Source organism: Ruegeria sp. AP11, from assembly GCF_056535865.1.
On record NZ_JBQFJB010000002.1, the window covers coordinates 402,095 to 632,780 of the forward strand.

Annotated in this window: 194 protein-coding genes, 2 tRNA genes, 4 pseudogenes and 1 riboswitch (2 of these 201 cut by a window edge); of the genes and pseudogenes, 99 read left to right on the top strand and 101 right to left on the bottom strand. The window is 57.5% G+C overall.

The window, feature by feature from the left end; translation table 11 throughout:
• The 5 genes from ACR3E4_RS19780 to ACR3E4_RS19800 all read left to right on the top strand — a co-directional run.
• Nucleotides 1-741, top strand: the 3' portion of a protein-coding gene (locus tag ACR3E4_RS19780; protein WP_480530922.1) for a LysR family transcriptional regulator. It extends 177 nt beyond the left edge of the window; the window shows 741 of its 918 coding nt (coding positions 178-918); its start codon lies off the left edge, out of view; it ends in the stop codon at nt 739-741.
• Nucleotides 742-1,000: 259 nt separating this feature from the next.
• Nucleotides 1,001-1,939, top strand: a complete 939-nt coding sequence (locus tag ACR3E4_RS19785) for a substrate-binding domain-containing protein (protein ID WP_480530924.1) — start codon at nt 1,001-1,003, stop codon at nt 1,937-1,939.
• A 93-nt stretch (nt 1,940-2,032) separates the two neighbouring features.
• Nucleotides 2,033-3,115, top strand: coding sequence for an ABC transporter permease (locus ACR3E4_RS19790; RefSeq protein WP_480530926.1), 1,083 nt, complete (start codon nt 2,033-2,035; stop codon nt 3,113-3,115).
• Between the two features lie 10 nt (nt 3,116-3,125).
• A complete protein-coding gene (locus tag ACR3E4_RS19795; protein WP_480530928.1) occupies nt 3,126-3,899 on the top strand; it encodes an ATP-binding cassette domain-containing protein in 774 nt (257 codons plus the stop codon).
• Nucleotides 3,900-4,143: 244 nt separating this feature from the next.
• The gene (locus tag ACR3E4_RS19800; RefSeq protein WP_480530930.1) at nt 4,144-5,142 is read left to right on the top strand and encodes a LacI family DNA-binding transcriptional regulator; all 999 of its coding nucleotides are present in this window, start codon (nt 4,144-4,146) and stop codon (nt 5,140-5,142) included.
• A 6-nt stretch (nt 5,143-5,148) separates the two neighbouring features.
• Here the strand turns inward: ACR3E4_RS19800 and ACR3E4_RS19805 are convergent, their stop codons facing one another.
• From ACR3E4_RS19805 to ACR3E4_RS19815, 3 genes are read right to left on the bottom strand one after another with little or no spacing between them, the layout of a single operon-like run.
• Nucleotides 5,149-6,282, bottom strand: a complete 1,134-nt coding sequence (locus tag ACR3E4_RS19805; protein ID WP_480530932.1) for a Gfo/Idh/MocA family protein — start codon at nt 6,280-6,282, stop codon at nt 5,149-5,151.
• Between the two features lie 60 nt (nt 6,283-6,342).
• On the bottom strand, nt 6,343-7,230 hold the full coding sequence (locus ACR3E4_RS19810; protein ID WP_480530934.1) for a TIM barrel protein: 888 nt from the start codon (nt 7,228-7,230) through the stop codon (nt 6,343-6,345).
• A 12-nt stretch (nt 7,231-7,242) separates the two neighbouring features.
• Entirely contained in the window at nt 7,243-8,346 is a 1,104-nt protein-coding gene (locus tag ACR3E4_RS19815) for a Gfo/Idh/MocA family protein (RefSeq protein ID WP_480530936.1), read from the bottom strand.
• A 121-nt stretch (nt 8,347-8,467) separates the two neighbouring features.
• On the opposite strand from ACR3E4_RS19815, the gene iolD reads away from it, so the two are divergent.
• The 5 genes from iolD to iolG are packed head-to-tail and all read left to right on the top strand — an operon-like array spanning nt 8,468 to nt 13,999.
• Nucleotides 8,468-10,339 (top strand): 3D-(3,5/4)-trihydroxycyclohexane-1,2-dione acylhydrolase (decyclizing), encoded by a 1,872-nt coding sequence (gene iolD / locus ACR3E4_RS19820; RefSeq protein ID WP_480530938.1) that lies wholly within the window; start codon nt 8,468-8,470, stop codon nt 10,337-10,339.
• On the top strand, nt 10,339-11,319 hold the full coding sequence (iolC, locus tag ACR3E4_RS19825) for a 5-dehydro-2-deoxygluconokinase (protein ID WP_480530940.1): 981 nt from the start codon (nt 10,339-10,341) through the stop codon (nt 11,317-11,319). Before iolD ends, iolC begins: the two co-directional genes overlap by 1 nt.
• An 11-nt stretch (nt 11,320-11,330) precedes the next feature.
• Nucleotides 11,331-12,173 (top strand): 5-deoxy-glucuronate isomerase, encoded by an 843-nt coding sequence (locus tag ACR3E4_RS19830; RefSeq protein WP_480530942.1) that lies wholly within the window; start codon nt 11,331-11,333, stop codon nt 12,171-12,173.
• Complete coding sequence (locus tag ACR3E4_RS19835; RefSeq protein WP_480530944.1) at nt 12,170-12,997, top strand: class II fructose-bisphosphate aldolase; 828 nt, start codon at nt 12,170-12,172, stop codon at nt 12,995-12,997. Before ACR3E4_RS19830 ends, ACR3E4_RS19835 begins: the two co-directional genes overlap by 4 nt.
• A 3-nt stretch (nt 12,998-13,000) precedes the next feature.
• Nucleotides 13,001-13,999, top strand: a complete 999-nt coding sequence (iolG, locus tag ACR3E4_RS19840) for an inositol 2-dehydrogenase (RefSeq protein ID WP_480530946.1) — start codon at nt 13,001-13,003, stop codon at nt 13,997-13,999.
• A 24-nt stretch (nt 14,000-14,023) separates the two neighbouring features.
• On the opposite strand, the gene ACR3E4_RS19845 is transcribed toward iolG, so the two are convergent.
• Nucleotides 14,024-14,731, bottom strand: coding sequence for a GntR family transcriptional regulator (locus ACR3E4_RS19845; protein ID WP_480530948.1), 708 nt, complete (start codon nt 14,729-14,731; stop codon nt 14,024-14,026).
• 125 nt (nt 14,732-14,856) lie between these two features.
• On the opposite strand from ACR3E4_RS19845, the gene ACR3E4_RS19850 reads away from it, so the two are divergent.
• The 3 genes from ACR3E4_RS19850 to ACR3E4_RS19860 all read left to right on the top strand — a co-directional run bounded on the left by ACR3E4_RS19850 (nt 14,857) and on the right by ACR3E4_RS19860 (nt 17,478).
• Nucleotides 14,857-15,144 carry a UxaA family hydrolase gene (locus ACR3E4_RS19850; RefSeq protein WP_480530950.1) on the top strand — a complete coding sequence of 96 codons (288 nt, stop codon included), beginning with the start codon at nt 14,857-14,859 and terminating at the stop codon, nt 15,142-15,144.
• Between the two features lie 4 nt (nt 15,145-15,148).
• Complete coding sequence (locus tag ACR3E4_RS19855) at nt 15,149-16,330, top strand: UxaA family hydrolase (RefSeq protein WP_480530952.1); 1,182 nt, start codon at nt 15,149-15,151, stop codon at nt 16,328-16,330.
• 140 nt (nt 16,331-16,470) lie between these two features.
• Complete coding sequence (locus tag ACR3E4_RS19860) at nt 16,471-17,478, top strand: Ldh family oxidoreductase (RefSeq protein ID WP_480530954.1); 1,008 nt, start codon at nt 16,471-16,473, stop codon at nt 17,476-17,478.
• Between the two features lie 195 nt (nt 17,479-17,673).
• Here the strand turns inward: ACR3E4_RS19860 and ACR3E4_RS19865 are convergent, their stop codons facing one another.
• From ACR3E4_RS19865 to ACR3E4_RS19875, 3 genes are read right to left on the bottom strand one after another with little or no spacing between them, the layout of a single operon-like run.
• Entirely contained in the window at nt 17,674-18,522 is an 849-nt protein-coding gene (locus tag ACR3E4_RS19865; RefSeq protein WP_480530956.1) for a 3-methyl-2-oxobutanoate hydroxymethyltransferase, read from the bottom strand.
• 12 nt (nt 18,523-18,534) lie between these two features.
• Nucleotides 18,535-19,149, bottom strand: a complete 615-nt coding sequence (locus ACR3E4_RS19870; RefSeq protein WP_480530958.1) for an HD domain-containing protein — start codon at nt 19,147-19,149, stop codon at nt 18,535-18,537.
• A complete protein-coding gene (locus ACR3E4_RS19875; protein WP_480530960.1) occupies nt 19,146-20,000 on the bottom strand; it encodes a phytanoyl-CoA dioxygenase family protein in 855 nt (284 codons plus the stop codon). The genes ACR3E4_RS19870 and ACR3E4_RS19875 overlap by 4 nt, the downstream gene beginning before the upstream one ends.
• A 111-nt stretch (nt 20,001-20,111) precedes the next feature.
• On the opposite strand from ACR3E4_RS19875, the gene ACR3E4_RS19880 reads away from it, so the two are divergent.
• The 3 genes from ACR3E4_RS19880 (at nt 20,112) to ACR3E4_RS19890 (ending at nt 23,874) form a co-directional block, all read left to right on the top strand.
• Entirely contained in the window at nt 20,112-20,996 is an 885-nt protein-coding gene (locus ACR3E4_RS19880; protein ID WP_480530962.1) for a LysR family transcriptional regulator, read from the top strand.
• A 154-nt stretch (nt 20,997-21,150) separates the two neighbouring features.
• Nucleotides 21,151-22,209 (top strand): catalase family protein, encoded by a 1,059-nt coding sequence (locus ACR3E4_RS19885; protein ID WP_480530964.1) that lies wholly within the window; start codon nt 21,151-21,153, stop codon nt 22,207-22,209.
• Between the two features lie 18 nt (nt 22,210-22,227).
• Nucleotides 22,228-23,874 carry a peroxidase family protein gene (locus ACR3E4_RS19890; RefSeq protein WP_480530966.1) on the top strand — a complete coding sequence of 549 codons (1,647 nt, stop codon included), beginning with the start codon at nt 22,228-22,230 and terminating at the stop codon, nt 23,872-23,874.
• A gap of 8 nt (nt 23,875-23,882) precedes the next feature.
• On the opposite strand, the gene ACR3E4_RS19895 is transcribed toward ACR3E4_RS19890, so the two are convergent.
• The 7 genes from ACR3E4_RS19895 to ACR3E4_RS19925 all read right to left on the bottom strand — a co-directional run bounded on the left by ACR3E4_RS19895 (nt 23,883) and on the right by ACR3E4_RS19925 (nt 30,547).
• Nucleotides 23,883-26,885: an ATP-binding protein gene (locus tag ACR3E4_RS19895; RefSeq protein ID WP_480530968.1), complete on the bottom strand. Its 3,003-nt coding sequence runs from the start codon at nt 26,883-26,885 to the stop codon at nt 23,883-23,885.
• A 237-nt stretch (nt 26,886-27,122) separates the two neighbouring features.
• Nucleotides 27,123-27,587 carry a putative molybdenum carrier protein gene (locus tag ACR3E4_RS19900; protein WP_480530970.1) on the bottom strand — a complete coding sequence of 155 codons (465 nt, stop codon included), beginning with the start codon at nt 27,585-27,587 and terminating at the stop codon, nt 27,123-27,125.
• Between the two features lie 125 nt (nt 27,588-27,712).
• The gene (locus tag ACR3E4_RS19905; protein WP_480530972.1) at nt 27,713-28,723 is read right to left on the bottom strand and encodes an energy transducer TonB family protein; all 1,011 of its coding nucleotides are present in this window, start codon (nt 28,721-28,723) and stop codon (nt 27,713-27,715) included.
• Nucleotides 28,720-29,097: an ExbD/TolR family protein gene (locus tag ACR3E4_RS19910; RefSeq protein WP_480530974.1), complete on the bottom strand. Its 378-nt coding sequence runs from the start codon at nt 29,095-29,097 to the stop codon at nt 28,720-28,722. The genes ACR3E4_RS19905 and ACR3E4_RS19910 overlap by 4 nt, the downstream gene beginning before the upstream one ends.
• Before the next feature lie 4 nt (nt 29,098-29,101).
• A complete protein-coding gene (locus ACR3E4_RS19915; protein ID WP_480530976.1) occupies nt 29,102-29,428 on the bottom strand; it encodes an ExbD/TolR family protein in 327 nt (108 codons plus the stop codon).
• Between the two features lie 31 nt (nt 29,429-29,459).
• Nucleotides 29,460-30,116 (bottom strand): MotA/TolQ/ExbB proton channel family protein, encoded by a 657-nt coding sequence (locus ACR3E4_RS19920; RefSeq protein WP_480530978.1) that lies wholly within the window; start codon nt 30,114-30,116, stop codon nt 29,460-29,462.
• A complete protein-coding gene (locus ACR3E4_RS19925) occupies nt 30,113-30,547 on the bottom strand; it encodes a hypothetical protein (protein WP_480530980.1) in 435 nt (144 codons plus the stop codon). Before ACR3E4_RS19925 ends, ACR3E4_RS19920 begins: the two co-directional genes overlap by 4 nt.
• 336 nt (nt 30,548-30,883) lie before the next feature.
• Between ACR3E4_RS19925 and ACR3E4_RS19930 the strand changes: the two genes are divergently transcribed.
• The gene (locus ACR3E4_RS19930; protein WP_480530982.1) at nt 30,884-31,306 is read left to right on the top strand and encodes a VOC family protein; all 423 of its coding nucleotides are present in this window, start codon (nt 30,884-30,886) and stop codon (nt 31,304-31,306) included.
• A 54-nt stretch (nt 31,307-31,360) separates the two neighbouring features.
• Here ACR3E4_RS19930 and ACR3E4_RS19935 read toward each other — a convergent pair whose 3' ends face one another.
• The 6 genes from ACR3E4_RS19935 to ACR3E4_RS19960 form a co-directional block, all read right to left on the bottom strand.
• The gene (locus ACR3E4_RS19935; protein ID WP_480530984.1) at nt 31,361-32,797 is read right to left on the bottom strand and encodes a pyridoxal phosphate-dependent decarboxylase family protein; all 1,437 of its coding nucleotides are present in this window, start codon (nt 32,795-32,797) and stop codon (nt 31,361-31,363) included.
• 1 nt (nt 32,798) lies between these two features.
• The gene (gene cysK / locus ACR3E4_RS19940; protein ID WP_480530986.1) at nt 32,799-33,878 is read right to left on the bottom strand and encodes a cysteine synthase A; all 1,080 of its coding nucleotides are present in this window, start codon (nt 33,876-33,878) and stop codon (nt 32,799-32,801) included.
• A 138-nt stretch (nt 33,879-34,016) separates the two neighbouring features.
• Nucleotides 34,017-35,594, bottom strand: coding sequence for a winged helix-turn-helix domain-containing tetratricopeptide repeat protein (locus ACR3E4_RS19945; protein WP_480530988.1), 1,578 nt, complete (start codon nt 35,592-35,594; stop codon nt 34,017-34,019).
• 181 nt (nt 35,595-35,775) lie between these two features.
• On the bottom strand, nt 35,776-36,555 hold the full coding sequence (locus ACR3E4_RS19950) for a carnitinyl-CoA dehydratase (protein WP_480530990.1): 780 nt from the start codon (nt 36,553-36,555) through the stop codon (nt 35,776-35,778).
• A 3-nt stretch (nt 36,556-36,558) separates the two neighbouring features.
• Nucleotides 36,559-38,574: an acetate--CoA ligase family protein gene (locus ACR3E4_RS19955; RefSeq protein WP_480530992.1), complete on the bottom strand. Its 2,016-nt coding sequence runs from the start codon at nt 38,572-38,574 to the stop codon at nt 36,559-36,561.
• 2 nt (nt 38,575-38,576) lie between these two features.
• The gene (locus ACR3E4_RS19960; RefSeq protein ID WP_480530994.1) at nt 38,577-39,737 is read right to left on the bottom strand and encodes an acyl-CoA dehydrogenase family protein; all 1,161 of its coding nucleotides are present in this window, start codon (nt 39,735-39,737) and stop codon (nt 38,577-38,579) included.
• A gap of 97 nt (nt 39,738-39,834) precedes the next feature.
• Between ACR3E4_RS19960 and ACR3E4_RS19965 the strand changes: the two genes are divergently transcribed.
• The gene (locus tag ACR3E4_RS19965) at nt 39,835-40,788 is read left to right on the top strand and encodes a GlxA family transcriptional regulator (protein ID WP_480530996.1); all 954 of its coding nucleotides are present in this window, start codon (nt 39,835-39,837) and stop codon (nt 40,786-40,788) included.
• On the opposite strand, the gene ACR3E4_RS19970 is transcribed toward ACR3E4_RS19965, so the two are convergent.
• Nucleotides 40,755-43,190, bottom strand: coding sequence for a GcvT family protein (locus ACR3E4_RS19970; RefSeq protein WP_480530998.1), 2,436 nt, complete (start codon nt 43,188-43,190; stop codon nt 40,755-40,757). The two genes, ACR3E4_RS19965 and ACR3E4_RS19970, sit on opposite strands and share 34 nt — an antisense overlap.
• A gap of 186 nt (nt 43,191-43,376) precedes the next feature.
• Here ACR3E4_RS19970 and ACR3E4_RS19975 point away from each other — a divergent pair, with 186 nt between their 5' ends.
• Nucleotides 43,377-44,894: a trimethylamine methyltransferase family protein gene (locus ACR3E4_RS19975; protein WP_480531000.1), complete on the top strand. Its 1,518-nt coding sequence runs from the start codon at nt 43,377-43,379 to the stop codon at nt 44,892-44,894.
• Between the two features lie 11 nt (nt 44,895-44,905).
• Here ACR3E4_RS19975 and ACR3E4_RS19980 read toward each other — a convergent pair whose 3' ends face one another.
• The 12 genes from ACR3E4_RS19980 to ACR3E4_RS20035 all read right to left on the bottom strand — a co-directional run bounded on the left by ACR3E4_RS19980 (nt 44,906) and on the right by ACR3E4_RS20035 (nt 57,859).
• A complete protein-coding gene (locus tag ACR3E4_RS19980; protein ID WP_480531002.1) occupies nt 44,906-45,880 on the bottom strand; it encodes a LysR family transcriptional regulator in 975 nt (324 codons plus the stop codon).
• A 148-nt stretch (nt 45,881-46,028) separates the two neighbouring features.
• Entirely contained in the window at nt 46,029-46,922 is an 894-nt protein-coding gene (locus ACR3E4_RS19985; RefSeq protein WP_480531004.1) for a metal ABC transporter substrate-binding protein, read from the bottom strand.
• Nucleotides 46,919-47,821: a metal ABC transporter permease gene (locus ACR3E4_RS19990; RefSeq protein WP_480531006.1), complete on the bottom strand. Its 903-nt coding sequence runs from the start codon at nt 47,819-47,821 to the stop codon at nt 46,919-46,921. The genes ACR3E4_RS19985 and ACR3E4_RS19990 overlap by 4 nt, the downstream gene beginning before the upstream one ends.
• Entirely contained in the window at nt 47,814-48,566 is a 753-nt protein-coding gene (locus tag ACR3E4_RS19995) for a metal ABC transporter ATP-binding protein (protein ID WP_480531008.1), read from the bottom strand. The genes ACR3E4_RS19990 and ACR3E4_RS19995 overlap by 8 nt, the downstream gene beginning before the upstream one ends.
• A 337-nt stretch (nt 48,567-48,903) precedes the next feature.
• Nucleotides 48,904-49,127: riboswitch (cobalamin riboswitch) on the bottom strand.
• A 196-nt stretch (nt 49,128-49,323) separates the two neighbouring features.
• Complete coding sequence (locus ACR3E4_RS20000) at nt 49,324-49,728, bottom strand: universal stress protein (RefSeq protein WP_480531010.1); 405 nt, start codon at nt 49,726-49,728, stop codon at nt 49,324-49,326.
• 13 nt (nt 49,729-49,741) lie between these two features.
• Nucleotides 49,742-51,049: a TRAP transporter large permease gene (locus ACR3E4_RS20005; protein WP_480531012.1), complete on the bottom strand. Its 1,308-nt coding sequence runs from the start codon at nt 51,047-51,049 to the stop codon at nt 49,742-49,744.
• A gap of 164 nt (nt 51,050-51,213) precedes the next feature.
• On the bottom strand, nt 51,214-52,260 hold the full coding sequence (locus tag ACR3E4_RS20010) for a TRAP transporter substrate-binding protein (protein ID WP_480531014.1): 1,047 nt from the start codon (nt 52,258-52,260) through the stop codon (nt 51,214-51,216).
• Between the two features lie 74 nt (nt 52,261-52,334).
• Nucleotides 52,335-52,841 (bottom strand): TRAP transporter small permease subunit, encoded by a 507-nt coding sequence (locus tag ACR3E4_RS20015; RefSeq protein WP_480531016.1) that lies wholly within the window; start codon nt 52,839-52,841, stop codon nt 52,335-52,337.
• Between the two features lie 453 nt (nt 52,842-53,294).
• Nucleotides 53,295-54,920, bottom strand: coding sequence for an aminotransferase-like domain-containing protein (locus ACR3E4_RS20020; RefSeq protein WP_480531018.1), 1,626 nt, complete (start codon nt 54,918-54,920; stop codon nt 53,295-53,297).
• The gene (locus tag ACR3E4_RS20025; protein WP_480531020.1) at nt 54,904-55,899 is read right to left on the bottom strand and encodes an MBL fold metallo-hydrolase; all 996 of its coding nucleotides are present in this window, start codon (nt 55,897-55,899) and stop codon (nt 54,904-54,906) included. The genes ACR3E4_RS20020 and ACR3E4_RS20025 overlap by 17 nt, the downstream gene beginning before the upstream one ends.
• 114 nt (nt 55,900-56,013) lie before the next feature.
• Nucleotides 56,014-56,994: a LuxR C-terminal-related transcriptional regulator gene (locus ACR3E4_RS20030; protein ID WP_480531022.1), complete on the bottom strand. Its 981-nt coding sequence runs from the start codon at nt 56,992-56,994 to the stop codon at nt 56,014-56,016.
• A gap of 208 nt (nt 56,995-57,202) precedes the next feature.
• Nucleotides 57,203-57,859, bottom strand: a complete 657-nt coding sequence (locus ACR3E4_RS20035) for a GntR family transcriptional regulator (protein ID WP_480531024.1) — start codon at nt 57,857-57,859, stop codon at nt 57,203-57,205.
• A 137-nt stretch (nt 57,860-57,996) separates the two neighbouring features.
• On the opposite strand from ACR3E4_RS20035, the gene dctP reads away from it, so the two are divergent.
• The 6 genes from dctP to ACR3E4_RS20065 all read left to right on the top strand — a co-directional run bounded on the left by dctP (nt 57,997) and on the right by ACR3E4_RS20065 (nt 64,247).
• Nucleotides 57,997-58,983 (top strand): TRAP transporter substrate-binding protein DctP, encoded by a 987-nt coding sequence (gene dctP / locus ACR3E4_RS20040; RefSeq protein ID WP_480531026.1) that lies wholly within the window; start codon nt 57,997-57,999, stop codon nt 58,981-58,983.
• A gap of 101 nt (nt 58,984-59,084) precedes the next feature.
• Nucleotides 59,085-59,627 carry a TRAP transporter small permease gene (locus tag ACR3E4_RS20045; RefSeq protein WP_480531028.1) on the top strand — a complete coding sequence of 181 codons (543 nt, stop codon included), beginning with the start codon at nt 59,085-59,087 and terminating at the stop codon, nt 59,625-59,627.
• Between the two features lie 5 nt (nt 59,628-59,632).
• A complete protein-coding gene (locus ACR3E4_RS20050) occupies nt 59,633-60,949 on the top strand; it encodes a TRAP transporter large permease (RefSeq protein WP_480531030.1) in 1,317 nt (438 codons plus the stop codon).
• A complete protein-coding gene (locus ACR3E4_RS20055) occupies nt 60,946-62,202 on the top strand; it encodes a malonyl-CoA decarboxylase (protein WP_480531032.1) in 1,257 nt (418 codons plus the stop codon). Before ACR3E4_RS20050 ends, ACR3E4_RS20055 begins: the two co-directional genes overlap by 4 nt.
• 5 nt (nt 62,203-62,207) lie before the next feature.
• Nucleotides 62,208-63,722 (top strand): malonate--CoA ligase, encoded by a 1,515-nt coding sequence (locus tag ACR3E4_RS20060; protein ID WP_480531034.1) that lies wholly within the window; start codon nt 62,208-62,210, stop codon nt 63,720-63,722.
• Nucleotides 63,723-63,839: 117 nt separating this feature from the next.
• A complete protein-coding gene (locus tag ACR3E4_RS20065) occupies nt 63,840-64,247 on the top strand; it encodes a universal stress protein (protein ID WP_480531036.1) in 408 nt (135 codons plus the stop codon).
• Between the two features lie 501 nt (nt 64,248-64,748).
• Here the strand turns inward: ACR3E4_RS20065 and ACR3E4_RS20070 are convergent.
• From ACR3E4_RS20070 to ACR3E4_RS20080, 3 genes and pseudogenes are all read right to left on the bottom strand, one after another.
• Nucleotides 64,749-65,371: pseudogene (locus ACR3E4_RS20070) on the bottom strand (IS3 family transposase); the annotation flags it as partial.
• Nucleotides 65,372-65,568: 197 nt separating this feature from the next.
• The gene (locus ACR3E4_RS20075) at nt 65,569-68,514 is read right to left on the bottom strand and encodes an autotransporter outer membrane beta-barrel domain-containing protein (RefSeq protein ID WP_480531038.1); all 2,946 of its coding nucleotides are present in this window, start codon (nt 68,512-68,514) and stop codon (nt 65,569-65,571) included.
• Nucleotides 68,515-68,681: 167 nt separating this feature from the next.
• Complete coding sequence (locus ACR3E4_RS20080) at nt 68,682-69,797, bottom strand: TIGR03032 family protein (RefSeq protein WP_480567182.1); 1,116 nt, start codon at nt 69,795-69,797, stop codon at nt 68,682-68,684.
• An 818-nt stretch (nt 69,798-70,615) separates the two neighbouring features.
• Between ACR3E4_RS20080 and ACR3E4_RS20085 the strand changes: the two genes are divergently transcribed.
• The gene (locus tag ACR3E4_RS20085) at nt 70,616-71,845 is read left to right on the top strand and encodes an NAD(P)-binding domain-containing protein (RefSeq protein ID WP_480531042.1); all 1,230 of its coding nucleotides are present in this window, start codon (nt 70,616-70,618) and stop codon (nt 71,843-71,845) included.
• A 10-nt stretch (nt 71,846-71,855) separates the two neighbouring features.
• Here ACR3E4_RS20085 and ACR3E4_RS20090 read toward each other — a convergent pair whose 3' ends face one another.
• Complete coding sequence (locus ACR3E4_RS20090; RefSeq protein WP_480531044.1) at nt 71,856-73,790, bottom strand: BTAD domain-containing putative transcriptional regulator; 1,935 nt, start codon at nt 73,788-73,790, stop codon at nt 71,856-71,858.
• Nucleotides 73,791-73,984: 194 nt separating this feature from the next.
• Here ACR3E4_RS20090 and ACR3E4_RS20095 point away from each other — a divergent pair, with 194 nt between their 5' ends.
• The gene (locus ACR3E4_RS20095) at nt 73,985-74,566 is read left to right on the top strand and encodes a GNAT family N-acetyltransferase (RefSeq protein WP_480531046.1); all 582 of its coding nucleotides are present in this window, start codon (nt 73,985-73,987) and stop codon (nt 74,564-74,566) included.
• A gap of 248 nt (nt 74,567-74,814) precedes the next feature.
• Here the strand turns inward: ACR3E4_RS20095 and ACR3E4_RS20100 are convergent, their stop codons facing one another.
• Entirely contained in the window at nt 74,815-75,996 is a 1,182-nt protein-coding gene (locus tag ACR3E4_RS20100; RefSeq protein ID WP_480531048.1) for a phytanoyl-CoA dioxygenase family protein, read from the bottom strand.
• Between the two features lie 79 nt (nt 75,997-76,075).
• On the opposite strand from ACR3E4_RS20100, the gene ACR3E4_RS20105 reads away from it, so the two are divergent.
• Nucleotides 76,076-77,095 carry a LacI family DNA-binding transcriptional regulator gene (locus tag ACR3E4_RS20105; protein ID WP_480531050.1) on the top strand — a complete coding sequence of 340 codons (1,020 nt, stop codon included), beginning with the start codon at nt 76,076-76,078 and terminating at the stop codon, nt 77,093-77,095.
• 253 nt (nt 77,096-77,348) lie between these two features.
• On the opposite strand, the pseudogene ACR3E4_RS20110 reads toward ACR3E4_RS20105, so the two are convergent.
• Nucleotides 77,349-78,262: pseudogene (locus ACR3E4_RS20110) on the bottom strand (transposase); the annotation flags it as partial.
• Between the two features lie 268 nt (nt 78,263-78,530).
• On the opposite strand from ACR3E4_RS20110, the gene ACR3E4_RS20115 reads away from it, so the two are divergent.
• Complete coding sequence (locus tag ACR3E4_RS20115) at nt 78,531-78,932, top strand: XRE family transcriptional regulator (protein WP_480531052.1); 402 nt, start codon at nt 78,531-78,533, stop codon at nt 78,930-78,932.
• A 240-nt stretch (nt 78,933-79,172) separates the two neighbouring features.
• Here the strand turns inward: ACR3E4_RS20115 and ACR3E4_RS20120 are convergent, their stop codons facing one another.
• Nucleotides 79,173-84,290, bottom strand: coding sequence for a RecQ family ATP-dependent DNA helicase (locus tag ACR3E4_RS20120; RefSeq protein ID WP_480531413.1), 5,118 nt, complete (start codon nt 84,288-84,290; stop codon nt 79,173-79,175).
• Between the two features lie 828 nt (nt 84,291-85,118).
• On the opposite strand from ACR3E4_RS20120, the gene ACR3E4_RS20125 reads away from it, so the two are divergent.
• The 6 genes and pseudogenes from ACR3E4_RS20125 to ACR3E4_RS20150 all read left to right on the top strand — a co-directional run bounded on the left by ACR3E4_RS20125 (nt 85,119) and on the right by ACR3E4_RS20150 (nt 90,183).
• Nucleotides 85,119-86,006: a LysR family transcriptional regulator gene (locus ACR3E4_RS20125; RefSeq protein ID WP_480531054.1), complete on the top strand. Its 888-nt coding sequence runs from the start codon at nt 85,119-85,121 to the stop codon at nt 86,004-86,006.
• Nucleotides 86,007-86,112: 106 nt separating this feature from the next.
• Entirely contained in the window at nt 86,113-86,736 is a 624-nt protein-coding gene (wrbA, locus tag ACR3E4_RS20130) for an NAD(P)H:quinone oxidoreductase (protein ID WP_170596512.1), read from the top strand.
• A 58-nt stretch (nt 86,737-86,794) separates the two neighbouring features.
• A complete protein-coding gene (locus ACR3E4_RS20135) occupies nt 86,795-87,691 on the top strand; it encodes an EamA family transporter (RefSeq protein WP_480531056.1) in 897 nt (298 codons plus the stop codon).
• 227 nt (nt 87,692-87,918) lie between these two features.
• A complete protein-coding gene (locus ACR3E4_RS20140) occupies nt 87,919-88,698 on the top strand; it encodes a 3'-5' exonuclease (RefSeq protein WP_480531058.1) in 780 nt (259 codons plus the stop codon).
• 349 nt (nt 88,699-89,047) lie between these two features.
• A pseudogene (locus ACR3E4_RS20145) lies at nt 89,048-89,182 on the top strand (MerR family transcriptional regulator); the annotation flags it as partial.
• Between the two features lie 17 nt (nt 89,183-89,199).
• The gene (locus ACR3E4_RS20150; protein ID WP_480531060.1) at nt 89,200-90,183 is read left to right on the top strand and encodes a tyrosine-type recombinase/integrase; all 984 of its coding nucleotides are present in this window, start codon (nt 89,200-89,202) and stop codon (nt 90,181-90,183) included.
• 221 nt (nt 90,184-90,404) lie between these two features.
• Here ACR3E4_RS20150 and ACR3E4_RS20155 read toward each other — a convergent pair whose 3' ends face one another.
• The gene (locus ACR3E4_RS20155; protein WP_170670437.1) at nt 90,405-91,499 is read right to left on the bottom strand and encodes a site-specific integrase; all 1,095 of its coding nucleotides are present in this window, start codon (nt 91,497-91,499) and stop codon (nt 90,405-90,407) included.
• A 358-nt stretch (nt 91,500-91,857) separates the two neighbouring features.
• Here ACR3E4_RS20155 and ACR3E4_RS20160 point away from each other — a divergent pair, with 358 nt between their 5' ends.
• Together ACR3E4_RS20160 and ACR3E4_RS20165 are read left to right on the top strand one after the other, a co-directional pair.
• On the top strand, nt 91,858-92,292 hold the full coding sequence (locus ACR3E4_RS20160) for a helix-turn-helix domain-containing protein (RefSeq protein WP_480531062.1): 435 nt from the start codon (nt 91,858-91,860) through the stop codon (nt 92,290-92,292).
• Complete coding sequence (locus ACR3E4_RS20165; RefSeq protein ID WP_170670435.1) at nt 92,292-92,867, top strand: hypothetical protein; 576 nt, start codon at nt 92,292-92,294, stop codon at nt 92,865-92,867. Before ACR3E4_RS20160 ends, ACR3E4_RS20165 begins: the two co-directional genes overlap by 1 nt.
• A 752-nt stretch (nt 92,868-93,619) precedes the next feature.
• Here ACR3E4_RS20165 and ACR3E4_RS20170 read toward each other — a convergent pair.
• Nucleotides 93,620-93,853, bottom strand: coding sequence for a hypothetical protein (locus ACR3E4_RS20170; RefSeq protein ID WP_010442296.1), 234 nt, complete (start codon nt 93,851-93,853; stop codon nt 93,620-93,622).
• 135 nt (nt 93,854-93,988) lie between these two features.
• Here ACR3E4_RS20170 and ACR3E4_RS20175 point away from each other — a divergent pair, with 135 nt between their 5' ends.
• From ACR3E4_RS20175 to ACR3E4_RS20230, 12 genes are all read left to right on the top strand, one after another.
• Nucleotides 93,989-94,741, top strand: coding sequence for a Crp/Fnr family transcriptional regulator (locus ACR3E4_RS20175; protein WP_170596903.1), 753 nt, complete (start codon nt 93,989-93,991; stop codon nt 94,739-94,741).
• 445 nt (nt 94,742-95,186) lie between these two features.
• Nucleotides 95,187-95,495 (top strand): hypothetical protein, encoded by a 309-nt coding sequence (locus ACR3E4_RS20180; protein ID WP_170336653.1) that lies wholly within the window; start codon nt 95,187-95,189, stop codon nt 95,493-95,495.
• A gap of 3 nt (nt 95,496-95,498) precedes the next feature.
• On the top strand, nt 95,499-95,852 hold the full coding sequence (locus tag ACR3E4_RS20185; protein ID WP_170670434.1) for a hypothetical protein: 354 nt from the start codon (nt 95,499-95,501) through the stop codon (nt 95,850-95,852).
• Nucleotides 95,842-96,696 carry a hypothetical protein gene (locus ACR3E4_RS20190; RefSeq protein ID WP_170789862.1) on the top strand — a complete coding sequence of 285 codons (855 nt, stop codon included), beginning with the start codon at nt 95,842-95,844 and terminating at the stop codon, nt 96,694-96,696. Before ACR3E4_RS20185 ends, ACR3E4_RS20190 begins: the two co-directional genes overlap by 11 nt.
• 93 nt (nt 96,697-96,789) lie before the next feature.
• Nucleotides 96,790-97,989: a DUF1611 domain-containing protein gene (locus ACR3E4_RS20195; RefSeq protein ID WP_170670432.1), complete on the top strand. Its 1,200-nt coding sequence runs from the start codon at nt 96,790-96,792 to the stop codon at nt 97,987-97,989.
• Complete coding sequence (locus ACR3E4_RS20200) at nt 97,986-99,101, top strand: alanine/ornithine racemase family PLP-dependent enzyme (RefSeq protein WP_170670431.1); 1,116 nt, start codon at nt 97,986-97,988, stop codon at nt 99,099-99,101. The genes ACR3E4_RS20195 and ACR3E4_RS20200 overlap by 4 nt, the downstream gene beginning before the upstream one ends.
• Nucleotides 99,102-99,273: 172 nt before the next feature.
• Nucleotides 99,274-99,408 (top strand): hypothetical protein, encoded by a 135-nt coding sequence (locus ACR3E4_RS20205; RefSeq protein WP_269149748.1) that lies wholly within the window; start codon nt 99,274-99,276, stop codon nt 99,406-99,408.
• A gap of 79 nt (nt 99,409-99,487) precedes the next feature.
• Nucleotides 99,488-100,060, top strand: coding sequence for a hypothetical protein (locus ACR3E4_RS20210; RefSeq protein ID WP_170545357.1), 573 nt, complete (start codon nt 99,488-99,490; stop codon nt 100,058-100,060).
• Between the two features lie 557 nt (nt 100,061-100,617).
• On the top strand, nt 100,618-101,250 hold the full coding sequence (locus ACR3E4_RS20215; RefSeq protein WP_170670430.1) for a tyrosine-type recombinase/integrase: 633 nt from the start codon (nt 100,618-100,620) through the stop codon (nt 101,248-101,250).
• Nucleotides 101,251-102,752: 1,502 nt separating this feature from the next.
• On the top strand, nt 102,753-102,890 hold the full coding sequence (locus ACR3E4_RS20220) for a hypothetical protein (RefSeq protein WP_170670428.1): 138 nt from the start codon (nt 102,753-102,755) through the stop codon (nt 102,888-102,890).
• Nucleotides 102,890-103,579: a hypothetical protein gene (locus ACR3E4_RS20225; RefSeq protein ID WP_170670427.1), complete on the top strand. Its 690-nt coding sequence runs from the start codon at nt 102,890-102,892 to the stop codon at nt 103,577-103,579. Before ACR3E4_RS20220 ends, ACR3E4_RS20225 begins: the two co-directional genes overlap by 1 nt.
• Nucleotides 103,580-103,653: 74 nt before the next feature.
• Entirely contained in the window at nt 103,654-103,902 is a 249-nt protein-coding gene (locus tag ACR3E4_RS20230; protein WP_170452343.1) for a ParB N-terminal domain-containing protein, read from the top strand.
• On the opposite strand, the gene ACR3E4_RS20235 is transcribed toward ACR3E4_RS20230, so the two are convergent.
• From ACR3E4_RS20235 to ACR3E4_RS20245, 3 genes are all read right to left on the bottom strand, one after another.
• Nucleotides 103,894-104,907: a fatty acid desaturase gene (locus tag ACR3E4_RS20235; RefSeq protein WP_480531067.1), complete on the bottom strand. Its 1,014-nt coding sequence runs from the start codon at nt 104,905-104,907 to the stop codon at nt 103,894-103,896. The genes ACR3E4_RS20230 and ACR3E4_RS20235 overlap by 9 nt on opposite strands.
• Before the next feature lie 72 nt (nt 104,908-104,979).
• Nucleotides 104,980-105,186: a cold-shock protein gene (locus tag ACR3E4_RS20240; protein WP_170430361.1), complete on the bottom strand. Its 207-nt coding sequence runs from the start codon at nt 105,184-105,186 to the stop codon at nt 104,980-104,982.
• 503 nt (nt 105,187-105,689) lie between these two features.
• The gene (locus tag ACR3E4_RS20245; RefSeq protein WP_480531069.1) at nt 105,690-106,079 is read right to left on the bottom strand and encodes a MerR family transcriptional regulator; all 390 of its coding nucleotides are present in this window, start codon (nt 106,077-106,079) and stop codon (nt 105,690-105,692) included.
• Nucleotides 106,080-106,177: 98 nt separating this feature from the next.
• Here ACR3E4_RS20245 and ACR3E4_RS20250 point away from each other — a divergent pair, with 98 nt between their 5' ends.
• On the top strand, nt 106,178-106,501 hold the full coding sequence (locus ACR3E4_RS20250) for a hypothetical protein (protein WP_480531071.1): 324 nt from the start codon (nt 106,178-106,180) through the stop codon (nt 106,499-106,501).
• Between the two features lie 4 nt (nt 106,502-106,505).
• Nucleotides 106,506-106,724 carry a GDCCVxC domain-containing (seleno)protein gene (locus tag ACR3E4_RS20255; protein ID WP_253284533.1) on the top strand — a complete coding sequence of 73 codons (219 nt, stop codon included), beginning with the start codon at nt 106,506-106,508 and terminating at the stop codon, nt 106,722-106,724.
• Nucleotides 106,725-106,940: 216 nt separating this feature from the next.
• On the opposite strand, the gene ACR3E4_RS20260 is transcribed toward ACR3E4_RS20255, so the two are convergent.
• The 8 genes from ACR3E4_RS20260 to ACR3E4_RS20295 all read right to left on the bottom strand — a co-directional run bounded on the left by ACR3E4_RS20260 (nt 106,941) and on the right by ACR3E4_RS20295 (nt 112,836).
• Nucleotides 106,941-107,564, bottom strand: coding sequence for a mobile mystery protein B (locus tag ACR3E4_RS20260; protein ID WP_311201794.1), 624 nt, complete (start codon nt 107,562-107,564; stop codon nt 106,941-106,943).
• Nucleotides 107,561-108,022, bottom strand: a complete 462-nt coding sequence (locus tag ACR3E4_RS20265) for a helix-turn-helix domain-containing protein (RefSeq protein WP_170417143.1) — start codon at nt 108,020-108,022, stop codon at nt 107,561-107,563. Before ACR3E4_RS20265 ends, ACR3E4_RS20260 begins: the two co-directional genes overlap by 4 nt.
• Before the next feature lie 192 nt (nt 108,023-108,214).
• Nucleotides 108,215-108,541, bottom strand: coding sequence for a hypothetical protein (locus ACR3E4_RS20270; protein ID WP_237218009.1), 327 nt, complete (start codon nt 108,539-108,541; stop codon nt 108,215-108,217).
• Complete coding sequence (locus ACR3E4_RS20275; RefSeq protein WP_170670425.1) at nt 108,525-110,087, bottom strand: relaxase family protein; 1,563 nt, start codon at nt 110,085-110,087, stop codon at nt 108,525-108,527. The genes ACR3E4_RS20270 and ACR3E4_RS20275 overlap by 17 nt, the downstream gene beginning before the upstream one ends.
• The gene (locus ACR3E4_RS20280; RefSeq protein WP_260026622.1) at nt 110,081-110,509 is read right to left on the bottom strand and encodes a plasmid mobilization protein; all 429 of its coding nucleotides are present in this window, start codon (nt 110,507-110,509) and stop codon (nt 110,081-110,083) included. The genes ACR3E4_RS20275 and ACR3E4_RS20280 overlap by 7 nt, the downstream gene beginning before the upstream one ends.
• Before the next feature lie 19 nt (nt 110,510-110,528).
• Entirely contained in the window at nt 110,529-111,305 is a 777-nt protein-coding gene (locus ACR3E4_RS20285) for a helix-turn-helix domain-containing protein (protein ID WP_170670424.1), read from the bottom strand.
• A gap of 222 nt (nt 111,306-111,527) precedes the next feature.
• Nucleotides 111,528-111,604, bottom strand: a tRNA-Pro gene (locus ACR3E4_RS20290).
• 116 nt (nt 111,605-111,720) lie between these two features.
• Nucleotides 111,721-112,836 carry a THUMP domain-containing class I SAM-dependent RNA methyltransferase gene (locus ACR3E4_RS20295; RefSeq protein WP_480531075.1) on the bottom strand — a complete coding sequence of 372 codons (1,116 nt, stop codon included), beginning with the start codon at nt 112,834-112,836 and terminating at the stop codon, nt 111,721-111,723.
• Between the two features lie 298 nt (nt 112,837-113,134).
• Between ACR3E4_RS20295 and ACR3E4_RS20300 the strand changes: the two genes are divergently transcribed.
• The 6 genes from ACR3E4_RS20300 to nqrF are packed head-to-tail and all read left to right on the top strand — an operon-like array spanning nt 113,135 to nt 119,007.
• Complete coding sequence (locus ACR3E4_RS20300; protein ID WP_480531077.1) at nt 113,135-114,478, top strand: Na(+)-translocating NADH-quinone reductase subunit A; 1,344 nt, start codon at nt 113,135-113,137, stop codon at nt 114,476-114,478.
• A gap of 5 nt (nt 114,479-114,483) precedes the next feature.
• Entirely contained in the window at nt 114,484-115,692 is a 1,209-nt protein-coding gene (locus tag ACR3E4_RS20305) for an NADH:ubiquinone reductase (Na(+)-transporting) subunit B (protein WP_480531079.1), read from the top strand.
• Nucleotides 115,685-116,512: a Na(+)-translocating NADH-quinone reductase subunit C gene (locus tag ACR3E4_RS20310; RefSeq protein ID WP_480531081.1), complete on the top strand. Its 828-nt coding sequence runs from the start codon at nt 115,685-115,687 to the stop codon at nt 116,510-116,512. The genes ACR3E4_RS20305 and ACR3E4_RS20310 overlap by 8 nt, the downstream gene beginning before the upstream one ends.
• Entirely contained in the window at nt 116,512-117,165 is a 654-nt protein-coding gene (locus tag ACR3E4_RS20315; RefSeq protein ID WP_480531083.1) for an NADH:ubiquinone reductase (Na(+)-transporting) subunit D, read from the top strand. Before ACR3E4_RS20310 ends, ACR3E4_RS20315 begins: the two co-directional genes overlap by 1 nt.
• The gene (gene nqrE / locus ACR3E4_RS20320; RefSeq protein WP_480531085.1) at nt 117,165-117,773 is read left to right on the top strand and encodes an NADH:ubiquinone reductase (Na(+)-transporting) subunit E; all 609 of its coding nucleotides are present in this window, start codon (nt 117,165-117,167) and stop codon (nt 117,771-117,773) included. The genes ACR3E4_RS20315 and nqrE overlap by 1 nt, the downstream gene beginning before the upstream one ends.
• Before the next feature lie 10 nt (nt 117,774-117,783).
• Nucleotides 117,784-119,007: an NADH:ubiquinone reductase (Na(+)-transporting) subunit F gene (nqrF, locus tag ACR3E4_RS20325; protein ID WP_480531087.1), complete on the top strand. Its 1,224-nt coding sequence runs from the start codon at nt 117,784-117,786 to the stop codon at nt 119,005-119,007.
• Between the two features lie 57 nt (nt 119,008-119,064).
• Here nqrF and tviB read toward each other — a convergent pair whose 3' ends face one another.
• Nucleotides 119,065-120,348 (bottom strand): Vi polysaccharide biosynthesis UDP-N-acetylglucosamine C-6 dehydrogenase TviB, encoded by a 1,284-nt coding sequence (gene tviB / locus ACR3E4_RS20330; RefSeq protein ID WP_480531415.1) that lies wholly within the window; start codon nt 120,346-120,348, stop codon nt 119,065-119,067.
• 14 nt (nt 120,349-120,362) lie between these two features.
• Complete coding sequence (locus tag ACR3E4_RS20335) at nt 120,363-121,376, bottom strand: GDP-mannose 4,6-dehydratase (RefSeq protein ID WP_480531089.1); 1,014 nt, start codon at nt 121,374-121,376, stop codon at nt 120,363-120,365.
• Nucleotides 121,377-121,526: 150 nt separating this feature from the next.
• Between ACR3E4_RS20335 and ACR3E4_RS20340 the strand changes: the two genes are divergently transcribed.
• Entirely contained in the window at nt 121,527-122,306 is a 780-nt protein-coding gene (locus ACR3E4_RS20340; protein ID WP_480531091.1) for a metallophosphoesterase family protein, read from the top strand.
• Between the two features lie 4 nt (nt 122,307-122,310).
• Here ACR3E4_RS20340 and ACR3E4_RS20345 read toward each other — a convergent pair whose 3' ends face one another.
• On the bottom strand, nt 122,311-122,835 hold the full coding sequence (locus ACR3E4_RS20345) for a CBS domain-containing protein (RefSeq protein WP_480531093.1): 525 nt from the start codon (nt 122,833-122,835) through the stop codon (nt 122,311-122,313).
• 150 nt (nt 122,836-122,985) lie between these two features.
• On the opposite strand from ACR3E4_RS20345, the gene ACR3E4_RS20350 reads away from it, so the two are divergent.
• From ACR3E4_RS20350 to ACR3E4_RS20380, 7 genes are all read left to right on the top strand, one after another.
• The gene (locus tag ACR3E4_RS20350) at nt 122,986-123,144 is read left to right on the top strand and encodes a hypothetical protein (protein ID WP_480531095.1); all 159 of its coding nucleotides are present in this window, start codon (nt 122,986-122,988) and stop codon (nt 123,142-123,144) included.
• Nucleotides 123,145-123,209: 65 nt separating this feature from the next.
• Nucleotides 123,210-124,235: an FAD:protein FMN transferase gene (locus tag ACR3E4_RS20355; RefSeq protein ID WP_480531097.1), complete on the top strand. Its 1,026-nt coding sequence runs from the start codon at nt 123,210-123,212 to the stop codon at nt 124,233-124,235.
• A gap of 15 nt (nt 124,236-124,250) precedes the next feature.
• Entirely contained in the window at nt 124,251-124,481 is a 231-nt protein-coding gene (gene nqrM / locus ACR3E4_RS20360; protein ID WP_480531099.1) for a (Na+)-NQR maturation NqrM, read from the top strand.
• Between the two features lie 15 nt (nt 124,482-124,496).
• Entirely contained in the window at nt 124,497-126,167 is a 1,671-nt protein-coding gene (locus ACR3E4_RS20365; protein ID WP_480531101.1) for a sulfatase-like hydrolase/transferase, read from the top strand.
• An 87-nt stretch (nt 126,168-126,254) separates the two neighbouring features.
• A complete protein-coding gene (gpmI, locus tag ACR3E4_RS20370) occupies nt 126,255-127,772 on the top strand; it encodes a 2,3-bisphosphoglycerate-independent phosphoglycerate mutase (RefSeq protein WP_480531103.1) in 1,518 nt (505 codons plus the stop codon).
• Nucleotides 127,769-128,899 carry a murein hydrolase activator EnvC family protein gene (locus ACR3E4_RS20375; protein WP_480531105.1) on the top strand — a complete coding sequence of 377 codons (1,131 nt, stop codon included), beginning with the start codon at nt 127,769-127,771 and terminating at the stop codon, nt 128,897-128,899. Before gpmI ends, ACR3E4_RS20375 begins: the two co-directional genes overlap by 4 nt.
• A 6-nt stretch (nt 128,900-128,905) precedes the next feature.
• Entirely contained in the window at nt 128,906-130,249 is a 1,344-nt protein-coding gene (locus tag ACR3E4_RS20380) for a S41 family peptidase (RefSeq protein WP_480531107.1), read from the top strand.
• A 31-nt stretch (nt 130,250-130,280) separates the two neighbouring features.
• On the opposite strand, the gene ACR3E4_RS20385 is transcribed toward ACR3E4_RS20380, so the two are convergent.
• The 3 genes from ACR3E4_RS20385 to ACR3E4_RS20395 form a co-directional block, all read right to left on the bottom strand.
• On the bottom strand, nt 130,281-131,807 hold the full coding sequence (locus ACR3E4_RS20385) for an MFS transporter (protein ID WP_480531109.1): 1,527 nt from the start codon (nt 131,805-131,807) through the stop codon (nt 130,281-130,283).
• Nucleotides 131,808-131,889: 82 nt separating this feature from the next.
• On the bottom strand, nt 131,890-132,246 hold the full coding sequence (locus tag ACR3E4_RS20390; RefSeq protein WP_480531111.1) for a hypothetical protein: 357 nt from the start codon (nt 132,244-132,246) through the stop codon (nt 131,890-131,892).
• A 10-nt stretch (nt 132,247-132,256) separates the two neighbouring features.
• The gene (locus tag ACR3E4_RS20395) at nt 132,257-133,018 is read right to left on the bottom strand and encodes a DUF6478 family protein (RefSeq protein ID WP_480531113.1); all 762 of its coding nucleotides are present in this window, start codon (nt 133,016-133,018) and stop codon (nt 132,257-132,259) included.
• A gap of 236 nt (nt 133,019-133,254) precedes the next feature.
• Between ACR3E4_RS20395 and ACR3E4_RS20400 the strand changes: the two genes are divergently transcribed.
• From ACR3E4_RS20400 to ACR3E4_RS20415, 4 genes are read left to right on the top strand one after another with little or no spacing between them, the layout of a single operon-like run.
• Nucleotides 133,255-136,350, top strand: coding sequence for an ABC transporter transmembrane domain-containing protein (locus ACR3E4_RS20400; RefSeq protein WP_480531115.1), 3,096 nt, complete (start codon nt 133,255-133,257; stop codon nt 136,348-136,350).
• The gene (locus tag ACR3E4_RS20405) at nt 136,340-137,239 is read left to right on the top strand and encodes a CPBP family intramembrane glutamic endopeptidase (protein WP_480531117.1); all 900 of its coding nucleotides are present in this window, start codon (nt 136,340-136,342) and stop codon (nt 137,237-137,239) included. Before ACR3E4_RS20400 ends, ACR3E4_RS20405 begins: the two co-directional genes overlap by 11 nt.
• A gap of 59 nt (nt 137,240-137,298) precedes the next feature.
• Nucleotides 137,299-138,216 (top strand): acetyl-CoA carboxylase, carboxyltransferase subunit beta, encoded by a 918-nt coding sequence (gene accD / locus ACR3E4_RS20410; RefSeq protein ID WP_480531119.1) that lies wholly within the window; start codon nt 137,299-137,301, stop codon nt 138,214-138,216.
• Nucleotides 138,213-139,487: a bifunctional folylpolyglutamate synthase/dihydrofolate synthase gene (locus ACR3E4_RS20415; protein WP_480531121.1), complete on the top strand. Its 1,275-nt coding sequence runs from the start codon at nt 138,213-138,215 to the stop codon at nt 139,485-139,487. Before accD ends, ACR3E4_RS20415 begins: the two co-directional genes overlap by 4 nt.
• Before the next feature lie 58 nt (nt 139,488-139,545).
• On the opposite strand, the gene zapE is transcribed toward ACR3E4_RS20415, so the two are convergent.
• Complete coding sequence (gene zapE, locus ACR3E4_RS20420; RefSeq protein ID WP_480531123.1) at nt 139,546-140,604, bottom strand: cell division protein ZapE; 1,059 nt, start codon at nt 140,602-140,604, stop codon at nt 139,546-139,548.
• Nucleotides 140,605-140,751: 147 nt separating this feature from the next.
• Between zapE and ACR3E4_RS20425 the strand changes: the two genes are divergently transcribed.
• Nucleotides 140,752-141,993, top strand: a complete 1,242-nt coding sequence (locus ACR3E4_RS20425; protein ID WP_480531125.1) for an MFS transporter — start codon at nt 140,752-140,754, stop codon at nt 141,991-141,993.
• Here the strand turns inward: ACR3E4_RS20425 and ACR3E4_RS20430 are convergent, their stop codons facing one another.
• The 6 genes from ACR3E4_RS20430 to ACR3E4_RS20455 form a co-directional block, all read right to left on the bottom strand.
• On the bottom strand, nt 141,994-142,902 hold the full coding sequence (locus tag ACR3E4_RS20430; RefSeq protein ID WP_480531127.1) for an ornithine cyclodeaminase family protein: 909 nt from the start codon (nt 142,900-142,902) through the stop codon (nt 141,994-141,996).
• On the bottom strand, nt 142,899-143,519 hold the full coding sequence (locus tag ACR3E4_RS20435) for an HAD family hydrolase (RefSeq protein ID WP_480531129.1): 621 nt from the start codon (nt 143,517-143,519) through the stop codon (nt 142,899-142,901). Before ACR3E4_RS20435 ends, ACR3E4_RS20430 begins: the two co-directional genes overlap by 4 nt.
• Nucleotides 143,520-143,665: 146 nt before the next feature.
• A complete protein-coding gene (locus ACR3E4_RS20440; protein ID WP_480531131.1) occupies nt 143,666-144,121 on the bottom strand; it encodes a YaiI/YqxD family protein in 456 nt (151 codons plus the stop codon).
• Nucleotides 144,118-145,578 (bottom strand): Si-specific NAD(P)(+) transhydrogenase, encoded by a 1,461-nt coding sequence (gene sthA / locus ACR3E4_RS20445; protein ID WP_480531133.1) that lies wholly within the window; start codon nt 145,576-145,578, stop codon nt 144,118-144,120. Before sthA ends, ACR3E4_RS20440 begins: the two co-directional genes overlap by 4 nt.
• A gap of 3 nt (nt 145,579-145,581) precedes the next feature.
• Nucleotides 145,582-146,415 (bottom strand): S-formylglutathione hydrolase, encoded by an 834-nt coding sequence (gene fghA, locus ACR3E4_RS20450; protein WP_480531135.1) that lies wholly within the window; start codon nt 146,413-146,415, stop codon nt 145,582-145,584.
• Nucleotides 146,416-146,518: 103 nt separating this feature from the next.
• Nucleotides 146,519-147,448: an AEC family transporter gene (locus ACR3E4_RS20455; RefSeq protein ID WP_480531137.1), complete on the bottom strand. Its 930-nt coding sequence runs from the start codon at nt 147,446-147,448 to the stop codon at nt 146,519-146,521.
• 149 nt (nt 147,449-147,597) lie between these two features.
• Here ACR3E4_RS20455 and ACR3E4_RS20460 point away from each other — a divergent pair, with 149 nt between their 5' ends.
• Nucleotides 147,598-148,215, top strand: a complete 618-nt coding sequence (locus ACR3E4_RS20460) for a TetR/AcrR family transcriptional regulator (RefSeq protein WP_480531139.1) — start codon at nt 147,598-147,600, stop codon at nt 148,213-148,215.
• Nucleotides 148,216-148,227: 12 nt separating this feature from the next.
• Here the strand turns inward: ACR3E4_RS20460 and ACR3E4_RS20465 are convergent.
• A tRNA-Leu gene (locus tag ACR3E4_RS20465) sits at nt 148,228-148,312 on the bottom strand.
• Nucleotides 148,313-149,058: 746 nt separating this feature from the next.
• On the opposite strand from ACR3E4_RS20465, the gene ACR3E4_RS20470 reads away from it, so the two are divergent.
• From ACR3E4_RS20470 to ACR3E4_RS20525, 12 genes are all read left to right on the top strand, one after another.
• Nucleotides 149,059-149,472, top strand: coding sequence for a hypothetical protein (locus tag ACR3E4_RS20470; protein WP_480531142.1), 414 nt, complete (start codon nt 149,059-149,061; stop codon nt 149,470-149,472).
• A gap of 3 nt (nt 149,473-149,475) precedes the next feature.
• Entirely contained in the window at nt 149,476-151,476 is a 2,001-nt protein-coding gene (locus ACR3E4_RS20475) for a dynamin family protein (RefSeq protein WP_480531144.1), read from the top strand.
• Between the two features lie 8 nt (nt 151,477-151,484).
• Nucleotides 151,485-153,143: a dynamin family protein gene (locus tag ACR3E4_RS20480; RefSeq protein WP_480531146.1), complete on the top strand. Its 1,659-nt coding sequence runs from the start codon at nt 151,485-151,487 to the stop codon at nt 153,141-153,143.
• Between the two features lie 38 nt (nt 153,144-153,181).
• Nucleotides 153,182-153,583: a hypothetical protein gene (locus ACR3E4_RS20485; RefSeq protein ID WP_480531148.1), complete on the top strand. Its 402-nt coding sequence runs from the start codon at nt 153,182-153,184 to the stop codon at nt 153,581-153,583.
• A 23-nt stretch (nt 153,584-153,606) separates the two neighbouring features.
• Nucleotides 153,607-154,458 carry a hypothetical protein gene (locus tag ACR3E4_RS20490; RefSeq protein ID WP_480531150.1) on the top strand — a complete coding sequence of 284 codons (852 nt, stop codon included), beginning with the start codon at nt 153,607-153,609 and terminating at the stop codon, nt 154,456-154,458.
• A gap of 69 nt (nt 154,459-154,527) precedes the next feature.
• Nucleotides 154,528-156,567, top strand: a complete 2,040-nt coding sequence (locus tag ACR3E4_RS20495; RefSeq protein WP_480531152.1) for a dynamin family protein — start codon at nt 154,528-154,530, stop codon at nt 156,565-156,567.
• The gene (locus tag ACR3E4_RS20500) at nt 156,564-157,850 is read left to right on the top strand and encodes a dynamin family protein (protein ID WP_480531154.1); all 1,287 of its coding nucleotides are present in this window, start codon (nt 156,564-156,566) and stop codon (nt 157,848-157,850) included. The genes ACR3E4_RS20495 and ACR3E4_RS20500 overlap by 4 nt, the downstream gene beginning before the upstream one ends.
• Before the next feature lie 338 nt (nt 157,851-158,188).
• Complete coding sequence (locus ACR3E4_RS20505) at nt 158,189-160,354, top strand: serine/threonine protein kinase (RefSeq protein WP_480531156.1); 2,166 nt, start codon at nt 158,189-158,191, stop codon at nt 160,352-160,354.
• Between the two features lie 202 nt (nt 160,355-160,556).
• Nucleotides 160,557-161,582, top strand: coding sequence for an FHA domain-containing protein (locus ACR3E4_RS20510; RefSeq protein WP_480531158.1), 1,026 nt, complete (start codon nt 160,557-160,559; stop codon nt 161,580-161,582).
• On the top strand, nt 161,582-162,361 hold the full coding sequence (locus ACR3E4_RS20515; RefSeq protein ID WP_480531160.1) for a PP2C family protein-serine/threonine phosphatase: 780 nt from the start codon (nt 161,582-161,584) through the stop codon (nt 162,359-162,361). The genes ACR3E4_RS20510 and ACR3E4_RS20515 overlap by 1 nt, the downstream gene beginning before the upstream one ends.
• Before the next feature lie 23 nt (nt 162,362-162,384).
• On the top strand, nt 162,385-163,647 hold the full coding sequence (locus tag ACR3E4_RS20520; RefSeq protein WP_480531162.1) for a substrate-binding periplasmic protein: 1,263 nt from the start codon (nt 162,385-162,387) through the stop codon (nt 163,645-163,647).
• Between the two features lie 44 nt (nt 163,648-163,691).
• Nucleotides 163,692-164,798, top strand: a complete 1,107-nt coding sequence (locus ACR3E4_RS20525; protein ID WP_480531164.1) for a peptidoglycan-binding protein LysM — start codon at nt 163,692-163,694, stop codon at nt 164,796-164,798.
• Between the two features lie 386 nt (nt 164,799-165,184).
• On the opposite strand, the gene ACR3E4_RS20530 is transcribed toward ACR3E4_RS20525, so the two are convergent.
• From ACR3E4_RS20530 to ACR3E4_RS20545, 4 genes are all read right to left on the bottom strand, one after another.
• Nucleotides 165,185-167,398 carry an NADP-dependent isocitrate dehydrogenase gene (locus ACR3E4_RS20530; protein WP_480531166.1) on the bottom strand — a complete coding sequence of 738 codons (2,214 nt, stop codon included), beginning with the start codon at nt 167,396-167,398 and terminating at the stop codon, nt 165,185-165,187.
• A gap of 213 nt (nt 167,399-167,611) precedes the next feature.
• Nucleotides 167,612-168,577, bottom strand: a complete 966-nt coding sequence (locus ACR3E4_RS20535; RefSeq protein WP_480531168.1) for a sensor histidine kinase — start codon at nt 168,575-168,577, stop codon at nt 167,612-167,614.
• Nucleotides 168,565-169,242 (bottom strand): response regulator transcription factor, encoded by a 678-nt coding sequence (locus ACR3E4_RS20540; RefSeq protein WP_480531170.1) that lies wholly within the window; start codon nt 169,240-169,242, stop codon nt 168,565-168,567. Before ACR3E4_RS20540 ends, ACR3E4_RS20535 begins: the two co-directional genes overlap by 13 nt.
• Nucleotides 169,220-170,689 (bottom strand): DUF4153 domain-containing protein, encoded by a 1,470-nt coding sequence (locus tag ACR3E4_RS20545; protein ID WP_480531172.1) that lies wholly within the window; start codon nt 170,687-170,689, stop codon nt 169,220-169,222. The genes ACR3E4_RS20540 and ACR3E4_RS20545 overlap by 23 nt, the downstream gene beginning before the upstream one ends.
• A gap of 173 nt (nt 170,690-170,862) precedes the next feature.
• Between ACR3E4_RS20545 and ACR3E4_RS20550 the strand changes: the two are divergent.
• A pseudogene (locus tag ACR3E4_RS20550) lies at nt 170,863-173,162 on the top strand (Tex family protein).
• Between the two features lie 31 nt (nt 173,163-173,193).
• Here ACR3E4_RS20550 and ACR3E4_RS20555 read toward each other — a convergent pair.
• The 10 genes from ACR3E4_RS20555 to ACR3E4_RS20600 form a co-directional block, all read right to left on the bottom strand.
• Entirely contained in the window at nt 173,194-174,945 is a 1,752-nt protein-coding gene (locus ACR3E4_RS20555) for a SulP family inorganic anion transporter (protein WP_480531174.1), read from the bottom strand.
• A 22-nt stretch (nt 174,946-174,967) separates the two neighbouring features.
• The gene (locus ACR3E4_RS20560; RefSeq protein WP_480531176.1) at nt 174,968-176,647 is read right to left on the bottom strand and encodes a bifunctional protein tyrosine phosphatase family protein/NAD(P)/FAD-dependent oxidoreductase; all 1,680 of its coding nucleotides are present in this window, start codon (nt 176,645-176,647) and stop codon (nt 174,968-174,970) included.
• 21 nt (nt 176,648-176,668) lie between these two features.
• A complete protein-coding gene (locus ACR3E4_RS20565; protein ID WP_480531178.1) occupies nt 176,669-177,553 on the bottom strand; it encodes an MBL fold metallo-hydrolase in 885 nt (294 codons plus the stop codon).
• A gap of 23 nt (nt 177,554-177,576) precedes the next feature.
• Complete coding sequence (locus ACR3E4_RS20570; protein WP_480531180.1) at nt 177,577-178,014, bottom strand: DUF6691 family protein; 438 nt, start codon at nt 178,012-178,014, stop codon at nt 177,577-177,579.
• Nucleotides 178,015-178,017: 3 nt separating this feature from the next.
• Nucleotides 178,018-178,452 carry a YeeE/YedE family protein gene (locus ACR3E4_RS20575; RefSeq protein ID WP_480531182.1) on the bottom strand — a complete coding sequence of 145 codons (435 nt, stop codon included), beginning with the start codon at nt 178,450-178,452 and terminating at the stop codon, nt 178,018-178,020.
• Nucleotides 178,452-178,661 (bottom strand): YgaP family membrane protein, encoded by a 210-nt coding sequence (locus ACR3E4_RS20580; protein ID WP_480531184.1) that lies wholly within the window; start codon nt 178,659-178,661, stop codon nt 178,452-178,454. The genes ACR3E4_RS20575 and ACR3E4_RS20580 overlap by 1 nt, the downstream gene beginning before the upstream one ends.
• A gap of 103 nt (nt 178,662-178,764) precedes the next feature.
• Nucleotides 178,765-179,439 carry a Crp/Fnr family transcriptional regulator gene (locus ACR3E4_RS20585; protein ID WP_480531186.1) on the bottom strand — a complete coding sequence of 225 codons (675 nt, stop codon included), beginning with the start codon at nt 179,437-179,439 and terminating at the stop codon, nt 178,765-178,767.
• Between the two features lie 100 nt (nt 179,440-179,539).
• Entirely contained in the window at nt 179,540-180,982 is a 1,443-nt protein-coding gene (phnY, locus tag ACR3E4_RS20590) for a phosphonoacetaldehyde dehydrogenase (protein ID WP_480531188.1), read from the bottom strand.
• Between the two features lie 289 nt (nt 180,983-181,271).
• Nucleotides 181,272-182,039 (bottom strand): helix-turn-helix transcriptional regulator, encoded by a 768-nt coding sequence (locus tag ACR3E4_RS20595; protein WP_480531190.1) that lies wholly within the window; start codon nt 182,037-182,039, stop codon nt 181,272-181,274.
• Between the two features lie 146 nt (nt 182,040-182,185).
• Nucleotides 182,186-182,767, bottom strand: coding sequence for a carboxymuconolactone decarboxylase family protein (locus tag ACR3E4_RS20600; RefSeq protein WP_480531192.1), 582 nt, complete (start codon nt 182,765-182,767; stop codon nt 182,186-182,188).
• A gap of 154 nt (nt 182,768-182,921) precedes the next feature.
• Here ACR3E4_RS20600 and ACR3E4_RS20605 point away from each other — a divergent pair, with 154 nt between their 5' ends.
• Complete coding sequence (locus tag ACR3E4_RS20605; RefSeq protein ID WP_480531194.1) at nt 182,922-184,028, top strand: hypothetical protein; 1,107 nt, start codon at nt 182,922-182,924, stop codon at nt 184,026-184,028.
• Here the strand turns inward: ACR3E4_RS20605 and ACR3E4_RS20610 are convergent, their stop codons facing one another.
• The 4 genes from ACR3E4_RS20610 to ACR3E4_RS20625 are packed head-to-tail and all read right to left on the bottom strand — an operon-like array spanning nt 184,029 to nt 186,939.
• Nucleotides 184,029-185,078, bottom strand: coding sequence for an aromatic ring-hydroxylating dioxygenase subunit alpha (locus ACR3E4_RS20610; RefSeq protein WP_480531196.1), 1,050 nt, complete (start codon nt 185,076-185,078; stop codon nt 184,029-184,031).
• Between the two features lie 5 nt (nt 185,079-185,083).
• Complete coding sequence (locus tag ACR3E4_RS20615; RefSeq protein WP_480531198.1) at nt 185,084-185,419, bottom strand: carboxymuconolactone decarboxylase family protein; 336 nt, start codon at nt 185,417-185,419, stop codon at nt 185,084-185,086.
• Between the two features lie 11 nt (nt 185,420-185,430).
• Nucleotides 185,431-186,189, bottom strand: coding sequence for an amino acid ABC transporter permease (locus ACR3E4_RS20620; RefSeq protein WP_480531200.1), 759 nt, complete (start codon nt 186,187-186,189; stop codon nt 185,431-185,433).
• A gap of 9 nt (nt 186,190-186,198) precedes the next feature.
• Nucleotides 186,199-186,939, bottom strand: coding sequence for an amino acid ABC transporter ATP-binding protein (locus tag ACR3E4_RS20625; RefSeq protein ID WP_480531202.1), 741 nt, complete (start codon nt 186,937-186,939; stop codon nt 186,199-186,201).
• Nucleotides 186,940-187,060: 121 nt separating this feature from the next.
• On the opposite strand from ACR3E4_RS20625, the gene ACR3E4_RS20630 reads away from it, so the two are divergent.
• Both ACR3E4_RS20630 and ACR3E4_RS20635 read left to right on the top strand, forming a co-directional pair.
• Nucleotides 187,061-187,831 (top strand): transporter substrate-binding domain-containing protein, encoded by a 771-nt coding sequence (locus ACR3E4_RS20630; RefSeq protein ID WP_480531204.1) that lies wholly within the window; start codon nt 187,061-187,063, stop codon nt 187,829-187,831.
• Nucleotides 187,832-187,885: 54 nt separating this feature from the next.
• Nucleotides 187,886-188,632 carry a creatininase family protein gene (locus ACR3E4_RS20635; RefSeq protein WP_480531206.1) on the top strand — a complete coding sequence of 249 codons (747 nt, stop codon included), beginning with the start codon at nt 187,886-187,888 and terminating at the stop codon, nt 188,630-188,632.
• A 21-nt stretch (nt 188,633-188,653) separates the two neighbouring features.
• Here ACR3E4_RS20635 and ACR3E4_RS20640 read toward each other — a convergent pair whose 3' ends face one another.
• Together ACR3E4_RS20640 and ACR3E4_RS20645 are read right to left on the bottom strand one after the other, a co-directional pair.
• The gene (locus ACR3E4_RS20640; protein ID WP_480531208.1) at nt 188,654-190,795 is read right to left on the bottom strand and encodes an alginate lyase family protein; all 2,142 of its coding nucleotides are present in this window, start codon (nt 190,793-190,795) and stop codon (nt 188,654-188,656) included.
• Nucleotides 190,796-191,172: 377 nt separating this feature from the next.
• Entirely contained in the window at nt 191,173-192,159 is a 987-nt protein-coding gene (locus ACR3E4_RS20645) for an AbrB family transcriptional regulator (protein ID WP_480531210.1), read from the bottom strand.
• A 294-nt stretch (nt 192,160-192,453) separates the two neighbouring features.
• Here ACR3E4_RS20645 and ACR3E4_RS20650 point away from each other — a divergent pair, with 294 nt between their 5' ends.
• On the top strand, nt 192,454-194,787 hold the full coding sequence (locus tag ACR3E4_RS20650; RefSeq protein WP_480531212.1) for a fatty acid cis/trans isomerase: 2,334 nt from the start codon (nt 192,454-192,456) through the stop codon (nt 194,785-194,787).
• Nucleotides 194,788-194,799: 12 nt separating this feature from the next.
• Here ACR3E4_RS20650 and ACR3E4_RS20655 read toward each other — a convergent pair whose 3' ends face one another.
• Genes ACR3E4_RS20655 through ACR3E4_RS20665 form a run of 3 tightly spaced genes read right to left on the bottom strand, consistent with a single transcriptional unit; the run spans nt 194,800 to nt 197,610 of the window.
• On the bottom strand, nt 194,800-196,437 hold the full coding sequence (locus ACR3E4_RS20655; protein WP_480531214.1) for an FAD-binding oxidoreductase: 1,638 nt from the start codon (nt 196,435-196,437) through the stop codon (nt 194,800-194,802).
• Between the two features lie 54 nt (nt 196,438-196,491).
• Nucleotides 196,492-197,115 carry a glutathione S-transferase family protein gene (locus tag ACR3E4_RS20660; RefSeq protein ID WP_480531216.1) on the bottom strand — a complete coding sequence of 208 codons (624 nt, stop codon included), beginning with the start codon at nt 197,113-197,115 and terminating at the stop codon, nt 196,492-196,494.
• An 18-nt stretch (nt 197,116-197,133) separates the two neighbouring features.
• Nucleotides 197,134-197,610: a nuclear transport factor 2 family protein gene (locus ACR3E4_RS20665; protein WP_480531218.1), complete on the bottom strand. Its 477-nt coding sequence runs from the start codon at nt 197,608-197,610 to the stop codon at nt 197,134-197,136.
• A 105-nt stretch (nt 197,611-197,715) separates the two neighbouring features.
• Here ACR3E4_RS20665 and ACR3E4_RS20670 point away from each other — a divergent pair, with 105 nt between their 5' ends.
• Complete coding sequence (locus ACR3E4_RS20670) at nt 197,716-198,612, top strand: LysR family transcriptional regulator (protein ID WP_480531220.1); 897 nt, start codon at nt 197,716-197,718, stop codon at nt 198,610-198,612.
• A gap of 11 nt (nt 198,613-198,623) precedes the next feature.
• Here the strand turns inward: ACR3E4_RS20670 and ACR3E4_RS20675 are convergent, their stop codons facing one another.
• From ACR3E4_RS20675 to ACR3E4_RS20690, 4 genes are all read right to left on the bottom strand, one after another.
• On the bottom strand, nt 198,624-200,678 hold the full coding sequence (locus ACR3E4_RS20675; protein WP_480531222.1) for an adenylate/guanylate cyclase domain-containing protein: 2,055 nt from the start codon (nt 200,676-200,678) through the stop codon (nt 198,624-198,626).
• Between the two features lie 154 nt (nt 200,679-200,832).
• Entirely contained in the window at nt 200,833-203,013 is a 2,181-nt protein-coding gene (locus tag ACR3E4_RS20680; RefSeq protein ID WP_480531224.1) for a xanthine dehydrogenase family protein molybdopterin-binding subunit, read from the bottom strand.
• A gap of 4 nt (nt 203,014-203,017) precedes the next feature.
• Nucleotides 203,018-203,482 (bottom strand): (2Fe-2S)-binding protein, encoded by a 465-nt coding sequence (locus ACR3E4_RS20685; protein ID WP_480531226.1) that lies wholly within the window; start codon nt 203,480-203,482, stop codon nt 203,018-203,020.
• A 4-nt stretch (nt 203,483-203,486) separates the two neighbouring features.
• Nucleotides 203,487-203,759 carry a hypothetical protein gene (locus ACR3E4_RS20690; RefSeq protein ID WP_480531228.1) on the bottom strand — a complete coding sequence of 91 codons (273 nt, stop codon included), beginning with the start codon at nt 203,757-203,759 and terminating at the stop codon, nt 203,487-203,489.
• Nucleotides 203,760-203,919: 160 nt separating this feature from the next.
• Between ACR3E4_RS20690 and ACR3E4_RS20695 the strand changes: the two genes are divergently transcribed.
• Together ACR3E4_RS20695 and ACR3E4_RS20700 are read left to right on the top strand one after the other, a co-directional pair.
• Nucleotides 203,920-204,807, top strand: coding sequence for an AraC family transcriptional regulator (locus tag ACR3E4_RS20695; protein ID WP_480531230.1), 888 nt, complete (start codon nt 203,920-203,922; stop codon nt 204,805-204,807).
• 256 nt (nt 204,808-205,063) lie between these two features.
• Nucleotides 205,064-206,374: a UDP-glucose dehydrogenase family protein gene (locus tag ACR3E4_RS20700; protein WP_480531232.1), complete on the top strand. Its 1,311-nt coding sequence runs from the start codon at nt 205,064-205,066 to the stop codon at nt 206,372-206,374.
• A 215-nt stretch (nt 206,375-206,589) separates the two neighbouring features.
• Here the strand turns inward: ACR3E4_RS20700 and ACR3E4_RS20705 are convergent, their stop codons facing one another.
• From ACR3E4_RS20705 to ACR3E4_RS20725, 5 genes are all read right to left on the bottom strand, one after another.
• Nucleotides 206,590-207,471, bottom strand: coding sequence for an FkbM family methyltransferase (locus ACR3E4_RS20705; RefSeq protein ID WP_480567205.1), 882 nt, complete (start codon nt 207,469-207,471; stop codon nt 206,590-206,592).
• 290 nt (nt 207,472-207,761) lie between these two features.
• Nucleotides 207,762-208,775: an Ldh family oxidoreductase gene (locus tag ACR3E4_RS20710; protein ID WP_480531236.1), complete on the bottom strand. Its 1,014-nt coding sequence runs from the start codon at nt 208,773-208,775 to the stop codon at nt 207,762-207,764.
• A gap of 59 nt (nt 208,776-208,834) precedes the next feature.
• A complete protein-coding gene (locus ACR3E4_RS20715) occupies nt 208,835-210,355 on the bottom strand; it encodes a trimethylamine methyltransferase family protein (RefSeq protein WP_480531238.1) in 1,521 nt (506 codons plus the stop codon).
• 15 nt (nt 210,356-210,370) lie between these two features.
• Nucleotides 210,371-212,824, bottom strand: a complete 2,454-nt coding sequence (locus ACR3E4_RS20720; RefSeq protein WP_480531240.1) for a GcvT family protein — start codon at nt 212,822-212,824, stop codon at nt 210,371-210,373.
• Nucleotides 212,825-212,931: 107 nt separating this feature from the next.
• Nucleotides 212,932-213,930, bottom strand: a complete 999-nt coding sequence (locus tag ACR3E4_RS20725) for an isopenicillin N synthase family dioxygenase (protein ID WP_480531242.1) — start codon at nt 213,928-213,930, stop codon at nt 212,932-212,934.
• Nucleotides 213,931-214,125: 195 nt separating this feature from the next.
• On the opposite strand from ACR3E4_RS20725, the gene ACR3E4_RS20730 reads away from it, so the two are divergent.
• From ACR3E4_RS20730 to ACR3E4_RS20740, 3 genes are all read left to right on the top strand, one after another.
• Nucleotides 214,126-214,992, top strand: a complete 867-nt coding sequence (locus ACR3E4_RS20730) for a LysR substrate-binding domain-containing protein (RefSeq protein WP_480531244.1) — start codon at nt 214,126-214,128, stop codon at nt 214,990-214,992.
• A gap of 292 nt (nt 214,993-215,284) precedes the next feature.
• Nucleotides 215,285-216,970: a type I secretion system permease/ATPase gene (locus ACR3E4_RS20735; protein ID WP_480531417.1), complete on the top strand. Its 1,686-nt coding sequence runs from the start codon at nt 215,285-215,287 to the stop codon at nt 216,968-216,970.
• Nucleotides 216,970-218,277, top strand: coding sequence for an HlyD family type I secretion periplasmic adaptor subunit (locus ACR3E4_RS20740; RefSeq protein WP_480531246.1), 1,308 nt, complete (start codon nt 216,970-216,972; stop codon nt 218,275-218,277). The genes ACR3E4_RS20735 and ACR3E4_RS20740 overlap by 1 nt, the downstream gene beginning before the upstream one ends.
• 4 nt (nt 218,278-218,281) lie before the next feature.
• Here the strand turns inward: ACR3E4_RS20740 and ACR3E4_RS20745 are convergent, their stop codons facing one another.
• Nucleotides 218,282-220,327, bottom strand: coding sequence for a dockerin type I domain-containing protein (locus ACR3E4_RS20745; protein WP_480531248.1), 2,046 nt, complete (start codon nt 220,325-220,327; stop codon nt 218,282-218,284).
• 221 nt (nt 220,328-220,548) lie between these two features.
• On the opposite strand from ACR3E4_RS20745, the gene ACR3E4_RS20750 reads away from it, so the two are divergent.
• From ACR3E4_RS20750 to ACR3E4_RS20770, 5 genes are read left to right on the top strand one after another with little or no spacing between them, the layout of a single operon-like run.
• Complete coding sequence (locus tag ACR3E4_RS20750; RefSeq protein WP_480531250.1) at nt 220,549-224,406, top strand: Ig-like domain-containing protein; 3,858 nt, start codon at nt 220,549-220,551, stop codon at nt 224,404-224,406.
• A complete protein-coding gene (locus ACR3E4_RS20755) occupies nt 224,403-225,230 on the top strand; it encodes a SapC family protein (protein ID WP_480531252.1) in 828 nt (275 codons plus the stop codon). The genes ACR3E4_RS20750 and ACR3E4_RS20755 overlap by 4 nt, the downstream gene beginning before the upstream one ends.
• The gene (locus tag ACR3E4_RS20760; RefSeq protein ID WP_480531254.1) at nt 225,223-226,566 is read left to right on the top strand and encodes a TolC family protein; all 1,344 of its coding nucleotides are present in this window, start codon (nt 225,223-225,225) and stop codon (nt 226,564-226,566) included. The genes ACR3E4_RS20755 and ACR3E4_RS20760 overlap by 8 nt, the downstream gene beginning before the upstream one ends.
• Nucleotides 226,563-228,695 (top strand): type I secretion system permease/ATPase, encoded by a 2,133-nt coding sequence (locus tag ACR3E4_RS20765; RefSeq protein WP_480531256.1) that lies wholly within the window; start codon nt 226,563-226,565, stop codon nt 228,693-228,695. The genes ACR3E4_RS20760 and ACR3E4_RS20765 overlap by 4 nt, the downstream gene beginning before the upstream one ends.
• A complete protein-coding gene (locus ACR3E4_RS20770; protein ID WP_480531258.1) occupies nt 228,679-229,989 on the top strand; it encodes an HlyD family type I secretion periplasmic adaptor subunit in 1,311 nt (436 codons plus the stop codon). Before ACR3E4_RS20765 ends, ACR3E4_RS20770 begins: the two co-directional genes overlap by 17 nt.
• Nucleotides 229,990-230,034: 45 nt before the next feature.
• Here ACR3E4_RS20770 and ACR3E4_RS20775 read toward each other — a convergent pair whose 3' ends face one another.
• On the bottom strand, nt 230,035-230,686 hold the 3' portion of the coding sequence (locus ACR3E4_RS20775) for a response regulator transcription factor (RefSeq protein ID WP_480531260.1). The gene runs 50 nt beyond the window's last position; 652 of the gene's 702 nt are visible here — the last part of the coding sequence; its start codon lies off the right edge, out of view — the gene reads right to left on this strand; its stop codon occupies nt 230,035-230,037.

Consider the following 230,686-nt stretch of genomic DNA (forward strand, 5'->3'; position numbering starts at 1 on the left):
ACCAGCGAGGCCCGGTATCTGCTATCAGAGGTCGGTCGTGTGTTTGACAGTCTGAGCCATCTGGAAGAGCTGAATCGCGATCTGACCGAGCGCAGGGCAGGGCATCTGCGTATTGCGTGTCTGCCGGGATTTGCCACATCGCTCCTGCCGAACCTTCTGGCCCAGTTTCTGGAACATCGTCCTAATGTGCGTGTGACACTTGAGCCGGACCGCCCGGAACATATTCTGGAATGGATCATCGGTGAGCAATATGATTGTGGTATCTCCGATGAGTTCGCGACCCATCCAGCCGTCGAAAGCACCGAGATTCCTATCCGTACCGTCTGTGTCCTGCCCAAGAATGACCGGCTGGCAAAAAGAGCGTTCGTGACCCCCGAGGATCTGAGAGAGCACAAACTTGTCCATACGCGACGCGACAGTCCATTCTTTCGCAGGCTCCAGAAGGTATTTCTGGAATGCGGCGTGGAAATGAACAGTTGGATTGAGGTCCGACAGTTCGCCACGGCATGTCTGATTGTCAGTCAGGGGCAGGGCGCATCCATTGTCAGCGTCCTGGACGCCGAACAATTCCAATCGCCTGAAATGGTCACTGTTCCGTTCGAACCGGAGATACATCATCGCTTATCCATTCTGCGTCCGGTGGCGGGCAGCAGGTCTCTGTTGGCGCTGGATTTTCTCGATGCCTTTGTCGAAAGTCTGAAACCTTTTCAGGCGGACCCGCACAAGAAGCCGGGGTTTTAGGTCAGCCGGGATTAACACATCCGCAAGGCGGTCCAAGCTGCGTAAGGCAAGATTAAACGAAAGTCTCAGATGTAAATTTAATATTGCAACCGGTTGCAAAATGTACAAGACTGGCGCCCGTCAAGGCATGGCTTGGATTTTGAGGAATCTCCTCGATCAGACCTTATCGGTTGTTCGATGCTGCTGGGGTCGGGTTTTCGGTGTGCTCTTGGCTGAACGAGAGACAAAAGTGCTCGTGCACAAAAACCGGGAGAGAACCATGAAGAAGATCCTTTTGGCTGCTGGCCTTTCCACGCTGATGATGGGCACCTCTGCGATGGCGCAGAACATTGGTGCATCCATTGCGCGTTTTGACGATAACGGCCTGACCATCATGCGGAATGGCATGACCGCGCATATCGAAACGCTGGATGGCGTGAACCTTCAGATGGAGGATGCGCAGGACGACGTTGCCCGTCAGCTGGACCAGATCAACAACTTCATTGCATCCGGCGTTGATGCGATCATCGTGAATGCCGTCGACACCAACGCAACCGAAGCGATGTCGAACGCGGCGGCCGCCGCTGGTGTGCCTCTGGTCTATGTAAACCGCCAGCCGGTCAACATGGATACATTACCCGAAGGTCAGGCCTTTGTCGCGTCGAACGAGATCGAATCCGGTACGCTTGAAGCCTTCCAAATCTGCCGCAACCTGCGGGCGGCAGGCAAGTCAGGCGGTGCGCGTGGCTATCTGATGAACGGTCAGCTGTCGAACCAGGCTGCGGTTCAGCGGTCCAAGGACGTGCATGACGTGATCGGCATGGACATGTGCAATTTCATGGAGCTGATTGACGAGCAAACCGCAAACTGGTCGCGCGACGAAGCGCAGGATCTGATGACCAACTGGATGTCTTCTGGTGAGCCTTTCGACTTTGTCATCGCAAATAATGATGAAATGGCAATCGGCGCGATCCAGGCGATGAAGGCGGGTGGCATCGATATGGCAGACATGCAAGTCGGCGGCGTTGACGCGACGCCGGACGCATTGGTTGCCATGGCCGGGGGTGATCTGGACGTCACAGTGTTCCAGGATCTGGCAGGTCAGGGCGCCGGGTCGATCGACACCGCGCTGTCACTGGCTGCGGGTGAAGATGTCAACAAGACGGTCTTTATCCCATTCATCCTGGTGACTCCCGAAAACGCCGCTGAGTTCCAGTAACAGGACTTGCGCAACAAATTTGGGCAGCGCTGCGGTGCTGCCCTGTCTCCCGATCAGAGCGAGACAAGAGTACCCGTAAGGAGGGACTGACCGATGGCCGATACGTCGCACGGAATTGGCGGGCTTACATATGACAAGAAGAAGAGATCACTGCCGGGCGAGTTGAACATCTTCTTCGCGATGATCATCATCGTGATCATTTTCGAAATATTAGGTCAGGTACTGCCCTATATGAACGGGCAAAGCTTCCTGTTCGATACACAGGATCGCTTTGACACCATTTTCAACGAGGCGCGACTGCGCATCATCATCCTTCAGGTTTCCATTATCGGGATCATCGCGCTTGGGGTGACGCAGGTCATCATTTCAGGCGGGATCGACCTGTCCTCGGGGCCTTTGGTTGGTGCGACGGCGATGATCGTTATGTCATTTGCCCAGACCGAGCTGGTCAACGGCAGCCCCAACCCCAAAGCGGTTTTTGGGCCTTGGGCTTTTGATTTGCCAGTGATCATTCCCGTACTGGTCGGGCTGACCTTTGGTGCAATTATCGGGTCCATCAACGGAGCACTTATTGCCTACACGCGGATCCCGCCGTTTATCGCGACACTGGGTATGTTCCTGATCTGCCGCGGCATCGCACAGGCCTGGACGCGCGGTCAGCCTGTATCCTTCCCGACCGAGGGCTTTGCCGCACTCGGCAAGGGCATGATGCCGGTCTTCTGGTTCGTCGGCTTGGCGATTCTGATGCATATCATCATGCGATACACGCTGCACGGTAAGCATACCTACGCGATCGGCTCGAACGAAGATGCGGCGCGGATGTCGGGGATCAACGTGAAACGGCACAAGGTGCGCGTCTATATGATCGCATCGATGCTGGCGGCCTTTGCTGCAATCGTCCTGAGCTCGAAGAACCTGACGGCGCAATCGGGCATGGGAATATTCTACGAACTCTATGCCATCGCAATGGCCGTGATTGGTGGCGTCAGCCTGACCGGCGGACGCGGGTCGATCCCGGGGACGGTTCTGGGGGCCATGGTGTTTGGGGTCATCCAGTCCGGATTTACCTACGTGAAACTCGACGCTTTCTATCAGTTGATGGCCATGGGCGGCATTATCATCGCAGCCGTGGTTCTGGATAAAATGCGCCAGGAACGAGCGGCGGCGCGGAGCTAAGGAGGCTGACATGAGTGATATCATTCTTGAAACCAAGGGCCTCACAAAGCACTACGGTGGTGTGCACGCCCTAAACGACGCGGATTTTGTCCTCCATAAGGGTGAACATGTTGCCATCATGGGCGACAACGGGGCCGGTAAGTCGACCTTCGTGCGCCAGATCACCGGGGTGGAACAGCGCACCAGTGGAACCGTTATCTTCGACGGTGAGGAAGTGCATTTCGCAGGCCCGCTGGACGCCCGTGAAGCCGGGATCGAGACGGTGTTCCAAACCCTGGCTCTGGCCGATGCGTTGGACGTTCCCGACAATTTGTTTTTGGGGCGTGAGAAGACCAAGTGGGATTGGCTGGGTCCGTTCCGGTTTCTGGACTACAAGGCGATGCGTGCTGACACGCTGGCGGCGCTTGAGAAAACGGGGGTTAAAATCCCCAATATCCGAAACACGATCCAGAACATGTCGGGTGGTCAGCGCCAATGTGTCGCCATCGCGCGCACTGCATCTTTCCATTCGAAACTGACCATCATGGACGAACCGACGGCAGCCTTGGGCGTGCAAGAGACCGCTCAGGTCGAAAACATCATCCGGACGCTGAAGGAACAGGGCGAACCGCTGATCCTGATCAGTCACAACATGCGTCAGGTGATGGATCTGGTGGATCGGATCATTGTCTTCCGCAGGGGCCGCATCGTCGCGAACCTCAAGAAAGAAGAGACTGACGGTCAGGACATCGTTGCCTATATCACGGGCGCCAAGACGGGGGCCGAGTACGAAGGTGCCGCCTAAGAAGGAAGCAAGGTTACTCGATTTCGATATACCTTTCTTTCTGCCTGTCTGGCGGCGGATTCTGGTTGTGGTCGTACCAATTCTCTGGGCGATATTCGAGTTTTCAACTGGCGCGCTCGCTTGGGGCTTGATCTTCTTGGGGCTCGGTGGCATCGCCGGTTGGAAGCTGTATATAGCGGATTGGGATGCAGTTCGGGCCGCAGCGGAGGCTGAGGACAACACATAAACTGAAAGGGCGTCATTCGTGCCGGTGACATTGAAAGAGGTGGCAGAACGTGCGGGGGTGTCCCGATCTGCCGTCTCGCGCACCTACACCGAAGGCGCTTCTGTCAGCCCCAAGACCCGTGCAAAGGTCGAAAAGGCCGCTGCTGATCTTGGATACAGCCCGAATGCTCTGGCGTCATCCCTGACAACCGGGCGCACCAAACTGATCGGGCTTGTCTCCAACAACTTTCACAACCCGATCTTTCTGAACGTCTTCGATCAGTTCACCCGGGGACTTCAGCAGCGTGGGTTGCGCCCTCTGCTGGTCAATTTAACGGACGAGACAGAGCCGACCGCATCCTTGCGAATGTTGCAGGCCTATTCCGTCGATGGGGTCATTGTGGCGTCGTCAACGCTGCCTGCGACATTTGCCGAGGCGTTCAGGGACGTCGGCATTCCGGTGGTGCATTCCTTTGGCCGACACTCCCCCAGCCCCAAGGTAAATGTTCTGGGGATCGACAATATCGAGGCTGGACGATTGGCCGCCGAGACTCTGGTTGCACGAGGATACAAGCGCGTGGCCTTTCTGGGTGGCCCCGAAAGCGCGACATCGACGCAAGACCGTCTGAAGGGATTTGCCGAGGTTTTGGAAGCCGACCCGTCTGTCCAATGGTCGGTCAGCTTTGCCAGCAACTATTCCTTCGACGCCGGTCGGGAAGAAATGTTGAACCTGCTCAAATCAAAACCCGCCGAGGCGTATTTCTGTGGTGATGACGTGCTGTCGATCGGTGCCCTTTCCGCCATTCAGACGGCGGGCCTGACGGTTCCCGAAGATATCGGGATCATCGGCTTGAACGACATGGAAATGGCGGGGTGGCAGAACATTAACCTCACCACTATTCGCAATCCCATCGCGCAGATCATCAACTCTTCCATTGAGTTGATCGAAGCAACGCTGAAAGATGAAAGCCGCCTGCCAGAGGCGCGGCTTTTTGCCTGTACCATTGTGGAAAGGGGCACTCTGCGCCCCCTGCCATAGATAGCTTTAGCGGAACATTGGTGGGCGGGCGTCCACCCAGGCACCATTCGCCTTTGCCGATGCCACCGCCTGATGCACCGCCGCAATCGAGCGCAGGCCATCCTGCGCCGAGGGGAAGGTGCCATGAGGCTCACCTCGGATTGCTGCCGCGAGATCGAGGTAGATGTTCGCCACGGCCATCGGGAACCCTTCGGGGTGCGCAATGGCGACGCGGCTCAGGCGACTGGCCTCATCCGACAAGCCGCCTTCACCTTTCTCGATGATCTGGGTGCGCCCCCCCACAGGTGAGTACATCACCTGATTTGGTTGCTCGGAGAACCACTTCATGCCGCCGGTTTCGCCAAACACCTGAATCTCGAACCCGTGCTGGCGACCAATGGCGACGGAAGAGGTCCAGAGCCGCCCGACCGTACCGTTTTCCATCCGAAAATTAACCATCGCATCGTCTTCCAACTCGCGACTGCCGATGGTTGACGCGAAATCTGCGGATAGCGTGCGCACTTCGTCACCCGCGATAAAACCGGCCATGTGCATCGCGTGAATGCCGCAATCCGCGAACTGTCCCGAAACCCCTGCCATGGCGGGGTCATAGCGCCAGCGCACGCGCGGATTATCCGCATCCGCCGCATCGCCATGGTGGCCATGGCTGAAGTTGGTGACGATCAGGCGCACTTTGCCGATTTCCCCATCCGCGACCATCTTGCGCATCTCACGCACCATAGGATAGGCCGAATAGCAATAATTCACCGCGCAAATCTGGCCTGTCTTCTGGGCAACTCTCACGATCTCTTCGGCTTCTTCGACGGTCATGGTCATCGGCTTTTCGCAAAGCACGTTGAAACCCGCCTCAAGGAAAGCTTTGGTGATCTCGAAGTGGGTTGAGTTCGGGGTCGCTACCGTCACCAGATCGACGCGATCCGCGCGCCTTGTTTCTCCGTGCAGCATCTCTTGCCAGTTGCCATAGGCACGGTCCGCAGCCACGCCCAGACGCTGGGCGTAATCCTTGCCGCGCTCGGCGTCATGATCCAGTGCGCCCGCTGCCAGAACAAAGTTTCCATCCGCCTGCGCGCCCATCCGGTGTGCGGGCCCGATCTGGCTGCCTTCACCACCACCGATCATGCCCCATTGCAGTTTTCTCATGAGGAGTTCTCTCTCAGTTCGGACCCGGCACACTACCGGGCATTCATAAGATTTCCGGCCTTAAAAGCCGATGGATTCCAAATATTTGCGGTTGCTTACCGCGTCTTCCAGCGGTATACCCGGCAATGACGGATCACAGTCCTGTTCGACAGTGCACCAGCCCTCAAAACCTGCGTCCAGAAGAACCTGCCGCACGGCCGGAAAGTCTACATCGCCCTGACCGAGATTGCAGAATATCCCCTGACCGCAGGCCTTGTAGAAATCGGTGCGGTTGGCGACGACATCGGTTTTGACGCCGGGGTCGATATCCTTGAAATGCATATAGCTGATGCGGTCGATATACTTTTTCATGAAAGCGACCGGATCAAAGCCCGCATAGGAGTGGTGGCCGGTGTCAAAGCAGATCTTCAGGATGCTTTCATCGACCTCGTTCAGCAAGCGCTCCAGCTCGGGTTCAAAATCCATGAAACCAGCGGCATGGGCATGGATGCCGACGGTCAGCCCGTAGTCCTCGGCACCCATTTTCGCGATGGTTTCGATCCTGTCGCGGAAAGCGGTCCATTCGGCCTTGTCCATCTGCTCGGCCTCATCTGCGCGCCCGGCAGTGGGTGCGCGTCGGGGTGAGATGCTGTCGATCAAGACCAAATGCTGTGCGCCGTGGGCCATCAGTGCTTTGCAGGTCCGAACCGAAGCGTCCATGACCTCGTCCCATTTCGTTGGGTCATGGAAAGCGCGAAAGACGACGCCGCCGATGATGGACAGGTCATTCTTGTCCAACTCGTCGCGCAGAATCTCAGGGTCTTCGGGCATATATCCGATGGGGCCAAGCTCGATCCCCTTGTACCCCGCCTGGGCGCATTGGCTCAGCACTGATTGCCATGCCGGGTAGGCCGGGTCGGATGCGAATTCGATGCCCCACGAGCAGGGCGCGTTGCCGATCTTGATCATGTCATTTTCTTTCTAGTAATCGGACACGTCGACCCAAGCATTTTTGCGACTTGAATCAAGCGCGGCCGTGACGACGCGATTTACTTCCAGGCCTTCCGCGAAAGTTGGCCAGATGTTCTTGCCTGTGGCGATGGCGGTGAGAAAATCCTTGGCCTCGATAATGATCTGGTCCTGATAACCGGTGCCATGTCCCGGTCCTTGGCAGAACGGCAGATAATCCGGATGGGATGGACCTGTCAGAATCTTGCGAAAGCCGCGCTCGGCCTCGGGGCCTTCCATCGTATAGAGGTGCAGGGCGTTCTGATCTTCCTGGTCAAAGCGGATCTGGCCTTTGGTGCCGTGGATTTCATAGGCGTACCCCATCTTGCGACCGGTCGCGGCTCGGCTGAAAAAAAGATGGCCTTGGGCGCCGTTCTCGAACCGGCACATGAACTGTGCCTGGTCGTCATTGGTCACGGCAACACCACCGCGTGAGGCATGGACGGTTTCAACCTGCGCACAAAGTGATGTGATGGGTCCGATCAACGCCCGTGCACCGTTGATCATATGCGGCGACAGATCACCCATGCAGCCATTGGCGATCCCCTGGGTCCGCCAATTGCCCGGCAGCTCCGCATCGGCCAGAAAATCCTCGGTATGTTCGCCGCGGAAATAGGTGACCTCCCCGATCCGGCCGTCGGTAATCAGCTGGCGGGCAAATTGGGATGCTGGCGTGCGGATATAGTTGAAACCGACCATATTGATCTGCCCGCTGGCTAAGGCCGCATCGTTCATCGCAATTGAGTCTGTCAGGCTCTCACCTAACGGCTTTTCGCAAAACACCGGCTTGCCTTTTGCAAATGAGGCAAGCGCAATCTCTCGGTGTGTGTTTTGCGGAGAAGCGATGATAACGGCTTCGACCTTCGGATCATCGACCAGATCGCGCCAATCGTCTGTGCCGCGTGCAAAGCCATAAGCCTTCCGGTAGCGTTCGGCTGAGGCGACGGATGTTGCACAAACAACTTCAAGTCTGGGGCGCAATTCGGTTTCAAAAAGTGTGGCGACCGAGCTATAGGCCGCTGCGTGCGCCTTGCCCATATAGCCGCCACCGATGATGCCAATTCCGATATCTGACATCTGAGCGCCCTCCCTAAAAACCGCTTGCAACCGGTTGCAAATCGGATATCCTTAATCTACCACAAAGGTCAATATCCAATCGTGACCGGCGGACATTTCGCACAAGTGTAAAGGGGATTTCATGGGGCAGGCAGCGCAAACCGTGACGCTGACGACAGCGCAGGCAATTGTCCGGTATCTGGCTAATCAGTGGATCGAAATTGACGGCGTGGAAACACGTATCTGCGGTGGCGGTTTCGGCATTTTCGGACATGGCAACGTGACCTGCCTGGGCGAAGCACTCTATGACCATCAGCAAGAGCTGCCGCTGTATCGCGGCCAGAACGAACAGGGCATGGGTTTTGCCGCCGCAGCTTATGCCAAGGCCTATCTGCGCCGCCGTTTCATGTTCTGTACCGCATCTGCGGGTCCGGGCACTGCGAATCTTCTGACCTCGGCGGCACTTGCACATGCCAACCGCCTGCCGCTGCTTTTGCTGTGTGGCGATGCGTTTCTGACCCGCCTTCCGGACCCGGTGCTGCAGCAGCTTGAACATTTCTGGAACCCAAGTCTCGGCACCAATGATGCGTTCAAGGCGGTCAGCCGATTCTGGGATCGTATTACCCATCCGGCACAGGTGATACAGTCCCTGCCTGCGGCTTTGGCAACGATGCTTGATCCTGCCGATTGTGGCCCGGCCTTTATCGGCCTGCCACAGGATGTTCAGGGGTGGACCTATGACTATCCGGTCAGCTTCTTTGAAAAGCGCGTGCATCGGATTCGTCGTCAGGCGCCGGATGCGCTTGAGATCGCGGATGCGGCGGCGCTGTTGAAATCGGCCAAGCGTCCGATGATCATCGCGGGCGGCGGCGTGCAGTATTCCGGCGCGGTTGCTGAACTGACCGAATTCGCAGAGGCAACAGGTATCCCGGTTGTCGAAACTATCGCGGGCCGCGCCAATCTTGTGCATGATCACGGGCTGAACATTGGTCCAATCGGAGTGACGGGTTCGGATTCTGCCAACACCATCGCGGAAGAGGCAGATGTCATCCTTGCGGTTGGTACGCGCCTTCAGGATTTCACCACCGGGTCCTGGACTGCCTTCGCGCATGATGCAAAATTCATCGGCCTCAATGTCGGTCGGCATGATGCGGCAAAGCACATGTCGACCACGGTCGTGGGTGACGCAAAGCTGGCGCTTCCCGCGCTCGCCGATGCGGTTGCCGATTACGCGGCTCCAGCGAACTGGACTAAGAAAGCCAAAGAGGAACGGGCGAAATGGGATGACTATGTCGCCAATAACACGCGGGTCGGGAACGGACCGGCCTCTTATGCGCAAGCGATTGGAGAGGTAAACCGCCTGTGCGACAAGCGCGACCGTGTGGTGGCGGCGGCAGGCGGTTTGCCCGCCGAGGTCACAGCGAACTGGAAGACGCTCGATATCGGAACCGTCGATGTCGAGTTCGGGTTTTCCTGCATGGGGTATGAGATCGCAGGCGGATGGGGGGCGCGGATCGCGCAATCGCAGTTGGAGCCTGATCAGGACACGATCGTATTCACAGGCGACGGGTCCTATCTGCTGATGAATTCGGATATCTACTCGTCCGTTCTGACGGACAAGAAGCTGATCATCCTGGTTCTGGACAATGGCGGTTTTGCGGTCATCAACAAGCTGCAGAACAATACGGGCAACGAAAGTTTCAACAACCTGATCTCGGACACGCCAACGGCAACAACGCAGGTGGGCGTCGATTTTGAGGCTCATGCACGTGCAATGGGGGCCCAGGCTGAAACTGTCAGCTCACCGTCCGAGTTGGAGGAGGCGTTCAAGCGCGCCAAGGCGTCCGACCGCACTTATGTGATCAGCATGAAAGTTGACCCCTATGACGGCTGGACCACCGAAGGCCACGCCTGGTGGGAAGTTGGCACGCCGCATGTCACGACTTCTGACAAGGTGCGCGCCGCCCATGTCGACTGGGAAGCCTCGCGCTCCAAGCAAAGAAGGGGTGTTTGATGGCTGCGCTGCTGGACGGCATTAAAAAGAACACCTTCGTCGTCGTTGGCCGCGCGGGTATCGATTTTTACACCGATCCCGGCGTTGCCGTCGAAGATGCCGAGACGATCAGTGTGGGGCTTGGCGGATCCGCGGCCAATATCGCGGCAGGCATTTGCAAGCTGGGCGGTCAGGCCTCGCTGGTGACGCGTGTTTCGGATGATAGTGTCGGCAGCTATTGCCTTGGTCAGCTCAAGCGCTACGGCGTCGGCGCCGAGTATGTCAAACCGGTGGGTGGTGAATATCGCAACTCTCTGGCCTTTTACGAAAGCCGGGTCGAGGGGCATCGCAATGTGATCTATCGCAATGGCGCGGCGGATTTTCAGATGGATGCCGAGGATGTGGCCGCCGTCGATTATGCCAGATTTGGGGCATTGATCACGGCAGGGACCGTTTTTGCGGCCGAGCCCTCCAGAAGCGCAACATTTGACGCCATTGACCGGGCAAAGGCCGCGGGGCTGCCGATCATTTTCGATGTGGACTATCGCCCGTATTCCTGGCCATCGCCACAGGTTGCCGAGGATGTTCTGAGCCGCGCCGCCGCTGCCTCGGACATGATTGTCGGCAATGACGAAGAGTTTGGCTTTATGGCTGGCGGGATCGAAAAAGGGCTGGCAAAGGCCAGATCTCTGGCCGAAAGCACCGCAGCCGTCGTTGTTTACAAGATGGGTGAGAAAGGCGCGGTCACCTTTGCCGAGGGGGAAGAGATCCACACCGGGATATGGCCAGTTGAAGCCCTCAAGCCCACCGGTGCCGGGGATAGTTTCATGGCTGGTCTGGTGACCGGACTGGCCGAAGGTCAGGAGCTGCGTACGGCGATTCTGCGCGGCTCTGCCTGCGCCTCGATAACCGTGTCCCGCCCCGGCTGTGCGCCAGCGATGGCTGACACATCGACACTTACGACATTCATGGCCGGTCATCCCGGCCCGACCGACGCCTGAGAGGATCAGAGATGCACATTCCCCCTTATGACAACCAGAACAAACCCATCGTCGATGTGGATGATCCCTGCGTACCGCTGAACTATTTCAACATCGTCAAGCTGAAGAAGGGTGAGGCCTTCGAATACGCTGTCCCCGGTTACGAAACCTGCATTGTGCCCGCCACAGGCACCATCGATGTCAATGTCGAGGGTTTCAAATCCGAAGGTTTGGGCGAGCGTGTCGAAGATGTCTGGGACGGCGAGCCTGAAGGCGTCTATGTGCCGACAGCCGCAAAGGCCGAAATGGTCTGCATGTCGGACGAGGCCGAAGTCTTTGTCTGTGGCGCGCGCTATGACAAGGTTCTGGAGGCGTTTGACGTGCGCAAGGATGAGCTGGATCTGGTACAATACGGCTCGGACGACACGAAAACTCATCGAAAAATCAAGCATATCCTGGGCACCAAGTACCACGGTAAGGTCGGGCGTTTGCTGGTGTCCGAGCTGTTTACGGTGGGCGAGGGCGGCTGGTCCGGCTTCCCGTCGCACAAGCACGATACCGACCGTCTGCCGGATGAAACCCGCCATGACGAGACCTATAACTTCCGCTTCAAGCCGAGCCACGGCTCGGGCGTGCAGATGCTGCAGCGCGAAGATGGTAAGTCAGGTGATGCTTATCACATCGTGGATGGGTCAACGATCTGCCTCGACAAAGGCTATCACCCTTGCGCGGTGCTGCCGGGTTATCAGATGTATTACTTCACCATCCTCGGCGGTCTGTCCCAGCGCAGCCTGATCCAGTATTTCCAACCATCGCACGCCTATCAGGTCGAGACCATTCCGGGCATCAAGGACATGATCGCGAAGTTCAAATGACCCTTGTGACGCTGAAAGATGTCCTGCAGCCTGCATTGCAGCAGGGTTATGCAGTCGGTGGCCTTGTGTGTCTCGGGTGGGAGGATATGCGCGCCTATGTGGCCGCTGCCGAGGCCGAGGAATGCCCCGTGATCCTGCAAGCAGGTCCAAGCTGCCGGGAACACACGCCCCTGCCTGTTCTGGGCAAGATGTTCCGGCATTTGGCCGAGACTGCCAGCGTGCCGGTCGTGGCCCATCTTGATCACGGCTATACCTATGATGAATGCTCCGAGGCGCTGGATTCCGGTTTTACTTCGCTGATGTTTGATGGCTCGCGCAAACCGCTGGCCGAGAATATCGCCGAGACCCGCAGGATTGCCGAACTGGCGCATCAGGCCGGGATTTCGTGTGAGGGTGAGATTGGGTTTGTTGGCTATTCCGGCGGAGAGGCCTCGGCCGGAACGGACCCAAAGGAAGCCGCGATATTCGCGACTGAAACAGGCGTCGACGCGATGGCTATTTCGGTTGGCAATGTTCACCTGCAACAGGACAAAGAAGGCGGGCTGGACGAGCCCCGGATCGCTGCGATTCAGGCCGAGACGACGGTGCCGTTGGTCATTCATGGCGGATCAGGTGTGCCGGTTTCGCAGCGTAAAGCGCTGGCGAAGAACACAAATATCTGCAAGTTTAATATCGGGACCGAGCTGCGAATGGCCTTTGGTCAGGCGCTGCGCGCTGCGGTGAACGCTGATCCGGACAGGTTTGATCGCGTGACGATCCTGAAAGAAACACATGATCCGGTCGTCGCGGCGGCCCGGACTGTACTGCAAACATTCAAAGGGTAACAGATGATCAATATCGGCATTCTGGGCTGTGGTCGTATCGGTCAGGTGCATGGGCGCACGCTGCGCGCGATGACGAACGCGCGCGCCGCGGCGGTGGCGGACGCGGTCCCCGAAGCGGCGCAGGCGCTTGCGGACTCTACCGGGGCCAAGGTGATGGACGCTGATGCGTTGATCAACGATTCCGGCATTGATGCGGTGATTATCGGCACGCCCACGACAACGCATTTTGACCTGATCCATGCGGCTGCAGCGGCTGGAAAGGCCATATTCTGCGAGAAGCCCATTGATCTGTCCGTAGATCGGATCCGCGACTGCTTGTCCGCTGTCGAGGCCGCAGGTGTGCCGTTCATGACGGCATTCAATCGGCGATTTGATCCGAACTTCGCGGATCTGCAGCGGCAGGTCGCGGACCAGGTGATCGGAGATGTCGAGATCGTTACGATCCTGTCGCGCGACCCGGCACCGCCGCCAATCGGATATGTGAAGACATCCGGCGGGATTTTTCGCGACATGATGATCCACGATCTGGATATGGCGCGGTTTCTGCTGGGTGAAGAGCCGGTCGAACTGACAGCATCCGGGTCCTGTCTCGTGGACCCCGAGATCGGCTCTGTCGGTGATTTCGATACGGCGGTTGCGACATTGAAAACGGCCAGTGGGCGGCTGTGTCAGATCTCAAATTCGCGCCGCGCGACTTATGGGTATGACCAGCGGATCGAAGTACATGGCAGCCAGGGCATGCTGCGCGCGGACAATATCCTGAGAACCTCGGTAGAGCTGGCGAATGCTTCAGGCATGGCTAAGACAACAGTTCAGCCGTTCTTTTTGGAACGCTATGCCGATGCCTATCGGGCCGAAATGCAGCATTTCGTGGAGGCGCTTGAGACGGGCGCGACTGTCTCGCCGTCGGGGGAAGACGGTCTGCGGGCGCAGATGCTGGCCGATGCGGCAACGCGCAGCGCCAATGAGGGTGTCATCGTGACCATCCCGGACAAGGCGTAGGTGCAATCGTGCAGGGCGTGATGGTCAAAGCGCATCAAGACTGACGGAATAGGTCACGTCATCGGTGACATAAAGGCTCGACCGCAACTCGACGACACGCCCCAGCAGGTCCTTGCCCTCGCGTTTGCCCTTCAGAACAGGCTTGCCAACCGGCAGGCCTGACGTTTTGGCAGTTTCGTCATCCACCACGCCCGCGCTCAGGTCGTCTTTGGCCGAAATCACGATGCAGGAATAGGCCTGTTGGAACAGCACGTACAGCATGTTCGGCAAGGGCGCGCGGTCCAGCAGACCGGGGAACAGATCAGTCGATACCACAACCGTTTCCACACAAAGCGGCGCATCGTTGAAATTGCGTACACGATCAATCTGAAACACGTCTTTGGGCGCTCCGAACAAGGTTTGGCGTTCTTTCGTAGTGGCAGGACGGCGTTGCACCTTTTCTGAACCAAGCGTCGGCGCCACTTGTTCGCCCCGGGCGTCGCGGATGCGAAAGAAATGGAACAGAGAGTTCTCGGGCGTGCGCAGCGTTACGAAAGTTCCGCGTCCCTGACGGCGCTCGACGATTCCCTTCGCTTCCAGCTCAGTCAGTGCTTTGCGGGCTGTGCCTTGGCTCACGCTCAGTTCTGCGGCGATGTCGAACTCGCTGGGCAGCATCGTTCCGGGCGGATAGCGGCCATCCGCAATCCTCGCAATTATCTCATTGTAAACAGATTGATAGAGCGGTGTTGCCATGCGGGTGCCTCCATCTGGCGTACTATCACAAGCACGCGTATCCGCTCAATAAGCTATATTGACTCTTATATAAGAGTAAATATATATAGCCGACAGAAACTGACTCTTGCAAAGGAAAAATGGACATGGCGATACCGCAGTTGCTTGTCCACGACCACGAGGACAACGTTGGCGTGGTGGTGGTGGAAGGCTTGACCGCAGGAACGGAAATGCTCTGCGTGGTGACGCATGACAATTCCGACTTCAAACTCACCGCCAACAGCGACATTCCGATCGGCCACAAGGTGGCGCTCAAGCCGCTGAACGAAGGCGATACCGTGATCAAATACGGTGAAGACATCGGGCGTATGGTTGGTTCGGCAGGGGTCGGCGACCACGTGCATACTCACAACTGCAAAACCAAACGGTGGTAAGACGATGGCTCTTGATTTCTCGAACATTACAGTGAACGCATGGCGCCGCGAAAACGGGCGCGTTGGCGTTCGGAACCACGTTCTGATCCTGCCCGTCGACGATATCTCGAATGCGGCCTGCGAAGCGGTTGCGAATAATGTCAAAGGTACGATGGCCGTCCCGCACGCTTATGGACGCCTGCAGTTCGGTGAAGACCTCGACCTGCACTTCCGTACCATCATCGGTATTGGCGCAAATCCGAACGTTGCCGCCGTTGTGGTCATCGGGATCGAGCCCGAATGGACCAAGGTGATCGTCGATGGCATCGCAAAATCCGGCAAGCCGGTCGAAGGATTCTCGATCGAGCAGAAAGGGGATTTCGAAACCATCCGTCAGGCCAGTTGGAAGGCCAAGGAATACGTCCATTGGGCGACTGAACTGCAAAAAGAGCCTTGCCCGATCCACGAGCTTTGGGTCTCGACCAAATGCGGTGAAAGTGACACCACCACCGGCCTGTCCTCGTGCCCGACGGTTGGCAATATGTATGACAAGCTGCTGCCGCTTGGCATGACAGGGTTCTTCGGTGAAACCTCGGAAATCACCGGTGCCGAGCATATCTGCGAAAAGCGCGCTGCGACCCCTGAAGCGGCGGCCAAGTTCAAGCAGATCTGGCAGGCCTATACCGACGACGTGATTTTTGCCCACCAGACTGACGACCTGTCGGACAGCCAACCGACCAAAGGCAACATTCTGGGTGGTCTGACGACCATCGAAGAAAAGGCTCTGGGCAATCTGGAAAAGATCGGTCGGACTTCGCAATACATCGATGCGATCGGCCCGGCAGAAGCGCCTGAAAAAGGTCCGGGCCTGTACTTCATGGATAGCTCATCGGCGGCGGCGGAATGTGTGACCCTGATGGCTGCAGGTGGTGCCGTGATCCATACTTTCCCGACCGGTCAGGGTAACGTTGTGGGCAACCCGATTGTTCCGGTAATCAAAATCTCGGGCAATCCACGCACGCTACGCACCATGGCGGAACATATCGATGTCGATGTGACGGGTGTTCTGACACGCGAAATGACCATCGATCAGGCAGGCGATGCGTTGATCGAGATGATCCGCCGCACCGCCAATGGCCGCCACACCGCAGCCGAGGCTCTTGGTCACCGCGAGTTCTCGATGACGAAGCTGTACCGCTCGGCTTAGGGCAAGGGGAGTGTCATTTCCGGGGAGGTGGATGCGAAATCCGGAATGGAAATCGACGCTGACTTCGACATATCTTACGCCCAGTCCGGTGGATGCCGGGCTGGGCTTTTTGCTGACGTAAATCGAGATCTAATCGGAGTTTGACGCTGGAACACAGACTGACAATCGAAGAAGCCGAGGCGCTTGTTGCAAAGGCTCTAATGGCGAATTTTGTCTCAGAGCGGAACGCACGATCTGTGGCCAAGGCCTTGGTGGCCGCCGAAGTGGATGGGCAATTGGGTCACGGGTTTTCCCGCGTTGCGGCCTATGCAGCTCAGGCACGGTCCGGCAAGGTGGTCGGGGCGGCGTGCCCTGTCATCGAAGCGGGCGGCACGGCCTTTGTGCGCATCGATGCGCGGTCGGGCTTTGCGTTTCCGGCGATTGACCTTGCTATCGAGGAACTGACCAAACTGAGCAAGACCACGGGAATTTCAGCGGCGGCCATTACGAATTCTCATCATTGCGGGCAGTTGGGGGCACATGTCGAAAGGCTGGCGGATCAGGGCCTTGTCGCGCTGATGGTGGCAAACACTCCTAAAGCGATGGCACCTTGGGGCGGCACCAAGGCGCTGTTCGGCACCAACCCGATCGCCTTTGCCGCACCCCGAGAGGGCGCGGACCCGATTGTCATCGACCTGTCGCTGTCGAAGATCGCGCGTGGGAAAGTCATGGCGGCCAAGAAAAAGGGTGAGCCGATTCCCGAGGGCTGGGCGCTTGATGCGGACGGGAACCCGACGACCGACCCGGATGCAGCGCTTGCCGGAATGATGTTGCCCATGGGTGACGCGAAAGGCTCGGCGCTTGCCCTGATTGTCGAGATTCTGGCCGCGACATTGACCGGCGCTAATTACAGCTATCAGGCGTCGTCATTCTTCCAGGCCGAAGGCAAGCCGCCAGGTGTCGGCCAGTTCATGATTGCAATCGATCCGCGTTGTTCGGTGGGGTCTCAGTTTGGTGCACAGTTGGAGGAGCTTGCAACCCAGATCGAAGCTCAGGAAGGTGCAAGACTTCCAGGCACCCGTCGCTTGCAAGCACGACGTGTAGCGCAAGACCAAGGTGTGCTGATCCCAGATCATTTGATGAACGAAATCAATCTGGCCGGAAGCTGAGAAATCATGCGTCCACCTCCGCCATCTTTGTTTTTTGGTGACTTGCAGGTGGGTTATAATACGAGGCTAAAAAAGCCTGATGTTTCCGGTGATCAGGCAGGCCCGACGTCGGTTTATTCAACGGCTTATACCGGGTCTGCCTCTTTTAGGTGATTTGGCAAAAAAATCAGAGAACGGCGGTTGTAGCCGCCGGTTCTACTCATGTGTCGGCCGCCATTTGTCCAATTCTTCAAGGAACTTACTGTGTTCTCCCTCCAGCATACCGATATTGGTTGCGGGATAGGGAAAGTGCCCTGCAGTGACTTCGTTATGAAACTCGGATAGCGCCGCAACACGTTCCTGATGGATTTGTTTGTGCAACCGTCCGACTTTGCCAAAGGCGTGCGCATGTTTAGGGGGCGTGTCCTCTTCGCTGGCCTCGCCGCAGATATCTGCAACAAATGAAAACACCGCATCGCCCGCGTTGCCCGAGCCAAGCGAGAACGTCACAACCGTCGTTTTGGTGTTCACTGCGGCCAGAACCTCTTCGGCGATGCACTCGGCCTCGACGGCGAATACGCCAACATCCTCCATTCGTTTCAACGTCTGGAAGATTTTCATCGCCTCTTCGGCATTGCGGCCCCAGCCACGCAACCCGCCACAGTGATGACTGAATGTCGGGATCAGGCCGATATGGCTCTGCACCGGGATGCCATCGCGGGCCATGCGCTCCATCACGTCGAAAGACCGCAGGGTATAATACATATCCGCGCCATTGCGCATGGTCTCATAAGCATGCGCAATGATCTCATCATCCGAGCCAAACTGCGCCCAGGACGAGCCTGCGCCGGTGAAATGAATTGGCGCAATTCGGCGCACATCCTCCATCTGATCCGCGCCGACGACGAACAGGTCAATGCCCGCGTCAACACAGGCCTGCAATTCGTCGTTGTTGGCTGGATTGGCCATGGACAATGTGCGCCCCGACCCTTTCAGCGCCTTTAGATCGGCAACGGTAAAGTTGCGTTTGGCCGGATTGCGGCTGAAATCGTAGATGCGTTTCATGTGGTGTTACTTCTATTTTCCAGCTAGCTGTTCGGGCAGATTGGTGATCTCGCCTTCCCGGATCACAGCCGGATCATAGGCTTTGCGCCCAAACACTTCGCGGACCATGGGTTCGAAGGTTTCCATCGGTTCCATGGCATAGCCAGGGTCAAAGCTGGATTGGTCCCAATGTTCGCAGAAGGCAGCACAGGTGTCGAACAGCGGATGATCGCGATGACGGTCACGTGCATTACGATCCCATCCATAATGGTGCCCGTAATAGAGCGACTGGAAGATGCCGTGATGTTCTATGGTCCACGAGACTTCCCACCGAACGAACGGGCGGATCACCTCGGCGGACATGCGGTCATGGTTCTGTGGGGCCAGGCCATCGCCAATATCATGCAGCAGTGCACCAACCACCCAATCGACATCGACGCCGTCCCGCATGGCGCGGGTACCCGATTGCAGCCCGTGTTGCAGGCGTGTGATCGGATAGCCTTCCAGGGTAACCTCGCCTGCGCGGCGCAGTTCCTCCAGCACCCGGTCTGCGGTCAGCGCGAGAAAGGGCTTTTCAAGACGTTCAAGCAGCTCGTAATCCTCTTTGGTGCCGTCTTTCATGGCTGTGAAGCTGACCGTTTCGCTCATTTGCTGTCTCCTGTAGCGTAAAGTCCGACTGCCTGATCCGCACCAGCGGCGAGGGTCGATGCCTGACCCTCCAGTATTTTTTGATAAAGTGCCAGATCGGTAGGATGAAACAGGCCGCGCGGCCCTGCAATGCAACTCCAGCCGCCCGCCGGGGTTTCGCCACGCACCGGCATGGCCCAATCCCGACCCGGTGCGTGATCGCGCACCGCAGGTGTCACATAGCGGATGGCCAGACCGATGCGGCGGTCATCGCTGCCATTGGCACCCGAGGCATGAAAGCATCGCCCGTGGTGCAAAGACATCTCACCGGGTTTCAGCGGGCCGTGCTGTGCCATGTTTTCGTCGATCCCCGCGATGGATTGCCCGCGCGACAGCAGGTTGTCCGCGTCGAAGGTGTCGTCATGTTCCGCGATCCCGCCCTTGTGGCTTCCGGGAATGAAGCGCATGCAGCCTGCTTCGACCGAAACGTCTGACAGCGCGATCCAGGCCGTCACTTCGTCATCGGTTTCGCCCATCCCCCAATAGGTGATGTCCTGATGCCAGGATACGATATGGGGAGTGCGGGGTTCCTTGATGAACAGCTCGACCGACCAGACCAGCAGATCGGGGCCCAGAACGCCTTCGACCGCATCCAGAATGGCGGGTGTTCTGGCAAGCTCGGCCAAAAGGGGAATCACGACGTGGCCGTTGACACGGAAATATTGGGTCAGGTCATAGCCGCTGGCACCGGCAGCATAATCGGCCTCAAGCGTTTCGATCTGCTGGCGCAGTTCTGCGACTTTGTTTTCCGTGAACACCGGCAAGCCCGAGACAAACCCGTTTTCGCGATAGCTTTCGATATAGTCTGGCATCGAATCCCGCATCCTATCCTCCCTTGATGCTGGATTGAGCCTAATCGGCGTGAGGCTTGAGAGAAGACGTTTCTCTTGCCCCATAGGTTAAGCTGAGCTTAGCCTGCGATCATGAGCAAACGCATCCCCTCTCTCAACTGGCTTCGGGTTTTCGAGGCCGCCGCGCGGACCGGCAGTTTTGCCCGTGCCGCTGAACGTCTGGCCATGTCGCCCCCTGCGGTCAGCCAGCAGATCCGGGCGCTGGAGCAGCATCTGGGGCGGCCGCTGTTCGAACGCAAAGCCGCCGGTGTGTCACTGACCGAAGCCGGGCGCAGCTTGCTGGTTGTGGTGGGAGAGTCACTGGGCCGGATGGAAGCTGCGGCCGCTGTTTTGGCCTCGCCCCGCCCGAAACCTCTGGTCGTTGGGGTGTCGCTGCTGTTGTCCGTCGGCTGGCTTGCCCCGCGACTGCCAAGGTTTCTTGAGGCGCGTCCGGGCGTTTCGCTCGAGTTGTACTCTCTTTCCGGTCGTCCCGAAATGCCGCCCCGGGCCGTAGACTTGTGGATTGCGTTTGGCCAACCCCCTCCCGGGACTGAAGCGCATCGGCTGTTTGGCGAAATGCTGTTGCCGGTGGCGCATCCTGATTTGGCGGCACGTATCCACCGCGTGGATGATATTTATGATCACATGCTGATCGAGGTGGCGGATCATCGCAAGAACTGGGTGCATGTTCTGGGGGCGGATGTGTTGCCGGAACGGGTCAGGGTAACCCACGTCGACACCACGCTAACCGCATTGGCGCTGGCTGGGGCAGGCGGAGGGGTGGCTTTGGCGCGGCCCCCGGCCAATGATGATTTGATCCGAAAGTTCGGATTGACGCGATGTTTGCCGGATTGCGAAGTTGCAGGGGTGGAGGACTATCACCTGCTGTCGAATGCAGGTGTTCAACTTAGCCCGGACGCCGAAGCTTTCCGGGATTGGGTGATACGCGAAGCGCAGGATTGTGCGTTCGTGCCGTAAGGACGCTGCGGGTTAATCTACGCGCCGGAAACACCTGATATTTGGTAGATGGAGGAATTTGGTATATTCTAATTGAATTTAGAATTGCCATTTGTTCGGCTTACTTAGCTACAGTGACGCCGGGTTTGGTTTGTAAAGCAGGTTGATTGTTGAAATGTCCGTAAACTCTGTGCCCCCCGATCTTGTTCAGAATGTCATCGATCAGAACAAAGAAGCGGTTCCGCTCTGGAAAGGGCGCCGGTTGCGGGCGCAGCATGGACGCAGCCATGGCTGCGTGGCGGCGACTTTTACGGTGCGGGATAATCTGCCGGAACACCTGCGCCATGGACTGTTTGCGCAGCCGGATTGCTATCAGGCGGCAATTCGATTCTCGAACGGGGCACATCTTGATGACCGAGAGCCTGACGCGCATGGCATGGCGGTCAAACTGTTTGATGTGCCCGAACCCAAGCTGATCGATGAAGAGGCGCTTAAGCACTTGGGGATTGCACAGGACAGCAATGAGTTCGACTTTGTACTGGTCGACAATGATACATTTCCAAGCTACGAGCCAATAGATTATGAACGTTTGAACCGGCTGGTTGCGGCGGGTCAGGCGATAAAACACGCCAGAAACAAACGACGCGGGTGGAGCTTGCGTTTGGTTTGGGAAGGCCTGCGCGCCGCCTTCCGGGTGTTGCTGACCAAAGAAGGCAAGCGGCACGGCCAAATCGCAGCTGATTTTGCTTCGAACTACATGCATTCTCCGTTTGCTGTGCATTTCTGGTCGACCACGCCTTATCAACTGGGCTCGGATCAGATTGTCCGGTATCTGGCCCGCAGTGTTCGCCCCGAAATCCCTGCTTCCCCGGTTGATGATCCCGACGGAATCGGCCGGCACTTGCGCCAGGATGTAGCGAATGGCGAAAACCGGTTTGAGTTTTGCGTCATCGAACCGCCACGGGATGGGTCGGGGTTCGATCCGCTCGACAACCGCATCCGCTGGGCCTGCGACCCGCAGCTGGATGCGCGACTGGACCCCTATCATGCAACTGTGACGCCGGTTGCGGAAATAACAATCTCCCAGGATGCGGCATTTGACCCTTATGACGGCGATACCCTGAGTTTCTCACCATGGCGCGTCACCGCAGAACACAGGCCGCTTGGGCCAATCAATGAAATTCGGCTCAGAACCTATCTGAGCCTGGCTCGTGCCCGGTTCCCCAACCGATAACCGTCCGGAGGATTGTCGATGTTTGATCTTGATACGCTGACCGATCTTCTGTTTCAGGTGAACCGAGGGCTGGCCAGTCGCGTCGTTGCGCTGCGGCTTGCGCGGGCCGCCCGGGTACACAGGCCGCGCTCTCTGACACTGGGGGCGGATTACACCACATGGTCCGGGGTCTATTCCCACAAATGGATTGGCCGCCATCTGCCACCCGAAGACCCCTCACCGCTATTGCCACCCGAAGACGAGGTGGCCGATCTGTTCCGGCGGCGCAAGCAGATGGATGGCAGCCCGCTGACGCTTTTGTGCCCGCAAGGCTCGACGCTGCTGTTCATCTCAGCGGCGCAGTGGTTCACTGATAGTTTTCTGAGAACCTTCGGCCCTGACGGTCCTGTCGGACAGACGGACTCGAACCACGAGGTCGATCTCTGCCAGATATACGGCCTCAACGATTACCAGACCGACATGCTGCGCGAGCGGGATCCTGAGACGGGGATGCTTACGCACCGTATGGCTGTCAGAACGGATGAGAAAGGCGAGACCTGGTCGCCCAAACTGTTCCACCGGGCCGAGTTCGGAGGGGTAAAGCTTGCGCCGCCCTTTGACGGCAGCCTTGCCACCGGGGACAACGCGGGACGGCCCCTGCATGATCCCACCAAGCTGCGAAATGCCCTGAAACGCGCGCATCCCGGTCTGGACGGAGAGGGGATCAACGAACGCCTGCTCGATTTCCATGCCACCGGCCTCGACAATGGCAATGGCACCATCGGCTATATGGTCATCAACACGCTGATGCTGCGGGCCCATAACCAATTGGCTGATACGCTGTGGAACCTGAAGCGCGGGACAGCCGGGTGGGATAAGGAGAGGGTGTTCCAGACCACCCGCTGCACACTGATCGCAGTGCTGATCAAGGTGGTGATGGAAGATTACATCGGCCACATCGCCAACATGCCTTTCAAGCTTCCGGTTGGCGTCAATCGACGAGAGCGCTGGCAGCACTCGAACCAGATCGCGATTGAATTCAACCTGCTCTATCGGTGGCATTCGATGATCCCCGACAGATATTTGATCGACGGCGTTCAGGTTGGCACCGAGGGTTTTCGCTTTAACCCCCGGCTGGTTGAAGAAACGGGTCTTGAAAAGATGATCGAGTCGCTATCGCGCCAGACCGCCGCGCGGATATCCTTGCGCAATACGCCCGATTTCATGTTCGAGAAACCCACGCCGGACGCCCCGGCACCGGTCGAGGCGACCATTGCGCTGACCCGTAAGGCGCGGCTGCCATCGCTGAATGCTTATCGCCACCATTTCCAGCGCAATCCGCATATCAGCATTGCGGAACTGGTCGGCGATCAACCCTTTGCGGACGAGTTGGTGGCCGATCTCAGCCGTCTCTATGGTAATGTCGACAGGGTCGAGCTGTTTCCCGGGCTATTTGCCGAACAGCACAAGGGCACCGTCATCATGGGGGATCTGATGACTTCGATGGTGGGCTATGATGCGATCACGCAACTGATGAACAATCCGATGGTGTCCAAAAACCTTTATTCGGAAGAGACCTTCTCGGATCGTGGCTTCGAAACACTGCAGCGCACATCGACTTTCGCCGATGTAGCGGCGTTCGTAGGTTTGAAGCCCGATGATTGTGTACTGGGCCGCAGAAGCTAGGCAATATTTCAGTCGGTCAGACCGCTGATTTCCAGCTCCGCGATACGGTCGCTGATGTCGGTGTCGGTCGGATGGATGCACGCCAGATCGGTCAGCGCCCGCAGCTCATACAGCCTTGCACCTTGCTCATGCGCAATGGATATGGCCTTGCGCAACGTTGCATCGGCCGCGTCGACCGGCCCGCCTTTTTCGAGCAGAAGCGCGGCTTGAATTCTGCGCAATTCGGGCTCGTAATTTCGCTCATCGGTCGATTTGGCGCAGGCGAGCCCGGTCTCAGTGGCGGCCAGTCCTTTGTCAATCTGCCCTAACGCAAGATGACCTCGCGCCAGTTCAGTGTTCACCAGAACGCCCGCCGCTTCGGCCCCGGTTTCGCGCATCTTTTGCCAGGCTGCTTCCAGTAAGTGAACACCGTGTTCGGCATTGTCAGCGCGAATTGCCGAACCGGCGAGATGCGCAATGGCAACCGCCCGGTAGTAGGGGCCGCCATTGTCGCGTACAGCTTCATCAAGCATTTTGGCCACGCGCGGATAGTCCGGATGATCAAGTTGCATGTGTATCTCTGTCATCCAATGCAGGGCATTCGCCACCATCAGCGGTTGGCCAAGCGATCCGGCGGCGTCGACGGCGGATTTGGCCCCGGCAAGTGCCGCCTCGGTCTGACCCTGAAAACTCTGGACCAGAGCGGTCATGGCCTCGATCTGCACCATCGCCGCCACATCCAGTTCATTTCCAGCCTCAGCCGCATGGGCCTTTGCGTGGGTGGCGGCTTGGTCCAACGCCTCGGCGGCCTCGCAAAACTGACCGCGCGGACAAAGGGTTGCGCCGCGAATATAGTTGCCGACCATTCTGGTGTGGTGGTCTTCGTATGTATCTATCATCTCGGCGCCCAGGCGTTCTGCGCTGTGATAATCGCCTTTGACCATTGCCGCCGTGAACAGCCCGCGACCGGCCCGAACTAAGGTGCGCCGATCATCGAGCTTCTTTGCCAACTCGAAGCTTCGGGTGAACGCAGCAATGGCGGCGTCCGAGCCATAGCCGACCCGCACCCGCTCGGCTGCGGCCAAGAGAAATCGCAGACTCAGTTCCGCCTCGTCGCGACGTTCGGGCGGCAGCGATTCCAATAGCCGCAATCCGGCTTCTGCCTGCTGCGCCCCTTCGCTGTTGGCATGGCGTCGCAAATTGTGACGCGCCGCCTCGATCCATGCTGCCACCGCGCGGGTGGCAGAGCCTGCAAGTTCCCAATGACGCGCAATCATTTCAGGTTGCCGCGCACCTTCGGGCTGAGCGGCCAGCGCCTCGGCTGCGCGTTGGTGCAGATAAGATCGGCGGTCCCGGACAAGGCTCTGATAGGCGGCCTCGCGCACCAGTTCGTGCCGGAAGCGCCAGTTCTGACCGCGCCGTGCCCCGGGTCTGAGAACGGGCTGCAACATGCCGTCGGCAGCGAGGCGCGAGATGGCCTCTTCAGCGTCCGCTTGGCTGAGGCCGCTGATATGGGACAGCATGGAGGCGTCAAACGCGCCCCCGATCACAGCGGCCTCGACCGCTGCGCGGCGTAGATCTCCGGCGGCGTCGACTTGTTGGGCCAGAAGATCGTGCAATGTGGTCGGAATATCGCTCGCAGAACGATCCGGTGACGCAGCGATTGCAACGGCGCATTCTTCGATGAAAAGCGGCACACCGTTGCTGCGCGCCACGATCTGCGCTGTGGTGTCCTGATCCAGCTTCGCGCCGGATGCAGCGTTGGCCAAAGCAGCAGCATCGTCGGCGCCCAGCGGTTCAAGGCGCATATGCCCGTGCGTCGGGAGCTGTGTCGCCAGGGTCGGGGGTACTTCTTCGCGCGATGCGATCAAAATCAGTATCGGCAGTTCGATCAGCTTTTCGGCCAGATTTCGCAGAATCGAAATGGTCGAGGGATCGGCCCATTGCAGATCCTCGATCACAACCATGAAAGGGCCGTCATTGCTGAACTGTTGGAAGACGCGCAGTACGATTTCACTAATCTTTTTGCGCAGTTCATCCTCGCTGGTCGCGCCACAATCTCCGGGGCCGGGGGCCAGAACGAAGAACAGTGTTTCCAACTGTGAGCTGTCCAGAATTTCGGACAGATGCTGCGTCAACCGGTTGCGCCGCGTATCGGTATCATCACCATTCTGAATACCGCACCATCGTTCAACCTGAGTGGCAAACGGGTAAAACGGCGTGTTCATGTGGAACGGGCTGCAATGATAGGTTACCCAGGCTCGCGGTTCTGCGGACTTGCGCATATCGCGGATCAGACGGGATTTACCGATCCCTGCTTCACCCATCAGATGGATGATCCTGCCGCGCCCTTCCTTTGCGTCGAACCAGGCACACATTAGTTGGCTGCGTTCGTCATCACGCCCGAACAGAGGTGATCTGTCCTTCAGACGAAGTGAAGCTTCGGCCTCACCCGCCAGACGATAGACCGGCACCGGATTATCAAACCCGGCTAGGGCGTGCGTTCCCAAGGGCTCGAATTCCAGCTGGCCTGCGCCAAGCGTCCGCGCTGCGCCGGAAACCATCGTCTCACCCGGCGCGGCGAGGGATTGCAGCCGCGCCGCCAGATTGAGCGTCGATCCGAATATGGCATCCGGCTGAACGTTCGAGCCTAGCGCAATATCACCCACCAGAACGACGCCTGAGGCCACTCCGATACGGCAGCTCAGGTCGACCGGGCCGTTCAATGCGGCAAGATCGGAGTGTATTCGCAATGCAGCGCGCAGCGCGCGTTCCGCATTGTTTTCCGAGGCGGCGGGCCAGCCAAAGACGACAAGCATCCCGTCACCGACAATCTGCAACACTTTGCCGTTGAACTCGGCTGTGGCGTGTTCGACCAGCTTTTGATAGCGCAATGTTGTCGACAGAAGGTCTTCGGGTTCGAGCGTTTGGGCAAGCACGGTAGAGCCGACAAGATCGGCCAGCATCACCGTCAGATGGCGATGCTCCATTCCGTCCAGATCGGTTTCTGAGCCGGGCGTGTTCACAGCCATCAGCCGCCCCTGACGTCGCCGCAGGCCACCATATACCAAATGACGTGGCTGCTGAGCCCAAGCAGACCTGGAACTGTCGTCATGCCCCCCATTTAAGCCTCACAACTGGTAACCCCCCTTCGCGTCATTGGCCAGAGTCGCGAAGTTACGGGCAAGCCTATAGGATAGCGCGCGAATTGGCTATGTCTGGCTGTAGGGCGTCGCGAAACATTTCGGGTGTCCGATTAAGGGACCAAGTCAGCTGCTGAGCAATAATAAGTTTCGCCGCAGCACCTCTGCCACCTTCGCACCTATTCCGGGTGCCTCAGATGCGCGTGGACCTGCAATGTTCAAGACACCGACAGGATTCGCAAGCAACCACTCTTCGACCTCATGTGCGCATAGCTCTGCACCTTTCCGAAGATCGACTACCAGAAGAGGTTTGTCAGCGTTGGAGGCAAATGCAACCGTTTGCTGCGTGCCCGGGCTGGATGAGCCATCGATAAAGACAAGTGTGGCATCACCCAAGCCGACATTCAGCCGGGTTCTCTCGATCACATCTTCGGACCGCGTTTCGGTCAGGTTCTCGAAAACACAGGGTATCCGGCCAAGCTCATTCACGCGGCCCCTTGGCACCCAACCGCCGTAAGAGATTCCGTTTGCCCGGGCAAATTCCAGCGCGGCCATGTCTACACCGGTCTGTCCGCCTGATATGATCTTCACGGCCTTGTTCCTGTTCATGACGTCCAGCAAGGGTATGTCGAGATAGGTGGTTCGTAAACTGTCGGGAATCGCCTGAGAAAGAGTACGGGCAGCTATGCTCTGCGCGCGGGCCTCAAACAGGATCCTTAGCCATTTTGGTAATAGAAGGACAGTTTTCGGCTGACGCCGCCCGGCGGCAGCGGGAAGGGAGCGGCGCGACGGATTTGTTCTTTTGCGGCCCGATCGATCTGGGGTGAGCCCGAGCTGTCGGTGATCTCGACCCAGGCCAGCGATCCATCGGGGTCGATCTGAAAGAATACCCGCGCGAAGCCGCGTACGGAAACATATACCGCCGGGGTTCGGTTCAAATGCACCAGTACCTGCCCGGCATAGTTGGTGGTGTTTGAATTGCCCGGCCCGCGCCCGCCCGACTGACGCTGACGATCTCCACGGGTAAAGGCATCTGTTCCCTGACGCCGGAATGTTGTCAGCGGAGACTCGATCAGTTGCTGTGGAAACCGAAGTTCTGCGAACTGGTCAGAACTGTCGGCGGCACCCTCGGGCGTATCGTTGGGCGTTCGATCGGGCAGGCGCGGGCGAATGGACTCCGTCACCGCTTGTTCCGAGATGGGGGTCTCAGCTTCCTCCTCGGGCTCGACCGCAGCTATGACCGGAGGGGTAGGGGCCTCGGCCTCCACCGTTTCAACCTCCGTCGCCGGTTCGCCCGGCGGAATTTCTGCTACGGTATCGACCGAAGATGGCTCGGCGGTTTCTATATCAGCGCGGGAGGGCTCGTCGCTGTCGGACGGGTCGGCGGGTTCGGCGTCCTGAGGCTCAATGACATCCGGCTGCACGATCTCGGCTTCGCCGAAATCGGGTGCGAATACACGTTGCGGATCCTCAGAGGCGACAAGCGCCTCGCTGGTGGGGATCTCGGCCTCGACGGGTTCGGGGGATTCGGCTGGTTCTGGCGCAAACGGCTCGTTCGGCGTTTCGGCGAGCTCTTCAAAACTGTTGCTGAGGTCCACCACATCGGCATTGCCTTGTGCGGCAGGTGGCCCCGGTTCAACGGGTCCGGTCATGCCCAGCCCCAGCAAGTGCACCAGCAGGGATACCAGAACGGCCACGACGGCAACGATGACCGAGCCCCGGATCATTCCAAAGACCGCTCGGTCACAAGAAAGACCGCAGGGGCACCATTGCGGCGCAACTGACCTGTGACCTCAATCAGTCGCGAGCCGGGTGCATCGCGATCCGGCACGATCCGTACCGGCTGCTCTCCGTGGTTGGCCATAAAGGCCTCGGGGTTGGTTTCTGCGCCGCGAAAGCTGAGGGTTCCGTCCTTGTGCAAAACCAGCGCATCGGGCGGTTCGCGCCCCTCCAGTTCGGATGTATCGACGAGGTTCAGATCGGGGTCCAGCGGCGGGGCGATGGTGCCGGTGATCAGGAAAAAGATCAGCATCAGGAAAACGACGTTGATCAGGGCTATGGTTGAATCGCGTTTGCGGCGAGGGGCGGTATGGCGGATCATCGGCCTACTCCAGCACCAGAATGCTCAGACCGTCGCGCCCGCGCAACCGGACCAGAACGTCCGTCAGCCGCTGGGCCGTGACATCCTGAGCGAGGCTGACCAGAACCTGCCCGGTTTCGATCTCACGTTCCAGATCATCCAACGTGATCTGAGTGCCGTTCAGCACCAGACGCTCGGCCTCGAGTTGCAGGAAGACACGTTCAGAGGGTTCGCTGGTCTGTGCATTTCCGCCGGTTGTACTGCTAAGCTCGATCTCGCCGAACTTCGAGAAGGTCGAAGACAGCATGAAAAACAGCAAAAGCAGAAAGATCACGTCGATGAGCGGTGTCATCGACAGGGATCGCCGGACAAATGGCGCACGGTTACGCATGTTCCGGCACGGCTGAGGAAGCTTCGGCTTCCGGGGTCAATTGCCCCGGAACCAGCACGGTCCGCAATGCTTTGTCGGCAAAGACCCGCTCGCGCGCGGTGCGGCTTTCGAACCAGGACAGCACCATTGAAGTTGGCATTGCGACCGCAAGCCCGACCGCCGTGGTGATCAGCGCCACCCAGATGCCCCCGGCCAGCAGGGATGGGTCAACCGAACTGCCCGCCTGCTGCAGGCTTTGGAAAGCTTTGATCATGCCCAGAACCGTTCCGAACAAACCCAGCAACGGTGCCAGTTGGGCCACGGTGTCAAGCAGGCGGAAGCCACGCTCGAGCCCGGCCAGCGCCAGTCCGGCCTCGGCATCCAGACGGTCATCCAGACCGGGCAGGTCGGGCGCATCCATGGCCGCGCTTACCAATGGGGCCAGATAGCTGTGGCTTTTGGCCAGCCGGGCCCGCGCCGTTTGGCGATCACCTTTGTCCCATGCTGCCAGCGCCTGGGACAACACCCTATGACGCCCGACCCCGGTCACTGCGAACTGCCAAAGCTTGTACAGCGTAACCGCCAGCGCCAGCACCGACATCACGATCAAAACCGCCACCACAGGCCCACCCAGGGCCACGATCTGGCGCAGTGCCTCAAGTGCATTCATCCCAGTAGCTCCACGTCAAGACGGCTGTTAAGCTTAAGCTCATTCATACAGATTTCGCTGTCGGATCCGCCGGCAATGCAGCTGTTTGCACCATTGATCAGCATGCGCCCGATGGATGTGCAATTCAGATTGGGCAAACTGAACTGGCGCACTCTTGGTCGATCCGACGGTAAATCGCGAAAATCAAACAGCGCCAGCCTGTCCACGCCACCTGAAGTGTTGAATATGACGGCTTCAAATTTTGCTTTTTCGATCTCTTGTCCGGTTTGGTTCTGAACAAAAAAGATCAGATTGCAGGCGCCGTTCCCGTCCTGCAGCGTGTTGAGCTCTATCAGCAGCCCGGTTGGGGTATTTTCGGTGCTCTGTGCATGGGCCGGTAATGAAGAGGAAAGGGCCAACACGACAGCCAGACCGAAGCGATGAAACAACATAAGCGGGCTCCTGATTGCTCAGTGCTGAGATATGGGTCCTGCTTCTTGTGGCAAGGGTTAGATTTTCATATCCAATCCCTTCTGCGGGCGAAAGGGCAGGTGGCGGGAATGTGCCCGGCTATCTGTCTACGGTTCATAACTTTTTTGTTGACGATTTTGAAGATGTCGGGCGCTTGTATTCTGGAAGGGATCGCGTGTGCATTGCATTAAACCTTTTCCCTTGTTCACCAGCCCGGTTATCGGAGTACGTTCTGGCCACTGCTGATCGCGCAATACTTGCCAGCGCCCGGCTCATGCGGTTTCTTGCCCTAGATCACGAACCAAAGAAATGCGCGCATGAAACTTGAATTCCACCACATCAACTATGTCTCCGACGATATCGAGCGGTTGCATCAATTCTATACCAAGGTGCTTGGTCTGGATGACATCCCGATCGAAAACTTCCCGCGGCCGGAGTCGACGGATGAAACGGGCTATGATGGCAAGATCCGGTTTGCGACGGATGGTGTGATGCAGATGCATCTGGCCGAACGCAATCTGGATCTGGCTTTCAAGCATGGCGAGGCGATCAACCCGGTCGAACGCGGTCACATAGCGTTCAGGACCGATGATATCGAGGCGTTCAAAGCGGTGCTTGAGGCCAATGACGTGAAGTATTCTGACTACGGAACCGCCTTTGCGAAAGAATGGCATCAGATATTCTTTCACGACCCTGAAGGGAACATTGTCGAGGTACATCAGGCCGTTAACGCAGAATAGGCGCTATCCCGAATGCGGCTTGTACCCCGGGGCCGGGGCACAAGCATGCGTTGGCTAGAGGGCTGGACTTTCCGATTTGATCAGCGTCATCCGAACCTCTTCCCAGACTTCCAGAATATGGTCTGCAATCCGGTCGGCAGCTTCAAATTCGGTATCGTTGGAGATGACCGAGATGCGCATCACCCAAGCGCCGCGCCATTGGCTGCCCCCCACGAATATTTTGCCTTTTTCCACGATCCTCGCGATGACGGCCTCTGTTGCGGTCTGATGTAACTGCGGATCTGCGCCATCTGTGCCGAAGCTTACGATGATCTGGTTCAAGGCGACCTCGTTCAGGACGTGTACACCATCGGCGGGCCGCAAACGCGCTGCAATTCGTGCGGCAGTTCTGCAATGGCGCCCGACCATCTCCTGCACGCCTTTTCGGCCAAGCGATTTGAGCATCGCCCAGGTCGGCAGACCTCGGGCGCGGCGTGACAGTTCGGGGGTCAGGAAACACGGGATGCGTTCATGTTCGGCTTGTGGCGGCAGATAGCTTGCGCTGATCCTCATCGCCTTTTGCAGGGCGTCTTTGTCCCGAACGATTGCATAGCCGCTGTCAAAGGGCGTTTGCAGCCATTTGTGGCCGTCAACGCTCCAGGAATCCGCGCGGTCGAGGCCATTGGTCAAGGCGTGATAATCCGGATGCGCACGCGCCCAGAGGCCGAATGCTCCGTCCACATGTATCCATGCACCTGTCTGTTCGGCGATGTCCGCGATCTGATCGAACGGATCGAATGCGCCCGTGTTGATCTGCCCGGCCTGCGTCACGATGATGGCTGGCGAAGTCTGCTTGTCCATCTGTTGGGCCAGATCAGAGGCAACCATCCGGCCTTCGGCGTCGGTCTGAACACGTTTGACCCGATTTCGGCCAAGCCCGAGATATCCCAGCGCAGACATCACCGATGTGTGCGCATCGTCCCCCAGATACACCGTGATCGGAGGGGCGCCGAACAGCCCATCCTCATCAGGGTCCCAGCCATGCGCGCGCAGAACGGCCCCGCGCGCAGCTGCCAGTGCGGTGAAGTTGCCGACCGTGCCACCGGTGACAAATCCTACGGCGGCGTTGCGGGGCAGGTCGAGGATGTCCAGAAGCCACCCGGCGGCGATTTGTTCCACCGCCGCGGTGGTGGGGGTCGAATGATGGAACGCCGAATTCTGCCCCCATGCGCTGACGAGCCAGTCTGCGGCGACACCCACCGGGGCCGAACCACCAAGAACCCAGCCAAAGAACCTTGGATGGACCATATGGGTCAGACCCTGTTCGCCACGGTCCGCCAGTTCGTTGATCACGGCGTCGGCGTCCTTGCCAAGCTCGGGCAAAGGCTCGTCAAAGATGGCCAGCATCTCGTCAAAGCCTTTCCGGGGTGCGCAAGGACGGTCCGGCACGGAACGTCGGTAGGTGAGGGCGCGGTCATACGCCACGCCCAGTGCTGAGAACGGATCAGCCATCTCAGGACATCCGGTAGCCGGGCGTGGAATTCGAGATTGCGATCTCTTCTTCCGTCATCTCTTCGGCTATTCCCTCGAACAGCGGTGTGCTCAGATAGCGTTCGCCGGTATCTGGCAGCATACACAGGACATTCGCACCCGGTTCGGCCGTTTCGGCAATGCCGACCGCAATCGCGAAGGTCGCCCCGCCCGAAATACCCGTCAAGATACCCTCTTGGCTGGCCAGTTTCCGGGCCCATTCCACCCCTGTCGGTCCTGGGACGGGGATCAGTTCGTCGAAGTATTTGTTGTCGATCGATTCCTGCAAAACCGCCGGGATGAAATCGGGGGTCCATCCTTGAATCGGATGCGGTTCAAAGGCCGGGTGACTGGCCAATGGGTCACCATCCTGACCGCGATCTGTCCCAATACCGCTGCCGATCAATTGGGCGTTGGCGGGCTCAGACAGGATAATTTTGGTTTCAGGCCGTTCCTTGCGCAAAACCCGGGCAACCCCGGTGACTGTGCCGCCCGTACCGTAACCGGTCACGAGATAATCAAGCCGCTGTCCATTGAAATCGCTCATAATTTCCTGTGCGGTGGTGGCCGCGTGGATCTCGGCATTGGCTTCCGTTTCGAATTGGCGCGCCAGCAGCCAGCCATGCGCCTCGGCCAGTTCGGCGGCCTTGCGGTACATGCCGAAACCCTTTTCGGCGCGTGGGGTAAGAACCACTTTGGCCCCCAGCATCCGCATCAGGCGACGACGCTCGACCGAGAAACTGTCGGCCATGGTCACCACCAAGGGATAACCCTTTTGCGCGCAGACCATGGCGAGCCCGATGCCGGTATTGCCGCTGGTCGCCTCGACCACGGTCTGGCCCGGTTTCAGCGCGCCGCTGCGTTCGGCGGCCTCGATGATGTTGACGGCCAGACGATCCTTGACCGACCCGGCGGGATTGAACGCCTCGAATTTCACGAACAGATTGACGCCTTCGGGCCCCAGATTGTTGATGCGGATGACGGGAGTATTCCCGATGGTGTCCAGAACGCTGTCAAAAACGCGTCCGTTTCCCTGGGTTGTTCTAAGCTTATGATCGGTCATTGCATTTCCCTATATGAAACGTTGGTTTGGCCGGATCAGCCCCACCTAATGATTGCAAGACTAGTCGAAACCGAATGCGCGAGTCCTGAGGAGTTTCTGAGGATTCCCTGTAGATCGGTGAGGAATTGGTGCCCTGGCTCAGGTTTCGGGAATACCTTGCCGACTTAATGCGTCGGAAAACCGGGCACGGGTACCGGGGTCGCTGAAAGGGAAAGAGCGAAAGAAGCGTGCCTGCGAAATACGGTGCGGTGCGGCACGCACACGATCGGCCCAGAGGGCGGCCTCTGCATGGTTGCCAGCAAGTTCATTGGTAATCGTGGCGATCAGACTGATCAGATCATGCGCTCCGGGCGCGTTTGCAGCCCGTACAGCCCACATGGCTGCCTCGCTGTCGCGACCCTCGATTGCCAGGCTGATGGCCCGCGTGCCCAGCATCGCATAAAGCAGCGGGTCAAGCGGGCTGAGGACACGGGCATCGTCGGACAGGCGCCTTCCGATGCCACTGGCGCCAGACACGGTTTCGGTCCAGGCGCGGGCATAAATGCCCTGCGCAAAGTTCGGGCTGAGCGCAGTTGAGCGATCCAGCCATGTTTTGGCGCTGTCCAGATCGCCAACCAACCACAAGGCGCGGCCCATGTTGAAATTGGCAAACGGATCCATCGGATCCAGTTCGACGGCCCGTTCAGCCTCGGCCCGGGCGAATTTTATCGGCTCGGCGCGGCTGTCCGAATAATGCATGAAGGCGGTTTTGAAATGAGCGAAGGACAGCGCCCCATGCGCCCGTGCAAACCCGGGCTCCAACGCGATGGCCTTTTCGAACAGAGCAATGGCCCGGTCGTTTTCATCGGCATCAAAGCGATAAAGGGATTGCAGACCCAGATGATAGGTCGCCCAAGCATCAATATTCTCGGGTGATCTGAGGCGGGCTTTCGACGCTTCGCTCAGCGGAATTTGCACTTCGATGGCAAAGATGACCTGAGAAATGATGTTCTCACGTACCTCATGCACGTCGTCGATACGGGCATTGAACCGGTCGGCCCAGATCACTTCGCTCTCGGCGGTGCTGGATAGCATGACGCTGATCGCGACCCGCGGGCCTGTCACTTCGACACTTCCGGTCAGGCAATATCGGGCTCCAAGGCTTTTGCGGATTTCGCCGATGTCTCCTGTTCTCGAATGGAACCGAAACGAGGACCCGCGCGCGATCACGGTGATCCAGCGCAGACGAGAGATGGAGGCGATGAGCTCGTGCGGTATCGCGGCGCTGAGCGTTTTGGCTGTATCCTCCCCGCCGATATTGTCAAATGGCAGAATAGCGATTGTCGGTCGCGCCGCCGCTTCGATCCATTCCGTGTCCTGCACGTCAAGATCCTGCGGCATTGCTGACGCTGGGGTCGTTTCGCAGTCGATGATCTGCAGCGGCATCATCCATCGCAGCCCTTTGCCATGAACCGTCTTGATTATGGTTTGCCGATCTCCGGCATCATCAACCGCGCGCCGCGCCGACTTGATACAGGTGGACAAGGCGGCCTCGGACACGATCCGGTTGCCCCACAAGGCCGCATAGAGCTCATCCTTGGTGACGAGACGGTCACGATTTTTGGCCAGAAGCGCGATGAGTTGAAACGCCAGCGGTTCCACATCAACAACCGATCCATTGCGCAGAAGCTCCTGACGCAGATAATCGATTCTGAACTCACCAAATTCGCAGATCATATTGAGACAATATCAAGAAACGATATGTCTGGACAAACGATCTGAAACCAAAGCCAACTATTCCTCTTGGGGACAGCTAAGGTGAATACCCGCCGTGTTGGGCAATATAACCGCGAAAACCGTGTGGCTTCGCACCAGTGTTGAGCCCATCCCGAACCCGTTCATGATGCGCTGAGGTGGGTTATTTGCCCTTCCAGACCGGGTCGCGCTTTTCCGCAAAAGCCCTGGCACCTTCCAACTGATCTTCGCTGGCATAAAGCACATCAACCGAGCGCAGCTGGCGTTTGGTAATACGGTTCATTGCATCCTGGAATTTGGCATCCTCGGCGTCGCGCACGATCTCCTTGATCGCGGCATAGACCAAGGGCGGCCCCGAGGCGAGTAGTCGCGCCAGATCCCATGCACGGTTCATCAATTGATCGGCGGCGAGGATTTCGTTCACCAGACCCCAGCGGTGGGCTTCTTCGGCGTCGAACCAGCGTCCGGTCAGCAGCAACTCCATCGCGATGTGATAGGGGATGCGTTTGGGCAGTTTGACACTGGCTGCGTCAGCCACGGTGCCCGAGCGGATTTCGGGCAGTGCAAAACTGGCATGATCGGCAGCCAGGATCATGTCGGCCGACAATGCAAGCTCCAACCCGCCGCCGCAGGCGATACCGTTCACGGCGGCGATGACTGGTTTGTTCAGATCGCGCAATTCCTGCAAGCCACCGAAGCCGCCCACGCCATAGTCGCCATCGACGGCATCGCCATCAGCAGCGGCCTTCAAGTCCCAGCCGGGGCAGAAGAATTTCTCACCCGCGCCGGTCAGAATGGCGACACGCAATTCGGGATCATCCCGGAATTCAGCAAAGACGTCGCCCATGATCCGGCTGGTGGCCAGATCGATGGCGTTGGCCTTGGGCCGATCCAGTGTCACCTCGAGGATCGCGCCTTCGCGGCGGGTTTTGATCGGGTCCATTTCTCAGGCCTTTCTGATGAGGGCATCCACGGCCACCGCCTTGTCAGGCGTGCAGAGGAGCGGGTTAATCTCGACCTCGCCAAGCGTGTCGGCGTTTTGCATGACGTAGGCCTGAACGGCCTCAACGGCAGCAATGATCGCATCCATATCAGCCGCAGGTTGACCGCGATAGCCCGCCAGCAATGGCGTGATTTTCAGCCTGCCAAGGGCGGTGCGGATGTCAGCAGGCGTGCTGGGTACCAGCAGGGAAGTGGTGTCGCGCAGGACCTCGGTCAGCACGCCGCCCGCACCCAGGGTCAGCACAAATCCGTGTGCGGGATCGCGGACCACGCCCACAAGCAGCTCGGCGACGGTTCCGGTGATCATTTCTTCGACCAGAACCTCGGAGGTGCCGATATCGGTCGCGATGTCCGCCACATCTTTGGCCTGAACACCCAGTCGGACAGCAGCGTGTTCGGATTTATGCGCAAGGCCAACACCTTTGACTGCGAAAGGCGCGTCCAGTTCCTGCGCCGCCGCGCGCGCCTCATCCGCTCCGCTGACGGTGCGGTTTTGCGGGATCCGCACCCCGCAACCGGCCAGAGCTCGTTTGGATTCACTCTCTGTCAGCGTCCGGGTGGCCTCGGTCGTACCCGGCAGCCAGACAGGTTGCGGGGAAGGTGCCGCGATCTGGCCCGCTGCGCGGATTGCGGCCAGTGCTTCGCCCAGCCCCATGAAGGGGACCACACCACCGTCAAAAAGCGCCTGCGCGATATCTTCGGGCAGAAGTTCCGGCAATGTCGCAGCAATCGCAAACCGGGCACCGGTTTTCGCCCGAACTTGCATCGCCGCGCGCGTGGCACAGGCCCAATCCGTCGCGTCGGTGGTCGGGTAGTCGACAATTGAGACGGTCAGGTCGATATCTTCGCCCGTCATGCCGGACCACGCCTTTGCCATCGCGTCTTCATCACGCCAGATATAGGTGTGATAATCCAACGGGTTACTCAGCGCGACCATTGGACCAAGCGCGTCGCGCAGATGGGTTTTCTGGTCGTCAGACAGACGCGGGAAGGTGAGGCCGGTCCCTACAGCCATGTCCGCGATCAGACTGGCCTCGCCTCCCGAGCAACTGATCGAAGCGATGTTGCGGCCCGGCAGCGGGCCATAACAATGCAGCAGTTTCAGGGTTTCCAGAAAATCGGGCAGGGTTGAAAGGCGCGGGATACCAAGACGCTGCAACAGGGCCTGTGCGCCCGCGTCGCTGCCCGCCAGAGACGCGGTATGCGAAACGGTCGCGGCCTGCGCCTGCTCGGACGCGCCAACTTTGAGCGCCACCAGCGGTATACCTTTGGCATATGCTTTCGTGGCCAGCGCTTCCCATTCGCGGATGTCTTTGAAGCCTTCGATATGCAGGCCCACAGCGGTGACGCGCGGGTCATCGATCAGGGCCGCGGCGATCTCGGCCTGGCTGGTTTGCGCCATGTTTCCGCAGGCCACCATATAGGCGATCGGCAACCCGCGCTTTTGCATGGTCAGGTTGATCGAGATGTTCGAGCTTTGCGTCAGGATTGCGACGCCCTTGTCGACAGGCGTCGCCCCATGCTGGTCCGGCCACAGCAGAGCGCCGTCCAGCGCGTTGATAAATCCATAGCAATTCGGCCCGAGGATCGGCATCTCACCTGCGGCGGCAATCAGTTGATCTTGCAGATCACCGCCGGTGTCATCCTCAGCCACAGCCTCCGAAAAGCCCGAGGCGAAACACACGGCACCACCCGCGCCCATGCTGGAAAGGATGTGGACAGCTTCAATCGTGGCATGACGGTTGATGCCGATGAACACCGCGTCGGGGGCCGCAGGCAGGTCTTCCAGATGACTATAGACCTTGTGGCCCGCAATCTCGGACGCCTTGGGGTGTACCGGCCAGATGTGACCCGCGTAGCCCATGCGCTCCGATTGCAGGATGACCTGCTGGCACCAGGCGCCGCCCCCGATGACGGCAATGGATTCGGGTCGCAGTAACCGGGTTAAATCTTTCCCCATAGTCAGGCGCCCAACGGACGCAGCAGATCGCGGCTGATGATGTGGCGCTGTATCTCGCTGGTGCCGTCCCAGATGCGTTCAACCCGCGCGTCGCGCCAGAAACGCTCGATTGGGAAGTCATCCATCAGGCCCATGCCGCCATAAATCTGCAACGTGGTATCGGTGACCCGCGCCAACATCTCGGACGCATACAGCTTGGCCGAGGCGATCTCGCGGTTCGACGGCAGGTTCTGATCCAGACGCCAAGCAGCAGAGAGAGTCAGCCAATCGGCAGCATCGATCTCGGTGATCATGTCGGCAATCTGGAATCCGACACCCTGAAATTTGCCGATCGGCTGTCCGAATTGCTTGCGCTCGGCGGCATAGTTCAGCGCATAGTCAAAGCAGCGCCGCGCACGCCCGACTGAGAAGGCCGCAACCGTCAGCCGGGTCGCATAGAGCCACTCGTTCATGACAGCAAAGCCGCCATCGACCTCGCCCAGAACCTGCGCGTCGGGCAGGCGGCAATTGTCGAAATACAGGATGTAGTTTTTATAGCCCTTGTGGCTGACCGAGTTGTACCCGTCTCGCACCTCGAACCCGGGTGTGCCGCGATCCACAAGGAAGGTGGTGATGCGTTTTTTGGGGCCTTTCGGGGTCTCGTCTACTCCGGTTGCAATGAACACGATGAAGAAATCCGCGTGTTCGGCCCCCGAAATGAAGTGTTTTGAGCCATTGATGACCCAGTCACTGCCATCGCGCACGGCCTGGCACTTCATGCCGCGCACATCCGAACCCGCATCCGGTTCCGTCATCGCCAGCGCGTCCATCTTTTCGCCGCGCACAGCGGGCAGAAGATAGCGTTCGCGCTGTTCATCATTGCACGCCATCAGGATGTTCTGCGGACGACCGAAGAAATGAGTCAACGCCATCGAGCCGCGACCCAGTTCGCGCTCGACCAGAGTGAAATCGAGATGCGACAGGCCGGCGCCGCCAACCTCCTCCGGGAAGTTGCAGGCGTAGAATCCCAGATCGATGCACTTCTGTTTGATCTGCTCGCCCAACTCATGCGGGACTTGACCGGTGCGTTCGACCTCGGCCTCATGCGGATAGATTTCGTTTTCGACAAAGCTGCGAACCGTCGAGACGATCATTTCCTGTTCTTCGGACAATCCAAACTGCATGGCGCGTGTTCCCTTGATTTCTGGTTCCCGATGAAACGAGATTGCCTGATCTCATGACATGCAGTAATCGTAAGAATTCATGCGGAGTTAGAAAAACTTGATACAGAGATATAACATTCTGCTGTTTGACGGGTTTTCGAACCACTGTCTGGCCAGTTTCGTCGAACCGCTGCGCGCGGCAAATACACTAGCTGGGCAGTCGCTTTATACGTGGCGATTCTATTCGATGGATGGTGCGCCGGTTCAGAGTTCCAGCGGGTTGCGGGTGACGCCGGATGGGGCGCTGGGGGTTGAGACCGGCGATGCGCTGGTTGTGATGCCGTCCTACGGATACCTTGACCTTGCAGTGCCCGAAACTGCGCGCGCGCTGCGTCGGGCCGCGACACGGCACGCAGTGCTGGCCGGTCTGGACACAGGCAGTTGGTTGCTCGCCCACGCAGGTCTGTTGGAAGGGAGCCGCGCGACAATCCATTGGGATGAGCTTTCGCGGTTCGAGGAGGCTTTTCCAGAGATTGACGCGGTTCAGGAACGCTTTGTGATCGATCGCAACAGGATCACCTGTTCCGGCGCGATGGCGGCATATGATCTGGCAACAGCGCTGATTCAGGCGGATCACGGCCCGCTTTTGTCGATGGAAGTTGCCCATCTGTTGATGAACCGCAGTGAGCCGGGCACCGCGGCGCTGCCGATGAATTCCGAAGACAGTCTTGTCAACAGAGTTCTGAACGTCATGCAAAACGCGTTGGAGACGCCGGTACAGATCACGGACATCGCGCGGCAACTGGGCTGTTCACAGAAGAAGATCGAAATACGGGTGCAGGCTGAACTGGGAACGACCCCGCAGGCGCTCTATCGTCGTTTGCGTCTGAATCTGGCACGCAAGCTGGCGGCCGAGACCCAGCAATCGGTGGCCGAGATCGCCAGCCGCTGCGGATATGAAAACGCAAGCGCTATGACGCGGGCGTTTCGGTCTGAATTCGGGCTGACACCGACCGCCTATCGAAACAGCGGTCAGAGTCAGGCGCGCATCCGCGCGAATTCCGGATCATAGGGTGAGGGGGCAATTACCTCGGCCTCGACCATCTCGCCGCACAGGTCAAGCTGCATCCGGCTTCCGGGGGCTGAGAGATCCGGTTCGACGAAACCGTAGGCAAGGTTCAGCCCGGTGCGATGTCCCCAGTCCCCTGACGTGATTGTGCCCACGACTTTGCCTGCTGACATCAAGGACGCACCACCATGCGCGGGGGCCTTCGTCGTATTGATCTTCAGGTTGACAATTTTTTTGCGGGCGCCCTCCGCCTGGAGTTTTATCAACGCCTCCCGGCCAACGAAATCGCCTTTGTCCAGCTTCACAAACCGGTCCAGCCCGGTTTCGAATGGGTCGAATTCGGTCAGCAGATCGGCCTTCCAGTGCAAAAAGCCCTTTTCCATCCGCATCGAGTCGACCGCGCGCGCGCCAAACAGCTTTAGCCCATGCGCGTCTCCGGCCTGTCGCAGGGCCAGGTAGGCAGCATAAAGCGCGTTGTTCGGAACGTGGATCTCATAGGCCAGTTCGCCCGAGAAGCTGATGTTCAAAACCGTGGCCGGGGCGATGCCGACAAAACACTCGCGCAAGGAAAGCCAAGGGAAAGCATCGCGCGACCAGTCGCCGCGCGCGCAGGCCGACAACACGTCGCGCGCCTTTGGTCCTGCGAGGACCAAAATCGTCTGATCGTTGGTCAATGAGTTCAGTTGCACATCCTCATCGTCACGCAGATGCGCCCGCAACCAGTCCATATCGTGATACTCACTGGCCGCTGCAGACCCGTACCAAACCCGTGCCGGTCCGCGATCACTGGCGGGCAGGTTGGCGATGGTGGCCTCGGCCTTGACCATGCCGTGATGGTTGAGCAGATAGCCAAGGCCCACGCGCCCATCGCGCTTGGTCACCGGCCCGCAGAACATCCGGTCAAGAAACGCGTGACGGTCTGCGCCCGTGACCTCAATGCGGTTGAAACCGTTCACTTCGGCCAGGCCGACATTGGTCTGAACGTTCTGAATTTCGGCTGCGATCAGATCGAAAGCCTCATCGAAACCGAAGCTCAGTGAGGGGTGAAATTCGCCCGAGGGCTTGATGTAATCGACCCGCTCCCATCCACTTACAACGGTAAATTCGGCCCCTTCGGCGGCCAGTACCGGTGTCAGCGGAGTGGTCTTGGCCGGGCGACCCGCAGGGCGGTGTTCATGAGGGAAATGAAAGCGGAATTCGTTCTGATAATCCTCGATCGCCTTCAGTGCGGTCAGCTCCACATTCGCATGGCCGGTGAACCGGCGCGGGTCGAGGCACCAGGTGTCATAGCAAGCTTCGCCATGAACAATCTGCTGCGCCAGCAGCCAGCCGTGGCCGCCACCTTCGCCCAACCCGGCGCGCAGACCGATGATGCAGAAGGCGTTGCGTTTGCCGGGGATCGGGCCAACCAGAGGCGCGCCGTCAATCGTGTAAGTGATGGGGCCGTTGACGACGGTGTGAATGCCCACCTCCATCAGCGCGGGCATTCGGGCGAAAGCGCCCTCCAGCACATCTGTTACGCGGTCCAGATCATCGGGGCAGAGCGCGTTTACAAAGTTCGGGTCGATCCCGTCCATGCCCCAGGTTTTGCAGTCTTGCTCATAAAACCCGACCAGTAGTCCGTTCTTCTCCTGTCGGCAGTAGTAGTCGCTGATTGGGCAGCGCAGCAGCGGCATGCGGTGACCCGCCTCGCGGATGGCGGGGATCTCTTCGGTCAGAAAATATTGATGTTCCATCGAGGCGATAGGGTGATGCACACCCATCATCGCGCCGACCTCGTTCACACGATATCCGCAGGCGTTGACCACGATATCGCAGTCAATGTCACCATGTTCGGTGTGAACGGTCCATGTGTCGTCCTTATGCTGGGTCAGCCCGGTGACAGGCGTGTTCCGATACACTTCGGCCCCGGCTTTGCGGGTGCGGCGGGCCAGAGCCTGACACAACTGCGCCGGGTCAATATCGCCGTCCAGCGGGTCCCAGAGCCCGCCCAGCAGGTTTTCGGTCGAGATCAACGGATGCCGGCGCGCGCATTCCTCGGCATCGATCACTTCGAAATGCACATCCATCCCGCGCGCCATCGAGGCGAAGTGGCGATAGCCCTGCATCTGTTCCGGCGTATTGGCCAGACGGATACCGCCATCGCCATGATGATAGTTGATCGGATAGTCCGGGTCCTCGGCCAGTTCCTTGTACAGGTTGATCGAGTGGGTCTTGAGCCCGACCATGGTCTGGTTCATGCCGAAATTGGTCACCTGTGCAGCAGAATGCCAGGTGGTGCCGCTGGTCAGCTCATTGCGTTCGACCAGCACAACGTCGCTCCAGCCTTCGCGGGTCAGGTGATAGAGCGTTGAACAACCGGCGATACCGCCTCCGATGACGACCACCTTGGTGCGCGATTTCATGCAGGGACCCTCCGGCTGGTTTGTCGGGATTAGTCTGGTTGCATCAAGGGTTTGCAAGGTATTGCGTAACAGTAATCAAAATATCGAAAGAGAAATTAGAAATATTGACAATAATGCGACTTGCGTTGAACCCACGGGCCAAGACCTTGTTGTATGCGGTCACTAAAAACGGGCGAAAGGGCGGACATGGAAGCGCGCCAAGGGAAGCGGGCGGGCCGGAAGGGCCGACTGGCACAACGGGCTGAAAAACCGGCGCTTGACCCGTGCCCACCCGGACAGCCGGGCGGCAGTTACAAACCGCTTACCGAGGCTGAGCTGGAACGCATTTATTCGACGGCCCTCGATCTGCTCGACAGATTGGGAATGGGCGAAGTGCCGGCGCGGCTGCATGCCGATCTGCTGGCCATCGGCGCGCGCGACTCGGGCGAGGGTAGGGTGACCTTCCCGCCGCAGCTTGTCGAACAGGCCATCGATCAGGCGGCCAAGACCTTTGTTTTGTACGGGCGGGATGAGGCCCGTTCGATCGAAGTGGGTGGCAACCGTGTGCATTTCGGAACAGGGGGGGCCGCAGTTCAGACACTTGATCTGGAAACGGGTCTTTATCGTCCTTCGACCCTGCGTGATTTGCACGATTTCACCCGGCTGCAGGATGTGCTGGCCAATGTCAGCTGGTTCACCCGGTGTTGCGTTGCAACTGACGTGCCCGAGACATTCGATCTGGATGTGAACACGGCATACGCTCTGATCAAGAACACCACAAAACCCACAGCGACCTCATTCACTTTGGCCGAGAACGTCGCTCCTATAGTCGAGATGCTGGATATCGCTGCCGGTGGTCCGGGTGAGTTCTCGAAGCGGCCCTTCATGAAGGCGCATATAAGCCCAGTGATTTCGCCGATGCGCTATGGCGAGGATGCGGTGGATGTCGTCTATGCCTGTATCGAACACAATATCCCGATGTCCTGCATTACTGCCGCGCAGGCCGGGGCAACCGCGCCCGCGACATTGGCCGGGTTTCTGGCCCAGTCACTTGCCGAAACACTGGCCAGTCTGGTGATGGTCCATGCCATCCAGCCCGGATTTCCGATGGTGTTTTCGAACTGGCCGCTGGTGATCGACCTGCGCACAGGCGCGTTTTCGGGCGGCAGTGGCGAGACGGCGGTGTTGAACGCGGCTTCGGCGCAGTTGTCGAACTGGCTGGGGCTGCCGTCAGGTGTGGCCTGTTCGATGACCGACGCCAAGGCCATTGATGCGCAATACGGGGTCGAGAAGGGGCTGACCTCGATGGCGGCTGCGCTGGCGGGGGGCAATCTGATCTACGAAAGCTCGGGCATGACAGCGTCTCTGTTGGGGGCCAGTTTCGAAGGCTTTGTTCTGGATGACGAGATGCACTCGAACACCTATCGCGCCCTGCGAGGGGTCGAGGTGACCGAGGACAATCTGGGCTTCGACGCCATTTGCGAGGCGGTTCTGGGTGAAGGGCATTTTCTGGGCGGTCAACACACCTTTGCCGCGATGGAACGGGACTATTTCTATCCATCTCTGGCGGACCGGGATGAGCCCCGGACCTGGGCCGAGAATGGTGCACTTGATGCGCGGTCCCGTGCACGCCGGAAGGTGCAGGAAATCTTGCGGGACCACCGGCCAAACTATCTGACACCGGAACAGGATCGGATGATCCGGCAGCGATTCAATATCCTTTGAACGACGCCGGGCTACTCGACCAAATCGAAACGATCACTCAGCCACGGGTAGTCCGCATGAAGCGGTGCAAGAATGCGGTCCCGGATCAAAATCCGGGTTTTGGTGTCGACCAGCTCGATCACCGACCGGGAACAATCGGGTGTCGCGACGAGCGCAAGCGTGCGTGAAAAGCTCTTTCCCGGGAAAGGATGCATTTTCAGCTTTGGCTGAAACCTCTTGGCGCGTGAGAACAACAGGGGTGTCGTGATGGTCCACCCAGCCCCGGCCGAGACCATGGACATCAGGGTCTGGTTGTTGCTGCATTCAAACTTGTGAGCGGGGGAAAAACCCATCCGGCGCAGCTGTGATTCAATTTGTCGCGCGATGATCAGCGTGCTGGAAAATCGCAGAAACGGCAATTTGGTACGCCCTTCAACGATATCGGTCAGCGACTCGTCACTTACCTTTGGCAGCACGATGACGAACGGATCGCGCAAAAGCGGGCGATCCTGAAGATCGGGCATCTTTTCTGTGGGCGTGGTTGATATCCCCACATCCAGCTGCCGGTCACGCAACATCTCGATAATCGCGTGGCTGGAATCCGTGTGATAGAGAAAATCGCAGGTGGGCATATTGGTGGACAGATACACCGCCAGCTCGGGTATGATATCGCTGTCGAAATCCTCGATCGTGCCAAAGCGCAGATAGCTGGCCTCGGCAATGCTGCCGGCCGAGGCTTCGGCTTTGGCCTTTCGGATCAGATGCAACGCATCGTCGATATTGCGCAAAAACGCATGGCCTTTTGGCGTCAGCACCATCGGCCTGCGCGCGTGATTGAACAGCGCGACACCCAAATGATCCTCGAGATTGCGCAAATGGTGCGAGATCGTGCTGATCGTCAGCCCGGTTTCCTTCGCCGCTGCCTGAAGCGAACCCTTCTGGGCGCAAATCTGAAACAATTCCAGCCACTTGAGGCTGAGATCCTTGGGGGCAGTCTGGCGCGGCATTTGGGGTGCTTTCGTGGTGACGGGCGGATCACCAGTAAAACATGAGAGTTATACTATCAGAAAGTCTAAAATACAGGCTTTTGGCGGCTCTGGTTCTTTCGAGCCTGATGCGGGATGCGCCATCAACGCATCCCGCTTGTATTTCAAATCAGCTCTCGCCTTTGGGCTCAAGTGCCTGCAACAACGTGCCAAGGTTGTGCTGGAACATTGCCAGATAGCTTGTGGCGGGGCCGCCGCGCTCGGACAGCGCGTCAGAGTACAGGCGTCCTCCGATCTCGATCCCGGTTTCATCCGAAATCTGCTTTACCAGTGCCGGGCTGGTGATGTTTTCAACAAACAGGGCAGCGACCTTTTCGTCGCGTAGCTGTGTGATCAGCGTGGCAAGTTCTTGCGCCGAAGGTTCGGCTTCGGTGTCGATCCCGACCGGCGCGATAAAGTTCAGGCCGTAGGCATCCGCCAGATACCCGAACGCATCATGCGCCGTTACGACTGTGCGGCGATCAGCTGGCAGTTCGGCCAGTTTCGCTTTGGTCTCGCTGTCCAGCTTTGTCAGCTCGGCAATATAGGCCTCGGCATTGGCGGCGAAGTCATCTGCGCGATCCGGCATCGCCTCGGACATCACGGCGGTAATGTTCTGGACATAGATCACGCCATTGGTCAGCGCATTCCAGGCGTGGGGGTCGATTGCGCCGTCAACCTTGACGGGGATGACGCCTTCGGTGGTGACGAATACCGAAGCTTCTGTTCCGGATTCGGCGATCAAGGTATCCGACCAGGTTTCGAAACCCAGACCATTGACGAAGATCAGATCTGCCTGAGCCACCGCTTTCGCGTCTTCAACGGAAGGCTGATAGACATGAGCATCGGCATCGGGGCCAACGATGGTGGTGACATTCGCATGGTCACCCACGACCTGTTCGACCATATCGCCCAGGATCGAGAAGCTGGCGACGATGTTCAACTCGTCCGCAGCGGCGGGCAGGCTGGACAGCGCAAGAAAGGCCGAAGCCAACCCGGCGGAGATGGATTTGCAAAAGGTCATTGAGGTCTCTCTTCTGCTGAGGATTGTGACAAGGAGGCGTTTGTTTGGTCGGACGGCTTGCGCAGTCGCCCGCCGAATCCGAGGGGTCCCAAGAGGGCCGAGATCATGAAGAACGCGCCGGCGGTCAGCACGATGGCAGGGCCGGAAGGTGTTGCGGGGAACAGATAGGACAAGGTCAGCCCGACCCAGCAGCTTCCCAGTGCAAACAGAAAGCCAAGGCCCAGTTGTCCGGTGATGGTGCTGGACCAGTATCGCGCCGATGTCGCGGGCAGGATCATCAGGCCCACAGCCATCAATGTGCCCAGAGTCTTGAATGCAGCGAGCAGGTTCAAAACCAGCAACAACATAAAGGCCTGTTCGATAAGCCATGGGCGTTTCGTCTGGGCCTCGAAGAACACGGGATCGCAAGTGCTGACGATCAGCGGTCGCAGAAGCACAGCAAAAGACATCAGCGTGAATGTCGCGACAGACCCGACCAGGATCATCGAGGCATCGTCGATCCCCAGGATCGACCCGAACAGAAAGCTCTTGAGTGGCACCGCAGAGCCCGCGGCCGACAGGATGAATATACCGACCGCCAGGGCGATCAGATAAAGTGAGGCCAGGCTGGCATCGCTGCGCAGGATTGTTTTGCGGGCCAGAAACGCCGTCAGGATGGCCACGCCGACCCCGGCGATCAGCCCTCCGATCAGCAGCGAAAAGACCGACAGCCCCGCTGTCACGAAGCCGATGACAACGCCGGGCGTGATGGCATGGGCCATGGCCTCTCCGGCAAGCGACAAGCGGCGCAGAACCAGAAAGGCCCCAACCGGAGCGACAGATGCGGACAGCACCGTGGTTGCCACGAAGGCACGGCGCATGAAGGCGAAGCTCCACATCTCAGATAGGATATCAAGCATGACTGCCTCCGGACTGCACGCCTCGGAACATCCAGGACACTTGGCTTGCGGAAAGATAATTCTGCGCGACAAGGCGGTCAGGCGTCAGAACCGTGTCAACCGGCCCATAGCTTGCAGTCTCACCGCCCAGCAGCAGCGCATGGCTGCAATGGTCAAGAACCGAAGAAAGATCATGCACGACAAGAACCACCGCACGCCCTTCCTCGCGCCAGCGATCGATCAGCGTCAGCAGATGAGCCTCGGTGCTCTGATCGACGGCGGCAAAAGGCTCATCCAACAAGATCATGGGCGCGTCCTGCATGATCACACGGGCAAACAGTGCACGCTGCAACTGGCCCCCCGACAACGTGTGCAGCGACCGGTCTGCAATGTTCAGGACCCCGGCTGCATCCAGCGCCGCATCAACCCGCGCCTTGGTGTCACGATCCAGACGTCCGCGCAGGCCGAACCCTTTCCAGGCCCCCATCGCCGCCAGATCGCGGACCCGGATTGGGAAACGCCGGTCAAACTCGGTCATCTGCGCAAGATACCCGATCTCGCGCGGTGTTCCGCCGGGCCAAGTCAGTTTGCCCGCCAATGGGTCCATCAGGCCCATCAACATCTTTATAAACGTGCTTTTGCCCGAGCCATTGGCACCCAGCACGGCCAGCGTCGACCCGCGCTCGATATCCATCGACAGGCCACGAAACAGCGTAAGTCCCGGGTACCCGAGCGCCAGATTGCGGATTTCCAGCACCGCCGACATCAAAGCACCGCCAGAATGCAAAGCCAGAGGATTGCGGCCGCAATCAGGGCGCAACCGATCAAGGATGCGATGCTCATATTCGTCAGACAGAACCCGCGCATTTTCAGCGATCGCCCGCCGGAGTCACCGCGGCTCATGACGTGCACGCTTTCGGTTGTACCAAATACGCGATGCGGTTTTGGCCAGAGCGGCCATTTGGGTCTAGCCCATGATGTTGAGTATCGATTGTCCGACGCATCGCCGCCTCCGCTGAGACGGGGTCGTGGCAGAACGATGATGTAGGTCAGCGGCTAGCGCTTCAAACATTTATCTCTCCCTCCGGGACACCCCGCCCGGTTCAGTTAATATTCGGATGGCAGGTCTCCTGACTTGCGGATCATCGCTACCCCGAACCTTCCCAGGCTTCCCCGCTTCGGGGGCCCAGTGGTTTTTTCGGGGTCGCTCTCCGCTTACAGTTGCGGGGGCAGTCACGGAATTGGTGGCCTAGATCGGCACCGCACCGCGTTCCCATTTCATCTCGCCGACTCAATGCCGTTGAGAACCATCGCAGGCAGATAACGTTGCGCGCATAAAATGGTCAAGGATCAAAATGGCGGTAAGGATTGAATGTCTGTTACAATCGCGGGTGTCTCTGGGCTGGTGCCAATGACGCTGTCGCATTCGCGAGATGAAGTGCCTTAAACTACCACTTGGGGCGCCGCAGAAACGCGACGCCCCAAATAATGTCACATCTGAGGTTAACGCCTCGGTGTTCAGGTTAGCGAAGGACCACCACGCTGCAGTTGGCATGCCGCACAACACGCGCAGCCGTGGAGCCGAGAAACAGATCTGAAAACCCCGGGCGGTGCGAGAAGACTACAACGCAATCGGGTTTGTGCTTCTTCTGCCAGCTCAGAATCGTGTTGGTGGAATGACCTGCGACCACATGGATCTCAACCTCTTCCGAGCCAAGTTCTTTGCGCAGGTCGTCCGAGACCCCATCAATGCTCTTCTGCATCTGGTCTTCAGGGAAGTACGAGCCGATGTAAGACGGCAACTCTTCCAGAATGGACAACACGGAAATCCGACCACCTTCGTTCAGCAGTTTTTGTGCTGCAGCAATTGCGGGGCCGTATTCCGAACCATGTCCTGGCGCGACGGGAACAAGTATGTGATTGAACATCTGATTTAGCCTTCTACTTCAGCGCGTTGGGCAACCAGGTTGCGATTTCCGGGAAGATAAAGATCAACGTGAGGCCGACGAACTGCAACACCACGAAGGGGCCAACCGAGTTGTAGACATCGCCCATGCTGACGTCCTTGGGCAGCACCCCTTTGATCCAGAACAGAACGAAACCGAACGGTGGTGTGAGATAGGCGATCTGGATGTTCACGATGAACAGCGCGCCGAACCACAGTTTGTCGATCCCCAGCTCATCCACGATCGGAATGAACAGCGGAGTGCACAACAGGATAATGGCCCAGTCGTCCATCACCATGCCCAAAATCAGGATGATCAGCATCATCATCAGCAGGATGCCGGTCGCCCCGCCAGGCATGGACAGAACCAGGTTCGTCAACAGATCCTGACTGCCCAGCGTGTTGAACACATTAAGGTAGATCGTGGCACCGATCAGGATCCATAGACCCATACCGCTGAGCTTGACCGTGGAAACCAGAGATTCAACCAGAACCTCTTTGGTCAGTTTGCCATAGATGAAGTTGATGATGAATGCGCCTGCGGCACCAAAGGCTGCCGCTTCGGCCGGGGTGGCGATGCCGCCCCAGATGACACCCAGCACAACAACGATCAGCAGAGCGAAGGGCCAGATGCTCAGCACAGCGCCAACTTTTTCCCGCGCTGTAAACTTCTGATCTGCGGGCAGGGCAGGGCCCAGCTCTGGCTGAATACGGCAACGGACGCCGATATAGATCGTGTAGAACGTCGCCAGCATGAGGCCCGGCATCAAACCGGCCATGAACAAATCACCGATCGAGACCTTGGCCAGCAGACCGTAGAAGATGAACGGAACGCTTGGCGGGATCAGGGCACCCAGTGCGCCGCCCGCGGCAATACAGCCGATGGCGATCTTGCGGTCATACTTGTACCGCATCATCGAAGGGTAGGCGATCTGTCCCATCGTAGTGGTTGCCGGGGGTGTTATACCGGTGATGGCTGCGAAAACGGTACAGACCTGAACGGTCCCCATGGCCAACCCGCCATGGACATGCCCGATCAGCTTGTAGACCGCGTCATAAGCGGCCTCGGCTATGCCGGAAAATCGTATGAGCGACCCCATGAACAGGAACAGAGGGACCGTCACAAGGATCGAGCTCCACGGGGTAGAGTAGAATGCGCTCGGCACGGCCAGCAGGGCGCGTGGTTCGATCAGCATCGCAAACATGACGGCTGTTCCACCCAGGCCAAACGCAACCGGCAAGCCCATGAACAAGATGCCAAAAAGAACAAGAAAATAAAGTAATGTGATGAGTTCTAGGCTCATTTCGTTTTCCTTACCATTGGCACCAGAGGGTCATGAGGCGCGTCGTGATCCTGATGTCCCGACCTGTGTACGTCTTATCTCTGAAGGGGATGGATTGGCCCCGGGAATGGGGCCAATGGTGCGGCGCTTGACCGTTTACCAGTCACGCGCCGCAATTGGTTTGCTTAGTTCGAAGCGGCCTTGTCGGCCAGGAACCGCTTGTAGATTTCAACGCCTTCTGCGTTGCCTTTCGAGGCAGCGGCAACCTGCGGCCAGACTTCTGCGATGGATTTCTCACGCATCCGGGCGACTTCCTCATCGCTCAGATAGATCACTTCACCGCCGGCATCCTGCAGGATTTGCAGCGCTTCTTCCACGCCTTCCGCATGCAGACGGCTGGTTTCAAAGTAGGTGTCTTTGAAAACGCTGTCGATTTGCTCGCGCTGCCAGTCGGTCAGAGCGTTCCAGCTTTGCAGGTTCACAAAGATTTCCTGGTGCTGGGCCGGGTTCCAGCCAGGCATGATCGCATAGTCAATCACTTCCTGGAACGACATGTCATCGATGCCGCCGGTATCCCAGTAGGTGCCTTCGATCGTACCCAGCTTGATCGCTGTATAGATTTCGCCACCGTTCATCGACACGGGCGCGCCACCCATGGTCGAATGGAAGATCGCCTGCGGGCCACCGGCGCGCATCTTGTGGCCTTCCAGGTCTTCCAGTTTTTCGACGCGGAACTTGGTGAACATCGCGTTCGGACCCTGGTTGGTCCAGCCAACCCAATGCAAGTTCCGGGCATTCGCCGCAGCCTGAACGATGTCGCCTACGCGGTAGTCAGGGTTGCCCCACATCACTTCCCAGGCTTCTTCGGTGTTGTTGGCCCCCATGGCCATACCGAATGCCAGCATGCCTTCGGGCATGTCGCCGCCATAGACCGAACCCCAGCCGGCATAGCCGTCTGTCTGACCCGCCGCCGCGGCAGCAAATGCCTCGGCGCCGCTGACCAGCGCGCCTGCGGGCTCAACACGGATTTTGACGGTGCCTTGCGTGGCTTCCTCGACAGCTTCGACCCATGGGATCAGGCCGTTGTCCCAGCCCGCATCGGTTTGGTCAAAGGCAGGCTGGAAAACCCACTCGGTAACCTCGTCCGGCGGACCTTCGGCGGCGGCGGCACCTGCGCTGACTGCGAGTGCGCCCGCCCAAAGCGTGGCTTTGATAGATCTTTCAATCTTCATTTGGAACTCCTCCCTTTATGTTGAGCTCGTGTTTGTTGATGTGGTTATTATTCGGTCCCACAAGAGCGACGGGGTTAACCCGCCGATTGCCCGAATATTGTTTGAAGGTCGCGGATCAGCTTCCTGAGAACGATCAGCAGAACCAGAAAGCCGCTGACCGGGATTGCGAACTTGATCGGATAAATCGGGATGGGAACCGCAGTAGGTGTCCACTGGTTCAGCATCATCGAAAGAGAGCCTGCCTCGTATCCCTTCCAGATCAGGACTACCAGAAACAGGATTGCGACCGGCGCGGTAAGCACGTCGAGAATTGCCTTCTTGCGCGTGCTTGCATTGGCGTAAAAGAGGTCAAGCTTCACGAAGCTGTCATGGCGCAGGGCGTAGACACCACCAACGCAGGCCAACAGCACCATTGCAGCCTGCAAGGTCGTCCCGATCCACTGCGAGGGCGCATTCAAGACATACCGCATGAAAACGTCGGACACACCGAACACCATGCAGTACAAGATCAGGAGCCAACCGATGCGCCCCATGATTTCAGAAACCACATTTGTCACAGCCTCAAACGCGCGCATAAACATGATTGCTCCTCCCTAGGTGAAGCCTTGGTTGCCCCTTGTTTGCGCGTTGTCTGGCAAGCGCTGAGGTCTGTTTGGCTCCGATCCCGCCAAGCCGCACAGCCCAGCATTTGTTTATGTGATTGATACAACAAGTAGCCTGCGAGAAGAGAAAGGTACAGATTAAAAAAAACGTGGATACAGATTGGTGTCCTCACAAAATACTGAAAACAAACAGAAACTTGCGTTATTTGACACCTTTCAATCTCCCGATCATCCGAGGATTGACGGGCCTGAAAGGTTTCGATCGCAGGATGCTGCGGTTTCTTCTTCATGGGCGATGATTCAAATTCCCCGCTGTTTTGGGGTCATCGGGAATCTCTTTCGCCGATAAATTGTACTCAGCATCGGCAGCCAGATTCCCGTCATCAATTGGCACAAGCTCGATGCCGTTGCACAACGCGATTTTTGATGTTGTCAGGGATCGATCTGGCGTTGGCTCAGTTTCTCGGCATCAATTGCTTGTCGCAGTTCCTTCAGACCGGGTTCGATCAGGTTGGTTCCGACTGCTGCAACCCCCAATCTGAAAGTTGTATCGCCGCCGGGTGCGGTGGAAAAACAAGGCTCTGAGGGCTCGATCACCACACCTTTTCCGCGCGCAAATTCCGCGATACGCGCTGCTTTCCGCCCCTCGCGACTGCGGAAGAAGAAATTTGTGCTGCCGAATTCCTGCCGGACTTCGAAATCCGGAAACAGGTCATTGATTAGCGCCGATGCCACAGACCATCGCTGACTGAACGTTTCATGCAGCCGCGAGCGAAGCCCCTCGTGATAGCCAAAGCGCAGGAAAAGCGACGCGGTGTGTTGCAGGATGTGGGGCGGGTGCCTGATCATCATGCCACGCATGGCGCGCGCTTCACGCACCAGTTCTTCCTGAGCCACCAGATAACCCAACCGCAACCCCGGGGCGAGGCTTTTGGACAGGCTGCCGGTATAGATGACGCGCCCCCGCGCATGACCGCTGTAGAGCGGGGGAAGGCTTTTGGAGTTGAAGTCCATATCGCCTTCGTAGTCGTCTTCGATAATCAGAAAGTCCTCTCGTTCCGCGCTTTCGAGAAGCTGCGCCCGTCGGCGCGCCGACATCGACAGGACTGTCGGCAGTTGTCGGCTGGGGGTCACAAATACAAGGTCACATCCGGCGAGCCGTTCGTCGACAACCAGCCCTTCGCGGTCGACGGGAATATAGCGGACCTCGTCAAAGGTTTGTTCAAAGATGTTGCGGGCGTCGGTATAGCCCGGGTCCTCCATGGCCACGACGCGGCCAAAACCACGCAATAGTGTGGCTACGACGAAGATGGCCTGTTGCGCACCCATTGTAACAAGAACGTTTTCAGGCTGGGCTGAGATGCCCCGCATGGGCAATAGCCGGGAACAGATCTGTTCCAGAAACGTCTCGCAATCGAGATATTCGTTGTCGCTGGTCCAACGGCTGAGATCGCGGGAATTCAGCGCCAATCGTGTACATTCTCGCCATTCCGACAGGGGAAATTTACTGGACGCGATTTGGTTGCAGACGAAGGGATAGGTATAATTCGGCCAGTCCGAGGGGCGCGAGATACATCCCGCAGTCGATGGCAGACGGCGGCGTGTTATGCGTTCTACTATGTTGGGCGATTTAACATCGTCCTTGGCCGAGCTCGGCGGCTCCATGCGGTTGACTTCAAGGGCGACGAAATAACCCGATTTCGGCTTGGACAGGATCGCCCCGTCATCCATGAGCTTGGAATACGCGCCCAGCACGGAATTGATGGATACATTGAGGTCACGGGCCAGCGCCCGGCAAGAGGGTAGTTTCACGTTCTTGCGTAGATAGCCGTTCGCGATCAGATCGGCGATGCCCGCGTGAATCTGATCGCGAACGCCAAGTGGCTTTAGGCGATCTACGGTAATCGTATTCAAGATCGTCGCGGTCGAGCGCTGTGTGACTGCCCGATCAAGCCCGTCGTTCCGGTCCGTCACGGCGGGCTCGTTCTGGCCAGAACCGTAGCCTCCATCGGCGATGGCACGGTTCAGGCCGTTTGTTTGCTTAGGTGGTCTGTGCATGGTTTCCGAAGTAGAGAAACTCCTTGGACATTCCCTTTACTTCACCAGCTTCGAGTTGCAGCGATGCACTGTCAAGCATCTTGTAACTCTGCTGAGCTTTAACCCATTCATCTGCATCCTGAAGCGTTGTGAGCGTATAGGACGTAGTCTCACTCAGATAATGAGTGGGGATGACGATGTTGGGATTGAGCCGCTCGACGATGTCGTTGCCCTGCTGGTAGTCGAGAATGTGCTGTGACCCGTCCACAGGTAAGGTCAACACGTCCACACGCCCGATTGCGTCCCAGAATTCCTGCGGGGGATTGTGCCGGTTGTCGCCCCAGATCAAGGTGCGAATTCCACCGGTCTCGACAAGATAAACGACCATGTCCATGTGGCTGACATTGTCCGGTGGGCAGGCATTTACGCCGAATTCGCCCAAGGCGTTGGTCCAGTCATACCAACCAGGGGCACGGCAGACATGCTTGTCTGCAAAGCCCGTGATCTTCAGATCCGCAAACTCGAAATTGCCAACCATGCGATCCAGGACCATTGTCGAGACAGGCCGATGAATGGCGTCGTGATCAAAATGCGTGTGAGTGGACATGCAGATGTCTACCGGAGTTTCCGGGAACTCGTTCTTGAACCACAGGCCCCAGGCTCCCGACGGATCGTCGCGCCAAGGATCGAACAGCACGGTCGCGCCCCCGGGCGAGGTGATCTTGATGGCGCAATGCCCGTAGAAATCAACGCCAACGGCACCGTCCACCGCCCGACCGGTGGTCGATTGCAGGTCAATGACATGGTTGTTGTTGCCCGGCTGCGTCCAGTCCGTCGACTGCGCCTTGGCTGACGTTGTGCTGAGCAGGCTTGCCGCGCCACCGACACCGGCTGCACCAGCTGCCATAAAGAACGAACGACGCGACAAGCCAGGGGCCAGATCGTCTGTATTTCCGTTCTTGAGCGTAGGTTGCAGGTTCAGGTCTTCTTTTTTGTCCATGGAGTCCTCCCTTGCCGACACCATTTTTGGTGTTCGCAAAAAGGCTAGCATTGGAACGGAATTCCCGAGCATTGGAAAACCATGGGTAAAACATGGGGGTTTACCCCATGGTAATTAGCGCAACGCCATCAGTTCGGTTCGAAGGTTTTTACCCGATTTCCGCAACCCCAACTTGTCCCGAATGTTGTTGCGATGAAATTCAATCGTGCTGTACCCCCGCGACAGCACGCGCGCAATATCCTTGGTTGAATGCCCTTGAATGATCAGCTGCGCGACATCCTGCTCCGAAGGCGTCAGTTGCTCGAACACTGTTAGCAAATGTCCGGACATGTCTGCTGTAATCTGGCCCAGATTGGTTTCAACCATTTGCACATAGCTTTTGGCCGTCGGGTCATCTTCAACCCTCGCACGCAATTTCGTCAAAGCAGGCAGTACCATACCCTTGATCTGGGCCACAAAATGCGCGTCATATTCATCGCGCGATCGTTCAACCCGGCGCAACAGGACCTTCAACGCAGCGTTGGATTCCTCGAGGTCCCGAGTTCTGTTCAAGACGCGCCGCTCTGTATTCTCGAGCGTGTCCTTCAGCGCCTTCTCAAGTTGCTTGCGCCGTTCGATCTCGACCAGAAGAGACAGGTCCGCCTCGATAACGCGTGCGAATTCTTCCAGACCCCGGCGAAACTTCAGCGCACGCGGGTTCTTGCGACGATCCAGCACACAGATCGTTCCGAAGATCGACTGATCGGGCCACCGCAACGGATACCCAATGTAAAAACTCATCCCGTGTTCCAGATCGTCATTGTCGGCCCATCGGGGGTCAGCGCAGGCGTCTTCGACGACAAGCTCTCCGTTTCGGATAACGGAATCGCAATAGAGCTTTTCGTTGAGCGTAAATGTAAGGCCCTCTTTATATGGGTGTGTGTCGGATGGGTTGCGCAGATATACCGAATGCTCTGGCGCGTTGGTTATCATTACAAGGCTGGCGGGAACATCAGCCAGATTTGCAATGAGGTCGACAATGCTTTGCCAGTTCCGCCGCGTCTCTATAGGTATATCTGGCTTCAAGTTGCTGGTGTCTTGGTCAGACAGTTGCATTTCCCCTCCCGCTCAGCCCGGCTGACGATTCCGCCCCTGAATGCCTGGATTGGTCCGGGGCGGTTTGATCGCAAGCTTCAGGCATCGCGGGATTTCGGTCAACCGTCCGATGCGTAGCGCAGTCACACCTGAACTGGTGTTGTAAATCGAGGTCAGGCTATAGCGGATTTTGACTTCAACTGCGCCACAGGTGGGGTAGGGGTGTGTATTACTCTGACGTCTGTTTCAACGAAGCCATCAGGTAGTGGAATTTCTCCCCCTGCACGGTGACATGGGCGCGCAGTGCATTTGCCGTTTCCTCGGGTTCGCCACTTTCAAGGGCCTGCACGATTTTTTCATGCTCAGACATTGACTGGGCCATGCGACCGCGAAACCGAAGCTGTTGCCGTCGGAAAGGTTTGAGCCGCCTGTGCAGCTTGGAGGCTTCTTGTTCCAGAAATGAATTGCCGGACTGATTGTATATGATTCGGTGAAACCGTTCGTTTTCGAGGTAATAGGCATCCGTATCACCGGCATCGACCGCCATCTGGCATCTGGTGTTGGCGTCAGTCAGGTCCTTCAGCGCGTCGTGAGAAATGCGCAAAGCCGCCAGTCGGCCGCAAACGGCTTCGAGTTCGGCCATGACTTCGAACATCTCCATCAGCTCAACAGGTCCGGGCTGCCGGACAAAGGCTCCGCGACGCGGGATGAGGTCGACCAGACCCGATAAGGCAAGCCTCTGAAATGCTTCCCGAAGTGGGGTTCTGGAAACGCCAAACTGCTCCGCCAATCTGACTTCGTCCAGACGATCCCCATCCGGAAAAGTGCCGTCAAAGATCAGCTCTTCCAGTTCCTGTGCGATGGTATCGGCAAGGCGTTGGTCCATGACATTATTGTTTACGCACTAATTGATCAAAATTCAAGAAATCAAATCTTGTATACAAAAAACTTGACTAAAAAAACATTACGCCCTTATGATTTTCATTATCCCCGGTCAGCCCGGGTCGAAACAGGGAGGAAATTATGAAAGCCATTCTCAAGACAGCCGTAGCTGCCGCTGCACTTGCATCCGCAGGTACTCTGGCATCCGCAGAAGAACTGCGTTTGTCGCATCAGTGGTCGAACAAGGACATCCGCCATCAGGTCGCCCAGATGGTCGCCGATGAGGTCGCCGCTGCCGATGTCGATCTGGAAATCAAGATTTTCGGCTCGAAGTCGCTGTTCAAACCGCGCGAGCAGTACAAGCCGCTCAGCCGTGGTCAGCTGGATATGACAGTTCTGCCGCTGTCCTATGCCGGTGGTCAGCAGCCTGCCTATAACCTGACCCTGATGCCCGGTCTGGTAAAAAACCACGATCACGCCGCCCGTCTGGCCGACTCGCCCTTCATGGAAGCGCTCGAGACAAAGATGGCCGACGATGACGTGATGGTTCTGGTCCACGGCTATCTGGCCGGTGGCTTTGCCGGCAAGGACAAGTGCATCACCAACCCGGATGACGTTGCTGGCCTGCAGACCCGCGCGGCGGGCAAGTCGTTCGAGCAGATGCTGGCCGGTGCCGATGCTTCGATCGCATCGATGGCGTCATCGGAAATCTACAACGCGATGCAGACCGGTGTTCTGCAGGCGGCCAACACGTCGTCCTCGTCCTTTGTCAGCTACCGCATCTACGAGCAGGTTGCCTGCTATACCCCTGCGGGCGATGTGGCGCTGTGGTTCATGTATCAGCCGCTGCTGATGAACAAATCCACCTTCGACGGGCTGAACGAAGATCAGCAAGCCGCACTGCTGGCCGCATCGGAAAAGGCGCAGGCCTTCTATCTGGAAGAAGCCAAGAAACAGGACGCCAACTCGGCCAAGGTCTTTGAAGAGGCCGGTGTTGAAATCGCCGAGATGAGCGCAGAAGACTTCGAAGCCTGGCGCGCGCTGGCGATGGAAACCTCCTACAAAGCCTTCGTGGAAGAGGTTCCGGACGGGCAGGACCTGCTGGACAAGGCTCTGGCGGTCGAGTGACCCCCTCTTAACGGGCGGCCTAGCCGCCGCCCGGCACCTGATCCCCGTTCTGATTTCTCTGATCTTCAGACTTAATTGCATCTCAATCACAGGAGGCGCAAATGGCTGGTCATAGCTCTGCCGTTGCTTCCCATACCGGGAACAATCCTTTCCTTCGCTTTGTTGCCGCACTTTCATCTCTGGCGGGCTGGTGTTCCGCAGGCATGATCGTTGCCGCTGTCGCCATCACCTGCCAGATGATTATCGTGCGCTTTGTCCTGAATGGTTCAACCATCTGGCAGACCGAAGCGGTCATCTATCTGGTCATCGCCGCCACCCTGGTTGGTTTGCCTTACGTGCAGCGCCTGCGTGGTCACGTAAACGTGGACCTGATCCCGATCTCGCTGGCGCCGCGCGCCCGGTTCTTCATGGCGATCCTGACTTCGGTTCTGTCCATCATCATCGTCTCGATCATGCTGTTCTACGGTTACGAATACTGGCATTTCGCGTGGGAGCGCGGCTGGAAATCCGACACCGTTTGGGGCGTGCGCCTGTGGATTCCCTATCTTGCCATCCCGGTTGGCTTTGGCCTGCTGCTGTTGCAGCTGATCGCCGACCTCGTCGCCGTCCTGCTCGGCATCGATAAACCCTTTGGTCTGGAGTAAGGCCGATGGATCCCCTTCTGCTCGGCGCTATCGTCGCCATCGCCACCATTCTTGTTCTGTTCTCGGGCGTATCGGTCGCCATCGGTCTGCTGATCGTTTCGGCCGGGTTCCTGATCATCTTCGACGGCCCCCGTTCACTGGAACTGATGCCGGAGATTCTGTTCGGCAAGCTTGATAACTTTGCCCTTCTATCGATCCCGATGTTCATCATCATGGGTTCATCAATCGCCTCGACAAGGGCCGGGGCCGACCTCTACGAAGCACTTGAACGCTGGTTGACCCGCATTCCGGGCGGTCTGGTTGTCTCGAACCTTGGTGCCTGCGCGCTGTTTGCCGCCATGTCGGGTTCGTCGCCCGCCACCTGTGCCGCTATCGGCAAGATGGGCATCCCCGAGATGCGCAAGCGTGGCTATCCCGACGGTGTTGCTGCCGGTTCGATCGCCGCAGGCGGTACGCTGGGCATCCTGATCCCGCCGTCGGTCACCATGATCGTCTACGGCATCGCCACCGAAACCTCGATCGGTCGTCTGTTCCTGGCCGGTGTGATCCCGGGTCTGATGCTGGTGGGTCTGTTCATGGCCTGGTCGCTGTATTCGACCTGGAATTCCGGTGATGCGACCCGTCTGGGTTCGGGCAGCTATACCTGGGCCGAACGGTTCGAGATCCTGCCCCGCGTGCTGCCCTTCCTCGGCATCATTCTGGGTGTGCTTTATGCCATGTATGGCGGCATCGCCACGCCGTCGGAAACTGCCGCTGTTGGTGCCCTGCTGTGTCTGCTGATCGCGATGATCATCTACAAGCTGTGGAACCCCAAGGACATCTGGGTCGTGCTGCGCGACAGCACCAAGGAAAGCGTGATGATCCTGTTCATCATCGCAGCCGCCGGTGTGTTCTCGTACATGCTCAGCTCGCTGTTCATCACGCAGGCTATAGCCGAGTGGATCGGTACGCTGGACGTGAACCGCTGGGTTCTGATGGGCGCGGTCAACGTGTTCCTGCTGATCGCCGGGTTCTTCCTGCCGCCGGTTGCGGTGATCCTGATGGCGGCACCGATCCTGCTGCCGATCATCACCACCGCTGGCTTCGATCCGATCTGGTTCGCGGTTGTGCTGACCATCAACATGGAGATTGGTCTGATCTCGCCTCCTGTCGGCCTGAACCTCTATGTGATCAACGGCATCGCGCCCGACATCTCGCTGAAGACCATTCTGACAGGCTCTCTCCCCTTCGTGGCCTGCATGGTGATCGCGATTGTCCTGCTGTGCCTGTTCCCCGGTCTGGCCACCTGGTTGCCTGACCTGGTGATGGGAGCAGCAGTATGACCCTGCTGGCGGATCTTCTGTCCACCGTGTTCGAGCGGCGCTATCGCCGCTCGGGCGCGGCGGCTCTCGACGGCCGACCGCTGACCGAACTGGCCGATGCGCTGGTCGGGTCAGCGGGCGAGACCTCGGGGCTGGCACTGGCGGAGGAAATCCTGACCCGGTTCGACACTCTGGACGACGATGAAAAGCTGGAGTTCTTCCGCTACCTCGCCTCGGCCATGAATATCGACCCCGAGGCGGTGCGGTCGTCGCTGGACGCATACGAGCGTGATCCCTCGAAAGCGACCTATCGCAGCTTTGCGGCTGCGGTGGAACCGGCCCGGCAGGAAATGATCCGCCGTCTGAATCGGGTGCCCGGTGCGACCGGCGCGTTGGTGCAGATGCGCGCCGATCTGCTGCGGCTGGGCGGCAAGGAACCGGAACTGCAGGCGCTGGACCTGGATTTCCGGCACCTGTTCGCCAGCTGGTTCAACCGCGGCTTTCTGGTGCTGCGCCCGATCAGCTGGGAAAGCCCGGCACATATTCTGGAAAAGATCATCGCCTATGAAGCGGTCCATGCCATCGATAGCTGGGATGACCTGCGCCGCAGGCTGGAGCCCACCGACCGGCGCTGCTTTGCCTTCTTCCACCCCTCGATGCCCGATGAGCCGCTGATCTTTGTCGAAGTGGCGCTGAACCAGGGTATCCCGGGCTCGGTTCAGGCACTGTTGGCCGAAGACCGTGATCCGCTGCCGCAGGATCAGGCGGATACGGCTGTGTTCTATTCGATCTCGAACTGTCAGGCCGGGCTGGCCAGCATTTCGTTCGGCAACTCTCTGATCAAGCAGGTGGCCTCGGATCTGGCGGCAGAGCTGTCGGGGCTGAAGACCTTTGTCACCCTGTCGCCCATTCCGGGCCTGACCAAGTGGCTGACGCAGGAAGACATCGAATGGGACGTCGAAAAGCCCGATCAGATGAAAGCTCTGGCGGCGCATTACCTGCTGAACGCCAAGGGCCGGGGCAACATGCCATTCGACCCGGTGGCCCGGTTCCATCTGGGCAACGGCGCGCTGGTTTATGCGGTTCATGCCGATGCCGATACATCGGACAAAGGCCGGGCGCAGTCCGGTGGCACCATGGTCAACTATCTCTATGACCTTGGCCGCGTAGCTCAGAACCACGAGCAATTCGCCAATACCCGCGAGGTCATCGCCTCGTCCGAGGCCAAGTCGCTTGCGGCGTCGGCCTCACTCACATCGACACAGGAAAGGTAACCCTTATGGCCAATCCTCTCTATGACGGTTTGTTCGGCGCTCATGCCGGTAAAGACACACCCTTTTTGCAGTTGCTCGACGGTTCGGTGATTTCGCACCAGGATTTTCTGAGCACCGCTGCACAGATCGCTCACGTGGCGACACAACTGGGCCTGAAACCCGGTGACCGCGTTGCGGCGCAGATCGAGAAATCACCCGAGGCGCTTGCGCTTTATGCTGCTTGCGCGCAGGCCGGTCTGGTGTTCCTGCCCCTCAACACCGCCTATACGGTGGATGAGCTGACCTATTTCATCGAAAACAGCGGCGCCGCGCTGATCGTCTGCGACAGCCGGAGCGAAGACAAGCTGGCCCCTGTGGGCGCGCAGCTGGGTGCCAAGGTTGAAACCCTGAACGCTGATGGCAGCGGCAGCCTGATGGATCAGGCCGCAGCCATGCCCGCCAGCTTTGACACCGTCGAGCGCGACGGCGAAGATCTTGCGGCGTTCCTTTACACTTCGGGTACCACGGGCCGATCCAAAGGCGCGATGCTGACCCAGAACAACCTGTTGTCGAATGCACAAACGCTGGTCAAGGAATGGCGTTTCACATCCGACGACGTGCTGCTGCACGCGCTGCCGATCTTTCACACTCACGGACTGTTCGTGGCGACCAACGTCACGCTGGCTGCGGGCAGCAGCATCGTTTTCATGCCCAAATTCGATCTGGATGAGATCATCGGGCGGATGCCGGGCGCAACCTGCATGATGGGCGTACCGACCTTCTATACCCGCCTGCTGGACGATGACCGGTTCACCAAGGATCTGGCCGCGCATATGCGCCTGTTCGTCTCGGGCTCGGCCCCGTTGCTGGCAGAGACCCATGTGCAGTTCGAAGAGCGCACCGGCCATCGGATTCTGGAACGCTATGGCATGACCGAGACCAACATGAACACCTCGAACCCCTACGAGGGCGACCGCCGCGCCGGAACCGTGGGTATGCCACTGCCGGGGGTCGAGTTGAAAATCTGCGATTCCGACGGCAACGCGCTGCCACAGGGCGACATTGGCGAGATCGAGGTGCGCGGGCCCAACGTGTTCAAGGGCTACTGGCAGATGCCGGAAAAAACCGCCGCCGAACTGCGGGAGGACGGGTTCTTCATCACAGGCGATCTGGGGCGCATCGACGAGGACGGATATGTCCATATCGTTGGTCGCAACAAAGACCTTATCATCTCGGGTGGTTACAACATCTATCCCAAGGAAATCGAATTGGTGCTGGATGATCAGCCCGGCGTACTGGAAAGCGCCGTAGTTGGTGTACCCCATCCGGATTTCGGCGAAACCGTTGTGGGCGTGATTGTAGCCGAGCCCGGCCAATCCCCCGATCTGGACGCAATGATGGAGGCCGTGCGCAGCAGTCTGGCGCGGTTCAAGCACCCCCGCAAACTGATCCTGCTGGATGAACTGCCCCGCAATACCATGGGTAAAGTTCAAAAGAACATCCTGCGCGACCAGTACAAAGACATGTTCGTGGCCGCGTGACATGACCTTCCCCGACCATGCAGCCACTCTCCTCGAATATGCTGTAGGTCATACTTCAACGACCAGAGTGCGCGCAGCGCGCGGTCTCTGGTCGTTGCTTTTTTCGGAGTTACACTGATGTATCGGAATATTCTTGTCCCCGTTTCCTTTGACGCAGACCGCGGCGTGGCGCAGTCGATCCGTGTTGCACGGGCGCTGAGCCAGGAAAACGGCACCGTGACCCTGCTGCACGTGGTCGAGCACCTGCCACAATACACCAGTGACTTGCTGCCCGAGAACCATTTCGAAATCGCCAAGGCTGCGATCAGCGAGAAGTTGAAGCCTCTGCTTGGGGATATGCCTGATGCCGCGATCGAAGTCGTCGAAGGCCACGCCGGCCGCGGTATTCTTGACTATGCAGCCTCAAAGGATGTCGACTGCATCATTGTCGCAAGCCATCAGCCCGGCCTGCAGGACTACCTGCTGGGATCAACTGCCGCGCGCGTAGTCAGACATGCGCAGTGTGCTGTTCACGTGATAAGATAGTCGTCAGCTCTGAGCTCACTCGCGTCAAAACTGACTAACGTCATCGCTTGCGGGTCCAAATAGGATGATTTGCAATGAGAGGTTTTGTTGCCAGCGTAGCTGCTGAAAAGCTACCTGTTCTATATGATACAAGCATTGTCACCCTATTGGGGTGACCTGAAAGGCGCAGAAATCTACATCGACAAGTCGGGGCTAGTCGACACCTTTTCCAGATGCTGCCCAGTCATCGATCCCCCTACAACTATCGCGGCGAGGACGTTGTTGCGACGCTGGACAGAGTGTGCCGTCAGGTCGGGTAGAACAGCGGCCCCGATGTTCAATGGATGGTTCAATTTCAGCTAGGCTTTATTGATGGGTCATTTTGCAGGTTCCTCGTTGTTATCTTCCCAGAAAATGTGAGGTGACATGCAAGGTGATCAGCCCCACTTGTGTGGTCCAATTTGATTGTTAGTGCATGACTGGCCTTTGGTCCATTTGAACGATGGCTTCCGGGGCCGTTGGTTAATATCCCAGAGCACTGTGGGGGCTTTAGTGTTGTAGTGTTTCCTCCATTCTTCGATCAAAATCTGCGCTTCTCTTAGACTGTAGAAGATTTCTCCATTCAGGAACTCATCTCTGAACCGCGCGTTGAAGCTTTCACAGTAACCGTTCTCCCATGGGCTGCCTGGCTCGATGTATGCGGTCTTTGCTCCAACTGCATTGATCCAGTCTTGCACCGCCACGGCAATGAACTCAGGGCCATTGTCGGAGCGAATGTAGCTTGGCACACCGCGCATGATGAACAGGTCACTCAGCACGTCGATGACATCGCTTGAGTTCAGCTTTCGGTCCACTCGGATCGCCAATCACTCCCGGCTGTACTCATCGATGACGTTGAGCGTGCGGAATGCCTTTCCGTCATCCGTTCGACAATGCACGAAGTCATAGCTCCAGACGTGGTTTCGATGTTCCGGCCGCAGCCGAACACACGATCCATCATTTAACCAGAGCCGCCCCTTCTTTGGTTGTTTCATTGGCACTTTCAGCCCCTCCCGACGCCAAAGCCTTTCGACGCGCTTGTCATTCACCTGCCAGTCCGCATCTCTCAGCAAAGCCGCGATCCGGCGATAACCGTAGCGGCCATAACTGAGCAATATACGTTCATAGCGTTCAAGTATTTGCACCCGCAGCGAATGGCCGGTTTAGAGGGCCACGCAGCAGCAATTATTGAGTGGCTGAATGGCAGCTCTGGGCCGTCCTCATCTGGGCGAAACGGGCCCACCATTGTTGTGCGGCACCAGATACCAATGTCTGCTCTGGTTTAGTGGTGGGCTGGAGGGTTTCAAAAACTGATCTCGAAACCAAGTGTCCCGGTGAAGCCATTGTCGTTGGAATCGCCACCGAAACTGCTCGTGCCAGACACTTCGCCATAGAGCGTGGTTTTGTTCGCAACTGCGATCTGACCGCCAAGTGTTAACGCGGCTGTATCCTTGTTGCGTACCGTCAAAATTGTGTTCTGCCCGAAACTCACGCCCGTACTGTTGTCGAACGCATGGTAGTAATCGAGCTGCCCATAGATAAGACTTTGGATTCCAAGTTCATACTCTGCGCGCAGTCCGAGACGTGCAGTCAGCGTGTCTCCGTCAGCCAGCGACCCGGCCAAGCCGCCGCCCGTAGGATCGGCGAAACTGTCTATATCAATGTCGCTGTAAATAAATTGTGCCTGAGGGATAAGGTTCAACCCGTTTTGCAACGTGAATGCCTTGCCGACTTCGATGGAAAAACCATACCCATTGCCATCTGTGTCCTGCGCAGCGCCGCCTGTCGCGCGGGTCGCGCTGTCAAAATAGGCATAGCGCAGCTGTGTGTCGACATATGCCCGACTGTCACCCACCCAGAGCACACTTAACGTCAGATCATAGGCATCGGTTTCAACATCACCTGTGGCTAGCGGGGTAGCCACTGTCGTTGACAGGTTTGCCGCGCCGAATTCCAACCCTCCGAATATCCGCCCGCTGCCAATTTCTGCCAGCGGCAGGCCAGCGCCAATTCGCACACCGCCGCCGCTTGTATCAACGTCACGGTCCCCGCTGGTGTAGCTGTCGCGCCCGCCCTTGGCCTCGAACCAGAACAGCGGGGTATCGGTTGTACTGAGATCGCTTAGGGCACGGCTGACCGTGTTGGCACCTGTCGCCTCCGATGGATTGCTTCGTCCCAGAAGGCGGCGCAGTGCGCCGTCCAGCCGGATATGGTCACTGAACTGTTGTACTGCCCCTGCAAGGAAATCTCCGCCGGGGTTTGTGTTGATCCCGCCGGAATTGTCGAAGGGGGACAGGAAAAACTCACCGGTGGCGGCGTCGTATTCAAGTACATAGGCGACCTGGCCATCACTGATTGCCTGCTGTCCGCCGTTGGTCACGAAGTCAGCGTTCACGATCTGGAAATCGCTGCCCGTGCTGGCACCGCCGACAGTAACCAGAGTAAACACCCGCATTGCGCCGTCTCCGCTGCCGGATTTGTCGACCCTCAACCCTTGTGTCGCTCCAGCGCTGTTGCCCGTCACCTGAAGTTGATCGTTCTCACCAGTGGCTAGATTGACATCCAGCGCGATCGTGCCAGCACCCGACAAATTACCTCCCACGATCAAACGGTCACCACTATGCCCATCTGCCAAAGAAATCAGTCCATTGTTGAAGGCATTGCCGGAAATCGCAATATTGCCAGCACCGCCGGTCGCCACAAGAAACCGGCCTGTCGGATCGACAGTTAGGTCGCCGCCCATGGAGAAGCCCGCATTTGCAACGGTCACGGCGGACCCGTTGCGGATGTTCAGCGCGGCAAATCCTGCCGCCGCTTTGTTCAGGGTCAGGTCACTGCCATTGTCGGCATTCAGCGTTTCCCAGTTGGCGAATGTGAGGGTATCAAAGGTACCGGAAAATCCGTCGAAGGTTAGGTTGTCGAGCACACCGTCACCGCCATCAATCAGCGTCGCGGCACTCAGATCGGCACCGCCTTCCACGGTCACCTGATCCATACCGTCACTCAGGCGCACCGCACCGGCAACGGCTGATCCCGCGCGCAGCATGACTTGGCTGTCACCCTCGTTATTCGTGATTGCATCACCACTTGCCGAGGAGACCGATGCACCGCTCTGCAGGTCGATCACACTCAATCGACCGGCTCCGGACGACGTTTCGATCCCGGCTCCGGTTCCCCCCGTAACACTCCCTGAGACGCGCAGGGTGGACGTGCCCGAGCCTTGATTGTTCGTGCTGATCCCGGCCGCGCCACCTTGCACCGCCCCAGTGGTGGTGATCGAGAGGGTCGTACCATTACCGGAATTCTGAGCGAAGATCCCGTTGGCCGCAGTTCCCGTCACATCCGTCGCCGAGATTGTCAGTGCACCGCTCCCATTGTTGGTGGCGACCATACCGTTCAGCCCGCCAGACACCGCCCCGTTGGCGCTTATCGACAGGGAGGTACCTGCGCCGCCGGTCGATGCCGCGATTCCGTTGCCTGATCCCGTCGTGGTGTCCGAAGTCGAAATCGTCAGTGCACCGCTGCCGAGGCTCTGGGCGCTTATCCCGGTTCGGCCCTGCACCGGCCCGGAGGTGGTGATCGTCATGTCGGTCCCGGCGGCGGAGTTGTAGACTCCAATGCCAACATCGCTTCCGCTGGCACTCGCCGCCGAGATTGTCAGTGCTCCGCTGCCCAGATTGAGCGCACCAATTCCTCTCAACCCCCCGGTAACAGTTCCGGTAGAGGTGACCGTCAGATCGGTCCCGGTGTTATAGGCAAAGATACCCTCACGAACGCCGCCGCTGGCATTCACAACCGAGATCGCCAGCGCGCCGCCGCCTCTGTTATAGGCATCGATCCCATCGAGCCCGCCGGATATGGTTCCGGTGGACGTGATTGAAAGTGGTCCGTAAGAACGCGCATTTATTCCCTGCCCGGGCCCTCCACTGATGGACGACATATTGCTGTCGGTAAAGGTGATGCTGTTACCTCTGAGGCTCAGACCATTTCCCGAAGAATCCAGGCCGAACCCAGCCTGCGTCGTCACGGTCAGATCACCCGCACTGTTGAAAGTCTGACCTGTGTCGGTTGCGGAATTGACCGCTCCCGAACATTCAAAAACACCCACACTTACGAAGGCACAACTGCCCGCCTGCGCCGTTGTGCCGATCAGGTTGAGGATAGCTCCCAGGGCAAAGGCGGATATGCCCGAACAGACACTGGCCATAGCCGGTGCAAAACTTGCAGCCTGGCCTTTGAATTTCGTCATCCGGCCGCCCCGCAGCAGGCCATTGATGTGCTGGGGTCAAGATGCCTTTTTCTCTGCTCGCTTCATGCGCTTTGTGCCTCGTGACGCAATTCTTTTCTTATTCGTTCCTTTGAGGAACGGCGTGGTGCCGGTACGGCGAGATTGTGGTGAATTCTTGGTATTCTTCTCTAGGCCGGTTTCGGCAAAGTGATCAGCGTGGCCGCCTCTGATGTGCCCGGCGGAACCGCCATCGGGCACAGATGGCCGGGCAGTAATTCCAAATCATAAAGCTCGGACACGGCACCATCTATCCGGAACCAATCAACACAGGTTCTGGTTTCAAGGTCGATCACCTGAACGCCGCACCACGGCGTGCTGTCGGCGGCCTTGAGCCTCTCTTCCAACACAAGTCCTTCGAACCGCTTGTATCGCGGCTTGGACAAGCCAACAAAGGCATAACGGCCATGGATCACCAGCCCGCGAGCGAACCCCGGGCAGAACACATGCGGCACAAATCGTCCTGGGCCGTCATCATGGCCAAATTCAATCCAGCCGAGATCACCCGTTCCCGAGTTCAGCACCCAAAGCTGCCCCTCATGCAGACGCGGGGAATGGGGCATCGATAGCCCTTCACACACGATCGCCCGTTTTTCCACATCCATCACGATCCCGCCATCGGCGCGCCGATCGCGCCAGCCGTCAATCGTATCCGACCGGCTAATCGCTGTGACATAGCGCGGCCTGCCATCCTGCATCGCCAGTCCGTTCAGGTGGCAACGGTCCTCATCCACCAGCGCTGAGATAAAGGGAGGTCGCCAGACCTCGCGAAAACTGTGGCGCGCATCGGGCATGGCCAGACAGTTGTAGCGGGTGTTGACGAATATGGCCCGGCCCTCTGCGTCGATCCCAAGGTCGTGCATATCCAGCTGTCCGGTATACGCGCTTTGTCGCGGCATGAAGGCCGCGTCGAACAGGCCATTCATCCGCTCTTGCGGCTCCAGCACATTCTGCAGATTCAGGATTTGATCATCGGCAGCCAGAGACAGCCCATGCGGACCATGCCGGTGTAACCCCATGGGGCGGGTAAACCCCATCTGATGGATGTTGATCCCCCCATCCGGTTTAACACCCAACAGATACAGAAGGTTGGATTGGTAGGAAGAAATGACGAGCGACACCCCAAGAGCGTTCAATCGGGCCGCAAGGCCATTGGAAACAGAATAGTCAACTTTGCCATCGGCTTCCTGAACCGGTGGCAGTGCGTCCGCATCTCCTTGTTTCGGCCCGGGTACGACGGGTCGCACTCTATCACTGGAACTGGATGTCATCTGCTCTCTGGTTCTATTGTTCTCGGCGTTGAGATAGCAGGGCAGCGATACTTTTCCGAAATGCCGCTGCCTTGGTTGGAGACCGGCATATCCTCATCTTGCCAGCGATGAAAGACGTATAGCGATCCAATGTTTTAAGTCCTTCCGGGTCGAGTTCGCAGTGTCGGCCGCCTGCTCTCAGGCAATTGTGAAAGGCTGAGTAATATATCATCTCGATCGTGCAGCCGCGGCGAATGGCCGGATTGGTGAATAAGCTGCGCTTCCGCGACGAACGGCAGGAATGGGCTGGCAGCGGTCCTTTGGAGTATAAATGCGGATGGCTGCAAAGTCCGCGCTTCGGACCTGCGTCTGTCTTCCATCTTCGCCCGTGCAGCGAATGTCTCCTTTGACGGGCCGCATGGCGGCGACGGTGATCAAGGTCGAACGGCTGCATTGGGCCGTTGTCACACATCCCGACAAACTGACTTGTCAGCAGCTTTGTCCCGCAGACGGTGAGTTTGGTCATCTCCAAATTTTGCATACGCGGCGAACGACCGTTAAGCGGGCTGCGACTGCGGAAATCCGACGAAGTGCGCAAAGTCGGCTCTGAGCCGTCCTTGAATGTCCATTCCATCAGAACCATTCGAGGGAACCGGTTTCTTGAACCTTCCCAACTGAATCCCTGGGGCTTTGATTTAGAAATCGAATTTTTGACGGAGAATAGACGCTGATTTGCCGACGGGTGGACGATCCGCTGACAGCAGGCGTCGATGCTGCCTCCCATCAACTGAAAAATTTTGCAGGAGATTGGAGCGATGAAACACGTAAACACAGTAATTATCGGTGGTGGAACAGCGGGCCTGTCCATGGGACGATGTCTGGCCGAACACAGCGTAGATCATGTCATTCTGGAGCGGGGACAGATTGCTGAACGATGGAGGAGCGAACGTTGGGACTCCTTGCGTATGTTGACGCCGAACTGGCACAGCCGCCTGCCGCATTGGCAATACACTGGGACTGACCCGGATGGATTCATGACAATGTCCGAGTTCATTGGCCACCTCGAAGCATATGCCGAGTCCTATGATGCACCGGTCGAAACCGGCACCACGGTGAAAGACGTCCAAAAGCGATCGGATGGTCGGTTTGTAGTGACCACGAACAGAGGTATCTGGGTGGCGACTAACCTTGTGTTAGCCACTGGATTTTGCGATTTGCCACGTGTTCCGGAATTTGCTTCGGATGTGCCGCAGGATATCACTCAAATTGTCCCGGCCGAATATCGCAATCCAGCGCAAATCTCCGAAGGAGGCGTCCTGATCGTTGGGGCGTCAGCAACCGGCTTGCAAATTGGTGAAGAGCTTTTGAATGCAGTGCATGAAGTCACTCTGGCCGTTGGCACACATATCCGCGTGCCCCGTCGTTACCGCGGCCGGGACATCCTTTACTGGATGGACAGAATCGGTGCCTTTGCCGCCGAAGCCAGCCCGGCTGACGAGCGTGGCATGCCCCCACCTCAGTTGGTCGGTTCGTTGGACAATCACGATCTGGACATTGGTGTTCTGCAAGGCCAGGGGGGCCGCCTGGTTGGTCACGCGACAGGTATCAGTGGCCGGACTATGCAATTTGCACCGGACCTGGGCGAAACAATTGGAAAAGCAGACAATCAAATGTTCCAGTTACTTGAAAAAATTGACGGCTTCATTGCCGCCAATGAAATCCAGGCACCTATGGATAAACCAGGTGCTATTCGTCCAATCGACATTCCCGCAGCACCCCAATCCTTGAACCTGGATGCCGAGAAAATCCGCACCATCGTATGGGCGACTGGTTATGTGCGCCGATATCCGTGGCTTCGGATACCTGTGCTGGATTCGCATGGTGAGATCTTGCACGAGAACGGTATCACCCCGGTAGGCGGGCTGTATGTTCTGGGAATGCGGTTCCAAAGGACCAAAGGGTCGAACATCGTGGATGGTGTTGGCCGGGACGCTGAATACCTGACCGAGCATCTGTTAAGGCGCAAAACCGTTCAGGCGGCGTAAGTCGAAATAGCTAAGGCAGCGCCATCCGAAGCGTGTTGAGGATCAAGGCCCGATCCTCAACACGTTCGTAGGGTAGGGTGTCCGTAAATGCCTGGACATCGAATTCAGGTGAAGTTCGGTGAAGGGCATCCAAAGCTCTTTGTCGAGTATCTTGATCCGCAACATTCGTGCTGGCGACAATGGTGTAAACCAGATCGTCGATACGCGGACGAGCGATCTGTTGAAGAACGTCGAGAGCGTCGGCATAGAGACCCTGGTGAACCAGTGCGCGGGCAAGGTGGCTCCAATACCGCTGGGGATGGTAAGGGTTCAGTTTCAAGGACTGCCGAACCCATCTCTCGCCTTCTTCAGCGTCACCGGCAAAGGTCAGCAACTCGCCCATCGCACAGATTGACCGATCGTCATTGGGATTCAGAAACAGTGCCCGCCGCTGATGCCAGAGCGCGCGTTGTAAGTTGCCACGAGACAGGCTCACTTGAGCCAGAACCCGGTGGCATTCGCTTTCATCCTCGTCGAGCTCAAGCCCTCGTTCGGCAGCAGCTTCTGCAAGATCAACGAGTTCGGGCACATCACCCAGGTTGTGAACCATGGCCTGACCGTATCCGCAGGCCAGCCAAGCATGGGCAATCGCGTAATTCGGATCACGCTTTATTGCCAGATCAAAACATTCAATGCAGGCCTGACAATCTTTGGCAGTGAACAAATGGTGGTGATATTTTCCGCGCAAAAGGATGTCGTAGGCATCCAGTCTTTCGACGGGCACCGATCGCACCTGTTTCAGGCGCGCAGTTTCAACACGGCCAACCAGCGTGACTACCAAAGTTGAAACAATTTCATTCTGCAATTCGAACACATCTTTCAGCGGTCGGTCATATGTTTCGGCCCAGACAGTAAGACTCCGCTCGCAATCCGTAAGCTGAACAGTAATCCGTGCGATAGTATCGGATCGGCGAACGCTGCCGCGTACAAGATAATGCGCGCCCAACGCGGTAGCCATCTCGGCTTCGGGAACATCGTTGCCACGATAGGCAAAGGACGAGCCGCGCGAAATCACCTGAAGATCGTGGAACCGGGAAAGTGCGGTTGTGAGATCCTCGGTGATGCCGTCGGCAAAATAAAGGTTTACTTCCCCGGACAGGTTGTCGAAAGGCAGTACAGCAACTACAGGGGCCGACGAATTGTCCAGGCCAAGGTGCAATTCAACGACCTCGTCTTGCCCTGCGTTCAACAGCCCATCCCTGATCTGTTGAAGCAGCACTTTTGTTTCTGTTTCGGGCTCAACACCGAGTTCACGGTCGAGGGTTTCTTCGCACAACTGGAATTGTCTCAAAGCGTCCGTCCGGCGATTGGTCCGTGCCAACAGCGACATAAGCCCTCGGTGAGCGGACTCACACAGAGCGTCCATCTGGAGCCGCTTCCGAAAGGCATCCTCAGCCGCTTCCCAACTCCCTTGCTGCACGAGCAGATCAGCCAAATGACCAATGGCAGAGCAGGCGTGGGTACGGATTTGCATACGGGTGTCGCGCAGCCAGTCTTCAAAAGCAGGTGATCGCACCTGGATATTTTCCAGAAGGTCTCCCTCATAAAGCTTCAGGCAGGCTGCCAGCTTAAATTGGTCATTGCTGATCGCCCCCGATAGAAATTCCGCGATGTCAGAAGCGCAGTCTTGCCAGTCGAGCGCAACCAGATCCCCGTCAGTAACTATTACAGGCCCGCAAGACTGCCGAATGCTTGACAGAGCTTGTCGCAAATTGTGGCGCGCGCGCTCATCGCCCAGATTGCCCCAAAGGAGATCCGCCAAGTGGTCACGGTTGTGAGGAGTGTTCCGCTCTATTGCCAGATAGCCCAATAGCGCCTGGGCCTTTTTCGAGGTCGGCGTCAGGATACGATTTTTGGAAGATACCTCAAAATTACCCAGAACTTTCAGATTTATCCGATCGATCATGATCGGAGTATATGTGAGATTCTCTTGTAGGGAATGAGCTTTCTATGCGGGTCTGACCTCGTTCTGCATAGGAACAAGATCCGCGAAAGGTCAGTGGCAGCTTAGTGCCGAGGCGCTTATGTCGAACGCGTTAGAACCGTTACACTGGTTCGGGTACACGGGCCAACGTCATGACCCAACCCCTGGAGGAATGAATGATTGAGATGAAACCACCGCTGCGACTGGCCACGGAGTCGGGTGCATCTCAGCTCACTGATCTCGTGAATTATGCGGGAGAGGGGCTACCTTATTACATCCGGACGAGTCTTGCGGAAGATGGCCAAGATCCTTGGGAAATCGGCCGCGCACGACAGGCCGAAAAGGCGTGTGACGGTCAGATTGTCGTGGTGGATCTCGGAAGTGGAGCGGTTGCGAGCTTGACCGGCTACAAGATCGGGGCGGCACCGATGGAGATAGGCGAGGATTTCCCGGCTCTGTTTCGGCCATTGCAGGAATTGGAGAACCAAGCGCTCGAAAGCTGGTATGTGAATGTTCTGGCGTGCTATCCCGAACACCGCGGTCAGGGCTATGGGTCACGCTTGCTGGATTTGGCGGACGAAATCGCTCGGGCCGAGGGCTTAACCAGGATGAGCGTCATCGTGGCCGAAGACAACATCGGCGCGCGGCGTCTGTATGAACGAAAGGGATACAAAGAGGTCGCTCAAGCCCCGTGTCTGAAAGAAGATTGGGAAACAGATACCGAGCGTTGGGTGCTTCTGACGAAATCGCTCTCGTGATTACGGTCCTTTTTGGAGCCGCGCTGACGACTTTCCCAGACACCGTATTTGTGCAACCGCAGTGAAAGGCAGCTTTGAAGGGCTGCACCGCAGCGAAGGTGACCAGGGTCGAACGGCAGGAATGGGCCGTCCTCGTGGTATGCATCTACACCCCACCGGCCACAGCGTTGGCAAGGAGCTCGATACGAGTAAAGGCAGATTGTGAAGACAACTACGGCTTTTAAGTTTTGTTGCCTTGCTCGACGGTCCTAAGCTCGGCGTGCTTGACCCATCTGATCGAGCCGGTCGGCGAAGTCATGCTCCCCGATCCCCTCAGCCAATGCGCGCCGAAAGAAGGCGGCTTGGGTTTCTGGAGCGAGGCCGTTTGTCGGCGGATCGCGATCAAGGTTGGTCGGGAACGAGTATCCTTCGGCAGTCGCGGCAATTGCGGCGGATAGCTCAGCTGCATTGAGCGCGCCTTCCTGTTTGGCCCGAACCGCGTGTGGATACAGGAGCTTGCACATCTTATCCCGGTCAACTGTCTCCATTGCGCGACCGAAGGCCGATGACACCTGCAGAAGGTTTACGAAGCGATGAATGTCATGGCTCGTGTTCGCACCCGCCGCGTGAAACAACGCGGGCGAGAAGAAAACCGCATCCCCTTTGGCCAATGGCAGTTGCACATGGCGGTCTTCGAAAAGCGCACGAAAGTCGTCCCGGCGCCATGCGGCATAACCCGGACGATAGGCTTGCGAGAAGGGTAGCAGTTTGGTCGGTCCGCTTTCCAAAGGCATGTCACAATGTGCAACAGCGCCCTGAAGCGTCAGAATTGGCGAGATGTCGTGGACATGCGCAGGATAAGACGCGCTGACGTCTGCGGTTTGAAATCCGAGGTGATAGTCGCGATGAGCCTGCTGAGCTGCTCCACCGGGATGCACGAGGTTTACCTGCGATGTCATCTGATAACTCGGCCCCAGCCAAGCTTCGCAAACTGCCGCGATAGACGTGTTTGCGAAGTAGTTCAGAAACTCCTCGGGTGAGGCTTCACAGAGCTTTTGAAGCGAGTTCCAGATCCGATCGTTCGCTCCCGAAGCAGCAAAATGATCGCCTGCGCCCCCAGTGCCCTGCTTCTCTTTCGCGATAATGTCTTCGTAGATGCGGGTTGCCTTATCGAGAACCGCCGTATCGGCATAGGCTCCCTTCAAAGCCACGACGCCGGCTCCGGAGCGCAGGACCTGTGCCCATTCCGTCATAATCCCGCGTCGGGTGCGGTCATCGTCGAGCGCCGAACGCAGGTTCGCCATGTCGTAAATCGGTATATTTCTTTCAATTGCGGCCGCATGTGGCACCTGCTCGCTGCGTGTCGCCTGATTTATGAGTGCCGTGAACTCTCCCAGATCACAGGTGTCGGGGTCGTAGTAGGCGATGGTGTTGTCGATCGTATCTTTCATGATGGCTCCTCTCTTTCCTCGATCAGGATATGGCCTCGCGGATTGATTTGGATGCCGAAACAAATCAAAAATACATCAAATGACACACCGCTTTCCCATCAAAGAGATCGCGCGGCAGGCTGGTCTGGGCACTGCCACCGTCGACCGGGTTCTCAATGGCCGGGCCCATGTGAGCCCGCAGGCAAAGCTGCGCGTTTCGGCTGCGGTCGAAGAGTTGATGGTCCAGGAAACCCAGCTTGCGGCCCGTGGCCGGCGTCTGTTCTTCGACTTTGTGGTCGAGGCACCAACTCGCTTCAGCCGCGAGGTGAAGGCGGCAGCCGAGGCGATCCTTCCGCAGATTGGAACCGCCGTGTGCCGTCCGCGATTTCTGTTGCAGGACATTATGGAAGAAGATGAGGTCGTTGCGGCGTTCAGGCGGATCATGAAACGCGGTAGCCATGGTGTCTGCCTCAAGGCCCGGGACACGAGCAAGATCAGAGACGCCGTCAAAATGCTTGCCGAGGCTGGTATTCCTGTGGTCACCCTCGTCACCGATATCGGCGGCACCGACCGGCATGCCTATGTCGGATTGGACAATGCAGGCGCCGGACGCACTGCCGCTTACCTGATCTCGAAGGTGCTTGGGAACGAGGCGGGGCAGGTTTTGGCCACGCGCAGTCACGAACGCTTTCTGGGGGAAGAAGAGCGCGAAGCCTCCTTCACCGAAACATTGGCGGGCCTGCGGCCAGAGCTGCAGATTGTCGCGATCCAAGGCGGCAGCGGCGTCGACTTTGAAACGACAAAGCACCTGACGACGGCTCTGGACAGCTTGCACAATCTACGCGCGGTCTACTCAATGGGGGGTGGCAACCAATCAATCCTCCGCACTTTGGAAGACAATGGACTTCGGCCGAAAGTCTACGTGGCCCACGACCTTGATCGGGAGAATCGAGAGCTGATTTTGGACGAACGCGTCGACTTCGTCCTGCACCACGACCTGAGACAGGATATCGGACATGCCTTTGATGCCTTCCTAGCCTACCACCGGTTCCGCAACGATCTTGGAGAGGTGCCAATCTCCACCGTTCAGGTGCTTACGCCCGAGAACGTTCCACGGTGAATTCTTCTGAGCGGAGTTAGCACTCTCTCGCATAGAGAACGACATCACCGCATCTATTGGCAACAACTGATCAATCCCGCAGACTGTTAGTGCGTGTAGTTCCTGACTTTGCGCGTGCAGCGAATGACCGAAATTTGGACTTCGACTGCAGAATACTAGTAGCTTGCCGAAGGTCTCTTAACGCCGTAGTCTTTGATAAGAAATGTCCAAATGACAAGTTTGGGTATTGGGACCGGCGAGATCATCTGCGCTGATCTGACGACGGACACGTCGTACAAAGCTTCCAAGCGATGATGTAACGGCTGTAATCATCCAAAATCGTACTGAGATAGAACCAGCCCCAGCCGATCACCTTGAGATAGGTAAAGTCGGTCTGCCAGAGCTGGTTCGGTCGTGTCGTTTTGTCCCTGAACTCATCCGCAGTGGACAAAATCACATAAGCCGGGCTGGTGATGAGATCGTAGGACTTGAGGATGCGATAGACAGAAGCCTCTGACACAAAATACTTTTCCGTGTCAGTGAAGCGAACAGCCAACTCACGCGGAGAAAGCTCACTTTCCTTCAGAGCCAGGTCCTTGATCTTCTCACGCATTAGCTGCGGAATACGGTTCCAGACCCGTGATGGCTTGGGACTGCGATCCTCAAGCGCCTCAGAACCACCCGATAGATACTGGTCATACCAGCGATAGAAGGTGGTCTTCGGGATGCCCAGCTTTTCCAAAGTGCGCTTGGTCGGGAGATGCGAACCTTCGACGAGGCGGATGATCTCCAGCTTTTCAGATGCAGGATACCTCATTCGCCGTCGTCCCCATCCGCGATCATGCTTTTTTTGAGCAACCGCAGTTCAAGAGCCTGTTCGGCAACTACTTCCTTCAGATCTCGCGCCTCGCGGCGCAGATCTTTGACCTCGGTCGATGTCGCTGCTCGGGCCGTGTCGCCTGCCAGACGTTTTTTGCCGGCTTCCAGGAATTCCTTGGACCAGCTGTAGTAGAGGCTCTGTGCAATGCCCTCACGACGGCACAGCTCTGAAATACTGTCTTCGCCCTTCAGGCCGTCCAGCACAATCCTGATCTTCTCTTCTGCTGAATATTGCTTACGCGTGGCGCGGCGGATGTCTTTTACAACTTTCTCACCGTGGCTCTGCTTGGTTCCGGGTTTCTTTCTCATCTCCACTCCTTGGCGGTTACGATGAGCCAGAAACCCTCTCTTATCAAATCGACCTAAACTGTCCCATTGGCGCTGACGTCAGACACTATGGAACGGTAAAAAAGACCGCAATTTTTCCGCCCGGATAGATCGACCCAGTTAGAATGAGTTGTTGCCAATCGGCTAAACATTTTATTTGATTCATTTTTTCCCTCCGCAATTTCCCATTCTCACCGTCGCTATATCAAAGACATGCAGCGCTTGCTGCATCACTTCTGAGAGGATAGCGATGACCAAGAAACCACACGAAAAAACAAGGTTGGCAAAATACGTCGAGCGCAGGGTGCTCGAATTGAAACCGACCAAGAGCCAGGCTGAGATTGCCGCCCTGGCCGGCTATGTGAACCAGAACATGATCACGATGATCAAGCAGGGTAGCTCCAAAGTGGCGCTCGATCGCGTCCCGGCGCTGTCGGTTGCGCTTGAGGCGGACCCTGCTTTCGTGATGCAGCTCGCTCTGGAGCAGGCAATTGGTCGGACGGCAGCTGAAGCAGTCGTGGAGGTATTCGGGGAGCCCGTCACGGCAAATGAAGTTGGCTGGCTGCAAGCGATCCGTGAGGCTTCCAACAATACCGATCCAAGGCTGACGAGCAGGTCCCAGGCTGCGATCAACGCGATCTTCGGGAGATAAAAACCATGTGTGATAAGACTGACGATTTGACCCCTAACGAACGCGCCTGGCTGCGCTTCCTGCGCGATGTTAGCAATGAAAGTGATCCCGGCATTACTTTGCACCGGGTGCAGTTACTTCGGCGTCTATGCGGGCCTCAGGCGGCTCGATGAAAATCCATAGCATAACGGCGGTGAGGAATGATTGAAGTGCTGAGCTTCGTTGGATCCCTCTGGAGGCATGAAAACTGTTGGTGATGTCCTAGTTGACGGACACGAAAACGAGCTCCGGCAAAACCACCTCCCATGTATCGCGGCGGAGAGTGTGCTGGAAGGCTTCACCTGAGTCTTCCTTTCGCCATGTAAGGATAGCGGCGACTTCACCCCGATCAAACCTGGTATTTGGCGGGGGTGTGAAGGATTTGGACATGCGGCTCAGCACTTGCCCTTTTTCGTTGTGTAGCAACCAGCGGTCGCCGTCCTTTACCAATAACACTGCATCGCCGACGCGTGCCGCATTAACAGCACTCAGAGAAGAGTGGCCTGGATGCAGGCGTCCAGCATAGGAAAGATCAACCACCCGCGCCTCAGCCGCCTGAAAAAAACGACGGGGACCAGGCAACGCGTTCATGTCAGGCGTCACGCTACGGGTGAGAACTGAAGGTGCTCCTGTTGGTAGGTATTCATGGTTGTCGTTGCTCATTACTACAAGGCTGCGGCGGGCACGTGTCATAGCCACATAGAACAGTCGACGGGGTGCGTCCTGATCTTCGGATCGCGAGGGCCGCTCCCACCCGCCATCGAGTATAACTACATCGTCAAATTCCAGGCCTTTTGCGCGGTGGGCCGTCAGCAGCTTTAACCCTCTTTGTTCATCCCAGCTATCACGGGACCATTCCGCGAACCATTCGACAATGTCTGGGACGGGTAGGCTGCGCGATCCAACCTCGCGTGCCAGTAGGCCCAGTCCTTCACCAATACGATCGGTCCAGCGCGAATGCGAAAGTGTGTTCAGCACTTCGGTCAACTGATTGATCGAGTAAAGCTCTGAGGGTGTCTCGCGTAGGGCTTTGACAAACGTCTGCATCTCGCGCATCCGCCATAGGCTAGGCATGTTTTCGTTAGCCATTTCAACCGGTATCCCGAGGTTTTCGGCAAAATCGCGCACCGGTATCAGCTTTCGCCAATCGCGCGAGATAATCGCGGCGCGTGACCATGTCCAATCGGGGTCGAGACGAGAGAGGCGGATCAACTCGTCTAGTGCGGCCATAGCCTGCTCTTCATTACCGGCGGGGCACTCAAGGATCTGCACACGGCCCTGAGCTACTGGATCCAATCTGGCCAGAGATCCACCAGCGTCAGCCTTCGTCCGGGCCTGATCTACGGTAATATCATGGCCAAGTTTCATGCGCGCGGCGGCACCTGCGATCACGGCGTTGGCGGTGGCGACGATATGACGGGTAGAGCGGTAGTTCTCGGTTAAGAAAACCGGTTTTGCGGCGTAGTCCTGTTCAAACTGGCGGATGTAGCGGATCGATGCACCAGAGAAAGCATAAATATTCTGGTCGTCATCACCCACGGCAAAGAGACTGAGTCGCAGATCGGGATCATCCAAAGTTCTCCCTGCCACAGCAGCGATCAGCGCGTATTCATCTGGACCGATATCCTGATATTCATCCACTAAAATCCAGCGATACCCCTGTATCAGTGTTTCACGCAGCGCCTCGGCCTCTTGCTTGCTTAGACCGTCACCCTGTAGCAGTGCTGCGGCCTTTTGCAATAGACCTTTGAAATCGGGGATGTCAGCTGTTTGAATGCCCGCGAAACTAGCTCCGATCAGGCGCATAGCCAGTGAATGCACCGTTGAGACGGTTACTAAGGTTGAGTCATCTCCAACTAACCGGCGTAGGCGTTCACGTATTTCAGCGGCTGCGTGACGGTTGTAGGCCAGCACGAGGATACCGCGGGGATCCTCGCGTTTGATGCGCAGCAGATAAGCGACGCGATGAACCAGGACTCGTGTTTTCCCCGAGCCTGGTCCTGCCAGCACAAGGACGTTGGTTTGTTCCCGGTTGTCACGCACAATTTTTTGCTGCACCGGATTGCCCAGGTTGTCGACAATTGCCTTATAGGTGGCACCAGTGGCCTGACGCCGGAATTCGGTCCCGCGCCCCGGCATCCATCGGCGCATGAAGGCGTCTTGCTCCAGCACGAAATAGTCGTCGGACAAGCGCTGCGCTGTCTCAATGTTTTCCAGTCCTTTTTCCGCGTAGGCTGCCATCACATGGGTTTGGATGGTCTGTTCGTCATAGTGTTCCTCGAGTGGTGCGAAATGCTGGACGGTGAAACCACCGCCTTTGGAGCCAAGATGCACCGTCATGGCAGGGCGAAAGATGGACAGTCCGCGTCCCAGCGTAACCACCTGCTGTTCATGCATCCACAAAAGTGCTCGGTCCATTAAGCGGTTTGGGTCTTTGATGCTGGTGCGCAAAAGCGTGTCGCCGGTAATCGTGGACAGCATCGCTCCCAGAGTGGTCTCGACCTGAATGTCCTTGCCGTGCGTGCTTTTCGGCACCAGGGTCAGAAGATGCGCCAGAAGGCGTTGTGCACCCTGATGGCGCAATTCTGCGGTTTGAGCGACAAAGCGCCAAGACTGTTGAAGTCGCACAAGGATGCTACCGTGCACTGATTTACGCAGAGAAAGGTTGCCACGCCCTCCCTCCGTATCACGTCCATCCTGTGCCATACCGCGCAGCAGGGTCTCCACCAGATCCGGACGCACCTCGCCATGGCCGCGTTTTCGCAATTCCTGACAGGCAATGGAGAGGTTGAGCGGAATCGGTTCAGCCTGATCGGCATCTGGGGCCATTTCGCGCATCACGGCGATTAGGTCTTCTTCTAGTCGTGCGGCCCGATCCAGGCGGGCTTGCGATGCGTCGGTCACCCCATAGTGCACAAAAATGGTTATATTGGTGTCGTCGCTGGCAATTCCAATCGCCTCCAGATCGGTCAGCGCTTTGCGCAACTCAGCGGAGGAGAGTCCGCTAGTTCCTGCTAATTCGTCGGTGGAAACACCTTCTCCCACTGGTGTGTTTACGATATGGCGCACTATTGCCAGCAGTTGTTTGCGCCGAGTGCCCGAGATATCTGCCTTTTCCAACAACGCGGCTGCGGTATTCACATCGCGCACGAGTAAGGAGGCGGGGAAGACTTGCACGCTGTTTTCTTCACGCCGCAACAGGCTCGCCTCCTCGAGCCAAGCAATAGCTGTTTTTACGCGCGTGTCTTCAGTGTTGTTATCGCGCAGAAATTCAAAGTCCTTTTCTTCTCGCACAATCTCGCCCGGAGTGGCGACGATCTTACCTTCGTCTCGAGTGCGCATATCCAAGCGACGTAGCGCTTTAAGGATGGCACCTATTTCATGCCGCGCAAGGCGGGAGCGGGCCGAAAGGCTGAATTGGCGTTCAACATCCTCTATGTTGAACAATAACACGCAGCTAGCGGGGTCGCGGTCGCGTCCCGCGCGTCCTGCCTCTTGTAAGTAGTTCTCCAACGAGCCTGGCACGTCGCCGTGGACTACTAGGCGGATGTCAGGTTTGTCGATGCCCATGCCAAAGGCGTTGGTCGCAGCAATCACGCGCAATTCGCCGGTCCGGAATTGTTCTTGGATCTCATGCTTTTCTTCGGGAGGTAGGCCAGCGTGAAAACGTTCGGCGCTGACACCCTGTTGTTTCAGGAATTCGGCCACGCGTTCTGTCGCACCTCGGGTCCCGCAATAGACAACGGCTCCGGAGACGCCAGAGGCGGGCAAGCCCTGCTCGATCGCGTTCAGAATATCTGCGAGTTTCGTCGCGCGCTGGGTTTCACGCACCGAAAAAGAAAGGTTCGTGCGCGACGCACCACCGTCCAGCAGGATCAGATCCTGATCCAGTCGTGTTTTGAAATGCTCTCTTATATCGCGCACTACCTCGGGTTTGGCAGTGGCGGTAAGGCAAAGTATCGGAGCGGGGGCATCGCCGGAGTTTTCTTTGATGAAGCGGCTGACGTAGCGGTAATCGGGCCTAAAATCATGGCCCCATTTTGAGATGCAATGTGCTTCGTCTAGCACCCAAAGGCCAATTTCGCGTTGTGTCAGAGCGCTGCGAACTGACTTGTTGCGAAGCTGTTCGGGTGAAATCATCAAGATCGCAGCATCACCCATGCGCACTTTGTCCAGAGCGTCGTGACGTTCAGGCAGCGACAGAAGGCCGTTGATCGTGACGGCGGAGGATATCCCGGCTCTCGCCAGGCCCTGCACCTGATCTGCCATGAGTGCGACTAGCGGTGAGATAACGACGGTTAGCGCACCGGTCTTGTCGAACCGTGAAAGGGCTGGAATCTGATAGCAGACTGACTTGCCAGTTCCGGTCGGAAGGATGCCCAGAACGCTTTTGCCTGCCATCGCTTCAGCCACAATGCGTTCCTGCAAGGGTTGACCAAATTCGTCCACGGGTTCGGGTCTGAAGGACGGAAAGCCGAACCAGCGATCCAGCGCCCTTTTAGGATCGTTGTGTTCGACACACCATTGGCAAGAGTCCTCATTACAAGCAGCTTCTCGCAAGTGACGCACAATCAGAGAAGCTTCGCGGAATTGCATGCGAACCCAGGGAGGCATGACGCTGTCGCCGCCAGCAACAGAAATCCACGACAAGGCATAGGCCAAAGGCCAGGCAAGGTTCGGGTTTTCCATCCGGCTAAGAGTCTGTTCGAGCCGATGCAAGCAGACTTGTCCAGCCAAAAGGCGGCGAACGGCGTCAAAGGCTTCTTGTTTATTGGGTCTGCTAGTGCAACGCAAAGCAGTAAAAAGTGCGTCAAACCCTCCGCTGCGTGGGGGGCGTGTGGCAAGGAAATGATAGGCTGTCAGCGCATCCGGGGTCGTTGTGTTTAGCTTGGCGAACGCCTCGATCTGGTTTTGCAGAACCTCGAAGACCAGACGTACATCCTTTTCGGGATCGTTGACATGACCCGATTGCAACCGTCCGTCGTGATAGTGTTTGACTAAATGGTGATAGGGGTTGCGCGGGAAGGCCAAAGGATTGAGCCAGAGTGTGTCGATTGGTGCCTCTGCCAAGGCGGCAAAGCGGGGCGCAGCAGCGGCTAGGTGGGGCAGGTCGTGGTGCAAGATGTTGTGGCCGATGACACTGTCGAAACCTTTACAATATGTGTCGAGTTGCGTCAGTGCTGAGGCGGAGCTGCTTTTTTCAACTAGAGCCGGTCGGGAGTCATCGTTCGTTGTGGCAGCGAATGCGAATATCCGAGCGGATTTAGGATCCACTTCCAGGTCAATCGATACACAGCGCTCAAGAAAGCGCGAAATGTCCACCTGACCGTTCGTTATCATTGCTCGCCAAATTTTCTCTTTTAGTGTCTCCTTGATAGCTACCGGATTATAGACAAAAGAGAAGGTGCGTTTCAAATTGCTCTTCGCAATGTGGATTCCCCGCACTCCTCAATGGTTTCATAAGGTTGACAAAGGTTTACATCAGCCCCTCGCGGGACCGACGGATGTAAACCTTTCGACCTCAAAAACACCCCAAAATCAGGCCAAAGGTTTACACTAAGTTTACATTAAGTTGACAGATCCGGACCGAAATCGGGATTTTTCCGGAGAAATGTAAACCTTTGAATCAGACAAACCCATAAAAACAACGGTTCTCGGAAAACACATATCCGAAGACAGGCCAGAAAAGCGCGCACAGCGACGAAACACAGGCCAGACGACCCAGACACACATAAGAGAACGGACGTAACTCAGGCCTGCTCACAACGCTCCTGAGAGAGAACCACATTGAGAGCGAAAGCACACCTCTATGCCAGGCAGTGTATTGAGCTACTCCGGAGAGTAGAAACCGACGATTGCTAATAGTGGGGATTAGTCGTGAAAAGTGAGCTGCACCGTATAGAGGCTGACTGTGCCTAGATATGCAAAGTAGTGCTAGGTCCGTCCTAAAAGCTGGTAATTTAATAGGGAGGCTGGTGACGGGAGATTGTAGGGAGGAGCTCTCAGAACCGAAAACTGTTCCCGAGCTCAAGTTCACAGGTGTGGTGGATGCTCCGCAAACAGAATTGAACTGGATCAGCTCGACCTGAAAGAATGTGAGTTTGGGCATGTCGTAGACTCGATCTATCGCGTAACACATCAAAAGCAGCTTTTTCGAAGGGTGATAACTTGGACAAACTGTCAGTGATGCAAGCTTTTCGCCGTATCGTTGAACGCGGTAGTTTTGCCCGTGCGGCGGAAGACCTTGGTGTTTCTCCCGCGCTTCTCAGCAGAGAAATCAAGCTTCTGGAAGAAAGTCTGGGAACCGTCCTGCTCACCAGAACGACCCGATCCATGTCACTGACTGACACCGGCAGTCTCTATTACCAAGATGCAATTGGAATTCTCGACGCGGTTGAAAAAACGGAACAGACCATCAGGGAAGGTTCAAAAGCGGTGCGTGGGCACCTTCGGGTGAATGCGTCAAGTTCCTTCGGCCAAACCGTTATCGCACCGATGCTTCCAGAGTTTTTGAAAACCTATCCAGATCTGCGATTTACTCTTTCGATGGACGACAAGGTGATCGATATGGTCGAGGGCGGGTTCGATCTGTCGATACGAATTCGAGCCGCGATGCCGGATTCGGCCCTTGTTGCGCGACGGATCGGCGTGATGCGACAGCGGATTTTTGCGTCTCCTGACTATTTGGAGCGATGTGGGACGCCGACCCAGCCGGCGGATCTGAAAAACCACGCGATCATCGGCTTTTTGCTTGCTGATCATTTGACGAGCTGGAAGCTCTCGGCCGCCAACGGTGTCACAGCATTAGAGCTTGATCCGCGCGTGCGGGTTGGCAATAGCCTCGTTTTGCGCGATCTGCTGATAGCGGGGCAAGGTATTGGAACCCTGCCTAAGTTCGTTTCTGATGCTCCTGAAGCTAGCGGGGCTTTGGTGAGAGTTCTTCCTGACCACGAATTGCCCGCGCCAGAAGTATTCGCCGTTACAGCATCTCGCTTGGGAATGGACGCCAAGGTTACAGCCTTTCTTGATCATCTGCGCCTGGCTCTCAGGTCCTGACATTATTCAATACAGGTAAAGAGTGATGTCAAAGAGCGTGCCTTAATTGGCGGCGCAACAAAATCCATTCTCTCAGGGAACAAGTCACAGCCCTGAGAGGTATCCTATGTCACGTATTCTCGTTCTCTACTATTCAAGCTATGGCCACGTCCGCACATTGGCCGATGCCGAAGCTAAAGGCGCCAGAAGTGTTCCCGGCACTGAAGTTGACGTTCGGCGTGTGCCCGAAACCGTCCCTGAAGAGGTCCGTCAGCAGGCTGGCTATGTCGTAGATGATACACCTGCCGCCTTGCCGACCGATCTGGAAAACTATGATGCAATCATCATTGGAACACCGACCCGATTTGGCATGATGGCTGGCCAAATGAAGTCCTTCCTTGACCAGGCGGGAGGGCTTTGGGCCAGGAATGCACTGGTTGGTAAGGTCGGGGCGGTCTTTGCATCAACAGGTTCGCAACATGGCGGGCACGAGGCCACCCTTCTGACAACGCAAGTCCCTCTTCAACACTTTGGGATGCTGATTGCCGGAATGCCCTACACATTTGCTGGCCAGACTACATCAGAAGATATCATTGGCGGCGCACCATATGGTGCCGGAACGATCGCCGGTGCTGATGGTTCCCGCACGCCTACCGAAACTGACCTTGCCGGAGCGCGGTTCCAGGGCGCTCATGTTGCAAGGATTGCAGCGTGCCTCGTTGGATCAAACCTCCAAGCGGAAGCCGCGTAACCCGCGCGCCTCTGACGTCTCACTCAAATTCTCAAACGCCTTAGCCGGGAGACATACTATGTCACGCTCAACCGATATTCTTCTCACCTCACTCGCCCCAGCGGTATGGGGAAGCACTTATCTGGTAACTACCGAAGCGCTCCCGGCTGGCTATCCGATTACCCTGGCTGCGTTACGAGCTCTGCCTGCTGGCTTGTTGTTGCTCGCAGTGACGCGCTGCGTTCCACCACGCGAATGGCTCGGTCGAACTTTCATCTTAGGCAGCCTCAATTTCGCTCTGTTCTGGGTGCTCCTCTTCGTTGCTGCGTATAGGTTGCCCGGTGGTGTGGCCGCCACCCTAGGATCGTTGCAAGCGATGATCGTGATTTTGATGGCGTGGGGATGGCTGGGAACCCCAATCCGACTTGGTGCTCTCGCCGCCGCCGCGACTGGCGTAATGGGTGTGTCTCTGCTGCTGATCGGACCAGAAGCACAACTTGATTGGATCGGTATAGCAGCGGGTTTGGGAGGAGCCGCGTCAATGGCTGCTGGCACTGTTCTCAGTCGGAAATGGCAACCTCCGGTCTCGGCGCTTAGTTTCACTGCGTGGCAATTAACAGCCGGTGGTTTGATACTGCTGCCAGTCGCTCTGTTTCTTGAGCCGCCTCTACCTGCGCTCAGCGCGACAAATGTCGCCGGCCTGATTTGGCTTGGGTTGATTGGTGCTGCAGCAACCTATGCTCTTTGGTTTCGTGGGATAGCGCGCCTTGAACCTAGTGCAGTTTCGATGCTTGGCATGATGAGTCCTTTGACTGCCGTCGCGCTCGGCTGGGTATACCTAGGACAAACGCTTAGCATCACTCAGTCTATAGGAGCAGCCATAGTTATTGGTTCTGTTGTGGTTGGCCAGAGCGTGAGCCGAAGGGACTATTTGGGTTTGAAAAAATGGAGATCAGCAACAGCTGGATCTGTCTAATGGGTGCTGAGTCGCAAACAATAGGCCCAATCACGCAAGCGGGCGAGGAATGGCTCAGCGCCTCGCTCATGCCCGTTCGCCAGATCCCTAGAATATCGAAGTCCTAGGTTTCCCCACGGATGATTAAGGGGATGGGTTCTGGGTCCGCAGTATCCGGACGGTCCAAACCTCCTGTAGCAATGGCCACATTGTGGCCGAACTCGCTAAGTGCTGAGGGCGCTCAGGGCGTGCTTTATAACATCAGTGCTGTCTTGCGTCGAAAACTGCGTTGGACGCTGCCAGTGAGCGTCCCAGCCGGCCTGTTGATGCGCATAGGAGACTGCGGCATTGCGCGCGTGTTCTATACATATCTACTGGCCCCTTGTGCCAAACGCAAAACTCTCGTGCTAAGTCAGCGCATATTCCGTGCACCATTCCCCTGGACGGCGGCTGGTATTGAATTAAGAGGACGATCTCGCAGTCTGAAGGTGAATTACCGAACGTCACATCAGATAAGGTGCCAAAGCGACAGGCTGCTTCCCGAAACATTGGTCGAGGCAGACGGCAATGAAGAGTCCAGGACCGGTGTCACTTCGGTATTCGATGGTCCCGTGCCAACGTTCCGTTCTTTCGCCAATTCCGATGCTGAACTTGAAGCGCTTGTCCAATGGGTGCGTGGTCGGCTGTCAGACGACGACGTGCCGCCTTCCGAATTTGCAGTATTGCTGAGAAACGAAATTGATGCGGAACGTTACGCCGCAGCCTTGTCGGAAGAGAATGTGCAAATCATGCTGATGCATGATGCAAAAGGTGCTGAGTATCGTGCTGTAGCGATCGGCGCGCTAAACGACGGAATACTCCCGGACGATAGACGATTGCTAGCTGCAAAAGACGAGGCACAACTAGACGAAGTTATGAACACTGAACGGCACCTACTTTATGTAGCGGCAACACGGGCTCGGGATCACCTTTGGATGTCAGGTGTTGAGCCGGTGTCCGAGTTCTTGGTCGATCTTTTGGAGGAGTGAACTCATGCCATGTCTTCAGAATGGACGCTTTCGGTGGCTTAGGAGGCGAGGTTAGAGGGGCAACAATCAGTTCTAATGAACGATTTCAAAACACTCTTCTCTACTTTTGCGTGAAGCTTGTCTTTACTCGCAAACGGCACGTTTATTAACAAACTAAGAAGAACGAATGTATACCCGACAGCTTCCGCCGAAGTCTGCTCCAAGGTGTAAATCTTGAAGTATTTACTATCTCGATTGGAAATTCTTTCATTTCATTTCAATAAGTTATGAACTTTATTGAAATCTTAGGCGCATCCCTCGTCGCGATCGCTATAAGCTAAATGATTTTGCCAAAGAGAAGGAGCGCAATTTGTCCCCGCCGTATACCCCCAAAACTCTCGCAGAGCGTTGGAGCTGCAGTTCTGAGACTGTGCGTCAGCTCTGCAAATCCGGCCAGCTCGGATATTTCAGAGTTCAACGCCAGTTTCGAATCCCGGCACACAAAGTAGAGGAGTATGAGCAGTGCAGGAATACAGCATCGGTCGACTCAACAACCGCTTCGTCGTTGTCTGGTATGAGGAAGATGGACGCAGACGCAGGTATCGTCTTGACGCGGACACCCTCGAAAGTGCGGAGGCCGAAGCCCGTGACGTCCTCCTCGCCCAGACAGCCGGAAAGGATGAACTGACCGTTGCAGCGATTTGGAATGCTTATAGTGTGACAGTCGAGGGCCGGCCGGTGCATGAAAGCATGCAATACACTGGCCGTTCTGTGCTGCCTTGGTTTGGAGCATTTCGTCCGGAACAGATAAGCGTGCGGGACTGTAAAGCCTACATAGCCGATCGGCGGCAGGCTGGTATTCAGGACGGCACAATCTGGACACAGCTTGGCAAGCTAAGGACATGTTTGAATTGGGCTGAGAAGACCGGGCTGATTGATAGGGCACCCTACATCGAGCGCCCCAGCAAACCGGCTCCCAAGGAGAGGTATCTGACGCGCCAGGAGATTTCACAGCTCCTGGCGGTCGACTGCGCACCGCACATCAAGCTGGCTATATGGCTGATGCTGTCGACGGCGGCCAGGGTAACGGCTGTGTTAGAACTCACATGGGATCGGGTCGACTTCGAACGCCGCCAAATCAATCTCCGCACTGGCGACGGGCAGAGGAAGGGCAGGGCCATCGTCCCCATGACCGAGAGCCTGTATGCTGCGCTTTTGAACGCCCGAAAGGCCGCATTATCTGACTATGTAGTGGAGTGGGCCGGCGGATCGGTAAAGTCGATCAAGAAAGGCTTCAAGGCGGCCGCAGTCGCGGCGGGCCTGCCTGACGTGTCACCGCACGTCTTGCGGCACACCGCAGCTGTTCATATGGCTGAAGCAAGTATCTCGATGGAGGAGATTGCGCAGTTTCTAGGCCATTCAGACTCCCGGATCACCGCGTCCGTCTACGCGCGCTACAGCCCGGAGCATCTACGAAAGGCTGCCAGTGCGTTGGAGTTCGACTAACGCTCAGGTTCAACGAACCTCGGATCACTGTCTTAAAAACAACAAAGGCGCCCTCAGGCGCCTTGTTTTATTGGTCGGAGTGGCGAGATTCGAACTCACGACCCCTGCCTCCCGAAGGATCAGGCCGGAGCCTAACCCCCTGTATTTATTATGATGCGTTGTCATTTGACTGCTCCTTTGTTAACGTTTGTGATGGTCTATTTCCGGAAATGATCCGGATGTCAGATGGCATCCGCCGCCCCGCGCTGATGGTCTGGGTGGTGGTGCCCGTAGTTCTTTTCGAGCGTCTCGAGGGTCATCCCCAGAAAGCCGCAGGCGTCCCACTTTGGCGCACCCTTCTGCATGAGCCAGGTTGCGCAAGTGTGCCTCAGAGTGTGCGGCACGACTTTCCGGTCTCCCTGACCTTCGAGGCCAGCCGCTACAACGGCGGATCGAAACGCACGCTTGATATTCTGCAGGGACTTGCCGCGATGGGTGACAACGAATTCGTCTTCCGGAAATCGCTTCCGCCTGCGCAACAAGTGTTTCTTCAGGCGCGCGGGCAACCTTGAGCTCGGGCGCTCCTTCTTGGTCCGTCGACGCCCGACCGGATTCCAGTAGATGATGTTGCTGTTGAAATCGATATCGGACCAACGCAAGGACAGGATCGCTTCCTTCCGCTGGCCCGTCAGTAAACCGATACGGAGAAACAGGGTCAGGTGTTCGGTTTTTGACTCCGTCGGCACACCATCTTCCAAAGGGGTATCGAAGCTTCGCGAGGCTTTTATAAGTTTTATCGCTTCATCGCACGTCAGGAACCGGATTCGACCTTCGGGCTTCGGTGGAAGTCGAACGGCTATCCTGCGCGTGATCAGCTGATCTTCTTCGGCGCGCCTGATAGCGGTCGACAACAGGCTGAGTTCTCGTCTGAGCGTGCCGTCCTTGAGACCCTTTTCACCCCGGCCCTTTCGTCGCTTCTGGCAATACTCCTTGATGAGCGCATCATTGATGTCACCAACGGCGTAGCCGTCGAAAAATCGGATGATCGGCTTGGCCGCATTGGCCAAGCGCTCCGGATCGGAGACGTCATCAAGCCGTTTTGCCAGGTAGTGCGAAATTGCGTCGGCCACATAGAATTCGTAAGGCTCGACTGCTCGATCTGGCCTAAAGCGCCTTAGCTTCCACTCTGCGAAGTAGAGTTCAGCCTGGTCGCGATCCCCAGTGCCAGTCGAGTGCTCGCGGCTGCGTCCCCCCTCGGTCCAGTAGATGTACCAGTTGCCCTCGGACGGACGCTTGCGGTCGCGCTCGAGGCGCGGCGGGGATGGCTTTCTGGGCATGTTTTCACCGTGAAATTGTCGACGTACCGCTCCCACGCGCCGGAAGGGATTTTCGGATTTCTACGCCCAGGGGCCGTATAGATGTGGTCCAGCATGTCTTCGCGGATCAGGTAGCGAATATTGGACACAGGAATGCCAACGCGCTCGGCCAGTTCTTTCGGGGTTTCCAAGAGCTTTTCCACGCTTCACCTCCTCAAACTCTTTGCTCACAAATCGAGGCAGTTAATTTCATTTTGCGTTCAGAATGAAACAAACATACGCTGATCTTACGTGAATCGAGCGCGTTGACACGATTTATGGTCATATGTGATTCATATAACCAGTATCGTGGTCAATGCAACCATTAAGAAGGTTTTCTATGACAGTTCCCGGTTTGGGACATCGCCTTGCGGCTGTGCGAAACATGGCAAGCCTCTCCCAAGAGGAGATGGCGCAGCGCCTTGGCGCCAGTCGGAGCGCATACCAGTACTATGAACGCAGCCAGCGGGATTTGACGGCTTCACTACTGTTGAAAATCTACGAGGAATTCGACGTTGATCCGCTCTGGATGCTCGAAGGCGACTCGGAAGATGGCAAGAGCCGAAGGCACGAAGAGATCGCCGCCGCCTATCGTAAGATCGGCATCGCAGTCGAGCGCCGGATCAATGAACGCGGACTGACTGTGACCCCTGAAAAGAAGTGGGATGCCATCGATTTTCTCTTCGATGAGTTCCTGAACACCGATGCCCTGACGATTGAAGGCGGGGAACCGGACACAACAAGGATCGACAGCGTATTGAGGCTTGTAAGCTGATGTTGAATGAAGAATTTCCCGATGAAGTGCTGAAACTACGCCCGCGAAAGCTGCGGCTTGGTCAGGATATAGAGCGCCTGCTCGAAGGCGTCTGCGGGGCTGAAGAAGTCCCCGATCGCGAAGGTCAGAAGAAACACCTGCGCCCGAAAGCGGATAGTATCAATGCGGTCCGCTGCGCAGCCTGCGGACAGGTTGAGTACATCACACGCGATTATTGCCGTTGTGACCACTACATCGCTGGCCAAGTCATGGACGAATTCCTAGCATGGGAGCGCGATTTGGTCGAGATTCATGCCCGGTTGGCTGCGGAAGCCGAGGAAAAGATGAAACCAGTCAAGTGGTCAGCCCTGGCTGCCATGCCATTCTTGATTTGGCCTCTTCTCCAAACTTTGCTCTACAGTGAGCAAATGCCATTGGCGACGGGGCTTTGGTTCTTCCCGGGCATGGTAATTCTTGGCCTGTGTGCCGTGATCGAAAAGGTTATTACCCGGAAGCGCGATATCAGCGCATATGCGGTCGAAACCGCCACCTTCGAACAATTTCTAACTGAGCGCATTCCCGTTTCGAACAACTAACTTCACATGAGCAAAGCCCCACAGATCGACGAGTTCGTCGCGCACTGGAAATACACCGGTGGGAGCGAACATGCCAGACTCGAAGAATTTTGGTCAGTGCTCACCGAGTCGTCACACTATCATGTTCAGGATTTGACGGGCACGAATGCAGACTTCGGCGGTGCTCTTTTTCCTTCTGACCACAGATTTTATCCTCAGACGCGTATCATTTAGCTGGTACGGGGACTTTAACAGAGCGAGGGCCATAATCGTACACCTGCCGTTCGCTTCAACAGGAGCGAACTGGTAAGATGCGGGACAAACCGGACTTGTGCGATTGCGGCAATTGCTGACGCAGCATTGATTTGCTGTCGCAACACATTCATCGCTGCGTTGCAGCTGTTGTCGCCAGACCGGTCATTCAAAGCTATGATGATGCGATACTATCAAACTGTAGTTTCGAGGCACATAGGATCAGCAACTTAGACGCCGAACAAAGCCAACGTTTGCGTTGTCGCAGGCAGTGCAGCAGGACAGGCCATGCGGGCCTTCAGCCAGTAAGCAAATTCTCGTTGTGGCTCATGCAGGTGGCGGGGAAGAGGGAGTAATTCGCGGTCGTGGAATTTTTCATTAAGTTGAGATATTGCAGAGATTGGATCTTTGGTTCTTGCTTCGTGTTTGAATTGATCGGGAACGAAGCACCAATAGTGCTTCTATTTGTTGTTATGCTTTTTAGACGAGCGTAATCTTGTTTTTCTGACAGGAAATTAACGTTACTGCCGAACGCGATAGCCGGAAGCAATGATCTTGTTTATCAGAACAGCGGCGGCCTGGTGCATGTCCTTTTCATCGTTATTGCCGACCGCTGTTTCGTGGACAGCAGCTGCGTCATGCAGAACTCCCACAATTTCATGTTCGGGCAGAAGCTCACGATCTTTAATTGCAAGCAAAAGCGCTTCACAAATTGAGAGTGCGGCCATTCCTGAATGGTCTTGCCGGTCAGCCATGGTAGACGTCCTTTTCTAACAGGCGTCCAAGCATGGAAGCGCCACGATGAATTGCACCATACTGGCATAGATTGCTGTATACTTAACTGATCGAAAGCAGTCTTGGCGTCGGATAGTTTCGCAGGCTGCTCATCGATGAAGGAAGAACACTTGCGCACTATCAAAAATAGTCCACTCACCCGAAAGCTTTCAAACTTCGTCGCTCTGACTGAGGTTGAACTTGCGGTATTGGCACGCCTGCACAAGCGTCGCAGAACCTTTGAAGCCGGACGTGACCTTGTGCATCAAGGGCAATCAGAGCAGGCTGCCTACATTCTGGCCTCGGGCTGGGTTTGTTCCTACAAAACCCAGACTGACGGGTCGCGTCAGATCGTCGATTTCCAAATACCGGGTGACTTTCTGGGCTTGCGAAGCGTTCTGCTGCACACCTCGGATCACAGCATAGAACCAATCATGGAAATCCAAGCCATTGAAGTAGTAGTGGATGATCTCCTGGAAGCATTTGCGCAAACGCCCCGGCTGGCGACAGCAATCCTTTGGGCGGTCTCTAGAGATGAAGCGATGGTGGTTGAGCACCTGGTCAACATAGGACGGCGAGATGCGGGTGAGCGCATGGCGCATTTTCTTTTGGAACTTGGTGTGAGGCTGACTCAGGTCGGGATGGCAACCAAGATGGGATATACCTGCCCACTGACACAATACCATCTTGCCGATACGCTGGGACTTAGTGCCGTGCATGTTAATCGTGTCCTACGGCAACTGCGGGAAAAGGGGCTGGTTACTTTTCAATCCGGGCAAGTGGTATTTGATGATTATGACGGACTGGTGACGTTGGCCGGTTTTGACCCCACTTATCTGGATCAGGCCGGGCCACTGTTGAAGCAATAAGTTCACCCCTACAGCGATGCCGGGATTTTGATGATCGTTGCCTGTTAGAGACGGAATTCGCTTCGGCAGATTTGGGATTTCACTGAAAAAGAAGCGCAAGATAAATACAGTCCGATTGCGGTACTGGATTTCCTGCGCTTCTCAATTACTCGTTAAGAACACGCCAGCAAATATCCCGCCAACATACATCACGTTGCCGGAATCCAAACATCGTTGCACTGACGCAGGTTAGTCAATTTTTTACAGTACCTGATCCTCGGGCACCAAATGCATTTGAAATTCCAATAAAATCTCAGGTCATTGGTCGAAGACTAACATCGATCAGCGCGCGTCTGCCATTTGCACATTATTCTAAATTACAACGCCAGTACTACCGCAGCGCTTACGAGCGTGTACCGCGGCAGACTGCGCGGGGAAGATCCAACAAACTATATGGAGGACCAAGGTGAGCACGAGATCGTCCAGTTCTTTGGTGACGTTTTCAAATCCGTTCTCTTTGTCCGGCTACCCGGATGAACTTCCTGCAGGCGAGTATGAAGTAGTTGTTGAAGAAGAACTACTACAGGGCCTGAGTTTCGAAGCATATCGCAGAACCGGAACCTACCTGACAGTTCAGGGCAAAGGCAGCAAGCCAGGCCGCACGGAAATGCGCCCAATTGACCCAGAAGATTTTGAACTGGCGCTTAAGCACGACCAGACCTTGGCCACATCTAACAATGACAGCGATGCGGCGCTTTCCCCGCAGGAGGAATAGATTATGAACACGCCCGAATGGCTTAAACCCGGAATCTACGGTGCTCTGATCGGCGGGGTTTTCGTAGGCGTCGTTGGATTTTCATGGGGTGGATGGATGACCGGCGGTAGCGCGGACAAGATGGCCAACGCCATGTCCCGCGATAATGTAATCGCTGCGTTGGTTCCGATCTGCGTCGACATGGCGAGAACTGACACTCAACGCGCCGAAAAAATAACGACGATCAAAGAGGCTTCTTCTTTCAAGCGAAAGGATGCCGTTATGGCAGCCGGCTGGGCAACGGTACCGGGATCTCAAACCCCCAACAAAGATCTGGCACAGGCCTGCATTGAGGGGCTGAACCTGGATGGATCGTAACTCAATCACTCAACATTCGGACAAAGCCGTTTGCACCAGGACAAATCGAAAAAATCAGCACTGGTTTTACTCTCACTTTATGACGGCGCTGTTTGTCGGCGTTTTCAGCTGCTTGGCGGGCTCCTTTATCTCATCAAGTCCCGCATCGGCAGAAACAAATTCGATCCCGGATAACGCGCATCCCAATAAGTATGGCGACGGTTGGGAATGCGATTTGTCCTATCGGTTGGAAGGCGAAGAATGCGTGGCCATTGTCGTGCCGGGAAATGCCTACCCCACAAACAGAACATACGGCTCAGGGTGGGCATGTATGCACGGCTTTGTTGAAGTTGGCGGCACCTCATGCACTGAAGTGATTGTGCCTGAAGGTGGATATCTCGATCCATCAGGTGAGAGGTGGCGGTGCCTGCGTGGATACACAAGAGTAGACGATAGCTGCCAGAAAATCGTGGTGCCGGATAATGCTTACCTGACGAATAGCACTTATGGATCTGCATGGCATTGCAACCGTGGCTACGAAAAAGACGGAGAAGCATGCGTGGCAGTAGCGGTACCGGAAAACGCTTTTCTGAACGCATCAACCAGCGGGCGTCCCTGGACGTGCGAGCGTGGGTTTTTTGAGCGCGACGGACGGTGCGATGCCGTGTTTGTGCCTGAAAATGCTTTCTACGATGACGCGATCCATGGAGTTGGATGGAAATGCGAACGTGGCTACGAGGCGTCCGGTGATCGCTGCAATGCAATCGAGCTGCCGGCAAATGCCCATATCGACCGATCCGGCAATGGGTGGCAATGCCACAAAAACTATCATCGATCAGAAGGGCTGTGTGTTCTGAACCAGTGAGAATTCAGACAGAAAGCCCACTTTCCCAAACTTCACAATTTTTGCCCGTCCTTACCAAGGACGCGCGTTTCACACTCCAAAAAAGGAACAAATATGAAACCCGTACCCATTGCGTCGGATGCCAAGCAGTTCATTGCCAGCGATGCGCAAAAGCTGGCGCCTGAACAAGCAGTTTTTCCAGAGCTTCACCGCAAGACACTCGTGACAGATACACCGACTGCAATTGTGTATTGCGAAGGAAACTTCGCAAAGATCGATGGCAAGACGGCTAATGGTCTCGTTCGACATTCACAGGCCTATCGCGTTCTTTCGGTGATCGACAGCACGTATGGCGGTTGTGACAGTGGCAAAGTGCTTGATAATATCGCAAATCAGGTTCCCATCTTCGATGATCTTGATGCCGCCGTCGCTAATGAAGCTACGATCCCCGACACTTTTATTTACGGAATGGCGCCGGCCAGCGGCAGAATGTCCCTTGAGGATCGCGAAGTTGTTGTGGATGCGATAACGCTCGGAATGAACATCGTCAGTGGGCTGCATGAATTTCTTAGCGATGACAAGGAGCTCGCCGGATTTGCCAAAATTCACGATGTCACGATACGCGACATTCGCAAGCCGCGGCCAAATCCCGACCTACGCCTGTTAGATGGCAGTATTGGAGACGTCCAGGCGATCCGCATCGCAGTGTTCGGCACCGATTGTGCAATTGGAAAGCGTACAACCGCGACAATCCTGACAGGCGCACTTAACGCGCATGGGATCAAAACAGTTTTGGTCGGCACCGGCCAAACTGGTTTGATGCAGGGCGCCAAGTATGGTGTCGCGATGGATTCGGTGCCGCCGCAATTTTGTTGTGGCGAACTTGAGCGCGCTGTCGTTGCGGCATCCGAGGGTGAGCACCCGGATGTAATAGTGATCGAGGGCCAGGGCGCGCTAAGCCATCCGGCTTTTTGCACATCAGCCTTCATTCTGCGAGGCAGTCAGCCACATGCAGTTATTCTTCAACACGCGCCTAAACGAAAACGTCGATGTGATTTCCCCAACATGACAATGCCCGACCCTTGCGATGAAATCACCCTGATCGAGGCTTTTGCGAACACAGAGGTAATTGGCATGACGATCAACCATGAAGGAATGAATGATATTGAGATTTCAAAGGCCATCACAGACTATAACCGCAAATTGTATCTCCCGGTCACTGACGCATTGAACCGTCCTCCAAAAAACTTGGTGAATATGGTTCTATCTGCCTTTCCGCGCTTGCAACCCGTACGTGCTACGACGATTGAATGAGCAAGCTGCGTATTGACGTTGATCTGGACAAAATTCGGTACAACACACGGTTCCTGGTCGACCACCTTAGACCCCGCGGAATTACGGTGACAGGTGTGACAAAAGCCGTTTGCGGTCATCCTGAGATTGCGAATGCTATGCTTGAAGGTGGCGCGACAGGGCTGGCGGACGCGCGGATCAGCAATATCATACGTATGCGCGATGCTGGGATCTCGTGCTCCATATCCTTGATCCGAACGCCCATGCTGAGCCAGGTCGCGCAAGTTGTTGATAACTGCAATGTCAGCTTCAACACAGAAATGGACATTATCGCAAGCCTGGCCGTGAGTGCGCTGGGAAAGAACATTACTCACAGTATTATCCTGATGGTGGAAATGGGGGATATGCGGGATGGCATCTTGCCTGAACACCTTGAGCGCACTGTGTCTCAAATTCTTAGAATGGAAGGGATTTCTCTGAAGGGGATTGGTGCAAATTTTGCCTGTCTGGGTCATGTGGCACCCTCTGCAGGAGCAATGGAATTGCTTTCGTCGCTTGCCGTCGATACCGAACTTGCAAGTGGACCCGCTCTGGAAACAGTGTCAGGCGGCGGTTCTGCCAGTTTGCCATGGGCGCTTGGCAAGGGGGCGACCGGAAAGATCAACAACCTGCGTCTGGGTGAGGCCATCCTGTTAGGTACCGATCCCGTTTCGGGATACGCGATCGACGGGCTTTACACAGATGTTTTTACGCTTTGGGCGGAAGTGATCGAAACGAAGACCAAATCAAATCCAAATCCCTTGCAATTGAATTATCCCATACCTTCAATGCAGTGTGTGACTTTAGACAGTCCTTCGAACACTCGGTCGATCCTCGCCATTGGACTTCAGGACACCGATGCTGCGGGTCTAATATTCCCTGCTGGCGTCACGTTCGTCGGAGCCACCAGTGATCATATCGTTGTTGAAACCACCGATTGTCCGGCTCGCGCTGGTGGCGAGATGAAGCTGAGAATGAAGTATGGCGCGCTTTCGCGTAGCATGGCAGCACCCGATGTAGCAAAGGTCTTCCGGGGTGCTAGCGCATTGGCAGAATTCAGCGCTGCGAACAATGATCGCCCATATTCGAAGTGAAGGCAGCGCACCAAGATCGTCGCCGATTAAACCCAAACCTCAGTCTACCGTCTTATTCTACAGCTTTACGTAGTAAATTGGGCCACCAACACCTATATTGGTGGTATCCGCATTCACTTTTCACACCCTATCTGGGCTCGTGGGTGTTGCGGACAATCAAAGGATCAAAATGATGTCTTTCAAAGACCTGACGACCAGGGCGGCTGCCGCACTGAAGGAAAACGATGCGGACGCGTCAAAAAAAGAAGTGACGTCGAAAGGGCAGGACGCCGTCCCCGAAAAATCAAAGCCTAAACCTCAAAACTGATAATACCCTGCCGGGAGCGGGTGGCTTGTTCTTGTCTGCATCTCCGAGCGAACGGTATCAGCAAAGGAGAACTACCCAAATGAACCAGATAATCAGCAAGACAATCGCAGTCTTTTCCAGGCCGTTTACTTTCCCTGGTTTCGACGAATTACTCCCGGCAGGCGAATACGACATAGAAACTGAGCTTTCCGCACCACCAGATTATTCGGACCCAGAAGCCTGGAAGGCCTCGGTGTTAATCTGTCTGCATCCACGGAAATCTCACCCCGGTCTGGCGCGTACCTTGACCGTTTCTCTTACTGATTTGGAGAGAGCCCGCGCAAAGGATAAATTGTCTTCAAAGCAGTTGTCGCAGTTCTTGCTCGACCAACTTTTGGCCGATCCCATGGTGCAATTGATTATGGAAGCGGATGGTGTGTCTGAGACTCAACTTCGGCACCTCTACTCGGAGTCGCTCATTTCTGAGGCAGACGACGGATCATCAGATCAACGAGCCATACCGCGAGGATGCGCAAGCGGTTCTCGGTATGCTTTCGCTGTCCAAGCTGCTGAGAACGAAGGAATGCCAGTTCGTCCTATTAAAACCCCTCGGATTACAGGCCGTCCCATCGGACAGTCTGAACCAGGCAGCTCCTTCAATCTCAAGGCTTAGGGCTCGGAACTTTCTTTTCCAGTCGCTGTATAAACCAAAACAGAAATCGAGGCTAAGAACTGATGGAAGACTTCGACAACGACGCAGATACGATCATGGCTCGCGCCCACAATGACGTGCCGCAAGAACGCCCGTGTCTTCGTTGCAGAACGCCATTCTGGAGCGAAGGGTTCGGAGAGCGGATTTGTCGACGCTGCAAGGGGTTGAGCGCGTGGCGAAATGGCGTATCGGTAAGCCCCGGGTTAGCTCGGCGTCGCTGATAACCTGACGCCGGTCTTTCCAGCTTTTCTGATCATATCTCATTTTATCTTATTGGTGCTGACCCGGGCCTTTTAACGTGGAACCCGATCGGTAATCGGTGCTGAAGACGAAGCGCATGCGCGGTTTGGATTCGAACCGTTTTTCTGTGTAGCGATACGGGCTCAAGCCGCCGAATGCACACGCTGAGACCATGCCAGTATTCAAAATCGGCCAGCAGGCATTCACGCCGCTTGTACTATACGGTGGTCAGCACGGTGCTGTTGCTTGGGTGCGGAGGGTGGATCGGAGTGCAAAATATGCAAAGAGTCCAACTACCTGCAGTCACCCCAAAACCCAGAGCTTGGAACACGGGGCGGATCATCGGTCAGAAACGACCGCTACTCCCAAAACAGGTCTGGGCGATCCGTGCACGGCTCGAACTTGATGGAAATCTGCGTGTCCTCTCAATGTTCAACGTCGCGATTGATAGCAAGCTACGCGGCTGCGATCTGGTCAAACTCGCTGTGACCGATCTTGTCAAAGACGATCGCGTCCGTGAGCGTGTTTCGGTGATCCAGAGCAAAACCAAGCGATCTGTTCAATTCGAACTGACGGAAAACACGCGAGAAACTGTATTGGTATGGGTAAAATCACCGGAAATGTTTGCTAGCCGGTTCATGTTTCCAAGCCGATTCCATGATCGACCACACATCTCGACGCGCCAGTATGGCAGGCTGGTTCGAGACTGGGTGACCGCAATCGGATTGGAACCGAGCGGATATGGCACGCATTCGCTTCGCCGAACCAAAGTAGCTGAGATCTACCGCAAGACAGGAAATCTCCGCGCGGTCCAACTTCTGCTTGGGCACACAAAGGTCGATAGCACCGTGCGATACCTGGGCGTTGAATTGGAAGACGCGCTAAGCATTGCAGAGCGCATAGACATCTGAGACAGTTTGGCGAGCGGCGCTGTCGGTCGCCAATCCATAGTGGTTCTAGTTCTTTTACGCAGGAGTGGGACGTAGCGTGCCCTGAGCGGAAGTGTCAAAATCTTGTTGCGTGCGCTCGCAGCACAGTTTTCTCGGCTCAGGCGCAATTTACAGGGTGCGGGACCGAGCGGCCATTTGATCACGCCGCGAGTACTTGTGCAGAAGCGGCGCGAAAATCGCTGCGTTGCAGCCAATGTTATCAGGCCAGTCATTCATAGTCACGGGGAAGCCTTGATCACATACTCCTCTTTCGCCGCACTCAGGCCAGACAATTTCTTTCGGTAGTTCACCAAGGATCTTGGTCACCGGCAGTTTCAAAAACAACCTGCCCTGGCGGTACTTGCATTGCGACAAGGGAAACTTCCTTGACTCTATTCTGGCTAAGGACCACAAAAGTGCATTGGTGAAAGTTACTCGTCGCCGCGATGCTGCCGGCTTCGATGATCCAATGGCCTTCAGAATAACTGTAGCATGTGCCCCAGCATAGGAACGGGTTTCGCTGGGGTCTTCGCTATGAGCTCGTTCCTCGCAAGCATTCGCAACTGTCACCTGACATGCCCCTGTCACCGCGTGACCTAGGAAAGAAGGCGCCGTATGAACAGCACATGGCCCGTAAATTGCGTGCTTAATGACCGATAGATCAGGTCTCAGGCTCCGTTTCAATCAGTCTTTCATCGTGTTTACGCGCTGCATTCTTTGTTTGATCCCGACACTTTTGGTGTTGCTCTCAGGTACGCCGCTTACTGCCCAAGTTGCAGGCAATGCCGAAGGATCGGTTTGTGACGAAGGTTTCGAAAACAAGAACGGATCGTGTCAAAGAGCAAACGCACCTGAAAATGCGCATTTGACCGGCAGTTCCTATGGTCCAGGTTGGGAATGCAACCATGGATTCAAGCGTGTTGGAGATCTTTGTGAGGAAATAGCAGTTCCTAAAAACGCATATCTTGCATCGACCGGAGATCGATGGAAGTGCAATCGCTTGTTCCAACGTGTCGAAGATAGATGTGAAGAAGTGTTTGTGCCTGAAAACGGGTTCGTCGAAACACGATTTGGTGCTCAAGAAGCACATTGCCACTGGGGTTTTCGCAAAGAGGGCCGGGAGTGCGTTGCAATAGAAGTTCCCGAGAACGGGCGCTTATCTGACAGGCGAAGCGCTGACGGCTGGGTGTGTCTGAGAGGGTTCAAAGCGACGGAAGGTGGCTGTGACTTCGTGATCGTTCCCGATCACGCATACCTCGCGTCTGACACATATTCTGGATGGAAGTGTGAGCGTGGTTTTCGCGCGAACCAGGGCAGGTGTGTTGCGATCTTTGTCCCTTCCAACGCTCACTTAAATCGAAGAGGTGACGGTTGGGAATGCAATCGGCCGTTCAAGAGACAGAATGACAAGTGCGCCGAAAATGTGCCGCGACAATAGGTTGGTGGAAATCAATACCGCCTGAAATATCCGGAAGGACCAAGCCGTGAACCATAACTCGATTGACGAAAACTTGGGTAAAATGCTCAAAGCCGAAAAGGCGCATCGCTGGTCCTACAGAGTAAAGATGATTATCGCGATAGTGGTGTTTGTTGCGGCGATAGTTGTTGTGGTGTTTCTCTGATGCGTAAAAATGCCCCTCAAGTAACCCTTCCCGGTTCAAAGGCATCAGCTCGTGGTCTGGAACAAAGAGCATTTCAGGACCGCAGTGTTCGAAAGGCGCGGAACGCTGACGTATCAGGAGTGGTCGAAGAAGAGTTCGGAAAGTACTTGATTAAGGCTGGTATTCTGAGCGGCAACAGCGTTGCGCGCGCATTTCCCAAGCCACCAGCCAAAACACAGGCAATGATTGCCGATGCAGTAGGTGAAACACCGGCATTGGCCATTGAAACCTTAAAGGAAATTCTCGAAGAACGGGACAGGAAGCGTAGCGGTCAACGCCGTTTGGAGGGAAACTCCGGCACACTCGTTCCCAGTGAAAGAGAATATGCCGAGGCATTGCGCCAGATCAGGTTGACCCCTGCGCAGGTCACAATGCTCAAAGCACTTACAATCGCAGGCAAGGACGGTCTGACCATTGGTCACTTGTCTCAGGCAGCCGGTTACAAATCGCGTGAGGCCTCCATCAAGGTCTTCAAGAAAATAGGACTAATGATCGCAGAATATCTGGAGCTCGAACTTCCCGAAGCCGGATCGGCACAGAATGATGGCGCCGCGCAGGTTCTGGCATTTTCTCACATCGAAAGTGACGATGAGCCAGCAACTTGGATTATGCATCAGGAACTGCGTGATGCTGTTCGTTCGGTCCTATGACGCAAAATCAAGCACCTGATTCCGAAGAGAGTTCCTGACCGTACCAAATGCACGAAAGGTTGCACACGTAGCTTATGCTGGAGAAGAAACCATACCCGCTCGACCTGATCTATGTACCTGTGAAGCGTGCAAAAACACTTGATCAGCAAAAAGTCCTGACGCTGGCCGAAGATATCCTGAAGAACGGCCAGAAGACCCCGATCCAGATACGCGCGGACAACAAAAGGTTCGTACTGATTGAAGGCCTTCACCGACTAGAGGCCATTCGCGCCCTCGGCGGTGATACTGTCGAAGCCTTTTTGGTGCGCGCCAGATTACACTAGACTCTTGTTGGGATTGGCGTTCGACAAAGCCTGAGAAAACGTCAGCAGGCGCTGACTTTCTTCATCCCAAAGATGCAATCGTGCGCAATGAAGGCTCTCATATAGAGTAATACGCTGGCAATTTTCCAACTCGGAATGGTCACGCAAGACCTCGTTTAGCCGATAAAACGGTATGCGGCTGGCAAGGTGGTGAACATGGTGCACACCGATATTGGCAGAGAACCACCGCAGGATGCCTGGCAGGGCGTAGTGAGAACTTCCATAGAATGCGGCGTTCTGAAGATTCCACACTTCTTCCCGCTCCCAAGTCGTGTGTTCAAACTGGTGTTGAATATAGAATAGCCAAATACCAATCGATGCGGCGACGATCATGGTTGGAAGGAATACAAAAACCAGTACATCCAGGCCTCCGGTCCAAAAAATCAGAGCCAGGACCACCGCAATCGCGGCGTTTGTTCCCATTGCACTTGCCCAATACAGCCAGCCTGACCGCATGAAACCAAAGGGCAAGCGATTTTGAAAAAAGAACGTGTAGACCGGTACGATACAGAACAGAAAGAAGGGGTTCCGGATTAACCTATAAGCGGCACGCCCGAACCAATTCCGTTTCAGGTATTCCTCAATGGTCAATGTAGGAATGTCACCCATACCACGCCGATCAAGGTTACCGGTTGAGGCATGGTGAATCGCATGGCTTTGCCGCCAGACGTCATAGGGTGTCAGGGCGAGAACACCCAGAACCCGGCCGGTCCAATTGCAAACGGTGCGGCTTCTAAAGAAAGATCCGTGACCACAATCATGCATGATGATGAAGATACGCACCAGAAATGCGGCGTTCAGGATGGCCAATAGAACAGTGACCCAGATACTAAGGGATAGCGCAAACCACGCTGCGCCCCATAGCGCGAAAAAGGGGATGACAGTGATTGTCAGTTCAATAACGCTACGCTTCGTATCGGGCACACGGTATTGCGCGAGCGCCCGGGTCAATTCCTGCTGTTGCAACTGACTTGTTCTCCAAGGGCTTTTAGCAGCCCATTGTGCAAACGGGCACCCCATGAGGGTGCCCGTAAAAGGTCAGGCCAGTGCCAGATTGGCGGCGCTGTCGCGCCCGTCACGGCCAGCTTCGACGTCAAAAGTGACCTTCTGGCCGTCCTTCAATTCGCTGATGCCGGAACGCTCAAGTGCTGAGATGTGCACGAACACATCGCGCTTGCCATCTTCAGGTTCGATAAAGCCAAAACCTTTGGTCGAGTTGAACCATTTTACTGTGCCATTTGCCATGGTGGAAGTCTCCTAATACTTGCCGCCCGCATTATTGCGGCGACTCGGCGTGGTCGGTCTGAATCGAAAGACTGAACGCCGAGTTTGGGAGACAGCAGGTCGAAAAAGAAAAACGTAAGCCCTGTGTATATGGACTTCGAGTACACACGATACAAGCCTTGATACAACGGAAAGCAACAGAAGATCTAAGTCTGCCCAGCCCAATTTGGGACAAAGATAAGCAGAACCATTGCTCTGTGGTTCGGAAATCAGAGGTCGGCTTCCGATAAAACCTGCCGAATGCGTATGCAGCAAATTGATTGCTCAGGCACGGCAGGTAGGGCTCACTGTCCGAAATCGCCGCGTGCTTCAAGAACACCGCGGCCAGGCACAAATGTTCATTGAGTGATTGAAACATTGCTAAATCAACGAGTTGACCTCTCTAACGAACGGTAGATTCTGCGCGGCCCGAATCTTGGGTCATGCTGCGTTGGCATAGGGCGACTGCGAGCCTCAAAGTGCCATTAGTAGGTCCGTATCTGCGCAAGCATCGGGCAAGAAACGTTCCCGATGTTACAGTTGGCCGTAAGTTCATTCAGGGCGGCCTCCAATCGCTTAAGTTCGATTATCTTCATACGCACATTGGAGATATGAAGCTCGGCCAGTTCCTTAACGGATTGGCAATCCTCGCTATCGCCTTCGGACAGGTTGAGAAGCACCTTTGCATCGGCAAGCGAAAAACCCAAGTCTCGGCACTTCCTTAGAAAACGAAGCCGTCCAACATCGTGCGCGGAGTACGTGCGTCGATTATTCGATGCCCTTTCTGGTTTCGGCACGATCCCTTCGCGTTCGTAATAGCGGATAGTTTCAATTCCGACTCCGCTCTGCCGGGATGCTTCCCCAATCGCAAACATGTGAGATTTCCTGCCTTGATCCTGTAGTGGCTACAGACGTTATACGAGAAGTTGCTGTCTCTACAACTCCGCGCGTCATGGCTCATGAGGGAAACAGAATGCAGAAATACCTTAGCCTCAACTATTTGGGATCGCTATCAGCGCTTGGCGTCGCGACTTGCTGCGTTTTGCCCATGACAATGATGTTACTGGGGCTGGGCGGCAGTTGGTTGGCAATCTTTGGGAATGTTGCGGCAGCGAGTTACTATGTGCTGACGATTTCAACGGCGCTCGTCGCGATATCGTGGCTGGTATCTTATCGGCGCGGTTCCTTACCGACGTTGAAATGGCGGCTTGCAGGAACAACTCTAATCACCGGCTTGGCTTGGGTCGTTGTGTTTAACGAGGCACGGATTAACGATTACCTGATCATGCAGATGTGAGACTATGACAAAACAAACTGTAGTCCTAGAAAGCACCCTGACTTGCCCGAAGTGTGGCCACAGCGAAACCGAGCAAATGCCAACGGATGCTTGCCAGTGGTTCTATGAATGCAAGTCGTGCAAAACAATTTTGAAGCCGTTGGAAGGCGACTGTTGTGTTTACTGTTCATATGCCACGGTCCCGTGTCCACCAATTCAGCTAGGCGATAGCTGTTGCGGATGAAGTGAAGGACGGCTTTGTCGGGCGAACTGTGAGCTGCCGCCGCGAGCATCGCTGCAATTTGCATGAGTGACCGGTTTTTCCGCTGCTTGGCGGCACTAGATATTCGGCAGTTGCAATGTTGTTACTGCTACAAGCGCATGCAGCAATAAAATCCAGGGTACAGGTTGGGCTCGCAACTGACCTTCTCTGCGCACACCATGAATGGCCGTTCCGGCGCTAGCGTACTATATCGCCCCCAGCCTTAAGCGACCCCACAAACTCAATCAATGGCTCAAAATCAAACCCATCAGCAGCCCGTAGTGCCGCGATGTAACGTGTGCGGTGGTCACCGTCCGCAGTCAGTGTCCCACTGCCTGACCAGTCGAGGAATATGTCCGGATCAATCGTGGTTAGGTAGGCATCCGCCATGATCCGAGCCCAGCGTCCGTTACCGTTGGCGAAGGGGTGAACCCATACCAGTTTGTGGTGGAAGCGTGCGGTGGCTTCCAGCGGCTCGTAGGTGCCGTTGTCGCACCAGTATCGGGCGTCGTCGAGGCAGGTGCGCATCTCGGTCGAGATGTGCCAGACCGGCACGCCGATGTTCTTCTCGGTCAAGCGGTAGACGCCTGCCCAATCCCAGACTTGGCCGAACAATCGCTTGTGGACCTCTCGTGCTGCATCGTCGGTCATAACTTCAAATGACTTGGGCCGCCGATCTAGCCAGGTAAGCCCTTCGATAATGTTTTCACCCTCCAGCTCATTCAGCTCGCCGCGCGTGGTGATGTGCTTGGCCTTAAGACCAAGCAACTCGTCCGGTGTCAGTGGTGTTGCGCCGGTGGGTTCGTGCAGTTCCAAGGTCACTTCCAGAAATCCCGCGGCTTCTCACGTGCGATTTCCTTCGCAAGCTCTTCAATCATCTCTTCCTGGCTGCGCAGGCCTTCGATCTGCTCTTCCAAGGCCATGTGCGCGCGGGTGCGTTGTATGATGCGTTTGGCCTTCTTGCGAGCCTGCGCCATGACGATCTCCTCGACCGCTCCTTTGCGCGGAATGATCGCGTAGACCAGTTTACCGCCCATCGCCTCAGCCATCTTGTCCAGCTGGTTAAGGGAGATTGTTCCAGCTTTTTCCTTTTGGATAGAGCTGTAAACGCTGTTCCTGGATACGCTTAGCCGTTCGGCTAGCGTTGGTGCGCTCATGCCAATGGCTTCCTGGAAGGTTGCGATCCAACCTCCAAGTGGCTTGGCGAAGGCCTGAGCCACTTGACTAGCCTGGTTTATCTTGCCTTCGGCTTGCCGCTGTTTTGCGCTTGATACGGACATCTGCCAACCTATGGTTTTGCATATTTACGTCTATTGTAATACTTTAGTATGTCATTCTAACACGATTTGCAATACTATAATATGCCAAGTAATTTGATTTTGCCATGCCATAGCATTGCGGAATTACCAAAAGTTTTCGTAATCGGAAACACTCAAACTCATTGATGTGCTGGGAAGGCCGAGCAGAAATCACTAAGTTTCCGAGAGGAGAAATTGCTGTCCAACGGCAATTTCCTTCGCATTGATACCCAACTCCTTGATCGGATAGCCTTTATCGCCCCACCAACGAATATTTCGCATGTAGCCATTTCCAGCAACGTCCACAAACAAGCAGCGGATGTTCTGGTAGTCGCCCCAGACACCCGCTACGGCAATAAGCGGAACCCCTTCTGGAAGGCAAGCCACCTTTTCAAAACCGCGATAGTCGATGCCGTATTCGCGGGCTTGATGATAGCTCATGGTGAAGTGGTCGTGTGCAAAACTCATTGGTTTCCCTTCTTCACTAAAGTTCCAGACCATGGCTGCGGCCTCGTTCGATCTGCAATTCGTTCAGCTCTGCTTCAGCTTCTCTTCGGCGGCCTTCACTAAGCTCAAGCTCTCGTTCAACTTCGTGTCCAGCGCGTTGTAAGTGGCCTCTTCGTTCAGCAAGCCACGCAACGCCCTCATTGACGCGATCTGCGAGCGTATGAGCAACGTCGTGCAGGCCGCGATACCATCCAATTGGGCTTGCAGCCTCTTCGTTGAGCGTGCCTCTAATCCGCTCAATTCTTTGGCTGAGGTTTCGCAGGCCGTCACCAACCGCTCGACGCAGGCGAGCAAGTCGCGCTCCAAGGCTGTCAGGGGCGTTGTCATTCATCTCTCCTCGATCTTGATGCAAATGACCGGCCTCCCAGCCATCGTGCAGGTCTTCAGCTCGGTCTGGTCGGGGTCCAGCGTCAGCCAGGTCTGTTCCCCTTGGTCGATCCGCGTCAGGCCCAGTTCCGCCAGCTCCGAACGTGTCAGCAGAACCATCCAAAACCAGCTCGCGGCCATCATCGAGGCGATCCCCGTCACGATCAGCCCTGAGATCACCCAAGGAGAGATCGTCAGCCAGCGCCTGATCTGCTCGGTCCGTGTCTCGAACAAGCTCCTGCTCTCGTTCAGGAAGTGACGCGTATCGCTCTCGATGGTACGCCGCGCGTCGCTCACAATGGCTGTCAAATCGGTTCTGAAGCTCTCCAGCTGGGATGCCATCGAGGCGGCGTAGTCTTGGCGTATCGTGTCCAGCTCCGCGTTCAGTTTCTCGCTCAGCCGCGTCGGCTTGCCAGTCTTCATGAAAAATCTCTCCTTTAAGGCGCCAGCGTTCGCCGGACGCGGGGTCTTGGGCGGTCAGATAGGATTTGCCCGCACGAGGTAGGTCGAAGCCCGCGTCGGTAAGCGCCTCGATCATGCTTGCACGATCCTCGATCAGACCCATGGAAATCTGATCGAGGATCCACGCATGCAGTTCGTCGCGGCCTTGGGCGCGGTTCGGAGCTTCGATGGTGTCACGCACTTCTTGGGTGCGCTCCAGTTCCATTGGATCGGCCCAGCCGTGGCGCTGGTTCATCAGGTCGCGCAGGCTGTCATAGGCGTCCTGGTAGCCCGGTGGCGCGATGTTAAGGCTGCGCCCGGTGGTCAGCTCCAGACGCGGGGTGCAGAAATGCAGCTCGACGCGGTCTTCGTGGCTGTGACGGACCCAGAGCATGTCATACTGCTCGCCGTCCAGCCCGGCGAAGGCTAGTTGCTCAAAGGCGTCCATTACCTCGGCCTGCCGCGCCTCGCTGGGAGCATCCTCGGTGGCAAAGCTGATCACGCCTGCACGATAGGTCCACTGGTGACGGCTCGCATCGATCAGGGCCTCGGTGCGGCTGGGATCGCCACGCAGCACCTCGGGCAAGGGATCGCGCGTCACCGTCAGCGGCTGGCCGTCTGCATCGCGGATCAGGTCACGGTTGCCATCGTAGGCCAGCACGCGCTCAGCCACGAGGTAGCCGACCGGCCCGGCGCCCGCGCCCTTGCCGTTGGGAAAGAACTTGATCAGCACCGCCGCGCCTCGTCGAGGAGCTGGGCAAGCTGGCGTTCGATCACCAACAGGCGGCGAGCAACCGCCAGGCTGTCGAGGTCGGTGCGACCCACCAGCATCGCCCGGTTCAGCCAACGCGCAATCTGGTTGAGGTTGCCGCCGATACGCCCCACGGCCAGCACTAGCGCCGGATCGACGCGCGGCACGGGCTTGCGACGGCGGGCCTCGGTCAGGCCAAGTGCCTCCCGCAGGAGCGTCGCGGCGGGCAGGCCAGCGGCCTCGGCTCTGGCGCGCAGCTCGGCCTTCTCGGTCGCCGTGCAACGGAAGACAAAGGTCTCTGTCAGCGGCTCCTTCGCGCGGGGCTTGCCCGCGCCGGTGGGGTTCGAAGGGGAGGCTTGCCGCCCCTCGCAAGGTCCCATGTCATCCGCGCCAGCGTATGACATGGGTCGCCTTGCTGTTTGCTCAGACCGCATGGCGGTGCTCCGCGTTTTCTGACGTCTCGCGGATCAAATCTCTGAGCAATTGGAGCTGGTCCTGCCACTCAGCGCTGCCCAACGGGGCCGGTGTTCTCGCTGGAAGCCAGAATCCCAGGTGATGTTTATGCGGGGACAGGGGAAGGCTGCATTCCAGCGTGGTCATACCCTCCCTGGCCAGCCTCTCGTTCCAGTCCCGGACAAAGCAGATGCCCCTCGGGACGAAGACCAGGTGCTGGCCATCCGGGGCTCGTTTTGAGCGTGTTCCGCCGGATTGCCCTTCATCGAGCAAATCCGGCGCGGACGCGTTCCCTCGTTCTATTCTAAGTTCTTGTTCTCTGTTCGGGGGGCGATCCTGTCCCCCTTTCCCGGACAGGTCTGTCCCGCTTTGTGGACAGGATTGTCCCCCTTTGGTGCGGCTAAGCGGGACAACCTTGTCCCGCTCCCGGCGGCGATCCGTGGCTCGTTTCAGAGCCGCGTCGGTCGGGCGATAACGGGACGCGTTCCCCTTGTTGGTCCCGCGCTTGATGGTCATGTAACCCGCCGCCTCGACTTTGTTCAGCGCTCGCTTGACCGACTTGGCGTGCTTGCCGATTGCCGCGCCGATGGTCTCGAAAGACGGGCGGCTCTCGCCGGTCTCATGATTGGCATGTGCCAGTGCCAGATAGAGCGCCACGCGCAGGGCGTTGTCGTCCAGTTCGTGGTCGGTGACCATCTCCAGCAAGTATTGCAGCTTGATCTTGCAGAAGGGCAGAAGCTCAGACATCGGCCCCTCCCGCGATTGCGATCACGCCCGCGATCTGGTATCCATTCTGTGCAAACTTTTCGATTTGGCCGTTGACGCGGGTGCCAGCCCAGTCAGCGGCCTTTCGATTTCTGAGGGGGCTGGACTCACCGAAACCCGCCTCAAAAGCCGCATAATCCGGATCAAATCCGGACCGAGCCTTAACAACGGTAATGACAAAACCGACTAAGTATCTGGATTTATTGGTCGGAGTGAGAGGATTCGAACCTCCGACCCCTGCCTCCCGAAGACAGTGCTCTACCAGGCTGAGCTACACTCCGACCGTGGCGCGTGATCTATACCCGGGGATTTGGATGTGCAAGAGGGTTTTTGTTGTATCCGTCAGATGCCGCATGCAGGGAATAGCCATGGCGAGCTGCAGGTTGCCATTGGGCTTTTATTTCAGCGGATCCGTGCGGAAAAGACGGATCTTGGTGCCGCCATGATCGACAACGGGACCCGGGGGCAGCAAGGGCAGGCGGGTGGCGCGTGCGAGGCCTGGGGTTGTAGTAACAATGCCCACACGCCAACCGGTAAAGCGGCTCATGAGCACCTTGCCAAGAGCGCCATAAAGCGAACGTAAACGCTTTTCATCGCCGATCCGTGCGCCATAGGGCGGATTTACGATCACCAGACCCGCAGGGCCTTCGGGTGGTTTGATGTCGCTTACGGCACGGTGCTGGAAGCGGGTGATCGGGCCAACCCCGGCCCGGTTGGCATTGGTCGTGGCGGCCTCGATGGCGCCTGTATTGCGGTCGGAGCCAAAATACATCTGTTCGGACCCTATAGCGGTCTGAGCGTGGTGCAGATCGTGCCAACTGTCCAGATCGAACGATGCTAACTGTTCGAACGCAAACTTGCGTGACCGACCGGGGTTCAGCCCCGCGGCGATCTCGGCGGCCTCGATTGGGAAAGTGCCTGAGCCGCACATCGGGTCCAGTACAGGCTCTGCGCCATCAAACCCGCACTCGCGCAGGAACATTGCGGCCATTGTCTCGCGCATTGGGGCCTTGGCCACAGCGGGTTTGTGCCCTCGCTTGTGCAGGGGCTCACCCGACGTATCGACTGATAAGGTGCAGATATCCTTCTCGATTCGCAGCATGATCCGCAAAGTCGCGTCAGCGGCAATCGGTGCTCCGAGAGTCTCTGAGATCGCCCGTTCCACACGCTGACGGGCTGCACCTGCGTGATAGATCCGGGATTTCCTGCTGCTGGCTTCGACCTTGATCGGCACGTCCGGGCGCAGAAACTCGGCCCACGGAAATTTGCGGGCGCGTTTGTCGAGCTGTGCCAGATGCACGGCAGGGAAGTTACCCAGTCGGACCAGAACCTTGTTGGCCCCGCGCAACTGAAGGTTGGCGCGCCAGACCTCGTGCCACGTGCCGCGGCAGTGGACGCCACCGGGCGTGAAACGTGCGTCCAAAAAACCGCGCTCGCGCGCTTCGGCGCACAGCGGTGCTTCGAGCCCCGGTGTGGCAACAAGAAAGATCTCGAGTTCGGTGTCGTTTTCCATTCGGGTTGATTACACCGGAAGTCGGGCAGGCGCGACAGGCAAATTGCACGACGCAAATTGCTGGCATTTTGACGCAAATCAAACGAAAGTGAAGCGAACGCACCAGTTTCGGCGGTAACAGGTTTGCGTTCACAGCCACGCTTGCGTAAAGGAGCGTGGAATGAAATTACGCCTGCGCGCGTGACTGAAGTCATGGGTGCGCGCCAACGCATCGCGTCCCAATGCAGGGCGCGGACAAACCAACGCAACAGCCCGGATTTCGGGGCGCAGGGAAGAAGGCTTGGAAGACAATAGCGACATGCAGACTTTCAAACTGAAAAAAGGGCTTAATCTGCCGGTTGAAGGCGCGCCTGAACAAAATATCCAGCCAGGGCCGGAATTCTCGTCGGTTGCTGTGCTGGGTGGAGACTATATCGGGCTGAAGCCCAAGATGCTGGTGCAAGAAGGTGACGCAGTTCAACGTGGCACCCCGCTGTTTTGCCACAAGGACGCGCCTGATGCGATGATGGTTGCACCGCTGACCGGCAAGGTCGTGGCGATCAATCGCGGTGCGCGCAGGGTCTTGCAAAGCGTCGTAATTGAAGTTTCGGACGCCAATGACAGCGGCGTAGACTTCGCAGGCGTCGGAGATGCGCAAACCGCCGAAGGTGTCACCGCAAGGCTGTGTGCCGCTGGCTTGTGGACCTCTTTCCGGACGCGGCCCTATTCGAAGATGCCCGAGCCGGGCACCAAACCTGCCGCAATTTTCGTGACCGCGATGGACAGCGATCCATTGGCAGGCGACGCGTCATTGATCATCGCCGATGCGGGCGAGGCATTTGCGGCTGGTCTCGCAACTGTCTCGCAACTGACCGACGGCAAGACTTATCTGTGCCAGCAGGAAGGTGCATCGATCCCCGGGGGCGATTTGCCCGGCGTTGAAGCGGCTGCGTTTTCCGGACCTCACCCCTCGGGCCTTGCCGGAACGCATATCCATTTCCTTGAGCCGCTGGCCGGTGATAAACAGGTTTGGACAATCGGCTATCAGGACGTGATTGCGATTGGCCGCCTGATGCAGACCGGGCATCTGGATCCGAATATCGTGATTGCGCTGGCCGGTCCAGGCGCGCGTCAGCCGCGCCTGATCCGCACCGTCATGGGCGCGTCGACCGATGACCTGACCCGGGATGAGGTCAATGTGGACGGCACTGCGCGGATCATTTCAGGCTCAATCCTCTCGGGGCGGCATGCCGATGGGCCCACGGCATATCTGGGTCGGTTTGCTCGCCAGATCTGCATCATCCGCGAAGATCCTGACCAGATTCCGATGGGCTGGATTCGTCCGATGCCGTCGAAATTCTCTGTCCAGCCGGTGTTGGGCTCGGCGTTCTCGAAAAAGCTCTATGCCCTGACCTCGAACCTGAATGGCGGTCGGCGGGCGATGGTGCCGACCGGTGTGTTCGAAGAGCTGATGCCGCAGGATTACCTGCCGACGCAGTTGCTGCGGGCGCTGCTGGTGATGGATACCGACGCCGCGCAAGCGCTGGGTGCGCTTGAGCTGGACGAAGAAGACATGGGCCTTGTGGGCTTTGCCTGCCCTGCGAAATACGAATACGGGCTGGCGCTGCGCGACTGCCTGTCCAAGATTGAAAAGGAGGGCTGATCCGAATGGGTTTGCGCAACTTCTTTGACCGGATCGAGCCGAACTTTACCAAGGGCGGCAAGTACGAGAAGTATTTCCCCATCTACGAGATGGTCGAAAGCTTCATCTATACTCCGAAAACCGTCACCACCGTTGCACCGCACGCGCGGTCCTATGTGGATATGAAGCGGATCATGACCTATGTCGTGATCGCCACGATCCCCTGTATTTTGTGGGGGATGTGGAACACCGGCTATCAGGCCAACTCGGCCATTGCCTCTCTGGGTCCGGATGCGGCCACCGGCTGGCGGATTGCCCTTCTGCAGATGTTCGGTATCTCGCTGGACCCGTCCAGTATCTTTGCCAACGTGATGCACGGGCTTTTGTATTTCCTGCCGATATATATCGTGACGCTTGTCGCGGGCGGCATCTTCGAAGTCATCTTCGCCACCGTGCGCGGACATGAGGTGAACGAGGGTTTCCTTGTAACCTCAATGCTGTACACGCTGATCATGCCCGCCACGACGCCCTTATGGCAGGTGGCGCTGGGGATCATCTTCGGTGTGGTGATCGGCAAGGAAGTCTTTGGTGGTACTGGTAAGAACTTCCTCAACCCCGCGCTTGTGGGCCGTGCGTTCCTGTACTTTGCCTATCCGGCGCAGATGTCGGGCGATGCGGTCTGGACCCCGGTTGACGGCTTTTCCGGCGCAACCGCGCTGGGGATATCTGCAGCCGAAGGCGTGCAGGCGCTGGCGGTCGAGGGCATCACCTTGGGCAACGCCTTCTTTGGCACCATCCAGGGCAGCTTTGGCGAAACATCGACCTTGGCCTGCATGATCGGTCTGGCCTTCCTGCTGATGACCAAGATCGCCAATTATCGCCTGGTTCTGGGCTGTCTTGCGGGGACCATCGGCTTTACCTTGCTGCTGAATCTGATCGGGTCTGACACCAACCCGATGTTCGCGATGCCATGGTACTGGCATATCGTGCTGGGTGGCTATGCCTTCGGTCTGGCCTTCATGGTGACCGAGCCGGTTTCGGCCAGCCACACCAATCTGGGCCGCTATATCTATGGCGCGCTGATTGGTGTCATGGTTGTGTTGATCCGTGTGGTGAACCCGGCTTTCCCCGAAGGCATGATGCTGGCAATCCTGTTCGGTAACGTCTTTGCCCCGCTGATCGACTATTTCGTCGTGCAGGCCAACATCAAACGGAGGGCGCGTCGCCATGTCTGATACGCAAACCCCGGATAACAACGACGCACCCAAGGGCGCGATTGCCAAGTTTCTGGCAGCCTCGCCGGATTCGGTTGGCAAAACGATCTTTATCGCCGTCGCTGTCTGCCTTGTCGCCTCGATGGTGGTGTCAGCCGCCGCCGTCAGCCTGCGCCCGGTGCAAGAAGCCAACAAGCTGAAAGACAAGCAGGTCAACGTTCTGCAGGTGGCGGGTGTTTATGAGCCCGGCATCGACGTCACCGAAGCTTTCGCCGCGTTCGAACCGCATGTGCTGGAACTGGCGACCGGCGATTTTGTCGACGATCAGTTCGACCCGGCGACCTTTGACGATATCGCCGCCGCCAGCGACCCCGAATTGAGCGTCGCGCTGGATGATGACCCGGCTGGCATTGGCCGTCAGGCCAAGTACCGGGTGATCTATCTGCTGCGCGACGATGCGGGGGCCCTGGACAAGGTGATCCTGCCGCTGCACGGCTATGGTCTGTGGTCCACGCTCTATGGCTTTATCGCGCTGGAGAATAACGGCAACGATATCTTCGGCCTGCAATTCTATCAGCACGGCGAAACCCCCGGCCTTGGGGCCGAGGTGGACAACCCGCGCTGGAAAGCGTTGTGGAACGGCAAGAAACTGCGGGATGAGGCGGGCGATCTGCAGATCACCGTCGCCAAGTCACAACCCGCTGCCGGACCCGATTTCTACATCGACGCGCTGGCTGGTGCCACGCTGACCTCGGTCGGTGTCGATAATCTGGTGAAATTCTGGATGGGTGACGCGGGCTATGGCCCCTTCCTGGCCAAACTGCAAGCAGGAGAGTTCTGATGTCCCAGACCAAGAAAGAGCTGTTGGTCGACCCACTTGTCGACAACAACCCGATCACCCTGCAAGTGCTGGGCATCTGTTCGGCGCTGGCGGTGACCTCGTCGCTGCAGGTGGCCTTTGTAATGGCGCTGGCGGTGACCTTCGTGACCGGGTTTGCGTCAATGTTCATCTCGATGCTGCGCAATCAGATCCCCGGGTCGATCCGGATTATCGTACAGATGGTGATCATCGCCTCGCTGGTAATCCTGGTTGACCAGATCCTCAAAGCCTATGCCTTCCAGATCTCGAAAACCCTGTCGGTTTTCGTGGGTCTGATCATCACCAACTGTATCGTGATGGGCCGCGCCGAGGCGTTTGCGATGAAAAACCCGCCGATGGCATCCTTCATCGACGGTGTCGGCAACGGCATGGGCTATGGACTGATCCTGATGTTGGTTGGCTTCATTCGCGAACTGTTCGGGTCCGGGTCGCTGTTTGGCGTCACCATTCTGGAAACCGTGAACAATGGCGGCTGGTATGTGCCCAACGGCATGTTGCTGCTGCCCCCTTCGGCGTTCTTCATCATCGGTCTGATCATCTGGGCCTTCCGCACCTGGAAGCCAAGTCAGGTGGAAGAACGTGAATACAAAATCCAGCAGGTAGAGGCCCACTGATGGAAGGTCTGATTTCACTGGCCGTAAAGGCCATCTTTGTCGAAAACCTCGCGCTCAGCTTCTTCCTTGGCATGTGTACTTTCATCGCCGTGTCCAAGAAGATTTCCACCGCGCTGGGGCTGGGCATTTCGGTGATGGTCGTGCAGGCGATCACCGTTCCGACCAACAACCTGCTGCTCAGCTATCTGCTGAAACCGGGCGCGCTGGCCTGGGCGGGTTTTCCCGACGTTGACCTGACCTTCCTCGGCCTGATCTCGTATATTGGCGTGATTGCGGCGATGGTTCAGATTCTGGAGATGGTGCTCGATAAGTATTTCCCTCCGCTTTACAACGCGCTGGGGATCTTTCTGCCGCTGATTACCGTGAATTGCGCCATCCTGGGTGGTTCGCTGTTCATGGTGGAGCGCGACTACAACTTCGCCGAGGCGACGACCTACGGCCTGTCCTCCGGCTTTGGCTGGGCGCTGGCGATCACCGCCATGGCGGGTGTTCGAGAAAAGCTGAAATATTCGGATATTCCCGATGGTCTGCAGGGACTTGGTATCACCTTCATCACCGCGGGACTGATGGCGCTGGCCTTCATGTCCTTCTCGGGCGTGAAACTGTAAGGAGGGGCCGATGGAAACTTTCACCTTAGGCGTCGCTCTATTCACCCTGATCGTTATCGCACTTGTGGCCATCATCATGGCAGCGAGGTCGAAGCTGGTCTCGACCGGTGATGTGAACATCACCATCAATGGCGAGAAAACCATCTCGGTTCCCGCTGGCGGCAAACTGCTGCAGACGCTGGCCGCCGAGAAATTGTTCGTACCGTCGGCCTGTGGCGGTGGCGGCACCTGCGCGCAATGCCGGGTCAAGGTGCATTCGGGCGGCGGTTCGATCCTGCCGACCGAAGAAAGCCATATCACCAAGCGCGAAGCCGCCTGTGGTGACCGCCTGTCCTGTCAGGTGGCGGTCAAGCAGGACATGGATATCGAGGTTCCCGAAGAGGTCTTTGGCGTCAAGAAATGGGAATGCACGGTGCGGTCGAACGAAAACGTCGCGACCTTCATCAAGGCGCTGACGCTGGACCTGCCGGAAGGCGAGGATGTGAATTTCCGCGCCGGTGGCTACATCCAGATCGAAGCGCCCGCGCACCAGTTGGCCTATACCGATTTCGACGTGGAAGAAGAATACCGCGAGGACTGGGATCGCTTTAACCTGTGGCAATATAAATCCGTAGTGAACGAACCCATCGAACGCGCCTATTCGATGGCCAACTACCCCGACGAACGGGGCATGATCATGCTGAACGTCCGGGTGGCTTCGCCGCCTCCGGGCTCGGAAGGCATCCCGCCGGGTCAGATGTCGTCGTATATCTTCAACCTGAAACCCGGCGACAAGGTCACCATCTCGGGTCCGTTTGGCGAATTCTTCGCCCGCGAGACGGAAAAAGAGATGGTCTTCATCGGCGGCGGCGCCGGTATGGCGCCGATGCGCAGCCACATCTTCGACCAGCTCAAGCGGCTGGAAAATCGCAACCGCAAGATCAGCTTCTGGTACGGTGCGCGCTCGAAGAAAGAGATGTTCTTTGTCGAAGACTTCGACACACTTGCCGAAGAGTTCGACAATTTCGAATGGCATGTGGCCCTGTCGGATGCCCAGCCCGAGGATGAGTGGAAAGGCTATACCGGCTTCATCCACAACGTTCTGTTCGAGGAATACCTCAAGAACCATCCCGCGCCTGAGGATTGCGAATACTACATGTGTGGTCCGCCAATTATGAACCAGTCGGTCATCAACATGCTGCTGGATCTGGGTGTGGACCGCGAAGACATCATGCTCGACGATTTCGGCGGGTAATGGACAAAAAAACCGGCGTTGCGAAGCGCCGGTTTTTCTTTGTGCCTTGGATCTGGGTTACAGCCTTAAATCGCTGGCTTCGCGGGGCAGGCAGGATTTGATGTCGAATACAACGCTGTTTTCCTTGCCGTAGGCCCGGAACTGCGCCGGGTCGAATGCGCGGTATTCCTGATGGGCCACCGCCAGAATGACTGCATCATAGGTTCCGTCCTGAGGTTCCGCGATCAGGGAAAGACCATATTCCTCTTCTGCCGCTACCGGGTCCGCGTGTGGATCATGCACGTCCACGGCCACGCCGTAACTTTGCAGTTCTTCGACAATATCGATGACGCGGGTGTTGCGCAGATCGGGGCAGTTTTCCTTGAAGGTCAGCCCCATCACCAGCGCCCGTGCCGCGCCCACGTTGATGCCGTCACGGGTCATGCGCTTGATCAGTTGCGAGACGACATAGGCCCCCATCCGGTCATTCAGCCGCCGTCCGGCCAGGATGATCTGTGGGTGGTGGCCCACAGCCTCGGCCTTGTGGGTCAGGTAGTAGGGGTCAACCCCGATACAATGCCCGCCCACCAGACCGGGACGAAAGGGCAGGAAGTTCCATTTCGTACCCGCCGCGCGCAGCACCGCGTCGGTGTCGATATCCATGCGGCCGAAGATCATCGCGAGCTCGTTCACCAGCGCGATATTCAGGTCGCGCTGGGTGTTTTCGATCACCTTTGCCGCTTCGGCCACGCGGATGCTTTCGGCCTTGTGCGTCCCGGCGGTGATGATCCGTGCGTAAAGGGCGTCGACCAAATCGGCCACGTCGGGTGTAGACCCGGACGTGACTTTGCAGATATCGGCGATCCGGTGGCTCTTGTCGCCAGGGTTGATCCGTTCCGGGCTGTAGCCTGCAAAGAAATCCCGATTGAAGGTCAGGCCCGAGGCACGCTCCAGTACCGGGACGCAATCTTCCTCGGTCGCGCCCGGATAGACGGTGGATTCGTAGATCACCAGACCTCCGGGTTTCAGCACAGCGCCAACCGTTTCGGATGCGCTGAGCAAGGGCGCAAGATCAGGTTGCTTGCCCGCTGTAATCGGTGTGGGGACCGTTACGATGAACGTGTCGCACGCAGCCAGATCGCCCGCGTCGGTGGTAAAGGTCAAACCCTCGGCTGCGCACAACTCGGCAGGTTCAACTTCGAGCGTCGTATCTTGTCCGGAGCGCAACGCGGCGATCCGTTCGGGATTGATGTCGAACCCCAATACCGGTCCGATCCGGCCAAAGGCCACCGCCAAGGGCAAGCCGACATAGCCGAGGCCAATGACAGCGATCTTGCGCGCATTCGGGTCGGTTTCAAACATGGCTGTCATTCAGATCATTTCCCGTAATACTCACGGAACCATTTGACGAATTGCGCAACCCCATCCTTGAAGTCGGTCTGCGGGCGGTATCCCGTCAGGCGCTGCAGCAACTCACTATCGGCCCATGTGGCCGGCACATCCCCCATCTGCATAGGCATGTAATTCCGGATGGCTTTCTGGCCGATGGAGTCTTCGATGGCTTCGATGAAATCCATCAAACGCACCTTATCTCCGTTTCCGATATTTACCACACGATGCGGTGCAACTGGCGAAAGGCTGTCCCCCGCTTCGATCTCATCACGGCTGGCAGGACGCACAGGTGGTACATCAATCAGCAGCCGGATACCGCGTACGAGGTCTTCGACATTGGTGAAATCCCGATACATATCCCCGTGATTATAGATATCGATCGGGCGGCCATCGAGGATCGCGTCCACGAATTTGAACAGCGCCAGATCCGGGCGTCCCCATGGTCCGTAGACAGTGAAGAACCGGAACATGGTCGTCGGCAGATCCCACAGATGCGCGTAGGAATGCGCCATTGCCTCGTTGGCCTTCTTGGTCGCGGCATAAATCGTCAGCTGATGGTCAGCCTTTTCAACCTCGGTAAAAGGCATGTCTTCGTTCGCGCCATAGACAGAGGAGGTTGAGGCCATCAGCAGGTGATCGACCTTGTGCTCACGTGCGGCCTCCATCACGTTGAACGTGCCCACGACATTCGAGTCGATATAGCTGCGCGGGTTTTCCAGGCTGTATCGTACCCCGGCTTGCGCGGCGAGGTGCACGATGATTTCAGGCTGGAACTCCTCGGCCACCTGCATCAGCTTCTCGTGCTCTTCCAGCAAGGCCTCGGTCGCGGTGAAGCCCGGGTTTTGCAGCAACATCTGATGCCGACGTTGTTTCAGGCTGACGTCGTAATAGTCTGTCATCCCATCATAGCCATGCACCCGAAACCCTTCAGAAAGCAGCAGTTTCGCCAGATAAAAACCGATAAAGCCTGCCGTTCCCGTAATCAAAACCCGTTTCATATGCCGTACACCGCTGTCCAAACCTTCCCCTCAGGGATACTTTCCCCGCCAGATCGTCAAGCGGATTTTTTGGCTTTCCGGCGGCAGCAGGCGATGCGGACCTGATTTGGTGATTGCCGCACCGGGCCTGCCGGGGTAGGCATCTGGCAAATGCTACCGAAATGGATCAAGAACCTTGTGCTGACGAAACCGGCGCAATCGCAAGGGGTCGACTTGTCGACGCTGGCCCCCGGCGGTCACTTCTACGCGATTGGCGACATTCACGGCAGGCTTGATCTGTTGCAGACACTTCTGGCGGTGCTGGATGAAACGGTGCCTGTGGTATTTCTGGGCGACTATATCGACCGGGGAAATTATAGCGCGCAGGTCTTGCGACATGTGCGCCATCTCAGCACCAGCAGGCATGGTCGGGCTATCTGCCTGAAGGGCAATCACGAAGAAATGCTGCTGAAATTTCTCGATGATCCGTCAAAGATGGAGCGCGTCTGGATGCACAACGGAGGCGCGCAAACACTCGCCTCATTCGGATTGACCTATTCCGGCGATCAGGAGCCTGAAAAAGTTGCCGACCAACTGCGGCTTGCCATAGGCGATCCGCTTTTGGAATGGTTGCGCCAGCGGCCTCTGATCTGGACGCAAGGCAATGTTACAGCGGTCCACGGCGCCCTCGATCCTGCGCGACCGGTTGACGGCCAATCCGAGCGGGTCTGTCTTTGGGGTCATCCAAAATTCCCCGAAAAGCCCCGAAAAGACGGGCAATGGGTCGTTCACGGGCATACGATTGTCGACCAACCGTACGTGCGCGGTGAAGTCATCTCAATCGACACCGGCGCGTTCGCCACCAATCAACTGACGGCGGCCGAAATTTCGGATGGGGACATCCGATTCATTTCGACCGACCGTGCCGGTATCATCCGCAGTTCCGTATGAACCCTTAGCCGACGATCATCTGCTTCATTTTCAGCGCTTCGTATTCCAGTTCCTTCAACCGGAAATGCACAACGTCCCCGATGGTGATGACGCCGCGCAGATTTCCATCGCTCAGAACCGGCATGTGACGGAATCGCCCTTCAGTCATGGTCTTCAGAACGTCGTTCAGAAGATCCTCGGGCGTGCAGGTCTTGACTTCGGTTGTCATCAGGTCGGACACCGATTGCGGCAAAGTCTGACCCGGTGTTTCGGCCATCCGGCGCACGATGTCGCGTTCCGACAGGATGCCTTGCAGCGCGCCGTTCTGATCCGTCACAACGACGGCACCGATGTGTTTTTCCCGCAGTATATCCACCACCGAATGGATCGTGTCGTTTGGGCGCACTGCAAATACCGCATCCCCTTTGCCTTCCAGCAGTTTTGCAACCGTCGTATGGGTGTGCGACAGGTTGGTTTCAACTGACTGGCTGCGTGTTGACGACGCGGACTTGTCGCCGCGTGTCGGGGGCTGGTAAGAGCTTGGGGCCATGGGCGGTCTCCTCCTTCACAGGATTTGGCTATCTCTTCTACCTTATCGCAGGGACAGACCCTGTATAGGGTGCAATTTCGAAATCCGGTGCAACCTTGCCGCAATACAGGGAAATCCACACTGCTGAGCGATCTCTATCTGACCCCGCCCGTGGCTGCGCTGATCTTCTTTGTGGTTGTCGTCTGCGGCCACAATTTCCGCATGGCATGGAAGCTGCAGCCGCAGGGATGGCAAAAACGCGCCTGGATGTTCGGTGTGCCCGCCGCGATCGGCCTTTTTGCGCTGGCGTTTCTACCGCTCAAGGTCTGACGCCGGTTTGACTCTGATCGGGGCCGCTGGCATACGCCGGACACGTGTTTTCCCAGGAGACCCCGATGCGACGTCTGATTGCACTGACTTCACTGCTGTTCGTAACCGGATGCCTTTTCGACAAAGAACCTGATGTGGTGCGCCTTTCGGGCGAAACCATGGGGACGACCTTCAACATCACTGCAATCGGCGAGGATCTGGACGAGGCAGCGCTTGGCAAGGCGGTTCAGGACACCCTGGCCGAGGTGAATGCGAAAATGTCCAACTGGGACCCGAATTCCGAGGTCTCGACCTTTTCGGCCTCGACCAGCACGGACCCGATGCCGGTTTCCGATGCCTTTGCGCTGGTGATCGAGGCGGCAAACGACGTGCACACCAAATCTGATGGCACCTTTGACGTTACCTTGGGGCCATTGATCGAGCTTTGGGGTTTTGGCCCGCGCAAACCCGAAGACCCGGTTCCCGCTGATGCCGAGATCGCCGCGGCGCTGGATCGGGTTGGTCAGGCCCGGTTGCTGACACTGGATCGCGACGCGGGCACCCTGGCAAAATCCGAGCCGGGCGTGGGTATCAACCTGTCGGCCATCGCCAAAGGCTATGGGATCGATGCGCTGGCAGCGCAACTCCGCGAAGCAGGCATCGAAAACTACATGGTCGAAATCGGCGGCGACCTCGTCGCCATGGGCGAGAACGAAAAGGGTGAAAGCTGGCGCATTGGTATCGAGAAGCCTGAAACCGGGGCACAGGCCATTCAAATGATCGTGCCGCTGGACAATCTGGGTATGGCGACCTCAGGCGATTACAAGAATTTCTTCGAACAGGACGGCGTGCGCTATTCCCATATCATCGACCCCACCACCGGACGCCCGATTACGCACCGGACCACCTCGGTCACGGTTTTGGCCGAAAGTGCGATGATGGCGGATGCATGGGCGACGGCGATGCTGGCCTTGGGGTACGAGAAGGGAATGGAGCTGGCCGAAGAGCATAAACTTGCCGTGTTCTTCATCTCTCGGGATGTGACAAGCGGGTCAGAAGCCTATATCACGGTACAAAGCAGCGCGTTCAAGGACGCGCTGGGGACCAACTGACTGGTAGGAACCGTTATGAGCACCTTTATTCTGGCATTCATCCTGTTGCTGATCATCATGGTCGGGATGTCCCTGGGTGTGATGCTGATGGGCAAGACCATCAAGGGCAGCTGTGGTGGTTTGAACGCCATTTCCGGGGCGGATAAATGCGTGGTCTGTCAGAAGGATATCGACCCCGACAGCCCTCTGCGCGACCAGCTTCAATGCAAGCGTGCCAAAAAGATGCTGCAACAGATGGAAGGCTAGTTTAGCTGTCTTGGCATGACCAAGGCAAAGAACATTCTCTTCATCATGTTCGATCAACTGCGCTGGGACTACCTCAGCTGTTACGGGCATCCGCATCTTCACACTCCGAATATCGACCGTCTCGCTTCTAAGGGTGTGCGCTTTACCCGCGCCTATATTCAGTCGCCGATCTGCGGCAGTTCCCGGATGTCGACCTATACCGGCCGCTATGTGCATTCACATGGCGCGTCGTGGAACGGCATCCCGCTGAAAGTCGGTGAGATCACCATGGGTGATCACCTGCGCAAGGCAGGGATGGATTGCTGGCTGGTTGGCAAGACCCACATGCGTGCAGATGCCGAAGGCATGGCGCGGCTGGGGCTTGAACCCGACAGCCTGATCGGTGCGCGCGTCGCCGAGTGTGGTTTCGATGTCTTCGAACGCGACGATGGGATGCGCCCCGAGGGGCCGGATGGGTTCTATGATCCGGATGGGGCTAAAAAGTACAACGAATATCTGAAAGACAAAGGGTATGAGAGTGACAACCCCTGGCACGATTTTGCCAATTCCGGGCTGGACGCGGATGGCAATGTGCTCTCGGGTTGGTTTCTGAACAATTCCTCTGAAGCCGCAAATATCGCGGAGGAAGACAGCGAAACACCCTATCTGACCACCCGTGGTATCGAGTTCATGCAAAGCAATGACGGGCCGTGGTGCTGCCACCTGAGTTATATCAAGCCACATTGGCCCTACATCGTGCCGGAACCCTATGCCTCGATGTATGGTCCCGAGCACGTCTTGCCCGTCGTTCGGTCCGAGGCCGAGCGGCAGAATGCGCATCCGGTGCTCAAGGCATTCATGGACACGAAAATCGGACAGACCTTCTCGCGCCAGGATGTTCGCGAGGCGGTCATACCCGCCTACATGGGCCTGATCAAACAGGCCGACGACCAGATGGGGCGGCTGTTTGACTGGATGGAGCAGACTGGGCGGATGCAGGATACGATGATTGTGCTGACCTCGGATCACGGGGATTTTCTGGGCGATCACTGGATGGGAGAGAAGACTTTCTTCCACGACGCCTCGACCAAAATGCCACTGATCATCTACGATCCATCGCCCGAGGCCGATGCCACACGCGGCACCACCTGCGACGCATTGGTCGAATCCATCGATCTGGCACCCACCTTTTTGAAGGTTGCTGGCGGAAAACCTGCGGGCCACATCCTTGAAGGGCATTCATTGATGCCTGTTCTCCACGGTCAGGCCGACAGCGCGCCGCGTGATGTGGTGATCTGTGAATACGACTACTCGGCATCGCCCATTGCCCAGATGTTGAATGCCTCGGTTCGCGATGCGGTCATGTTCATGGTAGCGAATGAGAAATGGAAGCTGATCCATTGTGAGGGCGGCTATCGCCCGCTCTTGTTCGATTTGGAGAATGATCCGGACGAGTTGACCGATCTGGGCGACAGTGCTGAACACGCAGAGGTCATCGCCGAGATGTATGATCACCTGTTCACCTGGACACGGCGCCAATCCCAGCGCACCACCCGATCCGAAGAGCAACTGCTGAACATGCGCGAATCCAGCCGTGGGACCGGCGTGCTAATCGGTATCTACGACGAAAACGATATGCCGCTTGAACTGACCGTGAAATACCGCAACCGCAAGGCGCGGCCTTATGGGGATTACAAGACGGATTAATTCTGTGCCAACAGCCCCAAAAGACGGTTCAACCTTGCGCGGGCAGGGGATAGAACACAGCAACACCGCCTCAATCGGAGAGCTTTCATGACCGCCCCCAAACCCGTTGTTTTGTGTATCCTCGATGGTTGGGGCCTGTCTGACGACACCGAAGCCAACGCGCCCTATCTGGCAAACACTCCGACCTTCGATGCGCTCATGGCTGAAGGCCCCCATGCGCAACTGATCACGCACGGGCCGGATGTTGGTCTGCCGAGCGGCCAGATGGGCAATTCAGAGGTCGGCCATACCAATATCGGGGCAGGGCGCGTGGTCGCGATGGACCTGGGCCAGATCGATCTGGCGATCGAGGATGGCTCATTCTTTGACAACAAGGCGCTGCGGGACTTCATCGCCCGAGTGAACGACGCGGGCGGAACGGCGCATCTGATGGGGCTGGTCTCGGATGGCGGGGTGCACGGACATCTCGACCATATCGTGGCCGCCGCCAAGGCCATCACCGATGCAGGCGTTCCGGTGGCGCTGCACGCCATCACCGACGGGCGGGATGTGGCGCCCAAATCGGCCTTTACCTATATTTCCGAGCTGCAAGACCGCCTGCCTGAAAACGCGAAGATCGTCACCGTCTGCGGTCGCTATTTTGCCATGGATCGCGACAACCGCTGGGAACGGGTGGCCGAGGCTTACGCGGCCATGGTCAAAGGGCAGGGCCGGGTCGAGAGCACTGCGCATTATGCAGTGGATCATGCCTACAACCAGTCGGAAACGGATGAATTCATCGCGCCGACCGTATTGGGCGACTATGACGGCATTCGGGACGGAGACGGCTTTTTCTGCCTCAACTTCCGCGCCGACCGCGCCCGCGAAATCCTGCGTGCGATCGGAGAGCCCGGATTTTCCGATTTCGACACCGGCCCCCGTCCGCAGCTGTCGGCGCTGCTGGGGATGGTGGAATATTCTGACGGTCACAATGCCTATATGACCACCGTGTTTCCCAAGCGGGATATCGTGAACACGCTGGGCGAATGGGTCGCAAAACAGAGTTTGCGCCAGTTTCGGCTGGCCGAGACCGAGAAATATCCCCATGTCACCTTCTTCCTGAACGGTGGCAAGGAACAGCCTGAAGGCGGTGAGGATCGCTTCATGCCCAAATCACCCAAGGTGGCGACGTATGATTTGCAACCCGAGATGTCCTCGGCCGAAGTGACCGAGAAATTCGTCGAGGCGATTCATGAGGGTTATGATCTGATCGTCACCAACTACGCCAATCCCGATATGGTCGGCCATTCGGGCGACCTGCAGGCGGCGATTGAAGCCTGCGAAGCCGTTGATCAGGGGCTGGGGCAGGTGGTTGCCGCCCTGAAGCAGGCTGGCGGCGCAATGATCGTGACTGCGGATCATGGCAATTGCGAAATGATGGTCGACCCGGAAACAGGCGGCCCTCATACGGCACACACTTTGAACCCTGTGCCCGTCGTTCTGGTCGGAGGCCCTAAAGGTGCGGTCCTGCGCAACGGGCGGTTGGCCGATCTTGCGCCGACGCTGCTGCAACTCATGGAGTTGCCGGTGCCTCCTGAAATGACCGGGCAAAGCCTGCTGACATGAGGGCATTCTGGCTCAGCCTGACGCTGCTGTGGTCATGGCCCGTCATGGCTCAGAACAGCCCATCCGAGGCTGCGCTGGAGGCTGCGCAAATGCTGGAGCAGGCATCGGTCGCGCTGTCCGAAGCCGACTCTGCCCGTGACCGGGTGCGTGCGCTGACCGAAACGATACAGGCCTACGAGGCCGGTCTGACCGCCATGCGCGACGGTTTGCGCCGCGCCGCTCTGCGCGAAACCCAGTTAACCGCCGAGTTGCAGGCGCGCGAAAGGGAAGTGGCACAATTGCTTGGCGTTCTGCAAACTATCGAAACCACCGCTCCACCGGTGCTTATGCTGCATCCGTCGGGGCCGCTGGGGGCGGCGCGGACTGGCATGATGCTGTCCGAAGTCACACCGGGGCTGAACGCGCAGGCCCGTGCCCTGGCGGCTGATCTGCAAGAGGTTCAGACGCTGCGACGGCTTCAGCAAAGCGCTGCGAACACGCTGACCGAGGGTCTGACAGGCGTGCAGGATGCCCGCACCCGCCTGAGCGAGGCCATCGCGGACCGAACCGACCTGCCGCGCCGCTTTGTTGAAGACCCGGTGCGCACGGCCATTCTGATTTCGTCGACTGAAACGCTGGACGGGTTTGCCAGTGGCCTGTCAGAAATCACGGCTGGCGAGATTGCCGAGACCAACGCAAGTGTCACTGACCTCAAGGGCCGGATCGCGTTGCCGACGCAAGGTGTGATTCTACATGGGGCAGGTGAGACGGACGCAGCAGGTGTTACGCGGCCCGGGCTCGTATTGGGCACGCGCCCGCGGGCGCTGGTTGTTTCACCGACCGCTGCTACGATCCGCTACCGTGGCCCGCTGCTGGATCTCGGGAATCTGGTGATCCTCGAACCACAACCCGGCCTGCTTTTCGTGTTCTCGGGCCTGCAAGAGGTCTATGGGCAACCCGGACAGGTGATCCCCGAAGGTACTCCGGTGGGTCTGATGCCCGGTGAAACCCCCGGAATCGGCGCTATTATGTCAACAAGCGGTGATGGCACTGGAACTGACCGTTCAGAAACGCTCTATATAGAGGTAAGACAAGGCAACAGCCCCGTGGATCCGGACAATTGGTTCCGGACGGACAAGGATGGATAAACGAGTATGAAGAAATTTGTGATGGCCGGTCTGGCCGGCACCGTGGCAGGGATTATCGCAACCACTCAGATCGCGGGTCCCTTGCTGGCGCAGGAGGCTGAAAACAAGGCCAGTGTTTATGAGCAACTGGACCTGTTCGGCGACATCTTCGAACGCATCCGCGCGCAATATGTCGAGGAAGTGGAAACCGAGGAACTGATCGAGGCGGCGATTGACGGAATGCTGACCTCGCTGGATCCGCATTCCAGCTATTTGTCGCCTGACGATGCCGAACAGATGCGCGTGCAAACGCGTGGTGAGTTCGGCGGGCTGGGAATCGAAGTCACGCAGGAAGACGGTTTTGTCAAAGTTGTCTCTCCGATCGATGACACCCCGGCGGATGCTGCGGGCATTGAGGCTGGCGATTTCATCACCCATGTGGATGGCGAGAGCATTCTGGGCCTGACACTGGACAAGGCGGTTGATCTGATGCGCGGGCCGGTCGGGTCCGAGATCGTGATCACCGTTGTGCGTGAAGGTGAAGCCGATCCCTTCGACGTTACCATCATCCGCGACACCATCAAACTGACCGCAGTACGGGCGCGTACCGAAGGCACCAGCGTTGTGCTGCGCGTCACCACCTTCAACGATCAGACCTATCCCAACCTCAAGACAGGTCTTGAAGAACAGATTGAAGAGGCAGGCGGTATCGAAAACGTCAACGGCATCGTGCTGGACCTGCGCAACAACCCGGGTGGTCTGCTGACTCAGGCGATCAAGGTTTCAGACGCGTTTCTGGATGAGGGTGAGATCGTATCGACCCGTGGCCGCAATCCCGAAGACGGCGAGCGTTTCAACGCCACGCCCGGTGACCTGACCGGCGGCAAGCCGATTGTCGTTCTGATCAATGGCGGCTCGGCCTCCGCGTCCGAGATTGTAGCGGGCGCGCTGCAGGATCATCACCGTGCCATCGTTGTGGGCACCAAGAGCTTCGGCAAGGGCTCGGTCCAGACAGTGATGCCGCTGCGCGGAGATGGCGCGATGCGTCTGACCACGTCGCGTTATTACACGCCGTCTGGCCGCTCAATCCAGGCGCTTGGCGTCAGCCCCGATATCATCGTGGAACAGCCGCGTCCGGCACCCGCGACCGAAGAGGAAGAGGAAAGCAACGCCCGCACCCGGTCCGAAGCCGACCTGCGCGGCAGCCTGAACAATGACAGCCTGAGCGAGGATGAAATCCGTCAGATCGAAGAGGATCGCGCCAAGGCCGAAGCCACGGCAGAGCTGCGCGAGCAGGATTACCAGCTGGCCTATGCCATCGACATCCTTAAGGGACTGTCAGCGTTCAACCCGACCGGGCCGTCGCAGTAATCAGCCGAGGGCCGCAGAGATTGCGGCCCTTCTAGCTTTCGACTTTGTGCAGTTTCTTCTCGTCAAGCATCAGCGCGAGAATGATACCGACCGAAACCGAGATAGTGGCGAATACAAAGGCCATGTTCATCCCGCTGTCAAAGGCCGTCGCTATGGCGGCCTTTACCTTTTCAACCTCACCGGAATTCAGTTTTTGCAGGACGGCCTTGGCCGAGTCGGTCGTCAGCGTACCGCCATTGATCGCTTTTTGATCTGCCTCAGACAGTTTGATGCCTGCGGCGGCAAGTTGATCGCGCAAGCTGGACAGGCTGACGACATACATTACTGCCGTTGCGCAAGCGACTGAAATGGCACCATAAACAAGGTGAGTCATGAAGCTTAGCCCACCAACCAGCCCTGCACGTTCGGGTTTGACGGCGCATACAGCGGCGGTGCCTGAGGGGCCAACTGTCAGCGTTGCCCCAAGCCCCATTAGCGCCATACCGGGCAAGATCTGAAAATACCCCCAGCTTTCTGGCATGATGATCACGCTTAACGCACCCACCGTTGCGCAGAAATATCCCCACAACAGCAAGCGTTTGGGCCCGAAATCATTATACAGCGTGCCCGAAACGATGGAGCCAACCGCGAGCAATACGGTCAACGGAGCCAACCCGAGCGCCGATTGGAACACCGACCATCCCAGAACCTTTTGCATGTATTGCGGGAAATATAACAAGGCCACGAATGCCGCCGAGACGTTGAACATGTTCAGGCCAAGAGTGATCAGAAATTCTCGGTTTTGCATCAGTTGTGGCAGCAACAGCGGTTCCCTGACGCGTTTTTCGACCATCGGGAACAGGAAGAACAGCACCGCGCTGACGAAGAACAACAGCAAGAGCGGCACCGAGGTCCAACCCCAATCCGCACCAACATCCAACCCATAAAGCAGAAGCAGAACCGCAAAGGACAGAATGCCCATTCCGGCAAAGTCGATATGTTCGCCCTTCTTATGCTCGGTCTCACGCTCCATCAGCAGGATCGCGGTGGTCATGGAGATGCTCGAGAAAATGACGTTGGCCAGAAAGAACAGCCGCCAGTCACCCAGATTGACCACGGTACCGCTGATCAACGGGCCAAAGACATTGCCCGTTGTTACGCCTGCCAGAATGAGGCCCATCACCAAGGCGCGATGCTCGTCCTTTGAGACTTTCGTCGCCCCAAAGGCCAATGTGCAGGGCCAGACGCAGCCTGCACCGATCCCTTGCAGCGCTCGGGCGCCAATCAGATAGTCCAGACCCGGAGAGACAAAGCACAGAATTGAGGCAAACAAGAAGATCGCAAGGCCGATAATCATCACCTTGCGGTGACCAAACATATCCCCCAGCCGCCCGCCCGCAACCATGGTCATGGCAAAGAACAGCGCATAGATATTCAGAACCCATTGGGTGCTGGTGATATCTGCGTCAAAGCTGTTTTCGATGGCCGGGACCAGCATCAGCGCACCGGTAAAGTCGATCCCGATGCCGAAGCCCGTTATCATCAGGGCGATCACTTTGATAATGCTGTTGCGGTCCATAAGGTCCTCAATCCGCGCTGAATGACTTCATGATGCACGAATGAGGCTGAAAAGATAGGCAAATGGCCTGAATGATCGCGGATCAGGACTGTGTTTGCGATCGTCGGAAGGCCCGTTTCAGCATATCGAGTTCGGCACGCAGTAGCGCAACTTCGGCCCGCAGATCGTCAGCGGCGGGGGTCCCTGCGATGATCGTGAAATCCCCAAGTTTCTGATCTGTTGTGGCATCAAAGATGGCGATGCTATGCACCCCTTCAGACAGCGCGGCGACTGGGACCGGAATACGTAAGGCCCACCCGTCAGTTTCCTGGGTCAGCTCGACATCCGGCACCTGTTCGCCGAGATAGCGAACCTCGATTTGCGGCTCGCTTTCAGCAGTCAGGTGTCCTTCCCACAGAGCGTTTTCAAAGCGGATCGGTGTCAGAGTAACTTGGGTCATTTGTGCTCACTTACAGATCAGCCCGGTGGTGGCGGCAAAAGGTCAGGTCCCGCAGAACAACCCGGTTCATCGCGGGCTGCTCGAGGATCAGATCAAGCCACAACTTTTCAATTCTGTGTTCATTCAGATGCAGATGCGCCAGATCAAAATCGATTGCGGCTTCCGGCCGCGACAGATCAAGCGCGCGCAGAACTTGTTCTGTGTTCGGGCCATGTTGAATGTTGAGCCGCGCGAATACTACCGCCGGGCGTTCGCATTCGACCACCGTATCGACCCGCATCAGATGCTGACCTGTCAGGCCCTTCGCCGCGTCTGCGGGCAGTTCGACCGACAAGGATAGGAAAGACCCTTGAAAGTCAAAGACTTCGATCGCCATGCTAAAGGCGGCAAGATCCTTGTCGCCACGGTTTCTTTCCTGACGCATCGCGATCTCTGACCGGTCGCAATCATGAAAGATGGTCACTTGCTTGTCCATCGTCGCCTTGCGCGCAGCCGAGGCGAGGCCTTTGCGGACTAAGGGCGCCTTCCAGAGATCCGGCCTCCAGGACCAATCCGTGCCAAGCGGTCGCGAAAACTGGTTCGATCCGATCAGCGGCTGAATCAGACGGGCATCGGCGGCTTGTGTTAGCTGCTCCAGCTCTTTGCGCAGTTGACGGGCGTCGTCACGCTGGCGCCGAAGTTCAGGCAATGAGGCCTGACCCGCATGTCGCACAGCATCCCGCCATTGGGCCAAGACCTTGCGTTGCAAATATCGATCCAGAAGTTTACCCATTGCCTCATCTTCGGTAGCTCTCCCTTCTTTAGTCAAAGAGCGGGCGGGGAACAAACCCGTCTTGCGCCGGCCTGTTCAAAAGTTGATTTCAAAGCGTGCGATCTCAGTCTCGAATCGCTGGACACGCGCGCACTCATTCTTGCAATAGGTCATGCCGACGCTTACCTTCGGCTCTCTGATCGCGGGAATGTTGCGCATCGCCTTTGGATCATTCAATTTCAGGACGAGGCAGGTGTATGGAACCCACCTTATTTTCATTCATCTGGAAGTATTCGAAGAAGCAGCAGATGGTGCTGCTGGTCCTGACGGTCCTGTCGTTTCCCTTTCTCTACGCCTCGCTTGAACTACCAAAACAGATCATCAATGACGCGATTGGTGCGCCTGCGGATACGGTAACGGTGTTCGGCTTCACGGTAACCCAGATTCAGTATCTGATGATCCTGTGTTTTGCCTTTCTGGCCACCGTGATCGCCAGCGGCCTGATGAAGATGCGCATCAACACCATGAAGGGCGTTCTGGCCGAACGGATGCTGCGCCGTCTGCGTTTTACCCTGATCAGCCGGTCCATGCGCTTCCCGAAATCCTATTTCGCGACAACAAGCCAGGGCGAGCTGGTCTCGATGATTACCTCCGAGGCCGAGCCGATGGGCGGGTTGATGGGCGACGCCATTGCGCAGCCGGTGTTCCAATTCGGGCAGATGATGACCATCGTCACCTTCCTGTTCATGCAAAGTGTCTGGTTCGGGCTGGCCAGTATTGCCTTGATCCCCCTGCAGGCATGGCTGATTCCCAAGTTGCAACGGCAGATCAACCTGCTGAACAAGGACCGGATTCAAGAGGTCCGGCGCCTAAGTTCGGAAATCGGTGAAAGCGCCGCCGGGATCAGTGACCTGCGCACCAATGGCGGCTGGCGCTATCGTCTGGCGCAGTTCAGCCATCGTCTGGGCACCTTGTTCGAGATCCGGTTCAAGATCTACAACAAGAAATTCTTCATGAAGTTCCTCAACAATCTGATCACTCAGATGACTCCGTTCCTGTTCTACTCGGTGGGCGGCTATCTGGCGATCACGGGTGAGGTGACAGTGGGCGCGCTGGTGGCCGCTCTGGGCGCATATAAGGACCTCAGCGGCCCGTGGAAGGATCTGCTGACCTACTACAATCAGGTGCAGGACATGTCGCTGCGCTGGGAAATCGTGACCGAGCGGTTTGCGCCGTCGAACATGATCCCCGAAAGTCTGTTCGAGGGTGTCCCTGAGTCAATTCCACGTCTGCACGGCGATATCGAGCTGCGCAATGTCACAGTGCGTGATGACGATGGCAAAACCATCCTTGAAGACATTGACCTGACCATTCCCTGTGGCGCGCGCGTGGCGATTCAATCGACCCACGCAGCCGAGCGCAGCGCGCTTGCGCAGTTGCTGACCCGAGAGCTGCTTCCGGCTCAGGGTGAAGTTGTTCTGGCGGGTCACAATCTGAACGATCTGCACCAATCCGTCATTGCCGCCCGGATCGGCTATGCCTATTCGCGGCCTTATCTGTTTGACGGGACGCTGGGCGACAATCTGTTGATGCCGCTGCGAACACATCCGCAACATGAAGAAGACGCGTTGAAAGTGCCCAGCCGTCGCCAGATCGAGGCTGTTCGCGCAGGCAATCCACCGGATTCGCTCAGCGACGAATGGATCGATCCGGGGCTCGCGGGACTTGATGATATCGAGGACATCCGCGATTGGTGGTTCCAACTGGTCGAGGCGATGGGCATCGACGAGTTCATGTTCCGCCGCACCTTGCGCTCACAATTTGACCCAGAGCTTCATCCAGAATTGGCGCAAGAGATTGTCAATCTGCGTGAAACCGTTGCAACCCGGTTGCAGGAACGGGGGCTGGACAAATACGTCTATCGCTTTGATCCGGACCGTTTCAACCCGGCGGTTCCGCTGGGGGGCAATCTTCTGTTCGCTGCGCCTTCGCACGATATTTCGCCTGATATTCTGGCCGGAGACGGACGGTTCATGTCGATGCTGGCCGCACATGAATTGGACGATGACGCGCTGAGCATTGCCGAGGCCGTTCTGGACACGTTGAACCAGACCTTCGGGCGCGACGGCGCAGATCACCCCCTGTTCTTGCGACTGGGCCTGTCGAAAGACATGTATCACCGCCTGCTCGACATCGAAGAGCGCCGCAAATCCAAAGGGGAAGAGGCCCTGAATGATCAGGAACGTGCCCTGTTGCTGACCGTTCCTTTCATGCTGACTGCCGAACAGATCGGACCCAGCTTCCCCGAAGAATACAAGGACAAGATCCTTGCAATCCGCCAGAGCCAGGCCGAAAGGTTGCGCAGTGCCATGGGCGGGATGTTCATACCGGTGACGCCTGATCTGTATGTCCCGCGCCTGACTGCGATGGAAAACGCGCTGTATGGTCGGGTCTCGATCATGGCCGGTGCCCATGCCGAAGAGATCGAAGATCTGGTGGCCGAGGTCCTGAACGAGGCTGGATTGCGCCGTCGGGCGGCGGCTATCATCTATGATCTGCCCTCGGGATTAGGCGGAAACAACCTGCCGACGGTGTTTCAGGAACGCGCCGCATTCTCGCGGGCCGGGATCAAACGTCCCGATATCCTGATCCTCGACAAGGCGTTGGCCAGCCACGATTCGGAAAGCCGGTTGCGCACAAGGTTGAAGCTGCGCGAACTTCTACCCGACGCGATCATGATCTTCATGGAAGATCATTTTGCCCACCCCGAGGCCTACGATCTGTTTGTCGAGGTCAAGGATGGCCGCATCGACGGCGTCTCGCGCGTACGGCCCGAAACCGAAGACAGTTCCTCTGATGACCTGAGCCGCAAGCTCAAGATCATCTCGTCGACCGAGTTGTTCTCGCGGCTGGACGGGCGCAACCAGCGCCTGCTTGCCTTCTCGGCGCAGTGGTATGAGGCCGCCGCAGGGCAGGTGGTGTTCGCGCGCGGTCAGGCCCCCGACGCCGCCTATCTGTGCATCTCGGGCGAGGCCAGCCTGGAGTGGCTGAACAAGGATGGCGCGCTTGAAACCCTCTCGACAGTCGAGCCGGGGCGCTTGATCGGTGATCTTGCGATTATCACCAACGAACCGCGACAGCTGGATCTGGTAGCGACGACAGACTGCGCCTTTCTGAGGATCGGTGCCGAGGAGTTGCGCGCCGTGATCGAAAGTGACGCAAGCGTCGCCGTTCAGCTTCTTGAAACTGTTGCAGGTTACCTGACCTCTGCCGCCGAGCGAATGCGCGCGCCAAACGCCTTGCCGGTCGAAGAAACCTCTTCGCCGGGCGCCGAGCCGACAAATGCCACCTGACAAGTCTCCTGGGGCGTATCAGCCTCATCAAGTGCTTCTGACTGAGGCGCGGAAATTCCCCGAGCTTTGGCGCCTGATTGTCGGTACGGGTATCGTTGCTGCGGTTATCTTGTCGTTGAACGCAGTTCTTTTTACGATGGTCGCCAGTCTTGGCACAGCTGAATGGGCTGCTCGGTTTCTGACCGGCTCATCCCCCATTGCGCTTTTGCTGGTTCTGAGCAGTTTCATCTTCGTCACTCTGGGCGTCGCAGTTGCGGCAAGATTGATCCAGCACCGCTCACTCGCCACGGTGATTGGGCCGCCGGCGGTGGCTGTCCGTCAATTCTGGCTGGTCCTGCGTGCGTTGGCCTGTTTGGGGGCTGTGCTGCTGATCCTGCCGCCATACGATTTTGGAGCGCCGCTGGTTGCCAATCTACCGCTGCTGAAATGGTTGGTCCTGTTGCCGCTGTCACTGATCGCCGTTCTGATACAAACCAGCGCCGAAGAAATCTTGTTCCGGGGCTATTTGCAGCAAAGTTTGGCTGCACGGTTCCGATCCCCGTTGATCTGGATGCTCATGCCCTCACTTCTGTTCGCGACGGGGCATTACAACCCTTCTATGGCTGGCGACAACGCTGTCCTGATCACCGTCTGGGCGATGGCATTTGGCTTACTGACCGCCGATCTCACCGCCCGATCGGGAACGCTGGGCCCAGCAATCGCGCTGCATTTCTTCAACAATTTCGCCGCACTTCTTGTCATTTCACTGCCTGACAGTCTAAGCGGCCTGGCTCTGTATCACTTGCCATATGAGACTTCGGACACGCAGGCCATCCGTCCCTGGCTGTTTGTCGACTTTGCGCTCATGATTGTCGGGTGGCTCACTGCGCGGCTGGTCCTCAGGCGCTGATTGCAATTCCTGCGCCAGCGTCTTATTTGACGTCAACGCAGTCTCAGCAAGGTTCCGACATGAACTGGATCACAAACTACGTCCGCCCCCGGATCAACTCGATCTTCTCGCGCCGGGAAGTGCCTGAAAACCTCTGGCACAAGTGCGATGAATGCGGAACGATGTTGTTCCACCGCGAATTGGCGGAGAACCAGAATGTCTGCACCCAGTGCGATCACCACATGGCGATCACCCCGCGAGACCGGTTCAGCCATCTGTTCGACGGCGGCATTTTCACCGAGGTAGAGGTGCCTGCGCCCAAAGATGATCCGCTGCAGTTCCGCGATCAAAAGAAATACCCCGACCGGATGAAAGCGGCGCAGAAAAAAACCGGCGAGAAAGAGGCGATGCTGGTCGCCGTGGGCGAGATTGGCCGCACCCCGATTGTGGCCGCCGCGCAGGATTTCTCGTTCATGGGCGGCTCGATGGGCATGTATGTCGGCAACGCCATCATCGCCGCCGCGCAAGAGGCGGTGAAGCTAAAGCGCCCTCTGATCCTGTTCTCGGCGGCAGGTGGTGCGCGGATGCAGGAAGGCATCCTCAGCCTGATGCAGATGCCACGCACTACGGTGGCAGTCGAAATGCTGAAAGAGGCGAATCTGCCCTATATCGTCGTGTTGACCCACCCGACCACAGGTGGCGTTACCGCATCTTACGCGATGCTGGGCGACGTGCATATTTCAGAACCCAACGCCCTGATCTGTTTCGCCGGTCCCCGGGTAATCGAGCAAACTATACGGGAAAAGTTGCCCGAAGGTTTCCAGCGCGCCGAATACCTGCTGGATCACGGGATGTTGGACCGAGTCACCAAGCGCACCGAAATGCGCGATGAGTTGATAACCATCACGCGTATGCTGATGAACCAACCTCCGGCCGTCAAAGGCGATCTGCCCGCGCCCGCTCCGGAAGCCCCCGTCGAGGAAACGGCTGAAAAATGACCAGCCAGAGTTCGGACGTCATCCTTGACCGGATGATGGCGCTGCACCCCAAGATCATCGACCTGACCTTGGACCGCGTCTGGCGTTTGCTGGCGGCGCTCGACAACCCGCAGCTAAGGCTGCCCCCGGTCATCCATATTGCGGGCACCAACGGCAAAGGCTCGACGCAGGCGATGATCCGCGCGGGGCTTGAGGGGGCAGGGCGCTCGGTCCATGCTTATACCTCACCGCATCTGGCGCGGTTTCACGAACGTATCCGACTGGCCGGAGAGTTGATATCGGAACCCGCCCTGACGGCCATTCTGGATGAATGCTACGCCGCTAATGATGGTGAGAACATCACCTATTTCGAAATCACCACCTGTGCCGCTCTGCTGGCTTTTGCGCGCACGCAGGCCGATTTCACGCTGCTTGAGGTGGGATTGGGCGGGCGTCTGGACGCTACCAATGTGATCGAACAGCCCCAAGCGACGGTGATTACCCCGATCTCGATCGACCACGAACAGTTCCTCGGCAACACCCTGGGCAAGATCGCCGCTGAAAAGGCCGGGATCATCAAACCCGGTGTAACCTGCGTTGTGGGCCCGCAAGAGGACGAGGCGCTGGAGGTGATCGAATACACCGCCGCCCGTCTGGGCGCGCCGCTGCTGGTGCATGGACAGCACTGGCATGTGCACGAAGAAAACGGGCGCCTTGTCTATCAGGACGAAACCGGCCTGCGTGACCTGCCGCTGCCCAACCTTCTGGGTGCGCATCAGATCCAGAATGCCGGCGCTGCCGTTGCCGTCCTGCGCCACCTTCAGATGGGAGACGCCGCGTATGAGGCCGCCGTCACCCGCGCCGAATGGCCCGCCCGGATGCAGCGGTTGAAAACAGGACCGCTGACCCAACAGGCCCCTCAGGCCGAGCTTTGGCTGGACGGTGGCCACAACGCCGCCGCCGGTTTCGCTCTGGCAGATGTCCTGTCAAAGCTACCCAAAAAGCCGACCCATATGATCTGCGGCATGCTCAATACCAAGGACGTAACCGGCTATCTCAGGCCATTGGCCGTGCAAGCCGACACGCTGACCGCCGTTTCGATCCCGGGTGAGGCCAACACCCTCAGCGCAGAAGATACGGCCGCAGCCGCAGTCAGGGTGAATCTGCCCGCCACCACCGCAAACAGCGTTGCGGAAGCCTTGAGCGCGATCACAGACAAAGACCCGCAAGCGCGCATCCTGATCTGCGGCTCGCTTTATCTCGCAGGCAATATCCTGCGTGAAAACGGGTAAAGCTTCTTCTGGCCAAAAAACTCCGGGGGAGTCGCCGATTGCGACGGGGCAGAGCCCCCTATCTTCCCCAGTTCTGATCCTGCATCTCGCGCAGACGCGAGGCGGTGCGTTCAAACTCGAACGTTCCTTCGCCTTCGACATACAGCATTTCGGGTTCTGCAGCAGCCGAACAGATCAGCCGAACCTTGGCCTCATACAGCGCATCGATCAGGGTCACAAAACGCTTGGCCTCGTTAAAGTTGTTGCGCGACAGTCGGGGGACATCCTCCAGCACCAGCACCTTCACGGCCTCGGCAACGGCAAGGTAATCTCCGGGCCCCAACATCCGCCCGCACAAGTCATAAAACGACGCCCGGGCCACCCCGTTTCGAAACGCAGGCAGAACAACCTCACGCCCCTTTACCTGCAACGCCAGAGGCTCGGCCGGACCACCCGACAGATCGTTCCAAACGGCCCTAATCTTTTCACGCGCTTCCGGCCCGATCGGCGCGAAATAGACCGGAGACCCCTCCAGCCGGTTCTGCCGGTAGTCGGTAGGTGAAACCAGTTCCCACACCTCAAGCTGTTCTTTGATATGCGCGATGAAGGGCAGGAATAATTGCCGGTTCAGACCATCCTTGTACAGCTCATCCGGATGGCGGTTCGAGGTTGTGACCACCACAACACCGCCCGCGTGCAACAGATCGAACAAGCGCCCGACAATCATCGCGTCGGTGATGTCGGTGATCTGCATTTCATCAAAGGCCAGCACCTTGGCCGATTTTACAACCGCGTCGGCCACTGGTGCCAAAGCGTCTTCGACACCCTCGTCGCGGGCTTTGTGCAGCCCGGCGTGGATTTCCTGCATGAAGGCGTGAAAGTGAACCCGACGGGCCGGAATATCGCCCAGAGACTCGACGAACATATCCATCAGCATGGATTTGCCGCGCCCGACACCGCCCCAAAGATACAGCCCCTTGGGCGGCGGCGGGGCTTTGCGGAAGAACCCGCGTTTGACCGGTTCCGCCAGCGCCGCGCGGATTCGTTCAAACCGGGGCAAAACAGCCTCTTGCGCGTCATCACGTGTCAGCGTGCCATCGCCGATGCGCGTCTCATAAAGCGATATCAAATCCGTCATAAACTGACGCATAACCTCCGACCCACGTGTTGAAAAGAAACCTTTTTTCCAGACACATCAATTTTGTTGAAGCGGAGTCGCAAAACTCCTGAATTGACGCGCCCCCTATGCCCGCTACTCTCGTCGGGCTAACACCCCGGAGCCCCCATGCCCCAATCTGCACGACTGTTGAATCCGATCCTGATCGTGGCCTGCATCATCATCACCGTCAGTTTTGCGGTGCGGGCGTCGTTTGGTGTGTTTCAGATTCCCATCGCCGACGAGTTCGGCTGGCTGCGCACCGATTTTTCGATGGCGATAGCGATACAGAATCTGGCCTGGGGCATCGGGCAGCCGATCTTTGGCGCCATCGCCGAGAAGATCGGTGACCGGCGCGCCATAATTCTGGGCGCATTGACCTATACCGCAGGTATGGTCCTGAGCGCATGGTCCGTCACGCCCTTCGAACACCAAACGTACGCCTGGCTGGTGGGGTTCGGCATAGCCGGTACCGGCTTTGGGGTCGTGCTGGCCGTTGTGGGGCGGGCTTCGTCCGATCAGAACCGCTCAATGTCGCTGGCCATCGTCACCGCGGCGGGCAGTTTTGGCCAGGTTATCGGCGCGCCAACGGCAGAGTGGCTGCTGACATTCCTTCCATGGCAACAGGTCTTTCTTGTCTTCGCCGTCGCGATACTGGCGCTGGTGCTGACGTTGCCCTTTATGCGCGGCCCAAAACCTGCCTCGAAAGCGGAGCTGGAAGAGGGCTTGGCACAAATCCTTGGCAAAGCCCTACGCGATCCGTCCTATGCGCTGATCGCCATCGGATTTTTCAGCTGCGGCTACCAACTCGGGTTTGTCACGGCACATTTCCCGGCCTTTGTGACCGAGATGTGTGGCCCGATCCAACCCGGGGGCGTTCTGCATTCGATTGGCATCACGACCACCTCGGCCCTTGGGGCTGTCGCGATTTCATTGATCGGTCTTGCAAATATCGGCGGCACCTTGCTGGCGGGTTGGGCCGGCAACCACTTCCCTAAGAAGTACTTGCTTGCAACGGTTTATACAGGCCGCACCATCGCAGCGGCCGCCTTTATCCTGTTCCCGATCACTCCGATGACGGTGATTGCTTTCTCGTTGGCTATGGGTTCTCTGTGGCTTGCAACGGTTCCGCTCACCTCGGGTCTTGTCGCGCATTTGTTCGGGCTGAGATATATGGGCACGCTCTATGGCATCGTGTTCCTCAGCCACCAGATCGGCAGCTTTCTGGGCATCTGGCTGGGCGGGCGCATGTATGATCAGTATGGCGACTACACTCTGGTCTGGTGGATCGGCATCGGGATCGGAGCGTTCAGTGCCATCGTCCATCTGCCGATCCGCGAGGACCGCTCTGACGCGGTCGCCGCTGCTTGATCAGGCCTGATACTTGTCGATGATATAGCGGCTGGTCATCAGATCCAGATGCGCCCCACCGCCGTTCTTGAAGACCGTAATGGCGGATGGGTCAGGCGCGAACTTATCGAGCGCATAGTAATCCGCGATCAGGTCATCGCGTGAGATGGCTCCGCTGGCGATGGGGGTCTTGATTTCGCCGATATAGTCAACTGTCGAATCAAAGCTGTCCATATAGATCAACCCGCGCTGGAGGGCGGTGTCATCCGCCTCGCGCATGTCGGGCCTGTAGGCTCCGATCAGGTTCAGGTGTTGGCCCGGGCGCAACCATTCTCCTCGGATGATGGGCTGCGTGCTCATCGTCGCGGTGGCAACGATATCCGCGCTGTTCACGGCATCCGGCAAATCATAGACGACGTCGACATGCCCCAGCTTTTTGGCAAGCATCTCGGCCTTGGCAATTGTCCGGTTCCACAGCGAAATTTGAGCGCGGGGAAAACCGGCCGCAAAGGCTTCGCACAAAGATTCCGCGACGGGCCCGGCGCCAACGATCAGTATTCGACGGCTCTCCGGATTTGCCAATCTCATCGCCCCTAGCAAGCTGTCTCCGGCGGTTTTCCATTTGGTTACCAGGAAGAAATCAACCAAAGCGGCAAGCCGTCCGTCCGTGTCGTCATACACGCTGACTGACCCATCGATTACGGGCCGTCCGATCTGCGCATTGCCGGGGAATATTGTCGTTGATTTCACGGCAAGACCCAGGCCGTCCACCCAAGCGGAACGCGACAACAAAGTGTCTTTGCCACGATAAAGAAACGTATCCTCGATCTGTGCCTTCGGTCGCTGGTGGCCTTTGCCGAACGCCTCGGTCAACTCAACCCAATCCAGATTGGCCTCACCTTCGGCGAAGGGTATCTGAAGGATGTTCAACGCGCCTCGTCCTCTGACAGCAACTCCTCGGCCACCAGACGATCCGCCCAACATTGCGGCGACTGGAAGTGATGCGTTTGCCACCCGCGCGCGCGTGCCGTTTCGATGTTGTCGATGCGGTCATCCGCAAAAAGCAGTGTCGCTGGCGTTAAACCGCAATCTGCCTCGACCATCTCATAAATCGGCTGGTGCGGTTTGACAGCTTTCATCCGGCCCGAAACATATTGCCGGTCAAATTCGTTCAGAAACGGATAAACAGTGGTAGCGTAGTCAAAATTCTGTACCCCGAAATTGGTGAGGGCAAAAACTGGCACATCATTTGCGCGCAACGCCCGAAGCAATCGGACCGAGTGTGGTATCTCTGGTGTCGCAAGCTCGATCCACTTGTCGTGCCACATGCGGATTTCGGCGCGCCAATCGGGATATTTTTCGGCCCATTCATAGATGGTGTCGGTGAAATGGTGCCCCTGATCGACCAGATCGTTCATGCCATGCAAGTCGACCTCGGCGAACATGGCGCGACGGCGTTCTTCGCCGATCACCCTATCGTAATAGCGTTCGGGCTGCCATTCGATCAGCACGTTTCCGATGTCAAAGATGACGGCTTTGATGGCCATGATGCGAACCTGCTTAACCTGTTCAGATTGTAACGGACTGAACCAATCCCGGAGCCGATATGCAAGCGCCAAACGCAGCGCGGAACGCGCTGCCCGGCCCAACGGGAGATGGCGCATCTTTGATGCGTCTTCGACCGGCGGGAGAGCTATCGGCGCAGGGCTGCCCGAATCTCGCGCTCGAGCGCGTCCAGGAACCGGGATCGGTCCGCCTTGCCAAAGGGTTTGCCGCCCCCGCCCGAGCCCAACGGATTGGCCGCGCGCAGGTCGGCCATCAGGTCACGCATGGCCAGTTGTTGACCGATATTTGCCGCGGTGAAAGGCTCTCCATTGGGGCGCAGCACCCCTGCCTCGGCTTCAACGCATTTGGCGGCCAGAGGGATATCGGATGTCACCACCACATCGCCCGGGCCGCAGCGTTCAGCGATCCACTTGTCGGCTTCGTCTGCGCCCTCGGACACGATGACAACCTGAACCAGAGGGTTCGCCGATGGCCGCAATCCCCCGTTCGACACCAGAACCATCGGGACCCGGTGCCGGGTCGCGACCCGTTCGGCCTCGGCCTTCACCGGGCAGGCGTCGCCATCAATGTAGAGCGTGGTCACGCCTCTTTGGCCTGTTTCGCCGGTTTCGCTTTGGTCGCCGATTTACGTACCTTGAACTCTTCGGGGATCGGCATCCGGTTGAACGCGTCCAGACCCGCGATCTTGTAGGCCTCGGCCAGCGTCGGATAGTTGAAGGTGTTCTGCACGAAGTAATCCACCGTACCCTTCAGGTTCAGCACTGCCTGCGCGATATGGATCAGCTCGGTCGCGCCCTCGCCAACAATCTGCACGCCCAGAACCCGGCGGGTTTTCAGCGAAAACAGCATCTTCAGCATTCCATGTTCCAACCCCATGATATGCCCGCGCGAGGTTTCGCGAAACCGCGCCACGCCCACCTCATAGGGAATGCCGCGCTCCTGCAACTCTTCCTCGGACATGCCGCAGGTCGAGATCTCGGGAACCGAATAGATGCCATACGGATACCAAGGGCTCTCCGGCAGGGTCGGGGTCTCCAACGCGTGACACGCTGCGACGCGCCCCTGCTGCAAAGACGTCGAGGCCAGCGATGGATGCCCGATCACATCACCTGTGGCATAGATATGCGGTGCCGAGGTTTGATAGGTTTTGCGATCCACGCTGATACGGTTGCGATGATCCGTCTCGATCCCCACCGCATCCAGATTCAGGGCCGAGGTTGCGCCCATGCGCCCGGCCGCAAAAAGCAACATTTCGGCGCGCACATGGCGACCGTTGTCCAGAGTGATCTCGACATGCGTACCGGCATCCTCGATCTTTTCGACGGCTGATCCCAGACGCAGATCGACGCCGTTCTCGCGAATCTGATGAGTGAAATCGTGGATCAGCGTCTTGTCGATGAAATCCAGAAACGTCTCGCGCGGCTCGATCAGCGTGACCCGCACATCCAGTGCCGAAAACATCGTGGCATATTCCACACCGATCACGCCCGCACCAATTACGCAGAGCGAGCGCGGAATCTCCTCCATCTCCAGGAAATCGTCGCCATCAACGACGGTCTTGCCGTTGAACGGCACGTAATCGGGGCGATATGTCTTAGTGCCGGTGGCGATAAGGAACTTGGCCGCGGTCAGGCGCGTGGTCTCGCCCGCATCCGTAGCAACCTCGACCTCATGCGGGCCGGTGAACTTTGCCAGCCCGTTCAGAGTTTCCACATGATTGCGGTTGAATTGGTGTTCCAGCACATCGACCTCGTGATCGAGCGTCATGTGTAATCGGGCTTTCAGATCCTCGGCCCGGATCTGATCTTTGACCCGATAGGAGCGGCCATAGAAGCTGCGTTCGCGCCAGCCTGAAAGGTTCAGCACAGTTTCGCGCAGGGTCTTGGACGGGATGGTACCGGTATGAACCGAAACACCGCCGAAGCGATTCTTGCGGTCGATCACCAGCACACGTCGCTGCAATTTACCCGCCTGTATGGCCGCCGACCGCCCCGAGGGGCCTGACCCGATGATGATCAGATCATAGTCATATTTGCTCATGCCTCAGTCTCCGTACAGCGCTTCGGCGTGGAAGGTGATGTGGTCCTCCATGAAGGTGGACACGAAATAATATGAATGATCATAGCCCGGCTGCAGGCGATAAGTGGCCTGTTGGCGACGTTCGGCAATCGCCTGCGCCAACGCTTCGGGGCGCAGCAGGTCGATGAACTGGTCATTGGCGCCGGTGTCGATCAGGATCGGGCCGTCAAATCCGGTGCTGCGCATCATCATCGAAGCGTCATGTTTCGCCCATGCGGCCTCGTCATCGCCCAGATACGCACTCAGTTGCTTTCGACCCCAATCCGCGCCCATCGGGTTGGAAATCGGTGCAAAAGCCGAGACCGAGCGGAACCGCCCCGGCAGGTTCATCGCCAGTGTCAACGCACCGTGTCCGCCCATCGAATGCCCGGTGATTGCCTGACGGTCGGGATCGATGGCAAAATTCTCGACCAGAAGCGCAGGAAGCTCTTCGGCAATATAATCCCACATTTTGAAATGGGGCGCCCAAGGCGTCTGCGTTGCATTGACATAGAAGCCCGCGCCCTGACCCAGATCATAATCCTCATGATCCGCCACACCTTCGCCGCGTGGTGAAGTATCGGGAAACACCAGCGCAATACCCTGTTCCGCAGCCCAGCTTTGCGCGCCCGCTTTGGTCATCGCATTCTCATGCGTGCAGGTCAGCCCCGACAGATACCACAATACCGGAACCGGGCCATCCTTGGCCTCGGCCGGAAGAAACAGACCAAACGTCATGTCGCAATTGCAGGCCGAGGAGGCATGGCGGTAGACGCCCTGCACACCGCCAAAACAGGCATTTTCCGAAACGGTTTCCATCAGGTTGTTTCCTTGCATTATGTCTGGGCCATGGCTAACGCTCTGCGGCGTTGGCGTAAAGTCCGAGCACCTTTGGGGTGCATATTTTTCGAAAAGGTGAAGATCAGATCGAACTGACCCAGCCAATCACAAATGGCACGGTCAGGATGCTGGCAATGGTCGAAAGCAGAATGGCAGCAGAGGCGCGTTGAGGGGCCACATTGTAATGAGCTGCAAGCATATAGACATTTCCCGCCACCGGCAGTGAGGCGGCAGCGATTGCAACCATGGCCGGGAAGGGTGCGACCGGGATCAGCCAGATCACCATGATCGCCACAAAAAGCGGATGCAGCACCAGTTTGCAGAAACTCAACCAGCCTGCGATTTGTATCCGTTCTGCGGATTTGTCGGCCAGAGAAGCTCCGATTGCGAACAAAGCACCTGGCGTGGCCGCACCCCCCAGAATGGTCAGGAAGTCGTTCAAAGGCGCGGGCATGGGTGCGCGCAGAGCCGACCAAATCAATCCGGCCAATATCGACAGGATCATAGGGTTTTTCAGCAGTCCAAGACCGATCAAACGCAAGGTATTCGCGCTGATACGACCTTCGCGCCCGCCGTTGATCAGGATCACAATCAGAGACGAAAACACCACCAGATCTACGGTCAGAACCAACATCACCGGCCCGATTGCCGCCTCAGAGAACAACAGTGCCAGCATGGGCAACCCCAGAAAGCCGACATTACCGATTGCCGCGCATTGCGCCTCGACCGCGGCGGTCGGGATATCCAGCCTGCGCAGATATGCGATCAGCGTGGCCAGTGCGTATACTCCGAGGGTGCCCAGCAGATAGCCGACGACCAGCCGCCCGTCGAAAATCTCGGCGAACGGTAGCGTTGCGGAAAAGCGAAACAACATCGCCGACAACGCAAAGAAAAACACGAACCTGGTCAGGTAGGCCGTTGCTTCGGGTGAGAAAAACCGGCTGCGCCCCGCCCAGAAGCCCAGGCCGATGATTGCAAAGAAGGGCAGGGTGCGCAGAAATATCTCGACCATGCGGAAGTCGTAGCATGGTTTTCTTGCACGGCAAGGCCAAGCAATCAGTCCCTGATGAATCAAGTGACAAAATCGCGAGCCGGGCGAAAAGCATTGAAACTGAACCGACCGGTTTATAAAGTCGCAAGATCAGCAAATCAGGAGCCACCATGACCCAAGCCGCCACCATCCTGCGCACAGGTCGGAAATTCGATCAGGTTCTGCGCGGCGCCCGAGAGGTGTTCATGGCGGATGGTTTCGAAGGCGCGAGCGTTGATGATATCGCGCGCGCCGCAGGTGTCTCAAAGGCGACGCTGTACAGCTATTTTCCGGACAAACGCCTGCTGTTTACTGAAGTGGTCCAGACCGAATGCCGCCTGATGTCCGAGCGTATCATCGCGATGATCGACGAAACCAACCCGGCGCGCGAAGTCCTCACTATCGCCGCGACGCAATTGACTGCCTTTCTGGTTTCGGAATTTGCGCAGCAAATTTTCCGCATCTGTGTGGCTGAGCGTGACAGATTTCCCGACCTGGGTAATGCTTTCTACGAATCTGGCCCGCAAAATGGTCAGCAAAAAATGGCGGAATATCTGGCCAAAGCTGTCGCCAAGGGTGAGTTGGCGATTGAGGATGTAAATTTGGCCGCCGAACAGTTCTCGGAACTCTGCAAGGTTCGTCTGTGGGGCCGCGCTGCGTTCGGGATTCAAAACAGTTTCACCCAAGACGAAATCGACGAAGTCGCGTTACAGGCGGTCGATATGTTCATGGCGCGCTACGGCGTGTAATTTCAGAAACTTTGGTGCGGGTGGAGGGACTTGAACCCCCACGCCTTGCGGCGCCAGAACCTAAATCTGGTGCGTCTACCAATTTCGCCACACCCGCAACCCGGTGCCGCGGCACCGCAATGACGCGCTGCATAGCAAAGCTTTTGAGTGAGGGCGAGGGGTAAAATTGGGTGACCCCCAAGATTAGCCGATAGAGCGAAATTGAGGAGCACAGAGAATGCCACGGTTGTTTCAGCGGGAGCAGCCTTCAGGAAGCGCTCGTCTGCGATTTGTATATCCGGGGTCGATGTCGTCTCTGACAACAGAGAATACCTATGCTGACAAATATCTGGATTCACGGTGCCTAATTTATCGTTTCCCCCTTGCCCACAGTAGGCTAGTGATGGGCAATATTGTCCACACCTATAGGTGGAACGATTTGGTATGATTTGCAAAGACTTGATACCGAGGGGATTTGTCATGCAACCCGCCCTCCGAAAACCCACCTCCCGACAGGACAATAGAAAACAGCGAAAGGCGATAGGCGTAATATATTGTTATAACAATATTATTATAGAGATCATTCTCTCCCTTCAAACGACCAGGTGGTGAATTTTGAAGATTTTGACGGCCACGAGGTTCGTTGATACGAAAGTCCAGTTCTTCAGCAAAGCTCTCCCCTTGGTTGAGGCATTTCTATGGGATCCGACCACATTTGCGCCACATTTCAAACGCCAAAAAATCTTATTCGCGTCAAAATAACACCGCGGTGATCGTACTTGATTAAGCGCAGGAGTTAATGAGTCTTTTTGCCATCTGGCACCGTACGAGTTTCTGCTCAACTCCAGTACAAGGGTCTCTGTCGTGACCAACCAGATCAAAACCGCTGCCTCCGAGCAGGACGTTGTCAGTCTTGCACGTGAAAGTTTCATCGGCGAACTGAAAACCCTGAACCGCCAGCATCCTGGCACGGGTTTCGGAATCGCGCTTCGAACCCATTCCGGCAATCGGTACCTGCTGGCCAATGCCCGCATGCCGCTGCCGTCTCATAAATCACAGAACTTCCCGACCGGGCGCCGTGTGGCCTGCCTGGAAAACGGAGAGGGCTTCAGCTCGATCGAAGTTCTGGCCGATTCTCTGGCGTATGAATCAATCTCTCCGAGCAGCGAAGCTGCGATTCTCGGGAATGCGCTGGATCTGATCGCTCGTATCGACACTTTGGCCTGCTTGCCCGACGGGGCAGGGGACCAGATCGCCGCAACTGGCACCGGAGGCTAACATATGGCGCGCAATGACCACCTTTTGTCGGTAGGAAACGAGGCTCTGTCCGAGATGACAGAGACGATGTCCTCGTTGACGACGCAGATCGACCAATTGACAGAGGTGGCGGATGCGCGCTCCTCAGCGCGGCTGGCGACGCTGAAAACCAAGATGGAAAGCTTCACCGCCAGCGTAACGCTTGTGGGGCAGGTGAAGGCGGGGAAATCCTCGATCGTGAACATTCTGGCGGGGCGTCCGAACCTTTTGCCCTCGGATGTAAACCCGTGGACTTCGGTCGTAACCACGCTGAACATCAACACCCGCACCGAAGGTGATACCAGATCCAAGTTTACCTTCTTCGAGCAGGAAGAATGGGACAACCTGATGGTTGGCGGCGGTCGGCTTGGCGAGCTTGCCAATCGCGCTGGCGCAGATGACGAGATGGATGATATCCGCCGTCAGGTTGAAGAAATGAAAGCGAAGTCCGAAGAGCGGCTGGGCAAGCATTTCGACCTGATTCTGGGTCAAAGCCATCAATATGACTATTTCGATGATGAGCTGATCCAGCGCTATGTCTGCCTTGGGGATGAGGACGATCCGGATATCAATCCCAAGACGGGACGTTTTGCCGATGTCACGAAATCGGCCGAGCTTTATATGGATATCCCGCAATATCCGATCTCGCTGAAGCTTTGCGACACACCCGGCGTCAACGATACCTTTATGGTGCGCGAGCAGATCACATTGCGCAGTCTGCGCGGTTCCGAGGTCTGCGTGGTTGTGCTGGCGGCAAGCCAGGCATTGTCGACGATGGACATGGCGCTGATGCGGATCATCGCGCAGTTCGAGAACCGTCAGATCATCCTGTTCGTGAACCGCATTGACGAGCTATCGGATCCCGTAAATCAGGTGCCCGAGATCCGTGACCGCATTCAGGACACGCTGAAACAGAACAATATCGACACCAACACAAGCGTCGTTTTCGGCAGCGCGCTGTGGGCCGAGGCGGCGCTGACCGGCAACCCCGATATTCTGACCGAAGAATCGCGCGAGGCGCTGAACACATTCTATCTGGCCGCCGGGTTTGGCGATCAGGCGGCGTCGCTCGACAAGATCTGGGCGCTTTCAGGTCTGCCCGATCTGTTGCTGGCGATGAACGAACGCATTGCCGAAGGCGCCGGATCCCGGCTGCTGGATCGTGTGCGCCATCGTGCACGCAACATCGCAAGCCAGATCAGGGCCACGGCGGTTGCCAAGACGCTGTCGAACACCGACGGCATTGTACGCGATCTGGATGGTGTGTCGCCGGAAGACGCGATTGCAACGGTATCCGCTGAATACGAAAAGAAAGCATCGGAACTGACCTCCAAGCTGCGTGACAAAGTGCTGGAGCGGCTGACATCAGCCGAGGCGAATTTTGTCAAACGCGCCACAGACTCGCTGATCTCGCATCTGGAACAGAACGGCGAGCAGGGCACTTGGCAATATGATCCCGCGGGCCTTCGGACCCTTCAGAAAGCGGCCTATTTCAGCTTTGCCCGTGCAATGCGGAAAGACGCAGGAGCGCTGTATTCCGCCGCCGCGTCGGATGTCGAAGCGCTTTATCAGAAACTGTTGGGCAACCATTTGGGTGAGTTCAAGATCGAAGCCCCGATTGTGCCGCGTGTTCCGCCACCGCTGGGGATCGGACGCACCATCGCGCTGGACCTGCAAAGCACCTGGTGGCGGCGATGGTGGCAACGTCGCAAAGGGTTCGAAGCATATGCTGCGGATTACACGCGTCTGATCGCGTCTGAGGCGAACTCGATCACCAAGGATATCGAGGAGAACCAGATTGCGGCGGTTCTGGAGAACGTCCGCGCGGCGCTGATGGATTTCATGGCCGAGCAGAAGGACACGCTGCTCAGCATCTCGAAATCGCCAGACAGGGCTGCGGCGCAGGTCGCCGAGCAGAAACCGCAGAAGTCGCGTGACGACATTCTGGGTGACATCCTGAAAGACCTTAGTAACGAAGCAGCATAAGAAGAGTTATGGTAAAAAAATCTAAAACCCGCTTCGTCTCTCCCAAGGCCTGGAACCGCATCGAGCAGTGGTCCCGCCGCAAACCTGTGTTTGCGCTTATGGGGGAATTCAGTGCCGGTAAATCGACATTGATGAACTTTCTTCTGCGCAAGCAGGCCTTGCCGACACAGGTCACGGCAACGCAGCTGCCACCGATCTGGTTCAGTTGGGGCAATCGCCCCGCCTATGTGCGCGGCCATGATGGCAGCACGCGGACGATCGAGCTGGATCAGCTTGAAAGCGTGGGTGTCAACGACGCGCAATTCATCCGCATCTTTCTTGAGGCTGATATCCTCGAAGCCGTCGACCTGATCGACACGCCCGGCATCTCGGATCCGAAGATCACGACCGACGTCTGGCGGCGCGCGGTTGGTCAGGCCAACGGCGTGTTGTGGTGCACGCACTCGACCCAGGCCTGGCGCGAAACTGAACGTGCAACCTGGGTATCATTGCCCGAGCGTTTGCAGCACAAATCGCTGTTGCTTGTTACCCGTGCGGATGCATTGAATCAGAAAGATCGCCAGAAGGTGCTGCGCCGCGTGAACCGCGAAGCCGGACATCTGTTCAACCGCACAATCCTGTTCTCGGCCCGCGATGCTATTCTGGCGCGCGACAAGACCGGTGACGCCGAACTTTGGTCGCGCAGCGGCGGTGGCAAGATGGTCGACAGCTTCCTTGAGATCACTGAACAGATCATGGACAACCGCGCCGATATGCTGGCGCGCTATCAGATCGACAAATCCTTGCCCGATGCACCGAAAGTTCAACATTTGCACCCTGCCCGCCCAACTGGTGACGCGCCGCTCAAGCTGGTTGATCCGGTCGATCCGGCCTCAGGTTCGAACGAGGTTATCACCAGCTTCCCGGTGCGCCCCGCACGGGTCGAACGCCGCTCGGAAGAGGCCGAGCGCCCTCGGATCGATGCGGGAGAGGCCGAGCGCCTGCGCGCCGAAATGGAAGCCAAGGCAGAACCCGCAGAGGAGGACCTGCGCGCCCTCTTTGCCGACAAGGAAGAAGAGCTGCTTGATCTCAACCTGTTGGCGCATCCGGTCACCGATGTGGACGAGTTCGACTTCATGGCTGATGACCTTGAAGATGAAGAAGAGGCCGAGCTGATCGTTCTTGGCCCCGAGGCCGACGAGCCGGAAGATTTGGAAGCGGCTGCGGAAGATGACGAAGCCGAAGATCTGTCCCCTGTCGAAGACGAAGTCACAGCACCTGATATCGAAGCGTCGGTGTCTTCGATCACCGCACTTCTTTCTGAACAGCCCGAATCGCGAGAGGAAGATTATGAACCAGAGCCCGACACCAATGATCTGAGATCGGTTCGGCTTGTATCATTGACGCATGAGGGTCCAGAAGAGGCAATGGTCGAGGTGGTGGACGAACCAGCCCCCGCGGCTGATCACACTTCGGAGACACCACTCAGCGCAGTTGCCATGTGGAACGAGATTGTAGCCTCGGACACTTTGCCAGAGGATGCGAAAGGCCTGAGAAGTGCATTTGCCGCTTTCCTGACCGAGTTTGACGAGATCGCGCGTGAGCATCGTGAACAAAAGGATGGCGGAATGCTGCGTGCGGTAGCAAAATCCGGCGAAAACAGCGGGGCCGAGTGGCATGCGATTTAATGCGCTCCTGAGTGATTTTCGGGGCAGGAGGCGATGCCATGTCGATTGACACCGCCTTGAACTCGGCCATCGAGACCATACCCGACTGCATTGCAGCCGGGTATGTCGATATGGAAACGGGGATGTTGCTTGGGACCAGCACCTCGGATCACGACAGCGCAGACACGCTCGATCAACTGGCCCTTGCGGTTGCCAATCTGTTTCAGGGCCGCGGGGTAAAAGGGTTCGAAGATTTGTTGCGCAGCGCAGAAATCGACGATGCGGAGCATCCGGGATTTGGGGAAATCGCGGTGTTTTCAAATGATCGTCTGCACATCTTTCTCAGGACAAGGGAATATCCTGATCACGTGGTGTGCTATATCTGCCGTGACAGTGCGAATGTCGGGCTTGCGCTTACGAAATCACATCTCAGCCTCGGGCCGGTAGCGGCAGCGGTTTAGACGGGACCAGAGGGGGTCACGGCATGATGGATAGTGAAATTCTGGAATTGCTCGAAGATATCGGGCGGTCGTCGGTCGCCCGGTTGTCACCGGCGACCTTTCTTGCTGGTGACAGCGCACAGATTCGACGAGGCCAGGTTCTGAGCGCGATCCGCGGCACCATCCTGCCCCGGCGGCTGGAATTCACCGCTGCCGATGGCTCGGTTCTGGCGATCGAGGTCAACAGCTCGCGGGTCACGGATGTCTTCCGTTGCGTTTCTGGCCCGGTGCCGGATTTTGAGACCGAGGCGCGGGCTGATCTGACAGAACGGCTGGCGCAGTTGGTGTCCGAGATTTCGATGGCTGCCGGGCCATTGGAACTGGTATCACAGCGGCCTGATACGGCGCTGGAAGCAGATGATGTTGGCATCACCTTCTCGGAAGTCGAGGCGGCCTGCGCCAAAATCGTACTGCCCGAAGAGCCGCGCATGTCGATTGTACCGGACCCCGAACCCGAGACGGAGGCCGGCGAGACCCCACAATCCGGCGTTGCCGAACAGTTCTACGATGGCTGCAATCGTTTCGCGCTGGGTCGGGTGTTGCTTGGCGCCGGGGATGAGGATTCGGCCTTTGACGGTATCTGTGCAAAAGATCAGCCCGCCCATCCGGGTCAGGACCTGTTGGCCCGTTTTGCCTGGGATCTGTCCGGCTGGCAGGCGGATGCCATCGACGCGGTGCCGCAACCGCAATTGATTGTCATGCGACCTTCAGGGGGTCAGGGTGCCGGCCTTGCAGTGATTAGCGATGGTGCAAAGACAGCGGCCGCCGTGCATGACGCCCGCAAACTCGGCGCTGTCGTGAGCCTGTGGAAATCGTTGAAACCCGCCGTCGAATGACCGTGTTCCTGCCAAATAGTGTCCTTTTTACAAACCTAAATCTAAAATACGAGTTACCAGGGTAGTCTAATGAGTGAACTGAACCGCCGCGAACTTATTCGCATCGCTGAAGACATGAATGAGATGAGCAATGACGAAACCCGTCAGTTCATCTCGCGTATCGTTGACGACCTGTCAAATCTCAAACCGTCGATTGCCTTCGTTGGTCAGATCAAAGCCGGTAAATCTCGCCTCATCAATGGCTTCACAGGTCAGGCAGAGTTTCTGCCTTCTGATGTAAACCCCTGGACCACCGTCATCACCGACATGCATTTCGGCCACCCGTCGGGCCGGACCTCGGGGGCTGAGTTTCATTTCTTCGACGACCGTCAATGGAAAGCCCTGATCGCCGAAGGGGAAGAACTGCGCAACATGTTCCCTGACGAAGAGGACAGCTATAAGCGCGAGATGATCGAAGAGCAGGTCGAGGCGATGAAAACCCGCGCCAAGCTGCGTTTGGGCGAAAGCTACAAGCACCTGCTGGGGCAGCATCACGATCTGGATGAACTGAACTCGGATGATCTGGCGCGCTACGTCTGTGCTGGGGACGATCCCACCGATGAAGGCGACCATGATCCGGGTTCGGACCGGGGTCTCTACAGCGATGTCACCCGCAAGGCCGAGGTCTATTTCGACATCGGCCATTTCCCGTATCCGGTGACCGTGACGGATACGCCCGGCGTCAATGACCCGCTGCTGATCCGCGAAGAAATCTCGCGCCAATACCTCAAGGAATCCGATTTCTTTGTCGTGGTCCTGTCCGCGCATCAGGCCCTGTCGCGCGCTGATCTGAAACTGTTCCGACTGATGCAGGCGCTGGAGCTTGGTCAGATCGTCGTGTTCATCAACCGCGTCGACGAACTGGGCGGCGGGGCCGAGGATGCCACAAAAGTCCGAGCCGACGTGTTGGGTGGGTTGGAACAGGCGCTTGGCAATTCGGAAATTGATGTGCTGATGGGCAGCGCTCAGTGGGCGCATTATGCGCTGACCGGGGATGAGGCCGGTATTAACCACGATGAGATTCTGGCCTGGCTGCGGGCGCATCCGGAGCAGATGAAGCAGTATTTGTCGGGGGTGGAAGAGATCAAGCAAGGTCCCGGCCCGATCAGCCGCGAAGGCGTATTGCGCTTTGCCGCCATGATCGCTTCGGGACTGCCCGATCTGCGCCGCCATGTCACCAAGGCGCTGACCGAGGGTCCGCGTCAGGAACAGCTGCACATGGCGTGGCAGCACCTGAACAGTTTTGCACAAGGTGAACTGGAACGCAGCACCGCCCATCTGCGCGCGACCGAGGCGCAGAATACGTCGGACGCCTCAGATGCCGAAGAAAACAACCAGACGCTGGCCGAACTGCGCGAAATGGTTGCCGAAAAGACCAAGGCGATCACCACGGACATGGACAACGTGCTGGCCAATCTGCGCGGCGTGATGGACGACACCGTGGCCGAGGCGGTTTCGATCGTGGTCCGGGGTCCCGATGGTCAGTCGCCGTTGCTGGCCAAAGATGGCGAGACCGAACTGAACTTCACCCCTCTGCGCGAACGCATGCGCGAACTGGTGCAAGGGGCGACGCAGGTCGTGCGCCAACGGATGCTGAGCGAACTTTACGCCATCGACATGCAAAGCAACGCCGCATTGCGCGCCCTGCCCGGTTGGCAGGAACCGGTAGATAATCGCATGAACACCAGCGCCGTGCGGTGGTTCCGCCCTGACACAAGTGCCCTGACCCGCGGCATCACGGTCGAGCTGCGCGTGACATGGTTGTCACGCCTGATCTCGCGCCGCAGCGTGCTGAACCGGGCCGAGCGGATGATCGTGCAGGAATTCGAGATGATCGGTGATGATCTGGTGGACACCGCCCGCAGCGATCTGACCGAACGGTTGCAGACCGTTCTGGATCACTATCTGGCGCTGCTGGCTGGACATTTGGAACATCGCAGCGGCGGTGGTGCAAATGCGCGGGCAGAAGCACAACGTGCGGTTGACCAGGCGCGCCGCATCACCGAAGAACTGGGATCGGTGAACGGCACCGCACCCGTAGATACGCGACAGGCAGAGGCTGCAGAATGATTGAATTCCCCGGAACCGAGCAAGAAGTGCGCCAACTGGAGCGCTTTTTGACCGTCACCGAAAAACAGCCCTCCTCGGCGGAACTGGATGAGATGCGCGCCCGCGCTCTGGCCCATGCCGAGCGGTTGTCGAACGCGGTGTCCATCGGCTTTGCCGGGGAGTTTGGCGCAGGCAAATCCAGCCTCGCCAATATGCTGGCCGGGGCAGACATCCTGCCGACGGGACCACAGCATCTGAAACTTCCACTGGTCATCGTGGCATATGCCGACGCACCCGAGACCACGGTGGGCTGGTGGGACAAAGAGCCCAAGGTTTATTCCGGTATCGCCCTAGAAAAAGCGGCGGCTGACAATCCTGATTTCATTTCGGTCGGATTGAACACCCCTGCCCTGAAGGAAATCTCGTTGTTTGACCTGCCCGGCGCAGGCGCTTTGGACGACACCTACAATCAGACGCTGGAATTGCTGAAATATGTGGACTGCGCGATCTGGTGCACCAATGGCACGAATGCCTGGCGCGAAACCGAACGCCATCTGTGGTCAAAGGTCTCACAAAAACTGCGGGATAACAGCCTGTTGGCCGTCACCCATGCCGATCTGCCCCCGGTTCGCGATGCTCTGGACCGGGTGGTGGGCCGATTGAACAAGGAAAAAGACGGCCTGTTCCGGGCGGTCGTGCCCATCGGAACCCCTGTGGCGGTCCGGGCGATGGAACAGGAACCGGAACCGGATTTCGAGCTTTGGGAAACCTGCGGCGGGCAGCATCTGGCCGAACAGGTGCTGCAGATCGCTTCGGACCATCGTCAGCAGGATCTGGATGCGGCACGTCGGGATCTGTCGCAAGAGTTCCTGCCATACCTCGAACAGCAGAACCCGGCGGACGCCAAGGAGGCGAAAACCGAAGGTGCAACCGTCCATGCGAGTCTCGAGTCCACGCTTCCGCCGCTCAACAATCCAATCCTCGAAGACTGGTTGGCTGCGATTGCCAGCATCTATAACGATCTTCACGAAAGCTCGGAGATTCAACCCGCCGCATTCCTGCAAAGCTGTCAGGAAATCGTCGAGGACTTCGCCGAACGGCTGGAATCGGGTGAAGAGATCGACCCCGAAGCTGACTGGATTCCGGCCGAGTTCGAGAAAGCCACAGACCTGCTTTTGTTGCTTCAGTTCGAGACCGGCGACGCGCCCCTGAAGGACGCTATCAGCATCCTCGCACAGCTCAGCGACAACCTCGCCTGGGCTGGCAGCACGATTGCATCGGCGCCACCGCGCACCGGAACCTGACCCGTTCCCGCTAAAATTGAGCCGCATTGCGGCGATTCGAGATGACGAGAATCACGCCGTCATTGTTTCGGATTCGTGGACCAAGCGACGAATTCGCCAAGATAGATTTCGAATTTTCCAACCTGCAAACACAAGATATAGACTCTTAACGCTCCCTATACCCTATATGTATGTTTGTCGATTTTTTGATCCTTAGTGAAGCCATCAGGCGGCCCCAATAAAGTCAAATTTGAACCGTCTAACCCTCTCAAGTGTCCTGCGGTTGTATTTGGTTGTGAGTTCGTGGGCTGAAGCCCGAGTTATGAAAACCGCAAAACGAGTAACATGGGCGGGAAGATATGAGCCACAACCAGGCTGTCGGCGCAACGCACGACGAACCTCAGATCGAAGGATTGCAACCAGGCGCAAAGCTGCTGCGTGGTCAGTATGAAATCCTCCGTTTCCTCAGCAATGGCGGGTTTGGAATCACATACCTGGCACGCGACAGCCTCGAGCGGGATGTGGTTATCAAGGAGTGCTATCCAGGGGCGCTCTGCCAGCGGAACGGCGATCTGGTCGAGCCGGCAAATCCCGATCACAAAGACGACCTGCGCGCGATCATCGATCTGTTTATTCTTGAGGCGCGCAACCATGCCCGTCTGGTTCACCCGAACATCGTCGATGTGCATCAGGTGTTCGAAGACAACAACACCGCCTACATCGCCATGGACTTGATCCGGGGCTGCGATCTGCTGGATTACGTCGAAAACCCCGAGAACAAAAGCGGCCCCGACTTTATTGTGCAGGTGACCGAAAAGATGCTTTCGGCGGTCTCGTTCATCCACCAGAGCGGTATGCTGCATCGTGATATCTCGCCTGACAACATCCTGATCGATGAAAACGGCGAGCCGATCCTGATCGACTTTGGCGCAGCCCGGGAACAGGCGGCCAACAAGTCGGCAGCCTTGTTGACCCTGCGGGTGATCAAGGATGGGTATTCGCCGCATGAATTCTATGTGCGCGGTGCCGAGCAAGGGCCCAGCAGTGATCTTTATGTATTGGCCGCGACGCTATATCACGCGATCAGCGGCGAGCGCCCCATCGATGGCCAGACGCGTTTGAATGCGTTCAACAATGGTCAGGACGATCCTTACGAGCCGTTGGCGGGCCGTTTCAAAGGTTACCCGGACAAATTCCTCGAAGCGATCGACAAGGCGATGGAGGTCCACGCCACCGACCGTCTGCAATCGGCGCTGGACTGGCTGCGCATGTTCCGTGGCCCCGGCGTGATGTTTGATACATTCGCCTATCGCCCCGTCTCGGTCATCGTCGGCATGGACCGGGTGGATGAAGAGGCCGAAAAGGCACGCATCAAGGCCGAAAGCGAAAACGCCGAAGCCGTGGTGACCGCTCTGTTGGCGGGGAATGCGGATCTGACCCTGGGCCATGAAGAAAAGCCCGAGGAAGATCTGTCGAAATTCACGCCACAGGAACAGGAAGTCGCCGCCGTTGACACCGTGGTCAAAAGCGGCTCGGGCGGCAGCGGCAAGATGATCGCGGGAGCCGCCGTTGTAGTCGCAGCACTGGCTGCCGGAGGATATTTCGTAATGTCGGGCGACCAATCCGCGCCCGAGGCAACACCGGTTACCGCTGAGGCACCGATCACTCCGGCGCCTGTTGCAGCTGAGCCGGAACCGGTCGAGCAGACCGCCGAAGCCACAACAGAGCCACAGCAGGCCGAACCGACTTTGGCAACGGAACCAGCGCCGGTACAACCTGTCGAGCAGGTCGAGACCGCGGCGGAAGTCCCGGCGGCAGACACAAACGCGCCTGAGGCGCAGGTGGAAGATGCACCGACAGAAGCGGCAACAGAGGCAACCGCCGCCGAGGTCGCATCCGACCCGGCGACAACGGTGGAATTGGCGCAGGATCAGGTTGCGTTTGGGCATTGGGACGTGGAGATTCCTTTTGCCATGTCGCAGCGCCGCAGCTCGACCGGCAGCGTCATCGCGATCAATAGCGTTGATGCGGGTCAGGATATGTCGGTGATTGGCGATTGGGTGCAGCGTGGTGCAACGATCTTTACGCTGAACGGCGAGCCGGTCCGGGCCAATGCCTCGCTGGCGGCGCAGGTTCTGGATAACTTCGCGGTCGATCCGGACGGCTATATCCGCGTCGCTGCGCGTTATCGTCCGCTTGGTCAGACCCGGGCCCAGAACGGGCTGCTGGCCCTGCCCGCCCACCGTATGTTTGGCCTGCAAAACGGATATTCATTCGACGTGCGCCATAACGGAGATGCCGGTTGGCAAACTGCGGTCGTTACCGTTCCGCAAGACACCCCGGGTGACTTGCAGGTGGGCGACGTCCTGCTGAGCGAGGCGCAGACCGGAGCGGTGATTGATAGTCCGGAAAGCCTGGATGCCATCCTGGTCCAGCTTGTGTCCGATAACCAACCCAACGCGCGCCTGAGCATTATGCGCAACGGTGGAGTAAGCACCGCGGTCATGCCGCTCGCGCAGGAGTAATTCGAACCGGTTCATAGTGAAAATCGCCAGCGTATGTGTGCTGAGGGTGGCGCCAATATCGCCACCCTGACGGGAACCGGCCCGCCGCGATGTGACAAGTATCCCTGTTTCCCTTTCGTCAGTGTCGCTGCGCTGTTGTGCAGCGGTTTGTAGCAGCCCCGCGGGATAGTCCCCGTGACAGATTCAAGAAGGTGTCGACACCATGTTCAAATACAAAAGCCCTCTGAGCCGGCTTCTAGAAGGTGCCGGCAAGCCGAAAGAAGAAGAAAAACCCGAAGCCGAAGCGGTACAGGACGAAAAGCCCGAGCCGATTGCCGATTTCAACGCTCTGCGCGCAGCACTTGGGGGCGGCAATCTGACGAGCGAGAGCTACGAAGAATCGGATGAGCTGATCCCCGAAGAAGCGATGCCCGAGTTTGACGAAGGGTCGGTCGAGACTGTAACCGTCGAACTCGAAGAGGAGGCAGCCGCGCCCGCAGAGGCCGAAGAAGAGGAACAGATCGTTACCCTTCACCTGAGCGCGGAAGATACAGTTGAAATCAGCGCAGAGGCCGAAGAGGAAAACATCCTGGCGGCGGCCGTCGAAGAGGCCGCATCGTCAGAGCCTGAGCCGATGGCCGAGATGCAGCCAGAGCCTGCCCTGGAACCTGAGCCGGAGGTCATCCACGAGCCCGAAGCCGAGGCCGTGATTGAACCCGAGCCCACACCGGAACCCACACCTGAGCCCGTCGCAGAAACACTTGTTGCGACCCCTGCCCCAACCGAAGATCGCCGGTCGCGCGTCAAGACCACTTTCCTGGGCTTTGACCGCGCAGACACCCATGTTCAGGAACTGATCGAAACCGCCGAACCCGTCGCCAAGACCGAGGCCGCGCAGCAGACTTTCCCGGTGGGTTGGCTTGTTGTCACCGCCGGTCCGGGCCGCGGCGCGAGCGTCACGTTGACCGAAGGGCTTATGCAGATCGGTCGCAACGACGATCAGGCCATTCAGCTGGATTTCGGTGATACCGGCATTTCACGCAGCAACCATGCGGTAATCGCCTATGATCCTGAGGACCGGAAATGCTATTTGGGCCATGGCGGCAAGGCGAACCTTGTGCGTTTGAACGGCAAACCGGTGCTCAGTACTGTTGCCCTGTCCAGCGGTGACCTGATCCGCATCAGCGAAACCTCGATCCGCTTTGCGGCGTTCTGCGATGACGGTTTCGACTGGCGGGATGCCGATTGATGCTGGCGACCCCTGCATATGACATCGCCCTGATCCTGGACCGGGGTCAGCGCGAAACGCAGGAAGACGCGATTGCCGCGCGGTTCTTTGATCAGGCCAACGCGGGCTATGTCGTGGTTGCCGATGGAATGGGCGGGCATGACGCGGGTGAAGTTGCCTCCGAGCTGGTGATTTCCGCCTGGCAAGAGGCACTGGACGCGCAGCTTGAACGCGATGACGTAACTAAGGGCGCACTGCTCGACGCCCTGCCCATGGCGGCCATGCACGCGAATGCACAGGTGGCATGCCATGGCGAAACCTCCGGGGTTCAGCTTGGCTCGACCTTGCTGGGCACACTGCTGGTGGACCAGAATCTGTTCTGGATCTCGATCGGAGACAGCCCCCTCTATCTGTTCCGGGATCAGGCTCTGTCTCAGATCAACGAAGATCACTCGATGGCCCCGACGATCGATGAACAATTCGCGCAGGGTCTGCTGACCGAGGAAGAGGCGCAGGCGCATCCCGACCGCAATCAGCTGACTTCGGTCATTATGGGGGCCGCCATACCCAAGGTGGATTGCCCGGAAGAACCACTGGCGCTTCGCGCGGGTGACATTCTGATCCTTGGCAGCGACGGGCTTCAGTATCTCAGCAATCCCGAGATCGAGGCACTGCTGCGCGAGCATAGCCCGTCACCGGCTCGCGATGTTGCAGATGCGCTGTTGCAGGCGCTGCACGCAAAGGCGGACCCGGACCAGGACAACATCTCAATCGCCGTGGTCAAACCGGCGCAGACATAAACAAGGCAGGAACACAGGACAACATGAGAACCCATCTGATCGTATCCACCCTGGCTCTTGCGGCCGCGACGGGGGCAGCTTCGGCGCAAGAAGCCTGTTCGACCTATGAGATCCAGCGCGGCGACAGCCTGCGTGATCTGGCGATCCAGGTTTACGCCACCGAAGATTACAGGGTCATCTATGACGCAAACCGCGACGTCATCGGCTCGAACCCTAACATTATCCGCGTCGGCGACGTTCTGACCTTCCCCTGTCTGGAAGATATCGGTCGTGCGCCTGAATTGCCGGACACCGAGGCGGGCCGCATGGCGGCTGAAATGGCCTCGGAACTGGTCAAGGCTGCAGAGGAACGTGCGGCCAAAGCCATCGCCGAGGCCGAAGCTCGCGTTGCTGCAGCTGAGGCAGAGGCGAAAAAAGCCAGCGAAGATGCGGTTGTCGCGGCCAAAGCGGAGGCCAGGAAAGAGATCGAGGCCGCGCGTGCGGAAGGTGCCGCGCTGATCCGTAATGCCGATGGCGGCGAACGCCCGGAAATCCGGGATCGCCAGCTTCTGCTGATCACCGGCGGCAACTATGCGCCCTTCACCGATGAGGCGCTACCGAACCGTGGCCTCTATACGGATCTGGTCGAGACCGCGATGCTGCGGGCTGCGCCCGAACAGCCCTATAAGATTCAATTCGTCAACGACTGGTCATCGCATCTGGACCTGTTGATGCCGACCTTGGCTTTTGACGCCACTTTCCCGTGGTCGCGCCCGAACTGCGAAGAGGCTGAGGCCCTGTCTGAAAGTGACCGTACGCGGTGCGAGACCTACAACTTCTCGAATCCGTTTTACGAAGTTGTTGATACATTCTTCGCCAAAGACGGATCGGGCTACGAAGAAACTCTGACCTATTCAGATTTCGTAGACGCCACGATTTGCCGACCCGAGGGATGGTCTCTGTCACACATGGATGCAGTTGGCCTTTATGAGCCAGCGATCAAACTGATGCGCCCGGTTTCACCCGATGACTGCTTTCGCGCCGTCATGGATGGCTCGGCCGATATCGTCGCGATCGAGGCCCATCTGGCCGTCGAGGCCATTGGGCGCCTGGGCTTTGAGCATCAGATCATCGAAAACCCCAACCTGGCGGCAATCAAGTCGCTTAACGTAATGACCCACAAAGATAATCCGGATGGGGAAGCGATCCTTGAGACGCTCAATCAGGGTCTGGCGATCATGCAGCAATCCGGCGAGTGGCGTGACATCGTGTCGACTGCACTGCGCTATCAAATGGAAAATGGCTAAGGCCCCAATTGGCCTGACAAAACAAAAGTCTGGAGGAAGTGGACATGTTTAACAAGAAACTGAAGAAAGCAGTATTGTCGGCATCAGCCCTCACCGCCCTGAGCGCGGGTGCAGCCGCCGCGCAAGAGGCCTGCTCGAACTATACCGTTCAGGACGGCGATACGCTGGCAACAATTGCCATCGCCGCCTATGGCACATCGAATTATCAGCCGATCTTCAACGCGAACCGCAACGCGATCACCAACCCCGGCTCGCTCGAAAATGGTCTGGTTCTGGCGCTACCCTGTGAGGATGGCAGTCTGCCCAACGGTCAATCTGCGCAAGAGCTGATCGCCGCCGAAGAAAAGCGTGCGGCCAGCGTCAAACGTTCAAATGTTTATGCGCCGCCGATCAAGATGGTTGCAGGCAACGGTTGGGAGCCGTTCACGACCGAAGCGCTGAACGGAGGTGGAATTATGACCCGCTTGGCGACGACCAGCCTTCAGCGTGCTGGTAACAGCCGCGACTATTCGGTCAGCTTTGTGGATGACTGGAGCTCGCATCTGGACACATTGTTGCCGCTGGGTGCGTTTGATATCTCGATCGCATGGACTGTACCGGATTGCACCAACCGCTCTTATGAGTGGTCTGCAGAGACCGAAGCCCGCTGCACCCAATTTGTCGCTTCTGTTCCGGTATATGACATCGTCGGCGGCTTCTTCACTTTGCCTGAAAGCGAATACGCAAAGGCAACGGATTTCTCAGACCTTGAGGGATCAACCATTTGCCGTATGGCAGGCTGGAGCATGGTTGTGCTGGAAGAACAAGGTCTGAACCGTGAGAATACAACTGTTGTTCAGCCCAATTCGGCTCGAGATTGTCTTGATGCGGTATTGACCGGAACCGCAGATGTCGCCGCGTTCGAGGTCGACCTGTTCGCATCGACAATGAAAGACATGGGTTTGACTTCGGCTGACATCGTTGAAAACCCGTATGTATCCACATTGTCGTCGATGAGTTTCCTCGCACATCGCACCAACCCGTTCGCACGCGAATACATTGCGATGATGAACAAGGGTCTGATTGAGATGCGCGAATCCGGCGAATGGTATGCGATTATCTCGGACACGCTGCGCGAACAGAACGAAAAGCTTAACACGGCATCCAACTAATCCCTCGGTCGATATGACCATTTTTGGGCCGGTCTTATGACCGGCCTTTTTTTATCAGGTTATTACTAACGAAGGAGAATAGTAGACCGCAAGAACCACAAGGTGAAGAATCACGGGTCGAAAACAGTGTATTGGGCTTAAAGCGCAGACATAAAGCTAACAAAAAACACTTTTTGCCAATAAAAAGCAGCTTCCTACGGGAATCCCCCAATATTCAGCGCGAGTAATAAGCGTAGTATGAATTCAACTGCACCGGTGAGGCGACCAGCCCCACTACTCACTCAGAAAAGGGTTGGCTATGGGGGCCGACCCTTTTTCACATTTGGGCACAAAAAAACCGGCCCCGAAGGGCCGGCTTTCGTAAGTTCCGGAATGGGGAAAACCCGTTAGCCGATGATCGCGTTCAGCGTTGCGCTGGGACGCATCACAGCCGCGGCTTTGGCCGGGTCGGTGTGATAATACCCACCCAGATCAGCTGCTGCACCCTGCGCCGCTGCCAGTTCCGATAGAATCTGTTCTTCCTTGCCGGCCAGTTCTTTCGCCAGAGGTGTAAACTCTGCAGCCAGTTCTGCATCATCTGACTGTGCGGCCAGGGCCTCGGCCCAGTAACGCGCAAACCAATAATGGCTGTCGCGGTTATCCGGCTGACCAACCTTGCGGCTGGGCGATTTATTGTTGTCCAGAATGCCTTGCGTTGCGGCCTCGGCGGCAGCTCCCAGCACGCCGGCCTTGGCGTTACCCTTGCTGTCCGCGAGGAAGTTCAGCGATTCACCCAGCGCGCAGAATTCACCCATCGAATCCCAGCGCAAGTGGTTTTCCTCGACCAATTGCTGCACGTGTTTCGGGGCCGAACCGCCAGCACCGGTTTCGAACAGACCACCGCCTTTCATCAGCTTGACGATGGACAGCATCTTGGCCGAAGTGCCCAGTTCCAGGATCGGGAACAGATCGGTCAGATAGTCGCGCAACACGTTGCCGGTGATGGCAATCGAATCGTTGCCTGCGGTGATCGTTTCCAGCGACTGCCGCGTCGCCTCACGCGGGGCCATGATCTGGAAATTGTCGGCCACACCAGCAGCTTCCAGCGCGGGCTTCACGTATTTGATCAGCTCGGCGTCATGGGCGCGGTTGGCATCCAGCCAGAAGATCGCCTCGGACCCGGTCAGTCGCTGACGGTCCATCGCCAACTGAATCCAGTTCTCGATCGGCGCTTTCTTCACCGTGCAGGCGCGCCAAATGTCTCCGGCTTCGACTTCGTGCGAGTGCAGTGTCTCACCATTGGCCAGAACGATGCGGATGGTGCCATCCGCAGGCGCCTGGAAGGTAGTCGGGTGCGAGCCATATTCCTCGGCCTTCTGCGCCATCAGACCCACGTTGGCAACCGCACCGGCAGTGGCCGGGTCCAGCGCGCCGTTGGCTTTGAAGAAGTTGATGGATTCGTCATAAACCGACGCATAGCAGCGGTCGGGGATCACGCAGTTGGTGTCACCCTTGGCACCAGCCTCGTCCCAGCCCTTGCCGCCTGCGCGGATCACGGCAGGCATCGAGGCATCGATGATCACGTCCGACGGCACGTGCAGGTTGGTGATACCCTTGTCGCTGTCGACCATATACATCGATGGGCGCTCGCCTTTCAGCGCATCAATGGCGGCCACAATATCGGCGTTGCCTTTCACCCGGTCCAGCAGGTCACCCAGACCCGAGTTCGGGTTCACACCCAGCGCATTCAGCTCAGCGCCGAACTTGTCGAACACCGGGGCCAGCCACGCTTTGACCGCATAGCCAAAGATGATCGGGTCGCTGACCTTCATCATCGTCGCCTTCATGTGCAGCGAGAACATGGTGCCGTCTTTTTTGGTGTCTTCGATGGCCTCGGCCAGAAACGCGGACAACGCCTTGACCGACATGAAGGTCGCATCAGCAACGGTGCCTTCCTCCAGCGGCCAGCCGTCTTTCAGAACGGTGGTCGCGCCATCTTTGCCGACAAACTCGATCTTCGCAGCACCGGCCTGGGCGGCTGTGATGGTGGCTGATTTCTCGTTTGCGTAGAAGTCGTTGCCGGACATGGATGATACTTTGGTCTTGCTGCCCGATGCCCATTCACCCATCGAATGCGGGTTGTTCTGGGCATAGTTCTTCACGGCGCGTGCCGCACGGCGGTCGCTGTTGCCCTCACGCAGAACCGGGTTCACGGCTGAGCCTTTGATGGCGTCATAGCGCGCACGGATTGCTTTTTCCTCATCGGTCGAGGGTTCTTCGGGATAGTTCGGAATGTCGTAGCCCTGCGATTGCAGCTCTTCGATGGCTGCCACCAGCTGCGGCACCGAGGCCGAGATGTTCGGCAGCTTGATCACATTGGCATCCGGCGTCTTCACCAGCTCACCCAGAGCGGCCAGATCATCGGTGATTCGCTGATCGTCGGTCAGGTTTTCCGGGAAGGTAGCGATGATACGCCCGGCCAGCGAAATATCCTTGGTGCCGACACTGACGCCTGCGGCAGATGCGAACTTGCGGATGATGGGCAGGAACGATGCGCTCGCCAGCTCCGGCGCTTCGTCTACAATGGTATACAATATATCGAAGTTCGATTTTTCTGCCATATTCCCTTACCTTTTTTAAAGCCTTTCGGGGCGTGCGATCCAAGAGTGTGTGCCATTGTTCAATACTGGCACCGAGCCGTTACGGAGCGAGGACGCCCCACGGATGACTCTGATTTGACAGGGCCTCCCTTAAATCAGGATGGGCTTGGGATCAATCGTGTTTGGAGGCGCATATTGACACGGGTGGCTCAAATCTCGGTCAAAGCCGCTTCCTTAGTCATCCGGGAACAGGATTTCGAACCGTGCCCCCTGCGCGGAGGAGGTCAGGGAAATTCGGCCACCATGGGCCCCCAGAAGACCGGCTGCGATGGTCAGGCCCATACCTGTGCCCCCTCGTTCGCGGGCGGTGGTGAAGAACGGTGCGAATACGCGATCCCGGTTGCCTTCCGAAATCCCCGGGCCATCGTCCCGGACAACCAATTTGCCTGCATTGGCGCTCAGCGTGACCTGCCCTGCCCCGTGACGATGGGCATTGTCCAATAGCTGCAGCAGGACCACGCGTAGGCCCGACGCGGCCAACGGCAGGATTTGGTCGGAACCCTCGAACGTCAGGTCGAGCTCTGGAAACCGCTCCAGAAGATCGTCAGACAGTTCAGCCAGTGAGCCGGTGCCGTGGTGTTCCGGCACGCGCGCGGCTGCGACTTGGTTGAGGGCGCGCAGGTGGGATTGCATCTGATCGCTTGCGCCCAGAATCTGTTGCAGCAACGCGCGGTCCTGATCTGAAAGGCCCTCGGCCTCTTCCAACAATTCCGCCGCCGCGCGGATGGCGGTTACCGGGGTTTTCAGCTCATGCGTGACGTGGTCGGCGAAGCTTCGGATCGAAGTTTCGCGACGCTGCAGGGTTTCGGCCATCCCCAGGACCGAGCCTGCAAGGCCGGATAGTTCCTGTGTCCCGTAATGCTCGGGCGGGTCTGCTTCCTGACCGCGTTCAATGGTTGCCGAATACGTGGCCAATGCCGAAATCGGGCGGAGCAGCAGGCGCACCAGAAGATAGCCCAACACGCCGGTTGCCAACCCAATCAGAACCGACAACAAAAAGGCGGCGCGGCGAAACCCGATCTCGGGACCAAGATAGCGAAGCACGATCAGACCAAGCAGCGACAGCACCAGTGTGCCCGCCAGCGCTCCGCACAGTACAAAGCCCAGAGATGGGCGCCATTTGCGTTTCAAACCGGCCATGCCCCCATCCGCAGGCCAATGCCATGCACGGTTTCGATGGCACTGGCCCAACCTTTGTCACCCAGCTTGCGCCGCAGATTGCGCAGATGGCTGTCCAGCGTCCGGTCAGCAACGGCGCTGCCGGTACCGTAAATCGCGTCGATCAATTGCGGACGCGAGACGATTGCCTCGGGCGTCTGCATCAGGCGGCGCAGGATCGACAGCTCGGTCGCGGTCAGGGTCAGCAGTGCGCCATCGAGTTTCACGGAATGGCCCGACGCATCCAGTTCGACCGGACCATGGCGCAGAATGGCCGAGGACCCACGGGCCGAGCTTCGTTTCAGAATTGCCTTGATCCGCGCCACCAATTCACGCGGGCTGAAGGGTTTGGTCACATAGTCGTCCGCACCAAGTTCGAGACCCAGAATCCGGTCGATCTCATCATCACGAGCGGTCAGAAACAGGATCGGCACCTCTGACCGCGCGCGCAGCTTGCGGCAGACTTCAAGCCCGTCCAGTTCGGGTAGCCCCACATCAAGCACCACCAGATCGGGGGCTTCACGCAGTGCATGGGTCAGCGCCATTTGTCCGTCGCGGGCGGTCACAACCTGATAGCCCGCGCGTTCCAGCGTGATCGAGACCAGCTCGCGCAGGCGCGGGTCGTCATCCACGACGAGGATTTTCATAAGCTGTCTCCGGCTTTGCTTTGGTGGCCAGACTACGGATCACTCGATCTGCGCGAAACCCCCATTCCCGCCAATTGCTGATCTGCGGCACCCATGTGGAACAGCCTGTGGGGCGCGGGGATTGCGCAATCTCTGCGGCGGCCATCGGGCCAAGCTGGCAAACGTAATACGCGTCATATCGCTGTGGGTGACGCAGGTTTTCCCGTGCAATCAGCGCCGCGAAATTCACGAAACAGCAGGCATAGAGCACACCAAGGCCAAGCGCACAGGATCGCATCAGCAACCAGCGGTTCGATTTGCCGCGCAGTATCTGCCATCCGGTCAAACACAGCCCGGTGGCCACCAAAGCCATCCAGATCGCGGCGTGTACACGCAGATAGGTCAGGCCATATGCTTCGACATACAGTGACAACCGCATGAGGGATGAGACCACCAGCAGCACATTCTGACCCAGCCATAGCATCATCCAACCGGTCAGCCCCCGCCGTTCAGCCAGAAACGGGCGCGCCGCCAATGCGAAGACCCCGGCCAACAACGCCGTCGCCAGCAAGGGATAAGCACCGCGATGGGCATATTCGGCGTGGCTCATCCCCTCGGGAAGTGCTGCATTCCCCCACAAAAACACCACGTCCATAGTCGTTTGCACGGCCAGAAGCAGATTGAAGGTAATCAGCGCGTTGGCCACAGACGCAGCATTCAATCCCAATCCGGGCAAAGAACGGGACCGTTGAGGTCCCGCACGCGGGGCAAGCAATCCGGGCTGCACCGCGACCGCCAGAACCGGCCAGATCATCACCGCAGCCCCCAGCCAGAACAGAACCCGCTCGAACCTGAGATCAAAACGCCACAGCCGATCCATCCAATCCGACAAAACCGGATTCGCCGAAACCATAAGAGAGGCCAGAACCAACGCTCCACCCACCGGGAAGCCCCAGTCGCGCAACAATCGCAGAAGCACGCCGTCAGCGCGCGCGGACGACTGGCTGTTGCGGATCGCTGAAATTGCCTGCCGGATAGCGAGAATCGGGAACTGAGACAGAAACCTGCGGCAGGACGCTCCGCTCCGGTGGCCCAGAACTGCCCAGCATAACGCAACAGTGGAACCGCCCAGCAAAAAGGCAACCGAAAGCGCCTGCACGTATTCCACCACCGGCAGAACGCTCAGGATCAGCAAGATCGAAGGCCCAATCAAGCCGGTTCGCCGCCCCAGCAGCAGCCATACAACGCCGGCCACCGCCAGCGCAAAAACCGCAAGCGACACCCCCGGTGCGTGGTCCAGAAACAATACATCCGCCAATGCCACCAGAATGAGCAAGCCACCTGCAGCGTGGCGCTTGCCTGGACCCAGACTGCCGTCGCTCCGGTTGCGTTCCTGCTCAGACATATCGAACCACCAGCTATCCTGCAGAACCGAATCCGGCACCCCGCGCACAATAAACTGCCCCATATCACTGCTCCTTTTTTGTTGTGATGCTGCCTCTGTCTGGAGGATTGCGGTGCAGATCGCCGCACAGCTCTCGTGCAGTTTTCGTGCAGAGGGAGTTTTGAGGCCGAAAACCCCTTCCCCTCGCCTGCCCCTCTGGCTAAGACAGTCCCCCAACCGTCTGTCAGGAGGCCCCTTTGGACCGCATCGCCCGCACCATCGCCACCGAGATCAATGCCCGCCCGGAACAGGTCGGGGCTGCGGTAAAACTGCTGGATGAAGGCGCGACGGTGCCCTTTGTCGCGCGTTACCGCAAAGAGGTGACCGGCGGGCTGGACGATACACAACTGCGTACACTGTCAGACCGCCTGACGTATCTGCGAGAGCTTGAAGCCCGGCGCGAGGCGATTGTGGGCTCGATCAGGGATCAGGGGAAACTGACGGACGCTCTGGTGAAATCCATAGCGCAGGCCGAGACCAAGGCCCAGTTGGAAGACATCTATCTGCCCTATAAACCCAAGCGCCGCACCAAGGCCATGATCGCGCGCGAAAACGGGCTGGAACCACTGGCCGATGCAATTCTGGCGGATCGCTTGGCAGATCCCGAAACACTGGCCGCCGGATATCTGGGTGAAACTATTCCAGCCGCCAGAGACGCTCTGAACGGCGCGCGCGATATCATCACCGAACGGCTGACCGAGAATGCTGCCTTGTTGGGAGAGTTGCGCAATTTCATGCAACGCGAGGCATTGCTGACCGCGAAGCTCGTCGAAGGCAAGGAACAGGAAGGCGCAAAGTTCAGCGACTATTTCGATCATACTGAACTTTGGGCCAAAACCCCTTCGCATCGGGCGCTGGCGATGCTGCGTGCCTCTAAAGAAGGGATCGTCACGCTGGACATCGCGCCCGAACCCGAAGCGGGTGCCGCGCGGGCCGAGGCGATGGTGGCCGCACATCTGCATACAAGCGGAGATGGGCCGGGAGACAAATGGCTGCGTAAGGTGGCGGGCTGGACATGGCGCGTGACGCTGTCGCTGTCGATGATGGTCGAACTGATGGCCGATCTGCGCAGCCGGGCGCAGGACGAGGCGATTCAGGTGTTTTCACGTAACCTCAAGGACCTGCTGTTCGCCGCCCCGGCAGGTGCGCGGGCAACATTGGGTCTGGACCCGGGCATCCGTACCGGCGTCAAGGCGGCTGTCGTGGATTCGACTGGCAAGGTGGTGGCGACCGATACGCTCTATCCGTTCCAGCCCAAGAATGATCTGCGGGGCGCACAGGCCGCCATCCTGAACCTGATCGCCGCCCACCAGATCGAACTGATCGCCATCGGCAACGGCACCGCTAGCCGCGAGACCGAGCGGATGGTGGCCGATACGCTCGCCCTGCTACCCAAAACCGTCAAAGCGCCCACCAAGGTTGTCGTGTCCGAGGCCGGGGCCTCGGTCTATTCAGCCTCGGAACTGGCAGCGCGTGAGTTCCCCGATCTTGATGTCTCGCTGCGGGGCGCTGTGTCGATCGCCCGCCGTCTGCAGGACCCGCTGGCCGAACTGGTCAAGATCGAGCCCAAAAGCATCGGCGTTGGCCAATATCAGCATGATGTGGACCAGCACCGACTGTCTCAGTCGCTGGAGTCAGTGATCGAGGATGTGGTGAATGCAGTTGGTGTTGACCTGAACACCGCCTCGGCACCGCTGTTATCGCATGTATCGGGCCTCGGACCGGGATTGGCCGAGGCCATCGTGACCCACCGCGATATCAATGGGGCCTTTACCTCGCGCAAAGACCTGCTGAAGGTGGCGCGCCTTGGCCCCCGTGCTTTTGAGCAATGCGCAGGCTTCCTGCGTATCCGCGACGGGGCGGAGCCACTGGACGCCTCATCCGTTCACCCCGAGGCTTATGACGTCGCCCGCCGCGTCGTCGCCGCCTGTGGCCGCGATATCCGCCAGATCATGGGTCATGACGGAGCTTTGAAAGGTCTGCCGCCGAACAATTCGTCAATGACACCTTCGGCCTGCCGACCGTGCGTGATATCTTTTCTGAACTGGAAAAACCCGGTCGGGACCCTCGACCCAGCTTCAAGACAGCCTCGTTCACCGATGGGGTCGAGGCGATAACCGATCTGAAGCCCGGCATGGTTCTTGAAGGCACCGTCACAAACGTCGCGGCCTTTGGCGCATTTGTCGATATCGGCGTGCATCAGGACGGGTTGGTTCACGTCAGCCAACTGGCCGACCGCTTCGTCAAAGACCCGCATGAGGTGGTCAAAACCGGTCAGGTTGTCAAAGTACGCGTGGTAGAGGTCGATGTACCGCGCAAGCGCATCGGGCTGACGATGCGCAAGGATGGCGGGGTCTCCGCGCGCGAGGAAAAAGCCGGGCGTGGCCATCAGACAAGCGCAGGCAAATCCCGTGCACCACAACAGCGGAACCAGCGGCAAGACACTCAAAGCAGCGCCTTTGGAGATGCTTTGAGGGACGCGTTCAGGAAAAACTAGCCAACTGGATCCTGCATGAGTTGAGGCGGCCTCAGACCCCTGACGGCTCGGCGGCAATGTGCAACGCGCGTCGGTGACTCAGCCCGACCCAGGCATCGAATTGCGATAGAAACACTTGCCCGTTCAACGCGCTAATGAAATGAGTGCGCTGAAGCCGGTCCATTACCGGACCCTTGACTTCGGACAGGTGAAGGCCAACACCCATATCGGACAAACGATGGTTGATCGCCTCAAGGCTTTCCAGCGCGGAATAGTCAACCTCGTTCACCGCTGAAAACATCAGGATTACATGGCGAACTGCGCTGCCTTCGGTCACCCGGCGCTGAATCAGGTCTTCAAGGAAGCGGGCGTTCACGAAATACAGGCTCTCATCCACGCGCAAGGTCACCACACAGGGATCGGTTTCGACGTTGTGACGCAGGATATTTCGAAAATGCTGAGTTCCGGGAACAAGACCCACTTCCGCCACATGCGGGCGCGAGGTTTTGTAAAGATGCAGCAAGACCGAGATCGCCACACCGGAAGCAACGCCAACCTCAACGCCCAGGCCAAGCGTGAGCACGATGGTTGCAGCAACGGCAGTGAAATCAGCGCGAGAGTAGGTCCAGGTCTTTCGCAGGGTCGACAGGTCCACAAGGCTCAGGACGGCCACGATGATCGTCGCTGCCAGCGTGGCTTTGGGCAGGTAATAGACCAACGGTGTCAGCGCAACGGCAGCAATGGCCAGCCCGATTGCCGTAAAGGCGCCGGCGGCAGGCGTTTCTGCTCCGGCATCGAAATTGACGACCGAGCGCGAAAAACCCCCAGTGACCGGGTATCCTCCAGTGAATGCGGCGCCAAGATTTGCCGTTCCCAGACCGATCAGCTCCTGATCCGGATCAATCCTCTGGCGCTTCTTTGCGGCAAGCGTCTGCGCGACCGAGACGCTTTCGACAAAACCGATGATCGAGATCAGGATTGCCGGAACAACAAGAGCCTCCAACAGGTCCATCGAAAAGCCGGGTACAGTCAGCGGCGGCAGGCTTTGCGGTACTTCCCCGACGATCTGCACCCCCTGCCCGTTCAGATCAAAACCCCAGACGGCAACGGTTGAGGCAATAACAGCGGCGACAGGTCCGGCTTTGGTCAGGATATCAGCCAGAACCGCCCCCGCCCCGAGCCGCTTTAGAAACGGTTTGAGGTTCTTGCGCACCCAGAACAGAAATCCGGTGACAAGCATGCCGATTGTCAGAGTGATCCAGTTGACCTGAGACAGATGCACAAGGATCGAGATAACCATGTCAGGCAATGTATGCCCATGTGCGCTGACACCGAGAATATGTTTGAGCTGACTGGTCGCTATCAACAGACCCGAAGCCGTAATGAACCCGGCAATGACCGGATGGCTCAGGAAATTGGCCATAAATCCCAGGCGCAGAATACCCATAAGCAGCAGAAACGCCCCGGACAGGAAGGCCAGCGTCAAGGCCGCGATGGCATAGCCCGCCGTGCCCTGTTCGGCAATCTGTCCGATGGCCGTGGCCGTCAAAAGCGAGACCACCGCCACCGGCCCTACCGCCAGAGCACGGCTGGTACCGAAGATGGCATAGAGCATGATGGGCGCGATCGAGGCATAGATGCCAGCTTCGGGCGGCAACCCTGCCAACAGCGCGTAAGCCAGCGATTGCGGGATCAGCATGATCGTGACGATGAGCGCCGCAATCAGGTCGTTGGAAAGCGCCGCGCGTGTAAAGTGGCGCCCCCAGTCCAGGATGGGGACATATCGGCGGAATTGTTCGATCATCTGGGTCTTTCGGAGGGTTGGGTTATTCCGAGGTCACATTCAGTTTTTCCGGGCGTGCCATCCATTCCTTGCCGCGCAACATCGCCTTCCAATAGATCGGGGGCAGCAGGCTTTCCTTGAGGAACCATGCCAGACGGCTGGGCTGCGTGCCGTCGATCAGAAATTGCGGGAAGCTGGGCTTCAATGCGCCACCATAACCGAATTCGGCCAGTACGATCTTGCCACGCTCAACCATCAACGGGCACGAACCATAGCCATCATATTGCGCCACGGCAGAGCGTCCGGCGATGTCGGCAACGATGTTGTCTGCCACGGCCGGTGCCTGTTTGCGCGCTGCAGCCGCGGTCTTAGCATTCGGCGCATTCATCACGTCACCAAGTGACCAGATATTGTCAAACTGCTTGTGGCGCAGCGTCGCCTGATCCACATCGACCCAGCCCGCAGCATCCGCCAGTGGAGAGACCCGGACAAAATCCGGTGCCGTCTGCGGCGGGCAGACATGGATCATGTCGAACTCAACCTCAAGCGTGCTGGGCGCACTGTCCGGTTTGGCAACTTCGAACACTGCCCGTTTGGCCGGGCCATCGATTGCAACCAGATTATGGAAGTAATTCAGCGTGGCGTCGTATTTCTCGACATAACGCATCAGCGCGGGCACGTAGTCCTTGACCCCGAACAGCGCGCCGCCCGCATTCATGAACTGGATATCGATATCCCCCAGCACGCCCCGGCGAAACCAGGCATCACCTGAGAGATACATAGCTTTTTGCGGCGCCCCGGCGCATTTGATCGGCATGGTCGGTTGGGTAAAGATCGCCCGGCCTTCCTTCATGTTCTGCACTAACTGCCAGGTATAAGGCGCTAGATCGTAACGATAATTCGAGGTCACACCGTTGCGACCCAACGTATCCTCCAACCCCTCGACCTTGCCCCAATCCAGCTTTAGCCCCGGGCACACGACAAGACGGTCGTATTTCACCACCCGACAGCCGTCGAGCACGATCGCATCGTTCTGCGGCTCGAACGCGGCGACGCCGGCCTTGATCCAGTGAACGCCCTTCGGGATCAGGCTGCCCATCGTCTTTGCCGTCGTCTGCGCATCGAAGATACCGCCGCCAACCATGGTCCAGCCGGGCTGATAATAATGAATATCCGCCGGGTCGATCACTGCGATATCCAGATCGGGTTGCCGCGATTTCAGGCCAGCCGCGACCGAGATGCCGCCGGCACCTGCACCAACTATCACCACCTGAAAATGGGCGTCCCCGGCATCGGTCGGCGTTTTGCCGCCATTGGCAATGCGGCGGGCAACACCATTCATGTCATAGCCCGCTGTCTTGGTTGCCATCAGGATTTCCGAGATCGGGCGCTTTTGCGCCTCGTGAAATGACCACAACGTGGCCGAGCGCGTTCCGGTCCGGCAATAGGCCAGAACGGGGCGCTGCAGATCATCCAGCGCTTCGGCAAGCGCCTGAACATCCTGATCCCTGACCATGCCCGATTGCACAGGAACATAGCGCACCTCGATCCCCGCGGCCTTGGCAGCGGCGGAAATCTCGGTGAACGAGGGTTGATCTGCACCCTCGCCATCGGGTCGGTTGCAGATAATGCTGCGAAAACCCTGCGCCGCGATAGTCGCGACATCTTCAACCATAATCTGGGGGCTGACGGTGAACTTGGGCGATATGGTGCGAAACTCCATCTCTGTGCTCCTTTTCACCGGTTACAGCGTGTTGACGGGCACTTTGAGCACCGGATTGCCGTCCGGGTCGGTCGGCACTTCTCCCGCGCGCATATTGACCTGCAGCGACGGGATGATGAGATTTGGCATGGCCAGCGTCGCATCGCGCTCGGTACGAAACTTGACGAACTCATCTTTTGTCTTGCCGCCGCCGACATGGATATTGTGCGCCTTTTCTTCGGCCACACTGGTTTCCCACGCAATATCGCGTCCGTTCGGACCATAGTCGTGGCACATGAACAACCGGGTCTCGTCCGGCAGAGTCAGAACCCTTTGGATCGAATCATAGAGCACGCCTGCATCGCCACCCGGGAAATCGGCGCGGGCCGACCCGCCATCAGGCATGAACAGAGTATCGCCGACAAATGCAGCGTCGCCCATCACATGCACCATACAGGCGGGCGTATGACCGGGCGTGTACATAGCAAACGCCTGCATATTGCCGATCATGTAAGTGTCGCCATCCTCAAACAATGCATCGAACTGAGAGCCGTCGCGCTGAAACTCGGTCCCTTCGTTGAAGACCTTGCCGAATGTGTCCTGCACCACCGTAATCTTTGAGCCGACCCCGATCTTGCCCCCCAGCTTCTGCTGAATATAGGGCGCGGCGGACAGGTGATCGGCATGCACATGGGTCTCGATGATCCACTCCAGTTGCAGACCTTTGTCGGTAACAACGCGGATCAGTTCGTCTGCGTGATCAAAGGTGATACGCCCAGCCGCATAGTCGATGTCCATGACGCTGTCGACGATCGCACAGGCATTCGAGCTCGGGTCCTTCACGATATAACTGATTGTGTTGGTTGCCGCGTCAAAGAACGCAAAAACCTCGGGTTTGACGGTGATGTTCACGGGATAGGGGGTCATATCGTCTCTCCTCAGGATGATATTCAGATGTTGGTCTGCAAGTCAGGCGTCAGCGCGGATTGGATGAATCTGGCAAACGCGATGCCCGCGATCAGGGCGCCGACGAAGGCAAAAACCTCCCATCGGCCGGTGCCAAGCGCAGGCAAAGCGCCACCCGGGCAGAAGCCTGCGATGCCCCAGCCGACACCGAAAAGCGCAGAGCCGCCGATGAGTTTTGCGTCAACCCGCTTGGCAGACGGCAGGTGGAAGGCAGGTTCGAACACCGGCGCGGACCGGCCAAACACCAGCTTGTAGCCGATGAATGTGGTCACCAAAGCTCCGCCCATCACAAAGATCAGGGACGGGTCCCAAATACCGAAAACATCGAAGAAATTTAGCACCTTGGCCGGGTTCGACATGCCCGAAAGCGATATACCGACGCCAAAGATCAGCCCTGTCAGATAGGTAGCGATCAGCCTCATGCTTTATTCTCCGATGATGTGGCGAATGATGAAAACTGTGACAAAGGTGAACAGCATGAATGTCAGCGTCGCAGCGATGGAACGCACGCTCAGCCGTGCCATACCGCACACTCCGTGGCCCGAGGTGCAGCCCGCTCCGAAGGTCACGCCCATTCCAACGATCACGCCACCCAAAACAAAGGCGGAGGTGGACTCGGGCACCTGCACTGCTGGCATCTGTCCAGTTTTCAACCAGATCACCAACGGTCCGGTCGCCATACCAGCCAGCAATGTCAGGCGCCACGCAAGGTCGTTTTTTGACGCAGGATGGAGTATCCCGGCCAGAATGCCGGTCGCGCCCATCACTCGTCCCATCAGAAACATCAGCAGAACCGATGCAACCCCGATCAGGACACCGCCCGCCAGCGATGCCCAAGGTGTGAATACGGTCTCAGCCATCAGCAGTTCCGGCAGGTTTTCAGGCCGATAATGCTGTAGATTGGACAATTGCCTGCAAGCGCCGTGAGCGCAAAAACAGCGGCGATCATCAGTGACAGCCAGACCAGTATGCCAGCACCAAACGCACTGGTGCCCAAAGCCGCATATGCCAGGGCCACAGCCATCACGATGCGCATAACGCGATCAAATTTCCCCATGTTTTTAGGCATGTCTCACTCCTTCGAGAATCGATGGAAAGACATTTGCACATGTACAGTCAGAGCTTTGGTGACATGATCACCAAAGTCTTCAATAGTTGGAATGTAACGGGACTCAGACCCCGGGCCCTGCCGATTTCACCAGCCGTTCCAAACCATCCCGATCGATCAGATGCACCTCGCCTCGGGATTGTTCTACCCAGCCCCGACGCTGGAATTCTGACAATGTGCGCGAAATCACTTCGCGTGCTGTTCCCAGTTCAGTGCCCAATACAGCGTGGGTTGCGCGGACGACTTTCCCCTCCCCGGCCAGTTCCAGCAGGCGTGAGGCAAGCCGGACGTCCATACGTTTAAAGACGATGTCATCGATCAACGTGAACAGGTCGGTGATCCGGCGGGAATAGGCGGTAAAAACGAACTCACGAAATACCGGAGATCGTGCAACCAGATCGTCGAAGGTTTTTCGCGGTATCGCAACGGCGGACACATCGGTTTCGGCAATCCCGTCTGCCGAATAGTCCTCGAATGCGAGCATGCACGCCGTTGTCAGCACACAGCTTTCGCCCGCGTGAACCCGGTACAGAAACACTTCGCGCCCGGTTTCGGATTTTTGCTGAACCCTGACAGTGCCTTCTAGCAGCAGCAAGAGATTGTCAGCCGTCTGGCCGGGCGCGAAAATCTGGGTCCCCGACGGGACAGACACAATCTGGCTGCCGTGGATCAAATCTGCGCGAACTTCAGCCGGCAAGCCGCTGAGACCTTTGAACTTATCGATCCACGAATGATTCATCGCCAAGCCAGGAATTTGCCAGAAGATCAGAATGCGGCTGCGATACTGCCAGAATCTTCCGATAATACAATGCACAATCTGAATATGTTCGGTCGGAGTCTCACCCCGGCCATGGGAGGGAGTATGTCTTGACACTGGTAAAGAACTTCATCGCCTCGATGACGCCTTCCTTGACGCCGTTACCCGAGGCTTTGATGCCTCCGAAGGGGGACATTTCGATACGGTATCCGGGTTGTTCCCAGATGTTGCAGGTGCCCACATACAGCCCGTTGATATAGGCGATGGCGCGGTTGAGGTCATTGGTGCAGACACCTGACGACAACCCGAATTCTGTTGAATTCGAGATCGCGATCACTGCTTCATCATCGTCGGGTACACGCAGGATGGGGATGATCGGGCCAAAGGTTTCTTCTTTTACCAACTCACAGTTATAGGGCACATGATCGATCACGATAGGCGGCAGTAACGCGCCCTGACGGCCGGGGTGATAAAGGATCTCTGCCCCCTCTTTCTCGGCCATGAAAACGCGGCTCTCGAACATCTCAGCGGCTTTGTCGTGAATAACGCAGCCCAGCTCAGTCTTGGGGTTTTGCGGATCGCCGTACCTGATCCTCTTGGCCTTTTCCAGCACCAGCGGCACGAAGGCGTCAGCTACGCTTTCCTGCACCAATACACGCTTGATCGCGGTGCAGCGCTGGCCGGAATTGCCGGTGGCACCGGCCACCGCAATGGTCGCAGCCCGGTCCAGATCGGCCCTGGACAGATCATTCAGAACGATCAACGGATCATTGCCACCAAGCTCCAGCGCCTGTCGTTTGTAGCCCCCTTTGGCCGCGATTATCTTGCCCACTGGCACACTCCCAGTGAAGGTGATGATGTCGATATGTTCATTGGTGATCATCTCATCCCCGATGTCATCGGGCCAGCCGGTGACCACCTGAAACATCTCGGGCGGCAGACCCGCCTCATAGAGGATATCTGCCAGCGTCAGGCAGGTCAGTGGCGTCAGTTCGGTCGGCTTGCAGACCATGCAGTTATTGGTGGCAATCGACGGTGCCACCTTGTGGCTGACCATATTCAGCGGGTGGTTGAACGGGGTAATTGCGCTGATCGCAGTGACCGGTTCGCGCTTAGTGAAAATCTTGCGATCTTTGCCGTTATGGGTCAGGTCGCAGGAAAAAATCTCGCCATCATCCCTCAGCGCCTCGGCGGCGGCGAACTGAAAAACATCCTGCGCGCGCTTGGTTTCATAGAGCGCATGCTGGTGGCAAATCCCCAGTTCGAGCACCAGCCATTTGGAGAGGTAATCGCGGCGCTCGCCAATCAGCTCTCCGGCGCGTTGCAGGATCTGGTTGCGCTCATAGCGGGTCAGCTTGGGCTTATATGCTGCCGCAATCTCAAAGGCGCGGCTGCCATGTTCAGCCTTTCCCGCGGGCACGTGGCCAACCACTTCGTCGGTATAAGGATAGTGCACCGGCACTGTTTCGTCGGTGAAGATGATTTCTCCGCCGATCCGCATGCCTTCGTTTCTGATCTCAGTCATCACCTGATCTTTGCATCCATGCTGCGCCGCCATTCTGGTATAGAAAGCGTATCAGAGTGGCACAGATCAAGGGCATCGCCCGACCATTCGTCAAAATGGTGAAGATGATCCGGGCATTCGTGAAACTCATCTGATGGGTTCGTGCCAAAACCGTTAAACGCAGCGCAACTTGAAACCGTTGTTTAATCCTCTGTAATCAGTCTCGTTTTGAACAAGAATTTTTTCTCAGACTGTATTCAGAAGCCTCGGTTGAATCCCGTCCCCGGAAAAAAGGCCGCAATCCCAACATTTACAAACTGATCAGGTTGTCGCGAATAGCGATTGCTACCGCCTGTTCGCGGGTGCGGGCATTCAGTTTGCGCCGGGCAGATCGCAAATGCTTGGCTATCATGGCTTCCGAGACGCCCATAGCCTCGGCAATGCGGCTATACTGAAACCCGCTCGCCAAGAACGCCAGTGCTTCTGCCTCGCGCATGGACAATGGCTTGCCGTTCAGTTTTGCAAATCCCGGCCCGGTCTGGTTATCAGGCCAACTCACCCAGGGCAGCAGCAGATTCATCGCCAGCTGTATTCTCCCCAGGTTTTCGGCCTCCAGAACCTCTTTCACCGGCAATTTTGAGCAGAAGCTCAGGCACCGGACATCGTTTATGTTCCGACCAAGTCTGGTTTGAGAAACAATAGCTTGGTGCCCGTTGTCGGACACGAAATCAACAAAACGTGCCTGCGCTTTGGTCGCAGATGACCATCCGTCGTGCGGCTGCCACACAATCGGGCTGCCATCAAAGGCTGCATGCTGCACCAGAACGTCATTTTTGTAGTGCTGTTCCGAAACGTATGCTTCAAGAACCGCTTGTTCGAGACTGCTTTTGAACCAATGCGAAGCGCCGGTTCGCGCGTCGATCGCTGTCGCGTTGGACGCCGAAGCCCCCAGACCTTTGAGTGTCTTGTCGATCACCTGCCATCGTTGTTCGAAGCTGCCCGCACCGATCATATTGTTGGAAATATCTTCGATCAGTCGGGTGACAGAAAAAACCATAAAAACAACCGCAAAAGCCAAACAGCAACATCCCCAGCCTATCATGGACTTGCCAAAGCCCCAAATTGCTGGTTCGCAGCCTCATTGGGCCACATTATTGTACTGCCGCTGTTGCGAATGCCGCGCCTTTGGCGTCACCGCTTCAGACGCATGACACTGCCGATCACTCAGTCATCGCCTTTGTAGTACCCGATCACATCATTTTCAGTCGTGGCACCCAATCCGTTCAACAGGCGGTTGGAATAGTTGAAATATGCGCAGACCTGATTGACCTCGAGTATCTCGCCATCGTCACAACCGGCAAGTTTCAGCGCCTCAAAATCGGATTTGACCATCTTGCCGACATCCGTGGTTAGTTTCGCGGCATAGCGCAACAGGGCCAGTTCCTTGCCCTGAAACTCATCCTCGGGCCGGTGTGCCTTGAGTGCCATGAATATCCTGTCGCTGCCAGGCTGGTCCTTAAGCAGATTGCGGACGTTCATGAAATGATGCGTCAGCGAATAGGTGCAGTCGTTGAGGATGGAGGTATAGCTGGCCACCACTTCCAGAAACCAGAATGGCAGCTTGTTGTCATCCGAATGCAGGACCGAACGATACAGAACCACATGCCCGTTCATCGTTTCTGGCCGCAGCGAATGGACCCGCATCACCGTATCGACCGTGCCATGTGGTGTTCTGGCATTATCCAGCAATTCCTTCAGACGGCCATCCGCCTGCTCGTCAGAGATCATCTCGATCCAGGCGCTCATTCCTGTTCCTCCTGTCGGCTGCTAATCCAGCATATGAACAATGCGGAAAGACGTGTCAGCAGAAATTTTCTGAAAGGCGTCGTTTTCTGGCGGTAACAGAAACGTGAGGCGGGTATATACCACCTTTGAAGCTGGCACATGAGGAATCATCGGAATGCACAAATCGGACCTACATGCCGGTGCAGAAAACCTGCTGGTCCGATGCGGAGGGCTGTCGGCGGGCGATCAGTTGCTTGTTCTCTGCGAAGCACCTGGTAGCGACTATTACGATACCGACATCGCAAAAGGCATTCTGGAATGCGCGCAGACGTTGGGCATTCAGGCGACGATGCAGACCATCCCTTTTGATCCGATGGGTCCAAAGCTGTCCGGTGATGTCATCGCGGCAATGAAGACCGCCGACCGCACCCTGTTCCTGTCGCGGACCGGTGACCAGATCCGGTTCGATGCCGATCTGGCCGACGTGCATCCGATCATGTCTTACGCGCTTGACAAGGATGCGCTTGCGTCAGGTTTTGGACGGGCGAATTACTTCGGCTTTGTCGCCCTGAAAAACGCGGTAAATACCTTGCTGGCGGGCGCGGAGCATATTCGGGTCACATGCCCTCTGGGCACGGATTTCAGCGGTCCCGGCGCGGCCTTTCCCAAAAAGGGTGCCACGGATGTCAGTGTTGCACGGTTCCCTATGTCCGTCTTCGCCCCCGTTCCAGCGCAGGGGTTTTCGGGCACGGTGATGCAGGATGGCTTTCTGGTCGGGACCGGTTCAAAATTCTACGAGCCTTACGGTTGCGAGCTGCGTGAACCGCTGGCCGTTCAGTTCGAAAACAGCAAGCTGCTGGGTTTTACGGGTCATCCAATGGATGTGCATTGCGCTGAGATGCATTATGCAAAGGTCGGCAAGATGTTCGGCCTTGATCCGCTGACCATGCATTCGTGGCATGCGGGTATTCATCCCGGCTGTGCCTATACGGCCCCCGCATTTCAGAATTTCGAGAAGTGGAGCGGTTCGGCCTTCGGAAATCCACGCTTGCTGCATTTTCACACCTGCGGACACTATGCACCGGGGGAGATTTCGCTGAACGTTCTGGACCCGACGGTCCACGTGGACGGTGTGGCAGTGTGGGATACTGGCGTGCTGCACCCTGATCGGATTCCAGGAGGCGCCCAGATCCTTGAACAATATCCCTGCGTCAAAGCAGTGTTCGACGCCCCGGAACAAGCTGTGGGTCAGGGCGCCAATGGCAGGCTCAGCGCGTCCTGATCAGCCCGCCTCTTCCGCGATCACCCGTGCGACACGCGATCGAAATCGCATCGCGCCTGCGTCCAGCCCAAGATTGATATAACCGCTCTTGCGGCGCGCCATTCCGGTCTGGACGTATTCCAGCACCTCTTTGTCTTCATTGAACGCCATCACCGCACCTTCGAACATACGCTGGGACATGGCCGCATCACCTGCGTGCATATTGCGGTGCTGGAACCAGAAATAGCGCGAAGTCTCCTGATCAACCGGCGTGATGAAATTGTATGAGATGTTCACGAAGGCATTGGGTGACATCGGGCGGTCTGCGCCCCCCTCACCTGTCGGCGTATAAACCGACATGTTGATTGCCGTCGATGGCAAGCGGCATTCGTAATGCTGCTTGCGGTCGCAGCTTGGGCCAAACGGCAGGATCGGCGCATAATAAGGCGGCGCGGGCTCGTCCGCGATCCAGCGGGACACAATGACGCCACCCTCGGTCTCGTCGACATCAAGCGGGCGATTATCCGTCCCTGCCCCGGCGAATGAGGTCAAATGCACCCAGGCCACATGACTGGGGTCCAGCAGATTGTCGATGATATAAAGGTAATGGCACGCCATCTCCATCGCGCCCTTCTGGGTTTTGCCCCAGTCAGGGTTGTCGAAATTGGGGATGTCGATGATGTCATCCGTGCTGGCTTGTGCAGGGTCGCCCATCCACAGCCACAGAAATCCCCAGCGATCCTCAGCCGGATAGGCGTGCACGGCAGCGCGACGCGGCGGGTTGTCCAACTGGGTCGGCGCGCTGACACATTCGCCGCCGCAGCCGAAGGTCAGCCCGTGATATCCGCAAACAACGTGATCGCCTTCAATGGTGCCACGAGACAGGGGCAGCTTGCGGTGCGGGCAGGCATCCTCAAGCGCGATGGCCTTGCCTGCCGTATCACGATAAATCACGATCTCTTCGTCCAGCATCCGCACAGCGCTCAGCTCGCGACCAAAATCCTCGGACCGGCCCGCGACGTACCAGCTGTTTCGAATGAACCCGTTTGCTCCGGCCAGATCAGGGCGCATTTGGCTTACTCCGAAAACACATCATAGGCCTTCAGCGCCTTGGCACTGTAGGCATAAGACGGGCCACCACCCATATAGGTCGCCATCGCCAGAGCTTCGCACATCTCTTCGCGCGTGGCACCCAGCCGGACCAGCGATTTGACATGAAATCCGATGCAACTGTCGCAGCGGGTGGCAATGGCGATGCCGAGGGCCATGAATTCTTTGGTCTTCTCGCTCAGAACCCCGTCGGTTTTAGCAGCCTTGCCCATGATCCCGAACCCGCGCACGGTTTCCGGCACCTCTTTCGAGAAGGTTCCGATATTGGCCTCGGTCTCGGCCATGAAATCTTTCCAATCCATGCGTATGCTCCTTATCCGCGCTCATCCGCGCCCATGCGGCGCTCCAGCCAGCGCACGCCCGCACTGATGATCAGAACCAGGATCAGGTATTCGAAAATCAGCAGGGTATAGATCTCCAGCGGGCGGTATTCGGTCACCACCAGTTCATTGGCACGGCGGGTCAGTTCCTGCATGCCGATGACGCTGGCAAACGCGCTCATCTTGACGATGTAGATGAACTGATTTGCCAGAGGTGGCAGGATACGTCGGATCGCTTGCGGCAGGATCACATAGCGCATGGTCTGCACATAGTTCAGCCCGATCGTCTGCGCCGCCTCGCGCTGGCCGCGCGCAATCGACTGGATGCCGGCGCGATAGATTTCTGCGGTAAAGGCACTGTCCGAGATCGCCAGCGTGATAATTGCGCCCCAGAACGGGTCGATAGGAATATTCAGGCCCATCGACTGGAACACGATGGGCAACCCGTAGAACACCCAGAACAGCATTGGTAGTAGAGGGATGGCGCGGATGAACTCCACATAGACCCGGTTGACCAGCCGCCAGCCGCGCTTTTCCGACAGACCCGGCAGCGCCACCAACAGACCGACCACGATCGACAGTACCGCCGCGATCAACGAGATCAAAATGGTCGACCCCATGCCCGAAATCAGGAATTTCACATTCGTCCAGCCCGAGTCGGTCGTCGGGTTGATGACATACCAGCCCCAGGTCTGCGAAGACGAGCAACCTGCCAGCAACACAAGCGGCGATATCAGAATAAGCTTTTTCATCGGCCTCTCTCAGTGCTGCAGGATTTGGCTGAGGAATTTGCGGCACCGCTCGGACTGAGGGTTGGTGAAGAAATGCTCGGGATGTCCTTCTTCGACAATCTCGCCCGCATCCATGAAGATCATCTTGTCGGCCACCTTGCGGGCAAAGCCCATCTCATGGGTAACGACGACCATTGTCATGCCTTCCTGCGCCAACTCGACCATCACATCCAGCACTTCCGAGATCATCTCGGGATCAAGCGCCGAAGTGGGCTCGTCAAATAGCAGCACCCGGGGCTCCATGCACAACGACCGGGCAATCGCGACGCGCTGTTGCTGACCACCCGACAGCTGGATCGGGCGCTTGTCGGCCTGATCGGGGATATGAACCCGGTCGAGATAATGGCGGGCTTTTTCCTCAGCATCTTTGCGGCTCAGACCCCGCGCCTTGATCGGGCCCAGCGTCAGGTTTTCCAGAACGGTCAGGTGCGGAAACAGGTTGAACTGCTGAAAGACCATCCCGACCTCGGAACTGATCGCAGCAATGGTCTTGGGATCATTCGTCAGTTCGACCCCGTCCACGCGGATCGTGCCTTTCTGGTGTTTTTCCAACTGGTTGATGCACCGGACAACAGTGGATTTACCAGACCCGGACGGCCCGCAAATCACCACCTTTTCGCCGCTTCCGACCGTCAGGTTGATGTCCTTGAGAACGTGAAACGTGCCGAACCATTTGTTCACGTCCACAAGTTCGATGGCGGCGTCTGGCATTGGCTGGCCTGCCCCTATTTCATTCTTAGCTGAATATTTTCTTGAGGTTATCTTTCCCTTTGCGCTTAAATCAACAAAGAATACGGCTTCAAGGCCGAAACGCCACCAACAGGAGAAATTGATGAACACTTTTCTAAAAGCAGCGGCAGCTGCCGCGCTCGGGCTGGTTTTGTCCGGTGCCGCACAGGCGCAATCGGCCCTGAATGAGGTTCTGGATTCCGGAGTTCTGAAGGTCGGCACCACCGGAGACTGGAACCCGATGTCCCTACGTGATCCAGCGACCAACAGCTATAAGGGCTATGATATCGACATCATGAACGAGCTGGCCGCCGATCTGGGGGTTGAGGTCGAATATGTGCCCACAGACTGGAAAACGCTGGTGAATGGTGTGGTGGCGGGCAAATACCACCTGACCGGCTCGGCCTCGATCTCGCCGCCGCGGATGAAGGTGGCGGGGTTCTCGGACAGTTATATCGCGGTTGAGCTGTTTCCATATACGACCAAAGACAAAGCGGACAAGTTCGATGGCTATGAATCGATCAACAATCCGGATGTCACCGTTGCAACCACCCTTGGCACAACCTTTGAAAAGCGCGTGCGCGAATGGTTCCCCGACGCCAACATCAAAGTGGTCGAAGCCCCTGCCCGTGGCTTTCAGGAAGTGATCGCCGGACGTGCGGACGTCTTCATCACATCGAATATCGAGGGCTCGACCCTCGAGGCGAAATTCCCAATCGAGCGCGTCAAGAACGCGGGTCCACGTTCGCCATCGCCTATCGCGATGATCCTGCCGCAGGGCGATCAGGTCTGGATCAACTACGTGAACAACTGGATCGAAGTTAAGAAGGCGCAAGGGTTTTTTGAAGAAAACCGCAAGAAATGGGGTCTCTGACCTGATCGGGCGTCCGGCACCATTGCCGGGCGCCTACCAGACATTCAGATCGCCATGAAGCTGGATCATTTGACGTGGTACGAAGTTGACGCCCGTATCAAAGGCGGTGCGGCAGTGATGCTCCCGGTGGGATCGACCGAGCAACACGGACCGATGGGCCGGATCGGAACCGACACGATCTGTGCCGAAGCCATCGCACTCGCCGCCGCTGAACACTGCGACGCCATTGTTGCGCCGCCTCTTGCCTACACCCCTGCCCCATTCAACACCGGGTTTCCCGGAACCGTGTCCGTCTCTGCCGGCACTTTCCAACGGCTCGCGTCCGAAGTCATTCGCGGGCTTCTGAAACAGGGGTTCAAGGGTGTGTTCGTGGTCAACGGGCACGGGGCAAATCTGGATTCGTTACGCCAGATTGCCGCAACGCTTTTACCCGGTCAGATGGCAATCCGCAGTTGGTGGGAGCCGGAGGCGGTGAACGCCCTGCGCAGGGAACTCTATGGGGACTGGGAAGGGATGCACGCCACCCCATCCGAGATCGCCATCACGCAATCGCTTTTGGGTGTACTTCCCTCCAATCAGGCTGCTGAGCCACCCCGGAAGCTAAGCCCTGAGTATATGCGCGCCCACGCAGGCGACCGGCACGGCTCGCCGGATGAGCACCGAGCGGATTTTCCGGACGGGCGTGTCGGATCGCATTCCGCGCTGGCAACACCTGAGGACGGCGCGCGTTTGCTGGATGTGGCCGCAACGGCAATCGCAGAGGAATTTCGCGAATTCGAGCAAGGCCCGCAGGATTCCTGAGGCTTTATTGACTGTGTTTAATTAGCCAAGACTGTCATAGCCCCGAGCCAGCCGCCAGAAAGGCGGAATGCCGTCATGGGGATGGAAGCAGGCCGGAGCCTCCGCCGGGTGCAAAATCCCCTGACCGGTCTGCTGGCGCAGAGTGACGTCGATGGGGACCAAACGCGCGAATTCGAACGGCTCGATCTGCTCATGCGTCCAGCCTTCGACCGAATCCGTCAGTAACCGGCGCATGGCCACGATCAATCTGTCGGCTGCATCGCTGCTCCACGGTTGCAAACCGGTTCCTTCAAGCAAGTTGAAAAGGTTGATCCAGCTTTGCAGGTTGAACGCGCAATAATGCTGGGTCAGCGTGCGGGTCATTTCATGCGGTTGTTCGCCATCTTCGGTTATGCTGCCCAAAATCCGCGCCTGCGCCCGCAGGTTGATCCGCTGCAATGCCGTTGAATCCTCTAAAAATGCCGCCAGAGCAGCCGCTTGCAGGTCAAAGCACGTCCCGTGGTTATTCTTGGCCCGGGCTTCGCCCTTTCCCTGATCGCTGGACGTCAGCCACCCGAGGAAATCAGCGCACCAATCGCGCAGGCCCTGGCTGAGTTCGGCATTGTCCAGCAACCGAACTGCATCGAGGAAGAAATAGAAATCCTTGGTCTCGATCAGACCATGCGCCAGACCTTTGTCGCCCTTATGCCCCAACCGCACCTGCGCATAATCCAGATTGGGGTTCATTCTGGTTTCGGGATCGACAAACCAGGTTTTGACCAGACGTGCGGCGTGGTCCTCATAGCGGGGCTCGCCGGTAAGTCTCGCCGCCAGCGCGAGGGCGGTCGTATCATCAAGCAGCCTTTGCAATCTGGTCCGGTCAAAGCGGTCGCTTTCTGGCTCATATAGCTGCGTGCCGGGGACTCGCTCTCCATCGCGGAACACATAGGGCCGACCGTCCTTCTTCTTCGGGTCGGGCCACCAATAGGGCGACGGGTGAAAATAGTCGTGCTTGTCCCCGCTGGGTCCGGGGTCGGGCTTGTCGACTACCGAAAACGGACCCCGGGTCAGGGCGTCACTGGCTGCCAACGTCACCGCAATCAGATCGGCATCTTCCGCTGCCCCAGCCAGCGCATCAATCCGGGCTGTATCAAAAAACACTGGCGCGCCCTCAGCAACGGTATCGGCCATACGGCGCGCTTCGAGCATGTCCAAGGTGGCGCAGATCGCTTCGTTCCGGGCAAGACCGCGGTTCTTAAGGGTCTTGCCCCCAGATTGTTCCAGCTTCGCCTGCCCTGAAAACAGCCGGGCCACCCACCCAGCGTTGCCCACGCGATGGCCCTCGGCGTGGACCTTGCGCGGGGGAATATCGAAATTTTCGACCGGCCAGTCCTGCCATGGGCCAGGAATGCCCAGATGCACGAACAATTCGACCTTGGGCCGCCGCCCGTAGGGGTGCGCTTCGTCGAACTTCAGGGGGGCGTCGCATCGAAAGGCCATCTGCGGCTCTTCGTTGGCGTCAGGTTTGCTTGCGTCCGCAAGCAGATCGTCGTTGTTCTGCATCCGCGCCATGGGCACGCAAAAATACCGCTTGTCGCGCTGAGAAATAATATCGCCATGCAGCGCGTCCCAGGCGCTTTTGGTAAAATAGCAGTTCCCGTCGAAGGGCAGAGCCCATTTGGCATGCTCCAGACAGTACTCCAGCGCCTGATTGCGCGCGCCGTTGTTGTTCATCACATAGTTGTTGCGTGCCCGATAGGCCTGTGTGACCAGCTTGCCCCGGGTCTCATCATCCAGCCCATCCATTGTCCCGTCGGCAAACAAAATCGGTGAATCGAAAGGCGCGAAATCATAACCAATCGCCTGCAATTTGGCGGGATCAAACGGAATGCGCTTGTATTTCTGACTGTGTTTCTCAAGCAGGGCGATCAGTGCGGCTTCGTTCTCGGGGTCAACGATCCGGTTCAGAATCCAGAGTTTGGTACAGTCCTGCAAGTCAGGTTCGTTTTCGAGAATGAAGCGGACATTCTGCAGTGACTGCCCCGCTTTGTGGCGCGGCACCAGGTCGTTCCCGATCACGCGGCACAGCGCGAAAGTGTCGGGAGTGTCGTCAACGCGCGCTTCCTCATCGGGGTCTTGCAGCGCGGGCTTGACCGACGCCAGATTGCCGGCAAGGGCGCCCATCCGTCCAACCGACTTTTGCGGTGACGCGTTTTTGTACTTACGCACAATAAAGTAGATTGGCACCAGCACGGGCGACAGCAGAAGGATTACCGGAGACAGCAAAATCAGGATACGATTGCGTATCCGTTTACGGCGGTTTCTTTCCTGCAAAGACGGCGCAGCTTTGTGGCTTTTGCTTTTCTGGCTGGTTTTCACGTAGCGGACCTGTCTTGACTATGAATGTGCCCGATGGGCTTCCACATCGAGACCTTTGTTCCCCTTAGCCTCGAATGGAGCGGACAAGCAACCATCTGGGACGCGCACATGGAGGGTTTGGGCGTTTAACCGGACGACACCCGCGAAAAAATGGCCGCCGATTGTCAGGTTTTAAGCGCAAGCTAATTTCTGGGCTTGAAGTAACGCATGATGAGATTTGCCGCGATAGGCGCGCCGATGATGACCAATACGATCCGGATCAGGTGATGCGTGATCACAAAACCCAGATCAGCGCCCGAAACGATTGCCAGAACCGTCATTTCAGCCTGACCTCCGGGCGCGAAGGCCAGAAAGGCCTCAACCGGTTTTCCCAGACCCAAGTTGGTGACGATTGCTGTGAACACGGCAGCCAGCACCGCCAACAGAACCACATAGGCAAACCCCGCTGCCACAACCCGGCGCAGCTCAAGCCAGGTGACGCCCAGAAAGTTCACTCCGATACTGCATCCGATAAAGAACTGGGCGGCCAATATCGCTTCGCTTGGGGGGCGGGTGTGGATGAGATCGCCAAGTGACAACGCGGCCGTCAGGATCAGGGGGCCCAGAATCGAGGCTCCGATGAGCCCAATTCGCTCCCCTCCTTTCCAGCCAATCAGCGCAGCCAGAACCATCAAAACCAATTCGTGAACCGGTAAATCGCGCGCGGGTTCGCCGATCGGGTTGGACAATTGAGCGTCGTAGAAAACCGCAAGGAACAATGGCGCCAACGTGACGATGATCAGAACGCGGGTGGCGTGGATCAGGGACAAGGCGCGCGGGTCGGCGCCCGCTTCTGTGCCGAAAATGATCATGTCCTGCAAACCGCCAGGCATCGCGGCATAAAAGGCGGTCATACCGTCAAAGCCCCACATCTTGCGGAAAAACGGCACTCCGATCAGCGCGATCAGAATGATGAAGAGCGGCATCAGAAGGATCGAGGCCGCCATCTTGGGAAGTTCCGCAAAAAGGTCGGGCGTGATCGACGCACCCACCGCAACGCCCAATATCGTTCGGGCCGCAATCGAAACCTGCCCGAACCCCGCCATGGGGGCATGCGCCAATGCGGCAATCAGACAGGCAGTCATGGGGCCGAACAGGAACGGCAACGGCAGTTTCAGAAGCCAGAACACGCCGGTGCCCAAAGCTGCGCAGCCAAGAGTTACGGCCCGTTTTGTCAGAACGGATGGCGAACTGGAGAAGTTAGGCAAAAAGCAATACCCGTTATCGTCAGCGGCAATATAACCAAGTGCATTCAAATGCGCCAAATGTGCAAGCTTTCGCGCTTTGTGGATTCAGAACAGGTTTATGAAACGTTTTGTTAACCCGAAGCTGCTCGATTGGTTCTTTCAAGGGACTCGACATGGGCGCGCGCTCCGCGCCAATCTACCGAAGCAGGGAATTGCCGGTGGCCAGGTGAGGCGTCAATGTTGCAAGCACAAACGTTGTTGAAACGGATAATCGCGACAGGTTTTGCCGGTTTGCTTGTTTTTTTCTGCGATGCGGGATCGCAAGCGCAGGCCCAGACGCAGTCAACCGAAGACTGGACCGCTGTGCGTGGCGTGCTGGATCGACGTTGCGTGGTTTGTCACAGCTGCTATGACGCCCCTTGCCAGCTGAAACTGACCTCGCACGAGGGCCTTTTGCGCGGTGGCAGCAAAGAGGTGGTCTATCACACCCAACGGCTTTCGGATGCACAGCCGACAAGGTTGGGAGTGGATGCGCAATCCGTACCCGAATGGCGCAAACTTGGGTTTCATTCCGTCACGCCCCAATTGCTTGAACGCTACCTTGATCTGAGCCGTCAGAACGGTTTGGCGCCAGATGAACCGATCCCCGATACGCTTGGCCTGGCGCTTGACAGGCCCCTGGTATGTCCCACGCCAGAAGAGTTCGACGATTTCAGCCCGGCGCACCCCTTGGCTGGAATGCCCTATGCGACCGCGCCTTTGAGCGATGATGACTACACCTTGCTGACCGCATGGGCGCGTGCAGGCGCACCCACGACGTCCAAAGCCGAGGAATTGCCTGACGAGATCAAGCGCCAGATCGTTGAATGGGAAGCTTTCCTGAACGCTTCTGACCCGCGCGGCCAATTGATCAGCCGATATGTCTATGAACATCTCTTTCTGGCCCGGCTGCATTTTGAGGGCGATGTCCCCGGCCGGTTTTTTCAACTCGTGCGCTCGCGCACACCGGGGGGCGAGACCATCGATGTGATCGCCACGCGTCGCCCCTTTGACGATCCGGGCAGTGGGCCGTTCTATTATCGCCTGTTACTGGTCACCGAGACGATCGTGCATAAGGAACACCTTGTCTATCGGCTCAGCGCGGAACGGATGGAGCGGTACCAGAGCTTGTTCCTGAACGCCGATTGGACCCTCGCAGAACTGCCCGGATACGGTGAAAGCGAGGGTGGAAACCCGTTCACGACATTTGCCGCGATCCCGTCACGCAGTCGCTATCAGTTTCTGCTCGATGATGCGCTGTTCTTTGTCCGCAGTTTTATTCGCGGACCGGTTTGTCATGGTGAAACGGCTGTAGATGTAATCGAAGATCGGTTCTGGGTCAGTTTTCTGGACCCGGACGCAGATCTGTCCGTCATTGATCCCAGCTATCTTCAGGATGGAGCTGAATTTCTTGAGCTGCCCGTCTCGAACAGCGGCGGCGGGGTACTGGATCAACTGCAGGGGTTTTCGCACAACAATCAGGTGCAGTACCTCAAGTTTCGCGACGCCCGCTATGGGCAAAGTCCGGTGCATAAAACCGGGTCCGGATATGATGCCATCTGGGATGGCGATGGCTCAAACCCAAATGCGCTGATCACCGTGTTTCGCCATTTCGACAACGCCTCTGCCATGACCGGGTTTCATGGAACCATTCCCGAAACCGCCTGGGTGCTCGATTATCCGATTTTTGAGCGTATCTACTATGACCTCGTGGCCGGATACGACGTTTTTGGACGGGTCGAGCATCAGCTTTCGACACGGCTTTATATGGACGAGCTGCGCATGGAGGGCGAGGATACGTTTCTGTTTTTTATGCCACAGGACGTGCGGCCAGAGATGCACAAAAGCTGGTACAAAGGGATACTCAGCGAGATCCACACCTATTGGCATCGCCGCCGAGTTGACGACAGTTTTCCCACTGCGATTGCATATGAAACCGATACCCCGAAGCAAGAGTTCCTGCTGAACCTGCTTCAGCGTGGTGCCGGGCTTTGGCCTCTGACAGACCCAATCAACAGGTGCGAAGGGCCGGGCTGTGCCCTGGCTGCAAACGCCTCAGACCCGGCGCAACATTTACGTGCGCTCGCAAACCAAACGGGGGATTGGGTGCAATTCCTGCCTGATCTGTCGATCCTTGTTGTGAGCGATAAAGCCAACGAACCGCAGATGTTCACGCTGATCCACGACAAGGCCCATGACAATGTGGCCTTTCTGTTTGATGAGGCCGCGCGGCGCGAGCCGCGATCAGATATCTTGACCATCATGCCCGGACTGATCGGCAGTTATCCGAACTTCTTTTTCACCGTCGAGCGGGATCAACTGGACAGTTTTGTGCACGCTCTGAAAGCAGTGAAAACCGGCACGGATTGGATGCAATTGGTCTCGGCCTTCGGGATACGGCGTACTAGCCCTGATTTCTGGTCCGTCAGCGATCAGGTGCAGGACGCGTTGATCCGTCAGGATGCGGTTCAGGCCGGAATTCTGGATCTCAATCGGTATAAGGACCCCAGGCTAGGCGATGACCCGACCTGATCGAAGAGGGTTTCATTGCCCCTGTGGTCCGAATATCTCGTATGAGATATTCTGCGCTGAAACACCCAGCGCCTCCAACCCGGTTTTGATATCTGATAAGAAAGGGCCCGGTCCGCAAAGCAGATAAAGCGCATCCGGTCCGGTATTCAGATCAATCAGCGCTTGCGGCGTAATGCGCCCACGGCTCTGATAATCTACCCCCGGCACATCGGTCGCGGCAGGTTTGCTGTAGAAAATCCTGGCCTGCGCGTCTGGTATTTGCGCAATGAGTTGCGAGACTTCATCACGCAGAGCATGTTCAGAACCATTTCTGGCCCCATGAACAAACCACAGCGGGTGTTCGCGCCCCTCCGCCAAAGCGCTATGTAGCATGGCCATCATAGGCGTCACACCGACCCCTGCACTGACCAGCACCGCGGGCTGATCGCTTTGCGGCAAGGTGAAATCACCGGCAGGCTCTGAGGCGATGATCTCGGCCCCTTCTTGCAATGCGTCATGCAGGAAGCGGGATACCACACCCTTGGGCTCACGTTTTATGGTCAGGCGATAGCGGTCGGTCGCACCTGGGTCACCGGACAGCGAATAGCTGCGCGATATCGCTTCGGCCCGCCCCGGGAGAGTGACTGAGATGGGAAGATGCTGCCCGGCGGCAAACGGCCAGACCTCCTTTCCATCCGTCGGGCTGAGATGGAACGAAGCGATGCCTTGCGCCTCAGCAACGCGGCGCGTGAGTTTGAACCGGCGGGTCTGATCCTTCCTGGACCAACGCAGCGCAAGCGCATTCGGGCGCTCGATCACGGCCTCGACCGTCACGTCGATCATGCGCCAGGCGTCATCATCGTTGGCATCGGTTGGATGCCAATCGATATTGGCGCGGCCGGTAACATGCAAAAGGCTGCCGGTTTCGAAATCGACAAAGACCAATCCGACCCGCGGGTCGGTAATCAGATTACCGATGGTATTGAAGAAATTGTTGCCCGCGTAATCCGGTATCCGCAGATGGCGCGCGTCTTTGATCTGTACAAACCCCGGTGCGCCACCGCGATGTGAGGCATCAAACCCACGCGAGGGCGTGTCAGCACCTTGCTGATGCCCTGACCCAATGAACATCGTCTCGGATCGGGCAATCAGGTCAATCTGGTCCGGGGTCAACATTTCTGAGTGCTTCGCCGGGCCGGCTTGGTTGTCTACCCGGCGCCAGACACGCTCGTGAATATACTGCGGGCAATTGCCGAAAGTCTGCCGGATATCGACCACATAGCCACCATTTGCCGACCGTATATGTCCACTCAGACGGTTGCGGCGACGGTTGGATAGCTCGATCCCGACAAGACCCACATCGGTTCCCGCCGCAAAAACCCCGGACAACGGGTCCTGCGCGTGAAGGGCTGTATCCAGCGTCAGGGTTTGTGGGTCCGGAGAGCGGATGAACCCTTCGGGACCGTCGACCAATGTCACCCATGTCGCACCAGAACTGTCCCGTCCGGACAGGATCAGAAATGGCAGCGAAGCGTAGAAGTCCCGGTGTTGGTCAGGCATGTAATCCCGGATAAACCCGCTGGCCCATTTCGAGATATCGCCAACGCCCGCGCGCTCTTGTGCCGCGCGTTCACCTGCGTGAAAGGGAGTGTTTTCTGCTTTCTGATCCATGTCACCAATCCTCCTGAAGGGAGAGGTCAGTGCCTGGGCACTGACCTTTGGGTGTCAGGCAAGCTCGGGGATGGGCGAGGTTGCCATGCCGACGAAACCGGGTTGCGATTCAATCCGGGTCAGCCAGTTGCGAACGTTGGGATAAGGCGCCAGATCCACGCCGCCTTCTGGGGCATGCGCGATATAGCTGTAGCCCGCTACATCGGCGATAGTGATTGTATCGGCGGCCAGCCAGTCGCGGCCATCCAGATGCGCCTCCATCACATTGAACAGAGCATGGGCTTTGGCCACCGCCGCACCATGATCCAGCGGCACGCCGAAAACCTTGACCAGACGGGCCGCGCAGGGGCCGGAATAGACGTTATCCGCCGCGACCGTCAGCCAGCGTTGAACTTCGGCGGCGGTTTTAGGATCTGTCGGCATCCAATGCGCATCTTTCGCGTAGGTCTGCACCAGATACACAAGGATCGCGTTGGAATCCGCCAGCGTGTACCCGCCATCGTCAATCGCGGGCACCAGACCGAACGGGCTGATCTTCAGATAGTCCGGTGCTTTATGCGCACCATTGGCCATGTCGAGATCGATGGTCTCGTAAGGAAGACCCAGCAGCGCCAGCATCAATTCAACCCGGTGGCAGTGGCCGGATTTGGGATTACGGTAGAGTTTGATCGGTGTCATCGTGGTATCCAGTTCTGGTTAGAGGCCCAAATCGCTCAGGCCGGGATGGTCGTCAGGGCGGCGGCCCAGAGGCCAGCGGAATTTCCTGTCTTCTTCCGCTATCGGAAGCTCGTTGATCGAGGCATGGCGATGGGCCATGTAGCCATTTTCGTCGAATTCCCAGTTCTCGTTGCCGTAAGCGCGGAACCAGTTGCCGCTGTCGTCGTGGTATTCATAGGCGTAGCGCACCGCGATCCGGTTGCCGGCAAAGGCCCACAGCTCTTTGATCAGGCGATAGTCCAGTTCCTTGTTCCACTTGCGGGTCAGGAACTCCTGCACCTGCTCACGGCCTTTTGGGAACTCGGCGCGGTTGCGCCATTCGGTATCGGGCGTATAGGCCAGCGCAACCTTGGCAGGGTCGCGGCCATTCCAGCCATCCTCGGCCAATCGCACCTTGAGCTTGGCGGTTTCCTCGGTGAAAGGCGGGACGGGTTGACGTGGTGGTTCTGCGTTCATGATCAAATCCAATTCGAGGTGAACCTGTTGCCAAACAGCTAGTTTACGTTGTCGAACAAAGGAATATACTCTGTTGGAAAGTCATTATTTCAGGAATTGATGATAATGGACCGCCTCCAGACCCTTGAAGTGTTCATCGCCGTTGCCGATGCGGAAAGCTTTGCAGGTGGCGCGCGCAAGCTGGGGCTCAGCGCACCTTCGGCGACCCGGGGGGTCAACGCACTTGAAGAGCGGTTGGGCGCGCGCCTGTTCACGCGCACGACCCGCCGGGTGCGTCTAACCGAGGTCGGCCATGCCTATCTGGAAGACGCGCGACACATATTGGCGCAGTTGCAGGCTGCAGATGATGCGGCGCGCGGTGCGGCGTCCAATCCGGTCGGCCAGTTGCGCATTACCTGCCCGAACGAGTTCGGGCGCATTCACGTTGCGCCCATCCTGACCGATTTTCTGGATCAGCAACCCGGGATGACCGCTGATGTCCTGATGCTCGACCGCGTGGTGGATCTTGTCGAGGAAGGCATTGATCTGGCGGTGCGCATTGGCGAATTGCCATCCTCGGGGTTAACCGCCGTGCGGGTCGGGCATGTGCGCCGAATGATCTGCGGGGCACCCTCTTATTTCGACACGCACGGCGTGCCGGACACCCCGTCCGATTTGCAATCGCACCAGATCGTATCCGCCGCTGGCATAAGCCCCGTGACCGACTGGCGGTTCGGCCTCGACCAGCAAGAGACGGTGCGTATCAAGCCCCGCCTGATGGTCAGCAGCGTGGCGGCAGCGATATCGGTTGCGCGTCAGGGCTGGGGCTTATGCCGGGTGCTGTCCTATCAGATCGGACCGGATCTTGAGGCTGGCACACTGCAATCGGTTCTGGACACCTACGAGCCGTCCCCGCTGCCTGTCCATCTGGTTCATGTCGAGGGCCGACGAGCCCCCGCAAAAACCCGCGCTTTCATCGACTTCGCCAAGCAGAGGCTGCGATCAGTCCCAGTACTGAAGTAGTCCGACAGGTGTTATTTTTCCGTATTCGTGACGGCATGCCAATCCTGCGCTGGCGGGTTCTCGAGCAATGTCCGGGCACGTGCCTTCATCACGACTGATGCCGGGTCACCGTTTCGCGCCCGGTCAGCGGCATCAAAAGCCGCTACAGCCTGTTCAAACCGCATGGCCCGATAATGCGCAAGTCCCTGTTCATAGGACTCGATCCAGGCCATGGAACCGTCGAAATCGTCAGACATCGCGATCAGCTCGTAGACCACCAGCTCTTTGCTGCGCCCGAACACCGTCAGCGTATCCAGTTCGCGCACGACGATGGTATCCCCAGCCTCCTGCCGGGTCTCGGGACCAATCAGGATCATCGTGCCGTATTCCTTGTTCGCCCCTTCCAGACGGCTGGCAACATTCACAACATCACCGATCGCGGTGTAATTCAGTCGTTGTTCGGATCCGATGTTCCCGACCAAAGCCTCACCGCTGTTCAACCCGATCCGCACGCGTAACGGGTTGCCAGCCTCGTCCTCGATACCCGCCGCCTTGACCGCCGCCACAAGATCAAGCGCGGCACAGCACGCGTTCTGGGCATGACAGTCATCCTTGCGTGGCGCGCCCCAGAACGCCATCACGGCGTCGCCCATGAATTTGTCGATGGTGCCGTCATGGCGCGCAATCGCAGCCGATGCCGCACTGAAGAACGGCTCCATCAGTTCGACAATTTGGGGCCCAAGTTTTTCGGACAGCCCAGTGAAACCGGCGACGTCGCAAAACAGGACCGAGATCGGCTTAATATCACCACCCGGTTCGGTCTTGATGCCCTCGGCAACCAGCATTCGCACCAGATCCGTCGGGACATATTTCCGGAACGCTGACAGACCCGCCGCCATGCTGGCCGTGGCCGCCGAAAGGTTTGCAAGCTCAGACAGTCTTGAGGGTCTGCGCGAGATGCGCTCGACATCAAAACGTTCGATCTTGCTGAGGTCTTCGGCGATTTGTGCCAATGGGTTCGCAACCACTCGACGTACCAGCCAGATCGCCAGCCCGGTGGCAACCACAACAACGCCGACCAGAATATAGAGAAGGTTTATCAAAGTCTTGTCGATCCCCGACAAGAAAGCGGATTCCGGGATGACCGTGGCCACCCGCCAGCCGTAGAACCCCAATGGTGTCAAGGCCACTGCATAGGGCACGCCGTCGATCACGATCCGCGTGGTCTGGCTGCCAGCCGTGTTTGCCGCGCGATCACCCAATAGCTTCTCGCCCGAGATCATGGCGACCTCGTACAACTCTCCTTCACCCATGCGCGCCGGGGTGGTTTCATCGGCATCAGCATCGGGAACGGCGATAACTTTGCCGTCTGCGTCGAGTATGAAAGCTGCGCCAAACTCACCGGGATGCAGCGTCGCCAGAAAGCGCGACAACCGGTCCGTTTCGATGGCAACCGCAAGCACGCCCTGCCGCCTGCGATTGACATCGACCGGACCGGCAAAGGCATAAACAGTCTTTTCATTGCCCGGCAGGCCGTGCGCCTCGATCCACCCCTGCGAGCTCATATTCAGGAAGTTGCCGTACCACGCATGTTCGCGCGGATCATAGGATGTCTCGGTAAAGCTCCGTTCTTCGAACTGGATATCCCCCGGAATGAAGATATAGCGGTCTTTCCGCAACATACGGTCGCGGATATTCTTGTCGATCTCGATCATCTCAAGCCCGCCGTCCCCAAGACGGTGCGAAGCAAAGAAATTCCCGTCCGGCCAACCGAAGAAAATCCATGAAATGTTGGGTTGCGCCTGCAGTTGCGATAGAAAGACAAACTCGCGCTTGTCGGCCTGACGTGTACCGATGACATTCTGGACAAAGATCGTGCGCACAGCAGCCCAGGCGGCCTCGGCTGATCTGAGTGTCACGCCGACCTCAATGCGAACCGTGTTTGCAATCTGGGTGTTGATCTCGGCGGCAAGCATGCGGCTGTTATCGCGCGCCGTCGTCCACCACAGCGAGTGGACGATGAACGTCGAGACCCCAATGGACAGGGCAACCAGCATTGAGACAGCGATGCCGACGCTAACCCGCATGAACGCTCCGAAAACTATGGCCGTTGACGCAGTATTGGATTGAGACGGTGATCAGCGCAAAGGATAGTTTGCTGCAACGCCGAAAAATCACGCAAGTGTTAGGGCTGCGTCAGCCGCGTGGTATCGCCGAATAAACCGGCGTTACCGTTTTTGATCAAGCGAACGAAACTCCGTTTTCGTTCATTGGCAATTCTGAAACCCGGAGATCCAGCTCGGCAATCGCATTGGCCAAAGCAGGCGCCGCGGGCGGTGTTCCGGGCTCACCAACACCAGTCGGGGCCTCTGCCGAAGGTACGATGTGGGTCTCGATCGACTGGATGTCCGAGATCCGCAGCGGCTCGTAATCCGGGAAGTTGGATTGTTCGACCGCACCACCGTCCAATGTGATCTGATCGCGCATCGCGTGCCCGATGCCATAGCCGATACCGCCTTCGATCTGCGCCTTGATCACATCCGGGTTGACCGCGATACCGCAATCGACGGCTGCGGTGACCTTTTCGATACGGATGCCGTCCTCAACGCTGCCCGAGATTTCGACCACTTCGGCCACATAAGACCCGAATGATTTGTGCACAGCGACACCCTGCACATTGCCCGGTTGCGGGTTGCCCCAGTTGCCTTTCTCGGCCGCCAGTTTCAAAACCCCCGCCTTGCGCGCCTGATCCTTGTCATCGCCCTGCAGATAGCTCAGCCGGAACGCGACCGGATCCTGGCCGACCGCCTTGGCCGCCATGTCCATCATGACCTCCATGACATAACCGGTGTGGGTATGCCCGACCGAGCGCCACCACAGAACCGAGGTCGCCTTTTTCGTGTCGGTCAGGCCAACCGCCATGCCCGGAATGGCATAGGGACTGTCCGCCAACCCTTCGACGCTGGAATGATCAATTCCGTCATGCACAAGAACCGCCTCGAATGGGGTGCCTTTGATGACGGGCTGACCGGCGACCTGATGCAGCCAGCCGACGATGGCCCCGGTATCGTCCAGCCCGACCCGAACTTTGTGGCCAAAGGCCGGGCGGTAGTAACCGCCCCGGATGTCGTCTTCGCGATCCCAAACCAGTTTGACCGGGCGCGAACGGTCGGTCAGCGCAAAGGCCAATGCTGCCTCGACTTGATAATCCGCATCCGGCGTTGCGCGACGCCCGAATGAACCTCCGGCCAGCATCGTGTTGATGTGGATCTTCTCGGCAGGAAGGCCAAAGATCTGCTGATAGGCCATGTGCGGACCTGTCGGCATCTGCGCACCATCATGCAGCACGATATCCCCATCCGCAGTTTGTTCGATGGTGCAATTCAAAGGCTCCATCGGGGCGTGCGCCAGCAGCGGGAAGTAGAAGGTCTTTTCCACAACTGTAGCCGCCCCATCCACAGCAGCCGCCACCGTTGCCTGATCGGCTTTGTTGACATTGTAGACCGGCGCGGCATCCAGCGCCGCCATGATCTCGTCCCGGATTTCCTGCGACGAGCGGGTCTCGGCGGCGGACAGGTCCCACTCGACCTGCAAGGCTTCGCGCGCCTGCATCGCGGCCCAGGTGTTCTCGGCATACACCGCAACACCGTGCTTGGTCGGCAGGGTCCGGGCCATGATGAAGCCCTTAATGTCTTTGGCGGCACTATCATCAAAGCCAGCAACAGTGCCTCCGCGCTGAGGGGTACGCTTGACCATTACGACCATCTGGGTGTCCAGTTGCACGTCCATCGCAAATTTAGCGGTGCCGTTGATCTTGACCGGGCTGTCTTTGCGACGCGTCTTGGGGTTGCCGATGATCTTCCATTCGGACGGATCACGCAGGCGCGGCGTTTCGGAGGGCGTAAAACTGGCAGCAGCCGCAACGAATTCTCCCAAAGGAGCGGACTTAGCTGCCCCCGTAATCAGGCCCTCCTGAATATCCAGAGAAGATGGGTCGACCCCCCAGGTCTCAGCCGCAGCTTTGATCAGCATCTCGCGGGCATTGGCACCGGCAGTCCGGTATTGCACCCAGGAATTCGCCATCGCGGTGGATCCACCCGTGCCTTGAAACGGGCCAAACAGAATGTTGTTGTACACATTCGGATCAGAAGGCGCGAATTCATAGCCGATCTGATCCATAGTGACACCCAGTTCCTCGGCGATCAGCGAGGTCAGACCGGTGGCAGGCCCCTGCCCTTTTTCAAAATGCTTGACGATGGCTATGACGTTGCCGTCACTGTCGATCTTGACGAAGGGATTCAGCATCGCGTCGACCTGACCAGATGCGGCCATGGTGCCATCAGCGTTTGCACCAACATACAGAACCGCCCCGGCGGCAGCAGCTGATTTCAGAAACCCGCGGCGGGAAAGTGTGGCTGTCATGATCTCAGGCCTCCAGAATTTCGGATGCGCGCAGAACACCGGCGCGGATACGTTGATAGGTGGCGCAACGGCAGGCGTTTCCGTGCATGTAGTCATCGACCTCTGCCGCCGTGGGCTTGGCATTTTCGCGCAGCAAGCCCACCGCATTCATAATCTGACCGGACTGGCAATAACCGCACTGGACCACGTCCAGTTCAAGCCATGCCTGCTGCACGGCTGCACCGATCTTGTCCTGATCGATCACTTCTATGGTGGTGATTTCGGCGTCTTCGACATCTTCGATATAAGTCTGGCAGGACCGGATCGGTTCACCGTTCATATGAACAGTGCAGGCCCCGCAGGATGCGACACCGCAACCGAATTTCGTTCCGGTCAGCTTCAACTCATCCCGGATCACCCACAAAAGCGGGGTGCCCGGTTCGGCCTCGACGCTGTGCGTCTGGCCATTCAGTTTCAGTTCAATCGCCATGGCTTCAAGGTCTCTCTTTTGGCAAGTGGTTGGTTTGTTCGAATTCCGGGAAAACGTCGGGGAGGCCTCGCCTACCGCCGGTCAGTGCGAAACCGGCGCTGGCTACATCCGTTGTCACGGGAATGGCCCTCATACCCTTGTGTCGCAGACCTTCGAGACGCAAAGCCGTTTGCATCAGCTTGTTTCTGAGAAATTCAGCCAGCGTGATACATTGACCGGATTTGGCAACACGCTGGTCTGCCAAAAGGCCAATTCTCGTGACCGCCTTATTGTACATGACACCCTCCCGCGATTAGCTTCCGTTAAAGGTAATGCTCTGAGAGGCGATTGCGCTGCCTTATCCTCCGAATGATCTGCCTAATTCTCCGACAAGCCTTGGAAGAGTGTTTTCAGTCAACGCGAAACCGCTATATTTTCAAGGAGCAGGAGGGATTTTGATGGTACCCGATAATCTGGTGGCGGAGGTTTTCGCACAGGTACGCTCGAAAGACGCAATGGGTGTCGGGTGCGAAACCGGCGTCAAAGGATTTTATGCGTTTTGCAATGATCAAACGACCGAATGTTCCGCCGGTTTCTACGAGCCTGTCATGTGCCTGGTCCTTCAGGGTGCAAAAGAAGCGCATATCGGCGGGCGCGTCATCCGCTATAGTGCGGGCGATACGCTGATCGTCAGCCACGCTGTGCCTGTCGAAGCGGCGGTGATCAAAGCCAGCGCCGATGAACCATATGCCGCGTTGGCCCTGACACTCGACCTTGCACTGGTCCGCAGTCTTGTGGACGAGATCGGAGACATCGAGGACGGTGAGGCACAGACGCTGAATGTCGCCGCCTCGGATCAGGCGTTGATGGATGCTGTCGCGCGCCTTTATCGTCTGTCTCACGATCCGGTAGAGGCCTGCGCTCTTGCGCCGCTGGTTCTGAAAGAGATCCATTTCCGCCTTCTGCGCGCCCGTCACGGGGGTATGCTGCGGCAGCTATTGCGGCATGAAAGTCCCGCAAGCCGTATCTCAAAGACCATCGCCTTTATTCGCAGCAACTATAAGAACAGCATCCCTGTCGCTGATCTGGCGCATGAATCGGGAATGAGCCTTTCGGCCTTTCACGAGCATTTCAAGGCCGTCACCTCGACAACCCCGTTGCAATATCAGAAGGAACTGCGCCTGCTCGAGGCGCGCCGGTTGCTGCAATCGGGAAACAGCTCGGTCGCATCAGCCGCTTATGATGTGGGATATGAAAGCCCAACGCAGTTTAGCCGCGAGTATTCGCGCAAATTCGGGCTGTCTCCCAGCGATCAGAAATCTAATCGGACGCTTTTGGCGGGTTGATGCCTGCCAGACGGTTTATCTGTCTTCAGTTTTCATGTTGCCAGGTGTTATGCGGTGTGCTGAGGGGCCACCTGGCACTAAAACTACGGCAGTTTGGGCAATTGCCTGCGGTCCTGACAAAATCGCCTTGAACACCGTCACGTTAAGCGCATATTCGGTCATCGAAGATGAATAGGCCCCATGCCGAAGGGGCAAGCTCGCCCATCACACCAGACAGGTACCGGGTGTTTTCTGATCGAAGAAAAGGATTTGAAGAATGCGTATTGCAATGATTGGCACAGGATATGTCGGGCTGGTTTCCGGCGTCTGCTTTTCCGACTTTGGCCATGATGTGATCTGCGTTGATAAATCCGAACGCAAAATAGAAATGTTGCAAGCCGGTGAGGTTCCGATCTACGAACCCGGGCTTGATGTTTTGATGGCCAAGAACGTGTCCGCCGGGCGCCTGAGCTTTAGCACCGATCTGGCCAGTGCCGTGGATGGGGCCGATGCGGTGTTCATCGCCGTAGGCACTCCTACGCGGCGCGGCGATGGCCATGCTGATCTGACCTATGTAATGGCTGCGGCAGAAGAGATCGCGCATGCGATCACCGATTATACAGTCGTTGTCACCAAATCGACCGTTCCGGTTGGCACCAACCGCAAGGTCCAATCGGTGGTCGCAGCGGCCAATCCGAAGGCTGAATTCGACGTGGCCTCGAACCCCGAGTTCCTGCGTGAAGGGGCAGCAATTGACGACTTCATGCGCCCGGACCGCGTGGTTGTTGGTGTCGAAAGCGAGCGCGCCGCCGAGGTTATGGCCGAGATCTACCGCCCTCTATATCTGCGCGATTTCCCGATCCTGACCACCGATCTGGAAAGTGCCGAAATGATCAAATACGCGGCCAACGCCTTTCTGGCGACCAAGATCACGTTCATCAATGAAATAGCGGGCCTGTGCGAACGCGCCGGTGGTGATGTCAAAGAGGTCGCACGCGGCATCGGGCTGGACGGACGCATTGGCAACAAGTTCCTGCACGCAGGCCCCGGTTATGGCGGCTCGTGCTTTCCAAAAGACACTGCTGCGCTGGCCCGGATCGGACAGGATCACGCCTATCCGATGCAGATCACCGAAACTGTCATGCGCGTCAATGACGAAGTAAAGAAGCGTATGATCGACAAAATCCGCGAGGCCTGCAATGACAGCTTTAATGGCAAGACCGTTGCCGTACTCGGAGTTACCTTCAAACCCAATACAGACGACATGCGCGATGCGCCTTCGCTGACAATTGTCCCTGCCCTTATCGGCGGTGGTGCCCGCGTGCGCGTGGTTGACCCTCAGGGCCGGTCCGAGGGTGAAGAGCTGCTGCCCGGCGTCAACTGGATGGATGATCCGTATGAAGCGGCGAAAGATGCTGATGCAATTGTGTTGCTTACTGAATGGAACGAGTTCCGCGCGCTGAATCTGAGCGACCTGGCGGAGACGATGAAATCCGCCCGGATGGTCGACCTGCGTAACATCTATTCCTCGGCCATGGTGCTGGGCGCGGGCTTTGACAGCTATGTCGGCGTTGGCAGTACGGTCTGATATTACGAGATTTCTCGCGAAACCTGAATTGGAGGCTGAATTCTGGCTCTATAACAAAATGTGGAGCCAACGGTTTCTTATGACGTGGTGATCTGGCGTTAAATTCAGGGCCATGCGGCGCTGCTGTTTGGGCTTGGTGCGTTTTTCGCGCTATTGGCAGCTTCGTGAAAGCAAACCAACCCGCAGCGAAATACTCGTTGGCTTGGCGCCCATGGTCAGCCGCGCGTTTGGTCTGGTGGGATCAACGCAAAATACTGGTCGACAAGCGTTCCTTCGATCTTTCCCCGCTCGACCAACTTATCCAGAGCATACAGCGCCAAATCATGGCTGGTCATGATCGCATCCGCGATCACCGCCAGTTTTTTCAATTGCTCGTCGCTGTAAGTTTCTACCTCGCGCAAATCGCGCACAAAGAATGCGTCGCCATCTACTACCTGCGCGAACTGATTTCGCCGCAGGCGCTTTCGAAACCGGCGGGCGAGACAGACATGCTTTAGGCTGACAAAGCGCAGAAATTCAAATCCCTGGTGGGTCAATTCGGCCTCAAGCGCACCATATCGTGGCTCATCTTTGTAGATCGGGAACATTCGCACTTCGGTCTGCACCGCGCAGGCTTGCGACAACTTGCTGCGCCCGTACTCCAGAATAGTCGTTTCACTGCCTTGCACGTCTATTTTTAGGAAATCGACCTGCGGAACCTCCTCAACATGGTCCAGCTTGTGCGTCCGCATTGCTTCAGTCCCGGTTTTCCGCATACCCGCACTGAAACCCAGATAGTTCGCGCTTTTGATATCGGCTTCAAAAACAGACGTAAAGCCTTGCGAGGCGAACAGATGCAGCGTCTGCTCGCTGCCATTCCCCAAGGCGTAAGGCAGATAGGTCTCCGCCTGTGACTTCTGCGCATTCAGGGCATCCAGCGCATGCAACTGTGGTTCAAACCCGACGACTTGGGCGAACCCGTGATTCAGCAATGACTGATATGACACCTCTCCTTCAATGAGAGGATTTGCGCCGATGTCCAAAACATAAATCGGCGAGCTTAGATGCAATCCGTCTACCAACTGGGTCATGCGTTCTATGGTCTGCGTTTTGCTCACAGTGCGTTGCCGTAGTTAGATAGATATCGCGTCACCATACTCACGCAGTTGTCCCTAGTACAATGGTTCATCCCGTGAATGCTGTGATGTTTGAAGGATTTAATGTTTGAGTTGGAGCGCTTACCGATAGGACCATTGATCTAGCGCAAACAGCGGATAGTATAACTCATCACTGGCAGGGAACACATTGCTGCGGAATTAGCGCGAAAAATTACAGCATATCAGACGCGGTTGCCTTCCCGACATAGGTCCGATGGCAAAAGCGACCGGACCTATCGCTTGAAAGGAGATTATTGCAGCTCAGCCAGCTGAGCCAGCAGTTCTGTGCTGACCTGTACGCCATTGGCTTGCGAGGCGGCACGGTTCTTCAATCGACCATCACCGGGCACGCGCGCTGTGCCGTTGCCTTCGATCTCGGCGCAGATGCGCTTGATATAGTCGTCGAACGCTGCGTTGCCGAACCGTTTCGGATCAATCGCGATCAGGGTCGAGCCGCCCTTGATATTCAGCGCTCCGTGCGCTTCGCGATTGGCGTTGTCTACCGACAACGTCCCTCCGGCCAGAGCTGCACCCATCACCTCGATCAGGAAGGCGATTGCAGCTCCTTTATGCTCGCCAAAGGGCAGCAGGCTGCGGGTTTCCAGGATAGCATTCGGATCGGTGCTGGGCTGACCGTCGGGGTCGAGGCCGGCGGCATGCGGCAGATCGTGCCCTTCGGCTGCGGCCATGCGGATATCCATCAGCGCCACCATTGACGAGGCCTGATCCCAGACAATCGGATCCTGACCCTGACGCGGGCAGGCAAAGGACATCGGATTGGTGCCAAAGACCGGACGCACACCACCCTGCGGCACCACCATCGACAATGAGTTCACGACGCCCAGTGCAACCAGCCCGGCCTCGGCCAGTGGCTCGGTGTCAAAGCGCAGACCGGCAAGGTGATGGCTGTTGGCGCAGGTAAACGCTGCGATGCCGTTTTCGCGAGCCATGGCAATCAACTCGTCCAGCGCCATGGACGCGGCGATCTGATAATACCCATTGTCGGCATCCCCGCGCAGAACGCTGGGTGCGATACGCTCAACTTTGGGATTGGAGGCAGGATTGGCATAGCCTGAGGTAAAGCTCTGCACATAGACCGGCAGCATGCGCAACCCGTGGCTGCGCGGACCGTCACGTTCCGACTTGGTGACAATCTCTGCGAGTTGATCGCTGCCACGCTCATCCATTCCAGCCGCAACCAGGACGGATTTCGCCAGATCCCTCACCTCATCCAGCGAGAGTGTTTTTGTTGCAATTTCAGTCATCTGCCTGATCCTGTCCTTATGAAACTAAAAGAGGTGCCTGGGCACCTCATTTGTATGTATTAGGCGCTGTATTCAATGCGCTTTTTGGCGACGAACTCATCCAGCGCACCCCGCTGATCGTCGGGCATCGGCGGCTGGATATAATTTCGTAGCATCCGTTCCGCCTCTTCCGTGCCGACCGTTTCTGCGGTCTTCGAACCCTCGGCCTCCCACTGTTCAAAACTGTCGTTGTTCTGCAAGTGGTTCATGTGCATCGGGTTTTCGCGAGTGTGGTCGGTGCCCAGGAAATGGCCTCCGGGTCCGATCTTGTCGATATCGCCCAACAGCGCGTCCAGGTTTTCGTCTACCAAGCCGCTGAAAAAGAGGTGGAAGTTCTCCAGCTGCAGCGTGTCCTGCACCCACTTCGAATAGCTGACCCCAAGCGCGCCTTCCAAAAAGCCCGCCGAGTGCACGATGTAATTCGCCCCGCCCAGCAGCACCGGCCACATGGTATTGGCGGTGTCGAACGCCGCCTGCATGTCCGGAGTTTTCGAGCCGGTCCACATGGTACAGGTGCGCCACGGCACGCCGTAGAACCGCGCCATCTGACCCACCAACAGGTTCATCAGACCGGGTTCGGGCGAGCCCATCATCGGCGCGCCGGTTTTCATCGACACACCCATGATCGCCACGCCCAGCACCATCGGCGCGCCGCGACGTATGATCTGGCTATAAGCCATGCCCGCGAGCGATTCCGCGATCAGCAACGCCACACCGCCCTGCGGGCTGGCCGGGGTCGAGGCACCCGCCAGAACGAAAGGCGACAGCAGGCAGGGCTGATTGGCCGAGGCGTAGACGCGCAGGCTTTGCAGCATGGTCTCGTCCCACACCAGTGGCGTGTTGCAGTTCAGCAGTGCGGCCATCACGACGTTGTTGTCGACAAACTCCTCTCCGAACACGATCCGGGTCATCTCAACCGAGTCGCGCGCCGCCTGTTCCGACAGCACCGAGCCCTTGATCGGCTTGTCGGTCAGCGTCAGCGCCGCATGCACCAGTTCCAGATGGCGCTGCGGGACGGGAACGTCCTGCGGCTCGACCGGCAGGATGCCCGGCACCATCATCGACTGGCTCATCTGACTGAGCTTGAAGAAATTGTGCGCATCCTCCAGCATCGAAGGCCGGCGCACGCCGTCCAGACCATAGACGAAAGGCGCGCCATAGGCGTTGGCGAACACCGAGTTGCGGTTACCCACCCGCAGTGAGCGGTCGGGATTGCGCGCCGCATAGCCCCATTCTGACGGCACCGCCGAGATCAGGTCCATCAGCATCTCGCGCCCGATGCGCACGCGTTCGCCCTGCACATCCGCGCCGTATTTCTTCCAATCGGCCAACGCCACGGGATCGCGGAACTCGATGCCGGTGGTTTCCAGAATAGTCATCGCGGCATTGTGGATGCGCTCGACCCCTTCGGGGCCAAGCAGATCGATGGGACCGACCTTGCGGTTCAGGGTCGAAAGATAGACGGGGGCCGGGTTGGTACGGGCCTGAACCCGTGCCGCGCGTCCGCCGCCACGGCCTGAGCGTGCTCTTGCTTCTGCCATTTCAAATCCTCCGGATCAGGCGCGCGCTCTGGCGCTGGTGGGATCAACGGCGCAGACATCGATCACTTCGGCGTCGCGCATCTCATTGTGGACCAGAACCTGCATCTTGGTGCCTGGCGCGGTCATATCCTGCGGCACCAGCGCCATGGCGATGTCGTGGTTGCAGTAATACGAGAACCCGCCCGAGGTGACCCGACCAATCAGCTTGCCATCGGCATAGACGCCTTCGTCGAACATCACCGAGGTATCGCAGAATGGCAGTTTCAGCGTCACCAGAGTGTTGTATCCACCTTCTTCCTTCTGCTTCAGCAGCGCCGCCTTACCGACGAAATCGCGTTCGCAAACCTGCCCGCCGATCTTTTCCGTCAAGGCCACGAAGCGGCCCAGATCGGCCTCGTACGGGGTCATGTCCTTGCAGATTTCGCGGTTGATGGCGCGATAGGATTTCTCGAGCCGCATCGACTCCAGCGCTTCCAGACCAAAAGGCTTCACGCCCGCTTTCAGCAACTGATCCACGATGTGGCGGTTATAGCCGACCGGGTGGTGCAACTCCCAGCCCAGCTCGCCGGTATAGGACACGCGCAGCAGGTGCACACCCTTGGCATAGCCCACCTCGCCCATCTGCGCCGACAGCCATGGGAAGGCTTCGTTCGACAGGTCGTTGTCGGTCAGTTTCGACAGAATTTCGCGCGACTCTGGTCCAGCCAGCGCGATCACGCCCAACTGCTCCGAGATATCCTCCATGACGACCGAGCCATCCTTGGGCATCTGGCGCTGCAGCTGATCCCAGTTATAGGCGCACCAGTTCGGGGTCGAAATCAGATAGAAATCATCCTCGGCATAGCGCACGATGGTGTATTCGCCGTCCATGCCGCCGTTTGCGTTCAGCGCCAGCGACAGGGTCATACGGCCCACCTTGGGCAGCTTGTTGGCCATGATACTATCCAGCCATTTGGCCGCACCCGGGCCACGCACGGTGAACTTGGTCATTGGTGACATTTCAATGAAACCAGCCTTTTCACGGGTGGTGCGCACCTCGTCCTGCACCCGTTCCATATGGTCGGTACGGCGGAAGCTGTGCTCGGGGATCGCCTCTTCCGGCGATTTGGCGAACCAGCGGGGGAATTCGTAGCCGTTGAAGCTGGTCCAGACAGCGCCATGGGCGGTCAGCAGGTCATAGGAGCCCATGGTCTTCATCGGGCGGGCATTGGGGAAATCTTCGCCCGGAACGTGGGCGTCCATATGGGTGCCCCATGTTTCGCGCACCTTGTCCATGGTCCAGCGTTTCGAGGCATAGTCCGAGAACCGGCGCGGGTCGAGTTCCGACATATCCATACCCGGATCGCCATAGACGATCCAGCGGGCCAGACGCTCGCCCACGGTGCCACCCCACAGGATTCCACCGGGCATCCCTTCGGCCAGCCACAGGTTTTCGTGCCCTGGCGCGGGACCGGCCAGAGGCAGTTCATCCGGGGTCATCTGGAACGGGCCACGGGTGTTGGCCTTGATGCCCACCTCGCCCAGCGTCGGCACCCGCTCGATGGCGCGTTCCCACTGGGTTTCCACCGCGTCGAAATCCTCGGGCAGCAGATCGGCACCGAAATCAGGCGGCACGCGGTCTTCGGCGAACAGCTTGAGATCCTTGGTGAATTCATAGGGACCGAACTGGATACCACCCACATCTTCGCGCAGATATGCGCCATAATCCTCGTCCCGCAGGATCGGGAATTCGGGTAGACCTTCGGCCCGGCGCTCTTTCAGCAGCGGCACGGTATCGGTGGTCCAGTACTGGTGAACGATCGGAATGCAAGGCAGGTCCAGACCCACGCGGCGGGCGTTTTCACGGGCGTAGTTGCCGGTGGCGAAAATCAGATGCTCACAGGTGATCTCGCCCTGGTTGGTGGTCACTTTCCAGTGGCCATTATCGAGCTTTTCATAGGATTGCGCTTCGGTGTTCTGATACACTTTCGCGCCTGCGTCCCGCGCCAGTTTCGCCATCGCCATGGTGATATCGGCGGGGTTCACGTAACCATCTTCGGTGTGCAGAATGCCGCCACGAATATCCGGGCTTTGGTTCAGCAGCGGATGCACCTCGGCGATCTCTTCCGGGGTCAGCAGTTTGCAGGGCACGCCCGCAGCCTCGGCAATCGAGATATAGGACTGGAACTCATCCCAACGCTTTTCGGTGTTGGCAACGCGCAGCTGGCCGACCTTGCGCAGACCAACCGAAGAGCCCATCTTTTCCTCGACCTCGGTATAGATGCGAATGGTTTCCATCGTCATCTTCGAAACGTTGTGCGAGCGCACAAAAGTCACCAGCAGCCCGGCCGCGTGCCAGGTTGAGCCTGAAGTCAACGTGGTGCGTTCCAGCATCACTGCGTCCGAACATCCGTGCTGAGTCAATCCATAGAGAATGGATGCACCTACGCATCCGCCACCGACAACCACCACTTTCGCATGTGATTTCATTTTGTTTCCTTCACAGATCTTCGGGCCGTGACGGCGTCACCCCGGATTTCATATTCCCACCGTACTTGCGGTGAAATGAGACCCCGACAACCGGGGCCGGAACTGGATCAGGCCACCCTGGCCTGGAGATGCGGGAAGCTTTTGGCAAAGCGCCCGAACTTGTGGCTGCCACAGGTGACAGGAGCGTAGCGAGCAGGATTATCTGCATCAATACAAGATGGCAGAGGTTCAAACACGGCATCGTAATCGGCATCGATGAAGAACGGGATCGAATACCGCTCGCGCCCCGAGGTGTTCACGACCCGATGCAGATTGGCCAGATACCGATCATTGGTCAGGCGCTGCACCAGATCGCCGATATTGATAACAAACGTTCCAGGGATCGGTGTGCCCTCGATCCACTGCCCGTCGCGGTTCATTACCTGCAGACCACCCACATCGTCCTGCGCCAGAATGGTCAGGTTGCCATAGTCGGTATGCGCGCCGATTCCGATAATACTTTCATCCACTTGCCCTGTCTGGGGTGGATAATGCAGCAGTCGCTGGATGCTGATGGGATTCTGCAGCCTGGACCCGAAGAAATCAGGCGCCAGGTCAAGGCTGCGGGCAATGCCGGTCAGCAGGATCATTGCCAGACGTTTCATTTCTTCGTGATAGCCGTAGACCGCATCGCGGAATCCGGGAACCAGCGCCTCTTCCGGCCATTGGTTGGGGCCAAAGAACGGACCCGACGATGCGGCTTCGGGGCCGATATCGAAGCATTCCTTCAGGTCCTTGGTCTTGCCCGGATCGGTGTTTTCACCGAACGGTTCAATATAGCCACGCAGCGCTTCGCCGGAATGCGCGATATGCAGCTTCATTTTATCGTCGGCTGGCAGATCAAAAAATGCCCGAGTACGCTCAAACGCCCGATCCACCACCTCGGCAGCAACGCTGTGGTTCCTGACATACATGAAACCGGCATTCGACAGTGCCCAGCGGGTATCGGCCGCCACTTTCTGCGGGTCGCTGCCGTCGATCAGAGGGGCAAGATCGACAACGGGGATCTTATCAAACGACTGTCGCGTCGCATGAAGGGAGTCCTGCAGGACAGGTGTCTGGGTCATGGGCTGAGTCGCTTTTCGCTAGGCGTAGGTATTTGCCTGCGCATACTGTGGAATTTACGCGTCATACAATTGTAAAAAAAATCACCCTGAGTTATCTGATCTAACCCTGGACTGATAATTTCTGCCGCATTGCAGCATAAAATCGATCTTTCGTGCGAGGATAAGTTGCCCAAACGTCCCTATAACCTGCCCCCCATGACATCGCTTCTGAGCTTTGAGGCTGCCGCCCGCAATGTCAGCTTCAAGGACGCAGCGAAAGAGTTGAACGTGACACCAGCTGCCGTAAGCCATCAGATCAAGGCACTTGAGCAGGAACTGCAGCATACCCTGTTTCACCGTTTTCATCGCGGGGTCGAACTGACCGAAGGTGGCGCGTATTTGCTGGTTGCGCTTCAACGGGGTTTTGAGGGTATCGGAGAAGCATTGGATCAGCTGCGCGCGCATCGCGGGCGTAACGCCGTGACGATCCGCTCTACCACCGCCGTTAGTTCTTTGTGGCTTACCCCGCGACTGGCGCAGTTCTGGAAAAGCCATCCTCATATTTCGGTTGCGCAGATGGTCAGCGATCAGGATGCCAGCACCAGGGACTGTGATTTGAGCATTCATTATGGCCACATGCATCAGAATTCAGGGCCGTGCCGCGCCCTGTTTCATGACCAGATCATGGCACTCGGCAGCCCCCGCTTTGCCGAGCAGCATCAGATTGACACTCCTGCGGATGTGGCGAATATCCCTCTGATCTATCTTGAGGCTGCAGATAGCGGATGGACCAACTGGCAGGAATGGCTGCGGGCGCTGGGGCAGTCGGCGCAACTGAAAGCCGCACATCGCGTTAACAACTATGTCATCGCGTTGCAGGCCGCGCAGGACGACATGGGCGCTGTGCTGGGGTGGGAGGGCCTGACGGCTGAGTTGGTTGAATCCGGCAAACTGGTCCAACTGATACCTGAAACGGTCTCGTCTCCGCTGGATTTCTTTGTTGTCTTGCACAATCAGGCTTCGGACCGAGCGCGGGTGCTGTTTGACTGGCTTTCCGAGGCCGACAAGCCAAAGGCGGTGTGATTAACGACAATGGCTGAAAAACCTGTTATGTCTGGATGTAATAATCCTGCGCAAATTTACGGGCTCGGCGTATTCATGCCGCTGGAGCAATCAAAACTGTGCGATCCCCGCCGAAACACGCGCGCCTCTTCGAAACGCCCGTTGTTCGCGGATTTTGACATAGATATAGTAAAGCGTCAGTCCGGGCCACGTCAGCACATTGCGTGTTTTGCCTGTCAGTAAGTAGGGACCAGATTTAGTGAGTTTCAGAAATCCACCAAGCGCCGCACAACGCCATGAGCTGCGCAAAGTCATGGGTCAGGGCAGAAGCTTTCTGGCACTGGCTTTCCTGTTCAGCGTCTTTGTGAACCTGCTGATGCTGACCGGGCCTTTGTTCATGCTGCAGGTCTATGACCGCGTGCTGGGATCACGCTCGGTCGAGACATTGGCGGCGCTGTTTTTGCTGGTTGCGCTTCTTTATGGGCTTATGGCCATGCTCGACTATGCGCGGGGACGTATCGTTGCCCGGTTCGGGGCGCGGTTCCAGTCTTCGCTGGATGAGCGGGTCTTTGAAGGAACCATGCGGCGGGCGCTGTTTCCGCAATTCCGCTCGGCCCCTGCCACTGCATTGCGTGACCTTGAATCGATCCGGTCACTTTGTGCGTCGCCTGTGTTACTGGCCGTCATGGACATGCCCTGGACGCCCCTTTTCCTTGCCGCGATCTTTCTGTTTCATCCGCTTTTGGGATGGCTCGCTGTAGGCGGCGGAACGCTTTTGGTGGTGATTGCGCTGCTGAACCAGGCGCTAACCCATCGTAAAGTGGCCCAAGCGCAAAGCGCGGCGGCCCGGGCAAACGCGTTTTCAGAGCACGCCCGCCAGGCAGCCGAAGTTGTACGCTCGCAAGGTATGCAAGGGGATGTTGGCCAGCGTTGGATGAAGCAGCGTGGCGAGGCGTTGACTCAGTCGATCTCGGCCAGCGATTGGACGGGCAGTTTTACGTCGCTGACCAAATCGCTGCGACTTTTCCTGCAATCCGCGATGCTTGCGCTTGGTGCGTTGCTGGTTTTGCGCAATGAGATGACCCCCGGCGCAATGATCGCGGGCACCATCCTTCTGGGCCGCGCATTGGCACCGGTCGAAATGGCGGTCGGCCAATGGGCGATGATCGAACGGGCGCGCACCGCGTGGATCAGCCTGAACAAGTTCCTCGACTCAACACCGCCCGAGACAGCCCGCACCAAATTGCCCATGCCGAAAGCCCATCTAGTCGCCAAGGGGCTGACCGTCATTCCGCCGGGCTCAAAAGTTCCAACATTGCGTAACGCGACGCTGAATCTCGAGCCGGGCCATGCGCTGGGTGTCATCGGGAAAAGCGGCTCGGGCAAGACAACGCTTGCTAAAGCGCTGCTCGGACTTTGGACTCCTGCAGCGGGCGAGATTCGCCTGGATGCGGCCACTCTGGAGCAATACGACCCCGACGATCTGGGGCGCCACATTGGCTATCTTCCGCAAGAGGTTACCCTGTTCAACGGCACTGTTGCCGAAAACATCGCGCGGATGTCGCAATCCCCGGACCCCGAGGCCGTGGTCGCAGCGGCCAAAACGGCAAACGCGCATGAACTTATTCTAAGCCTCGAGAAAGGCTATGACACTTTCCTTGAAGGCAATGACAGCCAGCTTTCGGGGGGCCAGAAACAGCGTATCGCTCTGGCGCGGGCCCTCTACGGTAATCCGGTGCTGTTGATCCTGGACGAACCCAACTCTGCCCTCGACGCGGACGGGACTCTGGCGTTGAACAACGCTGTGCGCGAATTCAAGGCCGAGGGCAAATCCGTCATCATCATGACCCACAGACCGCAGGCGATTTCGGAATGCGATGACCTGGTGGTTGTCGAGAAAGGCCAGATCGTGAAATCCGGCAAGCGCGATGAGGTTCTTAGCTCGATGGTGCAGAATGCCAATGTCATCAAACGGCATCTGAACAAGGTGGGTGAGTAATGTCCAAAGAGGATAAAAAGGCAGCCTGGAGCATTACGACCCCGGCAATGGTGGGGATTTTGGCTCTGGCCATCCTTGTGCTGGGTCTCGGTGTCTGGAGCATCCGGACCGAACTGGCGGGCGCGATCATCTCGCAAGGAGTGATCGAGGTGCAAAGCAACCGTCAGGTGATTGAACACCCCGATGGCGGCGTGGTGGGCGAAATTTTTGTCCGCGATGGCGACGACGTGACCCGCGGGCAATTGCTTTTGCGTCTGGATGACACGTTTCTGGCATCCGAAAAGACAATCGTAGAAGCGCAGCTTTTTGAGCTTCTGGCACGCAAAACCAGGCTTGAGGCGGAACGCGATGGCGCTGATGCAAACGAACTGGATGGGCGTTTGGCAGAGCTACAAAATGCGGAACTCATCGACGAAGATCTTCTTGCTGGCCAGCGGCGGTTGTTCGAGGCTCGTCTGGACACGCTGACCCAGCAGATTGAGCAGTTGGGCAAGCAAAAAAACCAGATTGAGGACGAAATCGAAGGCACCGAAGCGCAACTGGCTGCGCTGCGCACACAGGTCGATCTGATCAGCGAAGAGCTGGTTGATCAGGAAGGACTGCTGGAACGTGGATTGACTCAGGCCAGCCGTGTTTCGGCCCTGCAACGGGAACAGGCGGATCTGAATGGTCAAATAGGACGGCTGGAGTCGACCGTCGCCCGCCTAAACGGCCAGATTTCCACAACTGAGATTCAGATTGTTCAATTGAGGGCGACCCGTCGCGAAGAGGCGATCGCAGAGTTGCGGGATGTACAATCCCGCGCCGCCGAACTGGCAGAACGGCGCCTGTCCCTGACCGAGAGGTTGTCGCGTCTGGATATCCGCGCACCCGTGGCGGGCACGGTCTATGACAGCCAGGTGTTTGCGATCCAATCGGTCATTCAGCCCGGTGAACCGATGATGTATGTGGTTCCGCAAGACACGCCCCTGCTGGTGGCTGCGCGGGTGGATGCCCTGCATGTGGACCAGCTGCATCGCGGGCAGGATGTTGCGTTGCGCTTTCCTGCGTTCAATCAACGCGAAACGCCTGAAATCGATGGCCATGTGGTCAATGTCTCAGCAGATACATTCACCGATGAGACCACCGGCTTTACCTTTTATCGCGCCGAAGTCCAGCCGAATGACGGACAGATCGAACGCCTGAACGGTCAGGAACTGCTGCCGGGTATGCCGGTTGAGGCAATGATCAAGACGGATGAGCGCACGCCACTCTCTTATCTGGTGAAGCCGCTGGCCGATTATTTCTATCGCGCATTCCGGGAATAGAAGGTCACGGCCCCTCGACATTCCCGAGCAAAATCGAAGTCATGTCGACGGCGAAGGCGCCGTCGACGATGGTGATGTCTGCGCCGGTCTCATAGGCGACATTGTTTTCGGTGATCCCGGACAAATCAGCGTCTGCGTCAATAAAGACCCATTCCGCCTCATGCGACGTGGGCAGGTCAACGGCGTTCTGCAGAATGGCCAGCGCGTCCAATGCGTTAACCCTTCCATCCTGAGTGATATCTGCCGCGATCAGGCTCTCTGGCGTTGCGGGTCCCCATGTGGGATCCAGCCCAACCGAAATGCGCAGAACCTGTAGCGCGTCCAGCGCGGTGATCTCTCCGCTCGCGTTTGAATAGGATTTTACAATATCCAGCGCACCGGGAAACGAACCATCCGGAATATCCAGATCGAATACGCCCTGATCATCCGCCTGCGCCACAACGGTCGCGCCGCCGTCAGGGGTGAACCTGATCTCTGCATCCGACAACGCGGGATTCGGGCCGTTTGGACCGATGGTGACAGGACCCGTGACACCTTCTGACGCGTTGTTGCCGGGCCCGCTGCCCAGATCAGTTGGAATATGATCCGGCCCGTCGAACCCGGCACCAAAAATATCTGCGCTGGTAAGTGGAGTGCCCTGATCCGAGATCACCTCGATCGTTTCATCGCGAAACGAGATCCGCGCCCCCTGCCCTGTTGCGGTAAAGTCCAACTGGAGCGGAGAGCGCAGAAACGGAAAATCCGTAAGATCGAGCCGGTCGACACCGGCCTCAAAATCCATGATCGTTGTCAGACCACTGCTTTCGCGCATCACAAAAATATCCGCCCCGTCGCCCCCGGTCATAATGGTGGCGCTGGTTCCGCTGATCAGAATGTCGTTTCCTGCCCCGCCAAACAGGCTTGTATCAAGAAAACCACCTTTGAGCATATCGTCGCCCGAGGTGCCGCTGATCGTCCCGAAACCCTGATCGACCACGCCCAGATTAGCGACCGAAACGCTTAGTTGAGTAAGACCGGCCTCCTGCTGGGATGCCGCGAAAATCTGCAGATCGTCTCCGATATGCGCAACGCCCAACGTTTCGACATTCTGCAACGCGCTTGTGACGGTATCCTCAAAGCTGTCCATATGGATCAGTTGGCCATCTTGGGTCATGGTAAATAGAGTGATGCCATCATCACCGCCTCCGGCAACAACAAACACGCGCCCGTCGACCTTGATGACCGAGAGATCCTGCACGGAACCGAACCGGGTATGCAGCGTATCAAGGACGTGGTCGGTTGGGCTCAATCTGCCATCGCTGCCGACTGTCATGACGCTTAGCGAGTTGCTGCCCGCGCCAGCCACAATCACCCATGTTTCACCATAGGCCTGAACCGATTCAATCGCGGTCGGAGAGCCGATGCCCAGCGTTGCCAGGCTGATCGCCCCATCCGTGAGAGTCAGAGCACCGGTGCCGGGATCAACCGCAAAGCTTCGAATCGTACCGGTGGCGGTCTCGGCCGTGATTACGAAATGATTCGATCCGGATTCCACGGCCTGCATTGCATCCGCACGCCCCGAGGTCAGACCCGTCACGGTCAACGAGCCATCGCCATTGACACGATAGGTCCCGATCTGGCCGTTATCCTCATGCGCCAGGGTTAGAAAATTATTGTCGCCGATGGTGGATTGTATTGTCGCCGATATATCACCACCGCCTGAAAGCCCGCCAGTTTCCTGCAACCCGCCGATCGTTCCATCACTGTTCAGATCATAACCTACCAGCCCCGTTGCGGTATTCACATCCAGCACCAGTTGCGTCTCACTGCCCAGCGTCACAATCGTGCCGCTGCGCCCGACCTGATATTCGATGGATGCCCCAAAATACTGCTGATCCTGCAAGACGGGCGCACCGATTTCGGTCAATTGCCACGACGCGATCCCACCGCCCGGCCCGGTCGTACTGTAGAGATACGTTTCGCCGTTAAACGTTTTTAAAGCCAGATCGCCGATACCTGAATCGAGCGCTGCGGTCCCCGTTGCAACCACTCTTTCAAACTGAAGCATCATCGTTGTTCACCCCCAAGGCCATCACCGGCACTGCGATCAGAATGACCCGATGCTCCGGCGCGAAACCAGAGCAGGAATGTGGTGAAAACAAGGACTTCAGCTTCAGTTTTATTCAAGTTTTCCCGTCCTGCGCAGCAACTGTCACGATGGGATCACCAGTAAGACCCGGCGGGTTACCGTCTGTCACCTGACAGCAGACGACCACCGATTGTGAGGGGAAGATGACCAAAGACAACGATTCGAACAACGTCCAGAATGCACAGGCATCACAGCGCGGCGACGATGCAAGATCCTGGTTCGACAAAAAGCTTCAGCGCCGGGTCGGGCGCGGGTTGCTTGGTGGCCTGGGTTCGACGCTGATGGCTTTGCCCGCGCTGGCGCAAGCCACGAGCGAGGCACTCGAATCCTTTCAGTTTGCCGAAGCCATTGCCGGGGTACGCTCGGCCAAGTTGCTGCCAAATGGGGACGTTCAACTGAAACTGACCGACGGGCGCACACTGGTTGTGGATGCCGAAAACATCCAGATCCTTGATAACGGTTCGATCATGATTGCTGATGAGGTGGCGATGGACGTCGCACAGTTCGCTGCCACCGAAGCAGCGGGCGCAGGCGCGGCTGCTACTGGAGGCGGCATCAGTACCGCCGGTCTCGCCTTGGGCGGTTTGGGCATTGCAGGGGCCGCTGCAGGCGCCGGAGGAGGCGGTGGCGGAGATGATGACGATGGCAGCGACGAAAATGGCGGGGATAATTCACCCTCGGTCTCACCGCCGGAACCGCGACTGCCGACCCTCAATCTGGCGGAGTTGCAATCGAATGCGCTCAGCAATCTCAGCACACAGTCCGCTGCGCCTGACGGAACGACATCGGTCGAGGTGTCGATCGACGCACTGACCAAAACCGCCACGCCCGCTGCCGATGGCAGTTGGAGCGTATCGCTGACTCAGGCCGAGGCCGAAGCATTGGCGCAGGGCCAATCGACTGTGACGGTCCGGCATCTGGATGGGGATGGTTTGGAACTGTCAGTCGAAGAGGTCCAGTTTGATATCGACACGGTACCACCCACATTGTCCATCGACGCATTGTCTCATGGTTCCGTGCTGAACGCGGCCGAACAGGGCTCTGATCTTATCATCTCAGGCACGACCGATGCCGAGAATGGCCAGACCGTCACCGTCACAATAAACAGTCAGGACTATACCGGAGATGTCTTGAACGGAGGTTGGAGCGTTTCGGTGCCCGCGGCAGATCTCGCTGCTCTGTCAGATGCGACAACTGTCACAGTCAGCGCAGATGTCTCTGACCGCGCCGGCAATCCGGCCGCACAGGCAAATGAAAGCTTCGAAACTGATTTCAGCGCGCCAACACTGACACTCAACCCGGTTGCAGGGGGTTCGATTGATTTGGTCGACATAGGCAGCGACCTTGTCCTGAATGGTACTTCGGACGCCGAAGACGATCAGCAGGTTACAGTCACCTTCAATGGGCAAAGCTATACAGGCACTGTTTCCGGCGGTGGCTGGAGCGCAACTGTCCCCAGCGCCGATCTTGTGAGCCTGTCGACCGGCACGCCTGCCACCATAACGGTGGCCGTGAACGACACGGCAGGAAACCCTGCAATACCTGTATCGGTCTCCGTTCCCGTTGACCTGTCCGGTCCATCGATTGCCATCAACGTTCTCCCGGTCGGAGATGTTTTGAACGCCGTCGAGGCGGGCTCCGATCTGGAGGTGAGCGGCACGGTCGGGAATGTGACTGACGGCCAGACTGTCACGGTCACTCTGGGCGGCGAAACTTATACCGCTCCGGTGTCCGGCGGGGGTTGGAGCGTGACAATAGACAGCGCAGACCTTGTCGCCTTGGCCGATGGCGGAACTTTCACGCTGACCGCCGATGTCAGCGACGCCGACGGGCTCAACGCGCCACAGGCCAGCGTCGGGCTTTCCAAGGACGCGACCGCCCCTACGCTAAGCATCGATACATTCTCGACTGGTGCGGTGATGAATGCCGCCGAACAAGGATCCGATCTGGTCATCACCGGCTCCACCTCTGCCGAGAACGATCAGATGGTTATGCTTACATTCGAAGGGCAAAGCTACACCGGAACCGCTTCGGGTGGTGCCTGGAGCGTCACTATCCCGGCCGCCGATCTCGGAGCATTGTCTGATGGAGAGACCATCACTGTAACGGCAAATGTTGATGACGCGGCGGGCAACCCTGCGATACAAGCGTCTGGCAGCTTTGACACCGATTTCACGGCGCCATCTCTGGTGATCACAACGCTGTCCGGAGGATCGGTTCTGAATGGGGCAGAACTTGCAACCGGCCTGACCGTCGCAGGTACTTCAGACGCCGCCAACGGCACACAGGTCACGGTCGAGATCCGACGCCCTGACGGTTCAGTCGAGGCCAGCGGCACGGCGACGGTAAGCGGCGGATCCTGGAGCTTTACCGCCGCCTCGGGTGATCTGAACTCGTTGCAGGATGACGAAACATACCAGGTCCACGCCTCTGTTTCGGATGCTGCAGGAAACAGCGCCAGTACAAGCAGCAGTTTTGATACCGATCTCAGTGCTCCCACTTTGTCGATTGATGCGCTTCCGGTTGGCGGGGTGCTTGATGTTCTGGAACGGGGCTCGGATCTGCAGATCACGGGCAGGACAAATGCCGAGAACAATCAGACCGTCACCATCAACCTGAACGGACAGGACTATAGCGCCACAGTGACCAATGGCATTTGGGCAGCGACAATTCCTTCGGCCGATCTCAGCGCTTTGACAGATGCCACTGACTTTACGATCACCGCATCCGTTGAAGATGTCGCCGGAAATGCGGCGAGTGACGCTACGACGACTTTGACCACAGATTTCCGGCCGATCCTGACCATGAGCAACATCGGGACCAACGGCGCCGTCTCGCAAAGCGATCTGGCCAGCAGTGGCATCGTGATCACCGGCGACTCAGCCGGATTGAGCGTGGGTCAGACGGTGACGGTTACACTAAATGGCTCACCGGCTGGCAGTGCAACCGTTGCTGCAGATGGCAGCTGGTCCGTAAATGTTCCATCATCGCAGTTTTCCTCGCTGGAGTCCGGAGACAGCCTGGAATTCGAAGCTCAAGCCTCGGTCGCGGCCGGGCAAGATCCGGTACCCGCCAGCCAGCAGACGGTTGCACATGAGCCCGCTGCCTACACGATAGTCGAGGCAGGTCGAAGTGGATCCACAGTCACCTTCCAGGTTTATGCAGATCCGGATCGTGATAATTCCGACGGCATTACCTTTTCAGCAGAACTCGGTTTTGACCCGGCGGTTGTCACTTACGACACCAACTCGGCAGTCGCGAACGGAAGTTCATTCATCCTCGCCGTCAATTCGCTTGATGCCTCCTCAGTCAGATTTTCTGGGGCTACAACAAGTTTTGATGATTTGTCGGAACACGTCATTTCATTCACGATGACAGTGCAGGATGCCTCTCAGCCGATCATCCTGTCCCTCACCACATCGGACGGTGGTCCAGCTGAGTATCATCTCGGTACAGATGGAGCCGACGCGCTGACCGGAAGCTTTGTTGACGAAGTCATAAGGGGTGGAGGTGGCGACGACGCGATCGACATTTCTGGCACAGGTCGTGATGTTGTGGTTTTCGAAGCGGATCCAGCGGTCAACGGGACGGACACAATTACTGGTTTCACTCTGGGGCCAGCCGCCGAGGTGACAGATGCGTTCATGTTCACCGGACTTGATGTCGGCACATTGCGCGGGACAGGCTCGGATATCGAAACACTGAGTCTTGGCGACGTAATCGGGCAGGATACGGGTTTCATCGGGCTGCAATCTGCATTGACGGATCTGAACACAGATATCATCGCAACTGCCGCGGAAACTCTCAGCGGTGCACAGGCAGGCGATGAGATTTATCTGCTGGCAACCGACGGCACCGACAGTGTTCTGGTTAAAGTCGACTATTCAGCACCCGATGAGGCGACTGTCGAGGCGTTGGCACAGATTGACGGTCTCGGCGACCTAAGCGGCCTTCACGCAGATAACATCCTGCTCTCGGATCCAACCGGCGCAAGCGCGTGACCCCGGCACAATTCGCTCAAATGGATGACCAAGTCATGGATAGCACCTGTTACGTCCCAGTCACCTTCGAGAGACACAGAAACCGATTTTGGCGGCGGTTCACATCGTACGATTTTGCCAAAAATCTGATGGCCTGCACCATCGTCAATACCGAGGTTTTGCGCGTCGCCGCCGCTTTTCCGATCGCCTTCAGGTCAGTCGCTGGCACCATCGAGCCCGTGGCTCTGTTTTCGATGATTGCAAGGCATCCGATACCCTTTGTGTCTGACCATGGCAGATGGCTGGCGAGCTATGTGCCATCGGCACTTCGCTGCTTCCCATTCAGGGCCGAGCTTGTCGGAGCAAAACAATGCCGACTTCTGGTAAACGAAACTCCGGATCATGTGACGAATGATCCGGCGGATACGCCGTTCTATAGACCAGAAGGCGACCTTTCACCCGAATTGCTGAATTTGCTCGATTTCTTCCGAATGCGCGAGGCCGCAGCAGGCGAGACGCGAATACTCTGCGAGCATATGCAATCACATGATCTGTTTGTTCAGTTCACACAGGATGATACACCCTCATCATTGCCTGATCTGCTGATGATCGATCCTGAAAGACTGCGCCAATGCGCTGAGAAAAATGCCCCGCTTCCGAGCAGGATGTTGCAACTGATCCATGCGCATCAGGTTTCGCTATCACATTGTGAATGGCTGGCTTCTGCACAAAGCAAGAGGCGTATGAAAATCCAAGAACCTGACACTGAACTGAGCGGCTTTCTCTCGGCAATTGGTCAGGACATGAGTCGCCCATATCATGAAAATCAGGTGACCCATGCATAAGATTAAGTTCGGTCTAAGGCCCGCATATTTGCTTGTATTGGTTGTAACGATTGCTGCCTGTTCGCAGCCCCCGGATTTGGTACCTGTCTCCAGATCCTTTGCCAACGGATCGACTGGTGCCGGCGCGATTGAACCTTCGGCGACCCTGGTGCAAAGTGGCTTTGGTAAGCGCATTCGCGGAGCGGTACAAAACAGTCCTGCGCTGGCGCGAAGCGCGTCGCGCATGGGAATTGCCGAAGCCAATCGGGACGCGGCGCAAGGGGAATTCCTGCCGCAGGTTTCGCTGGGCTTGAATGCGGGATCGGTACGCAGATCCTCCGACACCCAAAATCTCACGCCCTATTTGCGGATATCTCAGCTGGTATATGACGGAGGTGTCGCCACCAACGCTCTGACGGCGGCACGCGCGCGGGTGCTGGAAAGCTTTGGAGATCAGTTGCAGACCGCAGCGGCGACTGCTTTGTCAGCAATCGAAACCTACGTCGTGGTTCTGGATCAGCGCAAAATCTATGAGATCGCGCGGCGCAATGTCGAGGTCCATGAGGAAATCGAGCAGCAGCTATCTGAACGGGTCAGCAGTGGCGTCGGCTCGCAAGCGGATATTCTGACGGCACAATCCCGCGCCGCGGACGCGCGCACGCGATTGGCTGATGCAAGGTCACGCGTGGATCGTGCTGAAGCCCGGTTTCAAGAAGCTTTTGGTATTCCTGCCGGGTCTCTTCCTCCAGCCCTTCCTGCGCCTGACTTGAACCGCAGTGACACACAGATTGTGCTGGACAGCCCTCAGGTCAGGCGCGCCGATGCGGCATTGGTTGCGTCGCGCGCCGATTGGGTGGCCGCGCAAGCCCGTCGCAAACCCGACATACGTCTCGCCGCTTTTGCCAATCACGATGATCTCACGGATACGGATTTCGGTGTGGATGTGTCGGTCAACTATGAACTGGACAGCACCGGTCAGCGCCGCGCCGCGATCGCGGCTGCCCATCAGCAGATGAAACAGGTCGAGGCAGAGCGCGAGGCGTTGGTCCGGGAAATCGGGCGCGAACTGGCGTTTATCCGATCGGATCAAAAAGCCGGTGCCCACCGCCTGCGCGAAGCCCGACTTGCGGTGCAGGCCAATGCAGAAAGTGTCGCGGCCGCACGCACCCAGTTCACCATCGGTCGACGCAGCCTGATCGAAATACTCGACGCACAGCGGGATCATGTGAACGCGCAAGAACGGTTGATCTTTGCAGAGCAGAGCTTCTTTCTGACCAACTATGCAGTTCTAAGCCTGACGGGAGATATACTCGACCTGTTTGAGCTTGGCCCAGAGAGCTGGGGAGGGACGCCATGAAACGTCAGCCCAGATCTATCGCGGCCCTGGAAGCGTGTCTGCTGAATGTCGCAACAACGCTCGAACGGCCGATGACGCTGGCCGCTATTCATGCGGCGCAACCCGGCACCGCCGGCGAGCTGGGCATACGCGATGCAATCGTGGCGGCCCAAGCGGCGGGGTTGCAGGTGGGGTTTGGTGAAATGAAACTACGAAATCTCGACGATGCGCTGTTTCCGGCGATACTATTGTTAGAAAATGACCAGGCTGTGGTTTATCATGGCCGGACAGACAGCGGCGCTCTGCTGATCTATGATCCTGATCTGGGTGACGGGATCGGCGAAGTTGCCGAAAACGCATTTTCCGAAAGATATACCGGCTACGCGATGCTCTTTCGCCGCGCTTATCAAGGTCGAGAGGAATCCGAGAGTCAACCTGACGGAAAACACTGGTTCTGGTCCGCGCTCGCCGCAAGCCGCTGGACTTATGCGCAGGTCGCGATGGCCGCAGCTTTGGCCAATCTTCTTGGGCTGTCGACCTCGGTTTTCATCATGGTCGTCTACGACCGGGTTCTTCCAAGCGAAGCAATGGCCTCACTGGTCGCATTGACCTTCGGCGTTGGTCTGGCGCTGATTTTTGACTTCCTGTTGAAACTCCTGCGCGCCGGTTTCATTGATCGCGCCGGAGAACGTGCGGATTTGTTGATGGGTCGGCGGGTGTTCGATCAACTGATCAACATGCGAATGGCCGGACGGTCGGGCTCGACAGGTGCGACCAGCAATACGGTGCGCGAATTCGAAACTCTGCGCGAGTTTTTTACTTCAGCAACGCTTGTTGCACTGGTTGATCTTCCATTCATCGCGATCTTTGTCTTCACGATATACATGGTCGGAGGATCGCTTGCATGGATCCCCACCATGGCCATCCCGGTCGTCCTGGGTGCCGGAATCGCGATACAGCCCTGGTTGTCCAGGTTAGCTGCGCAGAATTTCTCTGACGGTCAATCGAAACAGGCCGTGCTTGTCGAAGCATTAACGGGCCTTGAGACACTAAAGACCACCGCGGCCTCACGACACATGCGTTCGCGTTGGGAGGACGCAATCAGGCGACAATCAAATCACGGTTCGCGCAGCCGCGCCATAACACAATTTGCATTGAACCTAACCGGTTTCACGCAGCAGGCTGCCCAGGTTCTGGTCGTCTTCTACGGGGTGTTTCTGATTGCAGACGGACAGACAAGCATGGGTGCGCTTGTGGCGTCGGTTCTGTTGACCGGGCGCGCGTTGGCACCGCTGGGGCAATTGGCGCAAACGCTCACACGGGTCAATCAGGCACGAAGCGCATATCGCAATCTGAACACGCTGATGCAGGCAGAAAGTGAACGGCCCCATGGCCGAAACTGGATCAACCGCTCTGAATTCAAAGGGCGCATTACTTTCAACAACGTTCATTTCGCATATCCGGATCAAGTCGGCGATGCTTTACGAGGCGTTTCTTTCACCATTGAGCCGGGCGAGAAAGTGGCTATCCTCGGGCAGATCGGGTCGGGCAAAAGCACGATAACGCGGCTGATGCTTGGGCTCTATCAACCGCGGGTCGGGTCGGTGATGCTAGACGGTCTGGATATCCGCCAGATCGACCCTGGAGATCTGCGCCGCAATGTTGGGTCGGTTCTACAGGATGTCTGGCTGTTTTCAGGGTCCCTTCGGGACAATATAGCAAGCGGTTGTATCAGACCTCGGGATGAGGATTTGGACAGGGCAGCCAAGTTGGCGGGTGTCGATGGTTTTGTCTCGCGACATCCTCAAGGCTACGATTTGCAGATCGCTGAACGCGGTGAAGGTTTATCGGGCGGACAACGACAAGCAATTGCCTTGGCGCGCGCGCTGATCGGACGACCACCTGTGTTGTGGTTGGATGAACCGACCAGTGCGATGGATGTCAAATCCGAGTCTGCAATCATCCAGCGCCTGAAAGCGGCGCTGCAGCAGGAAACGATGGTTATTGTCACACATCGCACGAGCCTGCTGGAGTTAGTCGATCGCGTAATAGTAATCGAGAATGGCAAGGTTGGCATCGATGGCCCCAAGAACCTGCTGACGCAACATGTGCGCAAGGCTGGGAGGCATTTGAATGTCGCGGCATCCTGATCTTGAACGCCTCGCGCGCGAAATGCGCGGGCGTGCACCGTTGCGGGGATCGCTTCTGCTGATACTGATATTCGCTTGCCTGATCAGCGCAGCGTTGTGGGCCCATTTCACGGTATTGGACGATGTCGTGCGGGCAGATGGTCGCATCGTACCATCAGGAGATGTGCAGGTGATCGAAGCCACCGAACCGGGCGTGCTGCGCGCATTGCACGTGCGTGAGGGCCTCGTCGTGGATGCGGGCACGTTGCTGATGGAACTGGACACCAACCAGATAGAGCGTGAATTGAGTCAGGAACAACAGCGCGCCTATGGATTAATGGCACGGGCCCAGCGGCTGCAGGCCGAGATTGATGGGACGGACCTGAAGTTCGATACCGAGCTCCTGAACGGTGCGCCGGGTGTCGTACGCTCGGAAACTGCGTTGTATCAGGGACGACAAGCCGAATTGGCCGCTGAGATCGCAATTCTGCACCGGCAACGCGAACAACGGCAACGGGAGTATGAAGAGGGTCTGGTTGATCAGGTCACAGCGGTCGAAACCCTGAATGTTCTGGCCGAAGAGCGCGCGATGATGGTCCCCCTTGTAGAACAACGGATGGAGCCCGTGACCACACTTCTTTCCCTGCGCCGCAGTGAAGCGGAATGGAAGGGTCGTAGGGTCCGAGCCGAGGCAGTGATCAGTCGCTTGAAAGCCGGGCTCGATGAGGTCGGTGACAAGATCCATGCTACACGCAATCGGTTCCGCAGCGCCGCGCTGACCGATCTGGCGCTGGTCACTGCGGAACTGGCCGCCCTGCAACCTGCCCTGCCCTCTTTGCGGGATCGTGCTTCACGCGCGCAGATACGGGCCCCGGTCCGGGGGATCGTGAACCGCATCCATCGCACCACCATAGGTGGGCTTGCACGCAGTGGTGAGGAACTGATCGAACTTGTGCCTCTGGACGATCGGCTTCTGGTCGAGGCCTATGTCAAACCCGGCGACATCGCATTCCTGCATGCTGGGCAGCCGGTTAAAATCAAGATCACCGCCTATGATTTCGCACGCTACGGCAGTCTTGACGGAGAGATTATCCGCATCGGGGCAGACACCATCACGCGCTCGGAACGAAACGAGGAAGAAGTCTTTGTGGTTGAGATTCAAACCACGGACACAATGCTGGATTCAGGCGGGATAGCGGTCGAGATCATTCCCGGGATGATCGCGGAGGTCGACATTCTGTCGGGCAAAAAATCGGTTCTGGACTACTTGATTCAGCCGGTCCTGAAGGTGAAGGAACAGGCATTGCGGGAATAGGCGCTGCAACGTCGACATGGTCGGGGAAGCAACGTTGTGCAGAATTCACTGCCAGCTCACATCACCGAGGAAGATATATCCTGCCCCGTAAATCGTCTTGATAAGGCGCGGCTTTTTCGGGTCTTCACCCAGTTTCGTCCGCAACCGTGAAATGCGGACGTCCATTGCGCGGTCAAAGCTGTCGCCCGCTCCGCCGCCCAGCATCTCTTGCATGCGCGCCCGGCTGATCAGGCGTTTGGGGCTTTCCAGGAACAGGCGCAGTACTTCACCCTCGGCATGGCTGAAGGGCGTTTCGGCACCATCGGCGTCGATCAGAACATAGCGGTCGAACTGGGCCGTCCAGCCATTGAACTCGGCGACTTCCGAACTTTGAACGGCAGGGCCTGACGACCGCAGGCGCGCGCGGATGCGTGCGACTACCTCGGCGGGATCAAAAGGCTTGGTGATGTAGTCGTCGGCGCCAAGCTCCAACCCGGTCACTCGGTCCTGCACTTGCGCCCGGCCCGAGATGATGATCACCGCCGCCCCCTGTTCCAGCGCCAGACGATGCACCAAGGCCAGACCATCGGTATCGGGCAGAGACAGATCGACCAGGCAAACATCCGGCGTCACGCGCTTGAGCGAGGCTTCGAATTCGCGAGCGCGCGAAAAGCTTTGCGTTCTGAACCCGGCCTCCTCAAGCGCATCGGTCAGAATT

Coding starts and splice junctions, on each gene's coding strand:
- ACR3E4_RS19845 (WP_480530948.1), bottom strand. CDS start 14,731: ATGGCAACACCGCTCTATCAATCTGTTTACAATGAGATAATTGCGAGG.
- ACR3E4_RS20505 (WP_480531156.1), top strand. CDS start 158,189: ATGAGCCACAACCAGGCTGTCGGCGCAACGCACGACGAACCTCAGATC.
- ACR3E4_RS20495 (WP_480531152.1), top strand. CDS start 154,528: ATGAGTGAACTGAACCGCCGCGAACTTATTCGCATCGCTGAAGACATG.
- ACR3E4_RS20060 (WP_480531034.1), top strand. CDS start 62,208: ATGGCCAATCCTCTCTATGACGGTTTGTTCGGCGCTCATGCCGGTAAA.
- ACR3E4_RS20700 (WP_480531232.1), top strand. CDS start 205,064: ATGCGTATTGCAATGATTGGCACAGGATATGTCGGGCTGGTTTCCGGC.
- ACR3E4_RS19925 (WP_480530980.1), bottom strand. CDS start 30,547: ATGTTGTTTCATCGCTTCGGTCTGGCTGTCGTGTTGGCCCTTTCCTCT.
- ACR3E4_RS20695 (WP_480531230.1), top strand. CDS start 203,920: ATGGTACCCGATAATCTGGTGGCGGAGGTTTTCGCACAGGTACGCTCG.
- ACR3E4_RS20225 (WP_170670427.1), top strand. CDS start 102,890: ATGCGTAAAAATGCCCCTCAAGTAACCCTTCCCGGTTCAAAGGCATCA.
- ACR3E4_RS19975 (WP_480531000.1), top strand. CDS start 43,377: ATGGAAGCGCGCCAAGGGAAGCGGGCGGGCCGGAAGGGCCGACTGGCA.
- ACR3E4_RS20580 (WP_480531184.1), bottom strand. CDS start 178,661: ATGCCTAAAAACATGGGGAAATTTGATCGCGTTATGCGCATCGTGATG.
- ACR3E4_RS19880 (WP_480530962.1), top strand. CDS start 20,112: ATGAGCAAACGCATCCCCTCTCTCAACTGGCTTCGGGTTTTCGAGGCC.
- ACR3E4_RS19945 (WP_480530988.1), bottom strand. CDS start 35,594: ATGATCTGCGAATTTGGTGAGTTCAGAATCGATTATCTGCGTCAGGAG.
- ACR3E4_RS19805 (WP_480530932.1), bottom strand. CDS start 6,282: ATGAGAAAACTGCAATGGGGCATGATCGGTGGTGGTGAAGGCAGCCAG.
- ACR3E4_RS20355 (WP_480531097.1), top strand. CDS start 123,210: ATGCGACGTCTGATTGCACTGACTTCACTGCTGTTCGTAACCGGATGC.
- ACR3E4_RS19875 (WP_480530960.1), bottom strand. CDS start 20,000: ATGCCAGACTATATCGAAAGCTATCGCGAAAACGGGTTTGTCTCGGGC.
- phnY (WP_480531188.1), bottom strand. CDS start 180,982: ATGACTGAGATCAGAAACGAAGGCATGCGGATCGGCGGAGAAATCATC.
- ACR3E4_RS20520 (WP_480531162.1), top strand. CDS start 162,385: ATGAGAACCCATCTGATCGTATCCACCCTGGCTCTTGCGGCCGCGACG.
- ACR3E4_RS20115 (WP_480531052.1), top strand. CDS start 78,531: ATGACCAAGAAACCACACGAAAAAACAAGGTTGGCAAAATACGTCGAG.
- ACR3E4_RS20310 (WP_480531081.1), top strand. CDS start 115,685: ATGTCTGATACGCAAACCCCGGATAACAACGACGCACCCAAGGGCGCG.
- ACR3E4_RS20185 (WP_170670434.1), top strand. CDS start 95,499: ATGAACACGCCCGAATGGCTTAAACCCGGAATCTACGGTGCTCTGATC.
- ACR3E4_RS20460 (WP_480531139.1), top strand. CDS start 147,598: ATGACCCAAGCCGCCACCATCCTGCGCACAGGTCGGAAATTCGATCAG.
- ACR3E4_RS19950 (WP_480530990.1), bottom strand. CDS start 36,555: ATGGACCCGATCAAAACCCGCCGCGAAGGCGCGATCCTCGAGGTGACA.
- ACR3E4_RS20280 (WP_260026622.1), bottom strand. CDS start 110,509: ATGTCATACGCTGGCGCGGATGACATGGGACCTTGCGAGGGGCGGCAA.
- ACR3E4_RS20605 (WP_480531194.1), top strand. CDS start 182,922: ATGCACAAATCGGACCTACATGCCGGTGCAGAAAACCTGCTGGTCCGA.
- ACR3E4_RS20230 (WP_170452343.1), top strand. CDS start 103,654: ATGCTGGAGAAGAAACCATACCCGCTCGACCTGATCTATGTACCTGTG.
- ACR3E4_RS20655 (WP_480531214.1), bottom strand. CDS start 196,437: ATGGATCAGAAAGCAGAAAACACTCCCTTTCACGCAGGTGAACGCGCG.
- ACR3E4_RS19905 (WP_480530972.1), bottom strand. CDS start 28,723: ATGATCCGGGGCTCGGTCATCGTTGCCGTCGTGGCCGTTCTGGTATCC.
- nqrE (WP_480531085.1), top strand. CDS start 117,165: ATGGAAGGTCTGATTTCACTGGCCGTAAAGGCCATCTTTGTCGAAAAC.
- ACR3E4_RS20685 (WP_480531226.1), bottom strand. CDS start 203,482: ATGGCGATTGAACTGAAACTGAATGGCCAGACGCACAGCGTCGAGGCC.
- ACR3E4_RS20770 (WP_480531258.1), top strand. CDS start 228,679: ATGTCGCGGCATCCTGATCTTGAACGCCTCGCGCGCGAAATGCGCGGG.
- ACR3E4_RS20005 (WP_480531012.1), bottom strand. CDS start 51,049: ATGAGCCTAGAACTCATCACATTACTTTATTTTCTTGTTCTTTTTGGC.
- ACR3E4_RS20625 (WP_480531202.1), bottom strand. CDS start 186,939: ATGCCAGACGCCGCCATCGAACTTGTGGACGTGAACAAATGGTTCGGC.
- ACR3E4_RS19895 (WP_480530968.1), bottom strand. CDS start 26,885: ATGGCTGTGAACACGCCCGGCTCAGAAACCGATCTGGACGGAATGGAG.
- ACR3E4_RS20600 (WP_480531192.1), bottom strand. CDS start 182,767: ATGAGCGCCTGGATCGAGATGATCTCTGACGAGCAGGCGGATGGCCGT.
- ACR3E4_RS20680 (WP_480531224.1), bottom strand. CDS start 203,013: ATGACAGCCACACTTTCCCGCCGCGGGTTTCTGAAATCAGCTGCTGCC.
- ACR3E4_RS20025 (WP_480531020.1), bottom strand. CDS start 55,899: ATGGACAAAAAAGAAGACCTGAACCTGCAACCTACGCTCAAGAACGGA.
- ACR3E4_RS19810 (WP_480530934.1), bottom strand. CDS start 7,230: ATGATCAAGATCGGCAACGCGCCCTGCTCGTGGGGCATCGAATTCGCA.
- ACR3E4_RS20720 (WP_480531240.1), bottom strand. CDS start 212,824: ATGAAATCACATGCGAAAGTGGTGGTTGTCGGTGGCGGATGCGTAGGT.
- ACR3E4_RS20640 (WP_480531208.1), bottom strand. CDS start 190,795: ATGGGCGCCCTTGCCGGCAATCTGGCGTCGGTCAAGCCCGCGCTGCAA.
- ACR3E4_RS19885 (WP_480530964.1), top strand. CDS start 21,151: ATGTCCGTAAACTCTGTGCCCCCCGATCTTGTTCAGAATGTCATCGAT.
- ACR3E4_RS20555 (WP_480531174.1), bottom strand. CDS start 174,945: ATGATCGAACAATTCCGCCGATATGTCCCCATCCTGGACTGGGGGCGC.
- ACR3E4_RS20500 (WP_480531154.1), top strand. CDS start 156,564: ATGATTGAATTCCCCGGAACCGAGCAAGAAGTGCGCCAACTGGAGCGC.
- ACR3E4_RS20055 (WP_480531032.1), top strand. CDS start 60,946: ATGACCCTGCTGGCGGATCTTCTGTCCACCGTGTTCGAGCGGCGCTAT.
- ACR3E4_RS20065 (WP_480531036.1), top strand. CDS start 63,840: ATGTATCGGAATATTCTTGTCCCCGTTTCCTTTGACGCAGACCGCGGC.
- ACR3E4_RS19785 (WP_480530924.1), top strand. CDS start 1,001: ATGAAGAAGATCCTTTTGGCTGCTGGCCTTTCCACGCTGATGATGGGC.
- ACR3E4_RS20255 (WP_253284533.1), top strand. CDS start 106,506: ATGACAAAACAAACTGTAGTCCTAGAAAGCACCCTGACTTGCCCGAAG.
- ACR3E4_RS20765 (WP_480531256.1), top strand. CDS start 226,563: ATGAAACGTCAGCCCAGATCTATCGCGGCCCTGGAAGCGTGTCTGCTG.
- ACR3E4_RS20135 (WP_480531056.1), top strand. CDS start 86,795: ATGTCACGCTCAACCGATATTCTTCTCACCTCACTCGCCCCAGCGGTA.
- ACR3E4_RS20305 (WP_480531079.1), top strand. CDS start 114,484: ATGGGTTTGCGCAACTTCTTTGACCGGATCGAGCCGAACTTTACCAAG.
- ACR3E4_RS20205 (WP_269149748.1), top strand. CDS start 99,274: ATGTCTTTCAAAGACCTGACGACCAGGGCGGCTGCCGCACTGAAGGAA.
- ACR3E4_RS20475 (WP_480531144.1), top strand. CDS start 149,476: ATGGCGCGCAATGACCACCTTTTGTCGGTAGGAAACGAGGCTCTGTCC.
- ACR3E4_RS20525 (WP_480531164.1), top strand. CDS start 163,692: ATGTTTAACAAGAAACTGAAGAAAGCAGTATTGTCGGCATCAGCCCTC.
- ACR3E4_RS20270 (WP_237218009.1), bottom strand. CDS start 108,541: ATGGTCTGGAACTTTAGTGAAGAAGGGAAACCAATGAGTTTTGCACAC.
- ACR3E4_RS20395 (WP_480531113.1), bottom strand. CDS start 133,018: ATGGGTAAACTTCTGGATCGATATTTGCAACGCAAGGTCTTGGCCCAA.
- ACR3E4_RS20030 (WP_480531022.1), bottom strand. CDS start 56,994: ATGCAACTGTCTGACCAAGACACCAGCAACTTGAAGCCAGATATACCT.
- ACR3E4_RS20105 (WP_480531050.1), top strand. CDS start 76,076: ATGACACACCGCTTTCCCATCAAAGAGATCGCGCGGCAGGCTGGTCTG.
- ACR3E4_RS19865 (WP_480530956.1), bottom strand. CDS start 18,522: ATGAAACGCATCTACGATTTCAGCCGCAATCCGGCCAAACGCAACTTT.
- ACR3E4_RS20425 (WP_480531125.1), top strand. CDS start 140,752: ATGCCCCAATCTGCACGACTGTTGAATCCGATCCTGATCGTGGCCTGC.
- ACR3E4_RS19790 (WP_480530926.1), top strand. CDS start 2,033: ATGGCCGATACGTCGCACGGAATTGGCGGGCTTACATATGACAAGAAG.
- ACR3E4_RS20195 (WP_170670432.1), top strand. CDS start 96,790: ATGAAACCCGTACCCATTGCGTCGGATGCCAAGCAGTTCATTGCCAGC.
- ACR3E4_RS20710 (WP_480531236.1), bottom strand. CDS start 208,775: ATGACTGAAATTGCAACAAAAACACTCTCGCTGGATGAGGTGAGGGAT.
- tviB (WP_480531415.1), bottom strand. CDS start 120,348: ATGTTTGAAACCGACCCGAATGCGCGCAAGATCGCTGTCATTGGCCTC.
- ACR3E4_RS20565 (WP_480531178.1), bottom strand. CDS start 177,553: ATGACCCCCTATCCCGTGAACATCACCGTCAAACCCGAGGTTTTTGCG.
- ACR3E4_RS19970 (WP_480530998.1), bottom strand. CDS start 43,190: ATGAAATCGCGCACCAAGGTGGTCGTCATCGGAGGCGGTATCGCCGGT.
- ACR3E4_RS20560 (WP_480531176.1), bottom strand. CDS start 176,647: ATGGAGTTTCGCACCATATCGCCCAAGTTCACCGTCAGCCCCCAGATT.
- ACR3E4_RS20295 (WP_480531075.1), bottom strand. CDS start 112,836: ATGGAAAACGACACCGAACTCGAGATCTTTCTTGTTGCCACACCGGGG.
- ACR3E4_RS19920 (WP_480530978.1), bottom strand. CDS start 30,116: ATGAATGCACTTGAGGCACTGCGCCAGATCGTGGCCCTGGGTGGGCCT.
- ACR3E4_RS20250 (WP_480531071.1), top strand. CDS start 106,178: ATGCAGAAATACCTTAGCCTCAACTATTTGGGATCGCTATCAGCGCTT.
- ACR3E4_RS20660 (WP_480531216.1), bottom strand. CDS start 197,115: ATGACACCGATCAAACTCTACCGTAATCCCAAATCCGGCCACTGCCAC.
- ACR3E4_RS19930 (WP_480530982.1), top strand. CDS start 30,884: ATGAAACTTGAATTCCACCACATCAACTATGTCTCCGACGATATCGAG.
- ACR3E4_RS19855 (WP_480530952.1), top strand. CDS start 15,149: ATGGCTCTTGATTTCTCGAACATTACAGTGAACGCATGGCGCCGCGAA.
- ACR3E4_RS19795 (WP_480530928.1), top strand. CDS start 3,126: ATGAGTGATATCATTCTTGAAACCAAGGGCCTCACAAAGCACTACGGT.
- ACR3E4_RS19915 (WP_480530976.1), bottom strand. CDS start 29,428: ATGACACCGCTCATCGACGTGATCTTTCTGCTTTTGCTGTTTTTCATG.
- ACR3E4_RS20585 (WP_480531186.1), bottom strand. CDS start 179,439: ATGAATCATTCGTGGATCGATAAGTTCAAAGGTCTCAGCGGCTTGCCG.
- ACR3E4_RS20610 (WP_480531196.1), bottom strand. CDS start 185,078: ATGCGCCCTGATCTGGCCGGAGCAAACGGGTTCATTCGAAACAGCTGG.
- gpmI (WP_480531103.1), top strand. CDS start 126,255: ATGACCGCCCCCAAACCCGTTGTTTTGTGTATCCTCGATGGTTGGGGC.
- ACR3E4_RS20285 (WP_170670424.1), bottom strand. CDS start 111,305: ATGTCTGAGCTTCTGCCCTTCTGCAAGATCAAGCTGCAATACTTGCTG.
- ACR3E4_RS19850 (WP_480530950.1), top strand. CDS start 14,857: ATGGCGATACCGCAGTTGCTTGTCCACGACCACGAGGACAACGTTGGC.
- iolD (WP_480530938.1), top strand. CDS start 8,468: ATGGGGCAGGCAGCGCAAACCGTGACGCTGACGACAGCGCAGGCAATT.
- ACR3E4_RS20245 (WP_480531069.1), bottom strand. CDS start 106,079: ATGTTTGCGATTGGGGAAGCATCCCGGCAGAGCGGAGTCGGAATTGAA.
- ACR3E4_RS19835 (WP_480530944.1), top strand. CDS start 12,170: ATGACCCTTGTGACGCTGAAAGATGTCCTGCAGCCTGCATTGCAGCAG.
- ACR3E4_RS20435 (WP_480531129.1), bottom strand. CDS start 143,519: ATGGCCATCAAAGCCGTCATCTTTGACATCGGAAACGTGCTGATCGAA.
- ACR3E4_RS20300 (WP_480531077.1), top strand. CDS start 113,135: ATGCAGACTTTCAAACTGAAAAAAGGGCTTAATCTGCCGGTTGAAGGC.
- ACR3E4_RS20160 (WP_480531062.1), top strand. CDS start 91,858: ATGACAGTTCCCGGTTTGGGACATCGCCTTGCGGCTGTGCGAAACATG.
- ACR3E4_RS19935 (WP_480530984.1), bottom strand. CDS start 32,797: ATGGCTGATCCGTTCTCAGCACTGGGCGTGGCGTATGACCGCGCCCTC.
- ACR3E4_RS20715 (WP_480531238.1), bottom strand. CDS start 210,355: ATGGCAGAAGCAAGAGCACGCTCAGGCCGTGGCGGCGGACGCGCGGCA.
- ACR3E4_RS20535 (WP_480531168.1), bottom strand. CDS start 168,577: ATGGCCGGTTTGAAACGCAAATGGCGCCCATCTCTGGGCTTTGTACTG.
- sthA (WP_480531133.1), bottom strand. CDS start 145,578: ATGAGCAAATATGACTATGATCTGATCATCATCGGGTCAGGCCCCTCG.
- ACR3E4_RS20730 (WP_480531244.1), top strand. CDS start 214,126: ATGACATCGCTTCTGAGCTTTGAGGCTGCCGCCCGCAATGTCAGCTTC.
- iolC (WP_480530940.1), top strand. CDS start 10,339: ATGGCTGCGCTGCTGGACGGCATTAAAAAGAACACCTTCGTCGTCGTT.
- ACR3E4_RS20045 (WP_480531028.1), top strand. CDS start 59,085: ATGGCTGGTCATAGCTCTGCCGTTGCTTCCCATACCGGGAACAATCCT.
- ACR3E4_RS20050 (WP_480531030.1), top strand. CDS start 59,633: ATGGATCCCCTTCTGCTCGGCGCTATCGTCGCCATCGCCACCATTCTT.
- ACR3E4_RS20405 (WP_480531117.1), top strand. CDS start 136,340: ATGCCACCTGACAAGTCTCCTGGGGCGTATCAGCCTCATCAAGTGCTT.
- cysK (WP_480530986.1), bottom strand. CDS start 33,878: ATGACCGATCATAAGCTTAGAACAACCCAGGGAAACGGACGCGTTTTT.
- ACR3E4_RS20385 (WP_480531109.1), bottom strand. CDS start 131,807: ATGGACCGCAACAGCATTATCAAAGTGATCGCCCTGATGATAACGGGC.
- ACR3E4_RS20215 (WP_170670430.1), top strand. CDS start 100,618: ATGCAAAGAGTCCAACTACCTGCAGTCACCCCAAAACCCAGAGCTTGG.
- ACR3E4_RS20760 (WP_480531254.1), top strand. CDS start 225,223: ATGCATAAGATTAAGTTCGGTCTAAGGCCCGCATATTTGCTTGTATTG.
- ACR3E4_RS20020 (WP_480531018.1), bottom strand. CDS start 54,920: ATGCACAGACCACCTAAGCAAACAAACGGCCTGAACCGTGCCATCGCC.
- ACR3E4_RS20490 (WP_480531150.1), top strand. CDS start 153,607: ATGATGGATAGTGAAATTCTGGAATTGCTCGAAGATATCGGGCGGTCG.
- ACR3E4_RS20510 (WP_480531158.1), top strand. CDS start 160,557: ATGTTCAAATACAAAAGCCCTCTGAGCCGGCTTCTAGAAGGTGCCGGC.
- ACR3E4_RS20100 (WP_480531048.1), bottom strand. CDS start 75,996: ATGAAAGATACGATCGACAACACCATCGCCTACTACGACCCCGACACC.
- ACR3E4_RS20200 (WP_170670431.1), top strand. CDS start 97,986: ATGAGCAAGCTGCGTATTGACGTTGATCTGGACAAAATTCGGTACAAC.
- ACR3E4_RS20090 (WP_480531044.1), bottom strand. CDS start 73,790: ATGATCGATCGGATAAATCTGAAAGTTCTGGGTAATTTTGAGGTATCT.
- ACR3E4_RS20265 (WP_170417143.1), bottom strand. CDS start 108,022: ATGTCCGTATCAAGCGCAAAACAGCGGCAAGCCGAAGGCAAGATAAAC.
- ACR3E4_RS20675 (WP_480531222.1), bottom strand. CDS start 200,678: ATGCGGGTTAGCGTCGGCATCGCTGTCTCAATGCTGGTTGCCCTGTCC.
- ACR3E4_RS20155 (WP_170670437.1), bottom strand. CDS start 91,499: ATGCCCAGAAAGCCATCCCCGCCGCGCCTCGAGCGCGACCGCAAGCGT.
- ACR3E4_RS20075 (WP_480531038.1), bottom strand. CDS start 68,514: ATGACGAAATTCAAAGGCCAGGCTGCAAGTTTTGCACCGGCTATGGCC.
- zapE (WP_480531123.1), bottom strand. CDS start 140,604: ATGACGGATTTGATATCGCTTTATGAGACGCGCATCGGCGATGGCACG.
- ACR3E4_RS20335 (WP_480531089.1), bottom strand. CDS start 121,376: ATGAAACGGGTTTTGATTACGGGAACGGCAGGCTTTATCGGTTTTTAT.
- ACR3E4_RS20165 (WP_170670435.1), top strand. CDS start 92,292: ATGTTGAATGAAGAATTTCCCGATGAAGTGCTGAAACTACGCCCGCGA.
- ACR3E4_RS20530 (WP_480531166.1), bottom strand. CDS start 167,398: ATGGCAGAAAAATCGAACTTCGATATATTGTATACCATTGTAGACGAA.
- ACR3E4_RS20630 (WP_480531204.1), top strand. CDS start 187,061: ATGAACACTTTTCTAAAAGCAGCGGCAGCTGCCGCGCTCGGGCTGGTT.
- ACR3E4_RS20615 (WP_480531198.1), bottom strand. CDS start 185,419: ATGGATTGGAAAGATTTCATGGCCGAGACCGAGGCCAATATCGGAACC.
- ACR3E4_RS20315 (WP_480531083.1), top strand. CDS start 116,512: ATGTCCCAGACCAAGAAAGAGCTGTTGGTCGACCCACTTGTCGACAAC.
- ACR3E4_RS19910 (WP_480530974.1), bottom strand. CDS start 29,097: ATGATCCGCCATACCGCCCCTCGCCGCAAACGCGATTCAACCATAGCC.
- ACR3E4_RS20650 (WP_480531212.1), top strand. CDS start 192,454: ATGTTGCAAGCACAAACGTTGTTGAAACGGATAATCGCGACAGGTTTT.
- ACR3E4_RS20010 (WP_480531014.1), bottom strand. CDS start 52,260: ATGAAGATTGAAAGATCTATCAAAGCCACGCTTTGGGCGGGCGCACTC.
- ACR3E4_RS20190 (WP_170789862.1), top strand. CDS start 95,842: ATGGATCGTAACTCAATCACTCAACATTCGGACAAAGCCGTTTGCACC.
- ACR3E4_RS20380 (WP_480531107.1), top strand. CDS start 128,906: ATGAAGAAATTTGTGATGGCCGGTCTGGCCGGCACCGTGGCAGGGATT.
- ACR3E4_RS20455 (WP_480531137.1), bottom strand. CDS start 147,448: ATGGTCGAGATATTTCTGCGCACCCTGCCCTTCTTTGCAATCATCGGC.
- ACR3E4_RS19960 (WP_480530994.1), bottom strand. CDS start 39,737: ATGCAGTTTGGATTGTCCGAAGAACAGGAAATGATCGTCTCGACGGTT.
- ACR3E4_RS20745 (WP_480531248.1), bottom strand. CDS start 220,327: ATGATGCTTCAGTTTGAAAGAGTGGTTGCAACGGGGACCGCAGCGCTC.
- ACR3E4_RS20665 (WP_480531218.1), bottom strand. CDS start 197,610: ATGAACGCAGAACCACCACGTCAACCCGTCCCGCCTTTCACCGAGGAA.
- ACR3E4_RS20735 (WP_480531417.1), top strand. CDS start 215,285: ATGGGTCAGGGCAGAAGCTTTCTGGCACTGGCTTTCCTGTTCAGCGTC.
- ACR3E4_RS20670 (WP_480531220.1), top strand. CDS start 197,716: ATGGACCGCCTCCAGACCCTTGAAGTGTTCATCGCCGTTGCCGATGCG.
- ACR3E4_RS20750 (WP_480531250.1), top strand. CDS start 220,549: ATGACCAAAGACAACGATTCGAACAACGTCCAGAATGCACAGGCATCA.
- ACR3E4_RS20015 (WP_480531016.1), bottom strand. CDS start 52,841: ATGTTTATGCGCGCGTTTGAGGCTGTGACAAATGTGGTTTCTGAAATC.
- ACR3E4_RS19980 (WP_480531002.1), bottom strand. CDS start 45,880: ATGCCGCGCCAGACTGCCCCCAAGGATCTCAGCCTCAAGTGGCTGGAA.
- ACR3E4_RS20095 (WP_480531046.1), top strand. CDS start 73,985: ATGATTGAGATGAAACCACCGCTGCGACTGGCCACGGAGTCGGGTGCA.
- ACR3E4_RS20365 (WP_480531101.1), top strand. CDS start 124,497: ATGACCAAGGCAAAGAACATTCTCTTCATCATGTTCGATCAACTGCGC.
- ACR3E4_RS20740 (WP_480531246.1), top strand. CDS start 216,970: ATGTCCAAAGAGGATAAAAAGGCAGCCTGGAGCATTACGACCCCGGCA.
- ACR3E4_RS20540 (WP_480531170.1), bottom strand. CDS start 169,242: ATGAAAATCCTCGTCGTGGATGACGACCCGCGCCTGCGCGAGCTGGTC.
- ACR3E4_RS20345 (WP_480531093.1), bottom strand. CDS start 122,835: ATGGCCCCAAGCTCTTACCAGCCCCCGACACGCGGCGACAAGTCCGCG.
- ACR3E4_RS20635 (WP_480531206.1), top strand. CDS start 187,886: ATGAAGCTGGATCATTTGACGTGGTACGAAGTTGACGCCCGTATCAAA.
- ACR3E4_RS20575 (WP_480531182.1), bottom strand. CDS start 178,452: ATGGCTGAGACCGTATTCACACCTTGGGCATCGCTGGCGGGCGGTGTC.
- ACR3E4_RS19870 (WP_480530958.1), bottom strand. CDS start 19,149: ATGAGCGAAACGGTCAGCTTCACAGCCATGAAAGACGGCACCAAAGAG.
- ACR3E4_RS20515 (WP_480531160.1), top strand. CDS start 161,582: ATGCTGGCGACCCCTGCATATGACATCGCCCTGATCCTGGACCGGGGT.
- ACR3E4_RS20415 (WP_480531121.1), top strand. CDS start 138,213: ATGACCAGCCAGAGTTCGGACGTCATCCTTGACCGGATGATGGCGCTG.
- ACR3E4_RS20480 (WP_480531146.1), top strand. CDS start 151,485: ATGGTAAAAAAATCTAAAACCCGCTTCGTCTCTCCCAAGGCCTGGAAC.
- ACR3E4_RS19955 (WP_480530992.1), bottom strand. CDS start 38,574: ATGGGGAAAGATTTAACCCGGTTACTGCGACCCGAATCCATTGCCGTC.
- ACR3E4_RS20035 (WP_480531024.1), bottom strand. CDS start 57,859: ATGGACCAACGCCTTGCCGATACCATCGCACAGGAACTGGAAGAGCTG.
- ACR3E4_RS20000 (WP_480531010.1), bottom strand. CDS start 49,728: ATGTTCAATCACATACTTGTTCCCGTCGCGCCAGGACATGGTTCGGAA.
- ACR3E4_RS20485 (WP_480531148.1), top strand. CDS start 153,182: ATGTCGATTGACACCGCCTTGAACTCGGCCATCGAGACCATACCCGAC.
- ACR3E4_RS19890 (WP_480530966.1), top strand. CDS start 22,228: ATGTTTGATCTTGATACGCTGACCGATCTTCTGTTTCAGGTGAACCGA.
- ACR3E4_RS20120 (WP_480531413.1), bottom strand. CDS start 84,290: ATGATAACGAACGGTCAGGTGGACATTTCGCGCTTTCTTGAGCGCTGT.
- ACR3E4_RS19830 (WP_480530942.1), top strand. CDS start 11,331: ATGCACATTCCCCCTTATGACAACCAGAACAAACCCATCGTCGATGTG.
- nqrM (WP_480531099.1), top strand. CDS start 124,251: ATGAGCACCTTTATTCTGGCATTCATCCTGTTGCTGATCATCATGGTC.
- ACR3E4_RS20175 (WP_170596903.1), top strand. CDS start 93,989: ATGAAGGAAGAACACTTGCGCACTATCAAAAATAGTCCACTCACCCGA.
- ACR3E4_RS20545 (WP_480531172.1), bottom strand. CDS start 170,689: ATGGGGCAGTTTATTGTGCGCGGGGTGCCGGATTCGGTTCTGCAGGAT.
- iolG (WP_480530946.1), top strand. CDS start 13,001: ATGATCAATATCGGCATTCTGGGCTGTGGTCGTATCGGTCAGGTGCAT.
- ACR3E4_RS20690 (WP_480531228.1), bottom strand. CDS start 203,759: ATGTACAATAAGGCGGTCACGAGAATTGGCCTTTTGGCAGACCAGCGT.
- fghA (WP_480531135.1), bottom strand. CDS start 146,415: ATGGAAACCGTTTCGGAAAATGCCTGTTTTGGCGGTGTGCAGGGCGTC.
- ACR3E4_RS19990 (WP_480531006.1), bottom strand. CDS start 47,821: ATGCTTGATATCCTATCTGAGATGTGGAGCTTCGCCTTCATGCGCCGT.
- ACR3E4_RS20390 (WP_480531111.1), bottom strand. CDS start 132,246: ATGACCCAAGTTACTCTGACACCGATCCGCTTTGAAAACGCTCTGTGG.
- ACR3E4_RS20210 (WP_170545357.1), top strand. CDS start 99,488: ATGAACCAGATAATCAGCAAGACAATCGCAGTCTTTTCCAGGCCGTTT.
- dctP (WP_480531026.1), top strand. CDS start 57,997: ATGAAAGCCATTCTCAAGACAGCCGTAGCTGCCGCTGCACTTGCATCC.
- nqrF (WP_480531087.1), top strand. CDS start 117,784: ATGGAAACTTTCACCTTAGGCGTCGCTCTATTCACCCTGATCGTTATC.
- ACR3E4_RS19985 (WP_480531004.1), bottom strand. CDS start 46,922: ATGACCTTTTGCAAATCCATCTCCGCCGGGTTGGCTTCGGCCTTTCTT.
- ACR3E4_RS20085 (WP_480531042.1), top strand. CDS start 70,616: ATGAAACACGTAAACACAGTAATTATCGGTGGTGGAACAGCGGGCCTG.
- ACR3E4_RS19995 (WP_480531008.1), bottom strand. CDS start 48,566: ATGTCGGCGGTGCTGGAAATCCGCAATCTGGCGCTCGGGTACCCGGGA.
- ACR3E4_RS20570 (WP_480531180.1), bottom strand. CDS start 178,014: ATGAGGCTGATCGCTACCTATCTGACAGGGCTGATCTTTGGCGTCGGT.
- ACR3E4_RS19815 (WP_480530936.1), bottom strand. CDS start 8,346: ATGTCAGATATCGGAATTGGCATCATCGGTGGCGGCTATATGGGCAAG.
- ACR3E4_RS20240 (WP_170430361.1), bottom strand. CDS start 105,186: ATGGCAAATGGCACAGTAAAATGGTTCAACTCGACCAAAGGTTTTGGC.
- ACR3E4_RS20340 (WP_480531091.1), top strand. CDS start 121,527: ATGCTACCGAAATGGATCAAGAACCTTGTGCTGACGAAACCGGCGCAA.
- ACR3E4_RS20725 (WP_480531242.1), bottom strand. CDS start 213,930: ATGACCCAGACACCTGTCCTGCAGGACTCCCTTCATGCGACGCGACAG.
- ACR3E4_RS20375 (WP_480531105.1), top strand. CDS start 127,769: ATGAGGGCATTCTGGCTCAGCCTGACGCTGCTGTGGTCATGGCCCGTC.
- ACR3E4_RS20400 (WP_480531115.1), top strand. CDS start 133,255: ATGGAACCCACCTTATTTTCATTCATCTGGAAGTATTCGAAGAAGCAG.
- accD (WP_480531119.1), top strand. CDS start 137,299: ATGAACTGGATCACAAACTACGTCCGCCCCCGGATCAACTCGATCTTC.
- ACR3E4_RS20170 (WP_010442296.1), bottom strand. CDS start 93,853: ATGGCTGACCGGCAAGACCATTCAGGAATGGCCGCACTCTCAATTTGT.
- ACR3E4_RS20620 (WP_480531200.1), bottom strand. CDS start 186,189: ATGAAAAAGCTTATTCTGATATCGCCGCTTGTGTTGCTGGCAGGTTGC.
- wrbA (WP_170596512.1), top strand. CDS start 86,113: ATGTCACGTATTCTCGTTCTCTACTATTCAAGCTATGGCCACGTCCGC.